This is a genomic window from Herbaspirillum sp. GW103 (genome assembly GCF_000261365.1).
Lineage (GTDB): Bacteria > Pseudomonadota > Gammaproteobacteria > Burkholderiales > Burkholderiaceae_D > Herbaspirillum.
On record NZ_AJVC01000004.1, the window covers coordinates 461372 to 692057 of the forward strand.

Here is a 230686-nt window from a genome sequence, read left to right on the forward strand (position 1 = left end):
TGGAAGATATTAAGGAGTTGAGGTAGCCGAGGATGCGTTTGCCTTGCGACCATTGTTGACTTTTCATCAATGACGATGAAATACAACAACCTGTTACGGTCCTGTTCAATGAGATTGTAAGTTTCGGTAAAATTGCCGCGCAGCACAATTTCGCCAAAGAAATGACGCCTTAGCCAGGCAGCCGGGCCATCAACCGATGACCCGCATCCACATTAGTTTCACCACAACAAAAGATAACAATGCGCCAGGATCCTCAGGGGAGCCTGCGCAGGCCTTTGCGCCTGCGTGGGCGGGGCAGCCTTTTGCCCATCGTTTTGTGTCTGTTCCAGGCGGGGATGATGTCCAGCGCCTGGGCGCAGGCCGATGTGTCGACGCGTGAATTCCAGCGCCAGCAAGAGCGCGAGCGCGAATTACGTCGGCAGCAGGAGCGCGGCCCCGATGTGCGCCTACCGTCGCAGCCGGGCGCAGCTGCTGAGACCTCACCCACCCAAGAGTCTCCGTGCTTTGCGGTTCATCGCGTAGTGCTGGATGGTTCCGGCAGCGCGCGCTTCAACTGGCTGCTTGATCTGCCACAAGCCAATCCGGGTGGGCGCTGCCTCGGTGTGCAGGGGATTAATGCTGTAATGTCGGCCTTGCAAGACGCCATCGTCGCCCGCGGATACGTCACTACACGTGTCCTTGCCCGACCGCAGGATATATCAACTGGGGAGCTGCGACTGACCATCGTCCCAGGGAAGATCCGTGCGATCCGCTTTGCCGAAAATGCCGATCCACGAGCCACCCAATGGAACGCGCTGCCGGCATCGCCCGGCGACCTCCTGAATCTGCGCGACATCGAACAAGGACTGGAAAATCTCAAGCGCGTCCCCACCGCCGAGTCCGATATCCAGATTGCGCCCAGCGAAGGTAAGGATGCGGCCCCCGGCGACAGTGACCTAGTTATCAGCTATCAGCAGGGCATTCCCATTCGCCTGACTCTGTCGGTTGACGACAGCGGCACCAAGGCCACCGGCAAATATCAGGGCAGCGCTACCGTCTCCCTGGACAACTGGCTGACCCTGAACGATCTCTTCTATGTCAGCTTCAGCCACGATCTTGGCGGCGGTGATCCCGGCGCGCGCGGTAGCCAGAGCCAGGTGGTGCATTATTCGCTGCCGCTGGGTTACTGGGCGCTGTCTTTCACCAACAGCAGCAATCGCTATCACCAGGCCGTGGCCGGTATCAACCAAACCTATGTCTACAGCGGCCGTAGTGAGACAACCGAATTGAAACTGAGCCGCTTGATCTACCGCGATGCCGTGCGCAAGACCACGCTCTCGTTCAAGGGCTTCGTGCGCTCTTCCAGTAACTATGTCGACGACACTGAATTGCAAGTGCAGCGCCGTCGCGTGGCCGGGTGGGAGATGGGACTGGCGCATCGCGAATTCATCGGTGATGGAACCCTGGATCTGGCTCTGGCCTACAAGCGCGGCACTGGCGCGTTTGACGCCATGGCTGCGCCCGAAGAAGCGTTTGGCGAAGGCACCTCGCGTTTCCGGCTTATCACGGCAGACCTCAACCTGAACGCCCCCTTTTCTTTGCTTATGCCCTGGGGAAAACAAGCCATGCGCTACACCCTGAGCGCGCGCGCTCAATGGAACCGGACGCCTCTGACCCCGCAAGACAAGTTTTCGCTCGGCGGGCGTTACACCGTGCGCGGTTTTGATGGCGAGAACAACCTGCTGGCCGAACGCGGCTGGTACGTGCGCAATGAACTGGCGGTCGCCTTGGGCGCGAGCAAGCAAGAGATCTATACCGGTATGGACTATGGCGAAGTCGGCGGTCCCTCCACGGAACTGCTGGTCGGACGCCGCCTAGCCGGCGCGGTACTGGGCCTGCGCGGTGCGTTGGGCCGCACCAATTACGAGGTCTTCGCAGGTGTACCGATTTCCCAGCCAGACCGATTCAAGACGTCCCCCCTCACCGTCGGCATGAGTCTGATGTGGTCCTTCTGACAGAGCAGCCCCCTCGCCTCAACGACACCAAAGAGTAAAAATATGAACCAGCTTTGCTATCGCATCATTTTTAACAAGACTCGTGGCCTGTTGATGGCTGTTGCGGAAACTGCCCGCGCTTGCGGCGGTAAAAGGGCCTTGGGAAGCCGCCTCGGTGTCGCAATCAGCAGCCTGCCCGTGGCGCGGCTGAGCTGGATCGGGCTGGCCGTGCTACTAGCCACAGGGGCTCTGGTGACCACGATGCCGCGCGCTTACGCGCAGATAGTCGCAGATCCCAGCGCGCCGCATACGCAACAGCCGGTGGTAGTCAATACTGCCAACGGCATTCCCCAGGTCAATATCCAGACGCCCAGCGCTGCGGGTGTCTCGCGTAATACCTACAGCCAGTTCGACGTGAACCGCGCTGGCGCGATTCTCAATAATTCCCGCAGCGACGTGCAGACCCAGTTGGGTGGGTGGATCCAGCGCAATCCCAACCTCGCCAACGGAAGCGCGCGGGTGATCGTCAATGAAGTCAATTCCAGCAATCCCAGCATGTTGCGCGGCTTTGTGGAAGTGGCTGGTGACCGCGCCCAGGTGATCATCGCCAATCCCTCGGGCGTGACCTGCGACGGCTGCGGCTTCATCAACGCCAGCCGCAGCACTCTCACCACAGGCACCCCGATCATCAACAATGGCAGCCTGGACGGTTATCTGGTGCGGGGTGGTAGGGTGAGCATCGAGGGCAATGGCCTCAATGACAGTCAGTCCGATTTCACTGACATCATTGCGCGTGCCGTCAAGGTCAACGCCGGTATCTGGAGCAAGGAACTGAAACTCACTACGGGGACCAACCGGGTCAATGCCGACAACAGCAGTGCTGAGGGGATTTCTTCGGCTGAGGCTCAGCCCTTGCTCGGCATCGACGTCGCTCAGTTGGGCGGCATGTATGCCAATAAGATCGTGCTGGTCGGGACGGAGGCAGGCGTTGGTGTACGCAATGCAGGCACTATCGGCGCGGCGGCGGGCGAATTGACGCTCACCGCTGCGGGGCACATCGAGAACAGCGGGTCCATGGCCGCGCGAGACCAGCTGCATATACGTGCCGAAGGCCAGGGTGCCGGCGTGCATAATACAGGCTCCATCAGTTCTTCCTCGTCATCGGTCTCGCTCCAGGCTGATGCCGATATTGACAACAGTGATGCAATCGCGGCGCAGACTGAAGTTAAGCTTGCTTCGGCGTCGCTGCGTAATGGCGGCGCCATCAGCGCCGCTACCGGAGATTTATTGGTCGATACTGTCGGAGTAGTCGCAAACAGCGGCCAGCTAGAGGCGGCCGGCGACCTTGCGATCACCGCACATCAGGCAGCAGGTAATCTCGTGCCTGACCTGAATAATTCCGGCACCATCGCAGCAGGCGGTAACGTCTCGCTGGCGACGGATGGCGACTTGCGCAATGATGGCAGTATTTCCGCACAAGATGTGAGCACCAGTGCACAGAGTGTGGTGAACAACGGCAGTATCGGTGCGCGTGGCGGAGCTGCACTGAACTTGCAAAGAGGATTCCAGCAAGGCACCTCTGGACGACTGGCCGCAGTGGGCGATATCAATCTCACCATGAGCGGCGACTATGAGAACGCCGGCGACCTGCAAGCAAACGCGCTGACGCTCAGTGCTGCGAATATCGACAATCGGACGAACGCCTCGTTGCAGGCGACGGATATCACGCTTTCCGCAGCCAATCGCCTGAGCAATGCTGGTGAGATCAGTGCAAGTAAAAAGCTCAATATCACTGCAACCAGCTTCACCAACAGTGGTGCAGCGCTTGGTGACGACGTAGTGATACAGACGAGGACACTTGAAAATACCGGTGCCAACGCCTTGATCGGTGCTGGTAACAGCATGGCGCTGTGGGTCAGCGACACCCTAAGTAACCGTGGAAAGGCCATCATCTACAGTGGCGGCGATATGGAGATCGCAGCGAATGGTGCGCGAGACGCAAACGGCTTGGTCAACGCAGTCAACGAGATCATTAACGAAGATTCGGTTGTGGAAGCCGGCGGGAATATGGATATCGCCGCGGCCAAGATCACGAATAGCCGCAGTAATGTGTCAGTGGATCGTGTTACCACGGTGGACGAGCAGCGAACTTTAACGATTCCGTCTTGGTGGCACGCTGGGCCAAATCCAGCTCACTACGATCCGAATTCGTCAAACTACGTAGCGCACGAGTTCTACTATGTCAATCCGGCCGATGTTCTGGAAAATACGTATTTGGTGACTCCGGACGGTAATGTCGTCGGTCGGGCGGTTATCCGTACGCATGCTACAGATACCATCTTGATGAGAGACACGGGTGGCGGCTGGGGGGCATATGGCACCATTCGACGCATTACCGCGACCGATGGCACTCGGGTGCTCTACTACACCACACAAGCTAGTGGCATCAGTAATCCGGATCAGGTGTCCGGCGGCGATGATCTGCGTAATACGGGAACCAACGTGCAATGGAGTATGTTACCAACGTACTCCAACCAATATGGCTCCTGTACGACTGACTGCATTCGATTCATGGCAGAGCCGGGTTACACAGATCCTAACAGTATCATGCTCCGCGATACGCAGAAAGCATTGGCGCCTGAACTGAGCGCGTATGAGCGTGTCCGCTATGCTCACCACGTAGCAGTAGAAGACCAGTTGGCTGCAGACGCAGGTGTTGCCGCAGAAATCCGTGCCGGAGGCAACGCGAACATTCACATTGGTCAAACGCTGCAAAATCAGTTCAGCAATATCGTCGTGAATGGCGCGCTGAATCTCGGGGGGGCTGGTGCTGATATCACTAACAGCGGCCAGACTCTGTACCGTCGCCACTATTTCGACGGTACGTTTGTAACGACCGGCGGTGTCACGGTTGGTTACTCCAATCCCAGTATTTCAGAAGTAATAGGAACTACGCAAGGTGCCATTATCGGCAAGCAAGGGCTCACGATTACCGCTCGCAACTTCAGCAATGCCGACATTGCGGCTGGTAGCGCTGCTAACATTCGTAGCGATGTTATTCTCACCACCGGCAGCGGCCAGTCGGTAGGCAGCGTGCTTAACGATGCTAGTACTCGCCCTGGCGCAACCGCCCCTGACGCGCCTATTCCTGTTCGACCCAATCCAATGTTCGTCCCGGCCACTAGCGGCAACTATCTGCTGGAGACACGAACACAGTTCACCGACCGCCGCACCTGGCTCAGCAGCGACTACCTGCTCACCGCGCTCAATGTCGATCCTTCCACAACGCAGAAACGCTTGGGCGACGGCTTCTACGAGCAGCGCATGGTGCGCGAGCAAATGGCGCAACTGACGGGGCGGCCCAGTGGCATCGCCAACGACGACTCGCAATATCAGAAACTGCTGACCAATGCCGTGAGCGTGGCACAAAGCTGGAACCTGCGTCCGGGTGTTGCCTTGACTTCGGAGCAAATCAGCCACCTCACCAGCGATATCGTCTGGCTGGAAACACAGAAGGTTCTCCTGCCCGATGGCCGCACTGAAGAGGTTCTGGTGCCTAAGCTCTATCTCGCGCACGTTGACAAGGATGCACTCAAGAACAACGGTGCCCTGGTCAGCGGCGACAACATCACCATCCAGGCTGAGAATATCAGCAACAAGGGCGGCTTCATCGATGGTCGTGCCAGCGGCACTGGCCGCACCGTGCTGGTGGCGTCCAACGATATCGCCAACCTGGGCGGCGGCATCAGTGGCGACGAGATCGTGATCAGTGCCGGTGGAAACGTGCGCAATGAGACGCTCACCACCACCGAGACCTACAACAATGGACAGACCAGCGGCAGCTATACCTCCTTGTCGAATCAGGGCAGCATCACCGCCGACAAGAACCTGACCATCACCGCCGGGGAAGACATCACCAACCTCGGTGCAACGCTCGCCAGTGGTCGTTCTGGAGACGCGACCGCCGGTAAACTCTCCATGAGCGCAGGCCGCGATATCAATCTCGGCACCGTCAAGACCGGCAGCACCTACGACGCCAACTTCAGCGGTTACTTTGGTCACGCGCAGAGTGTTAGCAGCGTAGGATCGACCGTCAACGCGGGCGCTGACCTGACGATGGTGGCGCAGCGCGATCTGAGCTTGACCGCTGCGCAGGTGGACATCGGTACCAACGGCAGCGGTAGCGGCTCGCTAATGGCAGGACGTGCCGTGACGATCGGTGCAGCATTGGACAAGGCCGATTCCACGATCAGCCACACTGCTTCCAAGTCCTACACCCGAGCCGATAACGAGAGCGTTACGGTGAGAGGCAGTAACATCAACGCTGCCGACGGCATTAGCATCAAGGCCGGCCTTATGGAGAACGCCGACGTCAAAGTGGCCGCTAGCAACATTACCGCTGGCAAGGCGCTGGAGGTTGCGGCTAGTGGCGACATCAACGTGGTTTCCGAAGAGTCTTACCAGAGCCACAGCGAATACGCCCAAAGTACCTCTCGCGGCCTGCTCTCCAGCACCACGCGCACCAGCTATGGCAAGCGTGCCTACACCAATGCCGTGGGCAGTACCTTGAGCGGCGACACGACAGTGCTGCAAGCGGGCAAGGACATGAGCATCGTCGGCAGCAACGTCGTATCGAGCACCGGAACTTCGCTAGTAGCGGGAAACAACATCACAGTCGCCTCTGCCAATGACAAGTTCGAATCCGCCGAGGGTAGCAACAAGAAGAGCAGTGGTCTGCTTAGTGGAGGTGGATTCGGCTTCACCATTGGCACGCGCGAGCTGGATAACAAGAACACCACTGTCAGCACCACCGCTGTGTCGTCTAATGTGGGCAGCATTGATGGCAATGTCTCGATCACGGCGGGTAATACTTATACGCAGAGTGGTAGCAATGTGCTTGCGCCCAAAGGGGATATTGATGTTGTGGCCAAGCAGATCAGTATTCTTGCAGCGGCTGAGACCGAGCGCAATACGCAGGATATGGTCTTCAAGCAAAGCGGCCTGACGGTGCAGATCACCAGTCCGGTGTTGTCGGCGATTCAGACGGCGCAGCAGATGGCGCGAGCGGCCAAGAACACCTCGGGCGGACGGATGCAGTTGCTGGCGGCGGCCAATATCGGCTTTGCGGGAAAGAATGCAGTGGATGCTGTCCGGACGGGCCAGGGCTTTGAGGTCGATGGCAAAGATAATCCGCAAGTACGCACTAATGCCCTTGATGAAAACGGCAAGCTCAAGCTCGGCGCCGACGGCACCCCCGAGACGCGTGACGCCACGGCAGCTGACAAGGCAGGTGGCATCAATCTAGCCATCAGCGTGGGTGCGAGCAAGAGCGAGAACCACAGCCAATCCAGTGCTAGCACCGCGCGCGGCTCCACGCTCAATGCGGGTGGCAACATTAGCCTGGCTGCGCAGGGCGGTGGTGCTGATAGTAACCTCATTGTGCAGGGAAGCGACATCAAGTCCGGCGCCAACACGCTCTTGAAAGCGGACAACGAAGTACGCATGTTGGCTGCGCAAAGCACGACCGAACAGCACAGCAGCAACAAGGCGATATCGGGATCTGTGGGAATCTCGATTGGCACCGATGGCTTCCTTGTGAATGCAGGTTTGTCGGGGAGCCGGGGCCGTGGTGATGGGAATGATGTTGCCCAGGTCAATACGCATGTTGATGCGGGCAACAAGCTCACCATCACATCGGGCACGGATACCACGATCAAGGGAGCGGTGGCCAGCGGCAAGCAGGTGGTGATTGACGTCGGTACCAGCGGCAGCGGTAATCTCAATATCGAAAGCCTGCAGGACACGAGTACCTACAAGAGTCGGCAGCAAAGTGCAGGCGGGAGTATCTCGGTAGGCATGGGGAGGATGGGTGGTAGCCTCAATCTGGCGCGCAGCAGTGTGGATGGTAATTACGCCAGTGTGAATGAGCAATCTGGGGTCAAGGCTGGAGATGATGGTTTCCAGATCAAGGTGGCGGGTAATACGGACCTGAAGGGTGCGAAGATTGCCAGTACAGATAAGGCCGCTGCTGATGGCAAGAACAGTCTCACCACCCAGACGCTGACGCAGTCGGATATCCAGAACCGTAGTGACTTCAAGGCTGAGAGCCAGAGCATGGGTATGGGTACTAGTTTGGCTGGCTCGGCGTTGGGGCTTGCCGGAAGCGCGCTTGGGATGGGGAATGCCAGCGGTAGCGATAGCAGCGCGACCCGGAGTGGGATCAGTCAGGCTGATATCAAGATTACCGATGATGCTGCCCAGCAGGCGAAGACAGGGAACACGGCTGAGCAGACAATTGCAAGTATCAATGCTGATGTGAGCAGTGATCGTGATACCAGCGGGAAGATAACTAAGACGTGGAATGGTCAGGCGCTGCAGGCCAATGTTGAGGCGCAGGCACAGATTACGCAGGCGTTTGGGCAGCAGGCCTCGAAGCTGATTGGAGATTATGCGCAGGAGCAGCAGAATAAGGCGGTAGATTTGCGCGAGCAGGCGGATGCAGCTATTGATCCCGATGTCGCAAAGGCACTGAATGATCAGGCCAGCGCTATCGAAAGTAATTGGGGGCCGAATGGCACGATGCGTGTACTGGCGCACAGCGTTGTTGGTGGGCTGACAGGAGGGATATCAGGTGCAGCTGGGGTTGCTGCAGGCACATTGACGGCACCTGCGGTGAGCGATGCCTTGCAGAAGGCAGGCATTGATGGTGCTCTGGCTAAGGCGTTGACGGGGCTGTCGAGCACCTTGGCGGGAACGGCTATTGGCGGTACTGCGGGTGGGGCGGCGGCTTATAACGAGGTTGTAAATAATTATCTAAAACACGAAGAGGCACAAAGATTAAGTCAACTCCGAGATAAGCAGCAGATTGGACAGTGCGATAGCAACTGCGAAGCAGAAGTTAAATCGTTGGAGGCGCTGGATAAAGAACGCGACTTGGAATTCCAGGCTTGCATAGGTCAGGAAAGCCCAGGTTGCGTGCAGATCCTGAGGGACGTCAGGCAAGCTGCGGCGCAATATATTCGAAGAGACGCTCCAGTATCAGCGATGACGTTTACCTACGACGAGGCCGAAGGTAAGACGCTCGCGATGGCTCAGCAGACCATGAACGGCTATACCGTCTGGAATGTAGGTAAAGGTGCCGTAGACGCTGTTGCCGACTCAATAGCGATGATCGGCACAGTATTAGCAACAGGCTACAAGGCGCTGGTACAAGATCCTCAAGCGAAAGCTGACATCCAGAAAGCACTTGGAGCAGCTTGGGAATTTCTTAAGGAACCTGAGAACTGGCCGCAGTTGCTTGGCGCGATGTCACCTGCGCAGCGTGAGCTGCTGGCTCAAGCGTACGAAACCGGAGATGGAACGGTTATCGCGAAGATGGCTGGAGAGCTTCTTCTAAACATGCCTGCAGGAGGTGTATCAGGCACAGTTAAGAACGTTACGCGGACAGCAGAAGAAATTAAGACTATCGAACAGCTCGCAAAGAGGGTTGGTACAGAACGTGTAGTGGAAGTTCCAGTGGGCTCGAAGGGGAATTGGGAGCCATTGATCAATACGGGAAAAGATGGACAGTTGGCCCCGAAAACAGCCTACTTGCTAGATAATGGACATGTCTATATCACCGATGCCTCTGGCCGCGTGACAAAAGTGGAAGGGAATTTGAGCCTAAATACTATGGATAGAAACCCCTACCAACAACTTTGTGCTGGCAAGAGCGGGTGTGCAGGGGATGATGGTGGGCATTTGATTGCGAGTAGTCTTGGTGGCGCAGGGGACCGAATCAATATTGTTCCTCAGGCTTCAACGCTGAATCGAGGAGATTGGAGAGCGATGGAAGATTCTCTTAGAAGAGAATTGGCGTCAGGGAAAAGTGTGAGCGTAAGCATTGACCTCGCCTATCCCTCTGCGGGCGGAGCAAGGCCCCGAGCGTTTTCGGTATCGGTAACGGTTGACGGCGTTACGCAGCCACCGAGGATATTTAACCAGTGAGAGTGAGGTGAAGATGGATTTGTTAGAAGATGCATACTCCCAGATCGCTAATGGGATTCTTTGGTTTGTTCAAGAAGATGAATGGTCATGTGCGAAAGCCAGTGCTTCTATATGGCAGAGATCTACACAAGTTAGTTACACGAGAACAGTAAGAGAGAAAAAAATCACTGATGATCGATTTCCTCCTTTGAATATTGCATTGGATTCAAGTGATGCGTTTCTTTTTTTGCGTGACAAGTTGCTTGAGATGACCGGGCAGCGGATATGGGGAATGGAGTTCACGCTCTTTCCGAATGGGACGTTCGATATTGAATATGACTACTCTAAGCCCATCGGCTATGAGGAAAGTGATGAATTAATTAGCGGTGAAGAGATTAATCAGTCACTGCAAAAATTGAGGCCCGACAGCGACAAAAACTGATATTGGAAGGTTGAAAGCGCAGCTAAAAAACCTTTGAGCTAAAGCGGCGCGGAAGGTAGTGCCACTGCAACGCACATACAGTATGCCTGTCACAACGTTGGCTGGCGTCAGCAACAGCATGACGACGGACTTCGTGCTTGATGCGCTGAAGCTGACGCCCACGATAGCGATTTGGGAGAAGGTAACTGGTTCCCGCCTGTGCAGGGATGAAATGAAAGTCACCAAATGCCCAAGATTGCCCTTCTGCTGGTCTCAGTTTAAGCGGAGACGAGCGCGAATAAAGGCAGAGTCAGGCCACGACTTCAACCCACGCTATTTTACTTTTACTTTTTTGCTCCCCATTATGATGCGCTGGGGAGCATTAATGTCCCCGGTAATTTGCTGACCGACCGATCCGTGGATCGTCATCTGGACACTGCGCTTGTGAGTTTGCGATGGCGGTGACGCGTCAGATGTACTTATTCCCTCGGCGACGCCTAGTAAGCGAGCCTTCCCCATTAAGTCAAGATTGCGGAATCGAGCAAGTAATTGCTCCTCATCCGTCGATAGTGCTTGGCCACTTCTTATACCTGTAACGACAAATTGCACATCAACACCCAGACGAGAAACTGCTTGCAAATAGCCTGCGTCCGGGCGGCGTTCATCTTGTTCGTAAAACAATTGTGCACGGCGCTGCACCCCTCCTATGGCTGCAAATTCAGTTTGATTAAATCCCAGTCGGGTGCGTTCCGACTTGAGGCGTTCCCCAATTGTGCTCATAAAGACTCATAAATACATTGACATGAGTCCATTTGGACTCTATAGTCACGCCATTGCTAAGTGACGTGTACAACCAATTATCCCATATGCCTACTTTCTCCAAGCACGTAGCCCGTCCCCATATCGATACCTCGGTGGCCGTTACCTTTCGCCTTGAAGCTGATGAAGAACAAAGACTGGCTGAGTTGGCCCGCCAGGATTTGCGCACCCGCTCGTCCTTTGTGCGCCTGCTGATCTTGCGCGGCATGGCCGCTTACGACAAAGACATCAAAGCCGAACGGGCTTGAGCATCGGAGACCGCCATGTACGACGATCCCCGCAAAATCCGTCATCGCCGCATTGTTGTGCGCGTCAATGACGACAACTACGACATCATGAAAGCGCTGGCGCAGTATCAGGGTGAAAACCTGGCCACGCTGGCCCATGATCTGCTGATGCACCAGGCCATCGCCCTGGCGCAATCCTATTCGATGCCGATCTTATCCGAGCAGAACGTGCAAGCCAAGGCGCTCACGAGCCACTTTTCAGTGCCTCGCAATGCCTGATCTCGAACTGCCGTTCACCCATCCTGCGTTAGTCGAAGCCTTGGAAGTGATCATGAACCGCGAAGGCTTCGACACGATTGAACAGGCTGCTGAGTTCGTCATGGCGCAATCTGTTCGAGAAGGTATCAAACGTATTACTGGCAAGGGGCGAGCACTCTACGCCATCAAGGGAAAGAAAACAACATGCGTGTAATCAGCCTGCCGTGCCCCCATTGCCAAAGCCCAGTACGTGCAGCCAAAAGCCGGACCATGTCTACGCTGATGAAGGAAATCACCTATCGATGCCAGAACGTCGATTGCGGCCATACCTTCGTTGCCACGCTGGAGATTTCTCGTACTGTTTCCCTGTCGGCCATGCCCAATCCCGAGGTGAGCCTTCCCATCTCGCCCCGTGCGTACCTTGCACCCCAAGGAACAGGTACTGCCTGACGAGCTGCTGACCGCCTAGCCGGTCGCTGAACCCCAAAATTTACTAAGACCTGTCGTGCGCCGTTTGGCGCACGCGGGATTCGCTCACCCTAAAGAAACCTCACATGGCTCTCGACCAGCAACAGACAACGCTTGCCCTCGCCTCGCTGCGGCTTCGCATGGGCGACGACCTCAAAGAATTTCAGTGCGCCCAGCGCATGCTGCAGCGCAAAGCCGTGCTGCAAGACGAACTGCAGTGGAATGTGATCTGGCAGGGGAAAAACGCTATTTCCGCCCGCCTCGTCCAGCGCTTGCAGCGTCTCGGCGGCCTGATGGGAGCATGGTAATGCGTACTGTGATCGCCCATGGCATCGCTGTTCTGTTGCTGCTCGCCCCGGCTCTTCTGGCGGCTCTCGGGCTGGTGCGGGGGTAATGATGCGCGGTGCACGAATTAAGGACCATGCGTCATTCCGTCCGGCATCGGACCTGCTGCGCGAACGTGCGGCGTGGGTGCCCACGCCTCCGGGAAATGAAGCTGCCAAAGCTGAGCTAAGTAAATCCATTTCCCTGCTGCGTAATCGCAGGCGGCCCAATCTCCAAACCGGCATTGCCTATTCCTGGGCGGCAATGGCTAAGCCAGTGCGCCGACACATTCTGGCCCTGGCGGGACTCTCGGCGGATCGCTGGGAATGCCCTATTCACTCCTTCACAGAAGCCGAACGTCTGGCCATGCGCCATGCGGTGCTACGTGCCATTACGACGTATGAAAGAGCGCTCAATGCAGTCTAGAACAGTCGATGCGAAGACCCGGCGTCGGCATCGGGCGTTCGTGGAGTCTCGGCAATTTGCGGGAGAGCTGGCACGTATTCCGTTGAAGTGGCGTGGGCGTGTCGTGAGCCAGGCGCTGGAACTGATGTCGGTATGGCACTGGAACAAGATTTTTGAGCCTGTTGCGGTTCAATTCGTCAGGGAATTCGCTGAGCAATATGTGCCGGCTGGCGTGGATCTGTCTCAGGATGATGCCGATATTTGCGCCACGGCCGAGAAAGCCGCCGAGAACGTCAAGAAGGTCTTGTGGAAAGCGATTTCTGATACCCACGCACGCGACCTCATCGAGCAGGAATGTAGTGACTACGGCATTGATATGCCTGAAGTCGATGATGACGATTTGCGCGCCATCATTGCGCGCTTGGTGGATCCGCGATGGTGGCGCAGGCAACTGCGCAAGGTGGTCGGAAGGGCCTTTGAGGGCGGCAATATCCGCCTGGGTTATGTCCACTATCACGGTGAGCCCTATGCCAGTAATGACGCCGTACTCTCTCGGCTGGCACAGAACAGGAGAAATGCCGCCGCTCTGGAAGCGACCATTGTGCGCAATGAGGCCGGGCAAGAGTTCAGCATTGCTGAGCTGGCTGAGAAGACCACTGCCAATAAGACCATTCGTCGCGGCGAACTCATGCTGCGCATCAACGGTTTCGAGGTCATTGCGAAGGAATGCAATGATCAGGGTCTGTTCCTCACCTGGTCGTGCCCATCGCGCTTCCATGCGACGCTGCACACAGGCAAGCCGAATCCGAAATATGACGGTTCGGACCCACGCACGGCTAATCGATACCTGGGCAAGATGACTGCGCTGGCGCGTTCGGCACTGGCTCGGCGCGGCATCGGCCTGTATGGCTTCCGTATTGCTGAACCGCATCACGATGGCTGCCCGCACTGGCACATGCTGGTGTTCGTTCGCGCGTTGCCTGACTACACCACGCCGCACGTCAACGTGGCCAGCCGGGCTATCCGTGTCATGAAGCGATACGCCTGGCGCGTGGATCGCGGCGAGCCTGGCGCATTCAAGCGCCGCCTAGACGTGAAACGCATTGATTGGGCAAAAGGTAGTGCTGCGGGCTACATCGCTAAGTACGTGGCCAAGAACATCGATGGCGTGGCCGACCACAAGACCAAAGAGGGTTATCTCATCACCACCGATATGGCTGGGGATCGTGAGCTTACACCCTCGGCCCGCGTAGAAGCCTGGGCGGCTCGCTGGGGCATTCGCCAGTTCCAGCAATGGGGTGGCGCACCGGTAAGCGTCTGGCGCGAACTGCGCCGCGTGCCGGCAGATATGGTCAAACAGGCCCCGCCGGCCATGGCCGCTGCCTGGGATGCTGTGCAAAAAGTCGAAGGCGAGAAGCGTGCGTGCTGGGCGAGCTATCTGCGTGCGCAGGGTGGCGCTTTGGTGAAGCGCGACGATCTCATGGTCACGCTCGCGAAGGAAACCAAGACTGTCACTGGCCGCTATGAAGAGTGCGAACGTGTCATGCCCTATGGCGTCCAGTGCCGCCAGATGGTCGGGGTGGTTTTTAAATCCGTTCGTCACACATGGACGCCAGTTCAAGGGCACGACGCCCGCGCACAGGCGGGTTCGGGGTTCCCTTGGACTCGTGTAAATAACTGTACGCAGCCCGCTGGGACTGACTTTGCGGCGGATGTGTCCTTCGAGCCGAAGACATCACCAGCGCCAGTCATGTTCAAGCCCGACCAGGCCGCCCAGATCGATCATGCCTGGCTCGCCCTCGGCGCATGTCCCTGGCCTCGACCGGTGGTGGACGACATGCCGACATGGCCAGGGCCAGCCATGACCGCCGATGAACAGCGCCAGGCCCTAGCCGCCTGGGATGCCATCAAGGCGTGCCCCTGGCCACGCGTGTTGCCTGTGCCGGACAAGTCCCCGCGCCGCGGCACGCCGCGCCAGGTCGCCGACTGGCGCGTCGGCCGGCTTGATGTGACCGAACTTCCGATTGATCCCAACCCAACCAAAGGGAACGCCCCATGACCGCGTTTCGTGTCGTCGTGCGCACTGCCAGCGCACGCCATTCCTACACCGCCATCGCAGCTCATAGCTGCGACGTGATCGCCGCCGCCGTCGATCGCTTTGGCGTGTGCTCTGTTACGGCCATTCAGGAGAACCAGAAGTGAACGCAACCACAACCACCAATCCCGCCTTGTCTTACCGCGCTGAAGGCTACGCCGCCAAGTATTTCGCCAGGCAGCTGAAACAGCGTGATTTCGTCATGCTGCCGCCGCAGGCCCTGGACCGCATTACGTTCAATACACCCGATGACGGCGTGCTGGCAGGCTATGTGTCGGTCATCCGTCAGCACCTGGGCAACGGCCAGAAATTCGCGTGGGTAGAGTTAGATAACGAGCCGTCGGGAATGTTTCGCGGCGTGCCGCTGGCAGACATCCTCACTTGCGACGATGCCGGAAATCGGCGTCGCAATAACCCGAACGGCGAAGCTAGACGTCTGTGCCTGAGCAACTACAGCGAAAAGTTGACTAGCAGAGGCATCACAAGCGCTTATCTCTAAAAATCAGAGCCTCTGGGGTCAGCTCCTACATACGCTGACCGAGCAATTGCATCCTAAGCTCCGACGCAGAAACATGCCCTAAGCGCAAATGAAGAAACCTAAAAAACAATCTACATCTGGCATCATGAAGGCGACAATCTACACAAGCTCTAAACAACAAACCTATTTTGTTGGGCAGCCTCTTTGCGACATCAATCACACAAGTGACGAGTTGCATTGTGAAACCACTGCTCCGAACGATTGCCTCTGCTGGAAAACCTATGGACTCTCCATTACAGGTCTCAACGAATTGCTTCAAAAGCTGAGGGGCAGTCTGCGAAACGAAAGTGTGGCATGAAGGCACAAATGTTCTTAGTAATGAAATACGAGCGCATGACGATGACACTGGCTGAGGTCTGCGAGGAAATCAGCTTGGAGGTGGGCACAGCTCACAATAAAATCTCGGCAGGAACATTTCCTATCCCGACACGGAAGGAAGGTAGGAACCGCGTGGCTGATGTGCGTGACGTTGGCGAATACCTTGACAGGCAGCGTCAGGAAGCCAAGGTGGCGTATGCAACCCGACATTGATGCCTTAACTCAATAATGAAGACGCCTATCGTTTTCTTTATTGTAAGATCGACTGAAATCTCTCGGAAACCAATCACTTTGTGCGCCCGGCGTGAGTATGATTGTGATTTTACTGGGGACGATCAAAGCGCGCGGACTCAGGATGAGCAGTTCCCCGGAACTGTCATGACGGTTCTGCCCAATTCGCATGAAGAAGAATATGTAAATCCACGACCCAAGTTAAAACTGTTCACGTTGATCGCTAAGCATATTCACATCCGTCGTGATGATATGGCTGGTGGTACGCTGAATCGGTCTCCGTCATACCTACAGTTCCATTTTCACGGAGCTGGGGATGTGGTCATGGCCTGTGATTCATTTGTGTCACCGAGCAGGCGGCGAAATTCAGTCTCTAACTCGGCAATTGCTAGATCGCCTATGCGCTTTACTTCTACGCGAATATCGGCAAGATGTTCATGGAGAACTTCGCCGGTTTCTTGGCTAACCACCTGTTGTCCGCGATTCACGGCAGCCCAGCCAATGATCCGCACCATGCTCTCTACTTTTTCTGCTGTGGCACGTGGCACGTAAATACGATGTGGGGGAAAGTAAGCGTTTACTGCTGTAAGCGCTTCCTGAAGTGCGCGATACTCTTTCTGAAGATCAACTCTGCCCGGAGTATGGTATGCCTCTCCAAAGGCAGCAGCGGCCTTGATAAGGTTCAGCACCAACGAATAGACTTCAGCGACCACCTCTGCGCGCATCTTGTAAAGCGACGCAAACTGGACACTGCGCTCAGCGGCGGCAATTTGGAGCGAAGATTTATGCGTTTCAACGTTGCGAGTCAAATCGAATTTGTGCGTTTCTACCGCTGTCGCCAGCGCCGATTTATGGTCCTCCAGATCTTTGCCAAACCGAGCCTTCAGTTTTTCCCCGAAGTAGTATTGCATCAACCAACCGACACCGCCGGTAACGATGGTGCTGGCGAGAACCGAAGATATCAGTTGGCGCCAATCTATTGAATCCACGGCTTTTCTCCGGAAATAATTAATACAATATCTGACGCCCATTTCCCGGCAAGGTTTTTCACTTTCTGGGCAATTTCTTACGGAAATGATGTGCAGGCCCATCGCTTAAAATTAGCGGGAAAGCCGCGCCAATAAAGCCTCCGACGCCTAATTCGCCTATCCAGGAGATTGAGTGTCGCCAAATAGAGACGCAGGGCGGAATATTTATGAAAATTCTCTTGCCAATCTAAAAATAATTAACCGCGCGCAAAGAGGCTTCCCTTCTGGGCTTTCGTAAAGTCAATTGGGGATTCAAAGAATTATCACCTCGCCAACCCGGAAATAAGGGTTGCGCACTCCAGGGACGATACTTATTCTAATTACGTCCGGTACTTGACTACTAAATACGGGATCAACCCGCGATTGGAGACTAGATGCGGATATTTGGAGGTCTTCGGCGAACAGAGCTCACCCTATCCGCCGAAGGAAAGGAATCTCTGCTTTTACTCAAAGACCCTTCGGCCTGGAAATCGAAGTGTGCGGCCTAACCAGCCCCTCCGTCAATGTAGATAAACATGGATTCTGCCCTCCAATTCTTTGATTGAGTATTGCTTTTAATCAACTTATGGAGAATCCTAATGGACGATCTTTCCAAACGTGGTCAACCTGACCGCTCTTTGCTCAACCGCCACGAAAAGTGGGAAGTTGACTATTTCGTTAAGCAGTTCAGCCAGCAGTACGGCACCCCACCCTCCCAAGGTGTCGAAGATAAGGCTCGACGTTTGATCCTGTCGGTACTGCCATCTGATGTCCGCCAGCGGGACTTGGTCAGTCAATGGCTGCTCAACAACTGGCAGCGTTACCACTAAGTAGCAAAGCAAAACAGGGCGCTTCGGCGCCCTTTAGATTATCTATTTAGCCATGCCGATGCGAAGGCATCTGCTCCGGTTCTTCTTTTTATCCTGAAGAAAAGAGACATGATTGAGCTTCCGATGGACTGATGAAACCATACTAAGAAGATCCTCTGCGAAGACACTTCCTGGTTGTCCAGCACTACCCCGTATCAACAAAGGGAGAAATACAGGCCGATTCGGATTGTGGACTTTGGCGACGTTGCCTTTGACTATTCAATGACATAATGGACCTCCTCGATCAACAACTTCCGGCACCGAAAAACTGGGACAAGTTCGAAGCGCTGATGCGTGCCCTCTTCGCAGCGGTCTGGGAGAATCCGCTCATCCAGCGACACGGCCGAGCGGGTCAAGTGCAACACGGCGTCGACGTTTTCGGTTCGCCAAAGGACAACCCTGATCGCACTTACGGCGTCCAGTGCAAAGGGAAGGATCAACTCTACGGCGCTGCAGCGACGGCCGACGAGTTCGATACCGAACTTGCGAAGGCGGAACGCTTTTCCCCCCAACTCAGTCAGTGGGTGTTTGCCACCACAGCTCCAAATGACGGGGCACTTCAACGCCACGTCGCGGCTGTATCAGAGAGGCGCGTAAAGGCTGGCCAATTCCCCGTGTCAGTCCAAGGATGGGAGTCGATTGTTGGACTGCTGTCGTCCCACCCCAAGGTCCTCGAAGAATTTTATCCAGAACGATCTAGCGCAATCCAGCAGCTCTTAGGTGCCTTGGCTGAAAAGACTGCTCCGGCGCCGGACTGGACTGAGATCTCTTTTACGTCGTCACGCGACCTCGGCCCTGCCCTTATGGGGCGTCCACTTGGGCCTGCGGACGTCGATGCGTGCCCGACATTGCCAGAGGCCGAAACTCTGCTTCAAGAGCTTCGGCAAGCCGGAACGGCACGATTGGCAGGAGTTCCTGGTGCAGGAAAATCGATCTGCGCCTTACAGGCCGCGCGCGCCATGCGAGCGCGTGGATGGCGCACGTTCCGTCTTACCGACCCGACTGCAGGCCTTCCGATTGCAGTTTGGAGTCCGGAACCGACGCTCTACATAGTCGATGATGCCCATCTCGCGCCACCCGCCCAACTGCGGGCATTGGAGGAATCAGCCTCAGCGACCCGTTGGGTACTGAGTACTCATACTCTGTTGGATGAAAAGTTGACTGCCGCCGGCACAATTCATCTTGACGCTAAGAGAGCGGTTGCGGTTATCGCCCGCGGCCTTCGTGCAGAACCCGAGCGTACGCTTGTCGCCGTCAGAAAAGCTGACGACCGGGTAGGGCCGGGGTGGTCCGAGGAACCTTTAGACTGGCGCCTCGATGAGGCCGAGACCGCGCTACTTCCATGGCAATTCTGTTTCATTCTCGGCGGAGGCTGGCGGAGGGCCAAGTCGATGGCCGGCTCAGCGCGCGCCGCTGGTGCAGACGTGGTATTGGCCGCCGCTGCCATCCGACAACTTGCTTCTCGCGATGCCTCCTGTCCACTTGAAAGCCTGCGAGCACAAGTAGAAGGCCACATCACAGACGCCGAACTCCTGCCCGCCATCAACTGGTTGGTTGCCCAACGACTGCTGCTTACTCGATCCGACTTGCGCTGCCCTCATCAGCGCCTAGCCGGCGTTCTGCTTGACCAAATTCTCAATGGCCAGAACCTTGAAGGAGTCAATCGAATAGCTTACCTACTGCAGTCCACGCTCACCGATCCAATGTTTCCCTTGGGGGGCTTTGCGGCACTCTTGAGAGAGTTACGGAGTATTGGCCACAATGGAAGCTGGTCGCATCTAATAAAGCCGGAATGGATGCGTTCGCTGCTTGATCGAGCTTGGGTCGCTCGAACGCCAGATGAAATCCTACATGCTTGTTGGGCCCTGAACGAAGTCAGAAGCCACCTCAATTCTGATGAGATCGCTAACGCAGACCATCAAAATGTCATCGTCGGCTGGATCGAAGGAACCCCAAAAGGTGCCTGCTACACGCTAGGGCGATTTATGAATCAGATCATGTCGCATGAAAAAGAACTGGGTGCTGCTATCAATGCCCGAATCAATCCAAACGTTCTGGCAGGCGCGATGAACACAGCAGACCCCGTCCACGCCTGCGAGATCGCCGAGTTAATTACACTGAGTCATTTGACAATCAATGAGTCGTGGAAAATCACCTATTTGGCAGCGCTTGATCGTGACCATCTATTTCGCTTAGTCTCAAATTGGCCTAGCGACGCGTCACTCTCCCTGGTCGCTGGTCTTTGCGAGCACATCAGCTACGTCGATGAGTCTTTGGCCTGTGAGCTGATCGAAGCACTTGCTCCCTCGATCGCAGGACGACTTCAAACTGACCCACAAGGAGCGTTCCAAGAGCTTAATGATCTTTTCTGGCACGCGCTGCGAGTCTACGATCCGCTTCAGATGTACGTGGGAAACCGGCGTCCCTCTGCCAAGAGGAAGCGCGCTGCACGGCGCATATGCGCCTGCTGGAAACCAAAGCACCTGGCGGAAAAGCTGTCACAAAGCAATCAGCGATCATTTCAAGCAGCAGCTGGTCTCTTGGACGTCTTAAGGAAAGTGTCCCCCTTCATCTTCGCGGAAACGGTCCAAGCGCTCGATTGGCTACGGATCGAAGCTGCCATCGGACCCGGTTGGCAAGAGGATATCGGTGACGCACGCATGCTATTGTCGGTTGCCTGGCAACTTCCCGCTGCCCGACCGGCTATCAGCGAGCTTATTGCACGCAACGAAGATCACATCATCGATCTTTCTCCTCGTCTTGCCTTGATGGCTCCCGAAGTGGCTTTTCGTCACTTGATTGCGAGTAAGTCCATTTCAATCACCAAGCACGGTCACTGTGAATGGGGGCTCGGCGTATATTTAGTGGCGCGCATCGCTCGTACAAGACCTTCCCTATTAGCAGCCCTCCTCGAGCCGCACTATGTGCCCCTCGCAGCAATCTTGTCGCAACAAAGTCCGTCCTTCTGGGATAAGGCGAGCCTGTTTATCCGAGTTCTTGCCGAGGTCGATGAAGTCGGCTTGACCCGCATTCTGGATCAGATCGATCCAGCAAGGGCCTCGGACGGATGGCGTAGAGCACTACTCGGAGGAGAATCCCGCCGTAAACGCAATGAGGATGCCGATCCGCGCGAAGCGGCGGCGCTTCTCATCCACTATGCCATCAACCGCGCGGATGCGCTCGGCGACGTGGCACGGCATCTACGTCGCCAGTATGCGAAACGTTCGACCCCGTCCGCGAAAATGCTGGAACCGATCGTGTGGCCAGAATCGTTTGACGAGACTCCCGTTGCTTGATATTGATCAGCGGTTCTTGCTTGGAACACTCTCATGTGCGATTTGTCGCCGCTGATCGCATGAGGAGGACGTTTATCTCTATTTCCGGAAATGGATTTCGTTGTCAATATTAACCAATAGAAAGATTAACCTGAGAAATGAAGCCGAAAGCCTACGCTCTCGCCCTGCACACACAGTTGACCTACTTGTTCTCCTTTGCGCGGACTATCAATGAGATTGATACCGCCGCCGCTCTGTTCGGCGAGTTTCGTGGTGCGCAGGACGTCGGCTGGTCAACGGTCCAGACTGCTTACGAAGTGTTTGGAGAATTGAAGAGGCTCGGCAGTAAGGGCTCGCCTCTAACCAAACCAGAACTGCGCCAAGTACTCTGTCTTTACGCTCAGCTTGCCGAAGCCGGCGGAGTGTACGAATGCCTGCTCAACACCATGAGCGTCATGAAGTTGAAGGCCTATAACCTTTGGCCCTTCCAAAGCCTTGTCCGGGTGCGCCAAGAGCCTCGTGCCGTCATCGGCCCCAACGCCAATGCGACGTTCCGACACCTAGCGAAAGTTGCAACGGCGATCGGCATGACAGGCCTCGCCCGTCTGTTCGAAATTACCTTCCGCGATGACATCCGTAACGGCATGGCTCACGCCGACTATATCCTAGGCCCAGATGGCCTCCGGCTGCGGCGGCGCAACGGGGGCAGCCGGTCATCGTCTCATTCCAACAGATCGAGGACGGCCTACAAATCGCTCTGTTCTTCTTCGAACTGTTACAAAGCTTTCAGCAAGCAATCAAGGAGACTTACCGGCCCCCGAAGACCACTATTGGCCGGTTTAGCGAGAATCCACCCATGCCTTGGACAATTGAACTGACTGAGGACGGGCGGTTCAGTATTTCTAGTAACGCTCCCGGTCCACAGGTTGACGTGGCTTATAAACGACAACAGCGCATAAACGACAGACTGGGTGGCCGTGTGGTGGCCGCTTATGTTGCCCCAGGAACCGACATCCAGCCTGCGCTTCTGGCCGAAATTGAGGCGACCGGCTTTGACGTCCTCGTGATCGCGATGAAGACAATTGACCAGTACGAGACGCTTGTCTCCGAAATCGATGTGCACGGTCTTTGGGATCCAGTATCGAATCCCGATGGAGTAACCGTACTCATGGCTATGCCGCCTGGCTTTCGCTGGATCGCAACGGGTGCCGACTTCCGAGCATGGCTTCCAACTGTTGAAGAGCTCGAGATCTCTTAATCGCTGCTGTGTTGAGTTGCACTGAAAACTGACCCACAGGGTCAATTCTGCGAGCAAATCAACACAAATAGCGCTAAGCGGCCGCGACGCCAGCAAAGAATCTGGCATCTTAGTTCAGGCGCACTATCGGATGCTCGGTTCGGCAACGGTTTCAACCGGTAAATACAGTATTCAAGGCGATGTGGATTGCAGGAAGGTTGCAATGGGACCGAACCAGAGACATTTACATCGATAGCCAAAAAGCCCTAACTTAGAGGAGAAGAGAATCGCTCCAGCAGATTGCGCAGCTATTTGCGCGCAATGGACAGAAATTGGACAAAAAACTCTAGCAATCCAGCTACTATAGGATCTCCAGGCCTAATTCGCTCCAGTCCATCATGGGGGCGACCGACAGCGTACGCGCTGGCAGGGAGTTCTTCATAAACTGACGAAATGCTTCATTAAATTTCTGAGCTGGAGGCCGGAAAACCAGACAACAAGCGCCGGGGAGGAACAAACCTTCATTTGCCCGTTTTAGCACCCTGGATCCGCCACAGCGGCAAATAGAAAGCCCGCAAGGCTTGCGCATTGCGGGCTGGTGTCCCCTCTATCCTCTTCGAGATAGGATTTTTCGTACAACGGACACGATTCTGCACCACAATCCGGCAGCCGTCATTTCGCAATGCACAAAAACAGCGCAGCACAAACTATTTTGGACAAACGTTCATCTCGCGCAACAATGAACGGAAGGATAAAGACCGCATTCACGTCCGCCGCGCAGGCGTAAAACCACTAGCACCGGACCTCTGCGACTGGAGAGTGGAAATGGCAAAAAAAAAGCCCACAACCGAAGTTGCGGGCTTGAATCCAATTCTTTAGGAGGAAATTGGAGGAGACAGGTGTAACTATATGGCAGTGCATCATGGCTGTCTGCTTTATTGTGCTGATATCAGTTATTCACAAACCAGATATCACCACCAGCACAGCCCGCCATTCCCGACTCTTCACCGCAGGCAGGCCCTGCGGGCCCGCCCTTCCCCGCTACCGATTTAGATGGATTCTTCGCGCGATGCCTTCTTGCGCTCGTGTTCCTTCAGGTGACGCTTGCGCAGACGAATGCTCTTCGGAGTCACTTCGACCAGTTCGTCGTCTTCGATGAATTCCACCGCGTATTCCAGCGACAGTTCGATCGGCGGCACCAGGCGCACGGCTTCGTCGGTACCGGAAGCGCGCACGTTGGTCAGCTGCTTGCCCTTGATCGGGTTGACGACCAGATCGTTGTCACGCGAGTGGATACCGATGATCATGCCTTCATACACCGGGTCGTTGTGGCTGACGAACATGCGGCCGCGATCCTGCAGCTTCCACAGTGCGTAGGCCACGGCAGCGCCGTCGTCCTGGGAGATCAGCACGCCGTTGCGACGGCCGGCCAGTTCGCCCTTGGTGGTATCGACCGGCTTGTAATCGTCGAAGACGTGGCTCATCAGGCCGGTGCCGCGGGTCAGGGTCATGAATTCGCCCTGGAAGCCGATCAGGCCACGTGCCGGGATGTGGTATTCCAGGCGCACACGGCCCTTGCCGTCCGGTTCCATGTTCTGCAGGTCGCCACGGCGGCGGCCCAGTTCTTCCATCACGCCACCCTGGTGGGTTTCTTCAACGTCGACGGTCAGGTTTTCGTACGGCTCTTCACGCACGCCGTCGACCATGCGGAACACCACGCGCGGACGCGAGACGGCCAGCTCGAAGCCTTCGCGGCGCATGTTTTCGATCAGGATGGTCAGGTGCAATTCACCACGGCCCGACACTTCGTAGGTCGAGTCGTCGTTCTCGGCCTGCACCACGCGCAGCGCCATGTTGGACTTCAGTTCCTTTTCCAGGCGATCGCGGATCTGGCGGGTGGTGACGAACTTGCCTTCGCGGCCAGCCAGCGGCGAGGTGTTGACCATGAAGTTCATGGTCAGGGTCGGTTCGTCCACCTTCAGCATCGGCAGGCCGTTGGGCGCATCCGGTGCACAGATGGTGGAGCCGATGCCGATTTCTTCGATACCGTTGATCAGGACGATGTCGCCAGCCAGGGCTTCATCGACCAGCACGCGCTCCAGGCCCTTGAAGGTCAGCACCTGGTTGATGCGGGCCTTGGTCGGCTTGTCTTCCGGACCATTCATCCACACCACGTCCTGACCGCCCTTGACGCGACCAGCCAGGATGCGGCCCACGCCGATCTTGCCGACGTAGGAGGAGTATTCCAGCGAGGTGATCTGCAGTTGCAGCGGTGCGTCCGGATCATCCTTGCGGGCCGGCACGTACTTCAGGATCGCGTCGAACAGCGGCTCCATGTTGCCTTCGCGGGTTTCCGGATCCAGGCTGGCGTAGCCGTTCAGGCCCGAAGCGTAGATCACGGGGAAGTCCAGCTGCTCTTCGGTGGCACCCAGCTTGTCGAACAGTTCGAAGGTGGCGTTGATGGCCCACTCGGCGCGTGCGCCCGGACGGTCGATCTTGTTCAGGACGACGATGGGCTTCAGGCCCAGGGCCAGCGCCTTGCGGGTCACGAAGCGGGTCTGCGGCATCGGGCCTTCCTGGGCATCCACCAGCAGCAGCACCGAGTCCACCATCGACAGCACGCGCTCGACCTCACCGCCGAAGTCGGCGTGGCCCGGGGTATCGACGATGTTGATGTGGGTGCCCTTGTATTCCACCGCGCAGTTCTTCGACAGGATGGTGATGCCGCGTTCCTTTTCGATGTCGTTGGAGTCCATCACGCGGTTGTCCACTTGCTGGTTGTCGCGGAAGGTGCCGGACTGGCGCAGCAGCTGGTCCACCAGGGTGGTCTTGCCGTGGTCAACGTGGGCGATGATGGCGATGTTGCGAATTGCGCGGATATTGTTTGACATGGTGAATGTGGTTGGGAAATGCCGAATCTCGGGAGGCGCGCATTATAGCATGTTGCGACGCATGAACTTTGGAAAAACCTGTGTTTTCAACGGCTTGCCGCTGCTTCGGGGCTGCCCCGGAAGCCGCGCCGCAAGCCGCTTTGACGCTATCTGTGCTCAGGCGGTGGACACCAGCCTTTCGGGGGCCAGGATGGCGTATTCCTGCAACAGTCCGGTGCCCAGCAAGGCTTCATCCGAACCGCGATAGACCCTTACGCGGCCGGTCTGCTCCGGCACCGCCACCCCTTCCTTGCCCAGCGGCAAGCGTTGGCCATGCAGGAAACGGCGCGCCAGCTCATCGTTCAGTTGCACCGCGGGGAAGCTGCGCAAGAGGCCGTCCACCGGCAGCAGCAAGGCCTTGCGGGCCTCCAGCTCGCCGGCGGCATCGAAGGTCTCCAGCGTGACCGCGCCCTCCAGCGTGAGAGCGCCGACACCAGTGCGTCTCAAGGCATTGAGGTGAGCCCCGCAGCCCAATACTTCACCGATATCTTCACCCAACACACGGATATATGTCCCTTTGCTGCAAGTGACACGGATGCGCAGCAGGGGGGCCTGGTAGTCCAGCAGTTCCAAGGTGTGGATGATGACGTTGCGGGCTTCGCGCTCCAGCGTAATGCCGGCGCGCGCGTATTCGTACAAGGGCTTGCCGTCGCGCTTCAGGGCCGAGTGCATCGGCGGCACCTGGCTGATGGGGCCACGGAACTGCGCCATGGCCGCTTCGATCTGCTCCAGGCTGACCTCGACCGGACGCTCGCTGATGACCTGGCCTTCGGTATCGCCGGTATCGGTGCGTATGCCGAGGTGCACCACGGCTTCATAGGTCTTGTCGGCTTCCAGCAGGTCCTGGGAGAACTTGGTGGCTTCGCCGAAACACAGCGGCAACAGGCCCGTAGCAAACGGGTCCAGCGTGCCGGTATGGCCCGCCTTGGGCGCATTGAGCATGCGCTTGGCGCGGATCAGGGCATCGTTGGAGGACAAGCCGACCGGCTTGTCCAGCAACAGCACCCCGTGCACCGGCACACGGGGAGGACGCGCCGTGCGGGCCTGCTGGCCGCGCTTGGCGCGCGGCTGCGGCAGTTCAGGGGAAGCGGAGACAATGTCCGCCGTCGTATCGTCGGCCATGAAATGCAGGACCGGCCCACGCCCGATGAAGGGAAACGCAGACCGGTGCGAAAAGAATGAAGAAAACTGCAATGCAACGGGAAAAAACCGCCCGTCATCAAACCTCGTCGTCCGAATCCTTGGCGCGAGTGGCGTTGGCTTCGTCGATCAGGCGCGACATTTCAATGCCGCGTGCGGTCGAGTTGTCATGCACGAAATGCAGTTCCGGCAGGGTGTGGATGGTCAGCCTGCGGCCCAGCTGGGTGCGCAGGTAACCGCCCGCCGCGCGCAGGCCGGCCAGGGTGTTCTTGATCGCGTCCGGGTTGTCCACCAGCGTGGTGAAGAAGACCTTGGCGTGCGCGTAGTCCGGGGTGACCTGCACTTCGGTAATGGTGATCATGCCCACCCGCGGATCCTTCAGCTCGAAGGCGATCAACTCCGACAGATCGCGCTGGATCTGGTCGGCGACGCGCAAGCCGCGTCCGGGAATGGATTTGCTGTGTTTTGCCATGCTTTAAAAAAACAATCCGCCGATGGCGTGGCGGGAGGATTCCCGCGTTGCTGCGACGGATCTTGCCAGTGAAGCCGACGCATCGCGAACGATACGCCGGCATATTGCATTACAGGGTACGAGCGACTTCCTGGACTTCGAAGATTTCGAGCTGATCGCCCACTTCGATGTCGTTGTAGCCCTTCAGCGACAGACCGCACTCGAAGCCCGACTTGACTTCCTTGACGTCGTCCTTGAAGCGCTTGAGCGAGTCCAGTTCGCCGGTCCACACCACCACGTTGTTGCGCAGCAGGCGTACTTGCGAGCCACGCTTGACCAGGCCCTCGAGCACGTAGCAGCCGGCGATCGAACCGACCTTGCTGACCACGAACACCTGGCGGATTTCCACCAGGCCCAGCGCCTGTTCGCGCTTTTCCGGGGAGAGCATGCCCGACATCGCGGCCTTCACCTCGTCCACTGCATCATAGATGATGTTGTAGTAACGGATGTCCACGCCCGAGGCTTCGGCCAGCTTGCGTGCCGACGCATCGGCACGGGTGTTGAAGCCGATGATGACGGCCTTCGAAGCGACTGCCAGGTTGACGTCGTTTTCGCTGATGCCGCCCACTGCGGCGTGCACCACCTGGACGCGCACTTCGGCGGTCGACAGCTTCTGCAGCGACTGCACCAGGGCTTCCTGGGAACCTTGCACGTCGGTCTTGATGATCATCGGCAGGTTCTTGACCTCGCCTTCGGTCATCTGGTCGAACATGTTTTCCAGCTTGGCGGCCTGCTGCTTGGCCAGCTTCACGTCGCGGAACTTGCCCTGGCGGAACAGGCCGATTTCGCGCGCCTTGCGCTCGTCGGTCATGACCACCACTTCTTCACCGGCGGAGGGCACTTCGGTCAGGCCCTGGATTTCCACCGGCAGGGACGGGCCTGCCTCGGCGATGTTCTTGCCGTTTTCGTCCAGCATCGCACGCACACGGCCATAGGCCGAACCGGCCAGCACGACGTCGCCGCGCTTCAAGGTACCGGACTGCACCAGGATCGTTGCCACCGGGCCGCGGCCCTTGTCCAGCTTGGCTTCGATCACCAGGCCACGGGCCGGCACATCGACCGGTGCCTTCAGTTCCAGCACTTCGGCTTGCAGCAGGACGTTTTCCAGCAGCGAGTCGATGCCTTCGCCGGTCTTGGCGGAGACGGCGATGAACGGAGCATCGCCACCGTATTCTTCCGGCACCACTTCTTCGGCGATCAGTTCCTGCTTGACGCGATCAGGGTTGGCACCCGGCTTGTCGATCTTGTTGATGGCCACCACCAGCGGTACACCGCCGGCCTTGGCGTGGGCAATCGCTTCCTTGGTCTGGGGCATGACGCCGTCGTCGGCGGCCACCACCAGGATCACGATGTCGGTTGCCTTGGCACCGCGGGCACGCATGGCGGTGAACGCCTCGTGGCCCGGGGTATCCAGGAAGGTGATCATGCCGCGCGGGGTTTCCACGTGGTAGGCGCCGATGTGCTGGGTAATGCCACCGGCTTCACCCGAGGCCACCTTGGTGCGGCGGATGTAGTCCAGCAGCGAGGTCTTGCCGTGGTCGACGTGACCCATGACGGTAACCACCGGTGCGCGCGGCAGGGCCTCGGCGTCACCATGTTCTTCACCCTCGACCAGCAGGGCTTCCGGATCGTCCAGCTTGGCGGCGTGGGCGCGGTGGCCCATTTCTTCCACCACGATCATCGCGGTTTCCTGGTCCAGCACCTGGTTGATGGTGACCATCTGGCCCAGCTTCATCAGGTGCTTGATGACTTCGGAAGCCTTGACTGCCATCTTGTGGGCCACTTCGGCCACGGTGATGGTTTCGGGCACGTAGACATCGTGCACCACGGCTTCGGTCGGCACCTGGAAGTTGCTTTCGCGCTGGTCGTCGCCGTGCGAGTGACGACGGCCCTTGGGGCCGGCACGCCAGCCATCGCGACCACCACCACCGGTGGCGCCGCGCGACTTCATGCCGCCGGTGCCACGCTTCTTGGCATCGTCCTGCCAGGTGGAGGAGACATTGGCCGACTTGATCGACTTCTTGTCTGCCGCCACGGCGGGCTTCTTGTCATCCTTCTTCTCGCCCGGCTTGGCCGCGGTCGCCGGCTTGTGCAGCGTGCCTTCCGAGGTCTTGGCCGGGGCCGGTGCGGGTTCCGGTGCCTTGATGACGCGACGCGGCGCATTCATCATGGCCTTGATCTGGGCCACTTCGTCTTCCACGGCCTTGCGCGCGCGATCTGCGGCAGCAGCGCGGTCAGCGGCTTCCTTGGCGGCAGCTTCGGCCTTTTTCTTCGCTTCCTCAGCAGCAGCGCGCTTTTTTTCTTCAGCGGCCGGATCGGCGGCAGGGGCCGGCGCAGCAGCGGCAGCGGGGGCCTTCGAGCTGGCAGCAGCAGCCTTGGCCTTCTCGGCTTCGGCAGCTGCTGCGGCGGCTTCGGCAGCCTGGCGCTTGGCTTCGGCTTCGGCTTCTTCGCGGGCACGTTGCTGTTCCAGCTCGGCAGCCTTGGCCTGGGCGGCGCGTTCGGCCTCCAGCTGGGCCAGACGCTCTTGCTGGGCCTTCAGTTCGGCCTGACGGCGAGCCTCTTCCTGCTCACGTTCCTGCGCCTCGATGGCCGGATCGCGCTGAGGCGCCGCAGCACGTGCTGCGGACTCGTCGACGCCGGGCTCGTCACGCTTGATGAAGGTACGCTTCTTGCGCACTTCCACCTGGATCGTGCGCGATTTGCCGGTCGCATCGGCCTGCTTGATCTCGGTGGTTTCCTTGCGGGTCAGCGTGATCTTTTTCTTCTCGCCTTCCGGCGCGGCCCCGCGCGAACGGCGCAGGTGTTCAAGCAGGCGGTCCTTGTCTTCCTTCGACAGGGAGTCGGATGCAGAGCTCTTCTCGACACCGGCCGAACGCAGCTGGGTCAGCAGCAGGTCAGCAGGCATCTTAAGCTCGGTGGCAAATTGGGCAACGTTGTTACTCGCCATTCAGTCCTCTTTTCTATGTGGCTCGGCAGATGATGTGGAGACGCTCCGCTTTTCAGCGGCCTTCGACAGCGCTCCATGCCTTGGCCTGCAGGGCCTTGGCGCGCTCATCGTATTTGGAATCGATGAGCTTCATTTCATCGTCGGTCACATCTTCAAATGCATTTTCAATCAGTTGGCGCGCGCGCTCGGAAGGCAGGGCCAGGATCGCGCCGAATTCGTCATAAGCCAGGCCAGCAAAGGCCGGCAGCGTCTTCACGCCCGCCAGACCCAGCTTGCCAGCCAGCACACGGTCCAGGCCTTCGAAGTTGATCAGCTCCTCTTCCATGCCTTCCAGGCCTTCTTCGGAGGCGATCGCTTCGGTCACCAGGGCGTCGCGCGAGCGGTTGCGCAGCTCATTGACGGTCTCTTCGTCGAACGATTCGATCTCGAGCATCTCGTTGATCGGCACGTAGGCGATTTCTTCCAGGGTCGAGAAACCTTCCTCGACCAGGATGTCGGCCACTTCCTGGTCGACATCGAGCTTTTCCATGAACAGCTTGCGGATCAGCGCGGTTTCGGCCGCCGACTTGTCAGCCGATTCCTCGGCCGTCATGATGTTGATCTGCCAGCGGGTCAGTTCGGCTGCCAGACGCACGTTCTGGCCGCCGCGACCGATGGCGATGGCGAGGTTTTCTTCATCCACCACCACATCCATGGCGTGCTTTTCTTCATCGACCACGATGGAGGTCACGTTGGCCGGGGCCAGCGCACCGATGACGAACTGCGCCGGATCTTCCGACCACAGCACGATGTCCACGCGCTCGCCGCCCAGCTCACCGGTGACAGCCTGCACACGCGAACCGCGCATGCCCACGCAGGTACCGATGGGGTCGATGCGCTTGTCGGCGGTGTAGACCGCGATCTTGGCGCGCACACCCGGGTCACGCGCAGCCGACTTGATTTCCAGCGAGCCTTGTTCGATTTCCGGCACTTCCAGTTCGAACAGCTTCATGATGAATTCCGGCGCGGTACGCGACAGGATCACCTGCGGGCCACGGGCGCCGCGGTCCACGCGCAGGATGTAGGCACGCACGCGATCACCGATGCGCAGATTCTCCTTGGGGATCATCTGGTCGCGCGGCAGGCGGGCTTCGATCTTGCCGGATTCGATGATGGCGTCACCGCGCTCCATGCGCTTGATGGTGCCGGTCACCAGGGCATCGCCACGGGCCAGGAAGTCCGCCAGGATCTGCTCGCGCTCGGCGTCGCGGATGCGCTGCAGGACGACCTGCTTGGTGTCTTGCGCAAAACGGCGGCCGAATTCAACGGATTCGATCGGATCTTCAATGTATTCGTCGACTTCGATATCGGGGAACTGTTCCTTGGCTTCGAACAGCAGCACTTCCTGGTCAGGCAACTGCAGGCCGGCTTCATCGGGCACGACGTGCCAGCGGCGGAAGGATTCGAACTCGCCGCTTTCACGGTCGATCGAGACGCGAATGTCGACCTCGCCTTCATAGCGCTTCTTGGTAGCCTGCGCAAGCGCATGCTCCAGTGCGCCGAAGACGACTTCCTTATCGACGTTCTTTTCGCGCGCCAGCGCATCGACCAACAACAAAATTTCGCGACTCATCCTTTGCGACTCCTAAAATCGACCTGCGGCACCAGGTGTGCCTTATCCACATCGGCCAGCGTGAAATTCAACACGGCGGCCGACCCATCGTTTGCTTCAAATTCCAATACCAGTTCCTCGCCTTCCGGTTCACGCAGCACGCCTTCATAGGTCTTGCGGTTGGACGTACCGGGCAGCGGCACGCGCAACTTGACCACGGCTTCGCAATCCACGAAACGCACGAAGTCACTGAACTTCTTAAGGGGGCGATCCAGCCCGGGCGAGGAGACTTCCAGGCGTTCATACAGCACGTTTTCCACGGTGAAGACGTGCAACAGCTGATGCGTCGCCTTCTCGCAATCCTCGACGGTGATCGAACGCGCTTCTTCTGCTTCGGGGTCGAACGGAAAATCGATGAAGACACGCACCAGACCGCGCTGCGCCTTCTCGAACTCAACCAGTTCGTAGCCCAGGCCCGCGAGGGTGGATTCGATCAGCTCCAGCAATTGCAAGACTATTTCTCCATCAGGATGCCGGTTTGCCAGCGCGGGCAAAGCAGACATCTAAAATTGATCAGCAAAAAAAAAATGGGCATCTGCCCATCTTTTGTTATCTCACGCAACGCGAGATCACACATCACGCGAACCACCGTACTTCCATCGATCATGGCGCAGGCGGATCTATCAATGATTTATCACATATGCGATTCGCGGCAGGTTGCGTTTAACTAACATATTATAACCGATTCAGGTATCCACAGCAAATCCGGAATCATGTCAAATAGGATTGCAGTGCCAAAAACGTCCATAAAAAACGTCATTGCTGCATTTCAAGCGTCACGGGTAGTGTAAAGAAGCTCTTGCCCGCCCCGGCATTGCCGACAGGCAAGAACGTCATCAGCGACCGCCGCGCCGGCGATTCATGCCAGGCAGGCCGCCCAGCATGAAGTTCGCCGCAGTGTTGCCACCGCGCTGCGGACGATTGCCACGACGCTGGTTGCCGGCATCCGGGAAGCCCAGTGCGGTCTGCAGCGGATCGGGCTGGCGGCTCTTGGGCTGGCCGCCCTTGTTGCCACCACCATAACCTGCGCCATTGCCCCCGCCATTGCCATAGTTGCCACCCTGGTTGCCGAAGTTGCCGCCATTGCGCCCCTTCTGCGGACCCTTGTTCTGCATGGCGTTGCCACGCGGGCCGTTGTTCTGGCCGCGACCGGCGTGACCGGTATTGCCGCCGTTGCCGGACTTGGCTTCACCGGCCTGCTTTTCCAGGCCACAGGCAGCCATCAGGTTGCGCACGGCGTTTTCTTCCAGCTCTTCCCAACGACCACGCTTCAAGGTCTGCGGCAAGGTCATGGCACCGTAACGGGTACGGATCAGGCGCGACACGGTCAGGCCGACCGCTTCAAACATGCGGCGCACTTCACGATTGCGGCCTTCGCCGATGGTCACGCGATACCACTTGTTCACACCTTCGCCACCGCCATCGGCGATGCGCGAGAACTGCGCCGGACCGTCATCGAGCTCCACGCCCGACAGCAGCTTCTGGCGCATGCCCTCTTCCAGCTCGCCCAAGGTACGCACGGCGTATTCACGCTCGATGTTGTAGCGCGGGTGCATCAGGCGATTGGCCAGGTCTCCGGAGGTGGTGAAGAGCAGCAAACCTTCGGTATTGAAGTCCAGACGGCCCACGGCCAGCCACTTGCCAGCCTTCATGGTCGGCAGGCGATCGAACACCGAGCTGCGACCTTCCGGATCGGCATGGCTGACGATCTCGCCCGAGGGCTTGTGATAGACCAGCACGCGCGGCGGACGCTTGCTCACCTTGCGCTGGATCAGCTTGCCGTTGATGCGCACGGCATCGGTGGGCAGGATGCGCTGACCGATATGGGCCGGCTCGCCATTGACCGATACGCGGCCGGCAACGATGAGCTCTTCCATGTCGCGGCGCGAACCCAGACCGGCATCGGCCAGCACCTTGTGCAGCTTGGGAGCATCATCCTCGGCGGTCAGGTCGCGACGGCCATTCTTGCCGCGCATCTGGTGCGGCTGACGGCCACCGGCCTTGGCGCCCTCGTCGCGGTCATACGCTTCCGAGGTCACGTAGGAGAAGATGTCATCGACCGGTTCGGCCGAACGCAGGCCCAGTTGCGGGGCCTTGGGCTTCTTGCCGTTCTTCTCGAAATTCTTTTTGCCTTGCTGGCCAGGCTGACCGCCATGAGCGCCATGACCATTGTTCTTGCCGAACTGGCCGCGCGGCTGGCGTTCGACGGCGGGAGCGACATCGCCCTCGCTCTTGCCATGCACCGGTGCGGCCTCGGCACCACCGGCGGCGGCACGCTGGGCGGCGCGATTGTTGCGCAAGGCACGAGGACCACGCACGCCACGGCGGGCCGGTTTGGCGCGATTGGGATCGACCGGGGCATCCAGCAGCACCGGCGGGGCAACCACTTCCTCACCGACGGTGACGATGACCTTGGGCAATTCGGCCACCGGAGCCGATACCGGCGCGGCCACCTCAGGCGCTGCCGCCTTGGGCTTGGCAGCGCGCTTGGGCTTGGCCGGCGCGGCAGGTGCAGGCTCCATGGCCAGGCTCATCTGAGCCGCGGCCTCGGCGACGGGGGCGTCTGCCACCACATCGGCCTTCCTGGTACGCGGCTTGGTGACGCGCGGTTTCTTTTCCGGAGCAGGTACGGACTCGGCAGCAGGTGTCTCCACCACTGCCACGGCCGGTGCCGCCGTCTCGGCGCTGAGCTTCTTTGCTCGCGGCGCACGCTTTTTCGGCGCAGCCTCGTCAGCGACGGCTTGCGGCGCGGCCGCGATTGCCTCGACCGGCGCAGCGCCGGCCGCAGGCTTGCGGGTACGCTTCTTCACCGGCTTGTCGGATGCGGCAGCATCGGCCGCGGCCAGGTCGACCTGGGTCTCGTCTTTGGAACTAGTTGGCTTCATTCTTCGAATCTGGATGTGGCGGACGCGCGTCATTTCCCCGCTGATCGGCCCGCTCGGTGGTGTCGTTGTGCTCGCCTGCCGCTTCGTCGGCGGCCTCAATGGCGTCTGTGCCAGTTACGGCAACGTCTTGCTCAAAAGGTTCTTGCGCTTCTGGGGAAGCGTCTTCACTGCCTGCAGCGCGCTCTTCCCCGGTGGCGGCTGCGCTATCGGACTGCTCTACATCCTCTGCGGCGATACCCCCGGACCGGGCCGCTTGGGCCTCGGCGCCAGGCACCTCGTCTTCTTCCTGCGCCTGCTCTGCCAGCGCCGCCACCCCGCCCTCGAGGGCCTGCAATTCCAGCAGCGCACCCTGGGCAGCAGCTTCACCGCTGACCTGCTGCAGCGGCGGCAATTCTTCCAGCGAACTCAGACCCAGGTCATCCAGGAACTTGCGCGTAGTGGCAAACAGCGCCGGTCGGCCCGGCACGTCACGGTGGCCGATCGATTCAATCCAGCCCCGGTCTTCCAGCATGCGGATGGTCTGCGTATTGACGGCCACCCCGCGAATCTCTTCGATGTCGCCGCGCGTGACCGGCTGGCGGTAAGCGATGATGGCCAGCGTTTCCAGCGTGGCGCGGGTGTACTTGGGCGGCTTCTCCGGATTCAGGCGTTCCAGGTAGACCTTCATCTCCTTGCGGCTCTGGAAGCGCCAGCCCGTCGACAGGCTGACCACTTCCACCCCCTTGTCGGCCCATTCGGTGCGCAGTTCATCGAGCATCTGCCGGATCATCTCGGCGTTGATGTCGCTGCTCTCTTCGCTCTCTGGATCGACGTACAGCTTTTTCAGGTCATTGATCGACAGGGGCTCATGCGTGCAAAGCAATGCAGTTTCGAGGACTTTCTTGGCCTCAGCAATATTCATGTACCACTCTTGTGCGTCTTGTTGTTAACAAAGTTCGGCTTGCAGCAGGTCTCCGGCGCTACGGCTGCAGTCCGCCCGTCCGGCAGCGAAAGCCGAAACAGGCCGGGTGCGGCAAGTCTTGCGCAGTGCTGGATGCGGCGGCGCTGCCTTCCGGTGTTTGGAGATTGAATGAGCTGGAATCTAAGACCCGGGCAAATCGGCGTCGCGGAGGACTCGCGCTTTCGCAAAGCCGTCATGTCGCGGGGTTGCGGACGGCCGACCTGCACCTTTTCAACTACCGGCCTTGCGTCATGGAGCCTTTGTTGGCCGCACAGGCTGCGGCGGTCGGGGCGCAAGGCATCAAAAGTACTGGGCGGAGTGTAGCACAAAGATTTGCGGGGATGCAGCCTGTTGCAGCCTGCGGACAATTATTTGCATGACCATTACCGGGCGCTTCCCGCCTGCCGGGTCAGCCAGGCCGTGAAATCCTCGACCGTCATGGGCTTGCCAAAGAGATATCCCTGTACCTCGTCACAGGCATTTTCCTTCAGGAAAGCATATTGCTCTTCATCCTCCACTCCCTCGGCGATGACGCGCAGGTTCAGGATATGGGCCAGCGATATGACGGCCTTGACGATGGCTGCGCTGTCAGCATCGCGCGCAATGTCGCGTACGAAGGACTTGTCGATCTTCAGCGCGTCGACCGGGAAGCGGCGCAGATAGGAGAGGCTGGAATAGCCGGTGCCGAAATCATCGACAGAAATCTGCAGACCCAGGCGCTTCAAGGCATGCAGGGTCGCCACGCTCTTCTCGGCATCTTTCATGACCACGTTCTCGGTGATCTCCAGTTCAAGACAGGAGGCCGCCAGGCCGCTCTGCTCCAGTACGCCGGCGACGAACTCCGGCAAGCTCTGGTTGAGCTGCCGTGGCGAGAGGTTGACCGCCACCGGTATCGTCGGCAGCCCGGCCTCCTGCCAGCGCTTGTTCTGGTGGCAGGCACTGCGCAGCACCCACTCCCCGATGGGCAGGATCAGCCCGGCTTCTTCAGCGAACGGAATGAAGCGGTCCGGCGGCACCATGCCCTGCTCCGGCGACTGCCAGCGGATCAGCGCCTCGGCGCCGATGACACTGCCATCCTTGAGGCTCAGCTTGGGCTGGTAGTAGAGCTTGAACTCGTCCTGATCCAGCGCACGGCGCAGGTTGATCAGCATTTCCAGACGATTGCTGACCTGCGTGTCCATCCAGGGCGCAAAGAACTGGAAGTTGTTGCGCCCCTGCTCCTTGGCGCGATACATGGCTGAATCGGCCTGCTTCAACAGGGTCTCGACATCCTTGCCATCGATGGGATAGCGGCTGACCCCGATGCTGGCGGTGACCTGGAACTCGCGATCGCCAGCCTGCCAGGGGCGCGCCACCGCAGCCAGGATACGCTGCATCACCTCGGCGATGCCGAGCTCGCCGCCGGTCTGGTTCTGCAACACCAGCACGAATTCATCGCCACCCTGGCGCGCCACCATGTCGGTATCGCGCAGGCAGGCTTGCAGGCGCTGTGCCACGGTCTTGAGAAGTTCATCACCGACCTGGTGACCCAGGCTGTCATTGATGAACTTGAACTGGTCCAGATCCACGAACACCACCGCCGTCAGCCCGCCCTTCTGGCGCGCCGCCTGAATGGCGCGCTGCAGATGCTCGTGCAGCATGTTGCGGTTGGGCAATCCGGTGAGCGCATCGTGGGTCGCGTGATGGCGCATCTCGGCTTCATAGAGCTTGCGCTCGGTGATGGCTTCGACGGTGCCTTCATAACACACCAGCGTGCCGCCATCGTCATAGACGGCACGGGCGTTCTCGGAGATCCAGATGATGTCCCCATCACGCCGGTACACGCGCGACTCGAAATTGGAGACCGAGCCCTGCTGCTCCATGAGCCGCATGAATTCGCTACGCCGCTCCGGCTCCACATACAACTGATGGCGAATGTCGCGCAGACCGACGATCAGGTCTTCCGGCGAGTGGTAGCCGTAAATGCGTGCCAGCGCCGGGTTGACGGCGATGTAGGTGCCATCGGGCGTGGTCTGAAAGACCCCTTCGATGGCGTTCTCGAAGATGCTGCGATAGCGGCGCTCGGCTTCCTGCAATGCCTGTGCGGCCTCCTTGCGCTCGGTCACATCCTGCAGGAAGCCTTCCATGGCCTCCACCGCGCCAGCCGCGTTGTACAGCCCCACCCCGCGCTCCCACACCCAGCGCAGGCTGCCGTCGGCATGCACGATGCGATATTCGATGTCGATGCGGCGCCGCTCGCGCATGCAGAGATCGATGTGGCTGCGCACCATCGCGCGGTCTTCGGGATGCGTCAGTTGCAGAAAAGAAATGCGGCTGTTGAGCAACAGGTCCTCCGGCGTGTAGCCGGTCAGGGCGTAGCAGCCTTCGCTGACGAACTCCAGGGTCCAGTGAGCATCGTCGCGGCAGCGGTAGACCATGCCGTCAAGGTTGGCCAGCAGTGTCTCCAGCAGTCTCGGCGGACGCGCCATGGCCACCACCGACTGGCTCTGCGTGGCGTCCTGGCGGCACAATGCCCTGGCCGCAGGGCGCGAGGAGGAGGAAGAGGCCGCCAATGCGCCTCGTGAAGCAACTGTTTTCATAACGACATCGTGTCTCTGGCCTCTGGTGTGCAGGCTGGCTGTGATGGTGCGGTTGGCCCGGGTGCCGGGCACCGGTTCCCCACGGTGCCTGACTGGAAGATTCATCAAAGCAATAAGGATGCCACTGCGCAAGCAGCGGGCCTGAGAAGCGGCACACAGAGCAGTTCGCCAGAATCGGCCGGAAAAACCCTTCACTTCATCGCGCACTACGGTTGAGCGCGGGCGGTAGAATCCATGCAAACCCGCCCACCGACCGCACCGGCCGGTGCAGGTTTCCTCATGACAACTAGCGGACTCTTCTATGTGGGCAAATCGGTATTTCGTGTTCTGGTCAGTGCTCGTGCTGACCGCAGTCTTGCTGGCCCTGGCGGCCACCCATGGCCTGGGCTGGGGCTGGGCGCTCATTCCCCTGGTATTGAGCGTCATCGGCGTCCACGACCTGGTGCAGCGACGCCATGCGGTCTTGCGCAACTATCCCCTGATCGGCCACTTCCGCTTCCTGTTCGAAGCCATCCGGCCGGAACTGCGCCAGTATTTCTTCGAAGATGAAATGGATGGCCGCCCCTTCTCGCGCAAGAAGCGCAGCGTGGTCTACCAGCGTGCCAAGGCCGATGTCGACAGCCGCCCCTTCGGCACCGAGCTGGACATGCAGCAGGCCGGCCATGAATGGATAGGCCATTCACTCTCCCCCACCAAGATCGCCAGCCATGACTTCCGCGTCGTCGTCGGGGCCGACCGCGCCCAGCCGTATTCGATGTCGGTCTTCAATGTTTCGGCCATGAGCTTCGGCTCGCTTTCGGCCAATGCCATCCGTGCGCTCAACCAGGGCGCCAAAAAGGGCAATTTCGCCCACGATACCGGCGAAGGCTCGGTCTCCGAATACCATCGCGAATTCGGCGGCGACCTGGTGTGGCAGATCGCCTCGGGCTATTTCGGCTGTCGCAATGCGGATGGCAGCTTCAATGAAGAGAAATTCACCGTCCAGGCGCAGTCGTCACAGATCAAGATGATCGAGGTGAAGCTTTCACAAGGCGCCAAGCCGGGCCACGGCGGCGTGCTGCCGGCGGCCAAGATCACCCCCGAGATCGCCGCCACGCGCGGCATTCCGATGGGTGTGGACTGCATCTCGCCGGCCGTGCACTCGTCCTTCTCCACGCCGATCGGACTGCTGGAATTCATCGAGAAGCTGCGCGGGATGTCCGGCGGCAAGCCGGTCGGCATCAAACTGTGCGTGGGACACCCCTGGGAATTCTTCGGCATCGCCAAGGCCATGTTGAAGACCGGCATCGTGCCCGACTTCATTACGGTGGATGGGTCCGAAGGCGGTACCGGTGCGGCCCCGCTGGAATTCGTGGACCACGTCGGCATGCCGTTGCAGGAGGGGCTGCTGATGGTGCACAACACCCTGACGGGCATCGGCCTGCGCGACAAGGTCAAGATCGGCGCCAGCGGCAAGATCATCACCGCCTTCGATGTGGCGCGCACACTGGCACTGGGAGCGGACTGGTGCAATTCGGCGCGCGGCTTCATGTTCGCCCTGGGCTGCATCCAGTCGCAGAGCTGCCATACCGATCGCTGCCCGACGGGCGTGGCGACCCAGAATGCCCAGCGCGCCCGCGCCCTGGTGGTGCCGGACAAGGCCGAGCGCGTCTTCCGCTTCCACCAGAGCACCCTGCACGCGCTGCAGGAGCTGGTGCAGGCAGCCGGTCTGCCGCACACCTCGGCGCTGCGGCCGCATCACATCGTGCGGCGCATCAACGACCATGAGATCCAGCTCATGTCCAACGTGCTGAAGTATCTGCAGCCCAACGATTTGCTGGAAGGCAATTATCGTTATCGGGTCTACGAAAAGTTCTGGCCGATTGCCCGTGCGGAAAGCTTCCATCCGGAATTTTGAAGAAAGCTTCATCTCCCCGGACAAACAAAAACCCGCAGTTCAACCGAGCTGCGGGTTTTTCAATGCTGCCAGCCTGATCTTGCCGGGATGGACAGGGGTAGGGCTTATTTGCGCTTCATGAAGAAGATGAACTCGTGTTCATCATTCTGCGATTGCTCCAGCAGATCGTTGCCGGTCTGCTTGGCGAAGGCCTGGAAATCGCGCACCGAACCGGTATCGGTGGCGGTCACCCTGAGCACCTGGCCACTGGCCATGTCCGCCAGGGCTTTCTTGGTCTTGAGGATGGGCAGCGGACAGTTCAGACCGCGCGCATCGAGTTCCCGGTGAAATTGGATGGTCATTACTTCGACTCAAAATGGATCACGACGAAAACGATTTTACTGCAAAATGCGCCGACTTGATGCGTTGCACAAGTTCTGTTGTTTTCGCCGCACTAGGCTTGTGCAAAAGCAAGAAGAACATGTGCCACGATGGAACGGTTCGTCTTGTCTTGTCTACCCGCTTACTTTAGGACCTGGGGTGTTTCGATCGGCGTGCTTGACCCGGCAAATTCGACGTACTGTACCGGCAGCGCACGCCGCCGCATCCAGTCCGCGACGGCATGGCCGGTCCCGGCAGGCCAGGGGCGCAGGTCGGCCGGGGCTGTCAGACGATATTCCACCAGCTCCGGCGAAAGCCTGATGGTGCCGCTCGCCTTCACGTAGTACGCAATGATCAGCTCGTTCTTGCGCATGAATTCATAGACGCCGATCAACTCGATCTCCTGGGCGTCCAGGTCGGTCTCTTCCTTCAGTTCCCGGGCGATCCCCTGTTCAGGGGTTTCGTCGCGTTCCATGAAACCGGTGATGAGCGCAAAACGCCCTTCGGCCCAGGCGGCATTGCGCGCAGTGAGCATCTTGCCGTCGATCTCCACCAGCGCGGCCAGCACCGGCAGGGGGTTGTCCCAATGGGTCCAGTGGCCATCAGGACAGGCCAGCCGGACCTTGCCGGCCTCGCCTTCATCGGCGCGCAGCACCAGCGATGCCGCGCAGACCGGACAAAACTTGAACTCGCTCATGCGCGCTCCGGGTCAGGGCCGTTGAACATTACAGCTTGGACTGAACCCAGTCGGCCACACCCTGCAGCGCACCCGGCAGAGCCGCCGGCTCGGTGCCGCCCGCTTGGGCCATGTCCGGACGACCGCCACCCTTGCCGCCGACCTGCTGGGCAACGAAGTTGACCAGTTCACCGGCCTTGACCTTGGCGGTAGCGTCCGCAGTCACGCCCGCGATCAGGCTGACCTTGCCATCCTTGACGCTGCCCAGCACGATGGCGGCGGTCTTGAGCTTGTCCTTCAACTTGTCCATGGTCTCGCGCAGGGTGGCGACGTCAGCGCCTTCCAGCGTGGCCGCCAGGACCTTGATGCCGTTGATGTCGACCGCCTGGTTGACCAGTTCGTCGCCCTGGCTGGAAGCCAGCTTGGACTTCAGTGAAGCCAGTTCCTTTTCCAGCGCCTTGACCTGGTCCTGCACCTGGCCGATGCGCGGCAGCAGTTCTTCCGGCTGGGTCTTGAGCGCCGCAGCGGCTTCGGCCACGCGGGTCGACAGCGACTGCACCAGCGCCAGCGCGCCCTCGCCGGTGACGGCCTCAACGCGGCGGATACCAGCGGCCACGCCCCCTTCGGAGACGATCTTGAACAGACCGATGTCACCGGTACGGGTGACGTGGGTACCGCCGCACAGTTCGGTGGAAGTACCGATGGAGAGCACACGCACCTGGTCGCCGTACTTTTCGCCGAACAGCGCCATGGCGCCAGCGGCGATGGCATCGTCGTAGCCCATCAGCCGGGCGCCGGTGGCGACGTTGGCCAGCACTTCGCGGTTGACGATGTCTTCCACGCGGCGGATTTCGTCGGCGGTCATCGGGGCGTTGTGGCTGAAGTCGAAACGGGTCTTGTCGGCATCAACCAGCGAACCCTTCTGCGACACGTGCGAACCCAGCACTTCGCGCAGGGCCTTGTGCATCAGGTGGGTGGCCGAGTGGTTGCGCATGGTGCGGGCGCGCTGGTCGGCATCGACCTTGGCCTCGACGGCGTCGCCGATGGCCAGGCTGCCCTTGATCAACTGACCGTGATGACCGAACACCTCGGCCTGGATCTTTTGCGTATCGGCCACGGCGAAGAGGCCATTGGCCGCTTCCAGCGCTCCGGCGTCACCGCACTGACCGCCGGATTCGGCATAGAACGGGGTGGTGTCCAGCACCACGATGGCGTCCTGGCCGGCCTCGATCTTCTGCACCGGGCTGCCGGCCACGTAGAGGGCCACCACCTTGGCCGACTGGGCCAGCGATTCGTAGCCGACGAAGCGGGTCTTGTCGCCGGTGTATTCGATGGCCGCGGCCATCTTGAACTTGCCGGCGGCGCGGGCGGCGCTCTTCTGGCGTTCCATGGCGGCGGTGAAGCCGGCTTCGTCCAGTTCGACATTGCGCTCGCGGCAGATGTCGGCGGTCAGGTCCAGCGGGAAGCCGTAGGTGTCGTACAGGGTGAAGGCGGTTTCGCCATCGAGCTTGCTGCTGTTGGCGGCCAGGGCGGCTTCCAGAATCTTCATGCCGTGTTCCAGCGTTTCGCCGAAACGTTCTTCTTCCTGCTTCAGCACCATCTCGACACGCTCGGCGGCTTCCGGCAGTTCCGGATAGGCCGCACCCATCTGCACCACCAGGTCCTTGACCAGCTTGTGGAAGAAAGGCTTGGTCTGACCCAGCTTGTGGCCGTGACGCAGCGCGCGGCGGATGATGCGGCGCAGGACGTAGCCACGGCCTTCATTGCCGGGGATCACGCCGTCAACGATCAGGAAGGAGGTGGCACGGATGTGGTCCGCAATCACGCGCAGCGAAGCATTGGAGAGGTCGGTCTCGCCGGTTTCGCGGGCAGCCGCTTTGATCAGCGCCTGGAACAGGTCGATCTCGTAGTTGCTGTGCACGTGTTGCAGGATCGCGGCCAGGCGCTCCAGGCCCATGCCGGTATCCACGCAAGGCGCCGGCAGCGGGGTCAGGGTGTATTCGCCGGTGGCCGGGTCGAGCTGGCGGTCGAACTGCATGAACACGTTGTTCCAGATCTCGATGTAGCGGTCGCCGTCGGCGTCGGGGCTGCCCGGGGGGCCGCCCCAGATGTCGGGGCCATGGTCGTAGAAGATCTCCGAGCAAGGACCGCAGGGACCGGTTTCGGCCATCTGCCAGAAATTGTCGGAGGCGTAGGGTGCGCCCTTGTTGTCGCCGATGCGCACCACGCGCTCGGGCGGCAGGCCGATTTCCTTGGTCCAGATGTCGTAGGCTTCATCATCGGTCTGGTAGACGGTCGCCCAGAGCTTGTCGGCCGGCAGGCCGTAGACCTGGGTCAGCAGTTCCCAGGCCCACTTGAGCGACTCGCGCTTGAAGTAGTCGCCGAAGGACCAGTTGCCCAGCATCTCGAAGAAGGTGTGGTGGCGCGCGGTGTAACCGACATTTTCCAGGTCGTTGTGCTTGCCGCCGGCGCGCAGGCAGCGCTGCACGGAGGCCGCGCGCACGTAGTTGCGCTTGTCGGTGCCCAGGAACACGTCCTTGAACTGAACCATGCCCGAATTGGTGAACAGCAAGGTCGGGTCATTGCCCGGTACCAGGCTGGAGGAGCGGACGATGGTGTGTTCTTTGGATTCAAAGAATTTCAGAAACTTGTCGCGAATTTCGGCTGAGTTCATGTTCGAAGACGGATAAATGGGCCAGATGCTGCCGGTAACGCGCAGATCGGACCCGGATGGGAGTCGGTGCAAAAAACGATTGCGAACCGATGATTATACGTGATCCCGGCCCGGATACGCAGGCCCGGACGCCGTACCACCACGCCTGCCCGGCGGGCCGGGCAGCGCTTCTCCGGGGACGAAAAAAAACCCGCCGGGAAACCCGGGCGGGTTACAGGATCGGCTGACCCGGCATGGCGCGCTACCCTGCGTTGCCGGACCTTAACTGTGTCAGCCCATCCTTCCGGTAAAACCGGGGGCGGACCGCGCCAGGCGGACCGCCACAAGAAGACCGGGCGATCAGGCGCCCTTGTTGACAGGCATCGTTGCTGCCTTCTTGGCCTTCTTGTGCTTGTGCTTCTTGGCCTTCTTGGCGTGCTTCTTGTGCTTCTTGTGAGCAGGCTTGGCAGCCGGGGCTTCAGCGGCGGGAGCGCCAGCCGGAGCCGGGGCAGGCTGGGCCAGGACCGGCATGGCGAAGGCGGCGACGAGTACGGCAGCCAGCAGTTTGTTGATCTTCATCGTTTTCCTCTATCTCTCAGTGTTGTGTGCTTCCACAAGTCCACCGGCGTGCTCACGGATGCCGGCCTTGTGCCTCCTTAACGCAAGCATTTCTCGACAGGTTGACAACAACTGTCGACTGTCTGCCAGTTATTGCCTTAGGCAGGTGAATCATAGCTAGCGCAGGAGGATTCAGTCCGCCGGTAAGAGTGCAATTTGTCGTTCATTTCCACGCGGCGCGAAGTGAACGATGTGGACATGATGTTGCCGTTGCCAACTCTACCGGCCTACCAGGCGTCGGCTGCGATCAGATCGATGCGGTCGGTGCAGAAGGCATCCACACCCCACTGGCGGATTTCCTCGGCGCGCGCCATGTCGTTGACGGTGTAGCAGAACAGCCCGACACCGGCCGCTTTGACGGCGGCAGCCAGCGCCGGGGTGAGGTGCTTGTGATTGGTGTGCAGCGCCACTGCCTGCAGTTGTTGCAGACGCGCCTGCCAGTCCTCGGGAATCACATCCACCAGATAAGCCCGTGGCAAGGCCGGGGCGACTTCCCTGGCTGCCAGCAGGGCCTCGAAGGAGAACGAGGACAAGACCGGCAGCGCCGCCCCGCTCTTGCCGGCGAAGCGCCGCGCCACCGTCTGGGCGGTCAGTTCGCCGGTACGGCGTGCCAGTTCCGCTGCGGCGGGCTTGATCTCGACGTTCATCCAGATTCCCTCGGCCAGGCAGAAATCCAGACCCTGCTCCAGCGTGCAGATCCGTTCACCGGCAAAACGCGCATCCAGCCAGGCGCCGGCGTCGAGGTCGCGCAATTGGGCCCAGTCGCTCTCGGCGATCTTGCCCTCGCCGGGCAGGGTGCGCCCGCGCTGCGGGTCGTGCATCAGGATGGGGAGGTCGTCGCGGGTCAGCATGACGTCGAATTCGACGGCGCGATAGCCGTGTTCCAGGCCGCAGCGGAAACCGGCCAGGGTGTTTTCCGGCGCCAGGGTGCCGCCGCCACGATGGGCGAGGATGCGAGGATAGGGCCACATGATGTTCTCCGAGGGTGGGCCTTGCAAAAAGGGGCAAGGTAATCGGCGCATAAGGTAGAGCAGTTCACGCCGTGCCACAAGCACTTCAGGCCAGCCAACCCGCCCTTGGTCGCAAGGTGCTCGCCGGCGGCGCCGCGACGGTGCATTCTTGCCGCATCCTTGATCCACCTGCTGCGAGGCCATCATGCACGAGACTGCTCCCTCCCCCCTGCCCGGCGACAAGACTTGCGCCCCGGGCGCCACCCCCTGCGACTACGCCCGCGCCGAGCGCCGCGTGGCACGTCAGGTCGGCTTTTTCTACCACCTGGGCATCTACCTGAGCGTCAATGCAGCGCTGATGCTGCTCGACCTCATGGGGCCGCGCGCCCACTGGTGGAGCCTGGGGCCTCTCCTTGGCTGGGGAATCGGGGTACTATTCCACGCCTTGCGCGTATTCGGGCGCTTTCCCGCCGGCTGGAAACAGGCGATGATCGCCCGTGAACTACGCCGACGTTGACAGGCCCGGTGCGCCGGGCAGCTTGTTTGCCTCATCACCGAAAACTGCATGACCCGACACGATACATCGATCCCGCCCCGCCTGACCGTCCTGCTGCGCGAGCTGGCACTGTCCCTGCTGCCCACGCTGGTGATCAACCTGCTGTGTGCACTGGCCGTGACCTACCTGATGCGCATCGGCGGCAGCTTCTATGAAAACCTGCAAGTGTCGATGTGCATCGGCCTGCTGGCCATGCTGCTCATCAACGGCACGCGCCTGGCCATCTGGGGCGATGGCGAGCCCAACAAGCTGGGCTTTCTGGCGATCATCGCGGTCATGGCCCCGCTGGCGGTGCTGCTGGGACGCCTGCTGGCCAGCGTATTGCTGGACCAGCCCATCCTGAGCCTGGTACCGGAGCACAGCGACAACATCATCGCGGTGATGGTGCTGACCTTCCTGGTCTGCTTCGGCGCCACCGTCTTCTTCTGGAACCGCCAGAAGATGGCCGCCCTGCAAGCCCACGCCAGCCAGGTCGAAAAGCAGGCCGTGCAGGCGCAATTGCAGATGCTGCAGGCCCAGATCGAGCCGCACATGCTCTTCAACACGCTGGCCACGCTGCAGTCGCTCATCAGCACCGACCCGTTGCAGGCCGAGCTGATGTTGAACCAGCTGGTCCAATACCTGCGCACGACCTTGTCGGCTTCACGCGCCGACAGCACTTCACTGCAAAAGGAATTCGACCTCATCAAGGCCTACCTGGGATTGATGTCGCTGCGCATGGGTCTGCGCCTGACCTATACCCTGCAGCTGCCGGAACACCTGGGCCGCCTGCGCCTGGCGCCGATGCTGCTGCAGCCGCTGGTGGAGAACGCCATCAAGCATGGCCTGGAACCCAAGGTGGAAGGCGGCAACTGCACCGTGCGCGCGGCGGTCCACAACGACATGCTGGTGCTGAGCGTGCTCGACACCGGCGTGGGCCTGCCCACCAGCATCAGCCTGAACCAGCCGCCCGCGCAGAAGGAACCGGTGATCGGCATGCACTTCGGGCTGGACAACATCCGCGAGCGCCTGGCCACGCTCTACGGTCCGCTGGCTGAACTGATCATCACCCACAACGTGCCGGCCGGCGCAATGGCGCAGATCACCATCCCGCTCAAGGCCCTCAAGGCGGCCCATCGCAGCAGCAAGAGCAGCCGCCTGCTGGATCGCTGAGTCCCCTGCCGTTTTTGTCGGAGTCCGATATGGCCCATCCCATTGCCCTGATCGCCGAAGACGAACCCCTGCTGGCCAACGCACTGCGCCAGGCCCTGGCGCGCTGCTGGCCGGAACTGCCGGCACCGCATCTGGCGGCCAATGGGGACGAAGCGCTCGAGCGGGCGCTGGCACTGCTGCCGGATGTGCTGTTCCTGGATATCAGGATGCCCGGTCGCAGCGGATTGGAGGTGGCCGGCGAACTGGCCGAAGAATGGCCTGCAGGCCGTCCCTTCCCGCTCATCGTCTTCGTCACGGCCTACGACGATTACGCCCTGCAAGCCTTCGAGCGCGCCGCCATCGATTATTTGCTCAAACCAGTCAGTCAGGAGCGCCTGGCGCTCACTGTCGCGCGCCTGCAAGGCTTGCTGGCCCGGCGCGCCGCCAGCGACCAGGATAGCCAGCTGGAAAGCGCCCTGGCGCAACTGCGTGCCCTGGCCGCGCCAGTGGCCGAGCCGACACCGCCGCGACTGGACTACATCCGCGCCGCAGTCGGCAACAAGGTGAAGTTGATCCCGGTAGACGAAGTGATCTATTTCGAGGCCACCGACAAATACGTCAATGTGGTCAGCGCCGAGGGGAGCGCGCTGATCCGCTCCAGCCTGCGGGAATTGATCCCGCAACTCGATGCCCGCCAGTTCTGGCAGATCCATCGCGGCACCGTGGTGCAGGTCCGGCAGATTCAGGCGGCGGTGCGGGAAGAGAGCGGCAAGCTCTTCGTGCAGCTGCGCGACCGCCCGGAAAAACTGGCGGTCAGCCGCCTGTTCGCCTATCTGTTCAGGCAGATGTAGCCGCTCCTGGCTCAACCATCAGCGTCCGTAGTAATACCCGGGGCCGTAATAAGGACGGTAGTAATGCGGCTGCGGCGGGCCCACCGGCACCACCACGCAGGCCGACAACGTGGCAGCGGCCACGGCGGCGGCGACGATCAGCTTGATCCAACGGCTCATGATGCACTCCTTGTGTTTTGGCGTTTTTGTTCACTGCGCCCGGCTGATGCCTGGTCACGCTGGCAGAGTGCCAGCCGCGCCCCCTCACAGGTAATACATGGGCGTATCTTGTGTAACAAGAACAGGTAAAAACCTTCATATCGCCTCCAAGGCGCGTTGTCGACGGGCAAAAAAACCTGCCGCAACGGCGGCAAAGCCCGTGGAACCTGGGTAGCTGCGGTAGAATGCCTGCCATCTGAATAAACAGGCATTCCTCCCGATTCATCTCATGAGCAACGAACTGAAAAACGGTCATCCCCCTGCCCCCTCCACCAATTTCCTGCGCGGCATCATCGAATCCGACCTGGTCTCGGGCACCTATGCCCAGCGCAGCAGCCAGGATGGCCAGGCCCTGCCGCAGGTGGTGACCCGTTTTCCGCCCGAGCCCAACGGCTACCTGCACATCGGCCACGCCAAGTCGATCTGCCTGAACTTCGGCCTGGCGGCAGACTATGCCGGCCGCTGCCACATGCGCTTCGACGACACCAATCCCGAGAAGGAAGAACAGGAATACGTCGACACCATCCTGGACTCGGTCAAGTGGCTGGGTTTCTCCTGGGAGCATGAAGGCAAGTCGCACCTGTACTACGCCAGCAACTATTTCGACGTCATGTACGCCTGCGCCCAGGCGCTCATCCGCAAGGGCCTGGCCTACGTGGACGAGCAGAACGCCGAACAGATGCGCGAGAACCGCGGCACCCTGACCGAACCCGGCAAGGATTCGCCGTGGCGCGACCGTCCGGTGGAAGAATCGCTGCGCCTGTTCGAGGAAATGCGTGACGGCAAGCATCCGGATGGCTCCATGATCCTGCGTGCCAAGATCGACATGGCCAGCCCCAACATGAACCTGCGCGATCCGGCCATCTACCGCATCCGCCATGCCACCCACCACAATACCGGCGACAAGTGGCGCGTCTATCCGATGTACACCTTCGCGCACCCGATCGAAGATGCGCTGGAAAACATCTCGCACTCCATCTGCACCCTGGAATTCGAAGACCAGCGCCCGTTCTACGACTGGCTGCTGGAACACCTGGCCGAGGAAGGCTTCTTCAAGAAGCCGCTGCCGCATCAATATGAATTCGCGCGCCTCAATCTGACCTACATCATCACCAGCAAGCGCAAGCTGCGCCAGCTGGTGGATGAAAAGATCGTCTCCGGCTGGGACGACCCGCGCATGCCCACCATCGTCGGCCTGCGTCGCCGTGGCTACACGCCCGAAGCGATCCGTCTGATGTGCGACCGCACCGGCGCCTCCAAGAACAACAGCTGGATCGACTTCAGCGTGCTCGAAGGCGCGCTGCGCGAAGACCTTGATCCCAAGGCCCCGCGTGCAGTGGCCGTGCTGCGTCCCTTGAAACTGATCATCGACAACTTCCCCGAAGGCGTGTCCATCGATTGCAGCGCTCCGGTCTATCCGCCCGCGCATCCGGAACACGACACCGCGCACCGCCACTTCCCCATCACCCGCGAACTGTGGATCGAGCGCGAAGACTTCATGGAAGAACCGACCAAGGGTTATTTCCGCCTCTTCCCCGGCAACAAGGTGCGCCTGCGCTACGGCTACGTGGTCGAATGCACTGGCTGCGACAAGGATGAGCACGGCAACGTCATCGCCGTGCACTGCAACTACTTCGAAGACAGCAAGAGCGGCACCGAAGGCAGTTCCAACTACAAGGTCAAGGGCAACCTGCACTGGGTCAGCGCCGAACACGCCTTGGCCACCGAAGTGCGTCTGTACGACCGCCTGTTCTCGGACCCGCATCCGGATGCCGGCGGCAAGGATTTCCTGGCGGCCTTGAATCCGAACTCCAAGGAAGTCATCACCGCCTACCTGGAGCCGACCCTGAAGACCGCCCAACCCGGCGACATCTACCAGTTCGAACGCCACGGCTACTTCGTGGCCGACCGCGTCGATTCGACCGGGGGCCAGCCGATCTTCAACCGGGCCGTCACGCTCAAGGACAGCTGGGGCAAGTAAGCACAATCAGGGGAAGACGGCCGCAAGGCCACGCGGGCGGCAGCGCGCCAGTCGTCCGCGCCAACGGGATGGCGCAGCCGGGTGGCCAGGGCCACCGGCAGAGCTAGGGGAACTCATGTTCGAGCAGATCAAGATCCAGCGCTTGTCGATGTCATCCATCTACAAACTGCTGGCCCTCGGTACCAGCTTCTCGCTGGTACCGTTTTCAACGCTGATGGGTGTGCTCTCGCTGTTCGGCGCACAAACCATCACCTGGGATGGCAAGCACCTGATCGGTTATGACGGCCTGATCGCCTCGCCCTTCATCGGCCTGTTCCTCTCGGCCTTCATCACGCTCTTCCTGGGCACCCTGTGCTGCATCGGGCTGTGGCTGTATTCGCTGTGGCGCCCGCTGTCACTGAAGGTGGAGGCGGTGGACAACCTGGACATCGACCAGCTGATCCGCGAGAGCGAAGAAGCCATGGCCACCCGCGACTGACTGCCACCAAGCACCACTGAGCGCCACTGAGCGCGGGGCACTCAGAAGATCTTCATCCACTTGAGGAAGGCCACGGTGGCCACACCGAGGCCGCCCATGACGCTCATCACGATCCAGAACGAAGCCTCATCATGCAGGCCCGGCAAACCTGCCACGTTCATCCCGAAGATCCCCGACACCAGCGTGGCCGGCATCAAGAGCGCCGTCAGGACCGACAGCGCCATCAGGTTGCGGTTCATCTGCTCCGACATCTGCGAGGCGATCTCTTCCTGCAGCAGCTTGGCGCGTTCATAGACAGCCTCCACGGTGGAGTGCAGTTCGTTGAGTTCATCCAGAGCATGGGTCAGGTCTTCCAGTGCCTCGCGCGGCACCCAGCCTGGACGCAGGCGCTGAAACTGGGCCAGGATGCGCCGCTCCGGTGCGATGAAGCGACGCAGCTCGGCCAGTTGGCGGCGGATGCCGGAGAGCTCGGCGCGGTCTTCGGAACGGCGATCCGAGAGCACCGAGAATTCGATGTCGTCCACCTTGTCATTGAGCTTGTCCAGACGTGCATTGAAGCCATCGGCCAGGCAACGCAGCAGCTCGGCGAACAGGTCCATGGGATTGTCGAAGTCACCGCCGTCCAGCACCTTCTGACGCAGCAGGTTGGTCGACAGAAGCGGCTGGGTGCGCAAGGTCAACAAGCGGGTACGGTCCAGATAGAAATGCAGTGCCCCCTTTTCGGTCCCGGTGTCGCCGATCTCCATCTTCATATCGGTCAGCGTGCCATACACCCCCTCGGGCGTGGCGTGCAGGCCCGGATGGGTATCGCTGCTGAGCAGGAATTCGGTGATGTACTCGGGAATGTCGCTGTGATGCGCCATCCATTGCTGGATCTTCACATCGGCGGTCTTGACGTGCAGCCAGGCGAAATCCGGTGCGCTGGGGTGATAGTCGACCACTTCATTCCAGTTCATCTGGCGCGCCCGGCCCTCCTCGAATCGGAAGGCGCAGATGAATCCGGCCGGTTCGTAGAGCAGGTGCAGTGCTTGCGGGGTGTCCGGCGGATTGTGCATGAGCGGCCAGGTCAGGAATGGGCGGAAGGCATGAGACCCCGCATTCTAGCGACCGTCTTTGACAGATTTGTGACAGGGCCGTGACACCCCGTGCACGGCCGCCCCGGCTCAGTAGTTGAAGTTGCGGTTGCCCCAGGCCTCGCGGGCCGCACCGCAGACCCGGATCTGGTCTTCGTTCATGCCGGAGGTGCCATTCAACTGGCACTGGTCGGAGACCGACTTGGCCTCCTCGATGTTCTTGCGGAAATAGGCGTAATCCTTCTTGCCGGCCACGGCGTCACAGGCCGACAGCAACGGCAGGGCGATGCACAGCAGCGCTGGCAGGCGGAGGGCGGATTTCATGCGGTGGTTCCCCTGAAAGGCGGGCCAGGCCCGCGACAGGCAGCGCCGAGATGCGCCCCCGACCGGCCCTTCCCCGGGGCCGTGGCGGCAGCGCTGCGCTGCAACGCGACAAAGTATAGACAGCCGTCGAGGATTGCTCAACGGAAATCTTCACTTTCCTCACCTCATGGTAGAACAAAAAGGGCCGGTCACCATGACCAGCCCCGGTGTGCTGCATGAACGCCTTGTCAGGATGAAATCATCCGCGACGCTTGAGCAGGGCGTGCAGGATGATGGCACCGAAGGTAGCGGTGCCGATGCCGCCCAGGGCGAAGCCGCCCATCTTCAGGGTGAAGTCGCCTGCGCCCAGCACCAGCGTGACGGCGGCCACGATCAGGTTGGTATTGTTGGAGAAATCGACCTTGTTCTCGACCCAGATGCGGGCGCCCGATACGGTGATGAGACCGAACACCACGATCGACACGCCGCCCAGCACCGCGCCAGGAATGGTCAGGATGACCGCGCCGAACTTGGGCGAGAAGCCCAGCAGGATGGCGATCACCGCCGCCACCACGAAGACCAGGGTGGAATAGATCTTGGTGACGGCCATCACGCCGATATTCTCGGCATAGGTGGTCACGCCGGTGCCGCCCACGCTGCCCGAGAGCATGGTGGCCAGGCCGTCGCCGATGAAGGCGCGACCGATGTAGCGGTCCAGGTTCTGGCCGGTCATGGCCGAGACGGCCTTGATGTGGCCCAGGTTCTCGGCCACCAGGATGATGGCCACCGGTGCCAGCAATGCCATGGCGCTGCCCTGGAAGACCGGTGCGGCAAAGTGCGGCAGACCGAACCAGGCGGCATTGGCCACGGTGGAAAAGTCGATCGGTTTGCCCAGGCCCATGCCGTTGGTCAGTACCGCGTAGAGCACATAGGCCAGCAGCAGGCCGATGAGGATCAACAGGCGCTGCAGCATGCCGCGCGTAAAGACTGCCACGAAGCCCACGCAGAGGATGGTGGCCAGCGCCATCCAGCTGTCGAAACTGCTGCCGGAGACGCCCTTGACGGCGATGGGGGCCAGGTTCAGGCCGATCACCGCCACCACCGCACCGGTCACTACCGGGGGCATCAGGGATTCGATCCAGCGCGTGCCCACGCCCGAGACGATCAGCCCGATCACGGCATAGACCGCACCGCAGGCGATGATGCCGCCCAGCGCCACGCCGAGGTTGGCGTTGGGACCGGAGCCGGCATAACCGGTCACGGCGATGACCAGTCCGATGAAGGAAAAGCTCGACCCCAGGTAGCTCGGCACCCGACCGCCGACCATCAGGAAGAACAGCAGGGTGCCGATGCCCGACATCAGGATCGCCAGGTTGGGATCGAAGCCCATGAGCAGCGGGGCCAGCACGGTCGAGCCGAACATGGCCACCACGTGCTGCACGCCCATGGCCAGCGTCTGCGGTGCAGGCAGCCGCTCATCGGCGGCGATCACGGCGCCCTGGCCGTCGTTGGTGCTTTGGCGCAGCCGCCATTGGGGGAAATACGAACCCGACATGGAGATCCCTTTCGTTGTGGATTTGTTTTGATTTGTACGTGGATGTGGAACGGGGGCTAGTGTATTGAGCGACCGCACAAATAACAATTGCTGCGGCGCTGCCCCGCAAAAATAAATCCGTAAAAGATTTCGGCCGCCCCGGCGCGCTGCTGCCCGGCGGTGCAAAAAGCGCGCCTGCACCACCCTGACGCCCCAAAACAGATCGCCCGTTTGCGCAAACGCCGGCGACCTTTCCCGGGCATGTTTCTTGCGCCTCGGGAGCGGTTAGAATCACGTCCCCGATTGTTCCCTGCCATGTCAATGATCAACCTCACCACCCCTGCCCTGCTGTTCCCCGCGACCTCGCTGTTGCTGCTGGCCTATACCAACCGCTTCCTGGTGCTGGCGCAGCTGATCCGCAACCTGCAGCACCAGGGACAGAACGATGAACGCGGGCTGGTGATCCGGCAGATCCTCAATCTGCGCAAACGCATCGTGCTGACCCGCTACATGCAGGCCCTGGGCGTGTCCAGCTTCATCATGTGCGCCATCTCGATGTACCTGATCTTCGTGGATCGCAATCACTGGGCCGAGGTGCTGTTCGGCCTGAGCCTGATGCTGCTGGTGCTGTCATTGCTGGTGTCGCTGTGGGAAATCATGATCAGCACGCGCGCCATCGAGATCACCCTGGAAGACATGGCCCAGAAGCTGGAAAAAGGGAGCCTCCCCGTCCAATGAAAGCTTTTCATTCATGGCACGATTCCATTGAAAGCCGGCATCGGACGAACATGTAATAATCGAGCGCCCGGCCGGCCTCGTAGATGGCCGTCCTCGGGCATCCCTCGACTATGCACTGGAGACCCACATGATCCTGGAACTGGCGGACATCCGCATCCAACCCGGCAAGCAAGCAGAATTCGACGAAGCCATCCAGCGCGGCCTGGCGCAAACCATCAGCAAGGCCCGCGGCTATCTCGGCCACAAGGTCCAAAAAGGCATCGAATCGCCCGAGCGCTACCTGCTCATGGTGTACTGGGCCACCCTGGAAAACCATACCGTGGATTTCCGTGAATCGCCCGCCTTCACCGAATGGCGCGGCATCGTCGGCCCCTTCTTCGCCGGTGCCCCGCAGGTGGAGCACTTCGCACTGCTGACCGAATCCGCGTAAGACCGGTGCGCGCCGGGCGCGCCCATCGCCCACCGGATACCCGCTGCGCCACCCGACCCGGTGCTGCGGAACGTTTTCCGGCCTGCCCTTGACTAAGGGGCAGGCCCGGGGGCCGGCCCAAAGAGCCGCCCCCGCAGGCCGCATACCGATGATGCGCCGCCATGACAACAGCGCCGGTCTGCACCGTGCGCAGGAACACCAGAATGACCACACTGCTCCGCTTACCCACCCCACGCCATCTGCGCGCCGGTGCCTGTGCACTGGGCATGCTGCTGGCCCTGTCCGGCTGCAACAACTTCAGCGGTGACGAACGGCAGCAGGCCGAGGTGATCGGCAACTTCTACCGTATCCACCTCAAGAACCGCGCCCCCGGCCTGCCCTCGGCCGAGGAACTCAAGCAGTTCGAGCCGCTGGTCAGCCGCGCCCTCTACGCCCTGCTGACCCGGGCCGAAGCCGCCGACGTGCGCTATCACAGCGTGGCCGGCCCGCAGGCCGCGCCCCTCATCGAGGGCGACCTGTTCACCTCGCTCTACGAAGGCGCCACCTCCTTTGAAGTGCAGTCCTGCGACAGCGATACCGACCGCGCCTCCTGCCAGGTCGCCTTCCGCTACCAGAACGAGGGTGCCGACGAGTCCTGGAACGACAAGATCCTGCTGGTGCGCCAGGAACACCAGTGGCGCATCGACGATATCGAGTTCATCGGCAACGACCAGTCCTCCCAGCGCGAATACCTCAGCGACAACCTCAACGACGCCATCGACCAGGCCCAATGAGCCGAGGCGGCTCGCCGTCGCACCCCGGCGGCGGAATTGGCGGCCTTTTGGCAATGTGTTCCCGGCCTTCCTGTTGCGACCGGACGCTTAAGATATGGCTCTGGCATGCTGGGCGGCTTGCGCCCGCCTGGCTGACTGCGCAAGGGCACGCCAAAAATAGCAAAATGACCATAGCACCACGAAACAACACGCCAGCGCCATCCTGCGCCTGGCCCAGGGAGAATCGGATTGAAGCGGATCGGTAAGACACTCATGGTCGCCACCAGCCTGCTGCTTGCAGCCTGCTCGGCCAATGAAGAGGGCAAGGCCAAGGAACTGGTCACGGAGTTCTACCAGACCCATGCTTCGAACCGTCCCTCGGGCGCGCTGACGCTCAGGGAACTGATTACCTTTCGCCGTTTCCTGTCGGTGCCGCTGTTCGACCTGTTGAAGGATGTCTCGGTGGCCCAGGAGGCCCGCGTGGCGCAGTCGACAGCCGAGCAGACGGCCGATCCTGATGCCGAGCCTTTGCCGCCGCTGGTGCAAGGGGATTTGTTGACGGGCAATCCGAATGGTGCCTCCACCTTCCGGGTGGTCCGCTGCGAAGCGCAGGAGCGCGAGGCCACTTGTGCCGTGGAGCTGATCTTCAGCGACGCCAAACTGCAATCCCCGGTCAAATGGACCGACAAGCTCATGCTGGCCCGTGATGCCCGCGGCTGGGTCATCGACAACATCGAGTACGCCGGTGGCAATGCGCCCATGCGCAGCGGCACGTTACAGGATGCCCTGCGCAAGGTCTTGCAGCGCGACGCCGCGCCGATGGCGCCGATGGTACCGCTGGCCCCCGCCACGCCTGCCGCCCCGGAGAAATGAGCCCGGGCCGGTAACGGCCGCTGTGGCGCTGCGGCGCCTCCAAGAACCCGACTTCGCCCCGCGCCCTGCCGTTCTGCATGCAGGCAAGGGCGACACAAGGCTCTATAATCGCGCGATTCCCTCAGAAGCCCGCTGCGATGTCCAATCACACCTTCCTCTGGCACGACTACGAAACCTTTGGCGCCGTGCCGCGCCGCGACCGGCCTGCGCAGTTTGCCGCCGTGCGTACCGATGCCGAGCTCAACGAGATCGGCGAACCCATCATGATCTACTGCAAGCCGGCCCCGGACTACCTGCCCGACCCGGTGTCCTGCCTGATCACCGGCATCACGCCGCAGCACTGTCTGGAACACGGCATGGCCGAACACGAATTTGCGGCCCGCATCGAGCAGGCGCTCGGAGAACCCGGCACCATCGGCGTGGGTTACAACACCATTCGTTTCGATGATGAAGTCACACGCTTCATGTTCTGGCGCAACCTGATCGATCCCTATGCCCGCGAATGGGCCAACGGCTGCGGCCGCTGGGATTTGCTGGACGTGGTGCGGCTGACCTATGCGCTGCGTCCGGAGGGCATCCAGTGGCCAACCAAGGAAGACGGCAGCGTCAGCTTCAAGCTGGAGCACCTCTCCAAGGCCAATGGCCTGGCCCACGAAGCCGCACACGACGCACTCTCCGATGTGCGCGCCACCATCGCGCTGGCGCGCCTGATCCGCCAGCACAACCCGCGCCTGTTCGACTTCGCCCTGGCCTTGCACAAGAAGGACAAGGCGGCTGCCGAAATCGGCTTGCCGGCGGCCAGACCCTTCCTGCATGTGTCGGGCATGTTCCCCGTGGCCAATGGCTGCCTGGCCCTGATGTGGCCGCTGGGCATGCACCCGACCAACAAGAATGAAGTGATCGCCTGGGATCTCGGCCATGACCCCGGCGAACTGGCGGGCATGGATGCGGCCACAGTGCGCGAACGCATGTTCACCCGGCGTGATGAACTGCCGGAGGGCATGACCCGACTGCCGGTCAAGAGCATTCACCTGAACAAGTCGCCGATGGTGGTGGGTAGTCTCAAGACGCTCTCCGCCGAACGCGCCGGCCAATTGAACATCGATGTGGACGCAGCCCTGCGCCACGCCGAAAAAGCCGCCGCCCTGCCCGATTTGAGTCCGCTGTGGCGCGAGGTCTACCAGCGCGAGCAGGAAGGGCCGGTGGACGTGGATGAAGATTTGTACGGCGGTTTCATCGGCAACGCTGACCGCCGCCAGCTCACGCAGCTGCGCGCCCTGCCGGGGCAGGCACTGGCTGGTGCCAGCGTGGCCTTCGATGACAGGCGATTGAATGAAATCCTGTTCCGCTATCGCGCCCGCAACTTCCCCGAGACCTTGAGTCCCGAGGAAGCACAGCACTGGGAAGAACACCGTGCCGCACGCCTGTTCGAGGGTGCCGGTGGTGCACGCACCGTCGCGCAGCTGTTCGAGCAGATCGACCAGTTGCAGGAAGAGGCGGATGACGAGCGCACCCAGGACATCCTCGCTGCGCTGTATGACTATGCGGAGATGATTGCGCCGGCCAATCAGTAAGCAGCAGGCCCGCAGGCGCGCCTCTTGACTCTTATTCGGCGGCAGGTTCGCCCTGCGCTGCGCCGGCGGCCTTGCCCTGCGACTTCAGCTTCATGATGAAGTCGCGCAAGGCTGGGCCGATCTCCTCGAACAGCGGATGCTTGCGGTTCTTGAGGATCACTTCCCCGAACAGCTTCAAGCCCAGCGCCAGCTGCGCGCTGGTGTCACTGTCGAATTGCCCGTTGCCACGCAGGCGGGAGACGATAGTGAAGAGATCGTCATGGTTGCCCGCCTCGAAACTCAGGGGTGCGTGCAAGGGCTGTCCCTCCGAGGCCGTAGCCAGGTGCTCAAGGGTGATGCGGTAGCGACGTTCTCTCATATGAAGTTCCTTTCCAAATTCTGAAACCGCCGGCTCAGACCCGCTCCACCGCCACGGCGGCGCGGTCGATGATGTCGATGATGGCATGCAGTTCTTCCTTGGCCAGCTTGCCCTTGGCCAGGCGCGTATGCAGGGCCATGCGGAAGTTCTGCACGGCGCGGCGCAGTTCGGGCGAATCGGCGTCGGGACGTTCCTGGCGGCGCAGCTCGAACTTGCGCAGCACCTGCTGCAGCAGCTCGGCGTTTTCCTGTTCTTCCAGATAGGCTCGGCCCTCGGCGCTGAGGGTGTAGAGCTTCTTGCCGCCTTCCTCGCCCTGCACCGAGGCATGGCCCATTTCTTCCAGCAGGGTCAGGGTCGGGTAGATCACGCCAGGGCTGGGGCTGTAGCCACCGCCCACCAGCTGCTCGATGGCCTTGATCATGTCGTAGCCGTGGCGCGGCTTTTCCTGCAGCAGATGCAGCATCACGATGCGCAAGGCGCCCTGCTCGAACATGCGCGCGCCGCGTCCGCCGCCTTCACGGCCGCCGGGGCCATGATGGCCACGCGGACCGCGCGGCTCGCCGTCTTCGAACAGGCCGCCGCCATGATGCCCACGGTCGTGACGCTGGTGCTTGGGGCCGTGGCCCGGTTGGCCGGGTTGATGAAATAAATGCTTGAACATGGTGTTTCCTTCTTGTCAGGTTGCCAATGCAGCGACTGACGCACGCTGCGTGTCGATCGATATAGCCAAGATATATCTTAATCATCTGCATTTCAAGATATATCTTAATAATATTTTCAAAAAAGTATTCTGAGGGCAATATGAAGCAAAAAGCTTCACCGTCAGTCCGGCGACATTAGCTGCGGGCCAGAAGTGCTAAGGTCTTGACACCACACCCACAACAAATGAACAAGGAGACACGCATGCCCCAAGCCACCACCCCCAATGCGCCCATTGGCCGCTTCCCCATCCCCGATCTTCATACGCTGCCGGAGGATATCCGCAGCCGCATCCTGGCCGTGCAGGAAAAGTCCGGATTCATCCCCAACGTGTTTCTGGTACTGGCGCATCGGCCGGATGAATTCCGCGCCTTCTTCGCCTATCACGATGCCTTGATGGACAAACCCGGCGGGCTCACCAAGGCCGAGCGCGAGATGATCGTGGTGGCTACCAGCAACGCCAACCAGTGCCAGTATTGTGTCGTGGCCCATGGGGCGATCCTGCGCATCCGCGCCAAAGATCCGCTGCTGGCCGACCAGGTCGCCATCAACTACCGCAAGGCCGACATCAGCGCGCGACAGAAGGCCATGCTGGACTTCGCCATGAAGGTCTCGGCCAGCGCCGGGGCTGTGAATGATGAGGATTTCGCCACGCTCAAGGCGCATGGCTGGGAAGAGGAAGACGCCTGGGACATGGCCGCCATCGCGGCCTTCTTCGGCATGTCGAACCGGCTGGCCAACGTGACCAGCATGCGGCCCAATGAAGAGTTCTATCTGATGGGACGCCTGAGCCCGCAATGAAGCATCAGCGCTGGCCGCCGTGCCAGCGCGCCACCCGTTGCAGGCAGGCGTGCAGACCGTCCTGCACCAGTTCGGCGGCATGCGCCAGCATGAGATTGCGCGGCAGTCCGAAATCCTCGATCAGCATGCCTGCGCGGCAGTAACCCGGTTCGGCTTGCGGCACCTGATGCAGCAGGTCCTGCGCCGGCGTGTTGTAACACCACACCTTCTTGCCGCGCCCGACGGCGTATCCGATCTCGAAGACCGTGCCCGAGTCGGGTTCATGCCCGCGAAAATCGCAGACATTGGCCACCACGTAATCCGCGGAGTCGATCAGGGCCACATTGATCTGGTAGATGCGGCGCGCCACCTCGGCCTTGCTGTCGCCGCTGACCTCGTCGTCACCGGGGCACAGGGCGACCAGCCCGAGTTCGGCGCACCACTGCTTGATCTGCAGTTTGTGCTGCGCATAATCGCGCTGGAAGACATCGGGGCCGGCCAGGTAGATGCGGGGCTGCGGGGTCATGGTTGATCCTGTGGAATACGCGGGAACCGGCAGGATAACGCAAACCTTCATCTCCTCATGAACGCAGTTGCGCCACAATCTCCGCGCGATCGAAATCTGCGCCGAAGTCATCGACCTGCACGCTCTGGTCGCCATAGCGGGCAAAGGCATCAAGCGCGTCCTTCTCCTGCTGCGAGATCAGCTGGCGTTCCAGCGCCAGCCCACTCCAGGCCGGGACTTCCAGCAGGCTCTGCGGCATCGGCGGCAGCTTGCCCTCCTTGATGTCGGCCTTGAGTCTATGCTCCAGTTGCTGCACCACCGGCGTGAGCATGAAGGCCTTCTCGCCGCAGGCCAGCGGGTCACCATCGCGCGGGACATAGACATCGGCCACCAGCCGGTTGCGGCTCTCGCCCGGCGTCTGCATGGCCTTGGCCACGCGTGTGCCCAGCACGTCCGAGGGCTGGCGGTAGGGCCGGCCAAGCGGGAAGATCAGCACCCGCAAGAGCAGCGCGATGACCGGATTGGGAAAGTTGTGCAAGACCTCGATGATGGCTTCCTGGGCGCGATGCAGCGCATCCTGCACCGACCAGTCCACGTAGGGCAGATCCTCCTCCTGCCGGCCCTCGTCCTCGAAGCGTTTGAGTACCGCAGAGACGAGATAGAGCTGCGAGACCACATCGCCCAGCCGTGCCGACATCCGTTCACGGAACTTGAGGGTGCCGCCCAGTACGCCCATGCTCACATCGGTGAGCAACGCAAAGGCCGAGGACAGATGCACCACCGCGCGGAAGTAGCTTCGCGTGGCGCCTGTCGCATGACTTGAGGAAGGCAGCAGCCAGCCACGGCTGATGCCGCCCACGAAGCTGCGCGCCGCATTGGCCGCGACGAAGGAAAGGTGGGCGAAGAGCAGCCGGTCAAATTCCTGCACGGCGCGTTCGCGGTCCTCGTCAGCAGCGGTGGCCAGTTCCTGCAACACATAGGGATGACAGCGGATGGCCCCCTGGCCGAAGATGATCAGGCAGCGCGTCAGGATATTGGCGCCCTCCACCGTGATGGCAATGGGTACCTGCTGGTACACCCGCGCCAGGAAATTGCCCGGCCCCATGCAGATGCCCTTGCCGCCGATCACGTCCATGCCGTCATTGACCACCATGCGCCCGCGCTCGGTGACGTGGTACTTGGAAATGGCCGAGATGACCGAAGGCTTCTCGCCGGCATCCACCGCCAGTGCCGACAAGCGGCGCGTGGCATCCATCATGTAGAGATGCCCGCCCATGCGCGCCAGGGCTTCCTGCACGCCTTCGAACTTGCCGATCTCGATCTTGAACTGGCGTCGCATGGCGGTGTAGGCACTGGTACCGCGCACGGCCAGCTTGGAGAAGCCGACGCTGGAGGAAGGCAGAGAAATCGCCCGCCCTGCCGCCAGACATTCCATCAACATGCGCCAGCCGCGTCCGACCTGCTCGGCACCGCCGATCACCCATTGCATCGGAATGAAGACATCGCGCCCCTCGGTCGGCCCGTTCTGGAAGACGGCATTGAGCGGCCAGTGGCGACGTCCGGTGATCACGCCCGGATGAGCGGTCGGAATCAGGGCGCAGGTAATGCCCGGCTCGGCATTGCTGCCCAGCAGTCCGTCCGGATCACGCACGCGAAAGGCCAGGCCCAGCACGGTCGCAATCGGTGCCAGGGTGATGTAGCGCTTGCTCCAGGTCACCCGGAAGCCCAGGGTTTCGCGCCCCTCATGCTCGCCCTTGCAGACGATGCCCACATCCGGAATGGCCGCCGCATCCGAGCCCGCATAGGGACTGGTCAGCGCGAAGCAGGGAATTTCCAGGCCCTGGGCCAGGCGCGGCAGGTAATGATTCTTCTGGGCCTCGGTCCCGTAATGCAGCAGCAACTCCGCCGGGCCCAGCGAATTGGGCACCATCACCGCGATGGCCGCCGCCGAACTGCGCGAGGCCAGCTTCATCACCACCTGCGAATGCGCATAGGCCGAGAACTGCTTGCCGCCATATTGACGCGCAATGATCATGCCCAGAAAACCCTTGTCCTTGATGAACTGCCAGGCTTCGGGCGGCAGGTCCTGGGTCTTCACGCTGGTCTCCCAGTCGCTGACCATGGCACACAACTGCTCGACCTCGTTGTCGAGGAAACTCTGTTCTTCCGGCGTCAGGCGCGGTGCGGGCAGCTCGAAGAGGCGCTTCCAGTCCGGCTTGCCCGAGAACAGCTCGGCATCCCACCAGACGGTGCCGGCCTCGATGGCATCGCGCTCGGTGGCTGACATGCCGGGCATGATCTTGCGGAACAGGTCCAGTGCCGGGCGCGTCATCAGCGACTGACGCACGGACTTGATGGCCACCAGCAGCGTCGGCGTAAAGAAAAGGATGGCCAGCAGCACCAGCACCGGCAATTCAATACCGGCCAGGCGCGCGCCCAGCCAGATCAGGACAGCCTCGGCCACCAGCCAGATCCAGGCGCCCGCGCGCATCATCATGAGGGCCAGTGCGCTGGCGATGAGAAGAATGAGCCAGATGATCATGTCGCCTCCTGTGCTGTTGTCATTGCGGATGAGGGGTGCAGGCCGTGACACAGTGTGGCACCGAATGCCGGCAGCGCCAAGCCGACATCCCGCTAGCCGGTCGCCTCACCCTATCGCGCCAGCTCATCCGGCGCAATCGGACAGTGCAGCCTGCCCCGGTCAGACAACGCCGGACAAGCCGCCGCCCATGCCATCCATTACAATCCCGGCATTGCAGCGTGCAGCAGCGGAGAACACATCATGAAATGGGAAGGCAATCGCGAAAGCGACAACGTGGAAGATCGCCGTGGCGAGGATGGCGGCGGGGGCGGCGGCTTTGGCTTCGGCGGACGTTCCATCGGGCTGGGCACGATAGCGGTGGCGCTGGTGGCGTCCTATTTCCTGGGCATCAATCCGCTGACCATGCTCAACCTGCTCTCCGGCGGCTCGCCGGCACCGGTGCAGCAGCAGGCACCGGCCCACAAGCCTGCGCCCAATGACCAGATGGCGCGCTTTGTCTCTACCGTACTGGCCGATACCGAAGACACCTGGGGTCAGATCTTCGCCAACAACGGCAAGCAGTATGTACGACCCAAGCTGGTGCTCTTCTCCGGCAGTACGCCCACCGCCTGCGGCACCGGCCAGACCGCCACCGGTCCCTTCTACTGTCCCGGTGACCAGAAGGTCTATATCGACCTGTCCTTCTATGAACTGATGAAGCAGCGTTTCAAGGTCTCCGGCAATTTCGCGCAGGCCTATGTGATCGCGCATGAAGTGGGGCACCACGTGCAACACCTGATGGGCATTTCCGACAAGGTCGATGCGGCCCGCCGCAATGCCAGCGAGAAGCAGGCCAATGCCATGTCGGTGCGACTGGAGTTGCAGGCCGACTGCTTTGCCGGAGTCTGGGCCTATCATGCCAACCAGGCCCGCCACATTCTCGAAGAAGGCGATATCGAAGACGCCCTGCATGCCGCCTCGGCCATCGGCGACGATGCCCTGCAACGCCAGGCGCGCGGCGTGGTCGTACCGGACTCCTTCACCCATGGCAGTTCGGCGCAGCGCGTGAGCTGGTTCAAGCGCGGCATTGCCCAAGGCAAGGTCAGCGCCTGCAACACCTTCGCTGCCAAGGACCTCTGACCTCTGATTTCACAACAAGGAGACGCAAGGCATGACCCTATCCTACTGGTGCATCCTGGTGGCCGGCCTGATGCCGGTCCTCACCATCGCCGTGGCCAAGTATGGCCGACGCGACTTCGACAATGCCGAACCGCGCGCCTGGCTGGACAAGCAGACCGGCGTGCGCCGCCGTGCCGACTATGCGCATCGCAACCATTTCGAGGCCTTCCCCTTCTTCGCCGCCGCCGTGCTGGTGGCGCAGCAAGTGGGCGCGCCGCAAGGGCAGATCGACATCGCCGCACTGGTCTTCATCGCCGCCCGCCTCCTCTACACGGTGCTGTACCTGGCGGACAAACCCTCGGCCCGTTCGGCGGTGTGGATCATCGGCTATCTGAGCGTGATCGCGCTGTTCGTCATCGCTGCGCGTGCCTGAGAGAGGAGCCCTCGATGAACCACCCCGCCGCCTCCCGACTGCCCCTCATGCGCGATGCCCTGGACGCCCTGCGCGCAGGGCGTGGCGACATCGCCACCCTGTGCAGCACCTGGCGCGCCCAGGAAGAGGTGATGAGCGCCCTGCCCGCCCGCTATCGCCAGGTCGCCGAAGACCTGCTGGCGCGACTCGAAGCCGGCAGCCTCTTCACCGAGGAAAGCTGCTCCTTCAGCCAGAAGGATCTCACCGACAGCCTCGCCACCTGGCTGGACAAGGCGCAGCAGACGTTGGAAAACGCCGCCTGAACACCTGCGCGACTGGACAAATAGCCGCGCCGGGCGTACCGTACCGCTCCCCCTTGCCACCTGTCGTGACCGGGGTTTCCGAAAGAAAGCACATGCAAAAGATCACCTTCCCGCTGCAAGGCCATCCCTACGTCGAGCTCAACCAATTGCTCAAACTCTGCGGCCTGTGCGACAGCGGGGGCGCCGGCAAGCAGCTGGTGGCCGACGGCCAGGTCAAGGTCGACGGCAAGCAGGAAACCCGCAAGACCTGCAAGATCACCGCCGGCCAGAAAGTCACGCTGGGCGACGTGCAGATCACGGTGCTGGCCGAATGAGCCCGCACGCCGGCGTCGACGCGCTACTGGACTTCTGGTTCGGTCCCGAGTGGGAGCAGCTCCCCGCGCATCAGGTGGCCGAACGCCAGAAGAAGCTCTGGTGGAGCAAGAACCCCGACATCGACGCCCAATGCCGCACCCGCTTCGAACCGCTGGTGCAGCAGGCAGCCGCCAACCAGCTCGACGACTGGACCGAATCCCCGCGCAGCATGCTGGCCCTGATCCTGTTGCTGGACCAGATGCCGCGCAATATCTACCGCGATACCCCCCAGGCCTTCGCCTTCGATGCGCTGGCGCGCCAGTGCAGCCACCTGGCGCTGGCCATGGGACTGGACGCCGCCTTGCCGCCGCTGGCCCGGGTCTTCGTCTACCTGCCGCTGGAACATGCCGAAGACCTGGACGACCAGGAGTATGTGGTGCAACTCATGGGCAGCCTGGCCAAGGCCGCCAGCGGCGAGGACAGGCCGAGCTTTGACGGTTATGCCGACTATGCGCGACGTCACCATGCCGTGATCAAACGTTTCGGTCGCTTTCCGCATCGCAATCGCATCCTGGGGCGTGACAGCACGCCGGAGGAAGTCGAATTCCTAAAGCAACCGGGCTCTTCCTTCTGAAGTTTTCGATGGCGGCAGACTGATTCGGGCTTTTGCTGGAGCGGCGTTTTCTTTTTCCCTAGACTCGCGGGCTTTCCCTTGCAGGATTTCCCATGCGTGGTCGCTCCCGTGGTTTTTCGATGATGGAAGTACTGGTGGCCATGCTGGTCATCGGCACTGGTGCCCTGGCCATCGCCATGCTGCAACTGCATGCGCTGCGCAGCAGCCGCGACAGCAGCCTGCATGCGCGCGCCACGCTGATGGCGCAAGAACTGGCCGAACTGCGCGCGGCCTTGCCGGCTGGCACCGCCCCATCCGATGCGCTACTGTTTTCGCTCACCACCGGCAAACCGCTCAGCGCCCCTGCCGATTGCGAACAGGCCGCCTGCAGCCCGACTGATTTCGCCCTGGCCAGCCTGGCCGACTGGAGTGGCAGGCTGGTACGCGACTTCCCCCATGTCCGTGTCACGGTCTGCCGTGACGGCCAGCGCGCAGCGCCGGAAGACTGGCGCTGCGACGCACTGGAGCACAGTCCGGTGGTCCTGAAAATGGCCTGGCGCCGCCTCGCTACGGGCAGTCCCGCTGCCGGTGGCACGACACCGCTGTTGAGCCTGATCCTGGGACATTGACGATGCTGTCCCGTCTGTCCCTCCCGATCCGAATGCGGCGCCTGCAGGAAGCCGGGCTGACGCTGGTCGAACTGATGATCGCGCTGGCCGTCGGCCTGCTGGTGGTGCTGGTTGCCGGCACCCTGCTGCAGCAGGCGCGCACAGCCTATCAGGAGATGGATGACGCCGGACGCGTCGAGGAGACTGGCCGGGTGGCCCTGGATCACCTGCAGCAGGTGTTGCGCCAGGCTGGCCATCTGCCTGTGGAGAGTCTCCCCGAGGGCGCGCCGCCGGCCCTGCTGGCGGGCCTGCGCGGCCTGGATGACAGCCGCCAGGCCGATGCACTCGATCCGGCCGCAGGACGCTTCGGCAGCAGTACCGGCGATGGCGTCAACCGCAGCGACCTGCTGATGCTGGGCTTCTTCGGCGCCCCGCGCGGCAGCCATGCCCAGCTCAGCCATTGCAGCGGCGCGCCGGCCCCGGTGAAGCCGCTTGAAGAAGCCGCACGCCACTGGGTCATCTATTTCATCGCCCCCGGCACCGGCGATGAACCCGAGCTGCGCTGCCGCTACCAGGGCAAGAACGGTGCCTGGACCTCCGATGCCATCGCCCGTGGCGTGGAAGCCATGCAGTTGCGCTACGCCATCGACAGCGACGACGATGGCCGTCCCGACCGCTGGCTGGACGCCTCATCCATGCCTGCCGATGCCTGGAACCGCGTCGTGCTGGTGCGTATCGCGCTGCTGGTGCGCGGTCTGCAGCGACGCCCTGCGCCGCAGGATAGCGAGGCGCGCGCTTACGACCTCTTCCTCCCCGCGCGCCGCTCCGATCCCGCCTGGCGCGTCATCGAATCGGGCCAGGAACAGCGGCGCCGTGCGGTGTTCCAGGGCACCGTGATGTTGCGCAACCTGGTGGTTGCGGAGCTCCGCCAATGAAGATTGCGACGCGCCCCGACCATCAGCACGGTGCCACCCTGATGATCACGCTCATGCTGCTGAGCGTGATCATGCTGCTGGGTGTGGCCACCACCTCGCTGCTCCTGCTGGAGGAACGCGGCGCGCGCAATCATCGCGAACATGCCCAGGCCAGACTGGCGGCCCAGGCGGCGCTGGAGGATGCCTGCGATGACCTGCGCTACCACCGCCACATCGATCCCGAGGAGTTTGGCGCGGCGCGCGCCTGCCGCACCGATGCCGCCGGTGCCGGCCTGTGCGTCGGCCAGCCCGAACATGCCGGCTGGGAGCCGGCCCAGCTGCACGGCCCCCGGGCAATCTCGGCTACCTACGGGCAATTCACCGGACGCCAGTTCCGCGCCCTGCCCGGCGTACCGATACCGCGCTATCTGATCGAACGGCTGGCACCGGTGGACCACAAGACTGCGGGCCGGCTTGCACAGGAACAGGCGTCCACCCCGCTCTATCGTCTCAGTGCCGTCGGCTATGGCCGGCATGGCGCCATCCTGGCCCTGCAGGCACTGGTGCGTTTGCCAGCCCGGCCGGCCAGCGCTCCTGCCAGTTGTCCGCTGCGGGCCTGGCGTCCTCTCTATCTGACTTTAACGGAATGAACATGTCTGTCCCCCTGCTCGCCCCTCCCTTGCCGCCACGCGGCTTCACCCTGCTGGAAATCCTGGTCAGCCTGGCCATCGTCATCCTGCTGGCCGCACTGGGCTGGAATGGCTACCGCCATATCGTCCAGAAAGCCGGCCGCGCCGAAGGACGCGCCGCCATTCTGCACGTGCTGCTGCAACAGGAACGCCACCATGCCTACCAGCACCGCTACCGGGCATTCCAGCCGGGCAGCGCGGCGCAGGGATTCAAGTGGTATTCCGGTGCCACCCCGCAGACCAGCGCCTATGCTCTGTCGGCAAGAGCCTGCGAGGAAGAGGATCTCTCCAGCTGCGTGCTGGTCACGGCCACGCCCGGAGGCAGTGGCGTCAACAGCGGCTATGAGGATCGTCAGTGCGGCGTGCTGCAGGCCGACAGCCGGGGCAACCGCCGCGCTGACGGCAAGGAGTGTTGGTGACTCCATGCGTGCAACAGGATTTACGCTCATCGAGCTGATGGTGACCTTGCTCATTGCCGCCCTGGTGCTGGGGGTCGGCCTGCCGACTTTGCGACACTTGGCCAGCGAACACCAACTGGCCGCCGCCGGCAGCGATTTCTTCCACGCCGTGCAACTGACCCGCTCGGAGGCCCTGCGCGCCGGTCGCCGCGCCGAGATGCGTCCGCGTGACGGGCGCGACTGGCAAAGCGGATGGGAGATCCAGGTCGGCCAACAGGTGGTGGCTCGCCATTCCGCCCTGGACGCCGGCATCGCCGTGGCCTATACCGTCGGCGGCGAGCTGGTGGCCTATCAACCGGACGGCCAGCCGGTCACGCGCGGCACCTGGTATTTCAGCGGCGGCGTGAATTCACGCGCCGTGGTGATCAATTTCCTGGGTCGGGTACGGATCTGCAATCCGGTGATCGACATCGAGTGCAGCCAGGCCGCCACCGAGTGAAGCAGGCGCAGACAGCCTTGCGGATGATCGCGCAAAGCCGTGTATATTGACGGGCATCCGGCCTCGCCCGTGGCAGGCCCTGCCGCCTTTTTCGTTTTTGCTCACCATGACTTCCACCGCCGACCCGCTCTACCAGTTCGATATCGAGAATGACCAGCAAGCCATGGCGCTGGCCTTGCTGCAGGCCGGCTTCGGCATGCTCGACACCACGCCCAATCCACGCGTGGGCTGCGTCATCGTCAAGGAGCGGCGCATCATCGGTGCCGGCTTCACCCAGCCGCCGGGCGGTCACCATGCCGAGATCCAGGCCATGGCCGACGCCGCCGCGCGCGGTGCTGACGTACGCGGCGCTACCGTCTATGTCACGCTGGAACCCTGCAGCCATTTCGGCCGCACCCCGCCTTGCGCCGATGCACTCATTCGTGCCGGCGTGGCGCGCGTGGTGGCGGCCATCGCCGATCCCAATCCGCTGGTAGCCGGACAGGGTCTGGCCCGCCTGCAGGCGGCCGGCATCGAAGTGGCCTGCGGCCTGCTGGAAGAAGAGGCGCGCGAGATCAACATCGGCTTCCTGCATCGCATGCGCACCGGCCGCCCCTGGGTGCGCATGAAGAGCGCCGCCAGTCTCGATGGCAAGACCGCCCTGCACAATGGCGTGAGCCAGTGGATCACCAGCCAGGCCGCCCGCGATGATGGCCACATCTGGCGCGCCCGCGCCTGCGCCATCCTGGCCGGCATCGGCACCATCCAGAAAGACGATGCTCAACTGACCGTACGCGCCATCGACACCCCGCGCCAGCCGCGCCGCATCGTGGTCGACAGCAAGCTGATCGTCTCGCCCGAGGCGCGCGTCATCCAGGGTGGCAATACCTGGATCTTCACGGCCACCGATGACCGCGAGAAACGCGCCGCCCTCGAAGCTGAAGGCGCCGAGGTGATCCTGCTGGCCAACGCCGAGGGCAAGGTCGACCTGCCCGGCCTGGTGCGCGAACTGGGGCAGCGGCAGATCAATGAACTGCATGTGGAAGCCGGCGCCAAGCTCAACGGCGCCCTGATCCGCGCAGGCTGCGTGGATGAACTGCTGGTCTACCTGGCCCCGGCCCTGATCGGCGATGGCCGCAACATGTTCGAGCTGCCGCCGCTGGAAGACCTGTCGGGCAAGATCGGCATCCACTTCCACGAGGTCAAGCAGGTCGGGCCGGATTTGCGTATCCTTGCCCGTTTCGCGTAAGTGATTTTTTGCTTTTTATTTCAGATTTTTTGTATCAGGACTGAATCATGTTTACAGGAATCGTTGCCGCCGTCGGCACCATCACCTCCGTGACCCCCTTGGCAGCTGGCCCCGAGGCCGGTGTTCGGCTGACCATCGATGCGGGCGCCCTGCCCATGGCCGATGTCGGCCTGGGTGATTCGATTGCGCTCAATGGCGCCTGCATGACCGTGGTGGAGAAGACCGAGCGCGGCTTCACCGTCGATGTCTCCCGTGAAAGCCTGCGCCTGACGGCAGGGCTGGACGTTCCCGGCGAAGTCAACCTGGAAAAGGCCCTGACCCTGGCCGAGCGCCTCGGTGGCCACCTGGTCTCCGGCCACGTCGATGGCCTGGGACAGGTGCATTCCTTCGAGCCGGTGGGCGAATCGCGCGAGCTGATCGTCGATGCGCCCAAGGTCCTGGGCAAGTACCTGGCCTACAAAGGGTCGATCGTGGTCAATGGCGTATCGCTGACGGTCAACCGCGTGGAAGACCTGGCTGACGCCTGTCGCTTCTCCATCAACCTGATTCCGCATACCGTGGAAGTGACCACCCTCAAGCACCTGAAGGCGGGCAGCAAGGTCAATCTGGAGATTGACCTGATTGCGCGGTATGTAGAGCGCATGCTGTCCTCGGCCCAGGCTTCGCCCACCACTCCCTCCGCCTGAGCCGGGCTCAGGCCGGCTTGCCGGTCCGCCGGGCCACCAGCTCGGCAATACGGCGCCGGATCTTCTCGTCGGCCGCCGGACCTTCGGCAATGATGTGCGTGGCCGGCGTGATGGGCTTGCCGGTCTCGGCGTCCACCATCAGCGGGATGGCCTGCTTGCCGGTCTCGATGTCGGTCAGGATCACGCTCTGCCCTTCCGGCGCGAAATGGCTGTTACCCCACTGCAGCAGAGCCAGCAGCACCGGCCGGAAATCCCGGCCGCGCGGCGTGAGGTGGTATTCGTAACGGGGAGGCCGTTCCGAATACAGCACCTTCTCCAGCAAGCCCTCTTCCACCAGCCCCGCCAGGCGGCGCGTGAGGATGTTGGGCGCAATCTCCAGGTGCTTCTGGAATTCATCAAAGCGCGTGAGCCCGTAGAAAGCGTCACGCAAGATCAGGATGCTCCACCACTCGCCCACGCGATCCAGCGAGCGGGCGATCGGGCACTGCATGTCATCAAAACGCTTGCGCTGCATGTCTTGCTCTCCATTGCTTGGCTCTACCATCGTCTGCCGCCCGGCCCACCAAGCTTTTCGGCCGGCCCCGCAGGAGGCCCCGCATTGTGCCACGCCCAAGATCTGCATGAAGCTCAATGCGCATCGGCCGAGGGTGCCTTGGGCGGCGCCACCTTGCGCATGAACGGCACCATCAGTGTAGCGATCACGAAACAGCAGCCCACGGCGAGGAAAGCATCGGCAAAGGTCATTGTCAATGCCTCGCGATAGGTAAGCTGCCACAGCTGCCGCAAGGCCGCCGCCTGGCCCGCCAGGACATCGCCCAGTTGGGACGCGAGGTCGCCAGCCAATATACCCTGCCATTGCAGCATGGCCTCATTGACGCCGTTGAGGTGCTCGGCCAGCCGCATGAAGTGCAGGTTGGTCCGGTCATTGAGGATGGTGGCGCACAGGGCGATACCGATGGCGCCCCCCAGGTTGCGCATCAGGTTGAACAGCCCCGAAGCGAACTTCAGCCGCGCCGGGGCCAGGCTGCCCAGGGTCAGCGTCACCGTCGGCGGCACCGCCAGTTGCTGGGCAACGCCGCGCAGGGCTTGCGGTAGCAGCAGCTGGGCCCAGCCCCAGTCATGCGTGATGGGAACGAACTGCCACATCGACAGCGTGAACAGGGCCAGGCCGATCATCATGATCCAGCGCAGGTCAAGATGGCGCGTGAGCCAGGCATAGAGCGGGATGGACATGATCTGGAACAGTCCGGTGGAAAACACCGCCAGCCCGATCTGCAGCGCACTGAAGCCACGCACCCGGCCCAGGAACAGCGGCGTGAGGTAGATGGTGGCAAAGATGCCGATGCCGGTGACGAAGGAAAAGAAACATCCCAGCGCAAAATTGCGTTCCTTCAGCGCCCGCAGGTCCACCACCGGTTCGGCCGCACTGAGGCTGCGCCAGACGAAGAGCACGCCCGAAACTCCCGCTACCCAGGCAGTGGTGGCGATCGCCGGATCGCTCATCCAGTCCCAGCGCGGACCTTCTTCCAGCGTGTATTCCAGGCAACCGAGGAAGAGCGACATGAGCAGGATGCCCGGATAGTCGGCGCGCCGGAACAGCGACCAGTCCGGCAGGTCGATGCGCACCAGGCGCGGGACGGTGAGCGTGATGAAGATGCCCGGCAACAGGTTGATGAAAAATAGCCAGTGCCAGCTGTAGTGGTCGGTAATCCAGCCGCCGACGGTGGGGCCCAGCGTCGGTGCCAGCGAGGCGATGGCACCGATGGTGGAGGCGGCGATCACGCGCTGCTTGTTGTCGAAAAAAGCGAAGGCCGTGGTGAACACGGTAGGAATCATCGAGCCGCCCAAAAAGCCCTGCAGGGCCCGGAACACGATCATGCTCTGGATATTCCACGCCAGGCCGCACAGCAGGCTGGTGAGGGTGAAACCGGCCGCCGAGAAAGCGAACAGCCAGCGCGTGGACATGGTGCGCGTCAACCATCCCGAGAGCGGGATGACGATGATCTCGGCGATCAGGTAGCTGGTCTGCACCCAGGTCGTCTCATCGTTGCCGGCCGAGAGCCCGCCGCCGATGTCGCGCAGCGAAGCCGACACGATCTGGATATCCAGCAAGGCCACGAACATGCCGATGCACATCACGCCAAAGGCGAACACCTTGGAGGACGTGCTCATCTGCGACGGCTGGATCAGCCGCGCCGCCGCTGCACTGGCCGCGTTCATGAACCCTGGCCCCGGCGGTCCACCCTGGCCACCACCGACAGCCCGGGTCGCAAGGCGTCGAGCACGCCGTCCGCGCTATCGAGCAGGATGCGCACCGGCACCCGCTGGACGATCTTGGTGAAGTTGCCGGTGGCGTTTTCCGGCGGCAGGACACTGAACTGCGCGCCGGTGGCCGGCGCCACGCTGGCCACATGACCATGGAAGACACGGCCGGGAATCGCATCGGCCTCGACCGTGGCGGGATTGCCGGGACGGATCCCGGCCAACTGGCTTTCCTTGAAATTGGCATCGATCCACAGTCCGCGTGCCGGCACGATCACCATCAACTGGCTGGCCGTGGCGGCATAAGCCCCGGTGCGGGCGCGGCGATTGCCGACCACGCCATCGATGGGCGCGCGCAATTCGGTATAGCGCAGGTTCAGTTGCGCCGCTTCCCGCTCGGCCCGGGCCTGGGCCAGTCCGGCCTCGGCCTGCTGGCGCCGGGTCTGGATCACTTCCAGCTGGCGCGTCGCCACGGCCAGGCCAGCCTGCGCCTTCTGGCTGTTGGCAGCGGCCTGGCGGAAATCGGCCGCAGCTTTCTGGGCACTCCGCACCGAAACGGCTGCGCGGTCGACCAGGCGCTCGAAGCGACGGTCATCGTCCTGCGCCCGCACCAGCTCGGCCTGGCTGGCGTCGACCCCGGCACGGGCTTGCGCGATCAGTGCGGTCTGCACTGCGCGCGTGGCCTCCAGGTTGGCGATCTCGGCCTGCCGTGCCGCCACCCCGCCTTCGGCACGCGCCAGGGCGGCGCGGTAGTCGCTGTCGTCGAGTTTGGCCAGCAGGTCTCCGGCATGCACGAACTGGTTGTCGGTCACCTGTACGGCCGCGATGTAGCCCGGTACCTTGGCACTGATGACGGTGATGTCGCCGCCCACATAGGCGTCGTCAGTGTCCTCCATGAAGCGCCCGTGCTGCCACCAATGCCATCCATAGAAGCCCAGCACGATGGCTGCCGCCGCCCCTACGGCCAAGCCCACATGCAGCCGCCCCGCCATGGGCTTGCGGACCGCCTGGGGTGAGGGATCGGGTGAGGTAGGTGTCGCCATGGCACAGCTCCTTGCAAAGATCGATGAAAGAAAAAAATAACGGCGCCGCGGGAAGCATTGCCAAGTGACGCGGCCCATCAATGCGCAGCGGCAACGTCCTTCGGAATATGTAACTTCTATTTTGAAAGTTACTATACGTAATCAACTATCATTATGCAAGTTACTATGCCCGGCTGAGCCAAAATGAGACAGGAAGGCTGGGGCCAGCCTTGCTCCATCGGAGAGGGAGGAGGTGCAGGGGGAATGTGACCGGGGAGATGTGGGGACAACGTTCCGAGCGGGACGGAGTCAATCGAGGGTCGGGACGCCCTGCTCCTGCGGGCGCGTGGGGCGTCTGCCGGGCAATGGCGGGGTATGACGCGGCGGCAGCCTTAGCGCAGGATCTCCGCGATCACGGCACGGCACACCGGACTGTCTCCATCAGCCAGAGGGAACAGCACGGTGTAGTGATGCGTCCCCGGCACCACGTGATGCGCCACCACCTGCGGCCAGCAATTGGCCATCACGGCCGCCTGCAGGTGAAACTGCTCAGTCTCCAGTTCACCGATGATGGTATGCACGCGCGTACCCGCGGGCCCGGCCTGCAGCACCGGCGAGAGCGCATCCGCCCGCGGCTCATCCAGCGTGAGCGCCTTGTTCAGTGAAGTCGGAATCAGCGGCACCAGATCGAACACGCCACTGATGGCAAATACGGCCTGCACCGGCAACGCGCCCGCCTGCGCGGCAACGAAGGCCGCCAGATGACCGCCTGCCGAATGCCCTATCAGCGCGATGCGGTTGAGGTCGATGCCCAGTCGATCCGCCTGCTGCGCAAGGGTGGCAAGAAACACCCGCACCTCCGCCACCATGTCCTCGATGCGCGATTGCGGCGCCAGCGAATAATTGATCACCGCCACACTGATGCCCGCCTCGACATAGGGCGTGGCGATGAAACCGATATCGCGCTTGTCGCCACCCTGCCAGTAGCCACCGTGAATGAAGACCAGCAAGGGCCGCTGCGCCCCTGCCGCCCGATAGAAATCGAATCGCTGCAGCGGTGCATCACCGTAGGCGATGTCGGACTCGGTCAGCAAGGTATTGGCAATGGCGGCGGTCGCCAGCTGCCACTGCTGCAGCACCTGCGGAAAATCCGGAAAGGCCGCCTTGAGGTTGTAACCCGCTTCGCACTCGGCGATGGGACAAACAACGCGGCGAGCGTCCGTCTTGACTTGATTGGGGAGCATTCAGTTTTCCTTAACGCTGTTTGCAACAGCATTAAACCTGCGTTAATGGATCAATATCCGCGCAACAAGCGTCCTACACGCTCAGATACTGATCCCACAATTCCGTCTGCACCGACAGCTGCGCCGAATCCCCCTGCCAGACCACCTTGCCCTTTTCGAGGATGGTGTGCCGGTCAGCAAAGCCGATCAGACGCTTGATGTACTTGTCGATGACGATGATGGTCAGCCCATACTCGCGCAAGGCTTTCAGGCAAGCCCAGATTTCTTCCCGTACCAGCGGTGCCAGACCTTCGGTGGCTTCATCGAGGATCAGCAGATGCGGATTGGTCATCAGTGCACGACCGATGGCCAGCATCTGCTGCTCGCCGCCCGAGAGCTGGCCGCCGCCATTGTGGCGACGTTCCTTCAGGCGCGGGAACTGTTGATAAATCTTTTCCAGCGTCCAGGGATTGTCGCGGCCATTACGGCGCGCCGCGAAGGCGGAAAGATTTTCTTCCACGCTCAGGTTCCTGAATATCTGCCGCCCCTCCGGCACGATGGCGATGCCGCGCCGGGCAATCGCATCGGCACTGGCGCTGTGGATGGCTTCGCCACGAAAGCGCACCACGCCGCCGGTCGGACGATTCAATCCGAGGATGGTGCGCAGCGTGGTGGTCTTGCCCATGCCATTGCGACCGAGCAGCGTCACCACCTCGCCTTCCCTGACCTGCATGTCGATCCCGAACAGCACCTGGCTCGCGCCATAGCCCCCGGTCAGCCCTTCCACTTCCAGCAATGCGCTCATGGCGTTTCCTCCTCGCCCAGGTAGGCCAGCTTGACCTCGGCATTGGCGCGGATCTCCTCCACGCTGCCAGTGGCCAGCACCGCGCCCTGCACCAACACCGTCATGCGGTCGGCCAGGGCGAAGACGGCCTCCATGTCATGTTCCACCAGCACCACCGTCAGCTCCTGCTTGAGGGACTGGATCAGCGCGATCATGTCGCCGGACTCCTCATGCCCCATGCCGGCCATCGGTTCATCCATCAACAGCACACGCGGACCGCAGGCGATGGCCAGGCCCACATCCAGCCGCCGCCGCGCACCATGCGACAGTTGCGACGACAACTGATGCGCCACCTGCTCCAGTCCCACGCGCCGCGCCACCGTCATCGCCGCCTCGCGGACCGCCCGATCAGTGGCGCTGGCATGGAAGAAACCATAGCTGCGATGCTGTCCGCGCTGCACCGCCACCTGCAGGTTCTCCAGCACGCTCAGTTCATCGAACACGCTGGTGATCTGGAAGGAGCGCACCAATCCCGCTGCCACGCGCGCCTGTTCGGCATGAACATGCACGGGCTGGCCGAACAGATAGACCTCGCCAGCATCGGCGGCCAGTGCACCGGACAGCAGCGACAGCAAGGTCGTCTTGCCTGCGCCGTTGGGGCCGATGATGGCGTGGACGTGTCCTGCCGCAATCTCCAGATCCACATCACGCGTGGCCGCCAGACCACCGTAGTTCTTCTTCAGGCCCTTGACCGCGAGGGCAGGCGCTGCCTGTTCATGCACCATGCTGCTCTCCCTTCTTCAGGGTCTCGCCGATGGAGGCCAGCGAGCTGATGCCGCGCGGTGCCACCATGACCACCAGCAAGAGGATCAGGCCGACATGGATCTGCCAGTATTCAAAATGGGTGGACAAGACTTCCTCCAGCAACAGGAAAGCAGCCGCGCCCAGCAGGCCACCGTAGAAATACCCGACCCCGCCCAGCGCCACCATCACCAGCAGGATGCCGGACTGCGACCAGTGCAACAGCTTGGGGCTGGCAAAGAGATTGCTCATGCCGATGAGGCTGCCGGCCAGTCCTGCAATGACCGCTGCAATGACGAACGCTGCCAGCTTGTAGCGCAGCGCCGGATAGCCGATGGCCAAGGCGCGCCTTTCATTCTGCCGGATCGCATTCAAGGCCAGTCCGAAGCGCGAGGCCAGGAGCCGCTGCAGCAGCACCAGGCTGGCCACCAGCCAGGCCAGCACCACCCAATAGAAGGCGTTGTCGCCGCTCATGTCGAGCCCGAAACCCAGCAACGGACGCGCCGCGACCTGCAGGCCATCATCACCGCCGTAATACCGGAAGCCGACGAAGAAGTAGTAGAACAACTGCGCCAGCGCCATGGTGATCATGATGAAATACACGGCCCGTGTGCGCAGTGCGATCACGCCAATCACCACGCCCACGAGGGCCGTCACCAGCGCTGCCAGCAGCCAGATCAGCCAGGCGCTGGTGAGTCCATGGAAACTGGCGATGGCCGTGACATACGCGCCCAGCCCGAAGAACACCGCGTGACCAAAGCTGACCATGCCACCGTAGCCAAGAATGAAATTGAGGCTGGCCGCCACCATCGCGAAGATCAGGATGCGGGTGAGCACGCCGATGTAGTACTCCATGCCGCTGGCCTGCGCCAGCAGTGGCAGCAGCACCGCCAGGACAATCAGCAGGGGAACGAAAAGACGCCGCATGACACTCCTCAGGTACGGGCAGGGAACAGACCACTGGGGCGCCAGAACAGCACCGCGATCATCACCAGGTAGATCATCATCGAGCCCAGCGCGGGGCCGACCGAGGCCGCTGCATCGGCGCTCAGGAACAGCGCGAAGAGCTGCGGCAGCAGGCTGCGTCCCAGCGTATCGACTACGCCCACGATGAGTGCGCCGATGGCCGCGCCCGGCACCGAACCGATGCCGCCGATGACCACCACCACGAAGGCCAGGATCAGCACGTCATCCCCCATGCCGGCCTGCACCGCCACCAGCGGGCCGAGCATGATCCCGGCCAGCGCCGCCAGCAGCAGCCCGAAGCTGAACACCAGCCGGAACAGCAGACGGATGTTGATGCCCATGGCCGTGACCATCTCCAGATTGTTGGCCCCGGCGCGCACCCACATGCCGATGCGCGTGCGGTTGATGAGGAAATACAGCGCCACGGCTACCACCACGCCCACTGCCATCACCAGCAGGCGATAGCTGGAATAGGGCAGTCCGAACAAATTGACCGGACCGGCGAAGGCCGGCGGCATGTTCAGCGGCAATGGCTGCGGCCCCCAGATCATGCGCACGCCATCATTGAAGATCAGGATGAAGGCGAAGGTCGCCAGCACGTGGACCATATGGTCCTTCTTGTAGAGTCGCCGGAACACCAGCCACTCCAGCAGGAAGCCCAGCGCCGCCGTGACTGGCAAGGCCACCAGCAGGCCCAGCCAGAACGAGCCGCTGGCCCCGGCCACCACCGCCGCCACGTAGGCGCCGATCATGAAGAAGCTGCCATGGGCCAGGTTGACGAAGTTCATCACGCCAAAGATCAGCGTCAATCCCGATGCGATCAGGAACAGCATGACACCGAACTGCAGGCTGTTGAGCACCTGCTCGAAGATCAGATTACCCAAGGTGCACCATCCTCAAGGCATCCTGCATTGACCGACATAGGCGTCGACGTGATCGGGCAAGAGCGTCTGGGTCATGTTGTTGACGTACTTGCCGTCAGCCCCCTTGGTCACCACCCGGGCATATTGATTCTGGATCGGGAAGTGATTGGCCGCAAACTTGAAGCCACCGCGCACCGACTTGAAGTTGGCCGCCTTGATGGCCGCAATCAGCGCCTCGCGATTCTCGACCTTGCCACCAATGGCCTTGACGGCGCTGTCGATCAGCATGGCCGCGTCATAGGCCTGGGAGGCGAACATCGACGGCTGGTGGCCATACTCTTTGACATAGGCCGCCACGAAGGCGCGGTTCTGTTCATTGGGCAGGTCGGCCGACCACTGGCCGGTGTTGGCCACACCCGCGATCAGGTCGCCGTTGGAGAGCATCTGCTGGTCGGCGTCATAGGCGGGCATCACGCGCACGATCTTCGTATCCATGCCGGCGGCCGCGTATTGCTTGACGAAGTTCACGCCCATGCCGCCCGGCAGGAAGAAATACAGGGCATCGATATTGGCCGCGCGCAACTGCGCGATCTCGGTGGCGAAATCAAGCTGGCCGAGTTTGGGAAAGAGTTCCAGCGCGGGATCCTTCTTCAGGAAACGCTTGAAACCAGCCGAGGCATCCTTGCCCGCCGGATAGTTGGGAGCGATGATGGCCACACGCTGGTAGCCCTTGTCGGCCATCAGCTTGCCGGCCGCTTCATGCGCCGCATCGTTCTGGTAGCTGGCACTGAAGAAATAGGGATTGCAGCCGGCACCGGCCAGTTGCGCAGGACCGGCATTGGCACTGACCACCACGGTCTTGCTGGCGAAGGCCACCGGGGCCACCGCCAAGAGGATGTTGGAATAGACGAAGCCACTGAGGATATCAACCTTCTCGCGCTTGATGAGACGGTCCGCGCCCTGCTTGGCGGCATCAGGGCTGAACTGGTCATCGACCACGATGACTTCGGCAGGCACGCCGCCGAGCTTGTTGCCCAGCATCTTCATGGCCAGCATGAAGCCTTCGCGCTCATCCACGCCGGGCGCACTGGCCGGGCCGCTCAGGGTGGTCAGGAAACCCACCTTCACCACATCGGCCGCCTGCGCGGACAGGCTTGCACCCGTCGCCATCGCCATCATTACCGCCCCTGCCACTTTCGTGAGTCGATTCATGCCTGGATTCCCCTCTAGATTCTTTGGTTTGAATTCGGTGTGAAGCTGAAAACGCAGCGGCGCGTGAAACCTGGATTTCACTGCGCGCCCCGGCTGGAATAACTATTTCCGCAGGTCTGCTTTCGAGACGAAGGCATCCGCAAAGAAAGCTGTCCCGGGCAGGCCGCAGCTGGCCGTAAAATCGCGCCGCGCTGACTCTACCACGACCGGCGCGCCACAGGCATAGACCTGGTATGACTGCATCGCCGGCACATCCTGCATCACGGCCTGGTGGACCAAGCCGGTACGTCCGTTCCAGCCGCTGGCGGCATCGGCCTCCGAGAGTACCGGCACGTAGTCAAACCACGGCAGGCTCGCCGCCCAGTCGCGGCAAAGTGCATCCAGATACAGGTCGGCGGCACGGCGGCCGCCCCAGTAAAGACGCATCGCGCGCGTGCTGCCGGTGGCGATGGCCTCTTCCACCAGTGCCTTGACCGGAGCAAATCCTGTGCCACTGGCCAGGAGGATCACCGGTTCCCTGCCCTCCCGCATGAAGAAGCTGCCGGCAGGTCCTTCGAGCGAGAACGGCTGCCCCGGCTGCATGCCGTTGAAGAGGCGGTCCGTGAACAGTCCGCCGGGCAGGTGGCGCACGTGCAGCTCCAGCAGGTCACTGCCATCCCGGGCATGCGTCGCCATGGAATAGCTGCGGCGCTGGCCGTCTTCCAGCAGCAGGTCGATGTATTGGCCGGCGCGATAGGACAAGGGCGCCGCACAGCGCAGGCGCAGGATCGCCACGTCCGGGGCGGCGCGCGTGATGCCTTCCAGCGTAGCCTGCACTTGCTGCAATGCCGGTGCGGCACTCGCTGCAGGGGCGGCATCACCCTCCACGCCCACGCCGATCTCAACCCGGCCTGCCACCACGCGCACCGGGAAGCTGCGCACCGCCTCGGTCACCGGCGCACAGCGCGGCGCACCACTGCGGATATCGAACAAGCCCTGATGCAGAGGACATTCAACACAGCCGTCCTCCACGTAACCATCCGAGAGCTTGGCATTGCCGTGGGTACACAAATCCTTGAGCGCAAAAATTTCCTCACCCAGGCGGAACACCGCCACCGCCTGGCTGCCCGCGCGGGCCGCGGCCACTTCGCCCTCGGCGAAATCATCGGCATGGCCGACATCGAACCACTCGCTCATGGCTGCCTCAGATCGGGGTGGCCAACAGGGTCGCTACGCGCAGCGTGTCGTAGATCACGCGGCGGCGGGCGTAGCGCCAGCCTGCCTCGGTCTTGACCACGCGGTCCTCATAGCGGCCGGCCTGGTAGACGAAGGACTCGCCGTTCTGCAAGGTCTGTACCACCACGTAGCTCGATTGCGCATCCACCGATCCGTCGGCGTTCTGCGTGAACACCAGCCCCGAGCTCATGTGGCGATAGGTGTGCGCCTCGTAGATGTTGGCGTGGCGCAGCGAGAGCACGCGATCCTGCAGCATTTTCTTGCTGTCGCAATAGATGATGCCGATGGGCAGGCCGGCATCGGCGTTCTCGCGCGGCACGATTTCATACAGGCAATCGTCGGTGAAGAAATCCGGCCACTGCTCCAGGCGGTCATTGTCGAGCGCATGCACATAGCGCTCCTGCAGTTGGTGCAGCTCGAACCACAAGCTCATCTGTTCCATGTTTTGCATCTGCTTTGCCTCGCTCATGCCTTCTCGATGGACGGGAAGCCCATCAGTTTCTGGTAGCCCATCCAGAACTTGCGGATCAGGCTTTCGGTAATCAGTGTGTCTTCCTGGTCGGGGTTGTCGCGCGCCATGTCGATCACCGAGCAATGCTCAGGATCGCGGGCGGTACCACGCTGTACCAGTTCGGTCGCCTCGGTGTCTTCCATCGAGATGTAGCCGGCCGGGCCCACCAGGTTGGCCTGCTTGATGCGCAGGGCGCGCAGCTCGGGGGTGTCGTCCTCGTAGCCGAAGAAGTGGAAGACCAGCTCGAAGTTGCTCGGGCCCTTGGGCAGCAACTGGCGCGCCACCAGGGTGTTATGGATCTGCTGCACCACCAGCTGCGGGAAGATGGGCTGGATGTGGTTGGTGGTCAGTTCCTCGAATTCCTTGATCTGGCCCAGCACCGACGGATCCTGCAGCGAGAAGCCCTCGTCGAAGGAGCGGATCTCCTGCTGCTTGTAGGCGTCCGCCGTCTCCACTTCATTCTTGGTGGCGGTGATGATGCTGTGCAGGCCGTGATGCTTGTCGGCCAGCGAGCGCGCCTTCATGCCCACGCGGAAGATGTTGAAGGTGGTGTGGAACAGGTGCAGCAGGCTGGCGTGATACGGGTCCTTGACGTTTTCCAGGTAGAGCTTCCAGTTCGACTTGGAATACTGGCGCGTGCAGCCGAGGTAGACGATGGGCTTGTGGAAGATGCGGTCGATCCACGGACGCATCTCGGCGCCGATGTAGTCCGGCAGCGATTCGACGGTCTCGCTGAAGGTGGCGAAGACCAGGCTCTTGTAGCTGTCCACGCGCAACTGGCGCAGGCCGTGGCACTTGGGATCGAAGTCCTTGGCCATGCCGGTGGCGCCCTTCTGGCCACGGCGGAAGGGGACGCCCAGCAGGTTGCCGCGCGCATCGAAACTCCACTGGTGATAAGCACAGCTGTGCGAACTGGCATTGCCGCGCGGAGTACGGCAGACGATGGCGCCACGGTGCGAGCACTTGTTGACCCAGGCGGCTAGGGTGCCATCTTCGGTGCGGGTGACTACCACCGGGGTATCGCCAACGAAGGTACTTTTGTAATCACCGTTGTTGGGGATCTCGGCTTCCAGCGCCAGGAAGCTCCAGGTCTGACCACGGTAGATGCGTTCCTGCTCCAGATCATAGACTTCCTTGGAGCTGAATACCTTGTAGGGCGTGCGCGCACCATCGGTGCGGGGGAATTGCACCAGCGGTGCATAGCCTTGCTGTTCGAGTTGGATGGATGTGCTCATGCGAAGTCCTCATCGTTGGATGCCAGGCGGGAGCTGGACGATGAGCCATCTTAGGCAAGCTGCACAAGGACGAATATCCGCCATTTGCATAGTTGAAGGGCAGTATTGTCCGTTTTTTGCAGTCCGCGACGTTATACCCAAAAGGTATGCAGCATGCCTGAATCGGTCTTGGACATTCGGGCAGCTTTGTTTCTATCATCCAGTTCGAGTCAGCACTTGTCAGCTTTCGCCCTCTTTTTCTACACGGACAGCATCTTGAATTCCACCTTGCCCGCCACCTCCATCGAAACCGTAGAGGTTCTGCTACTGGACGTCCCCACCATCCGCCCGCACCGCCTGTCCATGACCACCATGCACCGCCAGACCCTGGTGCTGGTGCGCATCACGGGCAACGATGGCGTGGCCGGCTGGGGCGAGGCCACCACCATCGGTGGGCTGGCCTATGGTGAAGAAAGCCCGGAAAGCATCAAGGTCAACATCGACACCTACATCACACCGCTGCTGCTGGGTGCCGATGCCAACCAGGTCGCCGCGCGCATGCACCACATTGCCGAGCACGTACAAGGCAACCGCTTCGCCAAATGCGCCATCGAGACGGCGCTATCGGATGCACTGGCGCGCCGCCTGGGCGTGTCGCTGTCCACGCTCTTCGGTGGCCGCGTGCGCGAGAGCCTGCCCATCGCCTGGACCCTGGCCAGCGGCGACACCGCGCGCGACATCGAGGAGGCCGAGAAGATGCTGGCCCAGCGCCGCCACAACATCTTCAAGCTCAAGATCGGCGCGCGCACCGTGCAGCAGGATTGCGCCCACGTGGCCGCCATCAAGCGCGCACTCGGTGATCGCGGCAGCGTGCGGGTCGATGTGAACCAGGCCTGGACCGAGACCGAGGCCATGCTGGGCATGCAGCTGCTGGCCGATGCCGGCGTGGACCTGGTGGAGCAGCCCATCGCCGCCACCAATCACGACGGCCTGTATCGCCTGCGCCAGAAGAACCGTATCGCCATCATGGCCGATGAAAGCCTGCATGGTCCGCAGGATGCCTATCAACTGGCCCGCGTGGGCGCAGCCGATGTATTCGCCGTGAAGATCAACCAGTCCGGTGGACTGGCCGGTGCGCAGCAGGTGGCCGCCATCGCCGCTGCCGCCCAGGTCGAGCTGTATGGTGGCACCATGCTGGAAGGCGCCATCGGCACCATGGCCTCGGCCCAGTTGTTTGCCACCTTCGGCACGCTGGCCTGGGGTACCGAACTGTTCGGCCCGCTGCTGCTGACCGAAGAAATCCTGGCCACGCCGCTGCGTTACCGCGACTTCGCCCTGGAACTGCCGAGCGGTCCCGGCCTGGGCATCAGCCTGGATGAAGATCGCGTCAACGCGCTGCGGCGCGACCGCAAGACCCCGCTGGTCTCCGTCGCCTGATCCATCGGCCCGGACCGACTGCACCCACCCCCACACATATCCAACCAGAGACAGGAGAGACAACGTGGACAAGAAAGCCATCGACGCCGTACTGCAAAAAATCGAAAGCACCGAACTCGCGGAGGGCAACCAGCGTGTCAAGACCATCGTCAACCGCCTCGTGCGCGACATGTTTTATACGATTGAAGACCTGGATGTGCAGCCGGAAGAATTTTGGGCTGCCGTGGATTATCTGACCTCGGCCGGCAAGTCGGGCGAGTTCGGCCTGATCGCCGCCGGCCTGGGTTTCGAGCACTTCCTCGACCTGCGCATGGATGAAGCCGAAGCCCGCCGCGGCGTGCAGGGCGGCACCCCGCGCACCATCGAAGGACCGCTGTACGTCTCGGGCGCGCCCGAGCAGAAGGGCTTTGCGCGCATGGACAAGGATCCCCAACCGGGCGATACCCTCTTCATGCAGGGCCAGGTCTTCGACGAACACGGCAAGCCGCTGGCCAATGCGCTGGTGGAAGTCTGGCACGCCAACCACCTGGGCCGTTATTCCTTCTTCGATCCGGAGCAAAGCCCGTTCAACCTGCGCTGCTCCATCCGCACCGACGAGCAAGGCCGCTATCGCTTCCGCAGCCGCGTACCGGTCGGCTACAGCGTGCCGCCGGGTGGTGCCACCGACCGCCTGCTCAACAAGCTGGGCCGTCACGGCAGCCGTCCTGCGCACATCCACTTCTTCGTCACGGTACCGGGCTATCGCAAGCTGACCACGCAGATCAACATCGCCGGCGATCCGTACCTGTGGGATGACTTCGCCTTCGCCACCCGCGAAGGCCTGGTGCCGGAACTGAAGCACGTCACCGATCCGGCCGAGATCCGCAAGCATGAAGTCGATGCGCCCTTCTATGCCATCGAATTCAACTTCAACCTGCTGCCGGAACAGAACGACCTGCCCAAGGCCGACATCAATCGTCCGCGTCTGGCCGCGTAAGCCAGCGCTGACCGGAAAGACCACGGGCCATGCAGCTGCATGGCCCGCGTAGTTTGCCTGGCGCGCACTGCGCGAGCGTGTTCAGGGGTATTGCTCTGCCTGCATCCGTGCAATTTCTGCGGCGGTCGTCCGCAGTTTTTCCAGCAACAACGAACGATCATTGGCACGGAAATTCATGATCACCGGTGAGTACACCCCCTTGTTGGACAAGGGTCGATACACCACGTCAGAACGGTGCAGCCCCTGCACCGAACGCGGCACCAGCGTGACCCCGACACCCGCTGCCACCAGGCCGATGGCCGTCTGCATTTCATTGGCTTCCTTGACGATGGTCGGGCGCAGGGCGCGGCTGGAAAAAAGCTCCAGCACCTGATCCGCATAACTCGGACGCGGTCTTGCCGGATAGAGAATGAAGCGCTCCTCGGCCAGCTGCGCCAGCGTCACCTTGCTGCGCGCCTGCAGCGCATGGCCCAGCGGGAACACCGCCACCAGTGGCTCTTCCACGACGGTCTCGCAGAGGATGTCAGGGTCGCTGATGGGCAGGCGTCCGAAGCCGACATCGATGCGCCCGGACTTGAGCGCCTCGATCTGTTCCATGGTCACGATCTCGGAAAATCCGATTTCAATTTCCGGCATGTCGGTGCGGAAACGCTTGATCATCTCGGGCAGCAAGCCATACAGCGCCGAGGGCACGAAACCGATGTTGAACCAGTGCTGCTGGCCACGGGCGATGACGCGAGTACCTTCCTCGATCTGCTCCAGACGGGACAATACCTGCAAGGTCTGTTCATAGAAAAACTTGCCCGCCATGGTAAGCGCAATCGGACGCGAGGCACGGTCGATCAGCTCGGCGCCGAGCAGATCCTCCAGCTGGCGGATCTGCCGGCTCAGGGGCGGCTGGGCGATGTGCAGCAGTTCAGCTGCACGGCTGAAACTGAGCGTGCTGGCGACGGCATTGAAATACTTGAGATGACGCAGTTCCACACTACCTCCGAGGCATACCATGATGCTGATCTGATATTGTACGTTCATCCACCGACCGCATAGAATCGACGATCAGCCGGCCGCAGAGCCGTGCTCCACAGCAACGAGGCCCGCGTCCACGGCAGCAGGGTCCGACCAGAAGACCGTAGAGGAGACCGAGATGATCCATCCCGCCCACGCAGGCGCGCTTTGCCCTGCACACCGCCGACGACCTTCCACCTCGGGCATGAAACTTGCACTTGCATGAGGCTGAACGCAGCCGCCGCTGGCTGAGGGAAAGCAGACAGCGCGCACTCCGTTCGCATCGTCCATGAAGGTGCAAGGCAGACCGGCACCCGCGCCCTCTGCTGGCAGCAGCACCCCTACCCGGTACCACCGCTTTTCCGCCACCGGCCCGTGCGGAAGAGCCGCGTTAAGAGGTTAACATGCTCAATACTGTCCACGCGCTCAGTCTGGAGCCCTTGTATCGTCGCCGCGTTTTTCACTCCACCCGCAAGGTCGACTGTCATGCCCAGGTCGCCAATGAACTGGCGGAACATGACCTGTTCTGGAAGGGCGACGATGTCGATACCGTGCTCTTCAAGGCGGCGATCCAGCAGTTGCAGATCTTCATGCTCAAGTATGGCGCGGAGGTGATCGTGCGTCCGCGCCCCTTCAACGGTTTCGCACTGGTACACATGACCCTGTCGGGCAGTGCCGAGATCGAATCGGATGGCCGCAAGGTGTGCATCCCGCAGGGGCAGACGGCGCTAATCGCACCAAAACGGAATCTGCGCCTGTGGTGGCAGGCAGGCTCCGAACAACTGATCCTGAAAGTGCCGCTGGCACTGTTCGAGGAGTTGCGCGCGATCGGCCAGTGCGGTCCTGTGGAGGTACCCTCGGTGTTCCTGCTGCCCGAGCAGGCCGCCCCCTATTGGGACTTGCTGATCCAGTCACTGCTGCGCGTGCTGGCCTTGCCGGCTCAAGGGGCAGAACAGGGGCAATGGGTGCAGCACTTCGAGCGCAGCGCTGCGCAATTCCTGCTCTCACAACTGACCAGCACGGTCGAACCCGTACATGCCTGCACCGCCGGTCAACGTGCGGCCAGCGAATCCGCAGACAGCCTGGTGGGTGCAGGCAAGCTGCAGCGCCTGGACATGCTGGAACGCTACATCCGCAGCCGCCTGTGCGCGCCGCTGGCACTGGCCGATCTGGCCGGTGCGGCCGGCGTGAGCGTACGTGCGCTCAATGCGCTGTGCCATCAGCAATATGGCGTGGCGCCTATGGACCTGCTGCGCAATATCCGGCTCGATGCCGTGCGCGAGCGACTGCTCACGCATCCCGGTGCCAACATCACCGATACCGCGTTTGAATTCGGATTCGGCCATCTGGGGCGATTCTCGGCCTACTATCGCGAGCGCTTCGGCGAATTGCCCAAGCAGACGCGCAGCGTGACACGCTGAAAATATCGGTGCAGGGCAACGAACCGTAACCCGTCGACCGCACTCAGGTCGCAGCCTCGATGGCCTGCATCCACTGCATGCAGGCCGCCAGCGCCGTGCTCTCACCTGCCGTGACGGCTTGCTGGAGTGCGATGCTGCGCGCAGCGAGGGCATCCCATCCCAGGGCTTGCAGCCCGCCCTGCAGACGATGCAGGATGCGCACCACACGCTCACGGTCAGCGCTATCGATGGCCTGCTGCAGTTTGTCCTTTTCCAGCGGCCAGCTCTGCCGGAAAGCCTCCCGCAATACCCGCTCGAACGGATCGCCCGGGAGCGCCTGCACAGTGGGCGCCAGGGGCGCTGGCGCCGTGTTCAGCAGCCCCGCCAGTACCTCCTGCATCTGTTGCAGCGAAGCTGGCTTGGTGAGCAGAGCATCGAACAGCGCTGCCGGCAATTGCGCCAGACTGCCCGGACCCGCCGCCGTGGTGGCGATGATGCGCGCCTGCGGCTGCTGCGCCCGCACGCGGGTGGCCAGCGCCACGCCATCCAGACCGGGGATGCCGAGGTCGGTGATGAGCACATCGGCCGGACGCATCTGCCACTGCGCCAGCGCCTCCAGACCATCGCGTGCCAGACGAGGGGAGGCACAACCCAGCGTCTGCAACTGTTGCTGCATCAAGGTCAGGTTCACATAGTCATCCTCGACCACCAGCACGTCGAGTCCGCTGGCTACGCTCACCACCTGCGGGGCAGGCGGTGCATCCGCCGTTGCTGGCTGCCTGGCCAGCGCGCGCAGCCAGGCCTGCCGGTCGAAGGCACTGACCTGCCGCCAGCCAGCGGCGAGGCTGGGGAGAGGGACTGCATCAGGGCAGATCAGCACGGCCTGCATGGAGCGGCTTGGTGCGCTGGCGATGAAGTCGTCCACGCAGTCCGGTGCGACCAGATGGATCGCCACCCCGTACGACTCGGCCGCATCACTGCACCCGGCACCCCAACTGGTGAGATAGTCACGGAGCATGGCCGCCATGTCCGCATCGTGACAATGCAGCACCACGATCTGAGCAGCCAGCGGGCGCAAGACAGGCAGTGTGGGGCGTGCATCGAGCAGCGACAGGGTGATTTGCGCACCAAAGACGCTGCCCTTGCCCAGCTCGCTGTCGAGCGTGATGTCGCCACCCATCAGCTCGGCCAGGCGGCGACACAACGACAAGCCCAGGCCGGTTCCACCGAAGCGCTGGCTGATGCTGTCATCGGCCTGCTGCAAGGACTTGAAGATGCGCTGGCGGGCACCGGTCGAGACGCCGATACCGGTGTCGCTGACCTCGAAGCGCAGCACCATGCGCGCAGGCTCGCGGCGCAACGGCCGGACCGACAGCGTGACGGCGCCCCGGGCGGTGAACTTCACGGCATTGCCCACGAGATTGTGCAGGATCTGCATGAGCCGGCGGGAATCTCCGAGCAAGGGCTGTTCCAGCTCCACCGAGGGCAGGCAGCGCAACGCCAGTCCCTTGTCCAGCGCCAACGGAGCGAACAGTTGTGCGCACTGTTCCAGCAAGTCGTTGACCTGCAAAGTCTCCGCGGCCAGCGTGATGGATTGCGACTCGATCTTGGTGATGTCGAGGATGTCGTTGACCAGACCCATGAGCATGTCGAAGGCATGGCGTATCAGTTCGATGCGCTGCCGCTGCGGTGGCAGCAGATCCTCGCGCGCCAGCAACTCCATATGCCCGATGGCGCCATGCAGTGGGGTACGAATCTCGTGGCTGACCTGGGCCAGGAACATGGACTTGGCCTGGTTGGCGCGGTCGGCCATGCTCTTGGCTTCGCGCATGAGCGCTTCGTGGGCCTTCTGCATGTTGAGGTCGATCATGCCCAGCAACAGCACATCCTGGCCGGAAAAGCGCGTGCGTGACCAGACCGCGCCCAGATGGCTGACCGCGCCATCGCGCAGAGGCAGCTCGGCCTCGATCATGGCCTGGCGCAGATTGTCCCCCACCCGCACCGCCGTGAGGATCTGCGCATAGAAGGAAGCGCTGGGCAACGCCGACTGTTCCAGCATTCGCGCCGCGACCGCATTGCGCAGCACCACCTCGCCGGAACCGGGCGCATAGACGGCGATTCCGACCGGCAGGGTATCGATGATGGTCTGGCTGAACTGGCGGCTTTCGACCATGGCCAGCGCCTTCTTCTGCAGCGGACCGATCACGCAACGGTCGAAGTACAAGGTGGCAGCCCAGACGAAGAGCAGCGCAAACAGGCCCCAGAATGCCCCGGTGGTGAAATTGCCCTGCAAACCGGCCAGCACGTCGTGCCAGGTGAAGGTAAGCACCACCACCCATTCGGGGCCCTCGATGGTCTGGGCGATGAAGAAGCTGCCATCCTCGTGGAAATGACCGACGTGATCATGCGGGTCCATGACATGCCGCACATGCTCTTCGATGTGACGCATCAACAGCGCACTGACGCCAGGGTCGGGCTCGCTGAGCAAGCGGGTGCTGCCCTGCCCTTCAAAGACCATCAGGCCGGGCATCTCTTCATCCTTCATGAAGAACTGGCGGAACTGGCTGGCCGGGACCGAGAACACGGCCGTTGCCTGATCACCCTTGTCCAGCGCGATCCGCACGGCCAGCCGGGTGACCGCCGAACGCAGCAGCGGCGCACTGAAGGCCGGGCTCATCCACAGTACCCGCTGGCCGGTACTGCCCTGGGCGCGCGCCGCACGTTCGCGTTCGGCGGCGAAGGCGGCATCCACCGGTGCGCTCATGGCACTGATGAAGGGCGAGGTGCCGAGCTGGCGCACCTGTTGTTCTTCCTCGTTCGACAGCGGCGGTGACACCGCCAGAAAGCCGGCGTCAGCGGTATAGATGAAACCGTCCAGTGTCACCCCGGGTTCGGCCGGATTGAACATCGGCAGGGCCGACGCCTGCCGTAACAGGAGCAGCAGCGCGGCCAGGCGCTGGCGGTCGGCCGCGGTATCGCCGCGGATGAGCAGCGTGAAGGGCACTACCGTCAGGCTCTCCGGACTGCGGCTCATCTCGCCCGGGTCGACACGCTCGCTGTAGGTGTCGAGCACCAGCAATTCCTTTTTATAGAGATGCTGTAGACGGGCGTACATCTCGGCGAACTGGATGACACGCGCGGTGAGACGATCCACCTCCGACTTGATCTGCTCGCGCTTGCTGGTGAAGCTGCCGATCTGGCGCTCTCGGAACTGCGCAAAGGCGCTATAGCCCAAAAACACCATGGCACAGACGATGGCCACCGACAGCAAGCTGGCGCAGCCATACAGCAACCGCCGGTAATAGCGCTCCGACAGTGCAAGGATCTGGCGCGGCATGGATGGCCTCAGTCGCCCAGGTTCTGGAAGACCCGGCTCAGTTCAACATCATTGCTCACGCCCAGCTTCTTCATGGCGGCCACCTTCTGGTTGCTGATGGTCTTGGGACTGCGATGCAGCCGCTCGGCAATGGCGCTGATGGACATCCCCTGGCAGATCATGCGCGCTACCACCAGCTCACGCTCGGACAACTGGGCCAGTCCGCTCTGGCGTGCGTTGACGTTGAAGAGACTGCCCAGCAAGGCCGACGCCAGCGACTGCGGCAGGTAGACCTGACCGTTCCGGACACTGCAGACGGCTTGCGGCAGGTTCACGAAATCGCTGCGATTCTTGCCGATGAAACCGGCCGCACCCAGCTCCAGTGCGCTGGAGATGATCTGCGGCTGGGCATGGGCACTGAGGAAGATGACCTTCATCGCCGGATGCTGGCGCCGCAGCCGCTTGAGCAGATCCAGGCCGTCGGCGTGCGGATCATCATCGAAGGCGTAGTCGCACAGCAGCACGTCCACCGGCTCGCGCTCCAGGCAGGCCATGAGCTGCGCGATGCTCTCGGCCGAGAAGGCCAGGACGAGATCGGGGCAAGTCGCCAGGATGGCTTCGATGCCTCGCAACACCACCGGATAATCATCGGCGATCCCGACCCGTATCGTTGTCCCCTTAGTCGCCATGCTGGTCCCCTCTTTCCCGCGCTGGTTCAATCGTGGCCGCCACACTCCGGCGGCGCTGCATCTGCCGGAAGAAGTCCGGCATCGCCAGCGGTCTGGCGAAATAATATCCCTGGAAGCGCCGTACCCCCATCTGGCGCAAGCGCTGCCACTGCCATAGTGTCTCGATGCCTTCGGCGGTGACGATGGCATCGAATTCGGCGGCCAGAGTCACGATGGTTTCAATGAGGCGACTGTACAGGGAATTGTCCTGCATGGCAGCAACAAATGATCGATCGAGCTTGAGACAACTGATGCGACCGCAGGCCAACTGGTGCAGGCGCGCATCGCCAACGCCGAAATCATCCAGGGCGATGGCGATATCGGCCCGCTCGCACCGGGCAAACAGGCTGCGGCAATACTCCGGCCCCAGGTCGGCGCCCCGCTCGGGCATCTCTATCATCAACCGCAGCTGCGGCCATTGCAGTCGGTGCAACCATGCCTGGCATTGGGCCACCAGCGCCTCGCTCTGCAACTGCTCGCCGCAGGCGTTGAAGGACAACACGAAGGGTTGCCGCAGGCACGCCGGCGCCCTCTCCCAGGCCACGCGGACCTGATGCAGCATCTGGCGTGTCGTAGCCGCCAGCAAGCCTTCATCGGACAGACGTTCAAGAAAGATGGCCGGGGCCAATACACCGGCTTGCGGGTGCTGCCAGCGCATCAGTATCTCGGCGCCCTGCCAGGCCCCGTCCACCCCCACGATGGGCTGCAGGAAGGGCTGGAACTGGCGGCGCCGCAGGGCCTGCAGCAAGTGGGCGCGCTCCATGGGCGGGTTGGGCGCAGAGCGCCCGCACTGGGCTGGGGCAAGCATGAAAACTCCGTTCAGGGCAGGTTGAGCGGCGTCAATGGACGCATGTGATCACTGGCTCGTCCCGTGTCATCGATGAGCTGGAACTCCAGGCGCGGGTGCTGCCATGTCAGCGCGGCATCGTCCTCGGGCAGCACGAAGATCTGTTCGCCGTGGGGCGGCGCCATCTGCTCGGGCGCCAGGCGCGGCACGAATTGATGCAGGCCGTCGCTGATCCGCAAGCTGGCGAAGGAGGCAAAGTAGGGGCTGTCATTGCGGCAGACCAGCACCCATTGTCCGGCTTGCCGTTGCAAGCGGAAGTGCAGTGCATCGGCCCACTGCGGTCCCGGATCGGCAACGCCAGGCGGGCGATAAAACACCTTGATCTGGGTATTGAGTCCCAGCAGCAGGCGCGGTGCACCTCCCGGCGGCGGGTCAGGCAGGATCGGAATCTCGTACAGATTGAGCCAGAACACCGACTCGCGGTCCACCGGCAGCGGCTCGCCGGTATACAACACCCGGACCTGGCTGATCGCCTGCGCCGGCAGCCGCTGCACAGCAGGCATGACGAACAGCGCAGACTGCACGGTATCCGGTGCATGACTTCCCTCGCCCTGGTCCACCCAGCTCTGCACCACTACGGCATGAGGGTTGGTGTTGGCCAGCCGCAGGCTGAGCTCGCCGGCCCCCTGGCTGAAGACCAGCCGGGTGCGTTCGGGCATCAATCCCGCCTCGGCGCGAGCACCAAACAACATCATCGACAGCAGCAGGCAGCGCGCCAGCCCAGGCATCGAGCAGCGACTCATTGCGCGGCCCCCGTCGCGCCCGGCGGCACGGCTTGCGCCGGCAGGAATTCAGCCCGGCGCGGTGCAGCGGTACAGGCGGCCTGCAGCCGGATCAGCGCCTGCTCCAGGTCCTGAGCTTGCAGGTCATAGCGAGCCGTACAACGTTCCTGCTGACCATCGCCCCAACGCACCAACAACTCCCCCTGCAACTGGTCGGTACGCAGATAGGCCTGGCTGCCCTGTCCCACCATGCCGATTACACTGCCCTGCGCGTCGAGCACGTCGGCGCCCATGGGCAGCGGAATGGCGTCATCGCGGTGCAGGCGGATCAACAGGGCATGGCCGGTGCGTGTCCTGAAGCTGAGCTTCAGGGTGGCACCGGCATAGGGAATCACCGTACGCTGGCTTTCCAGCAGTTCGGTCTTGTGACTCTTGCTACTGGCCGCCAGCTCGACCACATTGCGATGATAGGGCGAGAGGGAAGGCAGCAATGCGTAGCCATGGCTGTCGATCACGGCACCCTGACCATTGAAGAGGCGCGCACCTTCTGCTCCCTTGGCCTCGACCAGGGCAAAGGTGTCGCCCAGGTAGGGACCCAGGGTAATGCCACCCGCATGCACCGCCAGGGCACCGCGCACATTGCCGGCGGCCTGCCAGTAGTCCCGCCCGCGCGCCAGGTTGACATTGAGGTTGGCCTTGGGCAAACGCACTCCGATGTTGCCGTTGAGGCTGTCCTGCTGGCCGCCCGGCATATGGCTGGCGCCCGCACTGTAGCTGAGATGGCGCTGGCCGGCCAGCATGCCGGAGACCTGCGTCTGATAAAGATCCTGCTGCTGTGCCCTGACCATGGAGGTACTCAATATCGGCCGCTCCCCGCCCGGACTGCCCAGCGGGATCGACAGCGAGAGCATCAACGAGGAGCCCGCTTGCGCCAGCGCGGCCGGCCTCCCTTGCAAGTCATCCGGGTTGCGCGCGACACGGCTGACCTGCTGCCGCTGGAAGGCCAGGTTCAGACTCACACCATTGCGCCACAGGGTCGAATAACCGAACTGCAATTGCGTGATGCGGCTACGGTCATGATGGAAGGTCTGGGTCAGGCCGGAGAGATAGAGGGAAGCCATACTGCCCAATTGCTGGCTCAGCGAAAGATCCACGCGCGAGTGCTGCTGGTAGCTGTTGGAGCTGGCCAGCGATGAAAAACCGGTACGTCGTGCCTGGCGCTCGCTGATCACATCGACCAGTTCCCGGTATCCCGAGGTCGAGTAGCGATAACTGGCAATCGAGAACTGCGTGCCGGTGGCATCGAAGGCCCGCGAATAGGACAGCCCCATCATCCAGCCGCCGCGCGCACCGCCGCCGGTATCGGCATGTGAATAATTCAGCGTCAATCCCGCTGCGCCCAGCTTGCCGGCCAGAGTACTCCCCAACACTACCGACTGATAGGCCGGTGCGGCCCGCACCCCCAGGCTGCCTGTCATGCTGTTGCTCACGCCGCGCTGGTACAGGGCATCGACGAAAGGCAGGCTGGTATCGGTATCGCGCGTTCGTCCCAGCGTGATGCTGTAACGGGAACTGCCGGGCCGCATCGATTCCGGCAAGGCCGAATACGGCACGCTGAAGTGCGAACGCGTGCCATCGGCCTCGATCACCGTGACATCGAGATCCCCGTTGTAGCTGGTCGGATACAGATCGTCGATCACGAAACTGCCCGGCGCGACCGTGGTGCGGTAGATATCGCGTCCCTTCTGGCTGACGATGACCTGGGCATTGCTGCGGGCACTGCCGCGAATGACCGGCGCATAGCCGCGCAACGAATCGGGCAGCATGCGCTCATCCGTACTCAGTTCAACCCCCTGATAGGCCAGCCCCGAGAGCAGCTTGCCGGAGGTATAGCTCTCTCCCACCGTCAGTTCGCTGGTCCAGTGCGGCAATGCACGCCTGGCATAGGTGCGTACCGGATTCCAGCGCAGTCCGTTGCGGCTGTCATAACCCAGGCTGCCTTGCTGGCGCAGCCGCCACAGGCCGAGATTGATGCCGCTGTTGGTGAAACCGTAGAGCGAACTGCTGCTGCCCTGGGCGGTATGGGCGTAATACTGGCTGATGCTGTAATTGAGGAAGCCCATGCTTTCACCGGCATCGTAGAGCGCCGGATCGACATAGCCGCGCGCCACGTGATTGCGTTGCGACTGCGGCAGACTGAGGTCCAGCCGCAGGCGGGAGAGATCGAACACGGCCTGCGCGCCGGTAGCCAACTCGTCGATGCGGGCGCATTCGCGTGGCCCCAGCTTGGCGATCAGATCCTGCCGCAGATCGAGCAGGACGGCATCCTCGGCCTTGAAACAGGGCGCCGCGCCCAGTCCTTCCACCAGATCAAAGCGCAGCGAACGGCGATGGCTGAAGCTGCCATTGACATACACATCCACGCTGTAGATACCGGGCTCGACATTACCCACCCGGTTGAAACGCGACAGGCTGCCCTTGTTGATGGGCGAGGCCATCTCCAGCGCCTCCAGAAAGCGATAGTCACTCTCCGGCTGCGCCGCCGTAGCGACCGGCCAGGCAACCATGGCGGTCCCGAGCGACAAGGCCGAGACGGCCACGCGCCGCAGGGGCGAGCAATGCGTTCTCACCGTCGCCTCCTCAACGCACGGGATAGTCGCGTTGCACTTCCACCCCGACATCGTTGAGCAGACGCAGCTGCATGCGCATACCGGCCAGGTCGGCCGGCATGCGCTCCAGCGACCAGCGCAATTCCTGGAAAGGCTGGATCACGGTGGTCCTGGCCAGCACCTGCCTCTGGTCGCCCAGCAGCAGATCAGCCTGTTGCACCATCAGATGATAGCCACTGGCATTGCGCACGACCATGCTGGCCGCGCCATCGCCGAGCTCAATGGCAAAGGACAGTGCATCCGGTGCCCGCGCGGCATCGGCCTCGGCGGCCAATGCCGCCGGACGATAGAAGACTTTCATGCGGCTGCGTACGGTGAGCACCAGTTGATTGTCATTGACCGAAGCGGCCTTCAGCGCCGGCACCTGGAGGAAGTTGAGAAAGAACAGCGACTCCCGGTCCTGCGGCAGTGCATCCCCCACATAGGACAGTCGCACTACCTGGCCCCCATGCGGCTCGACCCGAAATACCGGCGGAATGACGAGGAAGGGAGAGGCCAGCCCATCGGATCGGGCGGCGTGACCATCATCCAGCCAGAGCTGTACCAGATTGGGGTGATCGTCGGGATTGCTGAAGCGCAGGATCTGTTCGCCGGCATCGGCCGGATAGACGACGCGTGTGCCCAACATGGTCACACTGGCACTGGCATCGGCGCTCAACATGAAGACCAGCAGCATGAGCAGACCTGCAAGCGGGCTTGTTCTTTTCATCGGAAAAACGGGAGAAGCGCTACCAGGAAGCATCCTGGCAGCGACGCAAGTGATACGAACGGGAAATGGAAGTCCGCACCCGGATGGGCGCATCAGAAGTAGTCGAGGGCGTACTGCACCGATCCGATCACCGAGCCGGCCTCTGCAGCACCGCCTTCGGCGATGTAGCGTACGGCGAAGGTGTGCGAAGCACTGGTGCCGCCAGCGGCGATTTCCAGTCCCTCGGCCGACACGCCACTGCCACCGACCAGCTTGATCGGATCACCGCCGACGCTCTGACGCAATTGCAGTGCCACGTTCTTGGCACTGCCCAGGTTGGGAATGTTGTTGCCGCTGGTGGCGGCGCTGGCCAGGAATTGCGTTTTGATCTTGAGCTTTTCGGTAGCCGATGCCTTGCAGCCACTGACACTGACCACGAAGGGCGTCTCGCCCGCCGAGCTGCCTGCCGCGGCCAGGTCGCCCGTGGCCACGGTGGGCAGCAACACGACCGGATTGGCCGCGCCATCTACCGTCACCTGACAGGTCTGGCTGTTGACCTGGCCACGGAAATTGATGGTACTGCCTGCTGCCAGCACCACTGACGGCGAGACCAGCAGCGCAATTACAAGATGCTTTTTCATGATTATCCCCTGGGAGAATTCGGTTGATCCACAAAGAGTGCCGACACCAACCGCTATGTGTCCGGCACCAGTCGCATCATAGGCAAGCCCGCGATGCGCAAGAATCGGTACACCCCCAAGATGTGCCTGGTCCAGTCTGATTGGCACATGGGCGAAATCCCAAGCGGCGCCCGCTGTCGTCAATGGGCGCACGCCCATGCGCAGTGAGGCGCAGGCCCATTGATCGGACGGTTCATGTGCGCGAGCATGCGTGGCTTCCACGTCCTCACCGGAGTCTTTCCTTGACCGCTCGCCCATCCGATCGCTGCCGCCTTGGCGCATCTCACCCCAGGTGGCCGTCGCGACATGTGCGGTGGCTGCTCGCGGCGCTCGTACTGTGTCTGTTGTCGGTCCCGAGCCACGCACTCTGCAAGCGCAACAATCGTATCGAGTATCCCTTCACGCCATTGAGCGATGGCGGTTCGTCCCAGTTCTGGTTCGGCCGCATCAACCTCGCCAGCACGGCGCTGCAGCCTGCCGGAACCATGCTGGGCAGTGCCGTCGCCACGGCGGCGGAGGCCTCCGGCATCAGCGGCGATACGCTGCTGTGGACCTGTGACCTGGCCGATGCCGGACAAATCTCGGAGGTGTTTTCCACCAATGGCGATGACCGTGTTGGCGGCTTTGCCGAGATTGGCAGACAGGATGGTCTCGCCGGCTTTTACCGGACCTGGTTTCCCGGCGTAGCGATCAGACTTACGCATCTGCGTTCGGGCAAGGTGTTTTCGCGTTATTACCAGTCCGCCCGACTGGACAGCTATGACATCGATGAAGCCCGCAAGAAGATTCTGATCCGCGCCAAACATCTCAGCCCCATCAAGGCCGAGATTGCCCGCGTCTCCGATCTCAGTCCCGGGACGGGTACCAGCAACTGGTGCGGCGACCGTCCGGACACCACGCGACAGGCCGCCGTTCCCTACCGATGCCTGCAGCCCAATGGCTATCTGATGCTGCGCGGCCCTGGCTACAACCGCGCCAGCGGGGACATGGATGATGATGGCGAAGATCACGCGACGCGCTTCCTGTTCTTCGGTGCCGCCAACGGCATCGCCTTCGGCATGCGCCAGGCGGCCACCCTGAGCGTGCTGCCGTCATGCGTGGTCCAGAACGTAACCCCGGAAGTGGTTTTTCCGACGATCTCGGAAGAGGAACTCAGACGGGGCGAAACACGGCAGGTGGAATTCACGCTGGCCTTCCGCTGCGACGAGGGCGTCAATGCAAGACCGCCGAGCGCAGCGGGCACCGACGACAACCAGACCGCCTTCGGTATCCAGGTTTCGCCGGGCGCGCTGGCGGCAGCGCGGCAACTGGGGTATGTCAATCAGGACCAGGGGGTCCGTTTTCTGCTCTCGGACAATTACGGCCTTGATCCTTCGCTGGCCAGAGGAGTGGGCATCAGCCTTAGCGACAGCGAAGGCCAGCAGCCGATGCTGTTCCTCAGTTCGCCGCTGGCCGGACAATGGATGTCCAGCCCCTTGCCGGCCGGACGTAATGCCGGTTGGTATCGGCTCGATACCGGCAACGCAGCACGCTGCCCGCCACCCGCCCCGGCACCGGCAACGCCGGTGTCTCAATTCACGGTAGAGAAGCGGTTGACGGCCACGCTGCAAAAGTTGCCTGGACAAACCGTGGCCGCAGGACGGGTGTTTGCTACCGCCTACGTCATCGTCAAGGTGCAGTAAAAGTGCGCAGGGCACGCGGCGTCTGAGGCTTCGCGCGGTTCAGTTCCATCAATTCGGCAACAAGGTATTTCCGCGCTGGCCCCGGCCTCTGGCCAGGCTGCCGTAACCTGCGCGAAGATCAGGTTGCGCATGCGCAAGCCGTTTCAACGCCACTGGGCAGGAGCGATGCCAGGCACACCCTGCCGGATGCGCTTGCTGTAGTCCTGCTGCAGGCCGCTTTGTAAAGCGCGCTCGGTGATACGCCCGGCCTGGTGCAATTGAGCGAAGCTGTAACCCGGTGTCAGCACACCGTGGTCGAATACATACTCGGCAAAGTAGCCGGAGAGCAGCAGTCGATAGTCCAGCGGCAGAGAGGGGGAGAGACGGCGTGCCAGTTCGAACACGATGGTGGTGCAGTTGCTGGTGAGGGTGTTGTAGAAACGCGGGCGCTCGCACAATTGCGCCGCGCGTTCGAGATAACCGAGGAAGACCTTGCGCAACTGATCCGGACGCAATTGCAGACGATACAGATACACATCCTCACCGCGTGCGTTGGTGCGGGTAAGGATGATGTCGCGCTCATCGGCAGCAACGATGACGGTCTCGAACTTGCGGAAGAATCCGCCCAGGGCGGAGAAGGCCTCGCCGCGTTCGCGCCGGATCTCCAGGGAGAACACCAGAGGCGGACCATCGGCAAAACCGAAGGACACCAGCGTGTGGGCAATGGCCGGCCCCATCCAGTAGGACAGCAGCAGATCGGCCGAGACCAGTTGCGACAGATCAACCTGGCGCGATTCCCAGACGATGTCGTAGTCGCTCTCAGTGCGCCAGGTGAAATTGCGCACATTGTCCAGTTTGACGACATCGCCCCGCACCTGCGACACCAGCATGCGCGCCACATCGTCAGCCCAGTCGCGCTCATGACTGGGGCGGATACCGCTCCACCAGCCCGCCATGGCGATACCGGCCAGCACCAACAGCACTGGCCCCCAGCGCAAGGAAAGCGGGAGGCCGGGCAGCCCCGGCATCCCAGCCACCAGCGCCAGCGTCGCAGCCGACGGCAGACTCCACAGTGCGATGGCCGCGATGCGCAGCCATGCGGCCCGCGCAAGCTGGAACCACAACGCAAACCCGCCCCATATCGCCAGGCCCAGCGTGAGCAGGCCCAACACCATCATCATCACAGCATGTACCAGCCCCATTGGCATCCATCCCCGGCTTGATCAAGGCGCCGCTCAGGCCCCCAGCAAACTCGCCAGGCGCGGCAAGACCGCGTCGGCATCCTCGCGCAACTTGAAGGCCAGCAATCCATCGGCGCGCGTGATGCCGCGATTGACTGCCACCACCGGTTTGCCCGCAGCGGCCACCATGCGCGCAAAGCGAAAGCCCGACAACACCATCAGCGAAGAACCTATCACCAGCATGGCATCACAGCTCCGGGCCATCGCTTCGGCCTTTGCACTGCGTGCGGCCGGTACGCCATCACCGAAGAACACCACGTCCGGTTGCAGCATGCCACCACAGGCTGCGCAGGTCGGTACATGAAAGGCGGCATCGGCCTCCGGTTCCAGCCGGGCGTCGCCATCGGGCAGGACCTCGGCCTGCAGATGGACGAAATCGGGATTGCCGCGCAGCAGCTCCTGCTGGATCTGGGCACGTGGATAGACCGTGCTGCAGCCCAGGCAACGTACCGCATGGATGCTGCCGTGCAGTTCGGTCACCTCGCCGCTGCCCGCCCGCTGGTGCAGGCCATCGACATTCTGGGTGAGGATGTTGCCGAGGTAACCGGCCTGCTGCAGTCGCGCCAGCGCCCGGTGCGCTGCATTGGGCGCGGCCTGTGCCAGGCGCGGCCAGCCCAGCATGCTGCGCGCCCAGTAGCGCTTGCGGGCTGCTTCGGACTGGCGAAACTCGGCCCCTTGAATGGGCAGGCGGCCACGACGCACACCACTGTCGTCACGATAATCGGGGATGCCGGAGGCCGTGCTGACGCCGGCGCCGGTCAGGACCAGCACCTGACGATGGGTCTTGAGCAATTGCGCCAGCGCGGGCAGGAGATCGACGGCCTCCTCGGCAACAGACAGGCTCTCGCTCATGGGCTAACTCGCTGGAAAATCAGGACAGCCGCCAGCCTACGCGAATTCACGCAAGCCTGCAGAGCTCAGGCGTATGGTTGCAGGCCGTGCGCCGGCGACGCCCGCGCCAGTTCACCCAAGGTCGTCAACAGGGCCGGATAAGCGAGCAGTGCACCAACGGCGTTCGCCGAACTGTCCTGGATCCGCTCATCCTGCCGGCTCATCTGGCCGAGATCGAACACGTTTGCCGGATTCTCCCTATAATTCGCCTGCAACTTTCAAGGCGCCCCAGGCCCGCAAGGCCGGGCGGCGCCGACATAAAAATTCTTCCGCCAAAAGTTCGAGGAGCATCAATCATGCGGCTATTACTTCTGCTGCCTTTCATCGGCCTGCTCTGGGTCCCCTTCTACAACGCCGAATTGCCCAGCCTGTTCGGCTTCCCCTTCTTCTACTGGTACCAGTTTGCGTGGGTGCCGCTGACATCATTCATCATCTGGCTGGTCTATCGTGATGGCCTGAAGAAGGGAGTCGAATAATGGAGGCGTCCAACATCCACTGGACCGCACTCTGGGTCTTCCTGTTCTTCTTTGCCCTGGTCACCGTGATGGGCTTTCTGGCCTCCAAATGGATGGCCGGCGGTAGCAGCAACAAGGGTGCCCACCTCGATGAGTGGGGCCTGGGCGGCCGCAACTTCGGGACCTGGATCACCTGGTTCCTGGTCGGTGGCGACTTCTATACCGCCTATACCGTCATTGCGGTGCCGGCACTGGTCTATGCGGTGGGAGCCTATGGCTTCTTCGCCCTGCCCTATACCATCCTGGTCTATCCCATCGTGTTCGTGATCATGCCCAAGCTGTGGCATGCCGCCCACAAGGCCGGCCACGTGACGGCCGCCGATGTGGTGTGGGGACGCTATCAGTCGCGTCCCCTGGAGTTCGCCATCGCACTGACCGGTGTGATCGCCACCATGCCCTACATTGCCTTGCAGCTCATCGGCATGGAAGTGGTCATCAAGGCCCTGGGCCTGAGTGGTGAACTGCCGCTGCTGGCGGCCTTCGTGATCCTGGCGCTGTACACCTACTCGGCCGGCCTGCGGGCTCCGGCGCTCATCGCCTTCGTCAAGGACATCATGATCTACATCGTGGTGCTGGTGGCGGTGGTGGTGGTACCGGCCAAGCTGGGCGGCTACGGCGCGGTGTTCAACTCGGCACGCGAGGCCTTTGCGCTCAAGGGCGGTGCCACCGGCCTGACCTTGAAGCCCACGCAGTTCCTGCCCTTCGCTTCGCTGGCATTGGGCTCGGCACTGGCGGCCTTCATGTATCCGCATACCCTGACCGGCATCTTCGCGGCCAAGGATGCCAATACCATCCGCAAGAACGCCGTCTTCCTGCCGGCTTATACGGTGCTGCTGGGACTGATCGCGCTGCTGGGCTACATGGCCTACGCGGCTGGCATCAAGGTGCAGGCCAACAACGACGTCGTGCCGGCACTGTTCAATGGCCTCTTCCCGAGCTGGTTTGCGGGCTTCGCCTTTGCCGCTATCGCCATCGGTGCGTTGGTGCCAGCGGCGGTGATGTCCATCGGTGCCTCCAACCTCTTCACCCGCAACTTCTGGAAGCCCTACGTCAATCCTGGCATCAGCCACGAAGGTGAAGCCAAGGTGGCCAAGGTGGTGTCGCTGGTGGTCAAGTTCGGTGCGCTGGTGTTCATCCTGTTCCTGCCGACCAAGTTCGCGCTGGACCTGCAATTGCTGGGCGGCGTGTGGATCCTGCAAACCTTCCCGGCGCTGGTCTTCGGGCTCTTCGTGAGCTGGTTCGGTGCCCGCGCGCTGCTGTGCGGCTGGGCCGTGGGCATCATCGGCGGGAGCTGGCTGGCCTTCACCGACGGCATCAAGCCGGTGCACAGCTTCATCGTCAGCGGCCAGACCTATACGCTCTACACCGGCATCATTGCGCTGGCCCTGAACGTGGTGGTCGCCGTCATTGCCAACCTGATCCTGGGCAAGGGCTCGCAGCCTGCATTGAAGCGTTGATGCAAAGAGACATCGCTACCTTCGGGTGCGATGTCTCTGCACATCGGCCTGTCGCAGGCAAGCGCCGGCGTTATCCCGAAAGTTGCAACGACCGGCGTAAAAAATGCTCCTCATCGAGGAGCATTTTTTTTCCTTCTTCAAACCGAGGGCAGACCTGCCGGATCAGAACTCCTCCCAATCCGCAGCCCCCTCTTTCGTCGCTTTCTCGGTCTTCGCGCTACCCAAGGCCGGGGTCTCGGACATCTTGGGCTTGGCTTTCGGACTCGGGGATGGGGCGATCATTCTTTCCTTGGGCTCTCGGTGAGCAGGACTTGCCGGCGCCTTTCCCGCCTCCATGGCCCGCGGTTTTGCAGAGGTATTGCGGGATGGTTCAATCGGGCCGCGGTCCGCGGACTCCACCCTGAAGAAGGCGACTGCGCCCGCCAGACGATCGGCTTGGTCCTGCAGGGATTTGGAGGCGGCTGCAGCTTCTTCAACCAGCGCCGCGTTCTGCTGAGTCGCCTCATCCATGAGCGTGATGGCCTGATTGACCTGGCCGATACCATCGCTCTGTTCACTGCTTGCCGCCGTAATCTCGCTGACCACATCGGTGACACGCTTCACGCTGGAAACCACCTGCTCCATGGTCGATCCAGCCTGCTCCACCAGTCTGCTGCCTTCATCCACCTTGGCCACGGTGTTGTCGATCAGCTCCTTGATTTCCTTGGCCGCTGCTGCCGAACGCTGGGCCAATGTGCGGACCTCCGAGGCGACCACGGCAAAGCCGCGCCCTTGCTCGCCGGCACGGGCTGCTTCCACGGCGGCATTCAGGGCCAGGATGTTGGTCTGGAACGCGATGCCATCGATGACGCTGATGATGTCGACGATTTTGCGAGAGGCTTCGTTGATGTCCACCATGGTGGTGACCACGTGTCCGACGACTTGCCCTCCCTCTGTCGCCACATGGGAGGCCGCGTCGGCCATCTGGTTGGCCTGGCGGGCGTTGTCGGCATTCTGCTTGACGGTGGAGGTCAGCTCTTCCATGGCAGAGGCGGTTTCCTCCAGGGAACCTGCCTGCTGTTCGGTACGCGAAGAGAGGTCGATATTGCCGGCGGCGATTTCCCCTGAGGCAACGGCGATGGTATTGACGCTGGCACGGACCTCCGTGACCACGTTGGACAGATTGGAGACCATGCTCCCCAACGCCCGCTGGAGCTGACCGATTTCATCGTTGGAAGCGGTACTGATGCGCAGCGTCAGATCGCCCTGGGCGACAGCCTCGGCGGTCGAGACAGCCATTCTGAGCGAGTTCCCGATATTCCTTGCCAGCAATACCCCGATGCAGCCGATCACCACGGCCATCAGGGCACTGATGATCAGCGCAACGGCAGTGGCCTGGTTCTTGGTGTCGGAGGCAGTCTGGGCAGCCGTTTGACCGAGTTTCACGTTGTATTTCTTGTGTTCCTCAAGCGCGCTCATCATTGCATCGGCAACTGGCTGGCTCGACTCCAGGCCAGCGAGCGCTGCTGCCTGATCTGTCAGCGCCTGTGCGATCAACTTGGTACGCAGGTCCTCGTATGCGGCAACGCGCTTGCGTACTTCCTTGAGCAGATCACCGTCAGTGGCATCGGTGAGGTCTTCCTTCTCATAGGTCGTGAACGCCTTGTCCAGGCTGGCACGGGCGGCCATCATACTTTTTTCGGCTTCCTGGCGGACCGCAGGATTGGGCGCCGAAATGTACTTCCTGAGCGAGAGCTGGATGGTGTACACCGCATCAACCGCTCGGTCGAGTTCAAGGATGCTGGGGACGGTATTGATGGTTGAATAGCTGGCCGCCGTATTGACGCGATCAATCTGGTAAGTACCGACACCAGCCAACAGCAGCATTCCGAAAATGGCGATGGCAATCATCGCGTAGAGCTTTCTGGCAATAGTCATGGGAAACTCCGGTCAAGTGGCAGCGGATCACCATCCTAGCCATCCGGACGAAGGGGCAATGAGCGAAAGAGGGGTGTAAACCCCCCATTTTTCTTCGATCTTGAACAAGCGGCCCAGCCAGTCCCTCTTGCCGACAAGTGCCGCAATTCCCCCGGTTTTGCACACAAAACGTCACTACAACAAAGAAAAAGGGCAGCGGTATCGCCTACCGCTGCCCTTTTGCGCCGGGTCTGGCGCGTGGAGCTTCATATCGCCCCAACACCGCCCACTCAAGCCACCGACTCAGAGTTTCTCGGTCTCACCGCTCTTGGGCTGCCACTTCATGAGCCGCTTTTCGATGACGCCCACCGCCAGGTCCAGCACCAGGGCAAAGATGGTCAGCACGACGATGCCGGCAAAGACGGTGTTGATATCGAAGGTCCCTTCGGCCTGCAAGATCAGGTAGCCGACGCCGCGCGCCGAGCCCAGGTACTCACCCACCACCGCACCGACGAAGGCCAGGCCGATGGAGGTGTGCAGGCTGGAGAACACCCACGAGGTGGCCGAGGGCAGATAGACCGTGCGCAACAGCTGGCGCGCATTGGCGCCCAGCATGCGGGCATTGGCCAGCACCACCGGGCTGACTTCCTTGACGCCTTGATAGACGTTGAAGAAGACGATGAAGAACACCAGCGTCACCGCCAGCGCCACCTTGGACCAGATGCCCAGGCCGAACCACATCGCAAAGATCGGCGCCAGGATCACGCGCGGCATGGAATTGGCCGCCTTCACATAGGGATCGAGGATGGCCGAGGCGGTCGGCGAGAGCGCCAGCCACAGGCCGATGGCCAGACCGAAGACGGTGCCGATGATGAAGGCCAGCACGGTTTCGGTGAGGGTGATCAACAGGTGTGAATAAATCTCCGCCGGGAAGTTGAGCGTGAAGAAGGTCGTGTCGCCAATACCTACTTCCAGCGAGCCGCTGCCCACGGTGAACCACTCCCAGATGCGCTGTGCCACCTTCAGCGGTTCGCCGAAGAAGAAGGCGGTCTGAGGATTGCGCGTGGCCACGTGCCAGACCAGCAGCACGATGGCCAGTACCATCAGTTGCCAGAAACGGATGTTCTTGTGATTCGGTTTAAATAATTTCCACATGATGCTGATTCTCTTCCCTGATCTTTTTCGCCCGGCTTAGGCTGCGCGCTTCTGTTGTTGATAACCCTTGAGGACTTCATCGCGCAGCACATCCCAGATCTGCTGGTGCAGTTCGACGAAGCGCGGGTGCATGCGAATCTCGGCCACGTCGCGCGGACGCGGCAGGTCGATGCGGAATTCGCCGATGGGGTGCGTACCGGGGCCGGCCGCGAGCACGATGACGCGGTCGGACATGGCGATGGCTTCATCGAGGTCGTGGGTGATGAAGAGCACGGCTTTCTTCTTGGCGTTCCACAGGTCCAGCACTTCGTTTTCCATCAGCTGGCGGGTCTGGATGTCCAGGGCTGAAAAGGGCTCGTCCATGAGGATGATGTCGGGGTCGAGGATGAGCGTCTGCGCCAGCGCCACACGCTTGCGCATGCCGCCCGAGAGCTGGTGCGGATAGCGGTCGCCGAAGCCTTGCAGGCCCACGCGGAACAGCCATTGCTGGCCCAGTTCCTGGGCCGCCTTTTCATCATGGCCGCGATACTGCAGGCCGGCAATCACGTTCTGCAGCGCGCTGCGCCAGGGCATCAGCGCCTCGGCCTGGAACATGTAGCCGGCGCGACGGTTGATGCCCTTGAGTTCTTCACCGAAGACCTTGACGCTGCCCGACGAGGGTTGCAACAGACCGGCCCCGACATTGAGCAGGGTGGACTTGCCGCAGCCGGTCGGGCCGACCACGGAGACGAATTCACCCGGTGCAATCGAAAGATCGGTATTGGCCACGGCGGTGTAGCGCTGGGAACGGTCGTCCTTGGAGACGAAGGTGCAGGTGATGTTGTCGAACTGGAGTGCTGGCGTCATGGCAATGCGGGCCGCTGCGGCCCCGTTGGAGGATACGTAGGGAACTGGCAGGCCCCGGCCCCAGATGTGCAAATGCCCGTTGCCGGGCATTTGCGCTGCAGTCGCACAGGCCGGGAGCGCTGCGCTTACTTGTACTTGGCGTTGGCTTTCTGCACGAAGGAATTGGTGAAGGTCTTGGACAGGTCGATCTGCTTGTCGGCCAGCGAGGGCTCGAAAGCCTTCAGGGTACGCAGCGCCGTGTCCGGGCCGCCCGGCGGGAAGTAGCCGTCCGGCGAGATGGCCTGGCGCACCTTCATGAAGGCGTCGATGTAGAGCGCGCGGTCACCCAGCAGATAGCTTTCCGGGACGGCCTTGATGATGTCGGAAGGGCCGGCCTTCTGGATCCACTTCAGCGCGCGCACCATGGCATTGGTCAGGGCTTGCGTGGTGTTGGGATACTTCTGGATGAAGGCGGCCGGTGCATACAGGGTCGCAGCAGGCATCGGGCCACCGAAGACGTCATTGGTATCCTTCAGGGTGCGGGTGTCGGCGATGGTCTTGATCTCGTTGTGCTGCTCGAGCATGGAAATCACCGGATCGAGGTTGGCGATCGCATCGATCTGCCCCGAGCGGATGGCCGAAATGGCACCGGCTGAGGCGCCCACGCCGATGAAGGAAACATCGGAGGGCTTCAGGCCCGCCTTGGCCAGCACGTAGCTGGCCATGATGCTGGTGGAGGAGCCGGGGGCGGTGACGCCGATCTTCTTGCCCTTGAGGTCAGCCACGGTCTTGTAGTTGGGCATGGTCTTGTTGTTGACCGCCAGCACGATCTGCGGAGCGCGGCCCTGCAGCACGAAGGCCGTGATGGGCTGGTTCTTGGCCTGCATGTTGATGGTGTGCTCATAAGCGCCCGAGACCACGTCGGCACTGCCGCCGATCATGGCCTGCAGTGCCTTGGCACCACCGGCGAAGTCGGAGATCTCGACCTGCAGACCCTCATCCTTGAAATAGCCGAGCTGCTCGGCGATGGTCAGGGGCAGATAATAAAACAGGTTCTTGCCGCCCACGGCAATGGAGACCTTGGGTTTTTCCAGTGCCTGCGCACCGGCGCTGCCGTTGAATGAAAAGTAGCCGGCCAGGAACAGGCCAGCGGCGATCAGCAATTGCTTCCAGCTCAATTTCATTATGTCTCCTCCTTGTGTGGATGGGGTATTGCTTGTTGTACAGCTTGTTGTACCGCTTGTTGCCGGCGACCCCGTGGAGGGAGTCTGCCTTTGTCATGCCGCTTCAGAGAACGCCTTCGTCCCGCAGCTTCTTGATGTGGGCCTCATCATACCCCAGCGATTGCAGGATTTCATCGCTGTGGGCACCCAGCTCCGGCCCCAGCCATCTGGTCTGGCCGGGCGTCTCGGACATCTTGGGCGTGATGCCCGGCAGCTTGACCGGCGTACCGTCGGCGAACTGGTGCTGCTCGAACATGTCGCGCGCCAGGAATTGCGCATCGTTCATCATGTCCTTGACCGAATAGATCTTGCCGACCGGCACATCGGCGGCCTGCAGCGTGGCCAGGGCGCCATCGATGGTCTGCGTGTCGCACCACTGCTGGATGGCGGCATCGATTTCCTCGGTGCGCGGCACCCGGCCATCGTTGCGCGCCAGGCCGGCATCGCTGGCCATGTCGTGGCGGCCGATGGCGACCATCAGGCGCTTGAAGATGGCGTCACCGTTGCCGGCGATGACGATGTTCATGCCATCGCCCGTGGTATAGGTGTTGGACGGCACGATGCCCGGCAGAGCGCCGCCCGTCCGTTCACGCACCACACCGGCGAAATCGAATTCGGGCACCATCGATTCCATCATGTTGAAGACGGCTTCATACAGGGCAACATCCACCATTTGCCCCTGCCCTGCCACGCACTGGGCGCCGGACTTGCCGTTCCAGCGACCACCGGTGACATCGCGATGACGCAGCGCCATCATGGCACCGATCACGCCGTGCAGCGCTGCGATGGAGTCGCCGATGGAAATGCCGATGCGCACCGGCGGACGGTCCGGATGACCGGACACGTAGCGGATGCCGCCCATCGATTCACCGATGGCACCGAAGCCCGGCAGGTCGCGCAGCGGACCGGTCTGACCGTAGCCGGACAGGCGCACCATGATGGTGGCCGGGTTCAGCTGCCTGAGGTCGTCGTAGCCGAGCTTCCATTTCTCCAGTACGCCGGGCCGATAGTTCTCGATGATGACGTCGGCGTCCAGGGCGAGCTTGCGGGCGATCTCCTGGGCGCGCTCATCCTTCATGTTCAGGGTGATGCTCTTCTTGTTGCGCGCCTGGACCGACCACCACAGCGAGGTGCCGTCCTTGAGCACGCGCCACTGACGCAAGGGATCCCCATTGCCGGGGGCTTCGATCTTGATGACCTCGGCACCGAACTCGGCCAGCATGCGCGAGCAGAAGGGCCCCGCAATCAGCGTGCCCAGTTCGAGTACCTTGATGCCGGCCAGCGGACCGGGCTTGGATGTGGCTGTGCTCATCGTGCTTGCACCGGATGCCTGGCAGAAGCGGCCTGCGGGCGATCCGATGTTCTCCTCTCTGTCGATGCTGCGGGATCCGGCTCTTGTGGGGGTATGGCCGGTGTCCTGGAATGCAGTGGATTCGGGTGATGCTGCGCGGCGGGCAAGAGCACGGCACGGTGTGCGGGTTGATCAACACCTTGCAGCTCCTGGCCTGACGTCATACGTGCGCGCCGGCAGCCCACATTCTATTGCAGCATGCGCGCAATGTCGCGCATTTTGACCGTCATTGGCGACGTCATGCCTGCAAGTTTTTCATCTGAAAACGATCTCCCGGGCATCGGGTACGCAGCGGACGAGCATGGGCCGTCGCCTGCCGCTCAGGTAGTACGGCGATCCAGCATGGCGCGGGCGATGGTGCCGGCGTCCACGTATTCCAGTTCACCGCCGACCGGTACACCCCGCGCCAGACGACTGACCTTCAGGCCGCGGGCCTTGAGGGTTTCGCTGATGTAGTGGGCGGTGGCTTCCCCCTCGTTGGTGAAATTGGTGGCCAGTACGACTTCGCTGACCACGCCATCGGTGGCACGGGTGATGAGTTTTTCGAGATGGATGTCGCGCGGCCCGATCCCGTCCAGCGGCGAGAGTCGGCCCATGAGTACGAAGTACAAGCCCTTGAAGGTCAGCGTCTGCTCGATCATGACCTGGTCCGAGGGCGATTCCACCACGCACAGCTGAGTGTGGTCGCGCTGGCTGTCCTGGCAGGTTTCGCAGACGACCTGTTCGGTGAAGGTATTGCACAGCGCGCAATGACGGATGGTATCGAGCGCCTTGGCCAGCGACTGGCTCAGGTCGGCGGCAGCGTCGCGATCGTGCTGCAGCAGGTGGTAGGCCATGCGCTGCGCGGTCTTGGGGCCGATGCCGGGAAGCCGGCGCAGCGATTCGGTCAGGAGGGTGAGACTGGAGGGCGTTTTCAATTGCGGTCTACGGAATAGCGGAAGGCTTCCAGCGCCTCTGCCGTCATGGAGGGGACGAATTCGATGATCTCGTATTCGGCCACGCCACCGATGAAGAAGGGATCGGATTCCATGATGGCTTCGATCTCGGCACGGTCGGCACAGTCGGCAATGATGATGCCGCCGGTACGCGGCACCTTGCGGCCGGACATCAGGAATACGCCCTCGGCATATTGCTGGTTGAGGAATTTCTTGTGCGCAGTCAGCAAGGAATCGATTTCGCTTGCCGGCCTGGTGTATGTGATCGAGACGATGAACATGGTGCCTCCACTAAGCAATCCTGCATTCCATCAGAATCAGACTGTCCCGCGCGATGCTGCCTGCGCCCGGCGGCACTGGCCACCGGGCAGAGGAGCGCATCAGAACGGCATCTTGAAGCCCGGGGGCAGCGGCATGCCGGCGGTGACGCCCGACATCTTTTCCTGGGCGGTGGCTTCGGCCTTGCGCACGGCATCGTTGAAGGCGGCGGCGACCAGGTCTTCCAGCATGTCCTTGTCGTCAGCCAGCAGCGACGGGTCGATGGAGACACGCTTGACGTCGTTCTTGCAGGTCATCACGACCTTCACCAGGCCGGCGCCGGACTGGCCCTCGACTTCGATGCTGGCCAGCTGTTCCTGGGCCTTCTTCATGTTGTCCTGCATGGCCTGTGCTTGCTTCATCAGACCTGCCAGTTGACCTTTCATCATGCTCATTGCTCCTTGTTTCAATTCACGGAATTCTATCGCGTTTGGGCAGACGGTCGGCAATCCTTGCCTCGCCGTCCATGCCTCACAACGCCTGGATCGACCCCGGCACGATGGACGCGCCGAACTCGCGCATCATGCTCATCACGAAGGGATCGCTCTTCATCTTCTGTTCGGCCTTGCGCTGGCGCTCGGCACGTTCGGCCTCGGCCACGGCATTGGCGGTATCGGCCACGGCGCCGATCTCGGTCTCGACCCGGATTTCCTTGCCAAAACGCTCAGACAGGGCCGCGACCAGTTTTTCGATGCTGCCCGAGGAACGCAGGGTTTCCAGCGGGATACGCAGGTGGAAGCAGACGTTGCCGCCATTGAGCGCCTCGCAACGCACCAGTTCGCTCTGGAAGGCCATCTGGTGTGCCACGCCGCGCAGCGCGGTAAGACTGGCCGCCAGCGTCGGCCAGTGGCCATCCCAGCCCAGTTCGGCGGCAATGCGTGCAGTTTCCTGCTGCTGCGCGGGAGTGGCGGCCGGACGCTGGGGCGCGGGAGGTTCTGCGGGTGCCGCTGCGGAGGTGGCAGGAGCAGGCGCAGTATCCATTCTTTCTTCGGCAAAGCCGGGCATCGGCACCGCGGGCGGCATGGCGGACGAACCGGTATCGTCTTCCCAGGGGGGGATGGCGTCGAAAGGAGGTGGCTCGGGCATGTCCGGCGGGATCGACTGCGCAGCACGGCCCGCCTGCGACGGCGCCACGGCTGGGGCGGTCGGCGCTGGCGCACTGGCAACTGCTGCGGGGGCAACCGAGGGGACGGGTGCCGTCGACGGTGCTGGCGCTGCCGGCCGGGCAGCCGCCTTGCCGCCCTTGCCGCCGCGCAGGGCCATGAGCGCCGCCTCGCGTGCCGAGGTCGGTGCAGCCGGTGCAGCCGGTGCAGCCGGCGCAGCAGTGGCGGCAGCAGGCGTTGCCGCAGGCGCCGATAGCGGCGGCGTCTGGCTTGGTGCTGGTGCCGGGGTAGGCGCAGCGGCAGCCTGCGGTTGCGCACGGTTGACCGGTGCGCTCGTCACGGCGGCCTGCGGCGCCAGCAGGGGTGCGGCCTGGCGCGGCGCGGCCGCACGGCCGCCACCGGGCGCGGGCGGAAGCGGTGCGCTGGCGCTGGCACTGACCGGACGGAAGGCCAACATGCGCAGCAGCGTCATGCTGAAACCTGCATATTCGTCAGGGGCCAACCCCAGTTCATTGCGGCCATGGACGGCGATCTGGTAGAACAACTGCACATGCTCCGCACTGAACTGGCCGGACAGGCGCAGAATATCTTCACGATTGGGCAGGTCATCGGCCAACGCGGCCGGCACGGCCTGGGCCAGCGCGATCTGATGCAGCAGCGTGCCCAGATCCTGCAGGGCGGCGTTGTAGGACAGGCTGCGGGTGGCCATGTCATCGGCCACAGCCAGCAGCGCGGCGCCGTCCTGGAGCGCCAGGGCATCGAGGATGCGGATCAGGTAGGACTGGTCGAGCGCACCCAGCATGCCCTGCACGGCTTCCAGCGTGACCTTGCCGGCGGCATAGGCGATGGCCTGGTCGGTCAGCGAGAGCGCATCGCGCATGGACCCGGATGCGCCTTGCGCCAGCAGGCGCAGCGCGGGCGGATCGAATTCGATGCCTTCCTGGTTCAGGATGTTGTCGAGATGGCCGATGATGTGGCCCGGTGGCATCTGCTTGAGGTTGAACTGCAGGCAGCGCGACAGCACGGTCACGGGAATCTTCTGCGGATCGGTGGTGGCCAGGATGAACTTGATGTGCTCGGGCGGCTCTTCCAGCGTCTTCAGCATGGCGTTGAAGGCGTGGTTGGTGAGCATGTGCACTTCGTCGATCATGTAGACCTTGAAGCGCGCGTTCGAGGGAGCATAGATGGCCTGTTCCAGCAACTGCGCCATCTCGTCCACACCGCGGTTGGAGGCGGCGTCCATCTCGATGTAGTCGACGAAGCGGCCGGCATCGATGGCCACGCAGGCCTCGCACACGCCGCAGGGCGCAGCGGTGATGCCGCCACTGCCGTCGGGACCGACGCAATTGAGCGACTTGGCCAGGATGCGCGAGAGCGTGGTCTTGCCCACGCCACGGGTGCCGGTGAAGAGATAGGCGTGGTGCAGCCGCTGCTGTTCGAGCGCGTGCGTCAGCGCGCGCACGACGTGTTCCTGGCCGACCAGGGTGTCGAAGCTGCGGGGACGGTATTTGCGGGCGAGAACTTGATAAGACATGGAGTGGCTGCCGTGGGCTTTTTGGCTCAGGGGGGCATTTTAAGCTATTTCGCCGCCGCCAACGCCTTTGCCTGCACGCTGCCGCCCTGCCCCGGCATCAGGCCGGTGCGCGACGCGCCTTCTTCTGCGCATACATGGCCAGATCGGCGCTGTGCAGGAGCGCTGCCAGGTCGGCGTGTTGCTGCGGATCATATTGCACCACGCCCACGCAATAATCGAGCTGATACTGGCGCCCAGCGCTCTGGTTGAAGACTTGCAGGGCCCCCTGCAGATGCTCCAGCACCACCGGGACGTCGGACAGCGCGGTATTGGTCAGGAAGACCGCGAATTCATCCCCGCCCAGGCGACCGATGACATCGGACTCGCGCAGACTGGTCAGCAGCAGCCCGGCAAAATCGGCCAGCGCCAGGTCGCCTTCGGCGTGACCGAAGCGATCATTGATCTGCTTGAAATGATTGAGGTCGAATCCCAGCATGCAGGCTGGCCGGCCGGTGCGCTTGCCGGTGGCCATGGCATGCCGCGCCAGCGACTCGAAACCGCGCCGGTTGGATACGCCGGTCAGCTCGTCGATGGTGGCCAGTTTCACGGCGGCCAGCTCCTGCTCCACCATGGCCGCCAGATCCTTGAGCAAGGCCTGCTCATCGGCCTCAAAAGCGCGCGGCCGGGTATCGACCAGGCACAGCGTACCGAGGGTGAAACCGCTCTCGCTCTTGATGGGGCATCCCGCATAGAAACGGATGAAAGGTTCGCCGGTGACCTGCGGATTGTCGGCGAAGCGCGGATCGAGCCGGGCATCAGGCACGATGGTCAGACCTTCATGCAGGATGGCATGGGCGCAGAAGGAAACGTCGCGCGAGGTCTCGGTGGCATCTCCCATGCCGACACAGGACTTGAACCACTGGCGATGGACATCGATCATCGTCACCACCGCCATCGGCACATCGAACAACCGCCGGGCCAGGCGGGTCAGACGGTCGAATCGTTCTTCGCGCGGGGTATCGAGGATGCGCAGCGAATGCAGGGCGTCGATACGGGCGGCTTCATTGGCGGGCAGCTCGGCGATTCTCATGGTCATCAGCACAGAATGGACGTGGGTACCACCTTTAACGAAAGGCTGCGAATGACTTTAACCCCAAATTTTTGGAGAAACAAGAATTAGTTTTTCACAATTGCACCACCGCTTGTCGGCTTTTGCTGTCAGCCGCTGCATCCTTGTCGAGCACGAATGACAGGCTCCCCGCTCCCCGGCCTGCCACGCGCTTACTTGCCGGCCGCCGCCTTTTCAGGAGCCTTGTCGGCGGGCTTGTCCGTCATTTTTTCCGCTGCCTTGTCGTCGGACCTGGCGGACCTGGCAGCGCCCTCCCCGGCCTTGTTCTCAGCCCGTGAGGACTTGCCTTGCCTGCCGTCCTTGGGTGCCGTTGCGGCCGCCCCCGCCTTGGCCTGCCCGTTGACCGTCAGTCCGTTGGCGGACAGCTTCACGGCCGCCTTGTCCTTGATGCCCTTGACGCGCTGTTCCAGGTCGGCCCAGTCCTTGAAGGCGCCGCCTTTCTGGCGCTCTTCCAGGATGCGTCTGGACATGGAAGGTCCGATTCCGCGTACGCCGTCCAGCGCGGCCTGGTCGGCCTTGTTGACGTCCACCTCGGCCCAGGCCAGGGCGGTGGCGGCGAAGAAGCTGAGGATGAACAACAGGGTTTTCTTCAACATGATGTTTCCTTTCGACTTGCAACGTTCGGTTGGAGGAAAAACAAAGGGCAGCCCACCCGAAGGTGGACTGCCCTTGCTCAACGAAAACCGCATCAGCCTGTTGACCGAAATTGCGCTAGAAATCGCCCTCAAATCAGGCTGCGAGCAATTCCTCGCGCGTGACGGTGGCCGTGCCCAGCTTGCCGACCACGATGCCGCCGGCGCGATTGGCCATGGTCACCGCATCGACCAGCGAAGCGCCCGCACCCAGCATCACGGCCAGGGTGCCGATGACGGTATCACCGGCACCGGAGACGTCATACACCTCACGCGCCATGGTCGGGAAGTGCGTAACTTCACCATCGCGATAGAGGCTCATGCCTTCTTCCGAACGGGTCAGCAGCAGGGCTTCGAGATCGAGTTCGGCGCGCAGCTTCTGGGCGCGTGCAGTGAGCTCTTCCTCGTTCTTCCACTGGCCGACGATACGCACCAGTTCCGACTTGTTGGGCGTGAGCACGGAGGCCCCCGCATAGCGTGCGAAATCATCGCCCTTGGGATCGACCAGGATGCGCTTGCCCAGCTTCCGGGCGGTGGCGATCATCTCAGCCACGTTGACCAGACCGCCCTTGGCGTAATCGGAAAAAATGATCACATCGTAGTCAGCCACCAGTGAATTGAATTGCGTGAGCTTGTCGCGCAACACCGTATCGGTCGGGGCTTCCTCGAAATCGATGCGCACCAGTTGCTGCTGGCGACCGATCACGCGCAGCTTGACGATGGTGGAGATGCTGGGGTCGCGGTTGAGATGGCTGCGGATGCCCATCTCGCCCAACATGCTGTCCATCACGCGGGCCGGTTCATCGTCGCCGGTCACGCCCAGCAGCGCCGTCTGCGCACCCAGGCTGGCGGTATTGCGGGCGACGTTGGCGGCGCCGCCCAGGCGCTCTTCCTTGCGTTCGACGCGCACCACCGGGACCGGGGCTTCGGGCGAGATGCGATTGACTTCCCCGAACCAGTAACGGTCCAGCATGACGTCGCCAACAATGAGGATGCGGGCCGCATCCCAGGCGGTCGCGATGTTCTTGTCCACGATGTGCTCTACCTTCCTATCCAGGTTGCGCGGGGGCTTATTGCACGCGCGCTTGCAGTGAACGGCCGATGCCGTAGTACTCGATGCCACTGTCGGCCATGAGCTGCGGATCGAACAGGTTGCGCCCGTCGAAGATCACCGGATGGTTCAGCGCTGCCTTGACGCGTTCGAAATCGGGGCTGCGGAAGGCCTTCCATTCCGTGACGATGGCCAGGGCATCGGCGCCTTGCAGCGCGTCCATCGGCGAAGAGGCAAAGCGGATGCGCTGCAGGCCGGCGCTCTCCTCGGCAAAGTCCAGTTCCAGTACGCGGGCGGCTTCCTTCATGGCCACCGGATCGTAGACCGCCACGCTGGCACCGCGCCGCACCAGTTCACCGATCAGCACGCGCGAGGAGGCTTCACGCATGTCATCCGTGTTGGGCTTGAAGGCCAGGCCCCAGATGGCGAAGTGCTTGCCGGACAGGTCCTGGCCAAAGCGCGTCACTACCTTCTTGCCCAGCACGTGCTTCTGCAGGTCGTTGACCTGCTCCACGGCGCGCAGGATCAGCAGCGACTGGTCGTAATCACGCGCGGTACGTTCCAGGGCCTGCACATCCTTGGGGAAGCAGGAGCCGCCATAGCCGCAGCCGGCATACAGGAAGCTGTGGCCGATGCGCGGATCGGAGCCGATGCCGTGGCGCACCGATTCGATATCGGCACCGACACGATCAGCCAGGTTGGCCAGTTCGTTCATGAAGGAAATGCGCGTGGCCAGCATGGCGTTGGCGGCGTACTTGGTGAACTCGGCCGAACGCACGTCCATCCAGTAGGTGCGTTCATGGTTGCGGTTGAAGGGGGCGTAGAGCTTCTTCATCAGGGCCTGGGCGCGCAGGCCATCGGCGGTCTGATCATGGCCGATGACGATGCGGTCAGGGCGCATGAAGTCCTCGACAGCAGCACCTTCCTTCAGGAATTCCGGATTGGAGACGACCGAAAAATGCAGCTCGGTCTGGTCGCGTGCGGCCAGTTCTTCCCTGATCGCTGCCGTGACGCGGTCGGCCGTACCGACCGGCACGGTGGACTTGTCCACCACCACCTTGAAGCCCTGCATGTGACGGCCGATGTTACGGGCAGCCGCCAGCACATATTGCAGGTCGGCCGAACCGTCTTCATCAGGCGGGGTGCCTACGGCGATGAACTGGATGTCCCCATGGGCCACGCTGGCGGCCACGTCGGTGGAGAACTGCAGGCGGCCAGCCGCGCGGTTGCGCGCCACCACTTCTTCCAGCCCGGGTTCGTGGATGGGAATGCCACCGTTGTTGAGAATGTCGACCTTGCGCTGGTCGACATCCAGGCAGAATACGTCGTTACCCAGTTCGGCCAGACAGGCGCCGGTCACCAGGCCTACGTAGCCGGTGCCGATGATGGTGATTTTCATGTTGGTTCCTAAGTTCAAGTACAGCCCGCAAGGGCCTCAATTCATGACATTCAATTCTTCAGTGCGGCGCGGCGGATAGGTCTCCCACTGGCTGCAACCCGGGCATTGCCAGTAGAACTGACGCGCCTTGAAGCCGCAGTGACTGCACTGGTAGCGCGCCAGCTTCTGGGTGTAACCGTGCACCAGGGTCTTGACCACGGCCAGCTCGGGACGCACGGTCTGGGGCGCACTCATCATGCGCGCTTCCAGGAACTTGTCCAGGCCCAGCAGCGTCGGGGTGCGGCGTAATTCTTCACTCACCAGCACATTGGCCGCGTCGACACCATCGGCATCCAGCACGGCCTTGAAGACCACTTCCAGCAGGTCGATCGAGGGCGCTTCGGCCAGGTAGGCGCGCAGCAGGTTGATGCCCTCCTGCGGACGGCCCACGGCAATGTAGCCATCCATGAGGCGCTGTGCCACCAGGGCGGTGTGCGGCACGCTCTGGTGCTCGACGCGGCGCCAGGTTTCCAGCGCACCTTCGATATCGCCGCGCGCGCGCAACGCGTCGCCCATGAGCATGGTGGCGCGCACGCTCTTGCGGTCGGCGGCCAGGGCCTTGTCCAGCAAGGCCATGGCCGCCTCGGTATTGGTGCGCACCAGTTCGTCGGCAGCCAGTTCGCAGTAGAACTGGGCAATCTCGCGCTGGCGTCCACCGGCGCCGGTGGCCTGCAGGATCTCGGCAGCGGAGATGGCACGCTCCCATTCCTTCTCGCGCTGGTAGATTTCCAGCAGGGCGCGTCCGGCCTGGGCGCTGTAGGGGGTGTCGATGAGCTTGTTGAAGGTTTCTTCAGCACGGTCCAGCAGACCCGCCTTCAGGTAATCCTGGCCCAGCTCGTAGAGTGCATGGCCATGATGCTCGGCCGGCAGGTCGGGACGCGCCAGCAGGTTCTGGTGCACACGGATGGCGCGCTCGGTCTCGCCACGGCGGCGGAACAGATTGCCCAGGGCGAAGTGCAATTCCACCGTTTCAGGGTCCAGCTTGACGATCTCGATGAAGGCATCGATGGCCTTGTCGGGCTGCTCGTTGAGGAGGAAATTGAGCCCCTTGAAATAGCCGCGCGGCAGAGTACGCGACTCGGAGAGCAACTGGTTGATATCCACCCGCGCAGCAATCCACCCCAGGCCGAAGAAGACCGGGATGCCGAGCAACCACCAAAATTCAAATTCCATAAATAGTGAAAGACAATTAGAGGATGTGCTGCGCAGTGATGACGCTGTCAGGTTGCGGCGGCTGGGCCTGCACCTGGGCGATTTCTTCCTGTTGCTTCTGAACTTGCGACAGCGCCTTCTTGTAGCGCGTGGCTTCGCGGCGGTGGCGCAGCACCAGCGGTGCCATGGCCAGCACGCCCAGGACGGCGCCGATCACGAAGAAGGCCAGCAGCACCAGCACCAGCGGGTCGGTACGTTCATAGCCGAGGAAGAAGTGCATGGTCACTTCCTGAGTATTGCGCAGCGCAAAGAAGAAGAAGAACACGAACAGGATGGCCGCGATCAATCGGGACAGTATTTTCATGGCGTAATCCTTTCTGGCGGGTCGTGATATTGCCCGAAGGCAGGCAGGCCAGGCTCGCCGGTAAGCGGTGCCGGTCTGCAGCATTATTGCGCTGGACGGAAAAATCGCGCCTGTTTCGCGCGCATTCCCGGTCAATCCGGGGTAGATCGGGATTGTACGTGAAAAAAAACGGCATCCAAAGATGCCGTTCATTTTGTTGATCTGCCTTTACACCCGTTCACCTGGCGATGTCCGAATGTGCAGCATTCAACGATTATTACTGCTCGCGGGCGCAGAAAACTTCATTTGCGCCCGGCAAGAACTGTCTGGTCACAGGCTCAGCCGGGTCAATCCTCGCGGATTGGCTGGCCGACCATCGCATCGACGCGTTCGCGCAATTCCTTGCCCGGCTTGAAGTGGGGGACCCGTTTTTCAGGGACCATCACCTTGTCACCAGACTTGGGATTGCGGCCGATACGCGGCGGACGGCGGTTGAGCGCGAAGCTGCCAAAACCACGGATCTCGATGCGCTGGCCGGTCGCGAGAGCGTCGACCATGGCATCGAGGATGGTTTTGACCGCGTAATCCGCATCCTTGGCAACAAGTTGCGGATAACGCTCAGCCAGACGGGCGATCAGCTCCGACTTTGTCATCGTGACCGGAAGATCAGTTCTTGTTGTCGAGCTTGGCCTTGAGCAGCGCGCCCAGGCTGGTGGTGCCCGAAGCAGCGTTGGAGTCAGCCGACATCTTCTGCATGGCTTCCTGGGTCTCGGCGTTGTCCTTGGCCTTGATCGACAGCTGGATGCTGCGTGCCTTGCGGTCGATGTTGATGACCAGGGCTTCGACGGCATCGCCAACCTTCAGGTGGGTACCGGCATCTTCCACGCGGTCGCGGGAGATTTCGGAAGCGCGCAGGTAGCCTTCGACTTCGTCGGTCAGCTGGATCACGGCGCCCTTGGGCTCAACCGACTTGACGGTACCGGTCACGATCGCACCCTTGTCGTTCAGGGCAGCGAAGTTGTTGAACGGGTCGCCTTCCAGTTGCTTCACGCCCAGGGAGACGCGCTCGCGTTCCACGTCGATGGCCAGCACAACGGCTTCCAGCTCGTCGCCCTTCTTGAACTTGCGCACGGCTTCTTCGCCAGCTTCGGTCCAGGACAGGTCGGACAGGTGCACCAGGCCGTCGATGTTGCCCGGCAGGCCGATGAACACGCCAAAGTCGGTGATCGACTTGATCGAACCCTTGACCTTGTCGCCCTTCTTGTGGCTCATGGCGAAGTCGTCCCACGGGTTCGGCTTGCACTGCTTCATGCCCAGGGAGATACGACGACGCTCTTCGTCGATTTCCAGAACCATGACTTCGACTTCGTCGCCCAGCTGGACAACCTTGTTCGGGGCCACGTTCTTGTTGGTCCAGTCCATTTCGGAGACGTGCACCAGGCCTTCGATGCCTTGTTCGACTTCCACGAATGCACCGTAGTCGGTCAGGTTGGTGACCTTGCCGAACAGGCGGGTGCCTTGCGGGTAGCGACGCGACAGGCCGGTCCACGGATCGTCGCCCAGTTGCTTCACGCCCAGGGAGACGCGGTTCTTCTCTTGATCGTACTTGAGGACCTTGGCGGTGATCTCTTGGCCAACCGACAGCACTTCCGACGGGTGACGCACACGACGCCATGCCAGGTCGGTGATGTGCAGCAGGCCGTCGATGCCACCCAGGTCAACGAACGCACCGTAGTCGGTGATGTTCTTGACGATACCGGTGACGACGGTGCCTTCCTTCAGGGTTTCCATCAGCTTGGCGCGCTCTTCGCCCATCGAGGCTTCGATCACGGCACGGCGCGACAGAACGACGTTGTTGCGCTTGCGGTCCAGCTTGATGACCTTGAATTCCAGGGTCTTGCCTTCGAACGGGGTGGTGTCCTTGACCGGACGGGTGTCGACCAGCGAACCCGGCAGGAAGGCACGGATGCCGTTGGTCAGAACGGTCAGGCCGCCCTTGACCTTGCCATTGACGGTACCGGTGACGATCTCGCCGGACTCCATCGCCTTTTCCAGCGAGAGCCACGATGCCAGACGCTTGGCCTTGTCGCGCGACAGGATGGTGTCGCCGAAACCGTTTTCCAGGGATTCGATCGCAACGGAGATGAAGTCGCCGACGTTGACTTCGACTTCGCCGTTGTCGTTCTTGAATTCTTCAACAGGGATGAAGGCTTCGGACTTCAGGCCGGCGTTGACGATCACGAAGTTGTGATCCAGGCGCACGACTTCTGCCGAGATGACTTCACCCGAACGCATGTCCTGACGCGACAGCGATTCTTCGAACAGAGCAGCAAATTCGCTGGAGGTATCAACACCTGCAGCGATAACGGTAGTGGTAGACATAAAAGAAAGTAAGAAAGATTGGCCGGTATCCGTGTGATGCAATCAAGCTGACTTGCACTGCCGTCTTCGTTGCCGCCGACGACATGGGTACTGGGTTAGGTTTATCAACACCCGTCAGACTTTGCATCTGCCGGGCACCAATGGCACTACGGGTACAACAAGGACTTGCCCATGATGGGTCCTGAACATGCCGTTTCAAGCGGATTGCAACGGATTTCAGTGCCCCAGGGCAGCGTACCAGCTGAGTACCTGCTGCACCGCTTCGTCAGCGGTCATGTCGGATGTATCCAGGTGATATGCACCCTCCGCAGCCTTCAAGGGGGCCGACGAGCGGTTCATGTCGCGTTCGTCGCGCTCCTTCAAATCTCTGGAGAGGTCTTCGATATTAGCAGAAAAACCCTTGTCAATCAATTGCTTATAGCGCCTTGTGGCGCGTGCTTCCACACTGGCAGTCAAAAATACCTTCAAGCGGGCAGCGGGGAAGATGACGGTACCCATGTCACGGCCATCGGCCACCAGGCCCGGAGGTTTCCTGAATGACAACTGAAGTCCGTACAGGGCCTGGCGAACCGAGATCAGCGCGGCGATCTTGGAGGCGGTATTGCCGACCTCCTCGGCGCGGATAGCCTGGGTCACGTCTTCATTGGCCAGGAAGATATGGGCACCATCGAAGTGGCAGTGCAGGTGTTCGGCAGCCTTGGCCAGGGCATGTTCATCGTCCAGCGCGATGCCGCGACGCAACACGGACAGTGCCGTCAGGCGGTACAGCGCGCCCGAATCGAGGTAATGGAAACCCAGTTCACGCGCCACTTTCTGGGCCACGGTGCCCTTGCCCGAGGCAGTGGGGCCATCGATGGCGATGACCGGTATCTTTGCTTTTTCCATGGCCTGAACCCTTTATCTGTGAATAATTTAGTGTAATTCCGTCAAACACAGGGTTTATCAGATCAAGGTTTGTTCGGCAATCTTTTTGAAGACGTCGAAGTAATCCGGGAAGGTCTTGGCCACGCATTTGGGGTCGTTGATGCGGATACGGTTGCCACGCCGCAATGCACCATCCAGCGCCGCCAGCGAGAAGCACATGGCCATGCGGTGGTCATCGTAGGTATCGATGGCGGCCGTACCGATCTCGGCCGGAGGCGTCACCGTCAGGTAGTCGGCACCCTCTTCCACCTGTGCGCCCAGCTTGCGCAATTCGGTCGCCATGGCCGCCAGGCGGTCGGTTTCCTTGACGCGCCAGCTGGCGATGTTGCGCAGGGTACTGGGACCGTCGGCATAGAGCGCGGCCACGGCGATGGTCATCGCCGCGTCGGGAATATGGTTGAAGTCGGCATCGATGGCCTTGAGCGGGCCGTTGGAGGAGGCTTCGATCCAGTTCTCGCCCATGGTGATGGTGGCACCCATCTGCTCCAGCGCTTCGACGAAGCGCACGTCGCCCTGGATGCTGTCGCGGCCCACGCCCTCGACCCGGATCGGGCCGCCGGTGATGGCACCGGCCGCCAGGAAGTAGGAGGCCGAGGACGCATCGCCCTCGACATGGATGCTGCCGGGGCTGCGGTAATGCTGGCCCGCCTTGATGGTGAACTGTTGCCAGCCGTCCCGTTCGACTTCCACACCGAAGCGGCGCATCAGGTTCAGGGTGATCTCGATGTAGGGCTTGGAGATGAGCTCACCCACCACCTCGACCTGCATGGCCTCTTCACGTGCCATCAGAGGAGCCGCCATCAGCAATGCCGTCAGGAACTGGCTGGAGACATTGCCGCGCACCTTCATGCGCGAGGACGCGAGCTGGCCACGACGGATGTGCAGGGGTGGATAGCCGGGATTGCCGGTGTACTCGATACGCATGCCGACGGCATTCAGGGCATCCACCAGGTCGCCAATCGGACGCTCGTGCATGCGCGGCACGCCATGCAGCGTGTAGTCGCCGCCCAGCACGGCCAGGGCTGCGGTGAGCGGACGGATGGCGGTACCGGCATTGCCCATGAAGAGATCAGCCTGGTGCACGGGCAGCATGCCGTTGACGCCATGGACGATGTAATCCTGGGTCCCTTCGATCTGCTCCCACTTCACGCCCAGCGTCTGCAGGGCCATCAGCATGACCAGCGTATCGTCTGAAGCCAGCAGGTCAAAGATGCGGGTAGTACCGCCCGAGAGCGCCGCCAGCAGCAGGATGCGGTTGGAGATGCTCTTGGAGCCCGGCAACTTGACCGTGCCTTGCACGTGCGGGACCGGATTCAGATCGATATGGCGGGGGTAGGAAGGCTGTTTCATCTTGCTGGCTTTTCTGTGGATGATTCGTTGGAGGAATCCGGCCGCCCAGGCGGCCTTGGTGATGGGCTCTGGAAGAAATATTCAGTTGGTCTTGCGCTCAGCCGCTTCGATGGCTGCGGCCCATTGCTGGCGGGCATGCTGGGCGCTGGCATAGACCTTTTCGATGGCGGCACCATCGCTGGCGGCAATCATCGCGCGAATACCCTGCAATTGCACCAGATAGGCATCGACCTCGGTGAGCAAGGCGTCACGGTTGGCCAGCGTGATGTCGCGCCACATCTCCGGCGAGGAAGCGGCAATTCGGGTGAAATCGCGAAAACCGCTGGCAGCGTACTGGAACAGCGTGTCGGCATGCGGCTTGGCGGCGATGTCATCCACCAGCGCGAAGGCCAGCACGTGCGGCAGATGGCTCACCGAGGCAAAGACCGCATCATGCTCCTGCGGCGAGAGCCGATGGATGATCGCGCCACAGGCACGCCAGGCTTGCGCCACGGTCTCGACGCCGGCGCCACTATTCTCGGGCAAGGCGGTGATGACCACCTTCTTGCCTTCATACAATTCCGCCAGGGCCGCTTCCGGCCCATGCTTTTCGCGTCCGGCAATCGGATGGGCCGGGACGAACTGGCCAATCCGTTCACCCAGCGCCTTGCGGGCGGCAGCGACCACATCGCTCTTGGTACTGCCGGCGTCGGTGACGATGGCCTGGGGATCGAGGTGCGGACGGATGGCGGCCAGGATGGCTTCGGTCTGCGCGACCGGCGCGGCCACCAAAATCAGGTCGGCGCCCGGCACGGCGGCGGCCGCATCGGTGGCGATGGCATCGATGATGCCCAGCTCGCGCGCGCGTTCCAGGCTGGCCAGCGAGCGGCCCACGCCGACGATGTGATCGGCCTGGCCGGCACGGCGCAGCGCCAGGGCGAACGAGCCGCCGATCAAGCCCACGCCGAAGATGACGACTTTCTTGAACACGTTGAATTCAGCCTTCAAAGGTGGCAGGAGGGCAGGCGCTCACAGGCCCAGCGGATAAGAGCCCAGCAGCTTGAAGAAGGCCGCATTCTGGCGCAGCTCTTCCAGCGCCCTGGCGACCTTTTCATCCTGCTCATGGCCTTCGAGGTCGACGTAGAAATAATATTCCCACGCGCCCATGCGGGCCGGGCGCGACTCGAAGCGCGTCATCGACACGCCATGGCGCGCCAGCGGGGCCAGCAGGTTGTAGACCGCACCGGCCTTGTTGGGCACCGACAGCACGATGGAAGTCTGGTCGCGGCCCGACGGTGCCGTGCGCAAACGGCCGATCACCGCAAAGCGGGTGCGATTGTGCGGATCATCCTGGATATGGGCATTGACCGTCTGCAGGTTGTACTTCTGGCCGGCGATTTCGCCGGCAATGGCCGCCACGCTTTTATCTTCACCTGCCATGCGCGCGGCCTCGGCGTTGGAGGCCACCGCCTGGCGCTCGATGGCAGGATAATTCATATTGAGCCAGGCATTGCACTGGGCGAGGGCCTGCGAGTGGGCGCAGATGCGGGTGATGCCGTCCATGTTGCCGCTGGTCGTCATCAGGCTGTGATGCACGGGGATGGCAACTTCGCCGCTGATGGTCAGCGTAGTCTGCAGCAGCAGATCCAGGGTGCGATTGATCACGCCTTCGGAGGAATTCTCGATGGGTACCACGCCGAAATCGGCGGTACCGGCTTCGGCATCGCGGAACACTTCATCAATTGATACACACGGCAAGCCTTCGATGGCGTGACCGAACTGCTGGTACACCGCCTGTTCGCTGAAGGTACCTTCGGGGCCGAGGTAAGCCACCACCACACGCTTTTCCAGCGCGCGGCAGGCCGACATCACTTCGCGGAAGATGGTCTGGATATCGGTGCCCAGCAAGGGGCCGGGATTGCGGTCGGCGGCGCGGCGCAGCACCTGGGCTTCGCGCTCGGGGCGAAACACCGGGGCATTGGTCTCGGCCTTGACGTGGCCCACTTCCTGCGCGACGCGGGCGCGCTGGTTCAGCAGGTCGAGGATCTGCGCATCGATGGCATCGATCTTCTGGCGCAGGGGTAGCAACTTGTCGTCACTCATCTTGCTCTTTCAGGTGTTGCACGGCGCGCGGGCACTACGAGCGGCCGGCGGCGCACCGGGCATGGCGTTGGCTTGGCGCACGGCCACGGCCTGCACTGCGCGGGCGCTGCGCCCGGCCAGATGCGGCCTCAACCGTGCTGCTGTTCGAAGTCTTTCAGATAATCGACGAGAGCCTGTACGCCCTCGATCGGCATCGCGTTGTAGATCGATGCACGCATGCCGCCGACCGACTTGTGGCCTTTCAGCTGCAGCAGGCCGCGCTCTTTGGCGCCGGCCAGGAAGGTGTCATTGAGCGACTCATCGCGCAGGAAGAACGGCACGTTCATGCGGGAACGGCAATCCGCTGCGATCCGGTTGCTGTAGAAATCGGTGCTGTCCAGGTAGCCGTAGAGCAGCCCGGCCTTGGCGATGTTGCGCGCTTCCAGCGCGGCCACGCCACCCTGGCGCTTGATCCACTGGAACACCAGACCGGCGATGTAGATCGCGTAGGTCGGCGGGGTGTTGTACATGGAATCGTTGTCGGCCACGATCTTCCAGTCGAAAGCCGAGGGACAGAACGGCAGCGCGTGACCCAGCAGGTCTTCGCGCACGATGACGATGGTCACGCCAGCCGGGCCGATGTTCTTCTGCGCGCCACCATAGATGACGCCGTATTTGGACACATCCACCTCGCGCGAGAGGATGTGCGAGGACATGTCCGCCACCAGAGGTGCACCGTCGGTATCGGCCGCGACCTCGGGCGTGTACTGGTATTCGACGCCGTCGATGGTCTCGTTGCTGCAGATGTGCACGTAGGCGGCATTGCGCGAGAGCTTCCAGTCGGCACGTGCCGGGATGCTGGAGAACTTGCGGTCGGCCGAGGAGGCTGCCACGTTCACCGTGCAGTAACGCCCCGCTTCCTTGATCGACTTGGTCGACCAGGAACCGGTGTTGATGTAATCGGCCACACCGGCCTCATGCTTGCCCGCCGGCGAACGCAGCCCCGCCAGGTTCATCGGGATGATGGCGTTCTCGGCAATGGCCCCGCCTTGCAGGAACAGCACCTTGTAGTTGGAAGGAATGTTCATCAGCGCGCGCACGTCAGCCAGCGCGGCTTCGATGATGGACATGTATTCCTTGCCGCGATGGCTCATCTCCATGACCGACATGCCACTGCCATGCCAGTCCAGCATCTCGTCGGCTGCCTGTTGCAGCACTTCCTTGGGCAATACCGCCGGACCGGCGGAAAAGTTATAGACCATGTCTGCGTTCGCCATCAAAAAAGGCGGCAGGCGCTTGGCCCACCGCCTTGAACTTGCTTTACTCGCCAGCGGCAGGTGTTTCGCCGCCGGCAGCCTCGGTACCTTCGCTTTCGATCGCGTCTTCCACATCGGACTCGACCACGCGCTGCAGGCCGGACAGCTTGGTGCCGTCTTCCACTGCAATCAGGGTCACGCCCTGGGTCGCGCGGCCCATCTCGCGAATCTCCGAGACACGGGTGCGGATCAGCACACCGCCGGTGGTGATCAGCATGATCTCATCGGTGGAATCGACCAGGGTCGCGGCCACGACCTTGCCGTTGCGCTCGCTGGTCTGGATGGCGATCATGCCCTTGGTGCCGCGACCGTGACGGGTGTATTCGGTGATCGGAGTACGCTTGCCGAAGCCGTTTTCGGTGGCGGTGAGCACGGACTGCTGTTCATTCTCGGCCACCAGCAGGGCGATGACCTGCTGGGTTTCTTCCAGGTTCATGCCGCGCACGCCACGGGCGGTACGGCCCATCGGACGCACGTCGTTTTCATCGAAGCGCACGGCCTTGCCGCCGTCGGAGAACAGCATCACGTCATGCGCGCCATCGGTCAGGGCGGCACCGATCAGGAAGTCGCCTTCATCCAGATCGACCGCGATGATGCCGGCCTTGCGCGGATTGGAGAAGTCCGACAGCGGGGTCTTCTTGACCGTGCCCAGGCTGGTGGCCATGAAGACGTAGCGGTCGTCCGGGAAACTGCGATTGGCGCCCGACACCGGCAGGATCACCGTGATCTTCTCGCCATCCTGCAGCGGGAACATGTTGACGATGGGCTTGCCGCGCGAATTGCGCGAACCCTGCGGCACTTCCCAGACCTTCAGCCAGTACAGGCGGCCGCGGTTGGAGAAGCACAGGATGTAGTCGTGCGTATTGGCGATGAAGAGCTGGTCGATCCAGTCGTCATCCTTGGTGGCCATGGCCTGCTTGCCGCGACCGCCACGCTTTTGCGCGCGGTATTCAGAAACCGGCTGCGACTTCATGTAACCGGTGTGCGACAGCGTGACCACCATGTCTTGCGGGGTGATCAGGTCTTCGGTAGCCAGGTCGGTGGCGTTGTGCTCGATGGTGGAGCGGCGCTCGTCCTTGGAACCAATGCCGTAGTCGTTGCGGGCGGCGTTGAGTTCGTCGGTGATGATGGCGGTCACGCGGGCCGGCTTGGAGAGGATATCCAGCAAGTCGGCGATCTGCGCCATCACGTCCTTGTATTCATTGACGATCTTGTCCTGCTCCAGGCCGGTCAGGCGTTGCAGACGCATCTGCAGGATTTCCTGGGCCTGTTCGTCGGAGAGCTTGTAGAGACCATCGGACTGGATGCCGTAATGGGCCGGCAGGCTTTCCGGACGGAAGGCTTCGATGCCGCCCGGGTTGCCTTCGCCGGTGCGGGCCAGCATCTCGCGCACCATGGACGAATCCCAGGCGCGGTTCATCAGCTCGGCCTTGGCGATCGGCGGGGTCGGTGCGGCGCGGATGATGGCGATGAAGTCATCGATGTTGGCCAGCGCAACAGCCAGGCCTTCGAGCACGTGGCCGCGTTCGCGCGCCTTGCGCAGTTCGAACACGGTGCGGCGGGTGACCACTTCGCGGCGATGCGAGAGGAAGCATTCCAGCAGCTGCTTCAGGTTCAAGAGGCGCGGCTGGCCATCGACCAAGGCCACCATGTTCATGCCGAAGGTGTCTTGCAGCTGGGTCTGCTTGTAGAGGTTGTTGAGCACAACCTCGGGCACTTCACCGCGCTTCAATTCGATGACCACGCGCATGCCCGACTTGTCGGACTCGTCGCGCAGGTCGGAGATGCCTTCGAGCTTCTTGTCGCGCACCAGCTCGGCGATGCGTTCGAGCAGCGCCTTCTTGTTGACCTGGTAAGGCAGCTCATCGACGATGATGGCGATGCGGCCTTCGCGGCCATATTCCTCGAAGTGGGTCTTGGCGCGCATGACCACGCGACCGCGGCCGGTGCGATAGCCATCGCGCACGCCCGAGACGCCATAGATGATGCCGCCGGTGGGGAAGTCCGGCGCCGGCACCAGTTCGATCAGTTCATCGATGGTGCAGTGTTCGTTGGCCAGCAGGTGCAGCGCGCCGTTGATCACCTCGGTGATGTTGTGCGGCGGGATGTTGGTGGCCATGCCCACGGCGATGCCGGAGGAGCCGTTGACCAGCAGGTTGGGAATACGCGTGGGCAGGACCGAGGGTTCCTTTTCCTTGCCGTCGTAGTTGGGCACGAAATCGACGGTTTCCTTTTCGATGTCGGCCAGCAATTCGTTGGAGATCTTGTCCAGGCGGCACTCGGTATAACGCATCGCGGCAGCACCGTCGCCGTCGATGGAACCGAAGTTGCCCTGGCCATCGACCAGGGTGTAGCGCAGCGAGAAGTCCTGGGCCATGCGCACCAGGGTGTCATAGATGGAGGCGTCACCGTGCGGGTGATATTTACCCATGACTTCACCGACCACGCGCGCGCACTTCACGAACGGGCGGTTCCAGACATTGTTCATCTCGTGCATCGCATACAGCACGCGGCGGTGCACCGGCTTCAAGCCATCGCGCACATCCGGCAGTGCCCGACCCACGATCACGCTCATGGCGTAATCGAGGTAACTCTTGCGCATCTCTTCTTCGAGGGAAATGGGGATGGTTTCTTTAGCGAATTGATCCATTGGAGAGTCGAAAGATGTTTCCCGGCCAGAAAATCATGCCGGGCGGGCGTGGCCCTTGGACTGATCAGAACAGCACATTCTAGCACGCCAGGAGGGTCAAAAGCCCGTCAAAGGCCCTCATCGCCCCGGCAACGGCATGCTTCGCGATGGCAGCCGGTCCGGTGCCCACCATCACCGCATGCGCCGCAAAGCTCCTCCCAGCGCCTGAGAGCGACCAAACAGGGGGGCCGAGCGCCTATATATATTAGAGCGCCCGAATTCAGCAACCAGCATTGCCACCCGGCATCGAATGCTTCTCCGCCGTGGATTGCTGTCAAATGGCCAATTTGGGGAAATTTTCCGAAACTCACTTTCCCGGTGCACGCCATCGGGAGAAACCCCACGCGCCGGGAGGCACGATGCCGCGGAGAAAATGGCAACTACTTGCCCGAGTGAAAATGCGCGAACTGTATGAAAAATAAGGATTTTCTCTAAAAAATCCGGCTTTTTTCTGCCTTAAAGGAACAAAAACGGGCCAAAAATATCGCGTTGCGAAGAAACAACACAGTCCCAAAAACGTTGTCTGGACCAATTGGCAAGCATCGCTGAAGGTCGATCCGTGTGGCAGAATGGCGGCTAAGTTCATTACTAGCCCCATGGAACAAGGGCCGGTGACGACCTGAACACATGATATTATTCATTTTTTGATGTCGTAATCTTGTAGCGCAGTTTATCTGCGGATATCTCACCCGAGAGGAGAAACATGAACAAATTAGCAAAACTCGTCTTCGCTGCTGCGTCCGCAGCCATCGCACTGTCTGCCACCGCTCAGGAAACCAAGGACATCAAGGTTCGTCCCGGCAGCCTGTACCTGCAAGATGGCCGTGACGTCGTGACCCGCAGCGGTTACGGTCTGTGCTGGCAAACCGCTTACGTGAACGGTCCGTGCGAAGAACCGCCCGCACCGGCTCCGGTTGCCGCTGCTGTTGCTCCGAAGCCCGCTCCGGCTGCTGCTCCGACCTCGGAAAAAGTCACCTACGCTGCTGACGCCTTCTTCGATTTCGACAAGGCAACCCTGAAGCCGGCTGGCAAGGCCAAGCTGGACGAACTGGTTGGCAACCTGAAGGCCATCAACCTGGAAGTCATCATCGCCGTCGGCCACACCGACTCGATCGGTTCCGTCGCCTACAACCAGAAGCTGTCGGTTCGTCGTGCTGAATCCGTCAAGGCTTACCTGGTTTCCAAGGGCGTTGAAGCCAACCGTGTCTACACCGAAGGCAAGGGCAAGTCGCAACCGGTCGCTGACAACAAGACCGCTGCTGGCCGCGCCAAGAACCGTCGCGTGGAAATCGAAGTTGTGGGTACCCGCAAGTAATCGATTGACGCTACAAGCAGTCATGAAAACCCCGCTTCGGCGGGGTTTTTTTATTCCTGATGCGTTTGCGCGTCATGTACGGACAAGCCCGGCCTTGTCCCGCAATTGCGGCCGATGTTGATCTGGCCCAGGCCACCCGCAGCGTCGGATTGGGCTATCATTAGGCCCCATGAACACGACCAATGCGACCATGAACGCCGATCCCCAAGAGATCCAGAAATTCAGTGAACTGGCCCATCGCTGGTGGGACCCGGGTTCCGAATTCCGTCCCCTGCACGAAATCAACCCGCTGCGCCTGGAGTGGATCAACGCCCGTGCACCGCTGGCCGGCAAGAAGGTGATCGACATCGGCTGCGGCGGCGGCATCCTGGCTGAATCGATGGCCAGGAAAGGCGCCGACGTCACCGGCATCGACCTCTCCGACAAGGCGCTGAAAGTGGCCGACCTGCACAGCATGGAGTCCGGCGTACAAGTGCGCTACGAGAAGATCGCCGCCGAAGACATGGCCGCGCGCGAAGCCGGCCAGTATGACGTGGTGACCTGCATGGAGATGCTGGAACACGTACCTGATCCGGCCGCCATCGTGCGTGCTGCGGCCACCCTGGCCAAGCCGGGCGGCAAGCTGTTCTTCTCCACCCTGAACCGCAACATGAAGTCTTACGTCATGGCCATCATCGGTGCCGAATACGTGCTGCGCCTGCTGCCCAAGGGCACGCATGACTACGCCAAGTTCATCACCCCGGCCGAGCTGGCGCACTACACGCGCGAGGCCGGCCTGCAGATCGACGGCTTCAAGGGCATGGGCTACAACCCGCTGACCAAGATCTATTCGCTCAACGACGACACCAGCGTGAACTACCTGGTGGCCTGTACCAAACTGGGCTGAGCGAGCGTTCGCGCCCCCCGCCTGCCTGCTCTCGTCGTGCTCACATCGCCGCAGCCATCGGCTGCGGCGCTTTTCTTCCTGCCACTCTGACCGCCCATGCCACTCCGCCCTCCCCGCGCGATCCTGTTTGACCTCGACGGCACCCTTGCCGATACCGCTCCCGACCTGGCGGCCGCCGCCAACTTCCTGCGCCAGCAACGTGGCCTGGAAAATGCCCCCTATGAAAGTTTGCGCCCGGTGGCCTCAGCCGGTGCCCGTGGACTCATCGGTGCAGCACTGGGCATCCATCCGGGCGATGCGGAATATGAAGATTTGCGCGTACTTTTCCTGGACCGCTACCAGGCCAACATGAGCACCCACAGCCGTCTCTTCGATGGCATCCCGGAGTTGCTGAGCCAACTGGAAGCGCGCGGCATCGCCTGGGGCATCGTCACCAACAAGGCCGCGCGCCTGACCGACGTACTGGCCCCGCAGATCGGCCTGGGCCATGCCGGCTGCACCGTCTCCGGCGACACCACCCCGCATCCCAAGCCGCACCCGGCACCGTTGCTGGAAGCCGCCAAGCGCCTGGGACTGGCGCCCGAGGATTGCTGGTACGTCGGCGACGACCTGCGCGACATCCAGGCCGGCCGTGCCGCCAACATGCCCACCATCGCCGCCGCCTGGGGCTATTGCGGGCACACCGAACCCGCTGCCTGGCAAGCGGACGCGCTGCTGCATGCACCGCTGGACATCCTCACCCTGCTGGACTGATTCCCCTGCCAGTCTTGCCTGACGCGCCTGGAAACTTGGGCGCGTCTTTTCCCTCCTAGCAGTGCCATGTCGCCTCGCATTAGAATGGCGACAACCCCGGCGCACGCCGCAGCATCGCCTACCATCACAACCAGAACCGGCCACCGGCGCACACACGGCGCCAGCACGGACCGGCACCGACAAGGGAAACCGTCATGAGCAAGCCGGACCGCGCCTCTCTCACCCAGCATCCCGCCTGGCATCGGATGAGACGTCCGCTGCGCTGGGTCGGCTGGACGCTGGTTGTCCTGCTGGGCCTGGCCGCGCTGAGCTGGGCTGCCCTGCCCGCACTGGTGCGCAAGATCGCTGTCGACCAGACCCAGGCGCAACTGGGTCGCAGGCTGGAGATTGGCGAGATCGCCTTCAATCCCTTCAAGCTGGCGCTGCGCGCCTCGGACATCACGCTCTATGAAGCCGATGGCAAGCAGCCCTTCTTCAGTGCCAAGGGCTTGCTGGCCGACCTGTCCGCCGCCTCGCTGCTGCGCATGGCGCCGGTGCTGGACGAAATCAGACTGAGTACGCCGCAACTGCACGTGGTGCGGGTGGATGCGCACGGCATTGGCCACTACAACTTCTCCGACATCCTCGACCGCCTGGCGGCCCAACCCAAGAGCGAAGGCCAGGCGCACTTTTCGCTGGCCAACGTGCAACTGCAGGACGGGCAGATCCGCTTCGAGGACAAGGTCAGTGGCAAGAACATCGACATCGCCGCGCTGCAAGTGGGCCTGCCCTTCATCTCCAACCTGCCCGGCAACATCGACAGCTTCGTGCAGCCGCAATTGTCGGCCACCGTCAATGGCACCCCGCTGCACCTGAAGGGTCGCAGCAAACCCTTCACCTCGACGCAGGAATCGACCTTCGCCATCGACATCGACCGGCTGGACCTGGTGAGCTACCTGCCATTCGTTCCCGCCGAATTGCCAGTGCTGATCCAGAGCGCCAAGCTCAGTACCCGGCTGGACCTGGGCTTCACCCGCAAGGATGACAAGCCGACCGTCACACTGGCCGGCGAGGTCCGGATGGAGGACCTTTCTCTACAGGACAAGGCGCATGCGCCCCTGTTCAAGACCAGGTCGCTGGCGCTGCAGATAAAGCAGTTCGACGTCCTGGCCGCCAGTGGTGAACTGAGCCAGCTCACGCTGGAGCAAGCGCAGGTCTGGGCCGGCATGAACGCGCGCGGCGAGATCAACTGGCAGCGTGCGCTGGCAGGTGGCCAGACCGGTGCCCGCAGCACCTCCAGACAAGCGAGCGCCTCTTCTCCCGCCGCCACTGCGAAGCAGCCGGCTTCCTCCATCGTGCTGCAGCAACTGACTGTGCAGGATGGCGAAGTCAACTGGCGCGATGAAGCCAATGCCTCGCCGGCTCAGGCCATCAAGCTGAGCAAGATCGATATCAACGCCACCCAACTTTCCACCGCTGCCGATGCCAAGCCGGCCCGCTTGACGCTGTCCGCCGTCGAGAACGGCCGTGGCAAGCTGGCCTTCGATGGCCAGGTCCAGGCCATGACGGCCAGCGTTGTCGGCAAGATCACGCTGGAGAACATCGACCTGGCGGGCTACCGTAATTACCTTGCCCGTGCGCCCATCAGTGGACTGGCGGGCCGGCTCTCCGGCCAGACCACGCTGCAACTGCAGCATGGCCATCTGCGGCTCGACGACAGCAAGGTGCAGTTGGCCGACCTGCGCCTGGCTCCTCCCGGCAAGGGGGCGCAGCCACTGGCTCTGCAATCGCTGTCGCTGCAGGCGCCCAGGCTGACCGATACGCTGGACCAGGCGATTCCCTTCAAGCTGCAGGCACGCTTTGAGAAGACCGGTAGCGTCGAACTGACCGGCCAGGCCGCCGCGCATTTCAAGCACGTGGCACTGGAACTGGAGATCAAGAACCTGCCCATTACGCCCTTCCAGCACTATTTCAGCGATGTACTCAATGTCTCCATCAGCAGCGGCCTGGCCAGTGCCCGGGGCAAGCTGGAAGTGACGCCGCCGCTGGAGGATCGCAAGCTGGCACTGGACTACAAGGGCAGCGCCGCCATCACCAACCTGCGCATGCAGGACAAGCTGACCTCCACCGACTTCCTGCGCTGGCGCACACTGGAACTGGCCGGTATCGAGGCCCGACTGGGCGGGCGTACGCAGGTGAAGCTGGAGAAGGCAAGGCTGTCCAACTTCTACGCGCGCGCCATCCTCTCCGAAAAAGGTCGCCTGAACCTGCAGGACATCGTGGTGGCCGACGCCCGGGAACAGGGTTCGATCACCGATGACAGCAAGAAGGCCGGCAAGGACGACACACCGTCCGGTACTGCAAGCACGCGCAAGACTACCTCCGCCAACCCGGTCACCGCCGCCGCGTCGGCGGATGCGCCGCTGGTGCGAATCGGCCAGGTGGTGCTGGACGGCGGCAACATCAACTACACCGACAACTTCGTCAAACCCAACTACACTGCCAACATGACCGGACTGGCCGGCAGCATCGGCCAGATCGCCTCGGACAAGCCGCAGCCGGCACCGGTGAACATCACCGGCAAGATCGACAACGATGCCCCGCTGCAGATTTCTGGCTCGCTCAATCCGCTCTTCAAGCCCATGTACCTGGATCTCAAGGCCAGTGCCAACGGCGTGCAACTGCCGCGCCTGACGCCCTACTCGGCCAAGTACGCCGGCTATCCGATCACCAAGGGCAAGCTCTCGATGGATGTGCATTACACGATCGAGAACGACAAGCTGGTCGCGCAGAACGATCTGCGCATCGAGCAGCTGAGCTTCGGCGAGCGGGTCGACAGTCCGGATGCCACCAGCCTGCCGGTGATGCTGGCGGTGTCCTTGCTCAAGGATCGCGATGGCAACATCAACCTGAACCTGCCGATTTCGGGCTCGCTGTCGGACCCGCAGTTTTCGGTGGGCGGCATCATCGTGCGGGTGTTCGTGAACCTGATCGTCAAGGCCGTCACCTCGCCCTTCGCGCTGATCGGTTCGATGTTCCGTGCTGACGAGCACATTGGCGAACTGCGCTACATCGAGTTCTCGCCCGGCTCCTCGGAAGTCACCGACGAAGTGCGCAAGAAGCTCGATGCACTGGGCTATGTTCTGCATGAGCGCCCCGGCATCAAGCTCGACATCACGGGTCGTGTCGATCCCAAGGTCGATGACCAGGGTCTGCGGCGTGAAGCGCTGGAACGTGCGATGCGCAATCTCAAGCGGGCCGACCTGATCGCCAGGGAAGGACAGCCGTCCGGCCCGGTGCGCATCAGTGCGGCCGAGCGTGCCAAGTACCTGGAACGCGTCTACAAGGACAGCAAGTTCGACAAGCCGCGCAACATGATCGGATTGCTCAAGAGCCTGCCCGAAGCCGAGATGGAAAAGATGATCCTGGAACACACCGAAGTGACCCAGGATGACTTGCGCAAGCTGGCGCAGCGCCGGGCTGACCAGGTGCGAAATTATTTACAGGAGCAGAGCGTGATCGAACCTGCGCGCATCTTTCTGATTGCCCCCAAGCTGGACGGCGCCGGCATCCCGGACAAGGAGCCCAAGGCACGGGTCGATCTGACGATACAGTGAGCAAAGGCTGCGCAGGCGGGCCTTGAAAAGCCGCACGCTGCCCATACAGTAGGGAGTAGGTTATAATCAGCCTCCCGCTGCCAAAGCGGGGGCCTCTTCAGGAAACGCTGCGAGGGGCCAGCGTAATACGCAAGTTCACGCGCCCAGCGGGATTTGCGAAGCTTCAACACCACGGGGCCGACTTGGTTTCGACAGGGGTTGCAAAGCGGAACAGGGCATGCCGAGGACTGGTTACCTCGTTAATCCATCCGGAACTGCTTAAATGCAAACGACGAATCTTACGCTCTCGCAGCGTAAATCGCACCTAGAAACCTAAGAAACTTCTAGCTCTACAGCACTTCTTCCCTGGGGTGTGCTGGCAACAGCGGTAGAGTCATTTACAGGGAATCGTGGCGTATGGGGTTACTTCATACGTCATTAAATCCAAGGTAACTCGTCCTGTCGAAGCGTGTGCGTCCGCGTCGCCAGGATCAAAACCAATTGACTGCACTACGCATGTAGAACTGTCTGTAGAGTGCTTCTGGACGCGGGTTCAATTCCCGCCGGCTCCACCAATACCAATGCCCGACTGTGTATGCAGTCGGGCATTTTTGTTGCCCCTGGCGGGTCTGCGAGGGTTCACGCGGATTCCCGCGACTTGGTGGTTGGGCTGGGTTGCCAGAAAAAAACCGTTCTGACTTTCTCCAGGCCATTTTTCTCTCCTGCTGTTGATTTGCTCGCAGAATTGACTCTCTCCCTCCAACCCTAAACAAGTTCCAGAATCGCGCCACGGCGTTTCGAGCCGGGCCACCGAAATAGTTAAAAAATTGGCGCTGAAAACGTACATCCCTTCACTTCAAGACGATAGACAACGTACCGAATCGACAACACCAACCCGGCGGATAAGCCCCCTGGCTGTAGCTCTCCGTGTTTCTCCTTGAAAATTTCGTGTTAATTCAAGAGGGTTTTGTCGTACCATTACCCGGTCTTACAAATTGTAACGTTTAAAGACACCGGATAAGTGCTGTAAATAAACAAGAAAACGGCGTATCCACCGATGCAGGCAGCGTACCGGCCTGCTTCGGAAGAAGGGGGATCCGGTAGATAACACCGCCAAGTAGAAGCCTGGGGCTTTTGACGATATGTATTCAGGGGATGTCAGTTTTTCAGTTGCATCGCATGCGCAGTGGGTTCCGGGTCTCGAATCCCAAGCTGACTGGCAACGATGGATCAGGCATGATCGCCAGGCTGCAGGTTCGGGGGAACCAGCAGTCAAGGCCATGCCGCCCATGCTGCGCCGACGCACCAGCCCGGTGGGCAAGCTGGCGCTGGAAGCCGCCTACGGGGCCTTCAATGCTGCCTCCCTTGGCACTGGCGCCCGCCAAGTCGGCGACGCCAGCGATAGCACCACGGACAGTGCTGGCCTTGACATCCCGGTGGTGTTTGCTTCGCGCCATGGCGAATGCGCCCGTTCTGTTGAGCTCCAAATGGCCTTGGCCGCTGCCGCCCCCATGTCGCCCACCGCCTTCAGCCTCTCGGTGCACAACGCCAACGCCGGCCTGTTTTCCATCGCCCGTGGCAGCCAGGCCAATACGGTGGCCATTGCGGCCGGCCAGAGCACGGTCGAACATGCCGTCATCGAAGCCTGCGGCCTGCTGGCCGACGGCATGCGTCAGGTGCTGCTGGTGGTGGCCGACGCACCACTGCCGGCGCTCTTTACCGACTTCGCCGATGAACACGAAGAGCCCTGCGGCTGGTCCTGGCTGATGCAGGCGGCCGACGAAAACGCTGCATTACCCACACTGTCCCTGCAATGGCAGCAGGTGCAAGCGGCCAGCCACACCATGCCCTGCGCGCAAGGCACCGCCGGGCCCGCTGCGGTATTGCGCTTTTTCCTGGACGCTGCAGCGTCCACTCTGCAGCGGCAGGCCGACGGCCGTCACTGGCACTGGATGCGACATGCTTGAACGGGTCCTGCCGCTGATCGACCGTGGCTGGCGCATCTTGGCCACGGGGATGTGTTTTGCTCTCTTCGGACTGGGCGGGCTGCTGCTGCGACTGGTGATCTTCCCCGTTTTGCAATATCTGGTCCGGGATCCGCAGCAACGCGTGCTGTGGTCGCGCCACCTCATCCGCCTGGCGTTTCGCGCCTTCGTCGAAGTGATGCGCCTGTGCGGCGTGATCCGCTATGAAATCACCGGACTGGAACGTCTGAACCGCAACGGCCTGCTGATCCTGGCCAACCATCCGACGCTCATCGATACGGTGCTGCTGATGGCCTTCGTGCGCCATGCCGACTGCATCGTCAAGGGTGCACTGTGGCGCAATCCCTTTACCCGTGGACCGGTGCAAGCGGCCGGCTACATCAGCAATGCCCAGGGGCCGGATCTGATCGATGATTGCATCCGCTCCATCCGCAGCGGCGGCAATCTCATCATCTTCCCCGAGGGTACCCGCACGCCCGGCGACGGCCAGATCAGCCTCAAGCGCGGTGCGGCCAACGTCGCCGTGCGCGGCGGCTGCACGATCACGCCGGTGCGCATCCGCTGTACGCCCGGTACCCTCGGCAAGGGAGAGAAATGGTGGCAGGTGCCGGCCACGCGCGCGCATTTTCGCCTGCACATCGGCGAGGACCTTCAACCGCATCACATCATCGGCAACGAGCAGCTGCACGGCGCCGACCATCCGACACTGGCCGCGCGCCAACTGACGACTTACCTGCAACAGTACTTCATGAAAGAGAACTAGGCCATGCACGACCTGGAACAAGACATCAAGCAACTCATCATCGAGGCCCTCGACCTGGAAGACCTCGCCCCCGAGGATATCGACAGCGCCGCGCCCCTGTTCGGCGATGGCCTGGGCCTGGATTCCATCGACGCACTTGAACTGGGCATGAGCCTGCAGAAACGCTATGGCATCAAGCTTTCTGCCAATTCCGAAGAGACCCGCAAGCACTTCGCCTCGGTACAGGCGCTGGCTGCGCTGGTGGCCAGCCATCAGGCCACGGCCTGAGCGCCTCCCCAGGCTGTACATCACCACAACGACGTTGCCAAGCCACTTGCAAGAGAAGCACATCATGACCACTCTGACACCTGACATGACCAAGGACGAAATCACCGTGTGGATCGTCGATATGCTGCACGAGATGTTCGAGCTCGACAAAGCCGCCATCACGCCCCAGTCCAACCTCTACACCGATCTCGACATCGACAGCATCGATGCCGTCGACATCGTGGTCAAACTCAACCAGACCACGGGCAAGCGCATCCAGCCCGACGTCTTCCGCAGCGTGCGCACGGTGCAGGATGTCGTGGATATTCTGGCCACGCTGATGCGCGAACAAGCGCACGCGTAAGCGCATGAAACCTCCCGCGATGTCCCGGCTGACCGCCCTGGCCGGCCCGCTGTTGATCCTGCTGTATCCCCTGCTGATCTGGTACGCCCACGGCAAGCTGGAACCACGCATGCTGGCCCTGCTGCTGGTGCTCATCGCCGCGGTGCGCCTGTTCACCAGCCGCAGCAGCCGCCCGCTGCGCTGGATGGGCGTGGCCGCGCTGGCCCTGGCCGCGCCGGCCCTGGCCTGGAATGCGCTGCTGCCGCTGAAGCTCTATCCGGTAGCCATCAGCGGCGGCATGCTGGCCCTGTTCGGCTACAGCCTCTACAAACCGCCTACCGTCATCGAACGCATGGCACGCCTGAGTTCACCCGACCTGCCGCTGTTCGTGATCGCCTATACACGCCGGGTTACCCAGGTGTGGTGCCTGTTCTTCGCGGTCAATGGCAGCATCGCCCTGGGCACCGCACTGTGGGCCTCGCCAGCGGTGTGGTCGATGTACACCGGGGTCATTTCCTACGTCGCCATGGGCGCGCTGTTTGCCGGCGAATACCTGGTGCGCCTTTACGTCCGGCGCCAGCATCATGCGTGAGACAGTCGACATGCCCGCCACCACAAGGCTGGACCTGCTGCAACTACCGTTCCAGGCATTTGACGGCGAACGCGTGATCGGCTGGCGCGACGGCGTGGCGGTCACGTATGCCACCTGGCGCGCCGAGTTGCTGCGCTGGAAGCAGTTGCTGCAGACCACGCCGGGCCAGCGTTTCGCCCTCTTCCATCAAGACACGCTACATTTCGCTGCCGCCCTGTTGGGTACCTGGCTGGCCGGCAAGACAGCCTACCTGCCCAGCGATGCCCTGCCCGACACCTGCGGCCAGTTGCGCGGCGAGGTCGATGGTTTCCTCGGCGACTTCGGTGTCCATTGGCCGGCCTTGCAGCCCGCTCCTGATGCCTCCTTCGACGATCCTTCCTCTCCTTGGCCCGCCTTGCGCGCGGACTTCGCCGGCCTGGTGGTCTACACCTCCGGCAGCACCGGCCAAGCCCAGGCCATCCCCAAGCAACTGGGCCAGATGGCCAATGAAGTGGCCACGCTGGAGGCGCTCTTCGGTGCCACAGTGGGTCAGGCCGAAGTGGTCGCCACGGTATCGCACCAGCATATTTATGGTTTGCTGTTCAAGGTCTTGTGGGCGCTGTGTGCGGGACGTCCGGTGCATGCAGGCAGCGCGTTCTTCCCCGAGGATCTGCAGCGCATGGCTGGTAACCGCCCGTGGCTGCTATTGTCCAGCCCGGCCCATCTGAAACGCCTGCCCGAGCAGGCCACGCAACCGGATGCGCGCCAACTGCGCGCGATCTTCTCTTCCGGCGGTCCGCTGCCGGCCGAAGCGGCATGCGATGCCGCGCGGCTGCTGGGGCAGCGTCCGCTGGAAATCTATGGCAGCTCCGAAACCGGTGGCATCGCCTGGCGCCAGCCCGACAGCGATCTCCTGCAGCGCCGCGAGCACTGGCAGGCCATGCCCGGCGTGTCCGTGCGCCTCGGCGCCGAAGGCGAACTGGAAGTGCGCTCGCCGCACCTGCCCGACAGCGGCTGGTTCAGCATGGCCGACCGTGCCGTGCTGATGGAAGACATCCCCGCTGCCTTTGAACTGCGCGGGCGCAGCGACCGCATCGTCAAGCTGGAAGAAAAACGCATCTCGCTGACGCGCATCGAACAACTGCTGGCCGCCAGTCCGCTGGTCGAGGAAGTGCGCGTGATCGTTCATCAAGGCCGCCGCGCACGCCAGTTCATCGCTGCCTTCGTGGTGCCCACTGCGCAAGGTCAAGCCCTGCTGGTCGCACAAGGCAAACTGGCCCTTAACGCCGCGCTCAAGACGGCATTGGCCGGCGCCATCGAAGCCATCGCCCTGCCGCGCTTGTGGCGTTACCTGGAGGCACTGCCGGTGAACTCGCAAGGCAAGGTTACGCTCTCGGCACTGACCGCGCTGCTGGAGAGCAGTGCGCCCACATTGCCGAACGTAACCGAACTGCAGCGCAGCACAGGGCAAGTGCAACTGGCGCTGGACATCCCCGCCGACCTGCTCTACTTCCGCGGCCACTTCCCCGGCGCACCCATCCTGCCCGGCGTGGTGCAGACCGACTGGTCGCTCACGCTGGGCCGGCGCTACTTCAACCTGCCGCCACGCTTCCTGGGCCTGCAGACCTTGAAGTTCCAGCGCGTCATCACACCAGGCATGCGCGTGCTGCTGGACCTGCAATTCGATACCGCCAAGTCGCAGTTGTCCTTCCGTCTGCATTCGGACGCAGGCCAGCACGCCAGCGGCCGCTTCCTGCTGGGGGCGGCATGACCGCATCCACCTTGCACAGTACCGTGGTGGTGATCCCGGTCTACGACCACGAGCACGCCATCGGCGCGGTAGTCGCTGCCGTACGCGGTCACGGGCTGCCTTGCATCCTGGTCGACGATGGCAGCAGCCACGTCTGTGCCGCCGTGCTGCGACAACTGGCCGCCACCGATCCGCAACAGGTCACGCTGCTGGTCCACACCCGCAACCAGGGCAAGGGCGGCGCCGTCATGACCGGCCTGCGCCATGCCGCGTCGGCTGGCTACACCCACGCCTTGCAGATCGATGCCGACGGCCAGCACGACAGCGCCGACATCCCGCGTTTCCTGGCCGCATCACAGGCGGCTCCGGCCGCCGTCATCAACGGCAAACCGATCTATGACGACAGCGTGCCCAAGGGCCGGCTCTATGCCCGCTACCTGACGCACATCTGGGTGTGGATCAATACGCTGTCGCTGGAGATTGCCGATTCGATGTGTGGCTTCAGGGTCTATCCACTGGCGCCGACGCTGCAGTTGATGGATAGCGCTCCTATCGGGCGGCGCATGGATTTCGATACCGAAATCCTGGTCCGCCTCTACTGGCGCGGCCTGCGCGTAAACAACCTGGCCACGCGGGTGCGCTATCCAGCCGACGGTGTGTCGCACTTCCAGGTCTGGCTGGACAACGTACTGATCTCGCGCATGCACGCCCGCCTGTTCTTCGGCATGCTGCTGCGCGCGCCGCTGCTGCTGGCGCGCGGCAGCTGGCGGCGCCTGGGCGGGCGCAGCGCATGAGCCATCCACCCCGTACGCGCCATTGGGCGCAGATCAACGAAGTCAGCTTCGTGGCCGGCATGCGTTTGCTGTTCGCGGTCTATCGCCTGCTGGGCCGGCTGCCCTTCCGGCTGATGCTCTATCCGGTGCTGTGTTGGTACATCGCTGCCAATGGATCTGCCCGCCAGGCCTCGCGCGATTTTCTGGCGCAGGTACGGCGCTACCGTCCCGGGCTGCCGCTGCGCTCCGGGGTTTTTGGCATTTTCCTTCACTTCGCCGCATTCGGCGAAAGCCTGCTGGACAAGATGTTGCTGTGGGGTGGCCTGTTCCCCATCAAAAACGTTCATTTGCACGGTAGCGCGCCTATTTCCGAGGCCATCGCCGCCGGGCGTGGCGGACTCATCATCTGCACCCACCTCGGCAACCTCGATCTGTGCCGCGTGATCGGCCGCCAGCATCCCGCCCTCAAGCTGACGGTACTGGTGCATACGCGCCACGCCCAGGCCTTCAACCAGATGCTGGCCCAGCTGGATCCGGCCAGTCAGTTGAACCTGATGCAGGTCACCGACATGTCTCCAGCTACTGCCATGATGCTGGCCGAGAAGGTGGCACAGGGCGAGTTCGTGGTCATCGCCGGTGACCGGGTGCCGGTCTCGCCGCAGCCACGGGTGGCGCGCGCGCCTTTCCTGGGCCGCAGTGCTCCCTTTCCGATCGGCCCCTACGTCATGGCGGCGCTGCTGCAATGTCCGGTGTTCCTGATGTTCTCGCGCCGCAGCGCCGAAGGCGCGGAGGTCAGCTTTGAAGCCTTCCGTGATCGCATCGTCCTGCCACGCAAGCAGCGTGCAGCGGTGCTGGACGAACTGGCGGCAGCATATGCCGCACGCCTGGAAGCGCACTGCCTTCAGGCGCCTTACCAGTGGTTCAATTTCTATGATTTCTGGGCCGATTGCGCCCTGGACGAACAGCATGCCTCACACTGACGTTTCCTCTTCCGCCAAGAGCGCCCCTGTCTGCTTCGGCGCCCAGCCCCTCACCATCGAGGATGTGGTGGCGCTGGCGCGGCGCGAGCGCACGGTGCAACTGCACGACGCCGAGAGCTTCCGTGCACGTATTGCGCGCGGTGCCGATTTCCTCGACCGACTGCTGCGCGAGGATGGCACCATCTATGGCGTCACCACCGGCTATGGCGATTCCTGCACGGTGACCGTGCCGCCGCAACTGGTGCCGGAACTGCCGCATCACCTCTACACCTACCACGGCTGCGGCCTGGGAGCGCTGTTCACGCCGGAGCAGGCGCGCGCCATCCTGGCGGCCCGGCTCAATTCCCTGTGCCAGGGCTTCTCGGGCGTGAGCGTGGCCTTGCTGGAACAGATCGCGGCGCTGCTGCAACACGATCTGTTGCCGCAGATTCCCTGCGAGGGCTCGGTGGGTGCCAGTGGCGATCTCACGCCCCTGTCCTACCTCGCCGCCGTACTGTGCGGCGAGCGCCAGGTCTGGCGCGATGGCGCCACAGTGCCGGCCGCCGAGGCACTGGCCGCAGCCGGCCTGACGCCGCTGCGCCTGCGTCCCAAGGAAGGGCTGGCCATCATGAACGGTACCGCCGTCATGACCGCGTTGGCCTGCCTGGCCTTCGACCGTGCGCGCTACCTGTGCCAGCTGGCTACCCGCATCACGGCCATGAGCAGCTTCACGCTGGATGGCAATGCCCACCATTTCGATGCCACCCTGTTCTCGGCCAAACCGCATCCGGGCCAGCAGCAGGTGGCGGCCTGGCTGCAGCGCGACCTGCCGTGCGGCCAGGCGCACCGCAACGAAAAGCGTCTGCAGGATCGCTATTCGGTGCGCTGTGCGCCGCACGTGATCGGCGTACTCAACGATGCCCTGCCGTCGCTACGCCAGTTCATCGAGAACGAACTCAACAGCGCCAACGACAACCCGCTGATCGATCCGGATGGCGAGCGCGTGCTGCATGGCGGCCATTTCTATGGAGGGCACATCGCCTTCGCCATGGACAGCATGAAGACCGCCGTGGCCAACATCGCCGACCTGCTCGATCGCCAGATGGCCCTGATGGTGGACCAGCGCTACAACAACGGCCTGCCGGCCAACCTGTCCGGCGCCCAGGGCGAACGCGCGCCCATCAACCATGGCCTGAAGGCCCTGCAGATCAGCACTTCGGCCTGGACTGCCGAAGCCCTCAAGCTGACCATGCCGGCCTCGGTGTTCTCGCGCTCCACCGAATGCCACAACCAGGACAAGGTGAGCATGGGCACCATTGCCGCTCGCGATTGCCTGCGCGTGCTGGAACTGACCGAACAGGTCGCGGCCGCCTTGCTGATCACGGTGCGCCAGGGCGTGTGGCTGCGCAGCCAGCGCCAGCAACCCGGCGATACGCCGCTGCAGGACTTGCCGGCGGGCCGACTGGCCGCCATGCAGGCCGCGTTGGCCGAAGACATCGCGGTGGTTGATGAAGACCGCATGCTCGAACCCGACCTGCGCCGGCTGCTGCAGCGTCTGCGCGCCCAGGCATGGAGTCTGTATGACTGACCCCCTCCTGCCTGCGGGCAAGATCACCCTGGCCAATTCGCCCTGGCGCGGGGAGGTTGAGTTGCAGATCCAGTTCTATGACCTCGACCCCATGGAAATCGTCTGGCATGGTCGTTATGTCGAATACATGGAAGCCGCGCGCTGCGCCCTGCTAGACGGCATCGGCTACAACTACCCCGCCATGAAGGAGTCCGGCTATGGCTGGCCGGTGATCGACCTGCACCTGCGCTATGCCGCACCGGCGCGCTTCGGCCAGCGCATTCGCGTCAGCGCAGCCATCGTCGAGTGGGAAAACCGCCTGCGCATCGACTACCTCATCAGCGACGCCGTCAGCGGCGCGCGCCTGACCCGTGCCTCCACCGTTCAGGTGGCGGTGCAGATGAACAACCACGAGATGTGCTTCGTTTCGCCCCCGGTGTTGTGGCACAAGCTCGGACTGACGCCTCCCACCCCATGAACGCACGCTCCCTTCTCTGCTGCTTGGCCTTGCTGGCCATCCTGCCTATCGCCCAGGCCGCTGCGCCGGTACAACAGATCCAGTCCAGGCTGGCCAAACCGACCGTGATGTGTGGTCGCTTCGACCAAAGCAAGCAACTGACCGGCATCAAGAAGCCACTGCAATCGCATGGGCGCTTCTGCGTGCTCAAGGGCCGGGGCATCCTGTGGCAGACGCTGCAACCGTTCCCCGGTACCCTGCGCATCACTCGCGACGCCATCGTGCAGATTCAGGATGGCCGCATCGCCATGAAACTCGATGCGCAACAGGAACCGGTGGTAAAGATGATCAATAGCGTCCTCTTCTCGCTGCTGGCAGGGGATTTGAGCCAGCTCGACACGCTCTTTGAACTCGATGGCAGCCTGCGCGACGGCCACTGGCAGGTCGCGCTCAAGGCACGCCAGCCGGCCCTGGCCAAGGCCATCGGCGACATCAGCCTGGCCGGTGCCAGCTATGTGGACAAGGTCAGCATGCAGGAAGCCAGCGGCGACCGTACCGAGATCAGCTTTTCGGCCATCAAGACCGGCGAAGGCGCCATGACGGCCGAAGAAGGAGCCCTGTTTGACTAAGCCCGGCCGTTGCCTGCAGCGCCTGTTGGCGCTGGCATGGCTGCTGGCGGTGCTGCTGGTGGCCGGACACAACGCCTGGCTGTGGCTGGGCCAGCGCGCCAGTCCCGATACCGACATCCTCGCGCTGCTGCCCGGCGCCAACGGCAAGGATGTGGTGCGCCAGCAAGCCTTTTCTCACATGGTCGACGCGGCCCAGCAAAAGCTGGTGGTACTGGTCGGCGACCGAGACTGGAGCCGGGCCCGCGCCGGTGCACAGGCCTATCTTGACGTCCTGCGCGGGCATGCTGAACTGATCGTGCCAGTCAGCGGTGACTCTGCGCAATGGCAAAGCCAGTGGCTGGACAGCCTGGAGGCTAGCCGCACCGTGCTGCTCAGCGATACCCAGCGCGCCGAGCTGGCCGTCGGGAATGCACAGCAATGGAGCCAGCGCGCCCTGGCGGGTCTTTACGGTGCCTTCGGCGGACCGCGTCTGGGCGCCTGGCAGGATGATCCCTTCGGACTCTTCAGCCAGTGGGTCCAGGAACGCGCCAAGGAAACGCCGGTGCGTCCGCGTGATGGCCAGCTCTTCGTAGAACGTGACGGCATCAACTATGTCCTGCTGCTACTGGAGTTGAAGGCCCCGGCATTGTCGATGCAGGCACAGGAGCAGGTCATGCCGTTGCTGACACAGGCGCAGCGAGCCGCCCACAACCAGGCCAGCGAGGTCGTCAGCGGCGGGGTGATCCTGCATGCCGCCGCCGCCAGTGCCCAGGCCGGCAGTGAGAGCGCCACCATCGGCGCCGGCTCGCTGCTGGGCATCCTGCTGTTGATGTGGCTGACCTTTCGCTCCTTCAAGCCGATTCTCTACATCGCCCTGTCCATTGCCGTCGGTTGCCTGGGTGCGCTGTCGGTGAGCATGCTGCTGTTCGGCAAGATTCATTTGCTGACCCTGGTATTTGGAGCCAGCCTGATCGGCATCGCTCAGGACTATGGTATCTACTTCCTCTGTGCCCGCCTCGCAGCACCGGCATCGCAGGATTCGCAGGCCCTGTTGCGACGCCTGTTGCCGGGGCTTGCGTTGATGTTGCTGGCAGCCCTGATCGGCTATCTCGGCATGGCCCTGACGCCCTTCCCCGGTTTGCAGCAAATGGCCGTGTTCTCCGCACTGGGACTGGTGTTTGCCTGGCTGACGGTGATCTGCTGGTTCCCTCAACTGATCGGTCCGCACACGCTGCGCGCGACCCCGCAAGCGCTGCGCTTCGGCCAGAGCATCGCGCGCTGGCCTGATCTGCTGGGCGGCTTCGCCTGGCACCTGGTCCTGCCCGGGGTGGTAGCGCTGATCGGACTGGCCATCGTCGGGGTCGCCCGTCTGCACAGCAGTGACGACATCCGTGCCCTGCAGAAAAGTCCACCTGCCTTGCTGCAGGATCAGATCCGCATCAGCCAGTTACTGGACATGGCCGCGCCGGTACAGTTCTACCTGGTGCGCGGCGCGTCGGCCGAGGCCGTCTTGCAGCAGGAAGAGGCGCTGCGCGAGAAGCTGCAACCGCTGCTGCAACGCAAGCTCATCAGCGGCGTACAGGCGCTCTCCAACTGGGTTCCCTCGCAGCGCCGCCAGCAGGAGAATTTGTCCCTGCTGCATCGCAGTCTGCTGGATACCCGAGGCGATGCGCCCGATGCCATCACCCTGACTGCCCGCGCCATCGGGGAGAGTGCGCAGTGGGCGCAAGCGCTGCGCCAGCGCATGCTGGAGAAGACCCAGCCGATCACGCCAGCGCAATTCCTCGCCACCCCGGCCGCAGCCGCCTCGCGCCATCTGTGGCTGGGACAAGTGGATGGTCAATTCGCCAGCATCGTTGCCCTGCGCGGGCTGGCCGACTATCGCCAGCTCGACCAATTGGCCGCCGTCGCCGAAGGACTGCCGGGTGTGCAATGGGTGGACAAGGTTGGCGAGATCTCGTCGGTGCTGCGTCAATACCGGATCATGATGGCTTGGGCGCTGCTCTGCGCCTACGCGGCCATCTTCGCCCTGCTGACGCTGCGCTACCGCCGCCGCGCCTGGCGCGCGCTGGCGCCGCCGCTGCTGGCCTCGCTGCTGACCCTGGGCCTGTTCGGCTGGCTGGGTCAGCCGCTGCAACTATTCCACGTGCTGGCTGGACTGCTGGTGCTGGGACTGGGCGTGGACTATGGCATCTTCCTGCTCGAATCTTCCCCAAACCAGCGTGCACATGCCTGGCTGACCGTCGGCCTGTCTGCCGCCAGCGCACTGCTCTCCTTCGGCCTGCTGGCGTTGAGCAAAAGTCCGCCACTGCACGCCTTTGGCCTCACCATGCTCTGCGGGATGCTGCTGGTGTGGCTGCTGGCCCCCCTGTTCACCCATCCCGGTCTGGGCACCTTGCGCGCCCAGCCGGTCAAGGACTCCGTATGAAACCCGCCCTGCTGCTTGCCGCCATGACCGTCGCCTTCCTGCTTGCCGCCTGCGCCGCGCCCATGGTGCCCGATGGCCGTGCCCCGGCGCGCCTGTCCCTGCGACTGTCGCCGGCGGCACTGGGACAAAGCATCAGCCTGCAGCAACATCTGACGGTCGAGCGCGGCAGCCGCGTCGACCAACTCGACACCGCCCTGGAAATCGATGCCGGGCATGTCGATCTGGTCGGTCTGGCCTTCGGCCAGCGCGTCATGTCGCTTCACTATGATGGCCAACGCTTGCAGGTCTGGCGTCATGCCTTGCTTCCCAGCCAGGTACAAGGTGAAGATGTGCTGCAGGACGTACAACTGACGCTCTGGCCGACCGAGGCGATTCGCCAGGCACTTCCTGAGGGCTGGGAGTTGCGCGAAGCCCAGGCTCAACGTACCCTCCTGCTCCACGGCGAAACGATTGCCGTGATCGACTATCCCGACCAGCGGCGCTGGGGAGGGAAAGTGATCCTGAACAATCTGCGTTACCACTACAAGCTGACGATTCAGTCGGTGGTAACCTCTGAATGACATCGCCCCAAGCATGAGCCTTTATCTCAACGCCCTCGGCATGGTCTGCCCGCTAGGCGGCACGCACGAGACGATCCGTGCGCGCTTGCTGGCCGGCCAGAGCGGCCTGCGCGACGATGCACGCCATGTCGACGCAAATGGCACGCCACTGGCACTGGGCGCCGTGAGCGAGGATACGCTGCTCCCGGAAGACAGCCATCTGCCCCTGCGCGAACGCAGCCGCAACAATCGCCTGGCGCTGGCAGCACTGCAACCCATCCGTGCTCAGGTCGATGCCGCCATCGCCCGCCATGGCGCAGAACGTATTGGCATCGTGCTCGGGACCAGTACCTCCGGCATCGCCGAGGGCGAGGCCGCCTTTGCCGCACGGGCCAGCAGCGGCAGCTTTCCGCCCGGCTATCATTACGGCCAGCAAGAATTGGGCTCGCCCGCCGCCGCGTTGCAACTGACGCTGGGCACCACCGGTCCGGCCTACGTGCAATCGAGCGCCTGCGCTTCCAGCGGCAAGGCCATCGCCAGTGCTGCACGCCTGCTCAACATGGGTCTTTGCGACGCCGTGCTCTGCGGCGGCGTCGACAGCTTGTGCGATTTCACCATTGCCGGCTTCACCGCACTGGAATCAGTGAGCACCCAACGTTGCAATCCGCTCTCACTGCATCGCCAGGGCATCAACATCGGCGAAGCTGCGGCCCTGTTCCTGCTCACGCGCGAGCCGGCGCCCGTGCAATTGAGCGGGTGGGGCGAATCCTCCGACGCCTATCACATCTCGGCCCCCGATCCCCGGGGCCGGGGCGCACAACTGGCTATCAGCCAGGCTTTGCGCCGTGCCGGACTGCGCGCTGACCAGATCGACTACATCAACCTGCACGGCACGGCAACAGCGCAAAATGATGCGATGGAGTCACACGTCATCGAGACCCTGTTCGGGCTGGAAGTGCCGGTGAGCTCGACCAAGCCCTTCACCGGCCACACCCTGGGCGCGGCCAGCGCCGTTGAGGCCGGACTGTGCTGGCTCCTGATGCAGGACGGCAATCCGGACGGCCTGCTGCCGCCGCATCTGTGGGATGGCGTGCCTGATCCGGTGCTGCCGCCACTGGCGCCGGTAGCGATCGGGCAAGCTCTGGGCCGGCCGCTGCGGCACGTGCTCTCCAACTCCTTCGCCTTTGGCGGCAGCAACGTGGCGCTGGTGTTTTCTCGCCGGGAGGACACATGAATCCGGCCCTGCAAGATATCCCGCCGATTGAGCAACTGCTGCCGCACGCCGCCCCCATGATCCTGATCGACCGCGTGGTGGCGGTGAGCCACGATCAACTGCAGGCCGAACTGGAAATCCGCCACGACAGCCTCTTCCGGCAGGGCAGCGGCGTAGGAGCCTGGGTCGGCATCGAATACATGGCGCAGAGCATCGCCGCCTGGGCCGGTTACCACGAACTGCGCCAGGGCGGTCGCGCCAAGATCGGCTTTCTGCTGGGATCGCGCCGCTATCACTGCGCAGTTCCCGAATTTGCCACCGGCATGCGCCTGGGGGTGTCGGTGCAACTGCTGTTGCAGGCGGAGAACGGGCTGGGCTCCTTCGAATGCCGCATCACCGACCTGGCGACGCAACAAGAACTGGCGCAAGCCACCGTGTCGGTGTTCCAGCCGCACGACGCAACACACTATCTTCAAGAAGGCATGGCATGACCACATCGGGAGAACACAGCATTTTCGTCACCGGCTCGAGCCGGGGCATCGGCCGCGCTATCGCGCTGCGCCTGGCACGCGAGGGGTACCACATCGTCCTGCATTGCCATGCACGGCGCGACGCCGCCGACCAGGTAGCCGCCGAGATCGCGGCGCTGGGCCGTCAGGTCCGCGTACTGCAATTCGACGTCGCCCACCGCGAGCAAGCCTCGCAAGCCCTGCTGGCGGACGTGGAACAGCACGGCTGCTACTACGGCGTGGTCTGCAACGCCGGCATCACCCGCGACAACGCGTTTCCCGCCATGCCCGGCGAAGACTGGGACAGCGTCTTGCGCACCAACCTCGATGGTTTCTACAACGTGCTCAATCCGCTGGTCATGCCCATGGTGCGGCGGCGCGCTGCGGGCCGCATCGTGACCCTGGCCTCGGTGTCCGGGCTGATCGGCAATCGCGGCCAGGTCAACTACAGCGCGGCCAAGGCCGGCGTCATCGGCGCCACCAAGGCGCTGGCGCTGGAACTGGCCAAGCGCGACATCACCGTCAATTGCGTCGCCCCCGGCCTGATCGATACCGACATGACCGAAGACGCTCCCGTCGAGGAAATCCTCAAACTGATCCCCGCCCGCCGCGCCGGCAAGCCCGAGGAAGTGGCGGCGGCCGTGGCCTTCCTGATGTCGCCCGATGCGGCCTACATCACGCGCCAGGTAATCTCGGTCAACGGAGGCCTGGCATGACGCATCCGCGCAGCGAGCGCCGGGTGGTGGTCACCGGCATGGCCGGCATCAGTCCCATCGGCACCGACTGGACCAGCGCACTGGCGCAGTTGAAAACCTATACCAATGCCGTGCAGCGCATGCCCGGCTGGGATGACTACATCGGCCTGCACACCCGCCTGGGTGCACCGGCAGCAGAGTTTTCGCTGTCCGAACGCTACAACCGCAAGACCACGCGCAGCATGGGCCGGGTCGCCCTGATGGCCACCCGCGCCAGCGAATGGGCGCTGGCCGATGCCGGGCTGCTGGAAGATCCTCTGCTCAAGAGCGGCCAACTGGGCATCGCCTATGGCTCCTCGGCCGGCACGCCCAATGCGATTGCCGACTTCGCCATGATGTTCGCCGAAAAGAATACCCGCGACATCAACGCCAATACCTACCTGAAGATGATGGCCCACACGGCGCCAGTGAACATGGGCGTATTCTTCGGCATTACCGGTCGCATCATCACCACGTCCAGCGCCTGCACCTCGGGCAGCCAGGGCATCGGCTATGCGTACGAGACCATCCGCAGTGCGCGTCAGGTGGCGATGGTCGCTGGCGGTTCGGAAGAACTGTGCGCCACCGAAGCCGCAGTCTTCGATACGCTCTACGCCACCAGCGTTCGCAACGACACTCCGAAGCTCACGCCCAGCCCCTTCGACCGCGACCGCGACGGCCTGGTGCTGGGCGAAGGCGCCGGCAGCCTGATTCTGGAAGACCTGGAACACGCCCAGGCACGCGGGGCGCGGATCTATGCCGAGATCGTCGGTTTCGGCACCAACAGCGACGGCGCCCACGTCACCAATCCCAACGCTGCCACCATGCAGGCGGCTATCCAGATGGCGCTGGACGACGCCGGCTTGCCGGCCTCGTCCATCGGCTACATCAATGCGCACGGCACCGGTACGCGCCAAGGTGATCTGGCTGAGACCCAGGCCACCGCACGCGTGTTCGGCCATCGCGTACCGATCAGCTCGCTCAAGAGCTACATGGGCCATACCCTGGGTGCCTGCGGCGCGCTGGAAGCCTGGCTGTCCATCGAGATGATGCGTCACGGCTGGTTCGCTCCGACCATCAATTTGCAGCATCCCGACTCCGACTGCGGCGAACTGGACTACCTCACCGGGCAAGGCCGCGCACTGCAGTGCGAATACGTGATGTCGAACAACTTTGCCTTCGGTGGCATCAACACCTCGCTCATTTTCAGACGCTGGCCCTGAACGCCCCTCCTCTGCCTCCTCTCATGACAAGGAAAACAAGCGATATGAAGATCATTTCCCTCTCCCTCGCACTGACCCTGGCGCTGGCCGCCACCATGGCCGGTGTCGCCCTCAAGGGCGACATCGGCAAGCTGGGCAAGTAAGTCGTCATGGCCTTCACCGTAGCCTGGGTGGTGGATGGCCGCAGCTTCGTCGGCGCGGGCGCATGTTCCTCCACGCTGGCCCGACTGGCGGCGGTCCTGTCGCCCAATGAGCGCATGCGCCTGCAGGGTTTCCTGCGTCCGCAGCGTGCGGGCGAATTCCTGCTGGCCCGGCTGCTGATGCGCCATGCACTCATGCAGGTCAGTGGCTGCCGCCTGGACGACATCGCGGTAAGCGAGCCAGGCGGGGCCGCTCCGGTCGTGCGCATCGCAGGTGAGCTGGCCGATGGGGTCGGGCAGCCAGCGGTCAGCCTCTCGCACAGCCGCGGCTGGATCGCCTGTGCGGTAGGAGTGGGCACGCAGATCGGCGTGGACATCGAAGCTCCGGCGCCCGAACGCGACCTGTCGGCACTGGCGGAGCTGGCCTTCACACCGCATGAGTTGTCCAGCCTGGAAGGCCTCACCGGCGACCAGCGGGAAGCCGCCTTCTATCGGCTGTGGTGCGCCAAGGAGGCCGATTACAAATGCCGCCACAACGCCCGTCAGAACCAGGTTGCCTTGACTGGCGACGCTCCGTCCTTCCTGCATCATGAACCTGGGGCGCACTACCATCTGTGTCTCTGTACTACGGTGCCGGTGCGGCTGCACCCTGCGCAAGACATCGCGCTGCCGACCCTTCTGGAGCTTACCGGCAGCCAGAGCAACGCAACACCGCAGCAATACGACGGCGGCTAATACACCGCAAGACTGTCATCGCTGGACCGCAGTAAACCGCATCACCGAACAAGAACACTCAACCACGTAGACATATCAAGGGGAAAACATGTCCACATCACGCATCTGGCTGCTCGCAGCCGGCACACTTCTATTGACCACCGCCTGCTCCACGCCGGAAGAGCGCATGGCCAAGTTGCAAATCAAGCAGCAGCGGCTGGCAGTGAAGTCGCAGCAAGCAGCACAACGCGACGAATTGCGCACGAAGGCGGTGTCCGCCGCGGTGACCGACCAGCGCACGCCGTTGGAAAACGTCCTCAAGGCGCTTGGCAGTTGCGACGCCAGCTTCGCGGCGACGGTACGCCAGTTCTCCGGCGCGTTGCAACCGGCTTTCGTGGTCACCCTCAAAGGCCCGGTGGCCAGTATCGATGTCCCGGACCGTAGCACCGCAGGCCGCAACCACATCGCCGTAGCGGCCCCGGCACAGGCCTACGGACAAATCCTGAGCGGCTACTACGACGAACGCCTGGAAATCAACGGCCAGTTGCAGAAGATCAGCTGGGGTTTCTTCAGTCCGGCTACGCCGGAACAACTGGTCAAAGCCTTGGGTGCGGCCATCCCCAACTTCAAGCGCACCAGCCGCGAGCTGGAAGGCAACTACGTGCGCATGGAAATCTTTGATCGCGGCGGATGGCACCGCACCACGCGCTTTGAGCATTATCGGGCCCAGGCCAATGTACTGGGCGAGCGCTCCTTGGTCATTGAAGCTTCGCGCGATCCAGCTTTCCCGGGTAGTCGCATCGGCTGTTCAGTGCGTGGCACACAAGTAGCGCAGTTCCAGGACGAGCTGCGGCCAGAGGTGGATTAGGGCCTGTTCACATTCAATCTGTGAGATGCGTTGCCCCCAGAAGGCGTGGTGGCAAGGCGCGCGTCAGGGCTGGTGGTGGTGCCACCAGCCCTGACGTGCAACGCGGCCAGCGCGCCTTCTGGGGGCAACCCTCCGGGAGAGGCCGCCCGTGGCCTGGCCGATGTTCCTGGCCTGGCGGTCTCCTGGTAATCTGGACGTCGTCTATGCAAGCCTTGCACCGCCACACCATACGTCACTCAGGCGCATCCCCCTGCCAGGCACGCTCCAGCAAGGTCCGCAGCGCCGCGCGCTCCAGCGGACGCGGATTGGCATAGGCATTCTGCAAGGCGATGTCGGTGCAGCGATCCAGCGCCTCATAGGGCATACCCAGCTCGCGCAAGGACAACGGCGCCCGCAGCTTGCGCGCCAGCGCATGCAGCCCCTGCGCGGCATCGTCGGTGCCCAGTGCCCGTGCGATGCGCTGCATGGCCTGCGGTGCGGCCGGTGCATTGTAGGCCAGCGCATGCGGCAGGATCACGGTATGCGTCTGCGCATGCGGCAGGTTGTAACTGCCTCCCAGGGTGTGGCACAGCTTGTGATGCAGCGACATGCCCACATTGCCCAGCACCGTGCCGCACAGCCAGGCACCATACAGGCATTGACTGCGTGCCGCGAGATCATCACTGCGCACCAGCAGCTGCGGCAAACCCTCGGCCAGTGCGCGCAAGCCCTCTTCGGCCAGCAGCGACATGATGGGGTTGGCGTCCGGCGCATACAGGCCCTCGGCCGCATGTGCCATGGCGTTGATGCCACTGGTCACCGACAGCGGCAGCGGCAGGCCAAGACTCAATTCGGGATCATAGATGACCGTGCGCGGCAACACGCGCGCGGCGCGGCCGGTCTTCTTGAGACCCGCTTCGGTGATGCCGTAAATGGGCGTCATCTCGCTACCGGCATAGGTGGTCGGGATGGCCAGGATGGGCAGCTCGGATTCCAGTGCAATGGCTTTGCCCAATCCCATGGTGGACCCGCCCCCAATGGCGATGGCACAGTCCGCGCCCAGCGCCTGGGCCACCGACCGCGCGTGTCGTGCCGTCTCGATAGGCACGTGCATGACGGCCTGGTCGAATACCCCGGCGCAACGATCGCCAATCAGGGACGCCACGCGCTCGGCCTCGGCACGCTGGCCGGGCGTACACAGTACCAGGGCACGATGCGCGCCCAGAAGCTCGGTTTCTCGAACCAGATGTTGCAGGCTGCCGGCACCGAAGATGACACGGGCAGCAGCGCTGCTATAAGTGAAACTGGGCGCGGACAGGGACATGGCGGACTCAGGTGCGCTGGGGATTGAGGATGAAATCATAGTCCAGCGTGTAAAAGGGCTGGTCACACACCGTGCCATCGGGCGCGGTACCGGCCTCGTGGCGCGGCCAGTCGGCAATGAGGGTGGAGCGTACACCGAAGACGGCATCGGATTGCAGGTATTCATCGCCACGACGGAAGACGTGGGTAATCAGCGTCTCATAGCCCTCGGCCTGGATGCGGAAATGCAGGTGCGCCGGTCGCCACGGATGACGGCCCAGGGTCTCCAGCATCTTGCCCACCGGGCCGTCGTGCGGGATCGGATACGAATTGGCGAGGATGCTGCGGAAGTGGTAACGCCCGGCCGCATCGGTATGAAGCGTACCGCGCGCCTGCAACTGCGCCAGGTCCGGATACTGCACGTCATAGAAACCATCCTCATCGGCTTGCCAGACTTCCATCCTGGCGTTGGCAACGGCTTGGCCATCCAGACCGCGTACGCTGCCGCTGACGAAGCAGGGCTGCCCCTTGGCCCCGTTGGAAATATCCGCCCCCAGCGGATAAACCGGGGAGTCCTCCACGTGGAAAGGACCGAACACGGTCGCCTCGGTGCAGCCGGCCGGCTTGTGGTGCTGCTGTGCCATCACCAGCGTGGACAGCCCGAGCGTGTCGGAGAGCAGAATGAATTCCTGGCGCTTGTCCGAACACAGTTGCCCGGTCTCGGTGAGGAAACGGATGCCCGCAAACCACTCCTCCTCGGTCAGCCTGACTTCGCGCGCAAAGGCATGCAGATGCTGCACCAGGCTGGTCACGATCTGCCGCAGGCGTTCATCGGCCATGCCGGCATGGCGCGCCAGGACGGCCTGGGTGATGGTGTCTTCGTTGAGATTGAGCATGGTCTCCTCGGCGATGGGGAAAATGGTTTTGATTTTTTCGCTGAGCGGTAATATAGGTCTTATTTTTCTGCAGATATATGACGAATGTGGAAAACTGTTTTCCACTTCGGACTGCCCACCTCGCCAGGAAAGCCGCCCCATGGACCGCTGGAATCAATTCGAACTCTTCGTGCAGGTAGCCGAGCTGGGCAGTCTCTCGCGCGCGGCCGAAGCGCTGGGCATGTCCAATGCCGCCGCCAGCCGCAGCCTGGCGGCGCTGGAAGAACGCCTGGGCGCACGTCTGGTGGAACGCAGTACGCGCCGCCTGGGCCTGAGCCAGGCCGGCGAGAGCTTCTACCGCCAATGCAAGGCGGCACTCACGCAGATGAAGGAAGCCGAAGCCCTGGTCAACGCCAACAGCGTCGCACCGGGCGGACTGCTGCGGGTGACCTCCTCGCTGTCCTTCTGCATGAAGCACATCAGCCCGCTGCTGCCACGCTTTCATCGGCTCTATCCGGACATCACCCTCGACGTGGTCTCGGCCAACCGCTACGTCGACCTGCTCGACAGCGGCATCGACGTGGCCATCCGTACCCGCGAGTTCGAGCCGGATTCCAACATCGCCGTGCGCCGCCTGGCGGCCACCCGCCGCATCCTGGCCGCCTCCCCCGGCTACCTGGCCGCGCGCGGCGTACCACGGTCGCTCGAAGAGCTGGCCGCGCATGACCTGCTGGTGTACAGCCACGCCAACCACCCCAACCAGCTGCGCTTCACCCATCGCGACGGCCATGAACGGCAGCTGGACATCAGCGCCCTGATGCAATCCAACGACGGCCAGATCATCCGCGCCGCCGCGCTGGAGGGACTGGGCATCCTGATCCAGCCCAACTACATCATCTATGACGACGTCGTCGCAGGCCGCCTGGTCCCGGTGCTGGACGAATGGGACTTGCCTCGCCTGACCATCAACATCGCCTACCAGGGCCGCAAGCACCTGCCGGCCAGGGTGCGCGTGTTCGTCGACTTCCTCCTGCAGCACTTCGCGGAAATGGACTATGAGCGCAAATGGACGCGCTGAGCAACGTGTCAATACCGATTGGTAAATATTAAATACCAATTGGTAGCTTTTATCTTATACTGGTAATCCCCTGGTCACCCAAAGTGTTGAGGAGACTCCCGATGCCCGACGCTACCGTTGCCCCCCTCGAACTGCCGCGCCAAGCGCACCGACAGCGCCTGCAACTGTTCTGCTGCATGCTGCTGCTGGCGCTGGCGGCCCTGTGCCCGGGCCGCGCTGCCCATGCCAGCGAGCCCTGGCGCGAAGCCCTGCCCGCCCGGGTTGAGCGGCTCGGCAGCGGCACCATGACCTGGCTGGGTTTCCGCATCTATCATGCCACCCTGTGGGCAGCACAAAAGCCGCTGGATGAAAACCAGCCCTTTGCCCTGCAGCTGGATTACCAGGTCAAGATCAGCCGCGACAAGCTGGCTTCCACCTCCATCGATGAAATCAAACGCATGAGTCCGGCCCCCATCGCCGGCCCGACCCTGGCGCGCTGGAAGAGCGAGCTGGAGAGCGCCTTCGTGGACGTGGCCGATGGCGATGAACTGGTCGGCGTCTATCTGCCCCGGCGCGGCATGCGCCTGTATGACCGCAACCGGATGCTGGCCGAGATCGCCGATCCGGAACTGGCGCGCTCCTTCTTCAACATCTGGCTGGGCCAGCCCAGCCGTGACGACAAGCTGCGTCGCCGCCTGCTCGGGGAGATACCTTGAGCGCAGTGATGGAGCCCTCCTGCGCGCCGCGCTCGCGGGCCGGCAATGCCGCCTATGGCATGCTGGGCGCACCGCTGGCCATGGCGGCGCTGCCACTGTTCGTGCAGATCCCGGCCTACTACGCCAGCCACGTCGGCGTGGCGCTGGCGCCGCTGGGTTGGGTGCTGTTTGCGGCGCGCCTGCTGGACATGCTGCAAGATCCCCTTTTCGGTCACTTGCTGGACCGCTCGGCGCAACGGCAGAAGCGCTGGATGGCCGCCGCAGGCGTGGTGCTGACATTTGCCTTCATATGCCTCTGGAAGCCCCCCGCCACGCCCCAGGCCGCCATGGTGTGGCTGGTCGGCATGCTGGTGCTGGCCTACGGCGCCCACAGCATGTTGAGCATCGCCTATCTGTCCTGGGGCTCGCGCCTGCCGGAACAGGGCATGCGCGCCGTCGCCTGGCGTGAAGGTGCGGGCCTGGCCGGGGTGATCGTCGCCAGCGTGATACCGGTCGGCATCCTGGCCGCAGACCCGGCATTGATCGACCAGCGCATCACCTGGTATTGCCTGTTCTTCACTGCCGTACTGGGCGGTGCGCTGTTGCTGCTGCTGCGCCAGCCGGCGCCAGCGATGACGGCGCAGGGCCAGCGCTGGGCGGTGTCGCTGCGCGGGCTGTGGGCCAACCGGGCGTTTCGCGCGCTATTGCCGCCCTACCTGCTCAATGCCCTGTCGGCTGCCGTTCCGGCGACACTGGCGCTGTTCTTCATCGAGGATCAATTGCAGGAGCGCGCACTGGCCGGCGTCTTCCTGGCGACCTATTTCGGCGCAGCCGCGCTGGGGCTGCCACTCTGGAGCGCCCTGGCACGCCGCATCGGACCGATCGCCTGCTGGCGCCAGGCCATGCTGCTGTCCATCGTCGGCTTCGTCGCTGCGGTTCTGCTGGGGCCGGGCGAGCGCTGGGCGTTTCTCGCCGTATGCCTGGCCACCGGCGCGGCACTCGGTGCGGACCTGCTGCTGCCACCGGTCCTGCTGGCGCGCGTGGTCACCCAGCCTGGATCGGTGGGCAGCGCCTTCGGCATCCTCACCATGCTGGGCAAGCTGGCCCTGGCACTGGCGGGCATCGCCCTGCCGCTGTTGTCGGCGCTCGGTTACCACCCGGGCCAGGGACCCAGCAGCAGCCTGCCGCTGGTCTATGCGGCGCTGCCCTGCGTGCTGAAACTGGCGGCTTTTCTGGTGCTGGGGCGCTATGGTCGCCAGCATCCCGCATGATCGGTCTTCCGCTCTACCGTTTTACCCACCATGACTAAAAATTCCAACGCGCCATCGCACCCGGCATCCACCCTGCGCCTGCTCCTGGGCGACCAGTTGAATCCACAGCACTCCTGGTTCGACCAGGTCGATCCCGAGGTGGTCTACGTGCTCATGGAAGTGCGCTCCGAGACCGACTACGTGCTGCACCACGCGCAAAAGATCCTGGCCATCTTCGCCGCCATGCGGGCCTTCGGTGAGCAGTTGCGCCAGGCCGGTCATCGGGTGCGCTACATCCGGCTGGACGATCCCTGCAACCGGCAGTCGCTGGTCGATAACCTCGATGCCCTGGCGGTCCACTACCAGGCCCGTCAGGTGCAATGGCAGGCACCGGATGAATGGCGGGTCGACCAGACGCTGCAGCAGTGGGGTCAGGCCTGGGCGAGCACGCATCAGGGCGAGATTGCCGTGTGCGACAGCGAGCATTTTCTCACCGCGCGCCACGAACTGCCGCGCCTTTTCGCCGGCCGCAAGCAGTGGTTGATGGAGCATTTCTACCGACAGATGCGACGGCGCTTCGAGCTCTTGCTCGATGGCGATGGCAAGCCCGCAGGCGGCCAATGGAATTTCGACCACGACAACCGCAAGCGCTGGCCCGGCGACCCGCCCGAACCCGCGGACTGGCGTCGGCCGCACGATCACGCTGCGCTGTGGGACATGCTGCAGGCCCAGGGTGTGCGCAGTTTCGGCAACGCCCAGGCCACGCAACTGCGCTGGCCGCTGGACCGCACCGAAGCCCTGCAACATCTGGATCACTTCATCAGCACCGTGCTGCCGCATTTCGGCGACTACGAAGACGCCATGAGCAGCCAGGCGCAGCGGCTGTTCCATTCGCTGCTCTCGTTCGCCCTCAACGTCAAGATGCTGCATCCCCTGGAAGTGGTGCGCCGCGCCGAAGAAGCCTATCGCGAAGGACGGGCGCCGCTGGCGGCAGTGGAAGGATTCATTCGCCAGATCATCGGCTGGCGTGAATATGTACGCGGCATCTACTGGTCGCAGATGCCCGGCTATGACCAGCGCAACGCCCTGGGCCATCGCCTGCCCCTGCCGGCCTGGTTCTGGAGCGGACAGACGCGCATGAACTGCCTGCGCCACGCCATCGGCCAGTCGCTGGAGACGGCCCACGCCCATCACATCCAGCGCCTGATGGTGATCGGCAACTTCGCCCTGCTGGCCGGGCTCGATCCCCGGGAGCTGCACCACTGGTATCTGGGCATCTATATCGATGCCTTCGAATGGGTGGAGCTGCCCAACACCCTGGGCATGAGCCAGTGGGCCGACGGCGGCATCATCGCCACCAAACCGTACGTGAGCAGCGCCGCCTACATTGGCCGCATGAGCGACTACTGCCAGGGCTGCGCCTACGATCCAAAGCAGAAGACCAGCGCGAATGCCTGCCCCTTCAATGCCCTCTATTGGGACTTCTTCCTGCGCCACCAGTCCACCTTCGGCAACAACCCGCGCATGGGCATGGCCTACCAGCAGCTCAGAAAAATGCAGAGCGCCGATATCGAGGCCCTGCAACAACGCGCCGCCGATCTGCGCAACCAGCTCGATACCCTCTGAGCCCCGCACCGACAGGCGCTCCCAGCGCATGGTAATGGCTGCCAAAGCCGGTAAAAGCAGGCAAAATACACAAAATCTGACGAACTCACGAAATTCTCTGCATAATGGGCCTTCAAAGCATTGCCCATGGGCAGCAGTGTTGCTTTTCGTCGAAAAACGATTATATCGAATTCAAATTCTATCTAATGAATTTGATTTATTTGTGTAAAATACCGATAATGGATTTATGAAAACCGCAAAGACAACCAGTTCCGAGGTATGCACCACGCAGGAAGCGGCGCACATCCTGGGCATCTCGGTGTCCTCCGTCCAGCAGTTGGTGGAGGCCGGCATCATCGAGGCCTGGAAGACCAAGGGCGGCCACCGCCGCATCCCGCTGGCGGCCGTGCATGCCTACAAGTCCACCCCCGGCTCGTCCTCGGGCGGCGAGGCAGGCGAACACGGACGCGCCAGCCCGGCGCCACGTGCCGGCAACGGCCGCACCGCGGTGCTGGTGATCGAGGACAACCGCCTGCAGCGCGAGCTGTATGCCAGTGCCCTCGGTTCCTGGGGCCTGCCGCTGGACCTGGTGTATTGCGACAACGGTTACAAGGCGCTGCTGGAGATCGCGCGCAGCAAACCCGACGTGGTGCTGGCCGATATCGTGATGGAAGGCATGGATGGCTACGAGGTGGTCAAGACCATCCTCCACGACCCGGAGCTCAAGGATGTGAGCATCGCCATCGTCAGCAGCCTGGACGGCGAAGAGATGGCCATGCGCGGTGGTATTCCGGCCGGGGTGGTGTTCTTCTCCAAACCGGTCAATTTTGATGAATTGCGCGGTTACATGCGGGCCTGCTGTGCCCGCAGGGAGCGCGAAACCCGCTAAGGGACCAACGAAGAAAGGCCAGCAGTGCCATGGATGACCGGAAACACCCCCCTCTGCCCCTCCGGTTCGCGCGCATCGATCTGCGCCTGGCCCTGGGCCTGTTTTCCCTGCTGCTGATCTGCGGTCTGTGGCTGGCGGCATTCAAGGAGCTCGACGCCAGCCGCGAAAACCACCTGCAAGATGCCCGCCGCGACGCCCAGTCGCTCTCGCGGCTGTTCCTCGAACACGCCTACCGCACCATCGAGGCAGCCGACCAGGCCGCCGTCTACCTGCGCTACCGCTATGCCGAGCGCGGCCAGTCGCTGGACCTGGCCACCGAGATCGCCAATGGCCTGGTGGCGCGCAATGTCTACAACCTCTTCACCGTCGTCAATGCCAAGGGCGACGTGGTGCTCTCCAGCAAACCCTTCACCCCGCTGAATCTGTCGGACCGTGAGCACGTACAGGTGCACATGCACGGGGGGGAGGACAAATTCTTCATCAGCAAGCCGGTACTGGGGCGCGTCTCGCACAAGTGGTCGCTGCAGCTGACCCGGCGCATCAACCGACCCGATGGCGGCTTTGGCGGTGTGATCGTGGTGTCCATCGATCCCCAGTATTTCACCAGCCTGTACCACCAGATCGATGTCGGCCACCATGGCGTCATCACCCTGGTCGGTGCCGATGGCGTCGTACGCGTGCGCCGTACCGGCGACATGGATGCCATGGGTGAGCAGATCAACGGCGGCAAGGTCTATGCCGCCATGCTGGCGCAGGGCAATGGCGTGATCGATGCGGTCAGCCGCATCGATGGCCGCGAGCGCATCTATGCCTTCCGCAAGCTCAACGACTATCCGCTCTATGCCTCGGTGGGCATCGACATCGAAGAACGCCTGGCCCCCTATTATCGTGAGCGCAACCGCACCCTGGCACTGGCCTCGCTGATCACGCTGGCGGTGCTGGTCTTCAATGCGGTGCTGATCTGGATGGCCGGCTCGCTGGTCAGAAGCCGCCAGGATGCCATGCAGGCCAGCCAGGCCAAGTCGCGCTTCCTGGCCAACATGTCGCATGAATTCCGCACGCCGCTCAATGGCGTGCTGGGCTATTCGGATGCCCTGCGCGAGGAACTGGGCGAGTCCCCCCTGGCGCAATATGCCACGGCCATCCATGACAGCGGCAACCGCCTGCTGGAGCTGGTCGACGCCATCCTTGAAGTCACCGCCCTGGAAGACCGCCGGGTGAGCGTCCATCGCGAGCCCGAGAATATCCGCGAACTGGTCGGCCAGGCCATGGCGCGCCATTACCAGGCTGCCCAGGCCAAGGGCCTGCTGCTGGAATGCCGCATCACCGACGAGGTTCCGCAGATCATCGTGTGCGACCAGCGCAAGACGCTGCGCGTGCTGGAAAACCTGATCGGCAATGCCGTGCGCTACACCGATACCGGCCGCGTCATGGTCGAAGTCGACCGCGCCGGCAATGAGTTGGCCATTCGCATCAAGGACACCGGCATCGGCATTCCCGCCGGGCAACGCGATACCATCTTCGAGAAGTTCACCCAGGCCGACGACAGCGAACGACGCGCCAAGGACGGCGCGGGCCTCGGCCTGACCATCGCGCAACGGCTGGTGACGCTCATGGGAGGCCAACTCATGTTACAGTCCGAGCAACACCAAGGATCGACATTCAGCTTCACATTGCCGCTGCAAGAGCCGAAGTAAAACGGCCGCGACCAGATCAGGACAGAGGGGGAATACCGTGCCATTGGGCCAGTCACTGAGCCACTATCATCATATTGACCCGAGCCAGCTGCTGGAGGCCGTGGGCGGCGATGCCGCGACCGTGGCCGCGCTGGCGCGCACCTTCGTCGATAGTGCCCCGCCCATCTTCGCCCGGCTGGAGCAGGCCGCGCTGGACGGCAATGCCGAGCGCAGCCGACACGAAAGCCATAGCCTCAAGGGCATGAGCGCCATGTTCCAGGCCGATGTGCTCACGGCGCTGCTGCAGCAGACCGAGCAGGCCGCCCGCAACGGCCAGCCACCGCGCCCGGAAGAACTGGTGCAACTGCAGACCAGCTTTGCACTGGTACTGGACGAAATCGGGCGCTGCGCGCGCTCCCTCGCGCAGCCCTGACCCGCGAGGGCCAGCCAGCCCCTGCCTGCCCATGACGCCACCCACGCCCGCCCCGCCGCGCATCCGCAAGTCCGCCCTCACCCTGGGCGGGTTGCTGCTGGGGTTGCTGGCGAGCACCGTCTTCATCTCGGGCGCACTGCTGTACCGCGCCAGCCTCAACGACTGGCGCAATGACCTGGCCACGCTCTCCACGGTACTGGCCGAAAGCACCTCGCAGACCATCTCCTCGGCCCGCCTGGTCCTCGACAGCATCCAGTCCGACATCGAAGCAGCCAACGTCAGCAACGACGCCCAGCTCTACGAGCACGTCAGCAGTGCCGCGTATTCCCAGACCATGCGCGAGAAGATCCGCGGCCTGCCCTTCATCTCGGGCATCGGCATCAGCAATGCCCAGGGCCGCATCATCGGCCTGTCGCGTACCTTCCCGCCACCACCGCTGGATCTGACCGACCGCGACTATTTCCTTCATCACAGCAGGAATGCCTCGCGTGAGGATTTCCTGAGCGAAACCGTCAATTCACGGGCCGCCGGTGTGCCGACCTTCTATCTGAGCCGCCGCATCAATGACCGCCAGGGACGCATGCTGGCCATCGTGGTGGTCGCCCTGCCGTGTTCGTTCTTTGAAGATTTCTTCGCTGCCGTTACCAAGGACAAGCCCTTCTCCATCCTGCTGGCGCGCCTGGACGAGAAACCGCTGATCACCACCGCCTTGGCACACGACACCTCAGCGCAGCGCGACATCCGCCCCCTGGCCGACCTGCACGCGTCACGCCCGGCCGACAGCGACGGCAAGCAGCCCTATTACTTCATGCAGTCGCACTGGCTGGGCATCCACCGACCGGTGCGCAATGCGCCGATGTATCTGGAAATCGGCGTGACCGACAAGGTCTATTTCGGGGAATGGCTGGAATCCATGTATCCCTTGATGCTGGTAGCGGTGATCAGCCTGATCGGCCTCATCGGCGGCTTTGGCGTAGCCCTGCGTCAAGTGCAGCGGCGTGAGCAGGACGCCCAGCTGGCCTTGCAGTTGAAGGAAGAAGCCGACCATGCCAATGAAGCCAAGTCGCGCTTCCTGGCCATGGTCAGCCATGAAATCCGCACCCCCATGAATGGCATCCTGGGCTTGTCCGAATTGCTGATGGAGTCGGGGCTGTCAAACAAGCAGCGACACTATGCCGACAGCATCCACAATGCCACCGGCGGACTGGTGCGCATCATCAACGACATCCTGGATTTTTCCAAGATCGAATCGGGCAAGCTCGACCTGGAAGGCGTGGCCTTTCATCCGGCGCGGCTGGTGCGCGAGCTGGCCGAGCTGTACCGGCCCTCGATCCACAACAAGGACGTGCAACTGGACGTGCGCATCGATTGTGACGAGGCGCTCTGCCTGGTCGGGGACCCCTCGCGCCTGAAGCAGGTGCTGGGCAACCTGCTGAGCAATGCCATCAAGTTCACCCAGGCCGGCTACGTGCGGCTGAGCATGTCGGCCCACCGTGAAGAATCCAGCCCGCAACGCTGGCGACTCTTCTTTGCCATTGCCGACAGCGGCATCGGCATTTCTCCCGAGTCCCTGGCCCAGTTGTTCCAGCCCTTCACCCAGGCCGATTCCTCGATTTCACGCCGCTTCGGTGGTACCGGGCTGGGTCTGGCCATCAGCAAGAACCTGGTGGAACTGATGGGCGGCAAGATCGCCTGCCAGAGCGTGCCGGGACAATCCACCAAGTTCAGTTTCGATATCCTCTGCCCGGAGGGCGTGGCACCGGCGCCTGAACCGGTGAGCGAGGCGGCTGCACCTGCGCCCGCTACCGCGCTGGCGACGACAGCGCCGGCTTTGCCGCCTGCCGCCGAGGCGCCGGGTACGCTCATGCCCCCCGACAACGCTCCCCAGCCGCCATCCAATGTCGATGCGTCGGCGACAGTACTCCCCTCGCTGCTGGCGGGGCGCCCGCATCCTGGTGGCCGAGGATACCGAGATCAACCGGCAACTGCTGCGCATCCTGCTGGCGCGGCGCGGCTGCATCCTGCAGGAAGTCGAAAACGGCCAGCTGGCCTTGGAGGCAGTGCGCAACGGCAGCTATGACCTGGTGCTCATGGACTGCATGATGCCCATCATGGACGGTTACCAGGCCACCGCCGAGATCCGCGCCTACGAACAGGCCCAGGGACGTCCGCGCACCCCCATCGTGGCGCTGACCGCCAGTGCCATCGAGGGCGACCGCCAGCGCTGCCTGGATGCCGGCATGGACGACTACCTCAGCAAGCCCTTCACCCAGGTCGGCTTGATGAATACCGTGGAAAAATGGCTGCACAAGACATGAATGCAGCAAACCTGAGTTGAATTCAGGAAATTCCCTAAGAAAATAAAACAACTGATTAAATCGATTTATTTGATTTATTTGCTGAAGCCACTTATGATGGTTCCTGAGCGCACACCTTTATTCCTATATCGCGCCCACATCAGGAGTCGTCATCATGAAATGGTTCTACGATCTCAAAATTGCCAGCAAGCTCAACGCAGCCTTCCTGGTTGTGCTGCTGTTCATTGTCGCGCTCGGGGGCTTCTCGGTTGCGCAACTGGCCGAGGTGAACAAGGCGGCCAACGATGTGTCTGCCAACTGGCTTCCCAGCATCAATACCTTGTCCCGGATCAGCCTGGCGCTGGCCCGCTCGCGCAGCTTCGACATGCAGCAGTTGCTGACCGATGACAAGAAGGAAGAACAGGCTTCCCGCGAGCGCGCCGCGAAGCAGATGGACATCCTTGCCAAGGAAATGACGCACTACGGCACGCTGGTATCGGAACCGCGCGAAAAGGAAATTTATCCGGATCTGCAGCGCAATATCGCGGCCTACCAGGATGCCCATGTGCGCATGACGAAGCTCTTCGAGCAAGGCCAGAAGCCGGCTGGTCACGATGTACTCAATACCATCTCCACCCCGGTCTACCGCAAGCTGCAGGACCAGATCAATGAACTGACCACGGTCAACATCAAGGGCGCAGCCGCCTCCGAGGTGCAGGCGCGCCAGGTCTACGAGCGCGCACGGCTTGCCATCATCGGACTGATCACCAGCTGCATCGCGCTGGCCATGCTGCTGTCGTGGTGGATTGCCCGCCTGGTATCCCGTCCCCTGGTCAATGCCGTAGCCATTGCCCGCCAGGTGGCTGAAGGCGACCTGACCGCCCATATCCCGGAGAACACCGGTCGCGACGAAACCGCCCAGTTGACGGCTGCGCTCAAGCAGATGAATGACAACCTGCTCAAGATCGTCCAGGAAGTGCGCGTGGGCACCGACACCATCAGCACCGCTTCGGCCGAAATCGCTACCGGCAACATGGACCTGTCCTCCCGTACCGAACAGCAGGCCGGCGCCCTGGAAGAAACCGCCTCGGCCATGGAAGAACTGACTTCCACCGTGCGCCAAAACTCCGACAATGCCCGCCAGGCCAACCAACTGGCGGTCTCGGCCTCCGAGGTGGCCCAGGCTGGAGGCCAGGTAGTGGGCAAGGTTGTTCATACCATGGATGCCATCAATGAATCGTCGCGCAAAATCGTGGACATCATCGCGGTCATCGACGGCATTGCCTTCCAGACCAACATCCTGGCCCTGAATGCGGCCGTGGAAGCGGCCCGTGCCGGGGAACAGGGACGCGGTTTCGCGGTGGTGGCCTCGGAAGTACGTTCGCTGGCCCAGCGCAGCGCATCGGCGGCCCATGAAATCAAGGCGCTCATCGACGACTCGGTGGCCAAGGTCGACACCGGCACCAAGCTGGTCGGCGAAGCCGGCCAGACCATGGACGAGGTGGTGGCCAGCGTCAAGCGCGTCTCCGACATCGTCGCCGAGATCACCGCTGCCGGCGCCGAGCAGAGCCAGGGTATCGAACAGATCAACAATGCCGTCACGCAGATGGATGAAAATACCCAGCAGAACGCTGCCCTGGTCGAACAGGCTGCCGCGGCCGCCAAGGCCTTGCAGGAACAGGCGGCACGCCTGAGCCAGACGGTCGGCGTGTTCCGCTTGGATGACAGGCACGTGGCGGCATCTGTACAAGCCGCCCCAGTCCGGCCTGCCCGGGCGGCCAGCGCCCCGCGTGACATTACCCCGGCACGTCCGGCGGTGGCTGCGCCACGCGCCAGGAACATCGCCCAGCCTGCGCCTGCCGCCCGTCCCGGTGCCCAGGCCAGGAGCCAGCATGACAGCGCCGACAACGGCGACTGGGAACAATTCTGATCCTTGAGGACGATATGGACGCCTTCCAAAAAGAAATCGACGAACGTACCAACCTGACCTCCAGCAACAAGTTCGAACTGCTGCTGTTCCGCCTCGGCACCCCGGACGGCAGCACCGACAAGCCGGGCGAGCTGTATGGCATCAATGTCTTCAAGATCCGCGAGATCGTGCCCATGATGGACATCACCGCTGCGGCCGGCATGCGCTCCCCGATGCTGGGCATGGTCAACATCCGCGGCCAGGTGATGTCGGTGGTGGACCTGCCGGCGGTGGCCGGATGCAAGCCGGGCCATGGCTTCAACATCCTGCTCATCACCGAGTTCGCCCGGCATACCCAGGCCTTCGCGGTGGAATCGGTAGAGGAAATCGTGCGCCTGGACTGGAGCCAGGTCCTGCCGGCTGACTCCCATGCTTCCGGCAGCGTGGTCACCAGCATCGCCCGCCTCGACTCGGCCCAGGATGGCGGTCGCCTGGTGCAGGTACTGGACGTGGAGCAGATCCTCAACATGATCTCGCCGGTCAAGGAACAGATCGAGCCGGTCCCGGCCGGCAGCAATGAACTGAAGATCAAGCCGGGCTCGGTCGTGCTGGCCGCTGACGATTCACGCATGGCACGCGCCCTCATCGAGCAGTGCCTGACCGATCTCAAGCTGCCCTACGTGATGACCACCGACGGCGTGCAAGCCTGGAAGAAACTCCAGGAGCTGGCCCGCCAAGCCGAACAGGAAGGCAAGCCGCTCACCGACAAGGTCGCCATGGTGCTGACCGACCTCGAGATGCCGGAGATGGATGGCTTCACCCTGACCCGCAAGATCAAGGCTTCGGACCTCTACAAGCAACTGCCGGTGGTGATCCATTCTTCACTGACCGGTGCCGCCAACGAAGACCATGTGCGTTCGGTGGGCGCCAATGGTTACGTCGCCAAGTTTTCCCCGCCTGAACTGGCAGCAATGCTGCGCAAGGTGCTGCCCCCCTGACGGCACCTACTGCAGAGCCAGGAACGGCGCTTTTTACAAGCGCACGGCCGACGCCCGGTCGGCCGGCAAGACCCGCCCCACGCCACCCCTGACGGTGCCGTGGGGCTTTTTCATGGAGATCGCGGGCGCGCGTGGCCGTGCGCGCCGAGCCACCCCGAACTACCGACCAATCCTGATCGGCTTGAGCTATCTCAAATTATTTCGAGACCAGACTTCTAGAATCGGACATGAACATCCCTGTGGCAGGTCGTGCGTCTGCCGCTGCCGTGGATGTCTGCGTTGCGACCCGCGTGCGGTCGCGCCCTGCCTCAGGAGGCTGGTCATGGTTCCCTCTGCCGATCGTGTCGTATCCCTCGCCCCGAGCGGCGACAACCCGCCGCTGGCGCAACGCATCCCGGCCCTGCTGGCCGAGATGGATGCCGAACATCGCGAAGTGCTGGAGAGCGTGGCCGCCCTGGCGGTGGTACCGCCCACGCAATTCGCCGCAGCCTATGGCGCACTGGTGGCGCAGATCGAACAGGGATTCCGGGAAGAAGAAAAGATGATGGACGCCATCGGCTACAGCGAGATCCGCGCCCATCGCCGCGACCACGCCGAGCTGCTGGCGCTGCTGCACCGTCTGCGGCCCTATCTGGAGGACGGCAACGCGCCGCTGGCCGATATTGTCATGGGCATGATCCCGGCCATGCTGGTACGGCACATGGCGGGCATGGACCAGGCGCTGGCACTGGCCTTGCGCATGCAGGGCGGCGCAGCGGAGCGGCACTGAGCCAGCATTGCGCCGGCGACGGCGTGCGACTCAGGCGTTCAGTGCGGTGGAGGTGGCAGCCTGGGGCCCGCGGATGAGCTCAGGCCCGCTGCCGTAATCGGCCAGCGTGGCCCGGTAGAAATCAATGAAATCGGCCGCCGGCAAGGGTTGGGCAAACAGCCAGCCCTGGGCGAAGTCGACCCCGTGCTCGCTCAGGTAGGCGGCCTGTTCCAAGGTTTCCACGCCCTCGGCGACGATGTAGAGATGCAGGCTCTTGGCCATGGCGATGATGTGATCGATCACCGCACTGGTGGCCGCACCGGTGCCGATGGTGCTGACGAAGGACTTGTCGATCTTGAGCGCATCCATGGGCAGGCCCTGCAAATACTGCAGGTTCGAATAGCCGGTGCCGAAATCATCGAGCGCCATCGAATGCCCCAACTCACGCGCCCGCGCCAGCGTCACCCGGGCCGAGGCGATATCCATGCAGCCGCGTTCGGTGGCTTCCATCCACAACTGTTCGGTACGGATATCGGTACCGGCCAGCATCTGGCTGACCACATCGATGATGCGACCGGTCTTGATATCCTGGGCGGCGACATTGACGGCCACGTGCAGGGCGCGGTCGGCGCGCAGGGTATCGCCCAGCTCGGCCAGCACGGCCGCGATGACCTGGTCGGTCATGGGCAGGATCAGACCGCTCTCCTCGGCCAGCGGCACGAACAAGTCGGGCCGCACCATGCTGCCGTCCGGGCGACGCCAGCGAATCAGTGCTTCGGCGCCAACGCAGCGCCCGGTGGCCAGCTCGATGATGGGCTGGTAGAAAACGATGAATTCACGCTTGCGCACGGCCAGTTGCAGTTCCGCCAGCGGCGACAGGCGCGCCTGCGACACGCGCAGCACCAGCAGCACCAGGACCAGCCCCAGCAGCACGCCAGCGGGCAGGAACCACTGCTGCTCTCCCGTCATGGCCTCCAGTACCTGCTGTCCATCGATGATGGCCGCAGCGGTCCAGCCATCGCGACTGACGGTGGAGACAAAGAACCCGTCGAAATCCTGGGTACCCAGACCACCCAGCGCCCGCCCTGCCATGCCCGCCGACAACGGCACGCCGTACTGCGCCACCAGCCCGAAGCCATTGCGCGCCAGCACCACATGCACGCCATCTTCCAGGACCACATCGACGAAGCGTTCACGCTGCACCAGGGCCACATGGGCTCCGTACTGGATGGCCATCATGCTGGGGCCGTCGGTGACAAAGGACGGCTGTTCCAGCGCCACACCGATGCCGTCACGGGTCGTGAACTGCGGCTCAGGCTGGGCCCGCCGCAGCGCCTGACCACGCCGGTCCCAGGAAGTGCACTTGAGCTGGCCGTATTCGTAATAACCCATTTCCTCGATGGTGCCGGAATGGACGGCAATGAGCCGCATCTGGGCAATGTGTTCATCCGAACAGGGAAAGAGCAGCAGCGGCGAGAGCGATTTCAGGGAGCGCTGGGCGTTCTGGAAGGTGGCTTCGGCGCGCTCCACGACGGTCTCGGCGTAGCGCGTCAGGCGCTCATGCTCGGACTGGATCACCGCCTGGCGCGACAGCCACAGCATGCCGATCACCGGCATCGTCGCGGCCACGACGGTGGCGATGATGGTCAGCAGCACCACCTTGTTCTTGTTGCTCACGTCTGCCCCCCTTGCGCCGCGCCTTGGCGACGGCCCGTCCGAATCGACTATTCCATGTCCATGCTCATCATTAGACCTCGAACAAACAATTAAATCAATTTAATCATTTTATAAAATGGTGAAGCGTTTTTGCAACGGCTGGGAGCGGTCCATTCGCAGCGTCGCCAAAATTGAATTTAATTCATATAAATCAATGACTTATAAAAAACATTCAGCATCCCCGCAAGACTTTTCGCAATGACAACTTAGTTGGAGGCTCGCAACAAATTCATTATATATTCCCGTAGAGAATCGATTTTTTAGTGATTTCAATGAATTTATGCTTTAATGATTCCATCAATCAATTTTTCAGGGACCGATCATGCGCCTCAACCTACCCGTCACTCAACAAGAGCGCGAGATCGACGCCCACGCCTCCATCGTCTCCAAGACCGATATCAAGGGCCGCATCACCTATGTCAACCCGACCTTCATCGACATCAGCGGCTTTACGGAAGAAGAGCTGATTGGCGCCCCGCAGAACATCGTGCGCCATCCGGACATGCCGGAGCTGGCCTTTGCCGACCTGTGGAGCACCCTCAAGGCGGGCCTGCCCTGGACCGGGCTGGTCAAGAACCGCTGCAAGAACGGTGACTTCTACTGGGTCAAGGCCAATGTCACGCCGATCTGGGAACGCGGCGTGTGCACCGGCTACATGTCGGTGCGCACCAAGCCCAGCCGCACCGAGATCGCCGCCGCCGACCAGGCCTACCAGGAGCTGAAGAAGGAAAGCACCCGCATCGCGGTCCATCGCGGCGAAGTCGTACCCACCGGTCTGCGCGGCAAGCTGCGCCAGGTGTCGCAGGTTTCACTGAAGGCCCGGCTGGACCTCGGCCTGGCCACGGCCGCCGCGGGTGTAGGCGCGCTGGCTTTCCTGAACGGCCAGTGCAGCAGCCACGCCAGCAGCCTCCCGACACTGGTGACCACCGGCATTGCCCTGACCAGCCTGGCCTTGCTGCGCATGACGCTGGCCAAACGTATCTTCACTCCCTTGCGTCGGGCGGTGGTGCAAGCGCGCCGGGTGGCTGGCGGCGATCTGTCGGCCACCGATCTCCAGGCGCGCCGCGATGAAATGGGCGCGCTGCTGCAAGCCATGGAACAGATGCGCGTCAACCTGGTGGCCTCGGTCGGTGACGTGCGCCGCAGCGGCCTGCACATTGCCCAGGCCACCGGGGAGATCGCACGCGGCAACATGGACTTGTCGGCCCGTACTGAATCCCAGGCCAGCAGCCTGGAAGAAACCGCCGCCAGCATGGAAGAGCTGGCCTCCACCGTGACCCAGAACAGCGAGAACGCGCGCCAGGCCAACCACCTGGTGGAGCAAGCGCTGGCCACCACGCGCAGTGGCGAAGCTTCCATCAACCACATCAATGACACCATGGATGCGATCCACAAGAGCGCCGAGCAGATCAAGCAGATCACCGGACTGATCGACGGCATCGCCTTCCAGACCAACATCCTGGCCTTGAACGCCGCCGTGGAAGCCGCCCGCGCCGGTGAGCAGGGACGCGGTTTCGCAGTGGTGGCCGGCGAGGTACGCAACCTTGCACAACGTTCGACCCAGGCCACCAAGGAGATCAAGCTGCTCATCGAGGCATCTTCGCAGCGGGTCGGCTCGGGCGTGAAACTGGCCGGCGAGATCCGCGACACCATGGGCGGCATCATGCGCTCGGTCACGCAAGCGGCCACCGCCGTGGCCGAGATCACCGCAGCCTCGGGGGAACAGCAGACCGGCATCCACCAGGTCAACGAAGCCGTAGTGCTGATGGATGAAGTGACCCAGCGCAATGCGGCGCTGGTGGAAGAGGCCGCCGCCGCAGCCGGCAGCCTGGAAGAATCGACCCGGCAAATGATCCAGGCCATCAGCGTATTCAACCTGGAAGGCATACCGGCCCAGTCTATCCCGATGCGCTCACCAGAGGCCAAGCGCGTGGCGCTGCTGCGCGCGGCCTGACCAGCGGGGCGCGGCTCCCGCCCTTGACCGGGGAGCCATCGCTGAGGAGGCGAACATGGGACACAGCGAAGCATTGATGGCCGAAGAGTGCGCCAGCCCGCGTACCCATACCGATGACGCGCCCGACACCCGCGCCCTGGTCAAGGCCAATGCACGGTATCGCCACATCATCGGCAACACCCCGGCCATCATCTACAGCAGCGTACCCTCGGGCGACTTCCAGCTCACCTTCGTCAGCGAAAACGCCACCCGCCTGCTGGGCTACGATCCGGAGGAAATGCTGGACGATCCCAACTTCTGGTTCAACCACATCCACCCCGATGACACCGCCGCGATCTTCTCCAGCCTGGCCATGCTCTTCGTGGAAGACCAGAAGATCTATGAATACCGTTTCCGCGCCAGCGATGGCAGCTACCTGTGGATGCACGATACGCTGCGTCTGATCCGGGATGCCGAAGGCACTCCCCTGGAAGTGATCGGACTGATGACCGACATCACCGGCCGCAAGCAGCTCGAAGACACCCTGCAACGCCAGGCCGAAGAACAGCGTGCCCTGATCGAGCAGCTCAGGATGGCCCAGGCCCAGCTGATGCAGTCGGAGAAGCTGGCCTCCATCGGCCAGCTTGCGGCCGGTGTGGCGCACGAGATCAACAACCCGATCGGCTTCGTCAACGCCAATCTCAATACCCTGGGCAACTACGTAGCCACGCTGCTGGAGGGCATCAAACTCTACCAGTGCGTCGCCGGCGGCACGCTGCCCACCAGCGTGGCGCAATCCGAACTGCAGGCCTACGAGGCACGCGCCGACCTGCAATTCCTCAGCGAAGACGTCACCGAACTGCTGGCCGAATCCAACGAGGGCCTGCAGCGGGTCAAGAACATCGTGCAGTCACTCAAGGATTTCTCGCGCACCGGCGAAAGCAACTGGCAGATGGCCGACCTGCATCACGGGCTGGACAGCACCCTCAACATCGCCAACAACGAACTGAAGTACAAGGTCACCATCATCAAGCAATACGGCGAACTGCCCATGGTCAAGTGCCTGGCCTCGGAACTGAACCAGGTCTTCATGAACCTGCTGGTCAATGCAGCTCAGGCCATCACCGAACGTGGCAGCGTGACCATCCGCACCGAACGCCGGGGCGAGCGCGCCGTCGTCAGCATCAGCGATACCGGCCACGGCATCGCGCCCGAACACATCAACCGCATCTTCGAACCTTTCTTCACCACCAAGCCGGTCGGCAGCGGGACCGGGCTTGGATTGTCGCTGTCCTACGGCATCATCAAGAAGCACGGCGGCGATATTCATGTCAGCAGTGAACCGGGCCAAGGCACCACCTTCCGGATCGAATTGCCCATCGATCCCGCCAGCGCCCAGCCGGCCAGCAAGGCCACGGGCGAACCAGGAGAAGCATCATGACCGCCATCCACAGCCAGGAACTCCAGACCCTGCAACAAGCCGATCCGTTCGCCCTGCCACCACCCTGTGTACTGCTGGTGGACGATGAACAGAGCATCCTGTCGGCCCTCAAACGCAGCTTCCGGCCTCTGGGCTATCGCCTGTTGACGGCCACCAGTGCCGAGGCCGGGCTGGACATCCTGGCCAGCGCCGAAGTTGATCTGGTGATCTCCGACATGCGCATGCCGGGCATGAATGGTGCCCAGTTCCTGGCCCAGGTCAAGCAACAGTGGCCGGCCACCATGCGCATCCTGCTGACCGGTTATTCCGAGATCGGCAGCACCATTTCGGCCATCAATGATGGCGGCATCCACCACTACCTCTCCAAGCCCTGGGAAGACCGCGAACTGCTCATGACGGTCGCCCATGCGCTGGAAGAACAGCAACTGCGCAAGCAGAAAATGGCACTGGAACGCAAGGTGCGCGAACAGAATCTGCAACTGGCCGATTTCACCCGCCAGCTGGAACGCCAGGTCCAGGCCCGCACCGAGGAACTGCGCCAGACCGTGCTGTTCCTGGAGAGTGCCCAGGAGGAAGAACAGAAAGCCTTCCTCAGCATGCTGCACGTCTTCTCCGACATCAGCGAACTGCGCGCCGGACTGGCCAATGGTCAGTCGGCGCGCATCGCCCGCTGGTGCGAACAGCTGGCCATGCGCATGGGCATGACCAGCCTGCATGCCAGGCACACCATGATGGCCGGCATGCTGCACGGCATCGGCAAGCTGGACCTCTCCGATGAGCTGGTAAGAAAGCCCATCGAAAAGATGAGCAGCGACGAGTTGCAGCGTTTCCTCTGGCATCCGGTCAAGGGCCAGATGCTGCTCACCCCCATCCCGACCCTGGCCGAGAGCGGCGAGATCATCCGCCATCAGCACGAACGCTACGATGGCCGTGGCGTACCGGAAAGCCTCTCGGGCGACGCCATCCCGCTGGGCTCGCGCATCCTGGCGGTGGTGCGCGACTTCGAGGGTCTGTGCAATGGCGGCATCACCAGCCACAACGTCAGCCCGGAGAAGGCCCTGACCATGCTGCGCGCCCACGCCGGCCATCGCTACGACCCGCTGGTGGTCGAGACCTTCATCGCCATGATGGAAGAACAACGCCTGGCCCTGGAACAGCAGACCCGCCTGCTGGCGCCGCAAGACCTGCGCGTGGGCATGAAGCTGGCCGAGGACCTGCGCACCCGCTCCGGCGTCCTGCTGCTCAACAAGGAGCACGTACTGGACGAAGCCATCCTGGCGCGTCTGCGGCGCTTCGAGCAGATCGACGAGATGCCGCTGAAGGCGCGCATCCTGTTGCACTGAGACGAATCCGTGTTGGGGTCAGCCCGTCCTGCGCCGGCTGACCCGGGAATTTCCTGATTGCCAGCCCGACCCGGGACTGATGCAATCGGCAGGACAGGGCGCTGGGCGCCCGTTCGCGTTGGGGGACGCGAGGCTGGCCCACCATAACAATATTGATCATGACCAGAATCACGAGAAATACCTGCCTGTTCCTGCTCGTCGCCTTCAGCCTGTTGCTGGCGGGCGTGGCCGGCCTGTCGCAACTCAACCAGAAGGAAGTACAGGCCAGCCTGGCACTGGACAGCCGCTGGATCCGCGACGACATCGAATCCCTGTTGCGCCGCTACGAACACGGCCTGCGCGGTACCCGTGGCGCCATCCTGGCCATCGGCGCGGATGAACTGAGCCGCGAGAAACTGTTGCGCTACATGGACAGCCGCGATCTGGCCCAGGAGTTCCCCTGGGCGGGCGGCTTCGGCTTCATCCGTCATGTGCCGCTGGCCGCGCTGCCGGCTTATGAGAAGAAGGTACGCCAGGAGCAGATGCTGTTTTCCAGCATCACCGAGCTCACTCACAATCCCGGTGAACGCTACGTCATCGAATACATCGAGCCCATCGTTCCCAATCGGCAAGCCCTGGGTCTGGACATCGCCTCCTCGCCCGAACGCCGCTCGGCCGCCGACCACGCCATGCTGACCGGCCGCGCCGAACTGACCACGCCGATCAGCCTGGTACAGAAGCAAGGCACTGCCGCCAATGCCTATCTTTTCCTGCTGCCCATCTATGCCGGCTCGGTCACTCCGCCGACCATGGAGCAGCGTCGGGAAAAAATCATCGGCTGGGCCTACGCACCGCTGTCGGTACACGACATCCTGTCCGAACTGAGCCGGCGCTGGAACGTCCATTCGCTGCAGATCCTGGTGGAGGACGTGGCCAGCGACGCACCTGCGGTCGAACTGTTCCGCAGCGGCGGATTCGACCAGATCGATGGCGCCGTCACCCTCGATACCGCCCTGCCGCTCTATGGCCGCGCCTGGAAACTGGTGATCCGCGCCGCCCCTGAATACACCCAGGCGCACCAGTTCATCAGCGACCGCGCCATGTTGCTCTCCTGCTGCACGCTGACCATGCTGATCCTGGCCATCGCGCTGGCCTACCAGGTCTTTTCCACCCGCGAAGGCAAATTGCAGGAAGCGCGCGCACTGCTGGCCGCCGTGGTGGACAGTTCGCCCGACGCCATCGTCACTACCGATGCCCATGGACTGATCACCTCCTGGAACCGGGGTGCCACCGATACCCTGGGCCTTTCGGAGGATCGGGCACTGGGCACGGCCCTGTCCGCGCAGGCAACGCTGCGCGAACTGGACCAGCGCAGCAACACCCGGCAGCCGGGGACAGGTTTCAGTCCCGCCCCCGGTCAGCAGGAGGAGCCTCACGTGGTCAGCTTGCACGGGGAGGCGTTACGCTATGCCTCGGCGCTGATGTTCCCGCTGCGCGACCGTGCCGGGCAACAGATCGGCAAGGCCTTCATGCTGCGCGACATCACGCGCGAGAAACGCATCGAACGCCAGCTGCACCGCATCAACGAAGAACTGGAACTGACTGTGCAGCAGCGTACCCATGCGCTGCACCAGGCCAAGACCATGCTGCAGACCGTGCTCAACGTGATGCCCTCGCTGGTCGGCTACTGGGACAAGCATCTCATCAACCGCTTCGCCAACGCCTCCTACGAGCGGGTGTTCGGACGGGCACATGGTGAAATCACCGGCATGTACATGCTGGACCTGGTAGGAACGGAGCTCTACGAAAGTGCCCTGCCCTACATCGATGCCGTACTGGCCGGCGAAAAGCAGATCTTCGAGCGCACCTTCACCCATGCCGTCAACGGCTACAAGCACGTCCTGACCACCTACATCCCCGACATCACCGAAGCCGGAGAAGTAATCGGCTTCTACGTCGTGGCCCATGATGTCACCGAGATCACCCACAACCGCAACCAGCTCAGCGATGCACTGGCCCAGAACCAGTCCCTGCTGGACCAGGTGCAGCAGGCCAATGCCCTGCTCAACAACGTGCTCAGCTCGGCCACCGGTGTGGCCATCATCGCCACCGCACCGGATGGCGTGATCACTCTCTTCAATCGCGGCGCTGAACGTATGCTGGGCTATCCGGCCGAAGAAGTGATCGGGCAGATGAAGGAAGAAGCCTTCTCGGGCCGTCTCAACAGTCCGGCCATCGGCGCCCGGGCAACGGCGCAAGAGAAGGCCGTGAGCGACTTGCGCTATCGTCGCAAGGATGGCGTGACTCTGCCCGTCACGCGTCAGCAGACTTCCATGCTGGACCACCGCCAGCGCCATATCGGCGATCTCTACATCGCCATGGACATGAGCCTGCAACGCCAGCAGGAAGCCGAACTGGCGGCCGCGCGCGACCAGTTGATGCTGGCTGCGGAAGTGGCCAAACTGGGCGTGTGGGTGTGGGACCGCCACAGTGATACGCTGGAATTCAACCGCCAGATCGCCGAGATCTACGGTATCGGCGATGGTCGCAGCGGCCACGTCACCACCTATGACGGCTGGCGCCGTCGCGTGCATCCCGACGATGTCGGCTATGTGGAAGCAGCCCTGCAGGCGGCGCTGGCCGGTACCGGAGAATTCGAACCGGTGTTTCGGGTGCAGCGCGAGGACGGCAGCATCCGCTTCGTGCAGGCTCGGGCGCACGTGGACCGCAACGGCATGGGCGCGCCGGTACGGGTGATCGGCATCAACCTGGACATCACCCAGCGCATCGAGTTCGAAAACAACCTGGTCGAGGCGCGTCTGAAGGCCGAGCAGGCCAGTTCGGCCAAGAGCCTGTTCCTGGCCAGCGTCAGTCATGAAATCCGCACCCCCATGAACGGCGTGCTGGGCATGATCCAGCTGCTGCAACGGACACAGCCGCAACCGGCCCAGCGCGACTACCTGAACAAGGCCGAAATCTCGGCACGGTCGCTGCTCAATCTGCTCAATGACCTGCTGGATTTTTCCAAGATGGATGCCCGCCAGGTCCTGCTGGAACTGCAGGCCTTCTCGCTGGAAAAACTGCATCACGATCTCGCCGCGATCCTGGCGGGCAGCCCGCCCCAGGAAGGCGTGAGTCTGCACATCGCACTGGACGGCGAGCTGCCGCAACGCGTGGTGGGCGATGTCTACCGCCTGCAGCAGGTGCTGGTCAACCTGATCAGCAATGCGCTCAAGTTCACCCATCTGGGACGAGTCGACGTACAGCTGACGCGCCTGCCGGGCAGCAACGCGCAGCAGCTGATGTTGCGGGTAGAAGTGTGCGACACCGGCATCGGCATCGCCCCGGAACGCCTGCAGGACATCTTCGATGCCTTCACCCAGGCCGAGGCCTCCACCACCCGCCGCTATGGGGGCACCGGCCTGGGTCTGGCCATCAGCCGCCATCTGGTGCAGCTCATGGGCGGACAGTTGCAGGTGAGCAGCGAACCGGGACGCGGCAGCCGCTTCTGGTTCGACCTGCCGATGCAGATCGAAGATGCCACGCCGCTATCGCAGGCGCGCGCAGACCAGGCCAGCCCGCATGCCGATTCCCCAGCCGTGCGCGAGGGCGCACGCGAACTGGAAGGCGTGCACATCCTGCTGGTGGAAGACAATGCCGTCAACCGTCAGGTCGCCAGCGGTCTGCTGTCGCTATGCGGCGCGCACATCACCAGCGCCGACAACGGCAGCACCGGCGTAGCCCTGGCCAGCGATCCCGAGCGCCATTTCGACCTGATTCTGATGGATCTGCAGATGCCCGGTATCGACGGCATCGAAGCCACCCGGCGCATCCGTCGCCAGCAGGACCTGCGCCATATCCCCATTCTGGCCATGACCGCCAATGCCTCGCCGGAAGATCGCCGCCGCTGCATCGATGCCGGCATGGCCGGCCACATTGCCAAACCCATCGACGTCAGTACACTGGTCCCTACCCTGCTGTCGCACCTGCAGCACGATCGCCCCGCCGCCCCGCAAGAACGCGCACCGACCGAGACCAGCGCCGTCTCCCTGCCCGCCGACCGCCAGCAGGTCGAGCAGCACGCCGACGTGATGCGGCGCTTCCGTCAGGCCAGCGACGTCTACCGTACCACGCTGGATGCTGCCGGAGCGGAGCTGGAGCGGCTGTTCACGCAATATGAGGCGGCGCTGACGCAGGTCTCGGCAGTAGACATCGGCCAGAGCAGTCATGCCCTCAAGGGTCTGTGCGCCACCATCGGCGCCAGCGGCCTGGCCGCGTATTTCGCCGACATCGAGAACGCATGTCGCGCTGCACGGGAAGAGTCGCCCGATGCCCTTTTCACTGCCCGTGCAGCGGGCTGGCATGAACAACAGGGCGCAGTGCGGCGCGATGCCGGCGTAGTCCTGCAGCAACTGGCCGTACAGGCACTGCAAGGGGTGCGCGATCCATCGCCGGCGGGGCTGTCGCTGGCCGATGCAGAAGAGCTGCCGGCCTCGACAAAGGCGACCGATTTTCCTGACAGGCAGCAGCTGCACGCCTTGTTGGCGTCGAGCAACCTTGAAGCGCTGGATCTGGCCGAAGCCATCGGCAAGCGCCATGGGCTGATGCGACAACCCTACTACCAGCAGTTGTGGGAACTGATCGAGAAACTCGATTTCCCGGCGGCCCTGGCCCATCTCGATCATCACTTCGGAGAATCCACTTGAAACGCATCCTGGAAGAACTCTCATCCCTGCGCGGCAGCCGCCCGCGCGTACTGCTGTGCGACGACCAGCCCATCAACATCCGCCTGGCCAATGCCCTGCTCAAAGGCGATTACGAGATCTTCATGGCTACCAGCGGTGTGCAGGCCATCGAGCTGAGCGAGAAGGTCGTACCGGACCTGATCCTGATGGACGTGAACATGCCAGGACTGAACGGCTATGAGACCTGCGAACGGCTCAAGCAGAACACCGTCACGCTGGGCATCCCCGTGATCTTCCTGACCGGCCTGAAAAGCGAGGAAGATGAGGTCAAGGGCTTCGATGCCGGCGGCGTGGACTTCATCAGCAAGCCCATCAACGGCACCGTGCTCAAGGCACGCGTACTGACGCACCTGACGCTGAAGCTGCAATCGGATTTCTATCGCAACATTGCCGTCACCGATTCGCTCACGGGCCTGTTCAACCGTCGCAAGTTCGACAGCGAGCTGGCCGAGAAATGGGAGCTGTGCAAGCGCTCCGGCCAAGCCATGTCACTCTTGATGATCGACATCGATTACTTCAAGAAATACAACGACCACTACGGCCACCAGGCCGGCGACCAATGCCTGGCCGAAGTGGCGCACGCCATCCGCAGCAACTTCCACCGCAGCTACGATTGCGTGGCACGCTATGGCGGCGAGGAGTTCGCCTGCATCCTGCCCATGGCCGGTCTCGATCAGGCCATGAAGCTGGCACGCGACGTCTGCGACGCCGTGGCCCGGCTGCATCTGCCCCATGCCAGGTCGGAGGTCGGTCAATACGTCAGCTTGAGCATCGGGGTGGCCTCGGTGGATGCGCCAGGCCACAGCAGCAGCCCCGCCTCGCTGATCGCCCTGGCCGACCAGAACCTGTATCAGGCCAAGGCACACGGACGAGCACAGGTATACGGGCAGACAGTGAGCCGGACCGACACGGCACCCGTCCCCGCAAGTTGAAGCCAGCCACGGCAGGAACACCTCCCCACACGTCTGCGAACAGGCCGCTGCACGCTGCACCGCAGCTGCATCTCGAAAAATAACTAGGAAATATTCGAATAAATTTGAACTCACTGGCCTGAATTTCAGCCAGCGTCGACTATTTTCGACATCCCGGTAAAACTGCGTTTTTCTTCCCGCATGTCCTTGTCCCCAGGAAAGCAGTCTGCCTGACGAGGGAGCGGTGAAGCCCATTAGACCCGTTCGATGCGTCCGTATCGGTCAAGGAAGAAAAACATGACAACTGCACATCTCGCTCACATCGTCGGTGGTGAAGACTCTCTGGGTGGCCCGCTGGTCCGCCTGCTGGAGGCCGCCGGATTCCACGTCGCCCACCATTCCTCGGCGGCCCAGTTCCTGCAGCACACGACCGGCAGCGCCCCTGGCGGGCTGGTGCTGGAAGTCCACATGCAGAATCTCGACGCGCGGCGCCTGCGTTCTCTGCTGGATGAACGTGAACTGGGCCGGCCCCTGATCGTCATCACCGGCCATACCGCCGCCAATGCACCGGAGGAGATGTACAGCGGGCACCACGATGCCGGCCCGCGCCCCCTCCCCGGCGCGGCCAGTGAACAGGGCGCACAGCCCATGGTGCGGCAGCAGCTGGTGGAAGCTTTCCGGGGTGCGCTCATGCCCTTCGATGAATCCGGTCCGCAGATGCAGCAGCGGCAGGAACACTATGCGCGCCTGAAGACCCTCACGCGACGCGAACGCGAGGTGCTGGAACGTCTGGTCAAGGGAAGGCTGAACAAGCAGATCGCCGCCGAACTGGGCACCTCGGAACGCACCGTCAAGGCCCATCGCCAGCAGGTCATGCGCAAGATGAATGCCGACTCGCTGGCTGCGCTGGTGGCGGCCATGACGCGCTACTGAGGGCGCCTGCGGGCGGTCGCTCGCCTCATCGAGCCCCTGCACGATGAGGGGCGCGGGACTTCAGCCGGTCACCCTATCCTCGGACTCCACCCGATTGCGCCCACCGCGCTTGGCCTGATACAAGGCCTGGTCGGCACGGGCATAGGCTTCTTCGAAATCGCTGCCGGCGGTGGCCCAGGCCACTCCGAAGCTGGAGGTGACCGGCCGCGCCGACAGGCACTGGAAACGTTCACCGGCAATCGCCTGGCGGATCCTGCCGGCCAGGGTCACTGCCTGTTCCAGCGCCACCCCGGCCAGCAGGATGGTGAATTCCTCGCCACCCACGCGGCCGATGACACCGTTTCCTGCCAGCGTGGTGCGCAGACGACCAACCAGTTCGCGGATCACGGCATCGCCGGTCGGATGGCCGAATTCATCATTGATGCGTTTGAAGAAATCGATGTCCAGCACGATCAGCGACATCGACGATTGTTCCAGGATCTGGTGTGCGCGCTCGAAGACAGCGCCACGATTGAGGGCGCCGGTCAGATTGTCGTGCCGCGCCTTGTAGTCCAGTTCATCGCTCAACTGCTGCAGTCGCGCATTGAGCAGGTTCAGCTCGCGCTCGGTGCGGTCGCTGCGCGAGATCAGGCGACGGCTCTGGCGCATCAGCTGGCCATAGTGCTGCACCAGTTCCTCCAGCGCCGCGCGATGGCTGGCCGGGGCGCTGGCGGGATCGGCCAGTACTGCCGTAGCACGGTGCAGGGCCTCGGCTTCGGCCGCAAAAAGATCGTCGCGGTCCATCAGCTCTGCACCGCATGATCGTGGAAGACCAGCGCGGCGAAATCTTCCTGCAACTCCTGGCCGAATTCGAAGATGGTGTCGTCTTCCTCGTCGTGGTACCAGTTCAGAACGACTTCGGTTCCGCTCTCGGCCTTCTCGTTCAAGGCGTCGAAGAGCGAGAACAACATCTTGGTGCTGGAGCTGTTGAAGTAGGCCAGCGCCACGTTGACGGTGATGGTGCCGCCGTGTTCATCGTCGGCCAGGAAGCGGCGCAGCGTGGTGATGATCTCGCCCCAGAACTGGGCGGCATTCTCGGGGTAGGATTCGCCCTTCAGCGAAAGCGTGCGCTGGTCGAAGCGGAAATCCACCTCGGGGGAGCTGGCGCTGGCGGCGATGAATAAGTTGTCCATGGTGTCGTGTGTCAGAGGCGGCGGGCCCTCAGATGGTGGCCCGGAGATAGAAGGTCTGCGCGCCATCGGCGGCCGGCTGGGAGAACTCGAAGTCCAGCGGTGCACTGGCATCGCGCGCCACCGTCAGGAAACCCAGACCGGCACCCTTGCTGTCGGGCGGTGTCTCGGTGCGCAGCATTTCCTTGTAGGCAGCCTTGATTTCGTCATTGGTCAGCGAACGCAGGTGTTCCAGTTTCGCCCGCAGCTTGTCGGCCATCTCGGCATCGACGGGATTGGCGCAATGCAGGAAGTAGCGACCATCGGTCTGGGTGATGTAGACCGCGCCATGGCGCATGGGCGGCTCTGTGACTTTTCCTTCCTTCTCGTGCAGATCTGCCGAGTAGTGGACGATGTTCTGCGCCATCTCGATGAAGGAAGAGAACAGTTTGCGCCGCGTCTGCGCCAGCGCCCCGGTATGCTCGGCGCGCAGCTTCACGGCCTCGGCCATGGCGGCGATGATGGTCTGGGAAAAATAGCCGACGTAGTAGAAGACGATGTCGCGCCGGGCGACATAGCTGTGGAACTCCGCCCACTCCTGTTGGATACCGTTCATGCGTGTGTTCCGTGTTGAGAGTCTTGAAGAGAATCCTGAAGCGCCGCCGCCAGGCGCACACCGAAGAAGCAGATGTCATCGCGTCGCCGCTGCGTCCCCTGGTAATGACCGTGAATGTCCATGACCACGCGCCCCAGCGCCGGCATCGGCAGGTGGCCGTGTTCGAGCAGGGTGCGGCGCAGGCGCTGCTTGCCGAAGGCGATGTTCCTGGGACCGCCGATCTGGTCGATCACCCCATCGGTACAGACGAAGATCATGGTCCCCGGTGCCAGCTGCTGGCTGTGGTTATCCCACTGCATGTCGTCGGGGGTGTCGACATAGCCGAGACCGACACGCTTGCCTTCGATGGTCAGCACTTCGGTGCCATCGGCCACCAGCAGGAACAGCGGCATCTTGGCACTGCTGCTGATGAGGGTGCGGGTGGCACTGTCGAACCAGAAGAAACAGGCGTCCATGCCATCGTCCGATTCGGAGGGCTTGTCGGACTGGCCGTGCTGCCCGAGCACACGCTTCATGCTGCGGTTGACCTCGCGCAGGAGGCGCGCCGGGTCGTGCGGGCCATGCAGTTCCAGTGCCTGCTTCAGCGAGGATGAGGCGATCAGGGTCAGGAAGGCACCCGGCACCCCATGACCGGTGCAGTCGGCGACGGCGGCAAACCAGCCGCCGGGATGCGCTTCGAAATGATAGAAGTCGCCGCCGACCACGTCACGCGGCTCCCACACCAGGCAGGCATCGGCCAGCGCCTCGGTCATGGCGGCGCGCGAGGCGCTCAACATGGCGCGCTGGATCACGCTGGCGTAATCGATGCTCTGCATGACCTGGCGGTTCTTTTCTTCCTGCATGCTCACCAGTTCACGCATCAGGGCCAGGCCCGCGCCCAGGCCGGCCAGCTGGCCCTGCTCGACGATCAGGAAGCCATCAGCCAGGGTCTTGTCGCCCGAGGCCACGGCCAGCGCGCCCAGCGTTTCGATGGGGGTAGCGGCCTCGACGATGAGCGGGTTCTTGTCCATGAAGGCGATGCAGCTCTTGCGCTCGTACAGCTCGCGGTGATACGGCTTGGACATCTGGGACATGAAGATGTGACGGCTGATGAGACCGATGGGCCGCTGCCGTTCCACCACAGGAAGACTGACCAGCTCCTTGTGCTGGCCGAAGATCTCCAGGACGGCAGCGTTGTTCTCATCGAACTGGACGACCGGCACCTGTACCGCCAGCGCTCCCGCTGTCGGTTGGAACAACTTGCTCCCTGTCGCCGGAGTCAGACTGAAATGACTTTCCACCGTGCTCGCCCGCGTCGTGATTTTTGGATAGACCGCGGATCATATTTCATTCCTGTGACAACAATGTGACGCTGTCAGGCGACAATTAACCAACTGTGCGACACGATGCGTCTTGCCAGACCACCAAGAACCCATACGTCGCATCCCTCCCCGACTGCTTGCCCATCCGAATTCCCGCTCCAGACAAGCCTGCATGGTGCCGGCTGAATTGTCTCTGCTTCACAGGCACGGCAGTGGCGGTGGATGGGCACGGATCTCATCTTCAGCCTCTCCGTCATCACCGTCAGTGAGGGACTGCGCCCCGATCACGGCGCGGGACTACAGACCTCCGCGCCCCGGATTCCTACCATGGGACATCACGACATGGAGGACAGCATGAACCAAGCCAGCACCGGAACCCTTCCGGCCCAACACCAATCCCATCAACCCGGCAGTGAGCAAGAGATGCAGCCACGTCCGCACAGCGCACCAACCGGAGAACCCGGACGGCGCCTGGCTGGCAAGGTGGCGCTCATTACCGGTGGCGACAGCGGTATCGGGCGCGCAGTAGCCTTGGCTTATGCCCGCGAAGGCGCGCGCCTGGCCATCGTCTACCTGGAGGAGGAGGAAGACGCCCGCCAGACCCAGAAAGAGGTGCAGGCGCTCGATATCCCCTGCCTGCTGCTGCCGGGCGACGTAAGCTCGCCCGAGTTCTGCCGCAACACCGTAGGTGCGGTGATGGATGCCTACGGCCGCCTGGATGTGCTGGTCAACAATGCGGCCCAGCAGTACCCGGCCACGAGCATCGAGCAGATCTCGCAGCAACAGCTGGAGCACACTTTCCGCACCAACATCTTCTCGATGTTTTACCTGGTCAGGGAAGCCATGCCCTTTCTCACGCGCGGTGCACGCATCATCAACACCGCCTCGGTGACTGCGTATCGTGGCAGCAAGCACCTGGTCGACTATGCCGCCACCAAGGGTGCCATCGTGGCCTTCACCCGCTCGCTGTCGCAGCAGTTGGCCCCGGCCGGTATTCACGTCAATGCCGTCGCGCCGGGCCCGATCTGGACCCCGCTGATCCCGGCCAGTTTCAGTGAAGAAGAGGTCGCCAGCTTCGGCAAGAACGTACCCTTGGGCCGTCCCGGCCAGCCAGACGAAGTGGCACCGGCCTATGTCTTTCTCGCCACCGAAGGCGCCTCCTACATGACCGGGCAGGTGCTGCACCCTAACGGCGGGGAAATCGTCAACACCTGAGCATGTCTGCAGACATCGCTCCCCTCAATCCATACAAGGAGTCCATCATGAGCACCCAAACCGTTTCCGAGACCCGTAATGTCCATCAGTCCAGCCAGCAGACAAGTTCATCGTCCTCGATGACGACCTGCCTGCAGGCCTGCCAGCACTGCCACGAAGTCTGTCGCAAGGCCGCCTTCGGCATCAGCCCGGCGGCGGCGCAGGAGCTGGCCGCCGACGACGTACGCCTGTTGCTGGAATGCGCCGAACTGTGCCAGCTCTCGGCCAACTGGCAACTGGCGGGATCGCAATATTGCCGACAGATCTGCGGCATCTGTGCCGAGGTCTGCCGCCATTGCCAGGCCCGCTGCAATGCCAATGACGACATGCAGGAATGCGCGACCGTCTGCCAGCGTTGCGCGGAAAGCTGCGAAGCCATGAGCAGCATGAGCTGAGCCGGCGCTCAGGAAAACCCCGATGGCGGCCATGTTGCCCGCAGTGCATGATGAGCTTGTCCCATGACTTCATGACTGATGGAGCGCCCACTCATGCACAAGACCGCCCTGATCGCCACCAGCCAGCCCGAAGTCAGCCGCGTGCTGACCGAATGGCTGGCCATCAACGACATCGACATCCAGATCGCCAGCAGCGGCAACGATGCCATCGAACACATCGCGCTGGACCGCCCCGACGTGGTACTGGCGCAGCTGGCCATGGAAGGCATGAGCGGTCTGCGTCTGGCACATTACCTGAAGGCACAGAAGCAGCTGGCCGACGTACCGGTCATCTTGCTGTGCCGCGATGAACGCGAGATGGATCTGGTCAAGGGACAATGGCCGGCCTTCCTCTGTGCCGGCGCGCTGCATCCCGCCCTGATTTCCGAACTGAAGCGGGAACTGGTCAACTAGGGCCTGTTCACATTCAATCTGCGAGTGCGAGAGGTCGCCAAGCGTTGACTGCCTAGGCGCGGCGACGCGCCGTGGTGGTGCCACGGCAAGGAGCTGCAACAATGGCAGGCGACGCTTGGCGGCCTCTCCCGGAGGGTTGCCCCCAGAAGGCGCGCTGGCCGCGTTGCACGTCCACGGCATCATCAAGAAAACAAAGGCCCGGCAGCTTGCGCTACCGGGCCTGGTCATTTTTACGTTCGCGCCTGCGATCAGGCCCGGTAGCCCTTGCTGCTCATCGGTACGAAGGCCAGCAGCACCCCGAGGATGGACAGGCCGATCACATACAGCGCCGGACCTCGCGGGTCAGCCTTGATCCACAGCGAGATCAGCACCGGCGTGAGCCCGCCGAAGACGGCATAAGCCATGTTGTAGGCGAAGGACAGTCCGGTAAAGCGCACCGCCGGCGGGAAGGCACGGGTGGAAACAATGGGGGTGAGCGAAATGCTGCCCACGAACAGGCCCACCAGCGCATAGCCCGCGATGAGCGACGCGGGCGAACCCGGCAACTGGCCATAGAACCACCAGGTCGACAGTCCCAGGCCACCCCAGCCGATGATCATGCTGACGCGCGTGCCGATGCGGTCACACAGCCAGCCGATGGCCAGGCAACCCAAGGTCAGCATCAGCGTGCCGGCGCAGTTGGCCTGCATCACCAGCTTGGCCGGCAGGTGATGCACGGTCTGCAGATAGGACGGCGTCATCAGGATCACCACCACCACCGCGCCCGACAGGCACCAGGTCATGCCGGCCGTCAGCAAGCTGGCGGCGCGGTGTTCGCGCAGCACGGTCTTCAAGGGCAGTTCATTGGACTGCTGGCGACGTGCAGCCAGCTCGCGGAACACCGGGGTCTCTTCCAGATAGCGACGCAGATACACCGACACCAAGCCGAACACGCCCCCGAGAATGAAGGGAATGCGCCAGGCATACGCCGCCACTTCAGCCGGGCCATAGACGCTGTTGATGAAGATGCCCATGAGCGACCCCAGCAAGATGCCACCGGTGATGCCGGCAGTGAGCGATCCGACACCGAAGCTGTAACGGTTGGCCGGCACGTGCTCGGCCACGAAGACCCAGGCACCCGGCATTTCACCGCCGATGGCGGCACCCTGCAGGGTACGCATCAACAGCAGCAGGATGGGCGCGGCCACACCGATGCTGGCATAGGTCGGCAAGAGACCGATCACCAGCGTGGGCACCGCCATCAGGAAGATCGAGAGCGTGAACATGCGCTTGCGGCCGATCACGTCGCCATAGTGGGCAATGATGATGCCGCCCACCGGGCGCGCCAGATAACCGGCGGCGAAGATGCCGAAGGTCTGCAGCATGCGCAGCCATTCCGGCATGTCGGCCGGGAAGAACAGCTTGCCGACCACCGCCGCGAAGAACACGTAGATGACGAAGTCGTAGAACTCCAGCGTGCCCCCCAGGGCGGACAGGCCCAGGGTGCGGTAGTCGGAGGAAGTGAGCGGACGATGCCGGGACTCGTTCAGAGCCCCGGTCAATTCAGCAGATCGGGCAGAAGTGGTCATGATGGTTCACTAGCAGCAAAGCGGCAATCCGGAGCGCCGCCAGCATCGCCACAGGATCAGCGAACCCATGGCAATGCCGCAGCCAGCCGGATGGCCTGCTTCAACTTGTTCGGTCGGGTAAGCGCAGAGGGCATGCCGGGACAGTGCTGGGCATGTCTGCGAAGGACAGATTCAGCGGAAAACGTAAAGCGAAGAAATACGATTTGGCGTCGAAACTTGCCCAATGATACCCCAAAAGCGGCGAAGCTTCCGCAATGCAGCATTTCTTGCCGTCGTTGGCGGACCTGGCAGCATCCCTGCCGGTTTCAGGTCGATGTGAAGTTTAGTGACGAGAACAAGTCAGAAAGCCCGCCCGACAGCCTCTGCTGCCAGGCGGGCTTCAGTAACAGGTGAAGCCAATGACAAAATGGCGCGAGCCTCTTGCGGTTCAGGACTCCAGGACAATATCGACGGTCGAGCAACGGCGCAGCATCAGGAAGCCTTCGCCGTAGATATTGCGGATCTGCATGGGTGCCTCCTGCAACGAGCGCAATTTCTGACGCACGCGGTAGATCAGCGCATCGATGCGATGGGCATCATATTCCTCGCCCCCGGAACGCAGCAGGTCGAACAATTGCGCGTGCGAGACCGGATAGTTGGGACTTTGCAGCAGCGCAGCCAGGGCGATGCTTTCCTTGTCGGTGAATTGCAGCGCCACCGCGCCATTGCTGGAGAGGCGTCCGGAGCGACGGTTGAAGGCCCACTTTTCGGACTGCGGCGAACTCTGGTGCGGCGCGGTCTTCATGCGCCGCGCCAGGGCCGTGAGCGTGGCCGAGACTTCCTCCAGCTTGACCGGCTTGACCAAGTAGTAATCGGCGCCGTCGCTCATGCAGCGCACCCGCTCCTGGCTGCGCGTGGCGGCGGTGAGGATGATGATGCCCATGGACGGGAAATTCTGCCGCAGCGAGGCCAGTTCCGGCAGGAGACTGCCATCCGGCAAGCCGATGTCGGAAATGAGGATGTCGGGCTGACGGCTCCTGAGCGTGTCCCTGGCCTGCCCCAGTGCCGAGCAGACCGAGACCTCGTATCCCAATTCCCCCATATGTGCGCTCAACGTGTTACGCCAGTCGAGATCGCTTTCTACGATAAGTACTTTCATCACTCTTTTGTTCCGGACGAAACCTGTTTTTATGACTGCCGGAGCATCCCCATGCGCCCCTCCCGGACGGGAACCGGGACCTTCTGCGAGCGCGGAAATGCTTTCCATAATCACAACGTTATACAGAAAATATCTGCAAATAAAATCATAAAAACTCGCAGATCCCTTACACCTGAAAACTCCGCCTGGCCTGGCTTTGCGCCCGTTGGCGCAGGAGGTCCGTGACCGTCCCGAGCAGGTGGTCTACCGAGCATGGTTTGAGTAAAAAAGCGGCAATGGTGGGCAGTCGCGCACTGGCCGCCGGCAGGTGGGCACTGATCAGCACCACCGGAATCCGGGAAAAACGTTCATGCGAGCTGGTGTAGCGCGCCAGCTCCATGCCATCCATACGCGGCATGCGCAGGTCGGTCAGAATCAGATCCGGCACATGCTCAGGCATGAGCGCGATGGCCTCCACGCCATCGGCTGCCGCCACCACCTGCAGCCCACCCTGCTGCAATATTCCGCACAACATCTCGCGCGACTCCGCGTGATCTTCCACGACCAATACGGTCGGTGCCTTGCTGATCGTTGCCACCTTGTCCTCCCGCCCTCTATCCCGCACGTCATGTCACGGTTACTTGTCGTGATTTATGGTGATGGTTGGCGATGAAACGCGATATCAGGAAATTCCTGAAACTCGGACAACATGGCGTCACCGCAATCCGGGGACAGGCGCTGCGTGCCCGGCACGAGCGTTAGGGAAAGACGCGCAAGACCGCCCCTGGCCAAGCTCTGCCATGGGCGCCAGGGCAATCGGGGGTGGGGGGATCAGGCGTGCGTGCCGAGCAGGCGCTCGATTTCGGCCAGCAGTTGCTCGAAGAAGACCGGCTTGCGCAGGAACAGATTGTGACTGGATTGCGACAGATCGTGACGTTCGGGTGCTCCGCTGCACAGGATGATGGGCAGGCCGGCACCTTGTGGCAAGGCACGCAGGGCGCTACAGAGCTCCAGTCCGTTCATCACCGGCATCATGCAGTCGGAGATGACCAGATCGGGCCAGGCCTGCTGCACCTTGACCAGCGCATCGGCGCCGTGCACGGCCGTCATCACGCGATAGCCGTGCAGCTCCAGCAGCATGGCATAGGTGTCGGTGATGTCGATCTCATCGTCGACGATCAGGAGCAGCGGTTGGACCGCCGGCTGGGGAGGTGACACACCGGACATGGTCAACGTCCATCCGCAACCGGCGCGGCAACAGGGGTGACCAGGCCATCGATCTCGATGCCGGCGTCGGAGATGTTCATCAGGCGGCTGGCGCCGTCGTAGCCGTTTTCGCGCAGCTTCATCACGGAAATCTGGCGGCGGTTGACGTTATCCTTGACCACGTATTCCAGCAGCATCATGTTTTCGTACAGTTGCGAGGAACTGGGATCGACCTGGGGCCGCGATTCGCGGAAGTACGGCAACTGCTCGGTGATGAAAGTGGTCACGCCGCGCGCACGCAGTTCATTGGTCAAGGCCACCAGGAAGGGGCGCATGCGCTGCTGCTGCACCACGATGCTGCGCAGGCCATCCACGCCATCAATCAACAGGCGTGTCACGCCACGCTGGGCGATGTTGTCCAGCATGCGCTTGGCCAGATCGTCGCACAGCATTTCCAGCGGCAGCTGCCACATCATCTGCAGAGCCCCGCTGTCGATATGTTCATCCAGCTGCATCCCGGCCTTGCGGGCTTTGGCCAGCAGGCGCTCGGGCGATTCGTAGAAACCCAGGATCAGGCATTGCTGTTCATCCTTCAAACCCTGCTCGATGAAATGCAGGCCCATGAGGGTCTTGCCCACGCCGGGGCTGCCCAGCAGACAGGTGAGCGAACCGCTGACCACGCCCCCGCCGATGCACTTGTCCCACGACGCAATGCCCACGCTGACATAGCGGTCCGAGGTGCCCGGCACCCTGCCCGCGCGGGTGGCGGTGGCTTCGAAGCGGGGGAAGATCTCGACCCCGCTCTGGTTGATCTCGAAGACGTGCTTGCCCAGCAGGTGATTGGCGCCGCGCAGCTTGAAGACCTTGATCTCGCGCACCAGCTGCATGCCGGACTCGTACTGGCTCAGTTCGATCACACCATCAACCAGAGTGTTTTCCGACTCGGGCATGTTGCCTTCCACCGGCGAGAGCAGCAGCGTAGTGCAATTCATGGTGAACACCAGGGCATTCAGGGAGTGCATGAATTCCGACAGGTTCAGATCCGACGGTCCCGACTCCCGCACCGAACGGAAGCCGTCGATGATCAGCATGGAGGGACGATGGCGGTTCAGTTCGGCGCTGATCAGGCGCAGCAGGCCGCGCAAACCCTCACTGGCCAGCGCGCCGTAGCCGCTCAACATCTGCATCTGGTCGCCGACCAGGCTTTCGTCGAAAAAATCGAAATTGCTCACATGATTGAGCATCTTGGCGTGCGATTCGGCAATGAGCGTCAACAACATCACCTTCTTGCCACCGCGTGCCTGCGCAAAACCGACCTGCGAGGCCAGCGTGGTCTTGCCGCTACCGGCCAGCCCCTGGATCAGGTAGAGACTGCCCGCCGGCAGGCCACCGCCCAGGATCTCGTCAAACCCGGCAATACCGGTGCTGAGCAGCGCAATGCGGCTGGCCCGTGAGGTCGGGACGGCAGCGGGGTGATGGGACGATGGGTGATGGCTCATGGGGAGGATGGCTCGGCGTTTTTATTGTGCAAAGATTTAATGAGTTTCGTCATTATACGATTGCCTATTACTTGCTTATGGTTGTCATACAGGCCGAAAGTTGCATTGGTCAGGAAAAGAAAAGATCCTGACATCCCTCAAGCCAGGCCAGCGGCGTACCGATACGGGAGCATCTTCCTTCCTTTCGAGGGCCGCATGAAAGTGACGCCTGCAGCAATCCCCCAGATCGTGCCGGGCCAGGCCAGGCTGGCCCGGCACGCCTTCCCGCCCGATCCGGACCGTCCATCCCCGGTGCCGGCAGCGCAGCAGACCCAGGATTCTGTCGTGGTCAGCCTGTCGGACCAGGGGCGGCGGCAATGGGCGGAGGAGATGCAGCAGGCACTGGCCAGCCCGCTTGAGGGGGCGGTATCGCAGGCGCAGTTGCGCAAGAGGATGGAAAAACTGCTCAAGCGTACGGCCCTGCTGGAAATGGATGTCTTCAGCGAGCTGCGTGAAAAGGTGAAGGCGCAACTGCAGCAGAAAACCCCCTTGCCGCCGGCGCAGCGGCAGGCCAAGGAAAAAGCGCCGTTCCCCTCGCAGGCAACGGCGCTTTGTTTCACTTCCCCTGCGGCAGGAACGCCTCAGGACTTGGCGTAACGCCCTTCCAGATCGGCCTGGGCCCGCAGCCGTTCATATTCGTTGAGCGGCATGGGCTGGGCATCGGGCTCGCCCAGTTTTTCCAGCGGGATGCGATAGGTTTCGCGGGCCGACAGCGCCGCCAGGGCCGACACCACGGTGATGCCGAAGGCAATGCTGCCCACGGTGAGCCAGATGTTGTGCGAGCCGGGGGGCGCCACGGCGGTAAAGAGCGCCGGCAGCATGGCGGTGATGGCGGTCCCGACGTTCTGCGCAATGGCCATGGCCGAGACCCGCGAACGGGCCGGGAACAGTTCCGGATAGAAACTCGGGAAGACCGCGTTGTAACCCTGATAGACCACGCCCCACATCAGAATCGACATCACGAAGGCCAGCTCGACATTGCGGATGCTGATCGCATACAGGTAGGCGAAGGCGAACAGCCCGGCCAGCAGCGAGCCGATGATGATGGGTGGACGACGGCCGATGCGGTCCGACAGCTTGCCCACGTAGGGAATGACCAGCACGGCGACGATATTGCCCACCACCGGAATCCACAGGTAGACATCCTTGGCGAAGCCGATGCCATAGGCCGGCTGCACCGCATAGGCGGCACCGAAAATGGTGGCCACCACCGGGATCACGTTCATGAGCGCCATGCAGACCACGCGCAGCATGTCGGGCGAACTGTCGCGGAAGGCTTCCACCACCGGCGAGCGACGCTGCAGTTCCTTCTTGTCAGCGGCCTTGAAGAGCGGGGTTTCCTCGACCGTGCGGCGGATGATCCAGCCAGCGATGATGACCAGGAAACTCAACAGGAAGGGAATGCGCCAGCCCCACACGTTGAACTGCTCAGCTGGCATGTAGTGCGCCAGCGGCAGGAAGACGGCGGCAGCCAGGATCTGTCCGGCCTGCACCCCTTGCAGGGTGAAACTGGAAAAATAGCCGCGCCGTCCGAAGGGCGAGTGCTCCAGGATCATGGAACTGGCGCCGGAGATTTCACCGGCCACCGCGAAGCCTTGCGCCAGGCGCATGATGACCAGCAATGCTGGTGCCCACAGGCCGACCTGGTCATAGGTCGGCAACAGCCCCACCCCGATGGTGGAAAAACCCATCAGAAACATGCACCACAGCAACACCTTCTTGCGGCCATGAGTGTCGCCCAGGTGGCCCAGCACGAAAGCGCCGATGGGACGCGCCACATAGCCCACGCCATAGGTGGCCAGGGAGGCGATGATGGCCGTAGTCGGATCGCCCTTGGGGAAGAACAGCTGCGGGAAAATCAGTGAAGCGGCGGTGGCATAGATGAAGAAGTCATAGTATTCGAGCGCCGAGCCGATCCAGCCGCTGGCGGCGGCCTTCTTGCTCTGCTGCGACTGATCGCGGGAATGAGAGGATTGCATGGTGTCTCCGTGATGATGCTGGGCAAGCCGTCCGTTTTGTCGGGAAGATGCGGACCGGTTTGCCGGTATAAGGAAATGGCGTCGTTCAGAAGCGATGCAGGATGCCCATCTGCAAGCCGATCAGGCTCTTGCCATTGATGTCGGCCCCGGCCAGGTTGCTGCCCGGTCCGGCCGAGCCGCTGAAGCGCCAGCCGGCGTTAGCCTGGTTCTTCATGTAGTTGGCGAATCCATAGAGCGTGGTCCGCTTGGAGAGGTCATAGTAGGCGCCCACGTTGCCGCCCTGTGCACCACCGTCCTTGTGAGAGGTGTCGACCATCACGCCATACAGCGCGCCGATGCGCAGCTGCGGGGTCAGGCGATAGTCCGCCGAGACCTGATAGACGTTGTAGAAGCGCTGGATATTCGGATCGTTACCGGCAAAGAAGTTGTTGGGATTGCTGACATTGTTGAGGATGGTCGCGGCATTGTTGCCGTTGGCGTTGGCGGTGGTGTTGTTGCTCCGTACGTAGGCCAGGTAGATCTTGCCGGGGCCGTAGTCGTAGTCGGCATACACGTTATGGTATTGCACCGTATTGCTGTAGAGGCCGCCGGCATTGGGCTTGGCCACCACACCGGCATAACCGGCGCGATACGGGCCGTTAGTGTAATCCAGACCGAACTGGTAGACACCTCGGCGGCCCGGTCCCTCGCCGGCCGTCTCCGGCATGGCGTAGTGGATGTCGAACTGGAAGCCGGCCCAGCGCGGCGACTTCCACGACAAGTCATTGTCGAAACGCGAGGGCACGCCGAAGGTATTGATGATGGAACCGTAGGTGGTGCGCTCGGTATAGTCGATGGCGCCACCGATGAAGAAGGGCACGCTGTTCTGGCGGCCGATGCGGAACTCGCCTGCGGCGGGCGTCCTGATGCCGACCCAGGACTGGCGGTCGAACAGGCGCGTGCTGTCGGCCAGGCCACCGGTGTCACCGGCAAAACCGTTTTCCAGCGTGAAGGTGGCCGCATAGCCGCCACCCAGGTCTTCCACGCCTTTGACGCCGATACGGCTGCGCAGGATGGCGCCATCGTTGAGCGCCCACAGGCTCTTGCCGCTGCTGCTGTGCATGTAGCCCAGGTACTGATCGACGGTGCCGTACAAGGTGACGTTGCTGCTGCTCTGGGCCAGTGCCGCAGTGGATGCGGCCAGTAGCAGGCCCATGGCGACGGGGGTCCGCAAGTTGCGCGATGCGCATTCGGATCGTGGTTTCATGTCTCTGATCTCTGTTGTTTGTGGTTGTTGTGGTGGTTGTGGTGGTAGAACGGGCCGCACTCCCGGCGTACGCAACAGGTCCCCTGCCGACGCACAGCGCGGCATGTCCGGTTCGGGAGAATGGGCAGGGGCCCGCGCACTCCCTGGCGTGTTCAGGGAGGGGGCCGGTGGTTCAGGATGAAGGGCGGTGCGATGTCATGAGGTCTCCTCTGTTGTGGTGATGCGCACCGGCCCCAGGGGAGACGGTGCCGCATCGTCAAACCCGCTCGCTATGGTCTTGTTGTGGCGAGCCGGCGGTAATGCCGATGACTGATTGTTGACTGCAGGTTAAAGATCACGCAGTGCGTTCACGCCGCCACCGGCTCACGTGCCCGCAAGCCGCGCCGCAAGACCTGATCGGTCACCCACTTGGCGGACCGGCGCGCACGCTCGGCCACCACGGCCGGCGACATCTGCAGGTAATCGTCATTGAACACTTCAAAGCTGTAGTCGCCGCGATAGCCGCCGCGATGCAGGCGTCGCACCATGTCCGACAGTTCCGGCGAATGCTCGCCCTCACCGGGGAAGACGCGTAAATGACGCGCCGTCTCCACCCGTTCTTCGGGCGTGCGGATCTCGCGCCACATGAAATCCGACAACTGGACCATCACGATGCGGCGACCGGGAATGGCCTCCAGGTCTTCCAGCGCGCCGCCATTGGCGAGGATGTGGAAGGAATCGATCACCACGCCCAGGTTGGCATGATCGGCCATCTCCACCACTTCCCAAGCCTGCATGTATTGATTGATGTGACGCCCCCAGGACAAGGCCTCGAAGCCCACGCGAATGCCCAGCGGCACCGCCAGGTTGGCCAGCTTGGCGAGGTCGCGCGCGATATGGCGCGTATCGCCGCTGGCATGCTGCGAGGTCGAGGAGCACACCATCAGCAGCGGCGCGCCGACCGCCTTGCAGATCTGCAGCAGGTTGCGCGCCACGTCCACCTTGTAGTCGTGCAGGCTTCCCTGCAGACCTTCGTAATCGCGCATGACCTGGATGCCGGTGACGCGCACGCCGCTCTCGCGCACCAGCCTCACCGCCGCTTCCAGCCCGCCGGGATACGCGACCAGATCCTTGGACCACAGCATGAGCTGCGAGAAACCGGCTGCCTTCGAAGCGGCCAGCTTGGATTCCAGTCCACCCGGCAGGGTGATGGTGTCCATACCGAAATTGTCGAGGTTCACAATGCCTCCAGATGACGGAAATCGTCGGCAGCCACGCCCGGCCAGCCGAACAATTCGAGATACAACGGCGCCTGCTCGATGAGCATTTCCTTGCCCTTCTGGATGCGGCAGCCCTTGGCCCGGGCCTGCACCAGCAACTGGCTCATCTCGATCTTCATGCCGCAGTCGGCCACGATGGCCCCGGCACTCACGCCTTCCAGCGCAAAGGGCATCGGGTCGCCCGCGTGCATGCCCAGCGGCGTACAGTTCACCAGCAGGTCAACACCGCTGGCGTCCGGTGGCGCAAAGCGCACGCGGGTCGCCGGATAGGCCGCTTCCACACGCGCCAGCAGGGCTTCGGCCCCGGCGCGATTGGTATCGAAGACGCTGATCTCGGCCACGCCCTGCGCGGCCAGCGAGGCGACGATGGCACAACCGACACCACCAGTGCCCACCACCAGGGCGCGCGTCTTGTTCCACACCAGCGGACGGTCGGCGGCGGTACGGGCCAGTGCGCGGATGAAACCTTCGCCGTCGATCAGGTCGCCCCAGATCACGCCATCGGCATCGCGGTAGACCGCATTGCAGGCGCCGGCCACACGGGCGCGCAGGGTGGCCTGTTCGACCGCATCCAGGGTCATGGGCTTGTGCGGAATGGAAACGAAGATGCCGCCGACGTTTTCCGTCTTCATGAACATGCGCACGGCTTCGCAATAGCGCTCGGGTTCGATCTTGAACGGGATCACGCGTGCATCCAGATCGTGATGCCTGAAGTAAGCGTTGAACAAGGTCGGTGCCTTCACCTGTTCCACCGGCCAGCCGATGACAGGGAAGATGCGGGTGGTGCCTGTGATTTCCTTCATGGTCTCAGTTCTTGTCTTTCTGGCTGCGGACCAGTTCGAAACTGATGCCGCCCTTGTAAAGCTGGGTGAGCGCGCCACGCTCGCTGATCTGGGTGGGTGCACGGTCGACGAAGATCACGCCGCGCTCCTGCAATTGCCGCACGGCTTGCAGCACGTCGGACGTGCCCAGGCCCAGGCGCAGCCACTCTTCTTCCCAATGGATGTCTTCAGTGCCCGCGGGCGGTTCCACCAGCTGGATGTAGAACTGGCGGCACGGACTGGCCAGCAGCATGCCCTTGGGCAGGATGCCGAAGAATTGCCCTTCCGGCAGCACCGAAAATCCCATCAAGGAAGAATAGAAGTCGATCCATTCGCGCGTGCGCTCCGGCCCCACCGCCTGCACCAGCCCGAAGAAGTGCATGCCCGAGAGCGCCGTGGTCTTGCGCCGCTCCTGGCTGGAAGGCTTGAAGTCAACGTCGTAGATGGAGAAATCGCGATAGCGGTCGACGAAGTAGATGATGGAATCGCCACAGCCATGAACACCCGGGATGTTCAGTTCCATCGCCCCGGCACGCGTGGGAATCGGCCAGGCACCCAGTTCGGTGACGCGGCGATAGGCCTCGTTGGCATCGCGCACGCGCAGCGCGATGGCGCTCAGGTTGGTGGCCTGCACCTCGTGATCGAAACCGGACCAGGCCGACACATCGGCGTTGACGATCACGTTCATCCCGCCCTGGGTGTAGAGCACCACCTCACGCGAACGATGGCGACCGACCTGTTCGAAACCCATGCGCTCAAGCACCGCGCCCAGCGCCAGCGGCTCGCTGGTGGCGTATTCGATGAACTCGATGCCATCGATGCCCAGCGGATTGGTGGGGACAGGATTGTTTTCTATGGTGTTCATCATGATCCCGATGATTTGTCTCGGAGCCGAGTATAGCCAAGCCCCACCCCCGCAAAAAGGCCGACATACGCCCAAACGTGCGATAATCGCGCAACTTGTTCGCCAATCACTCATTTCTGGACTTTTTTTACGATGATCGACCAAACCTCCGTGGAACTGGACATCCAGAAACGTGACCTGATCGAAGGATTGATGAAGGGATTTGATGTCATCACCGCCTTCAACAGCGATTCACCACAGCTGACGGCCAGCGAGGTGGCCGAGCGCGTGGGCCTGACCCGCAGCGCCGCGCGCCGTTATCTGCTCACGCTGGTGCACACCGGCATGGCGGCCTCGGACGGCAAGAAGTTCTGGCTCATGCCGCGTCTGTTGAACCTGGGCCAGTCCTATCTGGAATCGGCCCGCGTGCCGCGCGCGGTGGTGCCCTTCCTGCAACGGCTGACCCAGCAGTTGCAGGAGTCCACCAATTTCTCCCTGCTCGATGGCGACGAGATCGTCTACGTCACCCGCGTGACGGCTGCGCAGCTGGTCAATGCCGGTTTCGAGCCGGGCACGCGCCTGCCGGCCTACACCACCACGGCCGGTCGCGTGCTGCTGGGCATGCGCGAGGATGCCGAGATCGCCGCCTATCTGGACCGCGTGACCCTGATCCCGCACACCCACATGGCCATGACCGACAAGGCCGCCCTGTTCACCGAGATCGTCACCATGCGCAAGCAGGGCTATGGCATTACCGAGAACCAGTTCGAGATGGGCATGCGCGGCATCGCCATTGCGGTCAAGAACCGCAATGGCCGCGTCATCGGCGCCTTGAGCGTGACCTCCAACATCGCCGCCTGCTCGCGCGAGGAAGCCATCGCACGCGGCGTACCGGCGCTGCAGACCACGGCCAATACGCTGATGATGTGGGTATGAGGACGAGGGGTCAGCGATGAGCGAACGGGAGAAGATCGACTTGCCGGAAGACGGCAGCGAGGCTGGCGAGGGCGGCCTGGCCCGGCGCGACTGGATTGCCGGACTGGAGAAGGGATTGCTGATCCTGGAAGCCTTCGACTACGACAACCAGCGCATGACCTCGGCGCAGGTGGCGGCACGCACGGGCCTCTCACGCACCGCCGCGCGACGTTATCTGCTCACGCTGGAACACCTGGGCTACCTGCACAGCGAAGGCAAGACCTTCGCCCTCACGCCCCGGGTGCTGAAAGTGGGCTGGTCGTATTTCGATTCGGCGCCGCTGCCGCGCATCCTGCAACCGCATCTCCAGCAGATCACCGGGCAGACCGGCGAGGCCGTCTATGCCAGCGTGCTCGATGGCTGGGACCTGGTCTTCATCGCCCGCAACGGCACCACGCGGGTGATGACCACCGGCTTCGTGCTGGGCGCACGGGTACCGGCACAACTGGCCTCACCGGGCATCGTGATGCTCGGTGCCCTGCCCGAACAGCAGGTGCGCGACTGGCTGGCCACCTGTGCCATGACGCCCTTCACGCCCCACACCATCACCGATCCGGATCGCCTCTACGAGCTGATCGCGCAGGCACGCCAGCAGGGCTATGCCCTGGTGGAGCAGCAATTGCAGACGGGAGTACGCGGCATTGCGGTGCCGCTCAAGAATCGGCATGCCAAGGTGGTGGGGGCGCTCAGCCTGAGCTTCCCGCTGGCGGTGGAATCGCAGGAACAGACGCTGGCGCGCGTGCTGCCCGCCTTGCAGCAGGCAGCCAATGCGCTGATCCATCAGGTGTGAGGGACCAGCGCGTGATGCCGATTACAGGTCAGTGAAGACAGTCTCGGCAGCCAGGCGCGACTTCGGCAGCTTGGCATTGAAGTCATCGGCACCGCTGTAGCCCAGGCCGACCAGCACGACGCTGGTGAAACCCTTCTCGCGCAGGCCCAGTTCCTCATCCAGCACCTTGGCATTGAAACCTTCCATCGGCACGGCATCCACTTCCAGATCGGCCGCGCCCAAGAGCAGCGTGCCCAGCGCCAGGTAGACCTGCTTTTCCATCCAGTGCTGGGCATCCTTCAATTCATAGCGATGCAGGTTGCTGTAGAGCAGACGCGAGCCGTGCTGGCCGGCCTTGGCCTCGGCATTGGCGAAGCGGCCATCGGCGTCTTCTTTCTCCAGCACGGCGTCGAGGTGCGGCTCGCTGATGGCGGTGCGGGCGCACAGCACCAGCACGTGCGAGGCGTTGAGGATCTTGGGCAGGTTGTAGGGATGACCGGCTTCGGCGGCCTTGCCGATGCGGGCCTTGGCGGCATCAGTGGAAGCCACCACGAAATGCCAGGGCTGCGAATTTACCGACGATGGTGCCAGGCGCAGCAGCTCGCGCAGTTCGGCGATGATGTTCTCGGGGACCTTGCGGCTGGGATCGAAGGCTTTGGTGGAGTGACGTTTGCGGGCGGCTTGGAGCAGGCTCATGGGGTTTCCTTGCGTTTAATGGTGGTGGCGTTGAGCATTAAAGCGCGCTTAATGCTCATGAATTGGCGAGTGCGGCTTGCGTGACATCATCGGGCAGGATGCGGTTTCAACAAAGCCGAGCGGGACAGAAACATTTTCAAAAAATAATTGAAAGTAAAATGAGAACTTCGATCCTCCCTGTTCAACATTGCCGCTCATGATTCGTCTGGAAGACCTCGCCATCTTCGTCTGTGCCGCCGACAACGGCAGCCTCTCCGCCGCCGCCCGCCAGCACGATGTCACCCCTGCGGTGGCCAGTGCCGCCATGAAGCGCCTCGAAGGCGAACTCGGCGCACGCCTGCTGGCGCGCTCCACGCGCAGTCTGCGTCTGACGCCCGATGGCGAACGCTACCTGCAATACGCCCGCAACGTGCTGGCCGAAATCAATGCCGGACGCGACGCCGTGGCCCACGGCAGGCGCGTGGTCGGCGGCAACCTGTCGCTGTCGGTGCCCTCGGATTTCGGGCGCAACCTGATGTGCCAGTGGCTCGATGAATTCCAGGCCCAGCATCCGGCGGTGAGCCTGCAGGTGCGCATCAGCGATCGCGTGGCCGACATGTTCCGCCAGCCGGTGGAGGTGGCCATCCGCTACAGCCCGCCGGAAGATTCCAGCCTGGTCGCCCTGCCCCTGGCCCCCGACAACCGCCGCGTGCTGTGCGCCTCACCCGACTATCTGGCCCGCCATGGTCGTCCGCGTACCCCGGCCGACCTGCGCCAGCACAACTGCCTGCGCTATCTGCTGTCGGACATGCTGCATTCGCAGTGGACTTTTTTCCAGGACGGCACCCCGGTACCGGTGCAGGTCAACGGCGACCGCGTCTGCGACGATGGCGAACTGGTGCACCGCTGGGCCGTGGATGGCCGGGGCATTGCCTACAAGTCGCGACTGGATGTGCTGGCCGACCTGCGCAACGGCAGGCTGGAAGCCCTGATGGAAGATTACGCCGGAGAAGCTTCGCCGCTGAACCTGGTCTGCACGCATCGCATGAGCCTCTCGCCCACGGTGCGCGCATTGCGTGAACTGCTCGGCGAGCGCATTGCGCGTTACCTCACCGATCGCTGAAGAGCACCTGCATCACGCCTTGCTCAGGGTGCGACGCCAGCCCGGCGCGGGCAGCGCCGGCAAGAGCAGCCCCAGGCACAGCAGCCCCATGCCCAGCAGCAGATCGGCCGAGAGCTTCTCGCCGAAGACCAGCGAGGACAAGGTCAGGCCCACCACCGGCACACCCAGCATGCAGACCGAGACCGTCACCGGCGAGAGCCGCTGGGTCATCTGCAACACGATCAGGAAAGTCAGCGCGGTGGCCAGCGGACCGGTATAGGCAATCACGCCCCAGGAGTGCGGATCGGCCAGGAAGGTCGGTGCGCCATCCACCAGCAAGGCCAGCCCGCACAGCGGCACGGCGGCCACCAGCGTCTGCCAGGGCAGGAGGTCGAAGTCCAGCTTCACGCCGGGGGTCAGCTTGATCTGCAGAATGTTCATGGCCCAGGACAGCGAAGCCGCACCCAGCATCAGGTAGCCGATCATGCTGTGCAGGTCCGCATGCAGCAGCGCCGGCAGCACGATCACCGCCATGCCTGCATAGCTGCAGACGGTGGCCAGCGATTGCCGGGTGCTCAGTTTGTACTTCAACACCAGCGCTGCGCCCGGCACCACCCAGATCGAGGTGGCGTAGGCAATCAGCGAAGCGCGCCCCGGCATGACGAAGTGCAAGGCGCCCGTCACCAGCGCCGTGAAGAGACCCATCTGCAACACGCCCACACCAGCCACCACCGGCCACTCCTGGCGGGTCGGCAAGCGCAGCTTGCCCAGCGCGACAGCGATGGCGAAGCTGAGAATGGCAGCCGACAGGAAACGACTGGCTGCGAACCACAGCGGCGGGATGAACTGGCTGCCGAATTTCATCACCGGCCAGTTGCCGCCCCAGATGCAGATCGCCACGACCACGCAGACCAGGAAAAGCCGGCTCATCGGCTGCGGCCGGGAGGAGACAGGGCGGGCGGTGGCGGGTGCGGCAATGGCGGTGGACATCTGGGCTCCAGGAGGAAAAGGCGGAGCGCCGCAGGCCGGGAAACCGAGCCGTCCGGGGCATGCTGCAGCGCATCCAAACGGCTCTCATGGTAGAGAAGAGGCGGCAAATAGTGCTGCCGTATTTGAGGGGAGACAGGCATCTTGACAGCACTTGCTGCCGCCAAAGCACTGATCTTCAGATTATTTGTCTGCAAAGACCCATTTGGTGCAGCATGCACCACTCCGGAGCCACTGCAAGCCCATGGAAAAAGGGCGGCCTGCCGTTCCGCAGCAACCGCCCCCTTTCCGGCCGATATGAAGGTTAATGCGGGCAGGTGCCCGCCAACCCCTAGCGCACGGCCAGGCCCCCCTGCCCCTGTCGATCCAGGGTGAAGACTCCGACCAGATTGACCAGCTTTTCCGCCTGCTCCTGGAGCGACTGTGCGGCAGCGGCGGCCTGTTCCACCAGAGCGGCGTTCTGCTGGGTGGTTTCATCCATCTGGGTGATGGCTTCTCCGACCTGTTCGATGCCGGCGCTCTGTTCGTGGCTGGCGGTGGCGATCTCGCTGACCACGGTGGAAACGCCCTGGATGCTGTCCACCACTTCCTGCATGGTCTGCCCGGCCTGCTGGACCAGGTGGGTCCCGGTATCGACCTTGCCTACCGAATCGTCGATCAACTGCTTGATCTCCTTGGCGGCGGCGGCCGAGCGCTGGGCCAGCGAGCGCACTTCCGAAGCCACCACGGCAAAGCCCCGCCCCTGCTCGCCGGCGCGGGCCGCTTCCACCGCAGCGTTCAGCGCCAGGATATTGGTCTGGAAGGCGATGCCGTCGATGACGCTGATGATGTCCACGATCTTGCGCGAGGAGGCATTGATGGAGGCCATGGTCTGCACCACCTGCCCCACCACTTCACCGCCCTGGATCGCCACCTTGGCCGCACCCGAAGCCAGTTGGTTGGCGTGCTGGGCGTTGGCGGCGTTCTGCCTGACGGTGGAGGTCAGTTCTTCCATGGCCGAGGCGGTCTCTTCGAGCGAACCGGCCTGTTGCTCGGTACGGTTGGAGAGGTCCATGTTGCCGTTGGCGATTTCATCGACCGAGGTCTTGATGGACACGGTCGCCCCCTTGATGCCTTGCACGGTCTGAACCAGGCGATCGCGCGTATAGGCCACGGCCGCCACCAGGCTGTGCTGGTCGCCGCTGCTGGTGCGGATGCTGCCGGTGAGGTCACCGGCGGCGATCTTGCGCGCCATCGCGGCGGCTTCGGAGGGCTCGCCGCCGATGGAGCGGAAGATGTTGCGCGAGACCAGGCCGGCGATAATGGACAGCAGCACGCCCAGCGCGATGAGCACCACCACGGCCTGCACCAGGGCGCGACGGAAGTCGGCCTCGATGTCATCGGAATAGACGCTGCAGATCAGGTCCCAATTCCAGGGCTTGAAACGCTTGACGAAGCCCATCTTGGGGCTGGGCTTGTCGCTGCCCGGGCGCGGCCACCAGTATTGAAGAAAACCCTTGCCGCTCGGCGAAGCGCCGGCGGCGGCGATCATCTTGTAGAGTTCGTTGCCCTTGGCATCCTTGAAGGAGAGCATGTTGCGGCCATCGAGCTTGGTGTTGATGGGGTGCATGACGATGGTGGAATCGGCCCCCACCAGGGTGACGTAGCCGTCGCCCGTATAGCGCTGGTCGCGGATGCGGGCGATGGCACCCTGTTGCGCCTCGGCGCGGGAGAGCTTGCCGTCGGCCTCCAGTTTGGCGAAGCCGGCCACGGTGGTATAGGCCATTTCGGTCACGTCCTCCAGCCCGCGCTGGCGTTCGGCGATCTGCAGGTCACGGGTCTGGTAGGCATGCCAGACGGAGAGGAACAGCAAGGCCATCCAGGAGAACACCAGGGGTAGCCAGAGTTTTTTCTTCAGCGAGAGTCGATTCATCATGAGCGTGGAGGCGTGGTCGTTATCGGAAAGGGCGAAACAGACGTCATTGGCGGGAATGACACGACCACGCAGCCCCAGCTTGCCGCCAGGCAATCCATGGCGATCCTCCCCCCATGCAGATTACGGCTTGCGACACGCACACTAAAGGCCAAACTGACAATTAATCGATAAATTGTTTATAAATTCTTGTTAGCCAGGAATTTGCACCTTGGGCCGGGCCGGATCCGGCAAGCCGCAGGGCAGGAATTGCCCGCGCCCCGGCGCCCCCAGCACCTCGCCATCACGCCACACAATCTCGCCGCGTGAGACCGTCAGCACCGGCCAGCCGGTCAGCGGCATGCCTTCATAGGGCGTGTAGTCTACATCGTGATGCAGCATGCTGTTGCGCACCGTGACCTGGCGGTGCGGGTCCCAGATGGCGATGTCGGCATCGCTGCCGATGGCGATGGTGCCCTTGCGCGGATAGAGGCCATACATCTTGGCCGGGTCGGTGGCGGTCAGCGCCACGAAACGATTGAGATCGATACGGCCCTTGCCCACGCCTTCGGAGAACAGGATGGGCATGCGCGTCTCCAGCCCTGGCGTGCCATTGGGGATGTAGCGGAACGGCACTTCCTGCCCGCCCGGTTTCTTGCCTTGCGCATCCTCGTAGCGGAACGGCGCATGGTCCGAGGAAAACACCGTGAACAAGCCACTGGCCAGGCCATCCCAGACATATTGCTGGTTGGCCTTGTCGCGCGGCGGCGGGCTGCAGACGCACTTGGCACCGTGGTAGCCGTCATCGAGTTGCTCGGCCGTCAGCACCAGGTATTGCGGGCAGGTCTCGGCATGGATGCGCAGGCCGTGACCGTGCGCCCAGCGGATCTGCTCGATGGCTTCGCGGCCGGAGACATGCACGATCAGGATGGGCACGTCCACCAGTTCGGACAGGGCGATGGCGCGATGCGTGGCCTCGCGTTCCACCATCATCGGCCGCGAATGGGCGTGGTATTTGGGCGCGGTCAGCCCGGCTTCTTCCAGCTGCTCGGTGAGCCAGCCGATGCAGTCGGCATTTTCCGCATGCACCATGACCAGCGCCCCTTCCCGGCGCGCCAGCGCCAGCAGGTCGAGGATCTGGCGGTCATTGAGCTTGAGATCGTCATAGGTCATGTAGATCTTGAAGGAGGTGTAGCCCTCGCGCACCAGTTGCGGCAACTCGTTCCTGAGGACCTCTTCGCTGGGGTCGCTGACGATCATGTGGAAGGCATAATCGATCACCGCCTTGCCCTCGGCGCGGCGATGGTAATCCTCCACCGCCGCGCGCAAGGAACCGCCCTTGGCCTGCGCCGCGAACGGGATGACCGTGGTGGTGCCGCCGCAGGCAGCGGAAATGGTGCCGCTGCGAAAATCGTCGGCCATGCGCAGCCCCTCTTCCATCGGCTGGTCCAGATGGCAATGCGCATCCACGCCGCCGGGCAGCACCAGCTTGCCGCTGGCATCGATCTCTTCACGGCCGGGCGGCAGTCCGCGTCCCAGCATGGCGACCTTGCCGTCCTTGATGCCGACGTCGCACTGCATGATGTCGGAGGCGGTCGCCACGGTACCGTTGCGGATCACCAGGTCAAAGCTGTCCATCTGTATTCCTTTCCAACAAGCGTGTATCACCCCGCGCCGCCGGCAACAGCCGGTGCGTCAGTCAAGGGAGGTAGAAGAAATTGCCGCAGAGGCGGCCAGCGCTAGCGCACGTCGCGGAACAGGCTGCCCCAGCCGCGAATGCGCGAAGGATCGGCACCGGCCTGTTGCAGTGATTTCCAGACCACGGTGGAGATGGTGTCGTAGATCGGGATGCCGACCTCGCGCTCCAGCTCTTCCACCAACGGAGCACCGCGCAGGTTGGTGCAGAAGATGGTGATGGCCTGCGGCTTGTCCCTGGCGACTTCGCGGACCATGGCACGCAGTTCGTCGGCACTGACTTCGGAGAAAGAGAAATTGTCCTGCTTGCGCAGGTGGCGTTCTGACACGCACTCCAGCCCCGAGGCTGCGTAGTTCTTGATGATGGCGGCCTGCACCTCGTCCAGATAAGGCGTGACCAGACCGAAACGCTTCACGCCGGTGATGTCGAAGATTTCGTTCAAGGCCAGCACCGACGTGCAGGCCGCAATGCCGGTGGCGTCGGTGATGCGACGGCACAGGCGTTCATCGGCATCGAAACCCAGCCAGCCCGAAGAGGTGCCATTCCAGGCGATGCTGCCGACCTTGGCATGCGAGAGCAGTTCGGCGGCGCGCAGGATCTCGCTGTCGTCGAACTGCGCCAGGGCCTGATTGGACAGCGCGATCTCGGTCACCCGAAAACGTCCGAAATGCGCACTGGCCTCGGGGATGTCGGCCAGCATGGCGGTGGTGACCGGTTCCAGCGTGGTGTTGGAGGACGGCGTGAGCATGCCGAGCAGAGTACGTGGGATCATGAGATTTCCTTTCAGGCTGCCAGCAGGGCAGCGTCGGCATGGGCCAGCGCCGATTCCTCGCGGATCAGGCTCAGCACGTGGCGCTTGTATTGGTTGAATTCGGGCGTGGTGGTATCACGCGGACGCGGCAGGTCGATGTCGATCAGCTCGCGCATGCGACCGGGCCGGTGCGTCATCACCGCTACCTTGGTGGCCAGGATCAGCGCTTCATCCACGCTGTGGGTAACGAAGACGATGGTGCCCTCGTAGCGCTGCCACAGGGCCACCAGTTCTTCCTGCATTTCCATCTTGGTCTGCGCATCGAGTGCGGCGAAGGGTTCGTCCATCAGGATCACCGAGGGATTTTGCAGCAGTGCGCGGGCAATCCCCACGCGCTGCGCCATGCCTCCCGAGAGTTCGCTCGGATAGTGATTCTCGAAACCCTTGAGCTTGACCGTCTCGATGAAAGGCTGTGCCGCCGCACGTCGTTGGGCGGCACTCTTGCCCTGCAGCTTGAGCGAGAATGCGACGTTGTCCCAGACCGGCAACCAGGGCATCAGGTTGGCCTGCTGGAACACCATACCGCGATCCGCGCCGGGACCGGTGATGGGCTTGCCGGCCACGGTCACCACGCCACTGGTGGGAAACTCAAAGCCGGCGATCATGTTCAACAGCGTCGACTTGCCACAGCCGGAGGGACCGAGCAGGCAGAGGAATTCCTTCTTTTCCAGGCGCAGGCTCACGTGGTCGATGGCCAGCATGTCGGTGCCGCGCTTGCGGTCCTTGAAGACCTTGACGATATCGTTGAGTTCGATGAATGCCATGATGCGATGTCCTTGATCGTTGATGAACAGCCCGAGGCCGTCTTTTCAGCCCTTGCCCTGCACGGTAGCCACGTGCTGCCAGCGCAGCATGGAGTGCATGATCTGCTTGAGGATCCAGTCCGCCAGGAAACCCAGCAGGCCGATGCTGATCATGGCCGCGATCACCAGGTCATAGCGCAGGAAGTAATACGAATCCCACAGCGCATAGCCCAGCCCGCTCTTGACGGCCACCATCTCGGCAGTCACCGTCAACATCCAGGCACTGCCGATGCCGATACGCAGGCCGGCAAAGATGCTGGGCATGGCCGCCGGCAGGATCACGAAGCGCAGCAGCTGGCTCTGTTTTGCGCCGGCCATGGCGGCAGCGCGCAGCAGGTTGCGGTCGGCGGTTTTGACGCCATGGACGGTATTCATCAGGATCGGGAAGAAAGCCCCCAGGAACACCAGGAAGATGGCCGGCTTGTTGGCGATACCGAACCAGATGATGGCCAGCGGAATCCATGACACCGGGGGAATCGGCCGCAGCATCTGCACCGTCGGTTCGATGGTGCGTTCGACCCAGCGCCACCAGCCGATGGCCACACCCAGCGCGATGCCCGAGACCGCCGCGATGAGGTAGCCTGCCGTCACGCGCAGGCAGCTGGCCATGGCGTCGTAGATCCATTTGCCGCTGCTGTCCTGGGCCGCTTCATTGAAGCCGAAAATCCAGTCCATCCAGGTCACGAACACCCGCGAGGGTGCCGGTAACAGCGCGGGCGGAATCACGCCCGAGCGGGAGAAGGCCTCCCAGAACAAGACCAGCAACAGCGGCACCGCAAAGCGCCACTTGGCTTCCGACAGGGATTGCTTCCATCCGCTCATGATGATTCCTTTGGGGCCAGATCGTGGATCAATAACCGAGTTCGGTCTTGGGCTTGCCGGTCACGCTCATCAGGAAGCTGTAGTCCATGTTCTTCTCGGCCAGGGCAGAGACATCGCTGGAGACGTATCGCAGGTCCTTCATCATCACGGCGATGGCCTTGGTCTGGGTGCGGTACATGCGATAGTCGGGATAGGCGTTCTTGAGCGCCTCGGTGGCGATCTTGGCATCCAGCCCGGTGCCCTTGACGATGCTGTTGATCCAGCCCTGCTTGTCCTTCTGCAGCCCGTCGACCAGCCGGACCACCGCCGCCACGGTCTCCTTGACCTCGGCCGGATGCTCCTTGATGACATCCGAACGCGTGACGATCAGGTTGGTCAGTCGCCCGGCCGCCTGGTCATAGGGATAGGCAAAATGCTTGCCAACCCCGGTCATGCGGATCTGCGAAGCGAAGGGCTCGACCGAGCAGATCAGCTCGACCTCGCCGCGCGCGAGTGCGGCGGCGTGGTCGGACGGGTTGGGGATGTTGACGAACTGGACGTCCTTGGAGGGATCGATGCCATGGCCGGCCAGTTCGCCCCGCATGTGCAGGTCCTGGGCATTGCCGCGCGAGGCTGCGATGCGGAAGGGCTTGCCCTCGGCCTTGTATTGCGCAATCAGCTTCTTGAGACCGGCCCAGTCATCCGAGGCCAGCGTGCTGTCCTTGCCCACCAGCATCTCCGAGCCACCATTGACCTGGCCCGACACCGCCACCAGGTCGAAGCCCTTGTCCAGACCGCTGACGTAGGCCAGGTAAGTCACCTGGGCAATGTCCACGCTCTTGGAGACCAAGGCCGTGAGGGCATCGCTGCCGGCGGTGAAGTTGATGCCCTCGATGTCCACGTTCTGCGCCAGCGCCGGCACCATGGCCATGGACATGCAGTGCGCACACTTGGCATAGGCCAGCTTGATCTTGGGCTTGGCCTGGGCCATGGCCGAACCGGCACCCAGAGCACTGCAGGCCAGCAGGGTGGCCAAGGCGGCAGCCTTGAAGAACAGGCCGGAGGGGGACTTGCGGACTTGCTGTTGCATGGTTTTCTCCCAGGTGGACAATCGAAACAGGCTATTTTGTGACAATTTGATTTTCTATTGCCACCGTTTATGCAAAGCCTGTGCCAGCCCGAAAAGCGCGCTCGCAGACGGCGAGAATTCTTCTTGAAGAGCCTTTGTAGCGGCCTTATCGGAATGTCTTTCCACTCTGCATTGCCGACCGACAATCCCGACGGGCGCACCAAAGGAAGCCGATTGCACCATCGCGACAAGAAAAACGCCCCACCAAAGTGCAACATTTCACAGTCATTTTTGTACGCCTAATTTTATTATTTTGTGACAATCAATCACCACAATTTTCCGCTATCATGGCGGGCAAATCCCAGTCATCCCATGAGAGAACATGCGCCCGACTCCCGCCAGCAGCCCCCGCAAGAAACCCGGCAAGCACGAGCATCCGGACACCAGCCCGCTCCCGGGTCAGGCCCTGAGCGTGCGACCGCTGGCCGGTGATGCCATCTATGAACGCATCGTCGGCGCCATCATGGAACACCGTCTCACGCCCGGCACCAAGCTGGTGGAGGAGAAGCTGGCCGGCATCTTCGGCGTGAACCGCACGCGGGTGCGCGAGGTGCTGGCGCGGCTGGCGCATGAGGGCCTGATCACGACCATTCCCAACCGTGGCGCCTTCGTCGCCAGCCCGACGCCGGAGGAAGCCCGCAACATCTTCGCCGCACGCCGCATGCTGGAACCGGCCCTGCTACGCCACCTGTGCGAGCACACCCGGCCCGAGCACATCGCGCTGTTGCGTGCGCATGTGGCCGAGGAAGCGCAGGCGCGCGCCAGCAACGACCGGCGCGCCATCATCCGGCTCTCGGGGGAATTCCACATCCGTATTGCCGACATGGTGGACAACCCGGTGATGAGCAAGATGATGCGTGAGCTGGCCTCGCTGACCTGCCTCATCATCGTGCTGTACGACTCCCCGACCGTGCCGGCCTGCACCCATGATGACCACGGCGACATCATCGACGCCATCTCCGCCGGTCGCACGGAAAAGGCGGTGGCCACCATGCTGGCGCACCTGCACCATATCGAGAGCGTGCTCGACATGTCCGCCCCCCAGGGTGAGGACGAAGACCTGGAGGCGCTGCTGGGCATGGTGTAGGGGCTGCATCGAAGCAGCGCTTGAGGTAGTCTTCCGGGAGGCCCGGCGATGACATGACACGGGCGCCCCCATTCGGAGACCACACCATGCAAGAGACAAGCCAGGACCTGCTGCTGCGCCACGACCAGCACGGCATCACCACGCTCACCCTGAACCGGCCGGCACAATTCAATGCTCTCTCCGACGCCATGCTGGCGGCCTTGCAGGCGCAGCTCGATGCGCTGGCGCAAGATACGCAGGTACGCTGCGTGATTCTGGCTGCCCAGGGCCGCGCCTTCTGCGCCGGCCACGACCTGCGCGAAATGCGCGCCACCCCCGAGCAGGCTTGCTACCGGCAATTGTTTGACCGCTGCAGCCGTCTGATGCAGTCGCTGCGGGCGTTGCCGGTCCCGGTCATCGCCAAGGTGCAGGGGCTGGCCACGGCCGCCGGCTGCCAGCTGGTGGCCAGCTGTGACCTGGCGGTGGCGTCCGACCAGGCGCGCTTTGCGGTATCGGGCATCAATGTGGGCCTCTTCTGTTCCACCCCGGCGGTGGCCTTGACGCGCAACCTGCCGATCAAGCGGGCTTTCGAGATGCTTGTTACCGGCAGGTTCATCGATGCGACCACAGCAGAGCAGTGGGGGCTCATCAATCAAGTGGTGCGGGCCGATGAGCTCGACGCCGCCACCGAGGCGCTGGCCCGCGAGATCTGCAGCAAGCCTGCCGTCTCGATTGCGCGCGGCAAGGCCATGGTGTATCGCCAGCAGATGATGGCGCTGCCGGATGCGTATGCCCATGCTGCCGAGGTGATGGCCTGCAACATCATGGATGCCGAGGCGATGGAGGGGATACAGGCGTTTCTGGAGAAGCGTGCGCCCAACTGGCCCGGACGGGGGGATTGATCAGGTTTTCATCAGATACCAGAAGACGGGCTGTATCGTCCGGGATCAGATGGTTGCAGACGCAAAGAAAACACTGTGGGGCCATATGCAGGGAAAAATCGGCCACGCCAAACAATAAAGAAAAGTTAGAACCCATTTCATCAACAGGCCCCAGGTTCATATCGTCCTGGAGCCACCCTCGGGCAGTCCCTGACTCAAGCCCCGGTCGGGCTGGACAATCGGTCAGGCTGACGGCAAGATGCGGCATCCTCACTCCTGCCCTTCACGCCGAGCTGCCCATGCAAGCCGATTACGCCACCATCCTGCAATGGATCTACCTGTTCAATTCCCTGGCCCTGGCCCAGCTGGCTCTGAAGCAACTGGGCCGGCGACGCAAGGCGCGCACACTGGAGCAAGGCTTCCGCGCCGCCCGGACCGCAGAATGGCGCAACACGGCGCCGGACTTCATGAACGCGCGCCTGGGGCCGCCCCACGCTCAGCAGGCGCGCGAGGATGGCACCACGCTGTACCGCTGGCGTGGTGAGCGCCACTGGCTGGATGCACTGTACCGTGACGGTCGATGCGAGAGCGTGGACATCTCCGATCATCTGGAAGAAAGCTTCCCCACCGTCAATACCTACTTCAACTGCGCGGTGCTGGCTGCGCTGGCCTGCGCCTGGAAGTTCTCGGGACTGGCCGATGCACCGGACCTGGAAGTCACTGCGGCCGGCAAGCAATACCTGGCCAATTTCATCGTCTTCGTGGCCGGGGCCTGGCTGCTTTCCTTCGTGCTCAAGCGCCAGCGCCTGCTGCTCAACCTGGGCTGCATCGTGATGGTCGGTCTGGCGCTGCCGCTGCTGAACTGGCCCTGATCCGTCAGCGATGGCCGCTCATTCGGCCACCACGTCGGCCAGCCGGTAACCCACGCCGATCTCGGTGAGGATGTGCACCGGCTGGGCTGCATCCTGCTCCAGCTTCTGGCGCAGGCGCTGCATGTAGATGCGCAGGTAATGGCCATCTTCCGCATGCGAAGGTCCCCAACCGGCCACCAGCAACTGGCGGTGCGTGATGACCCGTCCGGCGTCGCGCAGCAGCGTGGACAGCAGGCGGTATTCGATCTGCGTCAGATGCAGCGCCTCGCCATTGCGCGTCACGCTGCGGGCCGGCAAGTCCACCATCACCTCACCCAGCCGGTAGCGGCCACTGGACTGGCCAGCGCCTGAAGCGCGCGCGTGGCGACGCAACTGCGCGCGCATGCGGGCCAGCAGCTCGGGCATGCCGAAGGGCTTGACGAGATAGTCGTCGGCACCGGCGTCGAGGGCTTCCACTTTTTCCGATTCCTGGGTGCGCGCCGAGAGGATCACGATGGGCACGCTGCTCCAGTTGCGGATCTCGCTGACGACCTGCTTGCCATCGCCATCGGGCAGGCCGAGGTCGAGGATGATCAGGTCGGGCTTGCGGGTGCCGGCCTCGGTGACGCCTTCGCGCGCGCTCTTGGCTTCGTGGACGATGAAGCCCTCCTGTTCGAGCGCACTCCTGACCAGCTTGCGGATATGCGGATCATCTTCGATGAAGACGATGTTGCCTGCGTGTTCTTGCATGGGGTGTCCTTATTCCTCGGGCAAAGCTGGCTGGGTCTCCACCGGCAGCATGAAGCAGACGGTGGCGCCCTGCCCGGCTTCCTGCGGCGCAATCCAGATGCGCCCCTGATGCGCCTCGATGATGGCGCGGCAGATGGCCAGGCCCAGGCCGACACCGGGGGTGCTGGACTCATTGTCGCCGCGCGTGAATTTTTCAAAGGCGTGCTGTGTCATGGCGGGCGGGAAGCCGCGCCCCTGATCGCTCACGCAGACCTTGACCTGCGGCTGGCCATCGCTGTCTTCCACGTGTGCACTGATGGTGATGGGGCTGCCGGCGGGCGAATACTTGATGGCGTTTTCCACCAGATTGGCCAGCACCCGCTCCAGCAGCACCGCATCGACCCGCAACAGCGGCAGGTCGGGGGCGATGTGCGTGTCCACCGGTCGGCCTTCCAGCGCCTTGGCCAGCAGGCGCAGCGCCGAGCCGGTCAGTTCCTCCAGCGCATTCCACTGACGATTGAGCGTCACCACGCCCGCCTGCAGGCGCGCCATGTCCAGCAGGTTGTTCATCAGTCCGACCATCTTCTGCGACTGTTCGCTGATGGTGCGGGCCATAGCCCGGGCATCGTCGTCCAGCCGGTCGTTGGCGGCCAGGACATCGGCGCTGCCGACCAGCGAGGTCAGCGGCGTACGCAGATCATGCGAAATCGCCGAGAGCAATGAATTGCGCAAGCGTTCGGACTCCATTGTCACTACCGCATCCTGGGCCACCTCGGCATAGTGCAAACGCTCGATGGCCATGGCGATCTGCGAGCAGAAGATCTCCAGCATCTGGCGATTCTCCGGCAGGGCCAGCTGGGCGGTGGCGAGTTGCTGCTCCTCCTGACTGGCGGCCTCGATGGCAAAGGCCAGCACCCCGCGCGTACGCATGGTGGCCGTCAGCGGCAGGTACAGTGCCGCCGCCGAGGGCAAGGTGGCCGTGCCCTTGCCGGCGGCCTGGCCATTGTCATAGACCCACTGGGCCACGCCGGCATCGACGTTCTTCAAGACATGCCCGCCGCCACCGTCCTGCTCGGGTTCGGCCAGGCGCAACTGGTCGGCGCTGTCGGGCAGGAAGAAGGCGATGCGCGCACCGAACACGGCGGCCAGGTGACGGCGGCCGATTTCCAGGATCTGGTCCAGCGTGAGCAGGGCCGACAATTCCTTGCCCAGCATGTAGAGATTGGCGGCCCGCCCCTCGCGCTGCATGGCCACGCTGGCCTGCCGGCGCAGGCGCGCGGTGAGCGAGCTGATGAACAGCGACACCGCCAGCATCACCGCCAGCGTCAGCAGGTACTGCGCATCGGAGACCGTGATGGAGAAGCGCGGATCGACGAAGAAGAAATCGAAGGACAGCACCGACAGCACTGACACCAGTATCGAAGCACCACGGCCATGGCGCATTGCCACCAGCATCACGCCTACCAGGTAAAGCATGATGACATTGGCCGGATGCAGCTTGCCATCGAGTACGAAGGCCAGCGTGGTGGTGGCCACGCAGCTGGCCACCGCCCAGAGCGTGCCGCGTGCATGACGACGCCGCATGAGCAGGGCCTCGGCGGCACTGGCGGCACTGTCGCCGGCGGGATGCTCCTGCTGTACGCGGGTACGGCTGCGGGCGATGGTGTAGAGGTCGATCTCGCCACCGCTGCGGGCGATGCGCTGGGCCAGGGTACCGCGCGGCCAGCGCAGCAACTGGCGCAAGCCGCCCGCTTCCTGTCCGATTACCAGCTTGCCGGCATTGCGGCTGCGCGCGAATTGCAGCAGCGCAGCGGACAATTCCTCGCCGCTGATGCTGGCCGTTTCGGCCCCCAGCGATTGGGCCAGCTTCAGGTAGGCCACTACGCGCTCGCGCGCCTCCATGGCCTGATGCTGACCTGGCAGATCCACATGCACGGCCAGCCATTGGGCCTGCAGTTTGGCCGCCAGACGAGCCGCTTCGCGGATCAGACGTTCCTCGCCGACACCGCTGCCCACGGCCACCACGATACGCTCGCGCGCCTGCCACAGCTGGGCGATGGACCGGTCGGCGCGATACTGGCGCATGTCGGCATCGACCCGGTCGGCGGTGCGGCGCAGAGCGATCTCGCGCAAGGCGATCAGGTTGCCCTTGCGGAAGAAATGGCGCCCGGCCTTCTCGGCCTGCTGCGGCAGGTAGACCTTGCCCTGTTGCAGGCGGGCCAGCAATTCATCGGGCGGGATATCGACCAGCATGACATCGTCGGCTTCATCGAAGACGTGATCGGGCACGGTCTCGAAGACGCGGATGCCGGTGATCTGGCCGACCACGTCGTTGAGGCTTTCGATGTGCTGCACGTTGAGGGTGGTGTAGACGTCGATGCCGGCGCGCAGCAGTTCATCGATGTCCTGCCAGCGCTTGGCATGGCGCGAACCGGGCACGTTGGAGTGCGCCAGCTCGTCGACCAGGATCACGCCGGGATGACGTTCCAGGGCGGCATCCAGATCAAACTCGGGCAGCTGGCGATCCCGGTAAGGCAGCCTGCGCATCGGCAGTCGGGTGATCCCGGCCAGTTGCGCCTCGGTTTCCGCACGACCATGGGTCTCGACTACGCCGGCGATCACGTCCGTGCCTTGCGCGGCCAGTGCCTGGGCGGCTTCCAGCATGGCGAAGGTCTTGCCAACGCCGGCCGAGAAACCGAAGAAAATCTTCAGGCGGCCGCGCGCCTGGCGTTCTTCGTCGCGCATCACGCGTTCGAGCAGGTCGTCGGGATCGGGGCGGGTGTTCATGTCGGGCGGTCAGGGATGGAGCATTGTAGTGGCAAAAAGCCGGTGGCACGCACAACGCATGCCACCGGCCACCCGGCAAGCGCGGCCGGACCTACCTGGCCGCGTCCACCTTGGGCAGGGGTGCGGCCGCATCCAGCGCCAGATTGAGCTTGAGCACATTGACGCGCGGCTCGCCGAACAGGCCCCATTGCGGCGCCTGGCTGTTGGCGCGGATCAGCGCCCGCACCTGTTCCACCGTGATGCCACGTGCACGCGCCACGCGGCCGGCCTGGTACTGGGCAGCCGCCGGACTGATGTGGGGATCCAGGCCGCTGGCCGAAGCAGTCAGCAGGTCCATCGGGATGGGGCTCTTGTTGCCCGGATCAGCCTCCTGCAAGGCCCTGGCGCGGTCTTCTGCGGCTTGCTTCAAGGCCGGGTTGGTGGGACCGAGATTGCTGCCGCCGGAGGCCATGCCATTGTTGGGGAAGGTGCCGGTGGCCGAGGGGCGCCCCCAGAAATAAGCCGGGCTGGTGAAGTTCTGGCCGATCAGTTCCGAGCCGACTGGCTGGTCTTGCCGTTGGATCAGGCTGCCATTGGCCTGATGCGGAAAGAAGGCTTGCGCCAGGCCCGTCACCAGCAAGGGATAGAGGCCACCCAGCAGCACGCCCAGGAGGATGAAGAGGGTGATGGCCGGACGCAAAGGATGGGGAGTCGAGGTTTTCATGTGACTTTCCTTGAGAATCGAAATCAGGTTCAGACCAGGCCGAAGGCCGTCAACAGCAGGTCGATCAGCTTGATGCCCACGAACGGCACCACCAGCCCGCCCAGGCCGTAGATCAAGAGGTTGCGGCGCAGGAGCACGGCGGCGCCCAGGGCGCGATAGCCCACCCCGCGCAGGGCCAGCGGGATCAGGGCGACAATCACCAGGGCATTGAAGATCACCGCCGACATGATGGCCGAGTCGGGACTGGTCAGCCGCATCACGTTGAGCGCGCCCAGCTGCGGATAGCTGGCCACGAACATGGCCGGGATGATGGCAAAGTACTTGGCCACGTCATTGGCGATGCTGAAGGTGGTGAGACTGCCGCGCGTCATCAGCATCTGCTTGCCGATCTCGACGATCTCGATCAGCTTGGTCGGATTGGAATCAAGGTCGACCATGTTGCCGGCTTCCTTGGCGGCCTGCGTGCCGCTGTTCATGGCCACGGCCACATCGGCCTGGGCCAGGGCCGGGGCGTCGTTGGTGCCGTCACCGGTCATGGCCACCAGCTTGCCTTCGGCCTGGTGCTGGCGGATCAGGGCCAGTTTCTGTTCCGGCGTGGCTTCGGCGAGGAAGTCGTCGACGCCCGCTTCGGCAGCAATCGCCGCTGCGGTCAGGCGGTTGTCACCGGTGATCATCACGGTCTTGATACCCATGCGACGCAGTTCGCCAAAGCGTTCCTTGATGCCGCCCTTGACGATGTCCTTCAATTCCACCGTACCCAAGATGCGGATCGGTGCGCCCTGCTGAATGACAGCGGCCTCGTTGCTCCATTCGATAACCACCAGCGGCGTACCGCCACGGCGGGCGATGGCTTCGACGTCGCTTTCCACCTGGGCCGGCAGGCGCTGGTCAGCCGCGCGCACCAGCTTGCGGATGGCATCGGCTGCGCCCTTGCGAATGCGACGATTGCCGATGTCGATACCGGAGACGCGCGTCTGGGCCGAGAAGGCGATGAACTGCGCACCCAGCTTGGCCATCTCGCGCTCACGCAGGTTGAAGCGGTTCTTGGCCAGTACCACGATGCTGCGGCCTTCCGGGGTTTCATCGGCCAGGGAGGCCAGTTGTGCAACGTCGGCCAGCTCGTGCTCGGTGACGCCCGGAGCCGGCATGAAGTTGGCGGCCTGACGGTTGCCCAGGGTGATGGTGCCGGTCTTGTCCAGCAGCAGCACGTCGACGTCGCCGGCAGCTTCCACGGCGCGGCCCGAGGTGGCGATGACGTTGGCCTGCATCATGCGGCTCATGCCGGCCACGCCGATGGCCGAGAGCAGGCCGCCGATGGTGGTCGGGATCAGGCACACCAGCAGGGCGATCAAGGCCGTCACCGAGACCGGTGCACCGGCACCGGCGGCATTGACCGAGAAGATCGAGAACGGCAGCAGGGTCACCGTCACCAGCAGAAACACCAGTGTCAGTGCCACCAGCAGCAGGGTCAGCGCCAGCTCGTTGGGGGTCTTCTGGCGGCGTGCGCCCTCGACCATGGCGATCATGCGGTCGAGGAAGGCTTCGCCGGGATTGACCGAGACACGCACCACGATCCAGTCCGACAGCACGCGCGTGCCACCGGTCACCGCCGAAAAGTCGCCGCCGGACTCGCGGATCACGGGGGCGGATTCGCCGGTGATGGCGCTCTCGTCGACGGTGGCCACGCCTTCGATGACATCGCCATCGGCCGGTACCGTATCGCCCGCTTCGATGAGCACCAGATCACCCTTGCGCAGACTGCCACCTTCCACTACTTCGCATTGGCGTGCAGCGTTGGCCACCGCCATGCCACGAGTGTAATCGGCACTGCGCAACTTCTTGGCCAGCACGCTTTTCTTGACGCCGCGCAGGGCCGCAGCCTGGGCCTTGCTGCGACCTTCGGCCAGGGCCTCGGCGAAGTTGGCGAAGAGCACCGTGAACCACAACCAGGCGGCGATGGCGAGGATGAAACCGGCCGGCGCATCACCCCGACCGGTAACGGCCTGGATGAACAGCAGTGTGGTCAGGATGCTGCCGAGGTAGACCACGAACATCACCGGATTGCGCCATTGCACGCGCGGCGAGAGCTTGCGGAAGGAGTCGACCAGGGCCGGCTTGACGATCTTGGGATCGAACATCCAGCGCGTGGTCTGCGCAGCGCTGACGGTGGCATCGGTCGGCGCGACTTGGGTGCTGCCGGCCGGAGTATTGCTCGAAGGGGTAGTCATAAGGGTATCCGTTGCGGGTTGCTCCGCCGGGCGCAATGCCCGGCGCCATCCATCCAAATCATTTACATCGCCATCATCTGCAGGTGCTCGACCACCGGTCCCAGCGCCAGCGCCGGTACATAGGTCAGGGCCCCCACCAGGATCACGGCACCGATGAGCAGCGCCACGAACAGCGGACCATGCGTGGGCAGGGTGCCGGAGGTGGCCGCCAGGCGCTTCTTGCCGGCCAGCGAACCGGCCATGGCCAGCACCGGCACGATGATGCCGAAGCGACCCAACCAGGCGCACAGGCCGGTGGTGATGTTGTAGTACGGTGTATTGGCCGAGAGCCCGGCGAAGGCGCTGCCGTTGTTGTTGGCCGCCGAGCTGAAGGCGTAGAGGATTTCCGAGAAGCCGTGCACGCCGGGGTTGGCAATACCGGCCAGGCCCGCTTCCACCATCACCGAGAGGGCGGTGAAGATCAGCACCAGGGCCGGCGTCATGAGGATGGCGATGGACATCATCTTCATGTCGAACACGCCGATCTTCTTGCCCAGATATTCCGGCGTGCGCCCGATCATGAGGCCGGCGATGAACACTGCCAGCACCGCAAAGATGAGCATGCCGTACAGGCCCGAGCCGACCCCGCCAAACACCACTTCACCCAACTGCATCTGCAGCATTGGTACCAGTCCCCCCAGGGGCGAGAGCGAATCGTGCATGGCATTGACCGCACCGCAGGAAGCCGCCGTGGTGATGGAGGCGAACAGCGCCGAGGCCGGAATGCCGAAGCGGGTTTCCTTGCCCTCCATCATGCCCGGGCCGGAGGCGTGCAGCGACGCCAGCATCGGGTTGGCTTGCGATTCCGAGTACATCAGCACCAGCGTCATCACCACGAACAACAGCGTCATGGCGGCGAGAATGGCCCAGCCCTGACGACGATCGCCGACCAGCACGCCAAAGCTGGTGCACAGCGCAGCCGGGATGATGAGGATGGCCAGCATCTGCAGGAAGTTGGAGAGCGGCGTCGGATTCTCGTACGGATGGGACGAATTGGCGTTGAAGAAACCGCCGCCGTTGGTGCCGATCATCTTGATGGCTTCCTGCGAGGCCACCGGGCCCATGGGCAGGGTCTGCCTGTCGGTGCTTTGCGCTTCGGTCACGGGTTCGCCCTTGGCATCCTTCAACGGCTGTCCGGCAGCATCCAGCTTGGGGATGGTGTAGTGGGTCACTTCCAGGGTCTTCACTTCCTGATAGGCACGGAAGTTCTGGATGCTGCCCTGTTGCACCAATACCAGCGCGAACACCACCGACAGCGGCAGCAGCACGTAGAGCGTGCTGCGGGTCATGTCGACCCAGAAGTTGCCGATGCTCTTGCTGCCGTGACGGGCAAAGCCGCGAATGAGCGCAAAGGCAATGGCGATGCCGGTGGCCGCCGACAAGAAGTTCTGCACCGCCAGGGCTGCCATCTGGGTCAGGTAGCTCATGGTGGCTTCGCCCGCATAGCCCTGCCAGTTGGTGTTGGTGACAAAGCTCAGCGCCGTGTTGAAGGATGAGTCCGGGCTGACGTTGATCTGTGCCGCCGGGTTCAGCGGCAGCCATTGCTGCACACGCTGCAGCAGGTAGACCACCACGGCACCGATGACATTGAACAGCACGACGGCGATAGCGTACTGCTTCCAGTCCATCTCGTGGTCACGGCTGATACCGCACAGTCGATAGAAGATACGCTCGATGCCGCCGAAAAGGCGGTTCACACGGGACTTGCCTTCCATCACGCGGGCCATGTACCAGCCCAGCGGCAGGGACAGGACCAGCAGGATGACCAGATAAAGGGCGAGCTGGAGAAAATTGTTGCTGTCCATGTCAGAAATCCTCCGGCTTGATGAGGGCATAGACCAGGTACAGCAGGAGGGCGATGGCCACCACCAGACCCAGCAGTGTCATGAGGTTCATTTCTTCTCGCCTTCCTGCCGTTCCAGACGGCTGCACAGGGCGATGAACGCCCACATCGAAAGGCCGCAGACGGCCAGCATGCCTATGTAGAGAAAATCCGTTTGCCACATTTCCCGCTCCATTGTTGACGTTGTCGCGCTCGCTTCCCGGGGCGGAAAGCGAGACAGTCGAACGATAGGGAAAGCAGCATCAAATCCCGGTAAATGTTTTGCGCAGGAGCGTAAACAAACCGTAAATGAGACGAAGCGTATCGCCAGCAGGGACGAACGCGGGAGGCAAAGGGAAGGAAAGGGAAGGAAAGGGAAGGAAAACAGAGACGGGCGAGCTACCGCCCGGCGGATCAGACGTCGCCGACGCGCCCCAGTTCGACGCGGTTCTTGCCCAGGCGCTTGGCCGCATACATGGCCTTGTCAGCCATGGCCAGCAACTCTTCAGGGCCGACTTCGCCATCCAGGTTGGGCTGATAGACGGCCACGCCGATGCTGCTGGAGATGTTGACGGTGGAGTGCGTCAGCTGGAAGGGTTCGCGGATGGTGTGGAGGATCTTCTCAGCCACCATGACCGCATCTTCCTGGGTCTGCAGGTTTTCCAGGATCACCACGAATTCATCGCCGGCCAGGCGCGCCACGGTGTCGACATCGCGCACCGAGCGTTGCAGACGACGGGCGAACTCCACCAGCAGCTCGTCGCCGGCCTCGTGGCCGTAACGGTCGTTGACGCCCTTGAAGCCATCGATGTCCATGAAGAACAGCGCCAGCAACTGGTCGGCACGACGCGCGCGCATCATGCCCTCGGGCAGGCGGTCGCTGAAGGCGCGGCGGTTGGGCAGGCTGGTCAGCACATCGGTGAGGGCCAGTTCGCGCATCTGGTCGCGGAAGGCCAGGCGCTCGGTAATGTCATGCAGGAAGGCGATGAACAGATGACCGCTCTGACGCTTGACATGCCCGACCGTGATCTCGACGGGCAGTTCATGGCCATCATGATGCAGGGCCTGCAGCTCGATGCGGTTGTTGATGACCACGCTGGTGCCATCCTTGAGGAACTGCGCCATGCCGCGGTTATGGGCCGCACGCATGTCCGGCGGGATGATGAGTTCGGCCATGTCGCGCCCCATGGCCTGGTCACGTGGCCAGCCCAGGAGCAGTTCGGCCTGGCGGTTCCACTCGACCACGCGGCCCTGTTCGTCGGCGGCGATGAAGGCGTCCTGGGCATTTTCGAGGATGGCGCGCAACTCGGCGGCACTTTCTTCGAGCTGGATCTGGTTGGCCTGCTGCTGGTCCAGCGCCTGCTGCAGGGCACTGGCGGTTTCATGCAGGCGGCTGGTGCGTTCGGCTACGCGCTGCTCCAGGCTTTCGTTGAGCGAACGCACTTCGCGCAGATAGGCTTCTTCTCGCTCGACCATGTTGACCAGGGTCGAAGACAGCAACTGGATCTCGCGATAGCTGTTGACCTGCGGGATGGCAACGTCCGGACGACCTGCGGCGCGCTGCTCCAGCGCCGCCGAGAGGGCATTGATGGGGGCGACCAGGCGACGCGTGAGGATGAAGGCCAGGATCACCAGTACCGCCCCCGAGAGGGCACCGACCAGGATCACCCGCTGCTCCAGATCACGGAAGGCATGCAGCGCCACGGTCTCGGGCTGGCGTACGATCACGCTCCATTGCAGCTTCATGCCATCGTTGCGGCCAGTGCGGGCGTAGCCGCTGACGTAGCGGCGGCCATCGGGCCAGGTTTCCAGCAGCGAACCGCCCTCCGGACTGGCCTTCGCGGCGCGCCAACTGGGGGTGTCGACCTTGCCCTCTTCCATGCCCTTGGGACCGAGGATGACGGTGCCGTCATCGCGTACCAGGATGACCTCGACGTCGTAACGATTGACGGTCGGATCCAGCAGCTTGGCAGCGATGTCGCGTGCCCATGACCAGGACAGGTGCATACCCACCACGCCCAGTAAATGTCCGTCGACGTCATGAACCGGCGCCGACAGGTCGACGAAGCGCCAGGGATCGGATTGCGGCGGCAGCTTTTGCGCCAGCAGCACGGCGGGATGGAAGTCGGCCGCATATTCCCCGTTGATGCCCTCCTTGAACCAAGGCCGCTCGGCCACGCTGGCCCCTTCCAGCAGGCCATTGCTGGCGACCGCCACGGTACCGTCGGGGCGCGCCAGCCCGATCCACGCATAGTGCGGGACGTTGGCCTGCAGTTCATTGAAGACCCGGCGGATACGCGGCAGGTCCTGTCCGGCGCGCACCGAAGGCCGCTGCACCAGCAGGCGCAGATCGATCTCGCGCTCGCGCATGCCACGTTCGAGCGCATCGCGCATCTGCCAGGCCAGCTGCTTCATGCGCGTTTCGCTTTCCGAACGCGCATAGCCGCGGGTGAACTGATCCACCAGAATCAGTACCGACACGGTCGTGATGAGCACGGTGATGACCACCCCCAGCGTAATCAGCGACGACAGATTCGGCGGAGATGGGGCTTTATTCTTGTTCAATTCAGACAAAATGGCGACGCGGCTTGATACATGACGGCTCCCCTGTGAACCGCATAGGTTTATGGCATCTTGCCAGAACAACTATGGTTTTTCATCGCATTTCCCGAAAAACTTCGAGAATTTTTTTCCACGACAAAAAAATCACCAATTCTCGCGAGTCAAAGCCGAGACAAAGGCGGCAAAAGAGCGCAATAAGCGTCAATTCCTGCACTACGGGAAATGCAAAAAGACAACGGCGGGCGAGTCTTGGTGAGAATCTTCGCTCTCCGCCAGTGTGGCCGCGCAGGCGGACAAAGGCCGCCTGCGGGAGTGTGGATGCCAGTGCGTGGGTCCGTTGGCGCGGGTGCGGCGTTTTCAGACGCCGGCACAGACTCCGTCGGCACGCGGATCGGTGGCGCCCTCGATGACCCCGTCCGGATGGACGCAGACCGCTCCTGCGTGGCCCATCATGTCGGTGTAATCCTCCACCACCTGGACCTCATGGCCGGCCCGACGCAAGGCCTCGATGGTGGCGGCCGGTACCCGGCCCTCCACCTTCAGGTTGGTGGAGACATCGCCCCAGGTGCGCCCCAACAGCCAGCGCGGTGCGCTGACCGCCGCCTGCAGGTTCTGGCCGAACAGCACGTGGCGGGTGAATACCGCCGCCTGCGTCTGCGGCTGCCCTTCCCCGCCCATGGTGCCGTAGGCCAGAGTGCGCCCGTCATTCAGACGTGCCAGCGAAGGGTTCAGTGTATGGAAGGGGAGCTTGCCCGGTTGCAGCTGGTTGGCGCCGTCGTCCAGCGTGAAGCTGGCGCCTCGGTTCTGCCAGACGATGCCGGTGTCGGGCACCACCACGCCACTGCCGAATTCCCAGAAGATGCTCTGGATGTAGCTCACTACGCGGCCCTGGGCATCGGCTGCACCCATCCAGATGGTGTCGCCCGGCTTGGCCGGATGGGGCCAGGGGGCGGCATGCTGCATGTCAATGTGCCTGGCTTCCTGGTCCAGCGCCTCGGCCAGCAGCCAGTGCGCGGCATCCACGCTCATGTGGGCGGGGTCGGTCACGTGCTGGTTGCGCAGGATGAAGGCGCGCTTGGTGGCTTCCACCAGTGCGTGGATGTGCTCGAAGCCGTCGGCCTCCTTGATACCGAGACGGTCGAACAGACCGATGATCATCAGCGCCGAGACACCCTGTGTCGGCGGTGGCAGGTTGTAGACGCGGCCTGACGTCAATTGCACCATCAGCGGCTGTACCACCTGCGCGCGGAAGGCCTCCAGGTCACTGCGGCGCAATGGGCTGCCGGCCGCTTCCAGGCCCGCAGCAAGGCGTTGCGCCAGGTCGCCGCGATAGAAATCATCGAGACCGGCCTCGGCCAGGCGCGAGAGGCTGTCCGCCAGGGCTGACTGTTTCAGCACCTTGCCCTGCGCGGCGATGCCGTCAGCGGCATAGGTGGCGGCGAAGCCGGGCTGGTCCTTGAGCTCATCCCACTTGTCGCGGGTCAGCTCGTGTTGGGAGCGGGTGATGGGCACGCCGTTCTTCGCATGGCGGATGGCATCGGCCAGCAGCACCGGCAATGGCAGGGCGCGGCCGAAACGGCGGGCATGCTCCAGTGCCGCCGACCAGCCGCCCACGGCACCGGCCACGGTCAGCGCCGCATGCGGGCCGCGTGTGGGCATGGCACTGTGACCATGTGCGGCGTAGAAGTCCTTGGTCGCCAGCGCCGCCGAGGGGCCGCAGGCGCGAATGGCTATCGGCTCCTGCCCCGGTTCGCTGATGACCCAGAAGCCATCGCCACCTATGCCGTTCATGTGCGGGTACACCACCGCGATGGTGGCCGCTGCCGCGACCATGGCTTCGACGGCGTTGCCACCCTCGCGCAGGATCTGCGCACCGGCTTGTGCGGCCAGGTGATGGGGAGCGGTGACCATTCCGCCCAGACAGGTCTTGCTGTACAACATGGCTGACTCCTGATGTTCTTGTCGAGTAGGGAAAACTGCTGCGAGGATCATACCCGCGGACGGCAAAGCTTTCAGGGGACCGTCTTGGCGGCATCCATCCATGAGACATGCGCGGCCACGATGCGCCAGCCTTGCGGGCAACGCAGCCAGGTATGACTCTGGCGTCCGATGCGCACTTCGCCCTCGCGGGTGAATTCGGTATCGGCCACGGCATAGTCGCGGCCATAGGTGGTGATGACGGTGGCGCGCAGGCTGCGCATCAGACTCTTCGGTGAACGGCCCTGACGGAAGGCGCGGATGGCCTCGGTGCCGACCAGGTTCTCGGTGGCGCCGTAACGCACCGTGTGCGGCCCCTCGAGAAACAATTCATCGAGTACCTCGATCTGGTTGGTGGTCAGGGCCACTTCGTAACGTTCGAAGGCGTGACGCACTTCGGCCACTACGTCGGGCAGGTTGATCTCGTAGGGCTGGGTTGATTCCATGTGTTCGTTCCTTGCAGCAAGTCAGTGCGCGCCGAGATAGGCCCTGGCCAGCGCATCATTGGCGGCGATCTCGGCGGCGGTCCCTTGCGCCACCACGCGGCCGCCTTCGATGACGTAGGCACGATCGGCCAGGGACAAGGCCAGCGCAGCCATCTGATCGACCAGCACGATGGTCATGTTCTCGCGACGCAGCTGATCCAGCGCCGCAAACAATTCGGCGATCACCTTGGGCGCCAGACCCAGGGACGGCTCATCGAGCAGCAGCACACGCGGCCGCGACATCAGTCCGCGCGCAATGGCCAGCATCTGCTGCTCGCCACCGGAGAGCAGACCGGCGCGGTGATGCAGGCGCTCACGCAAGCGCGGGAAGCGGCCCAGCATCTCTTGCACGCGCGCCTCCACATCCTGGGGATAGAGGAAGGCACCCAGACGGATATTGTCCAGCACCGACAGTTCCGGAAACACCTGCCGCCCTTCCGGCACCAGCACCACGCCCTGCCGCACGATCTGTTCGGCGCGCAGATCCATGAGGTTCACACCACCGGCGTGGATGCCTCCCTGTACCGGCCGGTGCAGGCCGGCCAATGAACGCATGAGCGTGGACTTGCCCGCGCCATTGGCGCCCAGCAGCGCAATCATCTCTCCCTGGCGCACCTGCAAGTTGATGCCATGCAGGACCGGTTCGGCGCCATAGCCGGTGACCAGTTCACCCACGCCCAGCAATTCATCCGCACCGCTCATCGCTGCGCGCACGGCTGCCACCGCCTGTTGCGTGCCGTCGCCCAGATAGGCCTTGCGCACCGCCGGATCGTTCTGTACTTCCTGCGCTGTCCCGATGGCCAGGCGCTGGCCCGCATCAAGCACGACGATGCGGCGCGAGATCTGCATCACCAGTTCCATGTCATGCTCGACCACTACCACGCTGATGCCGGCTTCTGCGATCTTCGTCAGCAGTTGCGCCAGCATGGTCTTGTCTTCGCGCGAGAGACCGGCGGCCGGTTCATCGAGCAGCAGCACATCGGGATCGGTCGCCAACGCGCGGGCGATTTCCACCAGGCGACGATCGACGTGTGCCAGGTCGGCACTGGGGATATCGAGCGCACCGCGATAGCCGCAGAAATCCAGCAGTTCACGGCAGCGTGCACGCACTTCACCGGAAATGAACCCCCGCGCCGACAGCAGCCCGCCGAGGCGACCACGGCCACACGCCAGGGCCACGTTATCGGCCACGGCAAGACTGCCGAACAATTGCGACGTCTGGTAGGTACGGGCCACGCCGTGACGCGCAATGCGGAAGGCCGGCAATCCCGCCAGGGCGATCTGGCCCAGCGTGAACTGACCGGCACTGGGACGATAGAAGCCGGAGAGCATGTTCAGGGCCGTAGTCTTGCCCGCGCCATTCGGTCCGATCAGGCTGGTGACCGCGCCACCGGGAACCTCGAAGCCCAGATCGCTGACCGCACGCACGCCCCCGAAGACCATCGTCAGGCCATCGGCTGCTAGGGCGCGGCGCACGCGGACCGGCAACGCCACTTCCGCCCCGTCGTCCGCCAGCACCGCATCGCGAGTGCAAACCACCGGCTTGCGCAAGCGCGCCGCCAGCTTGCCCAGCAGGCCGGTCACGCCATCCGGGGCGACCCACAGCACCAGCAGCAGCAAGGCACCGAAGAACAGCAAACGATAGTCTTCCAGGCTGGAGAGCAGTTCCGGCAAGGCGCCCACGATGACCGCACCGATCACGGGGCCAAGGATGGACCCCGAGCCCCCCAGTACCACCACCAGCACGAAGAGAATGGACTGCATGAAGCTGAACGTATCGGGCGTGACGAAGGTGGACAGCGGTGCGAACAGACCGCCCGCCACCCCCGCCAGCGCCGCCGACAAGGCAAAGGCGACGGTCTTGATGACCAGCGGATTGAGACCGATGGATTCGGCCGCGGTCTCGCTGTCGCGCACCGCACGCATGGCCGCGCCCCAGCTGCCGCGCGAGAGCCAGCAGTAGGCGGCCAGTACCACCGCAGCCGTCACCAGCCCCAGCACCGCAATTGCACGCTCGGCCTGCAAACCCAGGAAGGCTGGTGCGCTCAGGCCCATGATGCCGTTCTGGCCGCCGGTGAGGTCGCGCAGTTCGATGATGGCGTGCTGGATGATGAAGCTGAAGGCGATCGTGATCATCGCCAGATACGGCCCCTTCACCCGCAGCGCGGGCAAGGCCAGCAACACGCCCAGCGCACCGGCGACCACGGCGGCCAGCGGCCAGGCCAGCCAGAACGAGAGCCCGGCCTTGGTGGTGAGAATGGCGACGGTATAGGCGCCCACCGCATAGAAACCGACGTGACCGAAGGAGACCTGGCCGGTCAGGCCGATGAGCACATTGAGCCCGATGCCGACGATGGCCACCAGGGCGATGCCGGCCAGCACGAAGACGTAATAGCTGTTGATCGACAGGGCCAGGGTGATGGCGGCGATCAGGCCCAGTGCAGAAAACGCCAGGGCAGCCGGTGTGCCCAGCCCGAGCTTGATGCGACCCGACGCAGGCGCCGCCGCAGGCCGTGCTGCCGCCTCCAGACTGCGGGCGATGGAATGGGGTAAACGATTCATACCTTTTTCACCTGTGCGCGGCCGAACAGGCCATTGGGACGAATGGCCAGCACCGCAATCACCAGGGCGAAGGTGATGATCTGGGTGTAACCGGAACCGAGCGTGGCCGTGATGAGCGCTTCGGCCATACCGAACAGCAGGCCCGCGATCATCACGCCCCAGGCGCTGGTGATGCCACCGAGGATGGCCACGGCAAACGCCTTGAGACCGAACAGCGTGCCCATGTCGGCATTGACGTTCAAGAGCGGGGCAATCAGCACACCCGCCACCCCGGCCAGCAGGGTCGAGAGCGCAAAGGCCGCCGCGATGGCGCGCGTGATGGGGATGCCCATCAGGCGCGCCGCATCACGGTTCTGCACCACCGCCAGCAGGGCGGTACCCCAGCGCGTACGGCGCGAGATGGTGTGCAGCAGCGCGGCCAGGGCCAGGCCGACGAGCGGGATCAGCAACTGCAGCGGATAAACGCCCAGGCCCATGCCGCCCAGCTCGATGGAGGACTGTGCCAGGGGCGAGGGCAGGCTGCGCGGCTCCTTGCCGAACGTGTGCATGACCAGGTTGTCCAGCACGATGCCCAAGGCCACCGTCGACATCAGCCAGGCA

The 230686-nt window shown here is 62.8% G+C and carries 203 protein-coding genes and 1 other RNA gene (1 of these 204 only partly in view); 98 read left to right on the forward strand and 106 right to left on the reverse strand.

Annotated elements, in window-relative coordinates; genetic code table 11:
• The first annotated feature begins 338 nt into the window (after positions 1–338).
• From GWL_RS14215 to GWL_RS23425, 3 genes are read left to right on the forward strand one after another with little or no spacing between them, the layout of a single operon-like run.
• Entirely contained in the window at positions 339–1994 is a 1656-nt protein-coding gene (locus GWL_RS14215; protein ID WP_008331370.1) for a ShlB/FhaC/HecB family hemolysin secretion/activation protein, read from the forward strand.
• Positions 1995–2036: 42 nt separating this feature from the next.
• Entirely contained in the window at positions 2037–9959 is a 7923-nt protein-coding gene (locus GWL_RS14220) for a hemagglutinin repeat-containing protein (RefSeq protein WP_008331372.1), read from the forward strand.
• Positions 9960–9972: 13 nt separating this feature from the next.
• The gene (locus tag GWL_RS23425) at positions 9973–10380 is read left to right on the forward strand and encodes a hypothetical protein (protein ID WP_157174251.1); all 408 of its coding nucleotides are present in this window, start codon (positions 9973–9975) and stop codon (positions 10378–10380) included.
• 312 nt (positions 10381–10692) lie between these two features.
• On the opposite strand, the gene GWL_RS23050 is transcribed toward GWL_RS23425, so the two are convergent.
• On the reverse strand, positions 10693–11139 hold the full coding sequence (locus GWL_RS23050; protein WP_034350870.1) for a helix-turn-helix domain-containing protein: 447 nt from the start codon (positions 11137–11139) through the stop codon (positions 10693–10695).
• 86 nt (positions 11140–11225) lie between these two features.
• On the opposite strand from GWL_RS23050, the gene GWL_RS14235 reads away from it, so the two are divergent.
• From GWL_RS14235 to GWL_RS14265, 9 genes are all read left to right on the forward strand, one after another.
• Positions 11226–11426: a hypothetical protein gene (locus GWL_RS14235; protein ID WP_008331375.1), complete on the forward strand. Its 201-nt coding sequence runs from the start codon at positions 11226–11228 to the stop codon at positions 11424–11426.
• Positions 11427–11441: 15 nt separating this feature from the next.
• On the forward strand, positions 11442–11684 hold the full coding sequence (locus tag GWL_RS14240) for a hypothetical protein (protein ID WP_006461600.1): 243 nt from the start codon (positions 11442–11444) through the stop codon (positions 11682–11684).
• Positions 11677–11877, forward strand: coding sequence for a hypothetical protein (locus GWL_RS14245; RefSeq protein ID WP_034350873.1), 201 nt, complete (start codon positions 11677–11679; stop codon positions 11875–11877). Before GWL_RS14240 ends, GWL_RS14245 begins: the two co-directional genes overlap by 8 nt.
• Positions 11868–12113, forward strand: a complete 246-nt coding sequence (locus tag GWL_RS23055) for an ogr/Delta-like zinc finger family protein (RefSeq protein WP_006465440.1) — start codon at positions 11868–11870, stop codon at positions 12111–12113. The genes GWL_RS14245 and GWL_RS23055 overlap by 10 nt, the downstream gene beginning before the upstream one ends.
• 104 nt (positions 12114–12217) lie before the next feature.
• Positions 12218–12439 carry a hypothetical protein gene (locus tag GWL_RS14250; RefSeq protein WP_008331380.1) on the forward strand — a complete coding sequence of 74 codons (222 nt, stop codon included), beginning with the start codon at positions 12218–12220 and terminating at the stop codon, positions 12437–12439.
• A 431-nt stretch (positions 12440–12870) separates the two neighbouring features.
• Positions 12871–14919 (forward strand): replication endonuclease, encoded by a 2049-nt coding sequence (locus GWL_RS14255; protein ID WP_034350875.1) that lies wholly within the window; start codon positions 12871–12873, stop codon positions 14917–14919.
• Positions 14916–15062 (forward strand): hypothetical protein, encoded by a 147-nt coding sequence (locus GWL_RS23680; RefSeq protein ID WP_008331387.1) that lies wholly within the window; start codon positions 14916–14918, stop codon positions 15060–15062. The genes GWL_RS14255 and GWL_RS23680 overlap by 4 nt, the downstream gene beginning before the upstream one ends.
• Positions 15059–15454: a hypothetical protein gene (locus GWL_RS14260; protein ID WP_008331389.1), complete on the forward strand. Its 396-nt coding sequence runs from the start codon at positions 15059–15061 to the stop codon at positions 15452–15454. Before GWL_RS23680 ends, GWL_RS14260 begins: the two co-directional genes overlap by 4 nt.
• 333 nt (positions 15455–15787) lie before the next feature.
• Complete coding sequence (locus GWL_RS14265) at positions 15788–16024, forward strand: hypothetical protein (protein ID WP_050978119.1); 237 nt, start codon at positions 15788–15790, stop codon at positions 16022–16024.
• Positions 16025–16344: 320 nt separating this feature from the next.
• Here GWL_RS14265 and GWL_RS14270 read toward each other — a convergent pair whose 3' ends face one another.
• The gene (locus GWL_RS14270) at positions 16345–17031 is read right to left on the reverse strand and encodes a hypothetical protein (protein ID WP_157174252.1); all 687 of its coding nucleotides are present in this window, start codon (positions 17029–17031) and stop codon (positions 16345–16347) included.
• A gap of 617 nt (positions 17032–17648) precedes the next feature.
• On the opposite strand from GWL_RS14270, the gene GWL_RS23430 reads away from it, so the two are divergent.
• The 4 genes from GWL_RS23430 (at position 17649) to GWL_RS14290 (ending at position 22451) form a co-directional block, all read left to right on the forward strand.
• Positions 17649–17879: a DUF3606 domain-containing protein gene (locus tag GWL_RS23430; protein ID WP_008331391.1), complete on the forward strand. Its 231-nt coding sequence runs from the start codon at positions 17649–17651 to the stop codon at positions 17877–17879.
• Positions 17880–18148: 269 nt separating this feature from the next.
• Complete coding sequence (locus GWL_RS14280; RefSeq protein ID WP_008331393.1) at positions 18149–21214, forward strand: hypothetical protein; 3066 nt, start codon at positions 18149–18151, stop codon at positions 21212–21214.
• Between the two features lie 137 nt (positions 21215–21351).
• The gene (locus GWL_RS14285; RefSeq protein ID WP_034350884.1) at positions 21352–22071 is read left to right on the forward strand and encodes a hypothetical protein; all 720 of its coding nucleotides are present in this window, start codon (positions 21352–21354) and stop codon (positions 22069–22071) included.
• Positions 22050–22451 (forward strand): hypothetical protein, encoded by a 402-nt coding sequence (locus GWL_RS14290; protein ID WP_157174253.1) that lies wholly within the window; start codon positions 22050–22052, stop codon positions 22449–22451. The genes GWL_RS14285 and GWL_RS14290 overlap by 22 nt, the downstream gene beginning before the upstream one ends.
• 1028 nt (positions 22452–23479) lie before the next feature.
• On the opposite strand, the gene typA is transcribed toward GWL_RS14290, so the two are convergent.
• The 9 genes from typA to GWL_RS14335 form a co-directional block, all read right to left on the reverse strand.
• On the reverse strand, positions 23480–25321 hold the full coding sequence (typA, locus tag GWL_RS14295) for a translational GTPase TypA (protein WP_008331395.1): 1842 nt from the start codon (positions 25319–25321) through the stop codon (positions 23480–23482).
• Positions 25322–25477: 156 nt separating this feature from the next.
• Positions 25478–26482, reverse strand: a complete 1005-nt coding sequence (gene truB / locus GWL_RS14300) for a tRNA pseudouridine(55) synthase TruB (RefSeq protein ID WP_008331398.1) — start codon at positions 26480–26482, stop codon at positions 25478–25480.
• A 97-nt stretch (positions 26483–26579) separates the two neighbouring features.
• The gene (rbfA, locus tag GWL_RS14305) at positions 26580–26972 is read right to left on the reverse strand and encodes a 30S ribosome-binding factor RbfA (protein WP_008331399.1); all 393 of its coding nucleotides are present in this window, start codon (positions 26970–26972) and stop codon (positions 26580–26582) included.
• A 109-nt stretch (positions 26973–27081) separates the two neighbouring features.
• Positions 27082–29958, reverse strand: coding sequence for a translation initiation factor IF-2 (gene infB / locus GWL_RS14310; RefSeq protein WP_034350894.1), 2877 nt, complete (start codon positions 29956–29958; stop codon positions 27082–27084).
• 52 nt (positions 29959–30010) lie between these two features.
• On the reverse strand, positions 30011–31570 hold the full coding sequence (gene nusA / locus GWL_RS14315) for a transcription termination factor NusA (protein ID WP_008331401.1): 1560 nt from the start codon (positions 31568–31570) through the stop codon (positions 30011–30013).
• A complete protein-coding gene (gene rimP, locus GWL_RS14320; protein ID WP_008331402.1) occupies positions 31567–32061 on the reverse strand; it encodes a ribosome maturation factor RimP in 495 nt (164 codons plus the stop codon). Before rimP ends, nusA begins: the two co-directional genes overlap by 4 nt.
• Positions 32062–32445: 384 nt before the next feature.
• Positions 32446–34494 (reverse strand): 23S rRNA pseudouridine(2605) synthase RluB, encoded by a 2049-nt coding sequence (gene rluB / locus GWL_RS14325; protein WP_008331405.1) that lies wholly within the window; start codon positions 34492–34494, stop codon positions 32446–32448.
• A complete protein-coding gene (gene scpB, locus GWL_RS14330; protein ID WP_008331407.1) occupies positions 34481–35395 on the reverse strand; it encodes an SMC-Scp complex subunit ScpB in 915 nt (304 codons plus the stop codon). Before scpB ends, rluB begins: the two co-directional genes overlap by 14 nt.
• A 422-nt stretch (positions 35396–35817) precedes the next feature.
• On the reverse strand, positions 35818–37902 hold the full coding sequence (locus GWL_RS14335) for a bifunctional diguanylate cyclase/phosphodiesterase (protein ID WP_192811583.1): 2085 nt from the start codon (positions 37900–37902) through the stop codon (positions 35818–35820).
• Between the two features lie 412 nt (positions 37903–38314).
• Here GWL_RS14335 and GWL_RS14340 point away from each other — a divergent pair, with 412 nt between their 5' ends.
• Positions 38315–39910, forward strand: a complete 1596-nt coding sequence (locus GWL_RS14340) for an FMN-binding glutamate synthase family protein (RefSeq protein ID WP_008331414.1) — start codon at positions 38315–38317, stop codon at positions 39908–39910.
• A 104-nt stretch (positions 39911–40014) separates the two neighbouring features.
• Here the strand turns inward: GWL_RS14340 and GWL_RS14345 are convergent, their stop codons facing one another.
• The 5 genes from GWL_RS14345 to ugpQ form a co-directional block, all read right to left on the reverse strand.
• Complete coding sequence (locus GWL_RS14345) at positions 40015–40251, reverse strand: sulfurtransferase TusA family protein (RefSeq protein WP_006464319.1); 237 nt, start codon at positions 40249–40251, stop codon at positions 40015–40017.
• A gap of 161 nt (positions 40252–40412) precedes the next feature.
• On the reverse strand, positions 40413–40967 hold the full coding sequence (locus GWL_RS14350) for an NUDIX domain-containing protein (protein ID WP_008331423.1): 555 nt from the start codon (positions 40965–40967) through the stop codon (positions 40413–40415).
• A gap of 28 nt (positions 40968–40995) precedes the next feature.
• Complete coding sequence (gene alaS, locus GWL_RS14355) at positions 40996–43620, reverse strand: alanine--tRNA ligase (RefSeq protein ID WP_008331425.1); 2625 nt, start codon at positions 43618–43620, stop codon at positions 40996–40998.
• A gap of 339 nt (positions 43621–43959) precedes the next feature.
• Positions 43960–44178, reverse strand: a complete 219-nt coding sequence (locus GWL_RS14360) for a hypothetical protein (RefSeq protein WP_008331427.1) — start codon at positions 44176–44178, stop codon at positions 43960–43962.
• Between the two features lie 266 nt (positions 44179–44444).
• A complete protein-coding gene (gene ugpQ / locus GWL_RS14365) occupies positions 44445–45188 on the reverse strand; it encodes a glycerophosphodiester phosphodiesterase (RefSeq protein ID WP_008331428.1) in 744 nt (247 codons plus the stop codon).
• A gap of 184 nt (positions 45189–45372) precedes the next feature.
• Here ugpQ and GWL_RS14370 point away from each other — a divergent pair, with 184 nt between their 5' ends.
• From GWL_RS14370 to GWL_RS14380, 3 genes are read left to right on the forward strand one after another with little or no spacing between them, the layout of a single operon-like run.
• A complete protein-coding gene (locus GWL_RS14370) occupies positions 45373–45684 on the forward strand; it encodes a 2TM domain-containing protein (protein WP_008331429.1) in 312 nt (103 codons plus the stop codon).
• 48 nt (positions 45685–45732) lie between these two features.
• A complete protein-coding gene (locus tag GWL_RS14375) occupies positions 45733–46875 on the forward strand; it encodes a sensor histidine kinase (protein WP_008331430.1) in 1143 nt (380 codons plus the stop codon).
• A 29-nt stretch (positions 46876–46904) separates the two neighbouring features.
• A complete protein-coding gene (locus GWL_RS14380; protein WP_008331431.1) occupies positions 46905–47705 on the forward strand; it encodes a LytTR family DNA-binding domain-containing protein in 801 nt (266 codons plus the stop codon).
• 18 nt (positions 47706–47723) lie between these two features.
• Here the strand turns inward: GWL_RS14380 and GWL_RS23685 are convergent, their stop codons facing one another.
• On the reverse strand, positions 47724–47864 hold the full coding sequence (locus GWL_RS23685; RefSeq protein ID WP_008331432.1) for a hypothetical protein: 141 nt from the start codon (positions 47862–47864) through the stop codon (positions 47724–47726).
• A 268-nt stretch (positions 47865–48132) separates the two neighbouring features.
• Here GWL_RS23685 and GWL_RS14385 point away from each other — a divergent pair, with 268 nt between their 5' ends.
• Complete coding sequence (locus GWL_RS14385; RefSeq protein WP_008331433.1) at positions 48133–49884, forward strand: glutamine--tRNA ligase/YqeY domain fusion protein; 1752 nt, start codon at positions 48133–48135, stop codon at positions 49882–49884.
• A 115-nt stretch (positions 49885–49999) separates the two neighbouring features.
• On the forward strand, positions 50000–50362 hold the full coding sequence (locus tag GWL_RS14390; RefSeq protein WP_008331434.1) for a hypothetical protein: 363 nt from the start codon (positions 50000–50002) through the stop codon (positions 50360–50362).
• A 41-nt stretch (positions 50363–50403) separates the two neighbouring features.
• Here GWL_RS14390 and GWL_RS14395 read toward each other — a convergent pair whose 3' ends face one another.
• The 3 genes from GWL_RS14395 to GWL_RS14405 form a co-directional block, all read right to left on the reverse strand.
• Positions 50404–51417 (reverse strand): transporter, encoded by a 1014-nt coding sequence (locus tag GWL_RS14395; protein ID WP_008331435.1) that lies wholly within the window; start codon positions 51415–51417, stop codon positions 50404–50406.
• A 108-nt stretch (positions 51418–51525) separates the two neighbouring features.
• The gene (locus GWL_RS14400; RefSeq protein ID WP_008331436.1) at positions 51526–51759 is read right to left on the reverse strand and encodes a hypothetical protein; all 234 of its coding nucleotides are present in this window, start codon (positions 51757–51759) and stop codon (positions 51526–51528) included.
• 238 nt (positions 51760–51997) lie between these two features.
• Entirely contained in the window at positions 51998–53293 is a 1296-nt protein-coding gene (locus tag GWL_RS14405; protein ID WP_008331439.1) for a solute carrier family 23 protein, read from the reverse strand.
• Positions 53294–53593: 300 nt separating this feature from the next.
• Between GWL_RS14405 and GWL_RS14410 the strand changes: the two genes are divergently transcribed.
• The 5 genes from GWL_RS14410 to sbcB all read left to right on the forward strand — a co-directional run bounded on the left by GWL_RS14410 (position 53594) and on the right by sbcB (position 57639).
• Positions 53594–54010: a DUF2721 domain-containing protein gene (locus GWL_RS14410; protein ID WP_008331443.1), complete on the forward strand. Its 417-nt coding sequence runs from the start codon at positions 53594–53596 to the stop codon at positions 54008–54010.
• A gap of 127 nt (positions 54011–54137) precedes the next feature.
• Positions 54138–54440, forward strand: a complete 303-nt coding sequence (locus tag GWL_RS14415) for an antibiotic biosynthesis monooxygenase (RefSeq protein ID WP_008331444.1) — start codon at positions 54138–54140, stop codon at positions 54438–54440.
• A 203-nt stretch (positions 54441–54643) separates the two neighbouring features.
• A complete protein-coding gene (locus tag GWL_RS14420; protein ID WP_008331446.1) occupies positions 54644–55213 on the forward strand; it encodes a DUF3828 domain-containing protein in 570 nt (189 codons plus the stop codon).
• A 252-nt stretch (positions 55214–55465) separates the two neighbouring features.
• Complete coding sequence (locus GWL_RS14425) at positions 55466–56065, forward strand: hypothetical protein (RefSeq protein ID WP_008331449.1); 600 nt, start codon at positions 55466–55468, stop codon at positions 56063–56065.
• A 137-nt stretch (positions 56066–56202) separates the two neighbouring features.
• Positions 56203–57639, forward strand: coding sequence for an exodeoxyribonuclease I (sbcB, locus tag GWL_RS14430; protein WP_008331452.1), 1437 nt, complete (start codon positions 56203–56205; stop codon positions 57637–57639).
• 31 nt (positions 57640–57670) lie between these two features.
• On the opposite strand, the gene GWL_RS14435 is transcribed toward sbcB, so the two are convergent.
• The gene (locus tag GWL_RS14435; RefSeq protein ID WP_008331454.1) at positions 57671–57997 is read right to left on the reverse strand and encodes a DUF3861 domain-containing protein; all 327 of its coding nucleotides are present in this window, start codon (positions 57995–57997) and stop codon (positions 57671–57673) included.
• Positions 57998–58031: 34 nt separating this feature from the next.
• A complete protein-coding gene (locus GWL_RS14440) occupies positions 58032–58658 on the reverse strand; it encodes a PadR family transcriptional regulator (protein ID WP_008331455.1) in 627 nt (208 codons plus the stop codon).
• A 242-nt stretch (positions 58659–58900) separates the two neighbouring features.
• Between GWL_RS14440 and GWL_RS14445 the strand changes: the two genes are divergently transcribed.
• On the forward strand, positions 58901–59497 hold the full coding sequence (locus GWL_RS14445; protein WP_008331456.1) for a peroxidase-related enzyme: 597 nt from the start codon (positions 58901–58903) through the stop codon (positions 59495–59497).
• A gap of 4 nt (positions 59498–59501) precedes the next feature.
• Here GWL_RS14445 and GWL_RS14450 read toward each other — a convergent pair whose 3' ends face one another.
• Entirely contained in the window at positions 59502–60002 is a 501-nt protein-coding gene (locus GWL_RS14450) for a nucleoside 2-deoxyribosyltransferase (protein WP_008331457.1), read from the reverse strand.
• A 55-nt stretch (positions 60003–60057) separates the two neighbouring features.
• A complete protein-coding gene (locus GWL_RS14455) occupies positions 60058–62523 on the reverse strand; it encodes an acyl-CoA dehydrogenase (protein ID WP_008331460.1) in 2466 nt (821 codons plus the stop codon).
• A 240-nt stretch (positions 62524–62763) separates the two neighbouring features.
• Between GWL_RS14455 and GWL_RS14460 the strand changes: the two genes are divergently transcribed.
• From GWL_RS14460 to GWL_RS14515, 12 genes are all read left to right on the forward strand, one after another.
• Positions 62764–63642 (forward strand): neutral zinc metallopeptidase, encoded by an 879-nt coding sequence (locus GWL_RS14460; protein ID WP_008331462.1) that lies wholly within the window; start codon positions 62764–62766, stop codon positions 63640–63642.
• A 31-nt stretch (positions 63643–63673) separates the two neighbouring features.
• Positions 63674–64054 carry an MAPEG family protein gene (locus GWL_RS14465; RefSeq protein ID WP_008331464.1) on the forward strand — a complete coding sequence of 127 codons (381 nt, stop codon included), beginning with the start codon at positions 63674–63676 and terminating at the stop codon, positions 64052–64054.
• A 14-nt stretch (positions 64055–64068) separates the two neighbouring features.
• On the forward strand, positions 64069–64356 hold the full coding sequence (locus tag GWL_RS14470) for a hypothetical protein (protein ID WP_008331466.1): 288 nt from the start codon (positions 64069–64071) through the stop codon (positions 64354–64356).
• Between the two features lie 92 nt (positions 64357–64448).
• On the forward strand, positions 64449–64670 hold the full coding sequence (locus GWL_RS14475; protein ID WP_008331468.1) for an RNA-binding S4 domain-containing protein: 222 nt from the start codon (positions 64449–64451) through the stop codon (positions 64668–64670).
• Positions 64667–65284, forward strand: coding sequence for a DUF924 family protein (locus GWL_RS14480; protein ID WP_008331470.1), 618 nt, complete (start codon positions 64667–64669; stop codon positions 65282–65284). Before GWL_RS14475 ends, GWL_RS14480 begins: the two co-directional genes overlap by 4 nt.
• 92 nt (positions 65285–65376) lie before the next feature.
• Positions 65377–65892 (forward strand): type IV pilus modification protein PilV, encoded by a 516-nt coding sequence (gene pilV, locus GWL_RS14485; RefSeq protein ID WP_008331472.1) that lies wholly within the window; start codon positions 65377–65379, stop codon positions 65890–65892.
• Positions 65893–65924: 32 nt separating this feature from the next.
• Positions 65925–66806 (forward strand): PilW family protein, encoded by an 882-nt coding sequence (locus GWL_RS14490; RefSeq protein ID WP_008331474.1) that lies wholly within the window; start codon positions 65925–65927, stop codon positions 66804–66806.
• Positions 66803–67435, forward strand: coding sequence for a PilX N-terminal domain-containing pilus assembly protein (locus GWL_RS14495; protein ID WP_008331479.1), 633 nt, complete (start codon positions 66803–66805; stop codon positions 67433–67435). The genes GWL_RS14490 and GWL_RS14495 overlap by 4 nt, the downstream gene beginning before the upstream one ends.
• 2 nt (positions 67436–67437) lie before the next feature.
• Positions 67438–67893, forward strand: a complete 456-nt coding sequence (locus tag GWL_RS14500; protein ID WP_034350901.1) for a type IV pilin protein — start codon at positions 67438–67440, stop codon at positions 67891–67893.
• Positions 67894–67897: 4 nt separating this feature from the next.
• On the forward strand, positions 67898–68371 hold the full coding sequence (locus tag GWL_RS14505) for a GspH/FimT family pseudopilin (protein ID WP_008331481.1): 474 nt from the start codon (positions 67898–67900) through the stop codon (positions 68369–68371).
• Between the two features lie 106 nt (positions 68372–68477).
• Positions 68478–69599 (forward strand): bifunctional diaminohydroxyphosphoribosylaminopyrimidine deaminase/5-amino-6-(5-phosphoribosylamino)uracil reductase RibD, encoded by a 1122-nt coding sequence (gene ribD / locus GWL_RS14510; protein WP_008331482.1) that lies wholly within the window; start codon positions 68478–68480, stop codon positions 69597–69599.
• A 47-nt stretch (positions 69600–69646) separates the two neighbouring features.
• Positions 69647–70285: a riboflavin synthase gene (locus GWL_RS14515; protein ID WP_008331483.1), complete on the forward strand. Its 639-nt coding sequence runs from the start codon at positions 69647–69649 to the stop codon at positions 70283–70285.
• 7 nt (positions 70286–70292) lie between these two features.
• Here GWL_RS14515 and GWL_RS14520 read toward each other — a convergent pair whose 3' ends face one another.
• From GWL_RS14520 to andAc, 12 genes are all read right to left on the reverse strand, one after another.
• Positions 70293–70799, reverse strand: a complete 507-nt coding sequence (locus GWL_RS14520; protein WP_008331484.1) for a helix-turn-helix domain-containing protein — start codon at positions 70797–70799, stop codon at positions 70293–70295.
• A 113-nt stretch (positions 70800–70912) separates the two neighbouring features.
• Complete coding sequence (locus GWL_RS14525) at positions 70913–72505, reverse strand: DHA2 family efflux MFS transporter permease subunit (RefSeq protein ID WP_008331486.1); 1593 nt, start codon at positions 72503–72505, stop codon at positions 70913–70915.
• Entirely contained in the window at positions 72502–73590 is a 1089-nt protein-coding gene (locus GWL_RS14530; protein WP_008331487.1) for an HlyD family secretion protein, read from the reverse strand. Before GWL_RS14530 ends, GWL_RS14525 begins: the two co-directional genes overlap by 4 nt.
• A 371-nt stretch (positions 73591–73961) precedes the next feature.
• Entirely contained in the window at positions 73962–74813 is an 852-nt protein-coding gene (locus GWL_RS14535; RefSeq protein ID WP_008331488.1) for an alpha/beta hydrolase, read from the reverse strand.
• 73 nt (positions 74814–74886) lie between these two features.
• A complete protein-coding gene (locus tag GWL_RS14540) occupies positions 74887–75597 on the reverse strand; it encodes an ABC transporter ATP-binding protein (RefSeq protein WP_008331489.1) in 711 nt (236 codons plus the stop codon).
• Positions 75594–76361, reverse strand: a complete 768-nt coding sequence (locus tag GWL_RS14545) for an ABC transporter ATP-binding protein (RefSeq protein ID WP_008331490.1) — start codon at positions 76359–76361, stop codon at positions 75594–75596. The genes GWL_RS14540 and GWL_RS14545 overlap by 4 nt, the downstream gene beginning before the upstream one ends.
• A complete protein-coding gene (locus GWL_RS14550) occupies positions 76351–77304 on the reverse strand; it encodes a branched-chain amino acid ABC transporter permease (protein WP_008331491.1) in 954 nt (317 codons plus the stop codon). The genes GWL_RS14545 and GWL_RS14550 overlap by 11 nt, the downstream gene beginning before the upstream one ends.
• An 8-nt stretch (positions 77305–77312) precedes the next feature.
• A complete protein-coding gene (locus tag GWL_RS14555; protein WP_008331492.1) occupies positions 77313–78227 on the reverse strand; it encodes a branched-chain amino acid ABC transporter permease in 915 nt (304 codons plus the stop codon).
• Positions 78228–78239: 12 nt separating this feature from the next.
• Positions 78240–79418: an ABC transporter substrate-binding protein gene (locus GWL_RS14560; protein ID WP_034350903.1), complete on the reverse strand. Its 1179-nt coding sequence runs from the start codon at positions 79416–79418 to the stop codon at positions 78240–78242.
• Between the two features lie 102 nt (positions 79419–79520).
• Positions 79521–80594, reverse strand: coding sequence for an anthranilate 1,2-dioxygenase ferredoxin subunit AndAb (gene andAb / locus GWL_RS14565; RefSeq protein ID WP_008331498.1), 1074 nt, complete (start codon positions 80592–80594; stop codon positions 79521–79523).
• Positions 80595–80601: 7 nt separating this feature from the next.
• On the reverse strand, positions 80602–81102 hold the full coding sequence (andAd, locus tag GWL_RS14570; RefSeq protein WP_008331499.1) for an anthranilate 1,2-dioxygenase small subunit AndAd: 501 nt from the start codon (positions 81100–81102) through the stop codon (positions 80602–80604).
• Positions 81099–82379: an anthranilate 1,2-dioxygenase large subunit AndAc gene (gene andAc / locus GWL_RS14575; RefSeq protein WP_008331500.1), complete on the reverse strand. Its 1281-nt coding sequence runs from the start codon at positions 82377–82379 to the stop codon at positions 81099–81101. The genes andAd and andAc overlap by 4 nt, the downstream gene beginning before the upstream one ends.
• Before the next feature lie 255 nt (positions 82380–82634).
• Between andAc and GWL_RS14580 the strand changes: the two genes are divergently transcribed.
• Together GWL_RS14580 and catA are read left to right on the forward strand one after the other, a co-directional pair.
• On the forward strand, positions 82635–83795 hold the full coding sequence (locus GWL_RS14580) for a muconate/chloromuconate family cycloisomerase (protein WP_008331501.1): 1161 nt from the start codon (positions 82635–82637) through the stop codon (positions 83793–83795).
• Positions 83796–83859: 64 nt separating this feature from the next.
• Positions 83860–84771, forward strand: a complete 912-nt coding sequence (gene catA / locus GWL_RS14585; protein ID WP_008331502.1) for a catechol 1,2-dioxygenase — start codon at positions 83860–83862, stop codon at positions 84769–84771.
• An 81-nt stretch (positions 84772–84852) separates the two neighbouring features.
• On the opposite strand, the gene GWL_RS14590 is transcribed toward catA, so the two are convergent.
• Positions 84853–85755 (reverse strand): LysR family transcriptional regulator, encoded by a 903-nt coding sequence (locus GWL_RS14590; protein WP_008331509.1) that lies wholly within the window; start codon positions 85753–85755, stop codon positions 84853–84855.
• A gap of 425 nt (positions 85756–86180) precedes the next feature.
• Between GWL_RS14590 and GWL_RS14595 the strand changes: the two genes are divergently transcribed.
• The gene (locus GWL_RS14595; RefSeq protein WP_008331510.1) at positions 86181–87197 is read left to right on the forward strand and encodes an AraC family transcriptional regulator; all 1017 of its coding nucleotides are present in this window, start codon (positions 86181–86183) and stop codon (positions 87195–87197) included.
• Between the two features lie 43 nt (positions 87198–87240).
• Here GWL_RS14595 and GWL_RS14600 read toward each other — a convergent pair whose 3' ends face one another.
• The 7 genes from GWL_RS14600 to GWL_RS14630 form a co-directional block, all read right to left on the reverse strand.
• Complete coding sequence (locus GWL_RS14600; protein ID WP_008331511.1) at positions 87241–90513, reverse strand: ATP-binding protein; 3273 nt, start codon at positions 90511–90513, stop codon at positions 87241–87243.
• Between the two features lie 8 nt (positions 90514–90521).
• The gene (locus tag GWL_RS14605) at positions 90522–91181 is read right to left on the reverse strand and encodes a response regulator transcription factor (RefSeq protein WP_034350906.1); all 660 of its coding nucleotides are present in this window, start codon (positions 91179–91181) and stop codon (positions 90522–90524) included.
• Positions 91171–92028, reverse strand: coding sequence for an EAL domain-containing protein (locus GWL_RS14610; protein ID WP_050978121.1), 858 nt, complete (start codon positions 92026–92028; stop codon positions 91171–91173). Before GWL_RS14610 ends, GWL_RS14605 begins: the two co-directional genes overlap by 11 nt.
• A gap of 11 nt (positions 92029–92039) precedes the next feature.
• Entirely contained in the window at positions 92040–92795 is a 756-nt protein-coding gene (locus tag GWL_RS14615; RefSeq protein WP_008331515.1) for a molecular chaperone, read from the reverse strand.
• Positions 92796–92806: 11 nt separating this feature from the next.
• The gene (locus tag GWL_RS14620) at positions 92807–95419 is read right to left on the reverse strand and encodes a fimbria/pilus outer membrane usher protein (RefSeq protein ID WP_008331516.1); all 2613 of its coding nucleotides are present in this window, start codon (positions 95417–95419) and stop codon (positions 92807–92809) included.
• A 10-nt stretch (positions 95420–95429) separates the two neighbouring features.
• A complete protein-coding gene (locus tag GWL_RS14625; protein ID WP_008331517.1) occupies positions 95430–96134 on the reverse strand; it encodes a molecular chaperone in 705 nt (234 codons plus the stop codon).
• A gap of 125 nt (positions 96135–96259) precedes the next feature.
• Positions 96260–96787, reverse strand: coding sequence for a fimbrial protein (locus GWL_RS14630; protein WP_008331518.1), 528 nt, complete (start codon positions 96785–96787; stop codon positions 96260–96262).
• Positions 96788–97170: 383 nt separating this feature from the next.
• Here GWL_RS14630 and GWL_RS14635 point away from each other — a divergent pair, with 383 nt between their 5' ends.
• Positions 97171–98508, forward strand: a complete 1338-nt coding sequence (locus tag GWL_RS14635; protein WP_237713578.1) for a fimbrial protein — start codon at positions 97171–97173, stop codon at positions 98506–98508.
• 143 nt (positions 98509–98651) lie between these two features.
• Here the strand turns inward: GWL_RS14635 and GWL_RS14640 are convergent, their stop codons facing one another.
• The 3 genes from GWL_RS14640 to GWL_RS14650 all read right to left on the reverse strand — a co-directional run bounded on the left by GWL_RS14640 (position 98652) and on the right by GWL_RS14650 (position 100801).
• Positions 98652–99689: a DUF4105 domain-containing protein gene (locus GWL_RS14640; protein ID WP_008331520.1), complete on the reverse strand. Its 1038-nt coding sequence runs from the start codon at positions 99687–99689 to the stop codon at positions 98652–98654.
• A gap of 33 nt (positions 99690–99722) precedes the next feature.
• Positions 99723–100580 carry an NAD-dependent protein deacetylase gene (locus GWL_RS14645; protein WP_008331521.1) on the reverse strand — a complete coding sequence of 286 codons (858 nt, stop codon included), beginning with the start codon at positions 100578–100580 and terminating at the stop codon, positions 99723–99725.
• A 65-nt stretch (positions 100581–100645) separates the two neighbouring features.
• The gene (locus GWL_RS14650) at positions 100646–100801 is read right to left on the reverse strand and encodes a hypothetical protein (protein WP_008331523.1); all 156 of its coding nucleotides are present in this window, start codon (positions 100799–100801) and stop codon (positions 100646–100648) included.
• Between the two features lie 114 nt (positions 100802–100915).
• Here GWL_RS14650 and GWL_RS14655 point away from each other — a divergent pair, with 114 nt between their 5' ends.
• Positions 100916–101095 (forward strand): DUF3311 domain-containing protein, encoded by a 180-nt coding sequence (locus tag GWL_RS14655; protein WP_008331525.1) that lies wholly within the window; start codon positions 100916–100918, stop codon positions 101093–101095.
• Positions 101095–102591, forward strand: a complete 1497-nt coding sequence (gene mctP, locus GWL_RS14660) for a monocarboxylate uptake permease MctP (protein WP_008331527.1) — start codon at positions 101095–101097, stop codon at positions 102589–102591. Before GWL_RS14655 ends, mctP begins: the two co-directional genes overlap by 1 nt.
• Positions 102592–102753: 162 nt before the next feature.
• On the opposite strand, the gene GWL_RS14665 is transcribed toward mctP, so the two are convergent.
• The 23 genes from GWL_RS14665 to gyrA all read right to left on the reverse strand — a co-directional run bounded on the left by GWL_RS14665 (position 102754) and on the right by gyrA (position 129338).
• Positions 102754–104508, reverse strand: a complete 1755-nt coding sequence (locus tag GWL_RS14665; RefSeq protein ID WP_008331529.1) for a methyl-accepting chemotaxis protein — start codon at positions 104506–104508, stop codon at positions 102754–102756.
• 282 nt (positions 104509–104790) lie between these two features.
• Entirely contained in the window at positions 104791–105642 is an 852-nt protein-coding gene (locus GWL_RS14670; RefSeq protein WP_008331531.1) for an ABC transporter permease, read from the reverse strand.
• Between the two features lie 36 nt (positions 105643–105678).
• On the reverse strand, positions 105679–106488 hold the full coding sequence (locus GWL_RS14675) for an ABC transporter ATP-binding protein (RefSeq protein WP_034351215.1): 810 nt from the start codon (positions 106486–106488) through the stop codon (positions 105679–105681).
• 125 nt (positions 106489–106613) lie between these two features.
• The gene (locus GWL_RS14680; protein WP_008331535.1) at positions 106614–107651 is read right to left on the reverse strand and encodes an ABC transporter substrate-binding protein; all 1038 of its coding nucleotides are present in this window, start codon (positions 107649–107651) and stop codon (positions 106614–106616) included.
• A 103-nt stretch (positions 107652–107754) separates the two neighbouring features.
• On the reverse strand, positions 107755–109002 hold the full coding sequence (locus GWL_RS14685) for a CaiB/BaiF CoA-transferase family protein (RefSeq protein ID WP_008331537.1): 1248 nt from the start codon (positions 109000–109002) through the stop codon (positions 107755–107757).
• Positions 109003–109361: 359 nt separating this feature from the next.
• Positions 109362–109958, reverse strand: a complete 597-nt coding sequence (recR, locus tag GWL_RS14690) for a recombination mediator RecR (protein ID WP_008331539.1) — start codon at positions 109956–109958, stop codon at positions 109362–109364.
• Positions 109955–110257 carry a YciI family protein gene (locus GWL_RS14695; protein WP_008331540.1) on the reverse strand — a complete coding sequence of 101 codons (303 nt, stop codon included), beginning with the start codon at positions 110255–110257 and terminating at the stop codon, positions 109955–109957. The genes recR and GWL_RS14695 overlap by 4 nt, the downstream gene beginning before the upstream one ends.
• A 99-nt stretch (positions 110258–110356) precedes the next feature.
• On the reverse strand, positions 110357–110683 hold the full coding sequence (locus tag GWL_RS14700) for a YbaB/EbfC family nucleoid-associated protein (protein WP_008331542.1): 327 nt from the start codon (positions 110681–110683) through the stop codon (positions 110357–110359).
• Positions 110684–110765: 82 nt separating this feature from the next.
• Positions 110766–112931 carry a DNA polymerase III subunit gamma/tau gene (locus GWL_RS14705; protein ID WP_008331544.1) on the reverse strand — a complete coding sequence of 722 codons (2166 nt, stop codon included), beginning with the start codon at positions 112929–112931 and terminating at the stop codon, positions 110766–110768.
• Positions 112932–113028: 97 nt separating this feature from the next.
• Positions 113029–114000, reverse strand: a complete 972-nt coding sequence (locus GWL_RS14710; RefSeq protein ID WP_034351217.1) for a diguanylate cyclase — start codon at positions 113998–114000, stop codon at positions 113029–113031.
• Between the two features lie 191 nt (positions 114001–114191).
• Complete coding sequence (locus GWL_RS14715) at positions 114192–114635, reverse strand: helix-hairpin-helix domain-containing protein (protein WP_008331547.1); 444 nt, start codon at positions 114633–114635, stop codon at positions 114192–114194.
• Between the two features lie 133 nt (positions 114636–114768).
• Entirely contained in the window at positions 114769–115704 is a 936-nt protein-coding gene (rfaE1, locus tag GWL_RS14720) for a D-glycero-beta-D-manno-heptose-7-phosphate kinase (protein ID WP_008331548.1), read from the reverse strand.
• A gap of 37 nt (positions 115705–115741) precedes the next feature.
• Positions 115742–117121, reverse strand: coding sequence for a UDP-glucose/GDP-mannose dehydrogenase family protein (locus GWL_RS14725; protein ID WP_008331549.1), 1380 nt, complete (start codon positions 117119–117121; stop codon positions 115742–115744).
• Between the two features lie 36 nt (positions 117122–117157).
• Complete coding sequence (gene lapB, locus GWL_RS14730) at positions 117158–118333, reverse strand: lipopolysaccharide assembly protein LapB (protein ID WP_008331550.1); 1176 nt, start codon at positions 118331–118333, stop codon at positions 117158–117160.
• A 16-nt stretch (positions 118334–118349) separates the two neighbouring features.
• Positions 118350–118676, reverse strand: a complete 327-nt coding sequence (locus GWL_RS14735) for a lipopolysaccharide assembly LapA domain-containing protein (RefSeq protein ID WP_008331551.1) — start codon at positions 118674–118676, stop codon at positions 118350–118352.
• A gap of 326 nt (positions 118677–119002) precedes the next feature.
• Positions 119003–119308, reverse strand: a complete 306-nt coding sequence (locus tag GWL_RS14740; RefSeq protein ID WP_006462119.1) for an integration host factor subunit beta — start codon at positions 119306–119308, stop codon at positions 119003–119005.
• A 13-nt stretch (positions 119309–119321) separates the two neighbouring features.
• The gene (gene rpsA / locus GWL_RS14745) at positions 119322–121037 is read right to left on the reverse strand and encodes a 30S ribosomal protein S1 (protein ID WP_008331552.1); all 1716 of its coding nucleotides are present in this window, start codon (positions 121035–121037) and stop codon (positions 119322–119324) included.
• A gap of 216 nt (positions 121038–121253) precedes the next feature.
• Entirely contained in the window at positions 121254–121922 is a 669-nt protein-coding gene (gene cmk / locus GWL_RS14750) for a (d)CMP kinase (protein WP_008331553.1), read from the reverse strand.
• A gap of 57 nt (positions 121923–121979) precedes the next feature.
• Positions 121980–123311, reverse strand: coding sequence for a 3-phosphoshikimate 1-carboxyvinyltransferase (gene aroA, locus GWL_RS14755; protein WP_008331554.1), 1332 nt, complete (start codon positions 123309–123311; stop codon positions 121980–121982).
• A gap of 81 nt (positions 123312–123392) precedes the next feature.
• Positions 123393–124280 carry a prephenate dehydrogenase/arogenate dehydrogenase family protein gene (locus GWL_RS14760; RefSeq protein ID WP_008331555.1) on the reverse strand — a complete coding sequence of 296 codons (888 nt, stop codon included), beginning with the start codon at positions 124278–124280 and terminating at the stop codon, positions 123393–123395.
• Positions 124281–124319: 39 nt separating this feature from the next.
• Positions 124320–125393 carry a prephenate dehydratase gene (gene pheA, locus GWL_RS14765; protein ID WP_008331556.1) on the reverse strand — a complete coding sequence of 358 codons (1074 nt, stop codon included), beginning with the start codon at positions 125391–125393 and terminating at the stop codon, positions 124320–124322.
• Positions 125394–125521: 128 nt separating this feature from the next.
• The gene (serC, locus tag GWL_RS14770) at positions 125522–126634 is read right to left on the reverse strand and encodes a 3-phosphoserine/phosphohydroxythreonine transaminase (RefSeq protein ID WP_008331557.1); all 1113 of its coding nucleotides are present in this window, start codon (positions 126632–126634) and stop codon (positions 125522–125524) included.
• A 58-nt stretch (positions 126635–126692) separates the two neighbouring features.
• Positions 126693–129338: a DNA gyrase subunit A gene (gene gyrA / locus GWL_RS14775; RefSeq protein WP_008331558.1), complete on the reverse strand. Its 2646-nt coding sequence runs from the start codon at positions 129336–129338 to the stop codon at positions 126693–126695.
• Positions 129339–130080: 742 nt separating this feature from the next.
• Here gyrA and ompA point away from each other — a divergent pair.
• The 24 genes from ompA (at position 130081) to GWL_RS14890 (ending at position 154296) form a co-directional block, all read left to right on the forward strand.
• Positions 130081–130692 carry an outer membrane protein OmpA gene (gene ompA / locus GWL_RS14780; RefSeq protein ID WP_008331561.1) on the forward strand — a complete coding sequence of 204 codons (612 nt, stop codon included), beginning with the start codon at positions 130081–130083 and terminating at the stop codon, positions 130690–130692.
• Between the two features lie 169 nt (positions 130693–130861).
• Positions 130862–131578 (forward strand): bifunctional 2-polyprenyl-6-hydroxyphenol methylase/3-demethylubiquinol 3-O-methyltransferase UbiG, encoded by a 717-nt coding sequence (ubiG, locus tag GWL_RS14785; RefSeq protein WP_008331562.1) that lies wholly within the window; start codon positions 130862–130864, stop codon positions 131576–131578.
• A 96-nt stretch (positions 131579–131674) separates the two neighbouring features.
• Positions 131675–132331 (forward strand): HAD family hydrolase, encoded by a 657-nt coding sequence (locus tag GWL_RS14790; protein ID WP_008331563.1) that lies wholly within the window; start codon positions 131675–131677, stop codon positions 132329–132331.
• A 194-nt stretch (positions 132332–132525) separates the two neighbouring features.
• On the forward strand, positions 132526–135927 hold the full coding sequence (locus GWL_RS14795) for a DUF748 domain-containing protein (protein WP_008331564.1): 3402 nt from the start codon (positions 132526–132528) through the stop codon (positions 135925–135927).
• 173 nt (positions 135928–136100) lie between these two features.
• Positions 136101–136481: a transfer-messenger RNA gene (gene ssrA, locus GWL_RS23065) on the forward strand.
• 567 nt (positions 136482–137048) lie between these two features.
• The gene (locus GWL_RS14800) at positions 137049–137873 is read left to right on the forward strand and encodes a beta-ketoacyl synthase chain length factor (protein ID WP_081486080.1); all 825 of its coding nucleotides are present in this window, start codon (positions 137049–137051) and stop codon (positions 137871–137873) included.
• On the forward strand, positions 137866–138654 hold the full coding sequence (locus tag GWL_RS14805; protein ID WP_008331566.1) for a 1-acyl-sn-glycerol-3-phosphate acyltransferase: 789 nt from the start codon (positions 137866–137868) through the stop codon (positions 138652–138654). The genes GWL_RS14800 and GWL_RS14805 overlap by 8 nt, the downstream gene beginning before the upstream one ends.
• Positions 138655–138657: 3 nt before the next feature.
• Positions 138658–138921 (forward strand): phosphopantetheine-binding protein, encoded by a 264-nt coding sequence (locus GWL_RS14810; RefSeq protein ID WP_008331573.1) that lies wholly within the window; start codon positions 138658–138660, stop codon positions 138919–138921.
• A gap of 64 nt (positions 138922–138985) precedes the next feature.
• Positions 138986–139264, forward strand: coding sequence for an acyl carrier protein (locus GWL_RS14815; protein ID WP_008331579.1), 279 nt, complete (start codon positions 138986–138988; stop codon positions 139262–139264).
• A 4-nt stretch (positions 139265–139268) separates the two neighbouring features.
• Positions 139269–139835, forward strand: coding sequence for a membrane protein (locus GWL_RS14820; RefSeq protein WP_034350918.1), 567 nt, complete (start codon positions 139269–139271; stop codon positions 139833–139835).
• Between the two features lie 10 nt (positions 139836–139845).
• Complete coding sequence (locus GWL_RS14825) at positions 139846–141585, forward strand: AMP-binding protein (RefSeq protein ID WP_008331583.1); 1740 nt, start codon at positions 139846–139848, stop codon at positions 141583–141585.
• Entirely contained in the window at positions 141582–142358 is a 777-nt protein-coding gene (locus GWL_RS14830) for a glycosyltransferase family 2 protein (RefSeq protein ID WP_008331585.1), read from the forward strand. The genes GWL_RS14825 and GWL_RS14830 overlap by 4 nt, the downstream gene beginning before the upstream one ends.
• Entirely contained in the window at positions 142355–143317 is a 963-nt protein-coding gene (locus GWL_RS14835) for an acyltransferase (protein WP_008331587.1), read from the forward strand. Before GWL_RS14830 ends, GWL_RS14835 begins: the two co-directional genes overlap by 4 nt.
• Positions 143304–144884, forward strand: coding sequence for a histidine ammonia-lyase (gene hutH / locus GWL_RS14840; protein WP_008331590.1), 1581 nt, complete (start codon positions 143304–143306; stop codon positions 144882–144884). Before GWL_RS14835 ends, hutH begins: the two co-directional genes overlap by 14 nt.
• The gene (locus GWL_RS14845; protein WP_008331592.1) at positions 144877–145341 is read left to right on the forward strand and encodes a thioesterase family protein; all 465 of its coding nucleotides are present in this window, start codon (positions 144877–144879) and stop codon (positions 145339–145341) included. Before hutH ends, GWL_RS14845 begins: the two co-directional genes overlap by 8 nt.
• Positions 145338–145949 (forward strand): outer membrane lipoprotein carrier protein LolA, encoded by a 612-nt coding sequence (locus GWL_RS14850; protein ID WP_034350922.1) that lies wholly within the window; start codon positions 145338–145340, stop codon positions 145947–145949. Before GWL_RS14845 ends, GWL_RS14850 begins: the two co-directional genes overlap by 4 nt.
• Complete coding sequence (locus GWL_RS14855; protein WP_008331595.1) at positions 145942–148356, forward strand: MMPL family transporter; 2415 nt, start codon at positions 145942–145944, stop codon at positions 148354–148356. Before GWL_RS14850 ends, GWL_RS14855 begins: the two co-directional genes overlap by 8 nt.
• Complete coding sequence (locus tag GWL_RS14860; RefSeq protein ID WP_008331596.1) at positions 148353–148916, forward strand: DUF3261 domain-containing protein; 564 nt, start codon at positions 148353–148355, stop codon at positions 148914–148916. The genes GWL_RS14855 and GWL_RS14860 overlap by 4 nt, the downstream gene beginning before the upstream one ends.
• A gap of 13 nt (positions 148917–148929) precedes the next feature.
• Positions 148930–150129, forward strand: coding sequence for a beta-ketoacyl-[acyl-carrier-protein] synthase family protein (locus GWL_RS14865; protein WP_008331597.1), 1200 nt, complete (start codon positions 148930–148932; stop codon positions 150127–150129).
• Positions 150126–150599: a hotdog family protein gene (locus GWL_RS14870; protein WP_008331598.1), complete on the forward strand. Its 474-nt coding sequence runs from the start codon at positions 150126–150128 to the stop codon at positions 150597–150599. Before GWL_RS14865 ends, GWL_RS14870 begins: the two co-directional genes overlap by 4 nt.
• A complete protein-coding gene (fabG, locus tag GWL_RS14875) occupies positions 150596–151333 on the forward strand; it encodes a 3-oxoacyl-ACP reductase FabG (RefSeq protein ID WP_008331599.1) in 738 nt (245 codons plus the stop codon). The genes GWL_RS14870 and fabG overlap by 4 nt, the downstream gene beginning before the upstream one ends.
• Entirely contained in the window at positions 151330–152574 is a 1245-nt protein-coding gene (locus tag GWL_RS14880; RefSeq protein ID WP_008331600.1) for a beta-ketoacyl-ACP synthase, read from the forward strand. The genes fabG and GWL_RS14880 overlap by 4 nt, the downstream gene beginning before the upstream one ends.
• 149 nt (positions 152575–152723) lie before the next feature.
• Complete coding sequence (locus tag GWL_RS14885) at positions 152724–153449, forward strand: 4'-phosphopantetheinyl transferase superfamily protein (RefSeq protein WP_008331603.1); 726 nt, start codon at positions 152724–152726, stop codon at positions 153447–153449.
• A gap of 88 nt (positions 153450–153537) precedes the next feature.
• Positions 153538–154296, forward strand: a complete 759-nt coding sequence (locus tag GWL_RS14890; RefSeq protein ID WP_008331606.1) for a hypothetical protein — start codon at positions 153538–153540, stop codon at positions 154294–154296.
• Between the two features lie 232 nt (positions 154297–154528).
• Here GWL_RS14890 and GWL_RS14895 read toward each other — a convergent pair whose 3' ends face one another.
• Together GWL_RS14895 and GWL_RS14900 are read right to left on the reverse strand one after the other, a co-directional pair.
• A complete protein-coding gene (locus GWL_RS14895; RefSeq protein ID WP_008331608.1) occupies positions 154529–155599 on the reverse strand; it encodes a maleylacetate reductase in 1071 nt (356 codons plus the stop codon).
• 7 nt (positions 155600–155606) lie between these two features.
• Entirely contained in the window at positions 155607–156473 is an 867-nt protein-coding gene (locus GWL_RS14900) for an intradiol ring-cleavage dioxygenase (RefSeq protein WP_008331610.1), read from the reverse strand.
• A gap of 139 nt (positions 156474–156612) precedes the next feature.
• On the opposite strand from GWL_RS14900, the gene GWL_RS14905 reads away from it, so the two are divergent.
• The 12 genes from GWL_RS14905 to GWL_RS14960 all read left to right on the forward strand — a co-directional run bounded on the left by GWL_RS14905 (position 156613) and on the right by GWL_RS14960 (position 170030).
• Complete coding sequence (locus GWL_RS14905; protein ID WP_008331611.1) at positions 156613–157530, forward strand: LysR family transcriptional regulator; 918 nt, start codon at positions 156613–156615, stop codon at positions 157528–157530.
• A gap of 101 nt (positions 157531–157631) precedes the next feature.
• Positions 157632–158225 carry a chalcone isomerase family protein gene (locus GWL_RS14910; protein ID WP_008331613.1) on the forward strand — a complete coding sequence of 198 codons (594 nt, stop codon included), beginning with the start codon at positions 157632–157634 and terminating at the stop codon, positions 158223–158225.
• A gap of 5 nt (positions 158226–158230) precedes the next feature.
• A complete protein-coding gene (locus GWL_RS14915; protein ID WP_237713592.1) occupies positions 158231–159475 on the forward strand; it encodes an MFS transporter in 1245 nt (414 codons plus the stop codon).
• Positions 159476–159505: 30 nt separating this feature from the next.
• Positions 159506–161080 (forward strand): cryptochrome/photolyase family protein, encoded by a 1575-nt coding sequence (locus tag GWL_RS14920; RefSeq protein ID WP_008331624.1) that lies wholly within the window; start codon positions 159506–159508, stop codon positions 161078–161080.
• A 226-nt stretch (positions 161081–161306) separates the two neighbouring features.
• Positions 161307–161948 (forward strand): response regulator, encoded by a 642-nt coding sequence (locus GWL_RS14925; RefSeq protein ID WP_008331625.1) that lies wholly within the window; start codon positions 161307–161309, stop codon positions 161946–161948.
• A 29-nt stretch (positions 161949–161977) separates the two neighbouring features.
• Positions 161978–163645 carry an ATP-binding protein gene (locus GWL_RS14930; RefSeq protein ID WP_008331632.1) on the forward strand — a complete coding sequence of 556 codons (1668 nt, stop codon included), beginning with the start codon at positions 161978–161980 and terminating at the stop codon, positions 163643–163645.
• 37 nt (positions 163646–163682) lie between these two features.
• Positions 163683–164057, forward strand: coding sequence for an Hpt domain-containing protein (locus tag GWL_RS14935; RefSeq protein WP_157174256.1), 375 nt, complete (start codon positions 163683–163685; stop codon positions 164055–164057).
• Between the two features lie 31 nt (positions 164058–164088).
• Positions 164089–166137 carry an ATP-binding protein gene (locus GWL_RS14940; protein ID WP_008331636.1) on the forward strand — a complete coding sequence of 683 codons (2049 nt, stop codon included), beginning with the start codon at positions 164089–164091 and terminating at the stop codon, positions 166135–166137.
• Positions 166058–166375 (forward strand): response regulator, encoded by a 318-nt coding sequence (locus GWL_RS23930; protein WP_237713593.1) that lies wholly within the window; start codon positions 166058–166060, stop codon positions 166373–166375. The genes GWL_RS14940 and GWL_RS23930 overlap by 80 nt, the downstream gene beginning before the upstream one ends.
• A 154-nt stretch (positions 166376–166529) precedes the next feature.
• A complete protein-coding gene (locus GWL_RS14950) occupies positions 166530–168284 on the forward strand; it encodes a methyl-accepting chemotaxis protein (RefSeq protein ID WP_008331638.1) in 1755 nt (584 codons plus the stop codon).
• Positions 168285–168298: 14 nt separating this feature from the next.
• Positions 168299–169261, forward strand: coding sequence for a chemotaxis protein (locus tag GWL_RS14955; RefSeq protein ID WP_008331639.1), 963 nt, complete (start codon positions 168299–168301; stop codon positions 169259–169261).
• 322 nt (positions 169262–169583) lie between these two features.
• Positions 169584–170030 (forward strand): bacteriohemerythrin, encoded by a 447-nt coding sequence (locus GWL_RS14960; RefSeq protein WP_008331640.1) that lies wholly within the window; start codon positions 169584–169586, stop codon positions 170028–170030.
• A gap of 30 nt (positions 170031–170060) precedes the next feature.
• Here GWL_RS14960 and GWL_RS14965 read toward each other — a convergent pair whose 3' ends face one another.
• A complete protein-coding gene (locus tag GWL_RS14965; RefSeq protein WP_008331641.1) occupies positions 170061–171686 on the reverse strand; it encodes an EAL domain-containing protein in 1626 nt (541 codons plus the stop codon).
• Positions 171687–172047: 361 nt separating this feature from the next.
• Between GWL_RS14965 and GWL_RS14970 the strand changes: the two genes are divergently transcribed.
• The 6 genes from GWL_RS14970 to GWL_RS14995 all read left to right on the forward strand — a co-directional run bounded on the left by GWL_RS14970 (position 172048) and on the right by GWL_RS14995 (position 183010).
• Positions 172048–173679 (forward strand): PAS domain-containing methyl-accepting chemotaxis protein, encoded by a 1632-nt coding sequence (locus GWL_RS14970; protein ID WP_008331642.1) that lies wholly within the window; start codon positions 172048–172050, stop codon positions 173677–173679.
• 55 nt (positions 173680–173734) lie between these two features.
• Positions 173735–175099, forward strand: a complete 1365-nt coding sequence (locus tag GWL_RS14975; protein WP_008331644.1) for an ATP-binding protein — start codon at positions 173735–173737, stop codon at positions 175097–175099.
• A complete protein-coding gene (locus tag GWL_RS14980) occupies positions 175096–176442 on the forward strand; it encodes an HD domain-containing phosphohydrolase (protein WP_008331647.1) in 1347 nt (448 codons plus the stop codon). The genes GWL_RS14975 and GWL_RS14980 overlap by 4 nt, the downstream gene beginning before the upstream one ends.
• 158 nt (positions 176443–176600) lie before the next feature.
• A complete protein-coding gene (locus GWL_RS14985) occupies positions 176601–181127 on the forward strand; it encodes a CHASE domain-containing protein (protein ID WP_008331649.1) in 4527 nt (1508 codons plus the stop codon).
• Complete coding sequence (locus GWL_RS14990; protein WP_008331651.1) at positions 181124–182098, forward strand: diguanylate cyclase; 975 nt, start codon at positions 181124–181126, stop codon at positions 182096–182098. Before GWL_RS14985 ends, GWL_RS14990 begins: the two co-directional genes overlap by 4 nt.
• A gap of 276 nt (positions 182099–182374) precedes the next feature.
• On the forward strand, positions 182375–183010 hold the full coding sequence (locus tag GWL_RS14995; RefSeq protein ID WP_008331653.1) for a response regulator transcription factor: 636 nt from the start codon (positions 182375–182377) through the stop codon (positions 183008–183010).
• Positions 183011–183070: 60 nt separating this feature from the next.
• On the opposite strand, the gene GWL_RS15000 is transcribed toward GWL_RS14995, so the two are convergent.
• Genes GWL_RS15000 through GWL_RS15015 form a run of 4 tightly spaced genes read right to left on the reverse strand, consistent with a single transcriptional unit; the run spans position 183071 to position 186054 of the window.
• The gene (locus tag GWL_RS15000; RefSeq protein WP_008331654.1) at positions 183071–183793 is read right to left on the reverse strand and encodes a GGDEF domain-containing protein; all 723 of its coding nucleotides are present in this window, start codon (positions 183791–183793) and stop codon (positions 183071–183073) included.
• Positions 183793–184182, reverse strand: coding sequence for a DUF1987 domain-containing protein (locus tag GWL_RS15005; protein WP_008331657.1), 390 nt, complete (start codon positions 184180–184182; stop codon positions 183793–183795). The genes GWL_RS15000 and GWL_RS15005 overlap by 1 nt, the downstream gene beginning before the upstream one ends.
• 28 nt (positions 184183–184210) lie before the next feature.
• The gene (locus tag GWL_RS15010) at positions 184211–184774 is read right to left on the reverse strand and encodes a SiaB family protein kinase (RefSeq protein WP_008331662.1); all 564 of its coding nucleotides are present in this window, start codon (positions 184772–184774) and stop codon (positions 184211–184213) included.
• A complete protein-coding gene (locus GWL_RS15015) occupies positions 184771–186054 on the reverse strand; it encodes a PP2C family protein-serine/threonine phosphatase (protein ID WP_034350927.1) in 1284 nt (427 codons plus the stop codon). The genes GWL_RS15010 and GWL_RS15015 overlap by 4 nt, the downstream gene beginning before the upstream one ends.
• Before the next feature lie 375 nt (positions 186055–186429).
• On the opposite strand from GWL_RS15015, the gene GWL_RS15020 reads away from it, so the two are divergent.
• From GWL_RS15020 to GWL_RS15030, 3 genes are all read left to right on the forward strand, one after another.
• Complete coding sequence (locus GWL_RS15020; protein ID WP_034351224.1) at positions 186430–187290, forward strand: SDR family oxidoreductase; 861 nt, start codon at positions 186430–186432, stop codon at positions 187288–187290.
• Between the two features lie 47 nt (positions 187291–187337).
• Positions 187338–187724, forward strand: coding sequence for a hypothetical protein (locus GWL_RS15025; RefSeq protein WP_008331671.1), 387 nt, complete (start codon positions 187338–187340; stop codon positions 187722–187724).
• A 93-nt stretch (positions 187725–187817) separates the two neighbouring features.
• Positions 187818–188177: a PleD family two-component system response regulator gene (locus tag GWL_RS15030; RefSeq protein WP_008331678.1), complete on the forward strand. Its 360-nt coding sequence runs from the start codon at positions 187818–187820 to the stop codon at positions 188175–188177.
• A gap of 248 nt (positions 188178–188425) precedes the next feature.
• On the opposite strand, the gene GWL_RS15035 is transcribed toward GWL_RS15030, so the two are convergent.
• The 5 genes from GWL_RS15035 to GWL_RS15055 form a co-directional block, all read right to left on the reverse strand.
• Positions 188426–189745 carry an MFS transporter gene (locus GWL_RS15035; protein ID WP_034350929.1) on the reverse strand — a complete coding sequence of 440 codons (1320 nt, stop codon included), beginning with the start codon at positions 189743–189745 and terminating at the stop codon, positions 188426–188428.
• 427 nt (positions 189746–190172) lie between these two features.
• On the reverse strand, positions 190173–190883 hold the full coding sequence (locus GWL_RS15040; protein WP_034350931.1) for a response regulator transcription factor: 711 nt from the start codon (positions 190881–190883) through the stop codon (positions 190173–190175).
• A gap of 166 nt (positions 190884–191049) precedes the next feature.
• Positions 191050–191460 (reverse strand): response regulator, encoded by a 411-nt coding sequence (locus GWL_RS15045; RefSeq protein ID WP_008331685.1) that lies wholly within the window; start codon positions 191458–191460, stop codon positions 191050–191052.
• Between the two features lie 233 nt (positions 191461–191693).
• Positions 191694–192089: a response regulator gene (locus GWL_RS15050; protein WP_008331686.1), complete on the reverse strand. Its 396-nt coding sequence runs from the start codon at positions 192087–192089 to the stop codon at positions 191694–191696.
• A 2-nt stretch (positions 192090–192091) separates the two neighbouring features.
• A complete protein-coding gene (locus GWL_RS15055; RefSeq protein ID WP_008331687.1) occupies positions 192092–193567 on the reverse strand; it encodes an ATPase domain-containing protein in 1476 nt (491 codons plus the stop codon).
• A 195-nt stretch (positions 193568–193762) separates the two neighbouring features.
• Between GWL_RS15055 and GWL_RS15060 the strand changes: the two genes are divergently transcribed.
• Positions 193763–194203, forward strand: a complete 441-nt coding sequence (locus GWL_RS15060; RefSeq protein ID WP_008331688.1) for a hypothetical protein — start codon at positions 193763–193765, stop codon at positions 194201–194203.
• On the opposite strand, the gene GWL_RS15065 is transcribed toward GWL_RS15060, so the two are convergent.
• The 5 genes from GWL_RS15065 to GWL_RS15085 all read right to left on the reverse strand — a co-directional run bounded on the left by GWL_RS15065 (position 194188) and on the right by GWL_RS15085 (position 199779).
• Positions 194188–195585: an MFS transporter gene (locus tag GWL_RS15065; RefSeq protein ID WP_008331689.1), complete on the reverse strand. Its 1398-nt coding sequence runs from the start codon at positions 195583–195585 to the stop codon at positions 194188–194190. The genes GWL_RS15060 and GWL_RS15065 overlap by 16 nt on opposite strands.
• An 85-nt stretch (positions 195586–195670) precedes the next feature.
• Complete coding sequence (locus GWL_RS15070; RefSeq protein WP_008331691.1) at positions 195671–196780, reverse strand: porin; 1110 nt, start codon at positions 196778–196780, stop codon at positions 195671–195673.
• Between the two features lie 398 nt (positions 196781–197178).
• Positions 197179–198051: a sugar phosphate isomerase/epimerase gene (locus GWL_RS15075; RefSeq protein WP_008331693.1), complete on the reverse strand. Its 873-nt coding sequence runs from the start codon at positions 198049–198051 to the stop codon at positions 197179–197181.
• Positions 198048–198893: a shikimate dehydrogenase gene (locus GWL_RS15080; RefSeq protein ID WP_008331694.1), complete on the reverse strand. Its 846-nt coding sequence runs from the start codon at positions 198891–198893 to the stop codon at positions 198048–198050. The genes GWL_RS15075 and GWL_RS15080 overlap by 4 nt, the downstream gene beginning before the upstream one ends.
• A 4-nt stretch (positions 198894–198897) precedes the next feature.
• On the reverse strand, positions 198898–199779 hold the full coding sequence (locus GWL_RS15085; RefSeq protein WP_034350938.1) for a 4-hydroxyphenylpyruvate dioxygenase: 882 nt from the start codon (positions 199777–199779) through the stop codon (positions 198898–198900).
• Between the two features lie 129 nt (positions 199780–199908).
• Here GWL_RS15085 and GWL_RS15090 point away from each other — a divergent pair, with 129 nt between their 5' ends.
• Complete coding sequence (locus GWL_RS15090) at positions 199909–200691, forward strand: IclR family transcriptional regulator C-terminal domain-containing protein (RefSeq protein ID WP_008331696.1); 783 nt, start codon at positions 199909–199911, stop codon at positions 200689–200691.
• A gap of 16 nt (positions 200692–200707) precedes the next feature.
• On the forward strand, positions 200708–201520 hold the full coding sequence (locus GWL_RS15095) for an IclR family transcriptional regulator C-terminal domain-containing protein (RefSeq protein WP_008331697.1): 813 nt from the start codon (positions 200708–200710) through the stop codon (positions 201518–201520).
• A 21-nt stretch (positions 201521–201541) separates the two neighbouring features.
• Here the strand turns inward: GWL_RS15095 and GWL_RS15100 are convergent, their stop codons facing one another.
• Positions 201542–202195 carry an oxygen-insensitive NAD(P)H-dependent nitroreductase NfsB gene (locus GWL_RS15100; protein WP_008331705.1) on the reverse strand — a complete coding sequence of 218 codons (654 nt, stop codon included), beginning with the start codon at positions 202193–202195 and terminating at the stop codon, positions 201542–201544.
• Positions 202196–202391: 196 nt separating this feature from the next.
• On the opposite strand from GWL_RS15100, the gene GWL_RS15105 reads away from it, so the two are divergent.
• Positions 202392–203297: a LysR family transcriptional regulator gene (locus tag GWL_RS15105; protein WP_008331707.1), complete on the forward strand. Its 906-nt coding sequence runs from the start codon at positions 202392–202394 to the stop codon at positions 203295–203297.
• A 12-nt stretch (positions 203298–203309) separates the two neighbouring features.
• Here the strand turns inward: GWL_RS15105 and GWL_RS15110 are convergent, their stop codons facing one another.
• The 7 genes from GWL_RS15110 to GWL_RS15140 all read right to left on the reverse strand — a co-directional run bounded on the left by GWL_RS15110 (position 203310) and on the right by GWL_RS15140 (position 211355).
• Entirely contained in the window at positions 203310–204266 is a 957-nt protein-coding gene (locus GWL_RS15110) for a DMT family transporter (protein ID WP_008331709.1), read from the reverse strand.
• A gap of 328 nt (positions 204267–204594) precedes the next feature.
• The gene (locus GWL_RS15115) at positions 204595–206175 is read right to left on the reverse strand and encodes a methyl-accepting chemotaxis protein (protein ID WP_034351229.1); all 1581 of its coding nucleotides are present in this window, start codon (positions 206173–206175) and stop codon (positions 204595–204597) included.
• 192 nt (positions 206176–206367) lie between these two features.
• Positions 206368–207792, reverse strand: coding sequence for a dihydropyrimidinase (gene hydA, locus GWL_RS15120; protein ID WP_008331711.1), 1425 nt, complete (start codon positions 207790–207792; stop codon positions 206368–206370).
• 101 nt (positions 207793–207893) lie between these two features.
• The gene (locus tag GWL_RS15125) at positions 207894–208622 is read right to left on the reverse strand and encodes an aspartate/glutamate racemase family protein (protein ID WP_008331712.1); all 729 of its coding nucleotides are present in this window, start codon (positions 208620–208622) and stop codon (positions 207894–207896) included.
• A gap of 11 nt (positions 208623–208633) precedes the next feature.
• Positions 208634–209425 carry an ABC transporter ATP-binding protein gene (locus tag GWL_RS15130; protein ID WP_008331714.1) on the reverse strand — a complete coding sequence of 264 codons (792 nt, stop codon included), beginning with the start codon at positions 209423–209425 and terminating at the stop codon, positions 208634–208636.
• Between the two features lie 45 nt (positions 209426–209470).
• Positions 209471–210286: an ABC transporter permease gene (locus GWL_RS15135; RefSeq protein ID WP_008331731.1), complete on the reverse strand. Its 816-nt coding sequence runs from the start codon at positions 210284–210286 to the stop codon at positions 209471–209473.
• Between the two features lie 28 nt (positions 210287–210314).
• Positions 210315–211355: an ABC transporter substrate-binding protein gene (locus tag GWL_RS15140; RefSeq protein ID WP_008331733.1), complete on the reverse strand. Its 1041-nt coding sequence runs from the start codon at positions 211353–211355 to the stop codon at positions 210315–210317.
• Positions 211356–211716: 361 nt separating this feature from the next.
• Between GWL_RS15140 and GWL_RS15145 the strand changes: the two genes are divergently transcribed.
• From GWL_RS15145 to GWL_RS15155, 3 genes are all read left to right on the forward strand, one after another.
• A complete protein-coding gene (locus GWL_RS15145; protein WP_008331734.1) occupies positions 211717–212481 on the forward strand; it encodes a GntR family transcriptional regulator in 765 nt (254 codons plus the stop codon).
• A gap of 86 nt (positions 212482–212567) precedes the next feature.
• Positions 212568–213362: an enoyl-CoA hydratase gene (locus GWL_RS15150; protein WP_008331737.1), complete on the forward strand. Its 795-nt coding sequence runs from the start codon at positions 212568–212570 to the stop codon at positions 213360–213362.
• 278 nt (positions 213363–213640) lie between these two features.
• Positions 213641–214213 carry a hypothetical protein gene (locus GWL_RS15155; RefSeq protein WP_008331739.1) on the forward strand — a complete coding sequence of 191 codons (573 nt, stop codon included), beginning with the start codon at positions 213641–213643 and terminating at the stop codon, positions 214211–214213.
• A gap of 18 nt (positions 214214–214231) precedes the next feature.
• On the opposite strand, the gene GWL_RS15160 is transcribed toward GWL_RS15155, so the two are convergent.
• The 11 genes from GWL_RS15160 to GWL_RS15210 form a co-directional block, all read right to left on the reverse strand.
• Positions 214232–214942, reverse strand: coding sequence for a response regulator (locus GWL_RS15160; RefSeq protein WP_008331741.1), 711 nt, complete (start codon positions 214940–214942; stop codon positions 214232–214234).
• 9 nt (positions 214943–214951) lie between these two features.
• Complete coding sequence (locus GWL_RS15165; RefSeq protein WP_008331743.1) at positions 214952–217708, reverse strand: DUF4118 domain-containing protein; 2757 nt, start codon at positions 217706–217708, stop codon at positions 214952–214954.
• Positions 217709–217799: 91 nt separating this feature from the next.
• Entirely contained in the window at positions 217800–218411 is a 612-nt protein-coding gene (gene kdpC, locus GWL_RS15170; RefSeq protein ID WP_008331750.1) for a potassium-transporting ATPase subunit KdpC, read from the reverse strand.
• A 29-nt stretch (positions 218412–218440) separates the two neighbouring features.
• Positions 218441–220549: a potassium-transporting ATPase subunit KdpB gene (kdpB, locus tag GWL_RS15175; protein ID WP_034351233.1), complete on the reverse strand. Its 2109-nt coding sequence runs from the start codon at positions 220547–220549 to the stop codon at positions 218441–218443.
• A gap of 152 nt (positions 220550–220701) precedes the next feature.
• Positions 220702–222483: a potassium-transporting ATPase subunit KdpA gene (kdpA, locus tag GWL_RS15180; protein WP_008331752.1), complete on the reverse strand. Its 1782-nt coding sequence runs from the start codon at positions 222481–222483 to the stop codon at positions 220702–220704.
• Between the two features lies 1 nt (position 222484).
• Positions 222485–222574 (reverse strand): K(+)-transporting ATPase subunit F, encoded by a 90-nt coding sequence (gene kdpF, locus GWL_RS15185; protein WP_034350945.1) that lies wholly within the window; start codon positions 222572–222574, stop codon positions 222485–222487.
• A gap of 340 nt (positions 222575–222914) precedes the next feature.
• Positions 222915–225065, reverse strand: coding sequence for a diguanylate cyclase domain-containing protein (locus tag GWL_RS15190; protein ID WP_237713579.1), 2151 nt, complete (start codon positions 225063–225065; stop codon positions 222915–222917).
• Between the two features lie 354 nt (positions 225066–225419).
• Positions 225420–227003: a gamma-glutamyltransferase family protein gene (locus GWL_RS15195; protein WP_008331756.1), complete on the reverse strand. Its 1584-nt coding sequence runs from the start codon at positions 227001–227003 to the stop codon at positions 225420–225422.
• A gap of 71 nt (positions 227004–227074) precedes the next feature.
• Positions 227075–227485, reverse strand: a complete 411-nt coding sequence (hpxZ, locus tag GWL_RS15200) for an oxalurate catabolism protein HpxZ (RefSeq protein ID WP_008331757.1) — start codon at positions 227483–227485, stop codon at positions 227075–227077.
• A 21-nt stretch (positions 227486–227506) separates the two neighbouring features.
• Positions 227507–230086: a branched-chain amino acid ABC transporter ATP-binding protein/permease gene (locus GWL_RS15205; protein ID WP_008331759.1), complete on the reverse strand. Its 2580-nt coding sequence runs from the start codon at positions 230084–230086 to the stop codon at positions 227507–227509.
• On the reverse strand, positions 230083–230686 hold the 3' portion of the coding sequence (locus GWL_RS15210; protein WP_008331767.1) for a branched-chain amino acid ABC transporter permease. It continues 275 nt past the right edge of the window; 604 of the gene's 879 nt are visible here — the last part of the coding sequence; the start codon falls outside the window, past its right edge — the gene reads right to left on this strand; it ends in the stop codon at positions 230083–230085. Before GWL_RS15210 ends, GWL_RS15205 begins: the two co-directional genes overlap by 4 nt.

Coding starts and splice junctions, on each gene's coding strand:
- GWL_RS14215 (WP_008331370.1), top strand. CDS start 339: ATGTCCAGCGCCTGGGCGCAGGCCGATGTGTCGACGCGTGAATTCCAG.
- GWL_RS14220 (WP_008331372.1), top strand. CDS start 2,037: ATGAACCAGCTTTGCTATCGCATCATTTTTAACAAGACTCGTGGCCTG.
- GWL_RS23425 (WP_157174251.1), top strand. CDS start 9,973: ATGGATTTGTTAGAAGATGCATACTCCCAGATCGCTAATGGGATTCTT.
- GWL_RS23050 (WP_034350870.1), bottom strand. CDS start 11,139: ATGAGCACAATTGGGGAACGCCTCAAGTCGGAACGCACCCGACTGGGA.
- GWL_RS14235 (WP_008331375.1), top strand. CDS start 11,226: ATGCCTACTTTCTCCAAGCACGTAGCCCGTCCCCATATCGATACCTCG.
- GWL_RS14240 (WP_006461600.1), top strand. CDS start 11,442: ATGTACGACGATCCCCGCAAAATCCGTCATCGCCGCATTGTTGTGCGC.
- GWL_RS14245 (WP_034350873.1), top strand. CDS start 11,677: ATGCCTGATCTCGAACTGCCGTTCACCCATCCTGCGTTAGTCGAAGCC.
- GWL_RS23055 (WP_006465440.1), top strand. CDS start 11,868: ATGCGTGTAATCAGCCTGCCGTGCCCCCATTGCCAAAGCCCAGTACGT.
- GWL_RS14250 (WP_008331380.1), top strand. CDS start 12,218: ATGGCTCTCGACCAGCAACAGACAACGCTTGCCCTCGCCTCGCTGCGG.
- GWL_RS14255 (WP_034350875.1), top strand. CDS start 12,871: ATGCAGTCTAGAACAGTCGATGCGAAGACCCGGCGTCGGCATCGGGCG.
- GWL_RS23680 (WP_008331387.1), top strand. CDS start 14,916: ATGACCGCGTTTCGTGTCGTCGTGCGCACTGCCAGCGCACGCCATTCC.
- GWL_RS14265 (WP_050978119.1), top strand. CDS start 15,788: ATGAAGGCACAAATGTTCTTAGTAATGAAATACGAGCGCATGACGATG.
- GWL_RS23430 (WP_008331391.1), top strand. CDS start 17,649: ATGGACGATCTTTCCAAACGTGGTCAACCTGACCGCTCTTTGCTCAAC.
- GWL_RS14280 (WP_008331393.1), top strand. CDS start 18,149: ATGGACCTCCTCGATCAACAACTTCCGGCACCGAAAAACTGGGACAAG.
- GWL_RS14285 (WP_034350884.1), top strand. CDS start 21,352: ATGAAGCCGAAAGCCTACGCTCTCGCCCTGCACACACAGTTGACCTAC.
- GWL_RS14290 (WP_157174253.1), top strand. CDS start 22,050: ATGCCTTGGACAATTGAACTGACTGAGGACGGGCGGTTCAGTATTTCT.
- typA (WP_008331395.1), bottom strand. CDS start 25,321: ATGTCAAACAATATCCGCGCAATTCGCAACATCGCCATCATCGCCCAC.
- truB (WP_008331398.1), bottom strand. CDS start 26,482: ATGGCCGACGATACGACGGCGGACATTGTCTCCGCTTCCCCTGAACTG.
- rbfA (WP_008331399.1), bottom strand. CDS start 26,972: ATGGCAAAACACAGCAAATCCATTCCCGGACGCGGCTTGCGCGTCGCC.
- infB (WP_034350894.1), bottom strand. CDS start 29,958: ATGGCGAGTAACAACGTTGCCCAATTTGCCACCGAGCTTAAGATGCCT.
- nusA (WP_008331401.1), bottom strand. CDS start 31,570: ATGAGTCGCGAAATTTTGTTGTTGGTCGATGCGCTGGCGCGCGAAAAG.
- rluB (WP_008331405.1), bottom strand. CDS start 34,494: ATGAAGCCAACTAGTTCCAAAGACGAGACCCAGGTCGACCTGGCCGCG.
- scpB (WP_008331407.1), bottom strand. CDS start 35,395: ATGAATATTGCTGAGGCCAAGAAAGTCCTCGAAACTGCATTGCTTTGC.
- GWL_RS14335 (WP_192811583.1), bottom strand. CDS start 37,902: ATGGCGCGTCCGCCGAGACTGCTGGAGACACTGCTGGCCAACCTTGAC.
- GWL_RS14340 (WP_008331414.1), top strand. CDS start 38,315: ATGTGGGCAAATCGGTATTTCGTGTTCTGGTCAGTGCTCGTGCTGACC.
- GWL_RS14345 (WP_006464319.1), bottom strand. CDS start 40,251: ATGACCATCCAATTTCACCGGGAACTCGATGCGCGCGGTCTGAACTGT.
- GWL_RS14350 (WP_008331423.1), bottom strand. CDS start 40,967: ATGAGCGAGTTCAAGTTTTGTCCGGTCTGCGCGGCATCGCTGGTGCTG.
- alaS (WP_008331425.1), bottom strand. CDS start 43,620: ATGAACTCAGCCGAAATTCGCGACAAGTTTCTGAAATTCTTTGAATCC.
- GWL_RS14360 (WP_008331427.1), bottom strand. CDS start 44,178: ATGAAGATCAACAAACTGCTGGCTGCCGTACTCGTCGCCGCCTTCGCC.
- ugpQ (WP_008331428.1), bottom strand. CDS start 45,188: ATGTGGCCCTATCCTCGCATCCTCGCCCATCGTGGCGGCGGCACCCTG.
- GWL_RS14370 (WP_008331429.1), top strand. CDS start 45,373: ATGCACGAGACTGCTCCCTCCCCCCTGCCCGGCGACAAGACTTGCGCC.
- GWL_RS14375 (WP_008331430.1), top strand. CDS start 45,733: ATGACCCGACACGATACATCGATCCCGCCCCGCCTGACCGTCCTGCTG.
- GWL_RS14380 (WP_008331431.1), top strand. CDS start 46,905: ATGGCCCATCCCATTGCCCTGATCGCCGAAGACGAACCCCTGCTGGCC.
- GWL_RS23685 (WP_008331432.1), bottom strand. CDS start 47,864: ATGAGCCGTTGGATCAAGCTGATCGTCGCCGCCGCCGTGGCCGCTGCC.
- GWL_RS14385 (WP_008331433.1), top strand. CDS start 48,133: ATGAGCAACGAACTGAAAAACGGTCATCCCCCTGCCCCCTCCACCAAT.
- GWL_RS14390 (WP_008331434.1), top strand. CDS start 50,000: ATGTTCGAGCAGATCAAGATCCAGCGCTTGTCGATGTCATCCATCTAC.
- GWL_RS14395 (WP_008331435.1), bottom strand. CDS start 51,417: ATGCACAATCCGCCGGACACCCCGCAAGCACTGCACCTGCTCTACGAA.
- GWL_RS14400 (WP_008331436.1), bottom strand. CDS start 51,759: ATGAAATCCGCCCTCCGCCTGCCAGCGCTGCTGTGCATCGCCCTGCCG.
- GWL_RS14405 (WP_008331439.1), bottom strand. CDS start 53,293: ATGTCGGGTTCGTATTTCCCCCAATGGCGGCTGCGCCAAAGCACCAAC.
- GWL_RS14410 (WP_008331443.1), top strand. CDS start 53,594: ATGATCAACCTCACCACCCCTGCCCTGCTGTTCCCCGCGACCTCGCTG.
- GWL_RS14415 (WP_008331444.1), top strand. CDS start 54,138: ATGATCCTGGAACTGGCGGACATCCGCATCCAACCCGGCAAGCAAGCA.
- GWL_RS14420 (WP_008331446.1), top strand. CDS start 54,644: ATGACCACACTGCTCCGCTTACCCACCCCACGCCATCTGCGCGCCGGT.
- GWL_RS14425 (WP_008331449.1), top strand. CDS start 55,466: ATGGTCGCCACCAGCCTGCTGCTTGCAGCCTGCTCGGCCAATGAAGAG.
- sbcB (WP_008331452.1), top strand. CDS start 56,203: ATGTCCAATCACACCTTCCTCTGGCACGACTACGAAACCTTTGGCGCC.
- GWL_RS14435 (WP_008331454.1), bottom strand. CDS start 57,997: ATGAGAGAACGTCGCTACCGCATCACCCTTGAGCACCTGGCTACGGCC.
- GWL_RS14440 (WP_008331455.1), bottom strand. CDS start 58,658: ATGTTCAAGCATTTATTTCATCAACCCGGCCAACCGGGCCACGGCCCC.
- GWL_RS14445 (WP_008331456.1), top strand. CDS start 58,901: ATGCCCCAAGCCACCACCCCCAATGCGCCCATTGGCCGCTTCCCCATC.
- GWL_RS14450 (WP_008331457.1), bottom strand. CDS start 60,002: ATGACCCCGCAGCCCCGCATCTACCTGGCCGGCCCCGATGTCTTCCAG.
- GWL_RS14455 (WP_008331460.1), bottom strand. CDS start 62,523: ATGATCATCTGGCTCATTCTTCTCATCGCCAGCGCACTGGCCCTCATG.
- GWL_RS14460 (WP_008331462.1), top strand. CDS start 62,764: ATGAAATGGGAAGGCAATCGCGAAAGCGACAACGTGGAAGATCGCCGT.
- GWL_RS14465 (WP_008331464.1), top strand. CDS start 63,674: ATGACCCTATCCTACTGGTGCATCCTGGTGGCCGGCCTGATGCCGGTC.
- GWL_RS14470 (WP_008331466.1), top strand. CDS start 64,069: ATGAACCACCCCGCCGCCTCCCGACTGCCCCTCATGCGCGATGCCCTG.
- GWL_RS14475 (WP_008331468.1), top strand. CDS start 64,449: ATGCAAAAGATCACCTTCCCGCTGCAAGGCCATCCCTACGTCGAGCTC.
- GWL_RS14480 (WP_008331470.1), top strand. CDS start 64,667: ATGAGCCCGCACGCCGGCGTCGACGCGCTACTGGACTTCTGGTTCGGT.
- pilV (WP_008331472.1), top strand. CDS start 65,377: ATGCGTGGTCGCTCCCGTGGTTTTTCGATGATGGAAGTACTGGTGGCC.
- GWL_RS14490 (WP_008331474.1), top strand. CDS start 65,925: ATGCGGCGCCTGCAGGAAGCCGGGCTGACGCTGGTCGAACTGATGATC.
- GWL_RS14495 (WP_008331479.1), top strand. CDS start 66,803: ATGAAGATTGCGACGCGCCCCGACCATCAGCACGGTGCCACCCTGATG.
- GWL_RS14500 (WP_034350901.1), top strand. CDS start 67,438: ATGTCTGTCCCCCTGCTCGCCCCTCCCTTGCCGCCACGCGGCTTCACC.
- GWL_RS14505 (WP_008331481.1), top strand. CDS start 67,898: ATGCGTGCAACAGGATTTACGCTCATCGAGCTGATGGTGACCTTGCTC.
- ribD (WP_008331482.1), top strand. CDS start 68,478: ATGACTTCCACCGCCGACCCGCTCTACCAGTTCGATATCGAGAATGAC.
- GWL_RS14515 (WP_008331483.1), top strand. CDS start 69,647: ATGTTTACAGGAATCGTTGCCGCCGTCGGCACCATCACCTCCGTGACC.
- GWL_RS14520 (WP_008331484.1), bottom strand. CDS start 70,799: ATGCAGCGCAAGCGTTTTGATGACATGCAGTGCCCGATCGCCCGCTCG.
- GWL_RS14525 (WP_008331486.1), bottom strand. CDS start 72,505: ATGAACGCGGCCAGTGCAGCGGCGGCGCGGCTGATCCAGCCGTCGCAG.
- GWL_RS14530 (WP_008331487.1), bottom strand. CDS start 73,590: ATGGCGACACCTACCTCACCCGATCCCTCACCCCAGGCGGTCCGCAAG.
- GWL_RS14535 (WP_008331488.1), bottom strand. CDS start 74,813: ATGCTCCCCAATCAAGTCAAGACGGACGCTCGCCGCGTTGTTTGTCCC.
- GWL_RS14540 (WP_008331489.1), bottom strand. CDS start 75,597: ATGAGCGCATTGCTGGAAGTGGAAGGGCTGACCGGGGGCTATGGCGCG.
- GWL_RS14545 (WP_008331490.1), bottom strand. CDS start 76,361: ATGGTGCATGAACAGGCAGCGCCTGCCCTCGCGGTCAAGGGCCTGAAG.
- GWL_RS14550 (WP_008331491.1), bottom strand. CDS start 77,304: ATGCGGCGTCTTTTCGTTCCCCTGCTGATTGTCCTGGCGGTGCTGCTG.
- GWL_RS14560 (WP_034350903.1), bottom strand. CDS start 79,418: ATGAATCGACTCACGAAAGTGGCAGGGGCGGTAATGATGGCGATGGCG.
- andAb (WP_008331498.1), bottom strand. CDS start 80,594: ATGAGCGAGTGGTTCGATGTCGGCCATGCCGATGATTTCGCCGAGGGC.
- andAd (WP_008331499.1), bottom strand. CDS start 81,102: ATGAGCGAGGCAAAGCAGATGCAAAACATGGAACAGATGAGCTTGTGG.
- andAc (WP_008331500.1), bottom strand. CDS start 82,379: ATGAGCACATCCATCCAACTCGAACAGCAAGGCTATGCACCGCTGGTG.
- GWL_RS14595 (WP_008331510.1), top strand. CDS start 86,181: ATGCTCAATACTGTCCACGCGCTCAGTCTGGAGCCCTTGTATCGTCGC.
- GWL_RS14600 (WP_008331511.1), bottom strand. CDS start 90,513: ATGCCGCGCCAGATCCTTGCACTGTCGGAGCGCTATTACCGGCGGTTG.
- GWL_RS14605 (WP_034350906.1), bottom strand. CDS start 91,181: ATGGCGACTAAGGGGACAACGATACGGGTCGGGATCGCCGATGATTAT.
- GWL_RS14610 (WP_050978121.1), bottom strand. CDS start 92,028: ATGCTTGCCCCAGCCCAGTGCGGGCGCTCTGCGCCCAACCCGCCCATG.
- GWL_RS14615 (WP_008331515.1), bottom strand. CDS start 92,795: ATGCCTGGGCTGGCGCGCTGCCTGCTGCTGTCGATGATGTTGTTTGGT.
- GWL_RS14625 (WP_008331517.1), bottom strand. CDS start 96,134: ATGCTGCTGGTCTTCATGTTGAGCGCCGATGCCAGTGCCAGTGTGACC.
- GWL_RS14630 (WP_008331518.1), bottom strand. CDS start 96,787: ATGAAAAAGCATCTTGTAATTGCGCTGCTGGTCTCGCCGTCAGTGGTG.
- GWL_RS14640 (WP_008331520.1), bottom strand. CDS start 99,689: ATGGGGCTGGTACATGCTGTGATGATGATGGTGTTGGGCCTGCTCACG.
- GWL_RS14645 (WP_008331521.1), bottom strand. CDS start 100,580: ATGAGCGAGAGCCTGTCTGTTGCCGAGGAGGCCGTCGATCTCCTGCCC.
- GWL_RS14655 (WP_008331525.1), top strand. CDS start 100,916: ATGCGGCTATTACTTCTGCTGCCTTTCATCGGCCTGCTCTGGGTCCCC.
- mctP (WP_008331527.1), top strand. CDS start 101,095: ATGGAGGCGTCCAACATCCACTGGACCGCACTCTGGGTCTTCCTGTTC.
- GWL_RS14665 (WP_008331529.1), bottom strand. CDS start 104,508: ATGACTATTGCCAGAAAGCTCTACGCGATGATTGCCATCGCCATTTTC.
- GWL_RS14670 (WP_008331531.1), bottom strand. CDS start 105,642: ATGTGGAAATTATTTAAACCGAATCACAAGAACATCCGTTTCTGGCAA.
- GWL_RS14675 (WP_034351215.1), bottom strand. CDS start 106,488: ATGACGCCAGCACTCCAGTTCGACAACATCACCTGCACCTTCGTCTCC.
- GWL_RS14680 (WP_008331535.1), bottom strand. CDS start 107,651: ATGAAATTGAGCTGGAAGCAATTGCTGATCGCCGCTGGCCTGTTCCTG.
- GWL_RS14685 (WP_008331537.1), bottom strand. CDS start 109,002: ATGAGCACAGCCACATCCAAGCCCGGTCCGCTGGCCGGCATCAAGGTA.
- GWL_RS14695 (WP_008331540.1), bottom strand. CDS start 110,257: ATGTTCATCGTCTCGATCACATACACCAGGCCGGCAAGCGAAATCGAT.
- GWL_RS14700 (WP_008331542.1), bottom strand. CDS start 110,683: ATGATGAAAGGTCAACTGGCAGGTCTGATGAAGCAAGCACAGGCCATG.
- GWL_RS14705 (WP_008331544.1), bottom strand. CDS start 112,931: ATGTCTTATCAAGTTCTCGCCCGCAAATACCGTCCCCGCAGCTTCGAC.
- GWL_RS14710 (WP_034351217.1), bottom strand. CDS start 114,000: ATGAGAATCGCCGAGCTGCCCGCCAATGAAGCCGCCCGTATCGACGCC.
- GWL_RS14715 (WP_008331547.1), bottom strand. CDS start 114,635: ATGTTGAAGAAAACCCTGTTGTTCATCCTCAGCTTCTTCGCCGCCACC.
- GWL_RS14725 (WP_008331549.1), bottom strand. CDS start 117,121: ATGAAAATCACCATCATCGGCACCGGCTACGTAGGCCTGGTGACCGGC.
- lapB (WP_008331550.1), bottom strand. CDS start 118,333: ATGGAATTTGAATTTTGGTGGTTGCTCGGCATCCCGGTCTTCTTCGGC.
- GWL_RS14735 (WP_008331551.1), bottom strand. CDS start 118,676: ATGAAAATACTGTCCCGATTGATCGCGGCCATCCTGTTCGTGTTCTTC.
- GWL_RS14740 (WP_006462119.1), bottom strand. CDS start 119,308: ATGACAAAGTCGGAGCTGATCGCCCGTCTGGCTGAGCGTTATCCGCAA.
- rpsA (WP_008331552.1), bottom strand. CDS start 121,037: ATGTCTACCACTACCGTTATCGCTGCAGGTGTTGATACCTCCAGCGAA.
- cmk (WP_008331553.1), bottom strand. CDS start 121,922: ATGGAAAAAGCAAAGATACCGGTCATCGCCATCGATGGCCCCACTGCC.
- aroA (WP_008331554.1), bottom strand. CDS start 123,311: ATGAAACAGCCTTCCTACCCCCGCCATATCGATCTGAATCCGGTCCCG.
- pheA (WP_008331556.1), bottom strand. CDS start 125,393: ATGAGTGACGACAAGTTGCTACCCCTGCGCCAGAAGATCGATGCCATC.
- serC (WP_008331557.1), bottom strand. CDS start 126,634: ATGGTCTATAACTTTTCCGCCGGTCCGGCGGTATTGCCCAAGGAAGTG.
- gyrA (WP_008331558.1), bottom strand. CDS start 129,338: ATGGATCAATTCGCTAAAGAAACCATCCCCATTTCCCTCGAAGAAGAG.
- ompA (WP_008331561.1), top strand. CDS start 130,081: ATGAACAAATTAGCAAAACTCGTCTTCGCTGCTGCGTCCGCAGCCATC.
- ubiG (WP_008331562.1), top strand. CDS start 130,862: ATGAACACGACCAATGCGACCATGAACGCCGATCCCCAAGAGATCCAG.
- GWL_RS14790 (WP_008331563.1), top strand. CDS start 131,675: ATGCCACTCCGCCCTCCCCGCGCGATCCTGTTTGACCTCGACGGCACC.
- GWL_RS14795 (WP_008331564.1), top strand. CDS start 132,526: ATGAGCAAGCCGGACCGCGCCTCTCTCACCCAGCATCCCGCCTGGCAT.
- GWL_RS14800 (WP_081486080.1), top strand. CDS start 137,049: ATGTATTCAGGGGATGTCAGTTTTTCAGTTGCATCGCATGCGCAGTGG.
- GWL_RS14805 (WP_008331566.1), top strand. CDS start 137,866: ATGCTTGAACGGGTCCTGCCGCTGATCGACCGTGGCTGGCGCATCTTG.
- GWL_RS14810 (WP_008331573.1), top strand. CDS start 138,658: ATGCACGACCTGGAACAAGACATCAAGCAACTCATCATCGAGGCCCTC.
- GWL_RS14815 (WP_008331579.1), top strand. CDS start 138,986: ATGACCACTCTGACACCTGACATGACCAAGGACGAAATCACCGTGTGG.
- GWL_RS14820 (WP_034350918.1), top strand. CDS start 139,269: ATGAAACCTCCCGCGATGTCCCGGCTGACCGCCCTGGCCGGCCCGCTG.
- GWL_RS14825 (WP_008331583.1), top strand. CDS start 139,846: ATGCCCGCCACCACAAGGCTGGACCTGCTGCAACTACCGTTCCAGGCA.
- GWL_RS14830 (WP_008331585.1), top strand. CDS start 141,582: ATGACCGCATCCACCTTGCACAGTACCGTGGTGGTGATCCCGGTCTAC.
- GWL_RS14835 (WP_008331587.1), top strand. CDS start 142,355: ATGAGCCATCCACCCCGTACGCGCCATTGGGCGCAGATCAACGAAGTC.
- hutH (WP_008331590.1), top strand. CDS start 143,304: ATGCCTCACACTGACGTTTCCTCTTCCGCCAAGAGCGCCCCTGTCTGC.
- GWL_RS14845 (WP_008331592.1), top strand. CDS start 144,877: ATGACTGACCCCCTCCTGCCTGCGGGCAAGATCACCCTGGCCAATTCG.
- GWL_RS14850 (WP_034350922.1), top strand. CDS start 145,338: ATGAACGCACGCTCCCTTCTCTGCTGCTTGGCCTTGCTGGCCATCCTG.
- GWL_RS14860 (WP_008331596.1), top strand. CDS start 148,353: ATGAAACCCGCCCTGCTGCTTGCCGCCATGACCGTCGCCTTCCTGCTT.
- GWL_RS14865 (WP_008331597.1), top strand. CDS start 148,930: ATGAGCCTTTATCTCAACGCCCTCGGCATGGTCTGCCCGCTAGGCGGC.
- GWL_RS14870 (WP_008331598.1), top strand. CDS start 150,126: ATGAATCCGGCCCTGCAAGATATCCCGCCGATTGAGCAACTGCTGCCG.
- fabG (WP_008331599.1), top strand. CDS start 150,596: ATGACCACATCGGGAGAACACAGCATTTTCGTCACCGGCTCGAGCCGG.
- GWL_RS14880 (WP_008331600.1), top strand. CDS start 151,330: ATGACGCATCCGCGCAGCGAGCGCCGGGTGGTGGTCACCGGCATGGCC.
- GWL_RS14885 (WP_008331603.1), top strand. CDS start 152,724: ATGGCCTTCACCGTAGCCTGGGTGGTGGATGGCCGCAGCTTCGTCGGC.
- GWL_RS14890 (WP_008331606.1), top strand. CDS start 153,538: ATGTCCACATCACGCATCTGGCTGCTCGCAGCCGGCACACTTCTATTG.
- GWL_RS14895 (WP_008331608.1), bottom strand. CDS start 155,599: ATGTCCCTGTCCGCGCCCAGTTTCACTTATAGCAGCGCTGCTGCCCGT.
- GWL_RS14900 (WP_008331610.1), bottom strand. CDS start 156,473: ATGCTCAATCTCAACGAAGACACCATCACCCAGGCCGTCCTGGCGCGC.
- GWL_RS14905 (WP_008331611.1), top strand. CDS start 156,613: ATGGACCGCTGGAATCAATTCGAACTCTTCGTGCAGGTAGCCGAGCTG.
- GWL_RS14910 (WP_008331613.1), top strand. CDS start 157,632: ATGCCCGACGCTACCGTTGCCCCCCTCGAACTGCCGCGCCAAGCGCAC.
- GWL_RS14920 (WP_008331624.1), top strand. CDS start 159,506: ATGACTAAAAATTCCAACGCGCCATCGCACCCGGCATCCACCCTGCGC.
- GWL_RS14925 (WP_008331625.1), top strand. CDS start 161,307: ATGAAAACCGCAAAGACAACCAGTTCCGAGGTATGCACCACGCAGGAA.
- GWL_RS14930 (WP_008331632.1), top strand. CDS start 161,978: ATGGATGACCGGAAACACCCCCCTCTGCCCCTCCGGTTCGCGCGCATC.
- GWL_RS14940 (WP_008331636.1), top strand. CDS start 164,089: ATGACGCCACCCACGCCCGCCCCGCCGCGCATCCGCAAGTCCGCCCTC.
- GWL_RS14950 (WP_008331638.1), top strand. CDS start 166,530: ATGAAATGGTTCTACGATCTCAAAATTGCCAGCAAGCTCAACGCAGCC.
- GWL_RS14955 (WP_008331639.1), top strand. CDS start 168,299: ATGGACGCCTTCCAAAAAGAAATCGACGAACGTACCAACCTGACCTCC.
- GWL_RS14960 (WP_008331640.1), top strand. CDS start 169,584: ATGGTTCCCTCTGCCGATCGTGTCGTATCCCTCGCCCCGAGCGGCGAC.
- GWL_RS14970 (WP_008331642.1), top strand. CDS start 172,048: ATGCGCCTCAACCTACCCGTCACTCAACAAGAGCGCGAGATCGACGCC.
- GWL_RS14975 (WP_008331644.1), top strand. CDS start 173,735: ATGGGACACAGCGAAGCATTGATGGCCGAAGAGTGCGCCAGCCCGCGT.
- GWL_RS14980 (WP_008331647.1), top strand. CDS start 175,096: ATGACCGCCATCCACAGCCAGGAACTCCAGACCCTGCAACAAGCCGAT.
- GWL_RS14985 (WP_008331649.1), top strand. CDS start 176,601: ATGACCAGAATCACGAGAAATACCTGCCTGTTCCTGCTCGTCGCCTTC.
- GWL_RS14995 (WP_008331653.1), top strand. CDS start 182,375: ATGACAACTGCACATCTCGCTCACATCGTCGGTGGTGAAGACTCTCTG.
- GWL_RS15000 (WP_008331654.1), bottom strand. CDS start 183,793: ATGGACCGCGACGATCTTTTTGCGGCCGAAGCCGAGGCCCTGCACCGT.
- GWL_RS15005 (WP_008331657.1), bottom strand. CDS start 184,182: ATGGACAACTTATTCATCGCCGCCAGCGCCAGCTCCCCCGAGGTGGAT.
- GWL_RS15010 (WP_008331662.1), bottom strand. CDS start 184,774: ATGAACGGTATCCAACAGGAGTGGGCGGAGTTCCACAGCTATGTCGCC.
- GWL_RS15020 (WP_034351224.1), top strand. CDS start 186,430: ATGAACCAAGCCAGCACCGGAACCCTTCCGGCCCAACACCAATCCCAT.
- GWL_RS15025 (WP_008331671.1), top strand. CDS start 187,338: ATGAGCACCCAAACCGTTTCCGAGACCCGTAATGTCCATCAGTCCAGC.
- GWL_RS15030 (WP_008331678.1), top strand. CDS start 187,818: ATGCACAAGACCGCCCTGATCGCCACCAGCCAGCCCGAAGTCAGCCGC.
- GWL_RS15035 (WP_034350929.1), bottom strand. CDS start 189,745: ATGACCACTTCTGCCCGATCTGCTGAATTGACCGGGGCTCTGAACGAG.
- GWL_RS15040 (WP_034350931.1), bottom strand. CDS start 190,883: ATGAAAGTACTTATCGTAGAAAGCGATCTCGACTGGCGTAACACGTTG.
- GWL_RS15050 (WP_008331686.1), bottom strand. CDS start 192,089: ATGTCCGGTGTGTCACCTCCCCAGCCGGCGGTCCAACCGCTGCTCCTG.
- GWL_RS15055 (WP_008331687.1), bottom strand. CDS start 193,567: ATGAGCCATCACCCATCGTCCCATCACCCCGCTGCCGTCCCGACCTCA.
- GWL_RS15060 (WP_008331688.1), top strand. CDS start 193,763: ATGAAAGTGACGCCTGCAGCAATCCCCCAGATCGTGCCGGGCCAGGCC.
- GWL_RS15065 (WP_008331689.1), bottom strand. CDS start 195,585: ATGCAATCCTCTCATTCCCGCGATCAGTCGCAGCAGAGCAAGAAGGCC.
- GWL_RS15070 (WP_008331691.1), bottom strand. CDS start 196,780: ATGGGCCTGCTACTGGCCGCATCCACTGCGGCACTGGCCCAGAGCAGC.
- GWL_RS15080 (WP_008331694.1), bottom strand. CDS start 198,893: ATGAAGGAAATCACAGGCACCACCCGCATCTTCCCTGTCATCGGCTGG.
- GWL_RS15085 (WP_034350938.1), bottom strand. CDS start 199,779: ATGATGAACACCATAGAAAACAATCCTGTCCCCACCAATCCGCTGGGC.
- GWL_RS15090 (WP_008331696.1), top strand. CDS start 199,909: ATGATCGACCAAACCTCCGTGGAACTGGACATCCAGAAACGTGACCTG.
- GWL_RS15095 (WP_008331697.1), top strand. CDS start 200,708: ATGAGCGAACGGGAGAAGATCGACTTGCCGGAAGACGGCAGCGAGGCT.
- GWL_RS15100 (WP_008331705.1), bottom strand. CDS start 202,195: ATGAGCCTGCTCCAAGCCGCCCGCAAACGTCACTCCACCAAAGCCTTC.
- GWL_RS15105 (WP_008331707.1), top strand. CDS start 202,392: ATGATTCGTCTGGAAGACCTCGCCATCTTCGTCTGTGCCGCCGACAAC.
- GWL_RS15110 (WP_008331709.1), bottom strand. CDS start 204,266: ATGTCCACCGCCATTGCCGCACCCGCCACCGCCCGCCCTGTCTCCTCC.
- GWL_RS15115 (WP_034351229.1), bottom strand. CDS start 206,175: ATGAATCGACTCTCGCTGAAGAAAAAACTCTGGCTACCCCTGGTGTTC.
- hydA (WP_008331711.1), bottom strand. CDS start 207,792: ATGGACAGCTTTGACCTGGTGATCCGCAACGGTACCGTGGCGACCGCC.
- GWL_RS15125 (WP_008331712.1), bottom strand. CDS start 208,622: ATGATCCCACGTACTCTGCTCGGCATGCTCACGCCGTCCTCCAACACC.
- GWL_RS15130 (WP_008331714.1), bottom strand. CDS start 209,425: ATGGCATTCATCGAACTCAACGATATCGTCAAGGTCTTCAAGGACCGC.
- GWL_RS15135 (WP_008331731.1), bottom strand. CDS start 210,286: ATGAGCGGATGGAAGCAATCCCTGTCGGAAGCCAAGTGGCGCTTTGCG.
- GWL_RS15140 (WP_008331733.1), bottom strand. CDS start 211,355: ATGCAACAGCAAGTCCGCAAGTCCCCCTCCGGCCTGTTCTTCAAGGCT.
- GWL_RS15145 (WP_008331734.1), top strand. CDS start 211,717: ATGCGCCCGACTCCCGCCAGCAGCCCCCGCAAGAAACCCGGCAAGCAC.
- GWL_RS15150 (WP_008331737.1), top strand. CDS start 212,568: ATGCAAGAGACAAGCCAGGACCTGCTGCTGCGCCACGACCAGCACGGC.
- GWL_RS15155 (WP_008331739.1), top strand. CDS start 213,641: ATGCAAGCCGATTACGCCACCATCCTGCAATGGATCTACCTGTTCAAT.
- GWL_RS15160 (WP_008331741.1), bottom strand. CDS start 214,942: ATGCAAGAACACGCAGGCAACATCGTCTTCATCGAAGATGATCCGCAT.
- GWL_RS15165 (WP_008331743.1), bottom strand. CDS start 217,708: ATGAACACCCGCCCCGATCCCGACGACCTGCTCGAACGCGTGATGCGC.
- kdpC (WP_008331750.1), bottom strand. CDS start 218,411: ATGAAAACCTCGACTCCCCATCCTTTGCGTCCGGCCATCACCCTCTTC.
- kdpB (WP_034351233.1), bottom strand. CDS start 220,549: ATGTTCGATCCCAAGATCGTCAAGCCGGCCCTGGTCGACTCCTTCCGC.
- kdpA (WP_008331752.1), bottom strand. CDS start 222,483: ATGGACAGCAACAATTTTCTCCAGCTCGCCCTTTATCTGGTCATCCTG.
- kdpF (WP_034350945.1), bottom strand. CDS start 222,574: ATGAACCTCATGACACTGCTGGGTCTGGTGGTGGCCATCGCCCTCCTG.
- GWL_RS15195 (WP_008331756.1), bottom strand. CDS start 227,003: ATGTTGTACAGCAAGACCTGTCTGGGCGGAATGGTCACCGCTCCCCAT.
- hpxZ (WP_008331757.1), bottom strand. CDS start 227,485: ATGGAATCAACCCAGCCCTACGAGATCAACCTGCCCGACGTAGTGGCC.
- GWL_RS15205 (WP_008331759.1), bottom strand. CDS start 230,086: ATGAATCGTTTACCCCATTCCATCGCCCGCAGTCTGGAGGCGGCAGCA.